The following is a 220,218-nucleotide window of genomic DNA, read 5'->3' on the forward strand; positions in this document are numbered from 1 at the left end:
TTGGCCGGGCCTGGCTTGCGCGGCTTGCACGCGGGTGATGGGGATTTCTCTGGCAAGGGGGGGGGGGGGGGGGGGCGCCCCCCCCCCCCCCCCCCCCCCCCCCCCCCCCTCCCCGCCGCCCGCCGTAAGGCGGGCGGCCAGCGCCTCTGGCGGATGATGCCTTCAGATCACAGCGGTTTCAGCCCGGCCTCGATCCGCGCGCGCTTTGCTTCGAGGAAGGGCGGCAGCGACAGGCGTTCGCCAAGGCTTTCCAGCGGCTCGTCCACGGTGAAACCAGGCGTGTCCGAGGCGATTTCGAACAGATTGCCACCGGGTTCGCGGAAGTAGAGGCTGCGGAAATAATAGCGTTCCACCTCGCCGGAAGAGGGAATGCGGAATTCCCTCAGCCGTGCGGCCCAGTCCTGGATGCCTTGCGTATCCGGGGTGCGGAAGGCGACATGATGCACCGCGCCCGCGCCCTGGCGCGCCACGGGCAGCCCGGGCTGCACCGCGACATGCAGTTCCGCCGATGGCCCGCCCTGGCCCATCGAGAAGACATGCACCTCCCCTTCGCCATCCGGGCTCGCATATTCGCCGGTCTCGCGCATGTTCATCACCCGCTCCAGCATTGCCTTTGTCGGCGCCAGGTCCGCGACCGAGATGGTGATCGGACCAAGGCCCCGGATCTGATGCGCCGCCTCGACCGGGCTGCGGTCCCAGGGGTTCGCCAGACCCGGCTGATCGGCGGTCAGCCGGAAACGCTGGCCTTCGGGGTCTTCAAAATCGAGGCTCACCCGCCCGTCAACCGTGCTGACAGCCCCGCTTTCCAGCCCATGATCGCGGATCCGTCCGGCCCAGAAATCAAAGCTGTCAGGTGCGATCCGAAGGCCGGTCCGGCTGATCGAATGCACCCCGCGCCGTTCTCGCCCCACCGGCCAGTCAAAAAAGGTCAGATCGGTGCCGGGGCTTGCCAGCCCGTCGGCATAGAAGAGATGATAGGCCGAGGTATCGTCCTGGTTCACCGTTTTCTTCACCAGCCTGAGGCCCAGGGTCTCGGTATAGAAGCGTTTGTTTTCAGGGGCATTGGCGGTGATCGCCGTCAAGTGATGGATGCCGCCGAGTGTAAGGTCAGAAGAGTTTGCCATGATCGGCCTCCTTTCGTTGTCCTGAATATGCGCGCCGATGGTGTTTCCTTCCAGCGGGGCATTGCCTGATCCGGCGTTCGCGCTTTACGAACGGGTCTGCCCAGGCGACACTCGGTCATGCGCTATACTCTTGATGAAATCGACACTTTCCTGACCGTGATGGAGCTGGGCACCGTCACCGCTGCTGCCGCGCGGCTGAACCTGTCGAAATCGGTGATCTCGAAACGGCTGGGGGATCTGGAAACCGGGCTTGGTGTGGCGCTGTTTCGCCGCAATGCCGGCCGCATCACCGCGACCGAGGCCGCACACCGGCTGGCCACCCGCTTTCGCCCGGCGCTGACCGATCTGCGCGCGGCGGCGGAATCCGCGGCATGGGGCGGGATGGGGGATGGGGAGGGGCTGCGCGGAACGCTCTCGCTTGCTGCGCCCATGACCTTTGGCACACTGCATCTGACCGGGATTATCGCGGATTTCGCGCGCCTTCATCCGGGGCTGGAGATCCGGGTCGATTATGACGACCGTGCCCGTGATCTTGCGCGCGAAGGGTTTGACCTCGCGATCCGGGTTGGCCAGTCACCGGGCGGCGCGCTGATGTCGCGAAAGCTCTGCGAGGATCGCTCGCTGGTCTGTGCCAGCCCCGATTTCCTGGCCCGCCACGGCAGTCCCGCAGGTTTGCAGGATCTGACCGGCCAGCCGGTGATCGGCTATAGCCATATCTCCAACGCGGATCTCTGGCAGCTGAGCGAGGGCGGGCGCATGGTCTCGCCCGCCGTGACCGAGCGGATCAGCGTCAATAATGGCGAGGCGATGCGCGATATGGCGGTGGCGGGGCTTGGCTTTGCGATGCTGCCCGGCTTTATCGCAGCGCCGGCATTGCAATCGGGGGCGCTGGTGGCGGTGCTCGGGCACTGTGGCACCCGCAGCCTGCCAGTGACGGCGCTCTGGCCGCCGGTGCAGCCGATGCCACTGAAGCTCCGGCGCTTCATCGACCATCTTCTGGCGCATTTCAACGGCGAAGCCCCCTGGCTCAAGATGATCCAGGGGGCGACACAGGGTTAAGCGCGGGCCCGGAGCCAGGCCCTGGCATGGGTCAGGTCGTCAGCGGCCAGCTCATGTCCGGCGGAAAGCGTCTCGGCGGTCAGATCGGCACCGCCCTGGCGCAAAGCGCTTTCCAGCGCCGGGGCCATGCGGGCGAAGGGATCGCGGGCGCCGTTCAGCATCAGGACCTCTGGTGCACCCAGCTTATCACCAGGTGGCACCTCCAGCGCCTGCACGGCGCGCAACAGTATCGCGCGGTTCACCACGCCCGGATGCAGTTGCAGGATCGCGCCCAAGAGGTTCGCGCCATTGGAATAGCCGAGGAAAGAAAGCCTCGCCTCGTCAAGCCCATAGCCCCGGATTGCACCTGCGGCGAAATCCGCAAAGGCCTCTGCCTCGGCACGGATATCCTCCTGGTCATAGGTCACCGCGTCAAAACGGCGGAACCAGCGGTTGATGCCTTCCTCGGTCGAGCGCCCGCGTACGCCCAGCAATGTGGCACGCGGATTGATCTTATGCGCCAGCGGCATGAGATCGGTTTCGTTTCCGCCGGTGCCATGCAGCAGCATGATGGTCGAGCCATCGGGGTCTTCAGGCCGGTGAAAACGGTGGATGAAGGCAAGATCGCGCATCGGAAACCTCTCCTCGCCCGGGCGGGCGAATTGCGGCAGCATGACCCGAAGATCATCTGCCCGCGCGGCATCAGAGGGCGGCACCATCAGGGTGCGGCCCAGCTGATCCGGCGCCTCATCAACGCTCATTCCCGGCCCGTCCGTGGCGTATTCGATTAGCGTGCCGGCCGGTTCGCGGACATAGAGCGACAGGAAATATTTACGGTCATGGACATGGGTGGGCCCGTAATCCTTTAGCGAGACCCGCATGGCCTGAACCGCAGCTACATCCGGGGCGCGGAACGCGACGTGATCGGCCACGCCCGCGCCCTGGATCGAGGGGACGAAGCCGGAAACCTCGCGGATATCAACCACATCCGTGTCAGAGTTGAGCCGGCGGCTGGCGCCGTCGCGGGCGATATCGGCATAGCCGAAGCGGGTGATGAAACCGGCGGTCTCATCGCCTTTATCGGTCAGGATCGTGACGCCCCGGACCCGCATCGCAGCCATGGTATCGGTGCCGGTCAGCTTCACGACCATCCCGTCCGGGTCTTTCAGCCGCAAGACCGGCTCGCCGAATTCCCGAGCCGGCCCTTCGACCTGGATCCGCGCCGACAGAGCTTTGGTCAGCCAGTCGCCGATCGTCTCCGGCGGCACCGCCAGAGCGATTTCCGAAACCTGGCCTAGGCCGGTGCGGCCCTTTCCCGCAGCCTCCCAGACAAGGAAGGTCAGAAGCGAGCCGGGGCTGCCGACCGCGTCGCCATAGATCAGGTGGAGCTGTTCGGCATCCTCAAATCCCCCGGTCTGTTTGACCAGGTTCAGGCCCAGAAAGCCCATATAGAAATCGACATTCGCCTGAACATTGGCGGTGATGCCGGTGACGTGATGGATACCAGTGGTCATTTCTGCTCTCCTGCAGGGATTGGCCCCGCCTTGCTTGCTTGCCAGCCGTTCTTATTTAGCAGCTTCCCGGGCAAGGATTTTCTGCACGGCCTCGCCTGCTGCCAGCCGGTCATAGAGCGCCTGAACATGGGGATAGTCCTTCAGCCCGCCGGGGATCTTTGCGCGACCCCAGCGGATCATCGGGAAGGCATAGGCGTCAATCACCGAACGCCCGCCGTCGAGGAACCAGTCGCGCCCCGTCAGATGATCGTTCAGCACCGCGAATTTCTTCTTCACCTGTTCAATCCCGGCGGCGGCCACGGCGGCTTTTGCCGCATCGGAGCCATCGGTCGTGTAGCGGTCGGGCATGAAGACGGGCCAGAAGGCGGCATGGACATCCGAGGTCAGGAAGGCCGACCATTTATGCGCCTCGGCCTTGGCGCGCAGGCTGTCGCCGCCCGCAAGCCCGGCCTCGGGGTGTTTTTGCGCGAGATAGTCGAGGATCGCGCCGGCCTGGGTCAAAAGCCAGCCATCATCTTCACGCAAAACCGGCACTGCGCCGGTCGGATTGACCGCGAGGATCTCGGGCGAGCCGGCGGTGACCCGCACTGCCTCATAAGGCGCGCCGATCCATTCCAGCACGATATGGGGCGCCAGCGAACATGCGCCCGGTTTGTAGAAAAGAGTGGTCATTCCTGCCTCCTGTCGAAACCTTCATCGACTATATGCCATTTCGCGGCGCCAGGGGGCAGTCCCCGGAGCCGGAATGCCGCGTTCGTAAATACCGAACGGCAGGAGGTTAAGTGTCAGCTTTGCGGCAGCCAGGTGCGGGCAACCTTTTTCGCGAAACTCTTCAGACCCTGGCCGGGGCCGGCGAGGAATTCCTCTGCCCGGGCCGCGTCATGTTTCGAGAAATCGCGAATCCACCAGCCGACCGCCTTTTGCATGAACCAGTCGCTTTCAGAGACATAGCGGGCGGCCCAGCCCAGCACCCGCTCGCGGATGTCCAGATCCGCTGCTTTCGGGTTGCTCATCCGTGCCCAGGGCAGGGTGAAAACCAGCGTCGCACGGCGCGACCACATATGCGGCGAGGTCACCCAGGCCTCGACCTCGTCAAGGCGCGACGGATCGGCGATCAGCCGTCGCCCGCCGGCATCGGCAACATGATCGGCAATCGCCCAGCCATCAAACTGCGGCACCCAGGAGGCGATCAGCGCCCAGACGCCGTCATCCGGGCGGATCCGCGCCTGGACCATCAGCTTGGCCGCTGCGATCCGCGCCTCATGGATATTACTGTCCCAAAGGCCGGAGGCCAGTGCGATCCTCTGGTCAATATCGATGTCTTCGCGCCAGGCTTTTGCCATTTCCGTCAGCACCGGCACCGGGATGCCAAGACAGTCGCGGGCGGTCTTGTGATAGCTGGCCGCCTCGGCGGCACGGGCCGGGTCAGCGGCGGCACGAAGCCCGGCAAGCGCGGCCTCAAGAGTGATCTGGTCTGTCATTTTGCGGCTCCGGCCCCGGGGCTGTCTGCGGGGGAGCCTCTGCTATAACCGCCCACCCGCACGGGGACCAGATCGCGAAAGGCTCCGTCATCAGGACTGGCTGCCCTGCGAGGGAGTGCGAGCCGGCCTGCAATTCCGGGGCTCAGGCCGAATGCAGAACGGCAAGCTCGCGGATCCAGTCCAGGTGGAACGCATCCGCCCGCGCCGGGGGCTGCCGTTGCAGAAGTGTCGCGGCCAGCGGGTCGGGGGCGCTGGTCTTGCTGCCTGAAAGCTCTTCAAGCACCGCGTGGCCGCAAAACGGGACATGGACCTCGGAATAGCCGCCCTCATGGCTCAGAACGAGGCGCCCGCCGCACAGATCCCGCGCCGCCTCCATCACCATCCGTGTCATCTGTCGGAAGGTCTCGGCCGTGGCGAGCATCCGGCCCAGCGGATCAACGCCCGACGCATCAAAGCCGCAGGCCACAAGAATCACATCCGGGCGAAACCGGTGCAGCGCCGGGACGACGATCTCTTCAAACACAGTCAGATAGGCGAGATGACCGGCACCGGGCGGCAATGGCAGATTGATATTGGCGCCGAGCCCGGCGCCTTCGCCGCGATCTTTCGCATCTCCGGTATCAAGGGGGTAATTATGCTCCTGATGGATGGAAATCGTCAGCACATCGGGATCGGCGTAATAAATCGCCTCGGTGCCATTGCCGTGATGCACATCCCAGTCCACCACCGCAAATCGGGTCGCACTTCCCTCGGCGCGGGCGGCCTCGATCGCCACCGCAATATTGTTGATCAGGCAAAAGCCATTCGGCCAGTCGGGAAGGGCATGATGCCCCGGCGGGCGCGAGAGGGCATAGGCATTCTGCATGTCACCTGCCAGCACAGACCGCAGCGCGGCGACGGTCAGCCCCGCAGAAAGCGCCGCAATCTCGTACCCGCCGCGCCCGAACGGCGTGCGCAGACCGAGCTCGCCGCCCCCCGCATCCGAGGCCGCGCGAAAGGCGTCAAGATAGGCCCGGGGATGCACCCGGGCGAGTTCCTGATCCGTGGCCGGATCGCCGCTGCGGTGGTCGAGATCACGGATCAGCCCGGTCACCTCGATCAGGTTCTTCAGCCGGCGCTTGGTTTCAGGGTTTTCGGGCAGCCCGCCCATGGTTGGCTGTACAAGGCCACCAACCGGCAGGGTCAGCGCATAATTGCCGCCGCCATGCCAGAAACACCGCTCATCTGAGAAAAAACCTGTGACCATCCGGGCCTCCTGTCTTGTGGCCAGAGTTGCGAAGCCCAATGCTGACCGCAAGGGGAAAGGACGCGAATATGACTTTGCCGGATCTGACCGGAATGGCGGTGAGCGGGACGGAAATCGCAGTGCGGGTAACGCCCAATGCGCGGCGCGAACAGCTGGAGCCCGGCATGCCCGTCAGGATCAGCGTGACGGTGGTGCCCGAAGACGGCCGCGCGACCCTTGCGGCGCGCGATCTGCTGGCGAAAGCGATGGGCGTGGCCAAATCGCGGCTCACCCTGATCCGGGGGGCCAAATCGCGCGACAAGCTCTTTCGGCTGGACTGAACCCGTGGCCCGCATCTGAAGACGCGGCACCCGCCAGCCCCCTGAACTGCGCGAAAGATGCGTCCGGTCTCAGCGTTTGCGCATTTCGATCCGATAGCTGCCCTCGGGCAGGTCGAGCGCAGCGGCCAGATCGGCGATCTGCGCCATCGACAGGGTGATGCGCGAGGTTTCATCGGTCTCGGGATCGGTCTGTTCGACCGTCACGCATTCATCAAAAGCGGTGATGGTGATATCGCCGGTCAGCGGCATGCCATCGCCCCCCTCGTCGATCAGGGTGACAACCGTGGCGTCATATTCGTGCTCGATCGTAAACATGAGGCCAGCATGGCCGCTTTGCGCGCGGGGGGCAATGTATCCGGCCCCGCTTCCGCGATTATTTCCTCCCCATGGCAGAGCCCTTTGCGGGCCGCCCGGTCTGGCGGTAAACTATTGGTGTGCAGGCGCGCGCGCGTGATCCACATCCCGCCCTGGTGGCAATGTGCCCTTTCCGCGGGGGGAGAGTTGCTGCTAAGGCTGAACTGCCTTTTTCAGATTGTCCGGCGCCATGGTTCTCGATTCCCCGTCCAAAATTTCCCCTCTGGCCCTGATGCCTGGTCTGATCCCCGCCCTGGGACGGCTGGCCCGGATGCCGGTTCTCGCCGCGGGGCTTGCGGCTGCGATGGCGCTGTCGGCCTGTGTGGTCCCTGCGGGCTATCCCACCGGGAGCGGACCAGGCAGCACCACGACGCGCCAGGAAGTTCTGACCTCGAACGGCAAGCCGCTTGCCGCCAATGACCCGATCCTTGACGTCGCCGCGCGTATGACCCCGGTTGTCATTCGGTTTTGCCGCGAGAAGCTGCGCAGGGGCAATTGCGCCTTCCAGATCGCAGTGGATGAAGACCGCGCGCAGCCCGCCAATGCCTTCCAGACGCTTGACGACAATGGCCGCCCGGTGATCGTCTTCACCCGCAGCCTGCTCAATTTGGCGAAGAACCCCGATGAGCTGGCCTTCGTGCTGGGCCATGAGGCGGCGCATCACATTGCCGGCCATATCCCGCGCCGTCAGGATCAGGCGATGACGGGGGCGATTCTGGTTGGCATCCTTGGCCAGTCGGCAGGCCTGACCGGCGAGGAACTGAAGCGCGTCCAGGAAATTGGCGCGGGCCTTGCCGCCCAGCATTATTCCAAGGAATTCGAGCTGGAAGCCGACGCGCTGGGGGCCGAGATCGCGATGGCGGCGGGCTATGATCCGATCCGGGGTGCGAATTTCTTTACCCGTCTGCCCGATCCCGGTGATCGTTTCATGGGGTCGCATCCCGCGAATTCCGAACGCCTCGCCGTGGTCCGTGCGACGGTGAAGCGGCTCGCGGGCGGCTGAGCGGATGGCGAATCTGCCGGATAGAGGCTTCACGCTTGCTGATGTGATCCGTGACCGAGGCTCGCGTTATGCGGTGTCGGGCGGGCCAGTGGCGGATAAGGCAGGCGCCCTGGCCTTTCTCACGGCTTTGAAACGCGACAAGAAATTCGCCAAAGCGACCCATAATTCCTGGGCTGCCGATACGCTGGCAGACGGGCCTTTGCGCAATGATGACGGCGAAAGCGGTGCGGCGGCGATCATCCTTCGGATGCTTGAGCGCGAGGGGTTGAAGGACCATATCATTGTCGTCACCCGCTGGTATGGCGGTGTGCATCTGGGCGGCGACAGGTTTTCGCATGTCACCGCCTGTGTCCGGGCCTGGTTTGAGGCGCGGCGCGAACAGACCGGGCGCTGACGCGCGCCCGGACCCGTGGCCGTGCCACTTCGGTCGCTTTGTCGCGCGGCAGATCGCGGCCAGATCACGGCGCAGAACCGTGTCGAGCACCGGCCCCGCTCCGTCGCTGAGCAGGCTGCGGCCATTCATATGTTCCGGCTGGATCGCCTGGCGCAGGGTCAGCTACGATTTCTTGCTCTGGCGGGTCAGCCCATCCTTTGCCCAGGCGCGATCCGTGTCGCTGTCGGCGCGCCCGTGATCAGCAACGCCATGGACCGGCGCCTGCCAAGGAGAATGGAATGATGCAAAAACACAGAAAAGCCTCCGTAATACGGGCTCTCTGTGGCAAAAGAAGATGGCGCGAAAGCGGCATATCAGTGCCGCTACTGGTCTCGCCGCGCCGCCGTCTCAGAGGGAGCGGTTCAAACCAGCCGGCCCCAGAGGTCATATTCCCCGGCCTCATCCACTTCGATCGTGACGATATCGCCGGGGGCCAGCCCCTCGAAATCCTCGTCGATAAAGAGATTGCCATCGATTTCCGGCGCGTCCGCTTTGGTGCGGCAGGTGGCGCCGTCTGCATCCACTTCATCGACGATCACTTCGATCCGGGTGCCGATTTTCGCGGCCAGTTTCGCCTCGGAAATCGCCTGGGCTTTCTCCATAAAGCGGGCAAACCGCTCTTCCTTGACCTCTTCCGGCACATGATCGGGCAGGCTGTTTGACCGTGCACCGCTCACATTCTCGTATTTAAACGCACCAACCCGGTCGAGCTGCGCCTCATCCAGCCAGTCGAGCAGCGTCTGGAACTCTGCCTCGGTCTCGCCGGGATACCCCACGATAAAAGTCGAGCGCAGCACGATATCGGGGCAGGCGGCGCGCCAGGCGGCGATCTCGTCCAGCGTCCGCGACGCCGCTGCGGGGCGCGCCATACGTTTCAGCACCTCGGGATGCGCGTGCTGGAAGGGGATGTCGAGATAGGGCAGGATCAGTCCTTCCGCCATGGCCGGGATCAGGTCGCGCACATGCGGATAGGGATAGACGTAATGCATCCGGACCCAGGCACCGAGCGAGCCGAGATCGCGCGCCAGCGACAGGATCGGGAATTTCTCGTCGCGGCCTTTCCAGTCGGTGCCATAGGCCGAAGTGTCCTGGCTGATGACCAGCAGCTCTTTCACGCCTGCCTCGACCAGCTTTTCCGCCTCGCGCAAGACCGCCTTTGCCGGGCGTGACTGCAGCTTTCCGCGCATGTCGGGGATGATGCAGAACTTGCACTTATGATCGCAACCCTCTGAAATCTTGAGATAAGAGAAATGTCGTGGCGTGAGGCGGATGCCTGAGGCCGGCAGGAGGTCGATAAACGGATCGGGCGAGGGCGGCACGACGCCATGCACCGCATCCAGAACCTGTTCATATTGATGTGGGCCGGTCACGGCCATCACTTTGGGATGCGCGCCGGTGATATATTCGGGTTCGGCCCCCAGGCAGCCGGTCACGATCACCCGGCCATTCTCGCGCAGGGCTTCGCCAATCGCATCGAGGCTTTCGGCCTTGGCCGAATCCAGAAACCCGCAGGTGTTCACGATCACCGCATCGGCACCCTTGTAATCGGGCGAGATCGCATAGCCCTCGGCCCGGAGCCGCGTCAGGATCCGCTCGCTGTCGACCAGCGCTTTGGGGCATCCGAGCGAGACCATGCCAATTGTCGGCTGCCCCTCACGGCGCGCCATTTCGGGGACGGTTGCACGGGCAAGGTCAGGGCGGAGGAGCGGAGGATTTTGCGACATGCGCGCGCATATAGGCCATTCCCGCCGCCTCGGATAGAGGGATCGGTTTCTGCCGCGCCTCAAAGTATAAAAGGCCTTCGCCGCCGGCTTCCTGACAGAAATACTCCCGCTGCAAGGCGCCCGCATCCCGGGCAGGGGAACAAAAGGGCCTCCGCTCCCGGCAATTTGATGCCAGAGCCGTGCTGCAACACGCAGCGCTCCTTGCCCGGGGAACCGCTCCGCTCCTAAACTCGTTACCAGAGCACAATAAAAGACTGGAGACGGCGATGCGGTGGGTTTGGCGGGCGCTTGCGGGTCTGGCGGTCCTCGTGCTGATCCTGGTGGTCGGTGTCATGCTGATCCCGACCGAACGGATCGCCCGGCTGGCGGCGGATCAGTTCGAAAAAGCCACCGGCCGTGCCCTGCATATCGAGGGCGAGGTATCGCCCCGGTTCTGGCCGGTTCTGGGCATCAAAACCGGTCCGGTCACCATCGCCAATGCCGCCTGGTCCGACAGTGCCACGCCGCTCTTTGCGGCGGACAGCGTGACCATCGAACTCAGTGCTTCGGCGCTTCTCGGGGGCGATGTGAGAATCCTTGGGATCGCGTCGCAACGCCCGCGTCTCCAGCTTGAACGCAGCAAAAGCGGCGAAGCCAACTGGGAATTTCAGCCCGAGCCAGTCGCTACAACAGACGGGGCGGGGGATACCGCACCCGCCGTCACTGCGCCCGCTGGCCCGACCGCCTTCACGCTCGAACGCGGTCTCATCTCCGGCGCGACACTGCGCTATATCGACCATGGCACGGGTCAGGATCTGGTGCTGGACGGGGTCGATGCCGAGATTTCCATTCCCGATTTCACCGGGCCCTTCACCCTGAACGCGCGCGCGGTCGCCTCTGGCCAGCCCCTGTCGATCAGCGCCGAAGGCGGGGTATTTTCCGCCTTTGCCGATGGGCGGGTGGTGCCGCTGACGCTTGATCTGACCATCGGGCAGAACCGGATCGGCTTTGTCGGGCGTGGCGGCTGGGCGCCCCGGGCGGCCGAGGGCGCGCTGACCGCCAGTCTTTCCGATATCCCCGCCCTGGGGGCGGCCCTGGGAACGGCGGTTTCGGCCCCTCCTGCGGGCTTTGGCGCCGACAGGCTTTCCGTCACCGGCCAGGTGATGCTGGATGAAAAAGGCGCGCTCTATCTTCGGGGCGCTGAAATCATGGCGGATAACAACCGCCTGCTCGGGGATCTTGATCTGAGCCAGGGCGAGGCGCGCCCGAAGATCTCGGGCAATCTGCGCGCAGATGCGCTTGAGTTCGCTGGCCTCTCGGGCGGCGGTGGCAGCCCTGGACCCGGCGGTGGCGCAGCGGGAGGCATGCAGGCACGGGGCTGGCCCAGGGATCATATCGACGTCTCGGCCCTTGGCCTCGTCGATGCCAATATCAGCCTCGCCGCCAATTCGGTCGATCTGGGCGTGGTGAAATTCGGTGAAACCCGCTTCATGCTGACCATTGACCGCGCGCGTGCGGTGTTCGATCTGCGCCAGCTTGCGGCCTATGGTGGCGCGGTCAGCGGCGAATTCGTGGTCAATGGCCGGGGCGGGCTGTCGGTCGGGGGCAATCTTTCGCTTGTGGGGCTCGATGTAGCGCCCCTGATGCAGGATCTTGCCGGCTGGGACCGGATGATCACAAAGGCGAGCCTCAATCTGAAATTCCTCGGCGTCGGCAATTCCATTGATGAGATCATGCGCAGCCTGAAAGGGGATGGCAGCCTGACGCTGGGCAAGGGGGAACTCCGGGGGCTCGATATCGCGGGCATGCTGCGTCGGCTCGACACCTCTTATGTCGGCGAGGGGCAGAAGACGATTTTCGACGGGATCGCCGGCACATTCACCATTCTGGACGGCAATCTCACCACCAGCGATCTGAGCCTCGTCGCCCCCTACCTGACCGCAAGCGGCGCGGGTCGCATCGGGCTGGGGGACCGCGATCTCGACATGCGGCTGCGCCCGACCGCCTTCCCGGGCGGCGGTGAGGGCACCGGCGGTGTGATGGTGCCGTTGCGGATCACCGGTTCCTGGGCGGATCCGACCTACCGCCTGGATCTCGAGGCCATCGCGCGCGAAAAGATGGAGGCCGAGGCAAAGGCCGCCGAGGAACGGCTGAAACAGGAGGCGAAAGAGGCGGAAGCGCGGGCGAAAGCCGAGCTTGAGGCAAAGCTGAAATCCGAGCTCGGGATCGAGGCCGCCGCAGAGGAAAGCCTGCAGGATGCCGCCAAACGCCGCGCCCGCGAGGCGGTCTCGCAAGAGGCCGGGCGGCTTCTGGAAGGGATCCTTGGTGGCAACTGATCTGCTGGCCGAGCTGACAGCGGCCGAGAACCGGGTCTGGCAGGCGCTGGTGGCGGGCGATGCCACCGCAGATGGGGCGGCGCTGGATGACAGCTTTCTGGGCGTCTATCCGAGCGGGTTCTCCGACAAAGCCGGCCATATCGGCCAACTCGCAGAGGGTCCGGTGATGGAGCATTTCCGGCTTTCAGAACTGCGCCTTATGCGCCTGGGCAGCATTGACCCGCATGACATGACCCCACAAGACCTGGGACCGCATGAGAAGAGGGGGCCTCGCGACGGGTCTGGAGACAGCGGGGCACCCGGCCCGGGCGCTGCCACAGAGCTGGCTCTCCTGGCCTATCGTGCCGATTTTCGCCGCAAGGGCGCGATCAGGGATGAGGCCTGCTATGTCAGTTCGATCTGGCGCCGACAGGGCGGGGCCTGGATCAATCTCTTCAGCCAGGACACGCCGGTTGCAGGTATCGCGGGCTGAGCCCCGGGGCAGAGCCACACAAAAGAACCTCAGGACATTAAAAAAGGGCCGGGTAATCCCGGCCCTTCTGCATTCTTTCCGCCGGCTCAGTTGGTCGGGCGGATATAGATTTCGACGCGGCGGTTCTTGGCGCGACCGTCGGCGGTCTGGTTCGAGGCCACCGGCACATCTTCGCCCCGGCCAATTGCCGAGATCCGGCCCGCTGGTACGCCATTGTTGCGCAAAACGGTCGCAACCGAATTGGCGCGGCGCTGCGACAGGTCGAGGTTATAGGCGGCAGCCCCGGTCGAATCGGTATGGCCGATGATCTGGACCTGGCTGTTCGGATAGCGCGTCAGGCTTTGTGCCACGGCGCGCAGATCGCCCTGCAGCGAGCCCGAAAGCGTGGCGCTGTCGGTTGCGAACAGCAGATCCTGCGGCATGTTCACCAGCAGGTAATCGCCATGATTGGTGACATTGACGCCCGGCGACATCTGCGAGCGCAGCTCGGCCGCCTGCTGATCCAGCGTCGCCCCGATGGCGCCGCCCGCGATGGCGCCGATCACGCCGCCCACGGCCGCCTTGCCAAGGCTGCCCTTGCCGCCCGAGCTGGCGCCCGCTGCCGCGCCGACCAGACCGCCCATGATCGCGCCTTGTTGGGTGCGGGCATTGGGATTGTCGGGATAGGCATTCGGATCGACGCAGCCCGTCAGGGCGATGACGCATACCGAAGCAAGTAGAATGGAAATCCTGGTCATGGTGCTGCTCTTGTCTGACAGAGGTTTGGCCCGCAAAAGGCCGGGCTTGCCCTATCCTATATCACCTGGAAAGGATCGGTGACAGTGGGGTGACGCTGACCTGTCCCATGCGCGGCTCTGTGCCGATCGGCCCATGTTTACGGCTTTCCGAGCAAAAGGCGTGAGGGATTGTTTTCCGCTGGTCCGGGCGCCCGCTCCGGAGGTGTCCGCCACGGGCCAGAGGACAAACCCGCTGCAATTGGCGCAAAACGCTTGTTTCCCGCCCTCCCGCCATGGCAAAGCGCTGCCATGATACGCCAGCTCGATTACAACGCGATGCACGCCGTCTTCACCCGCTTTCGGGAAACCGAAGCCGAACCGAAGGGCGAGCTTGACCACACCAACGCCTTCACGCTGCTGGTGGCGGTGGCGTTGTCGGCTCAGGCCACCGATAAGGGCGTGAATCGCGCGACGCGCGAGCTGTTTCAGATCGCCGATACGCCGGAAAAGATGCTCGCGCTTGGCGAGGAGCGCCTGATCGAGCATATCAGGACCATCGGCCTTTATCGCAATAAGGCGAAAAACGTCATCAGGCTCAGCCAGCGGCTGATTGACGAATATGGCGGCGAAGTGCCGTCCTCGCGCGCAGCCCTCGTGACGCTGCCCGGGGTCGGCAGGAAAACCGCCAATGTCGTGCTGAATATGTGGTTCCGCATCCCGGCCCAGGCCGTCGACACCCATATTTTCCGCATCGGCAACCGCAGCGGCATCTGTCCGGGCCGCGACGAGACCGCCGTTGAGCGCGCCATCGAAGACAATGTTCCCGCCGAATTCCAGCAACACGCGCATCACTGGCTGATCCTGCATGGGCGGTATATCTGCGTCGCGCGAAACCCCAAATGCGGCATCTGCCCGATCAGAGACTGGTGCCTTTTCGAGGAGAAGACATGAAGAAATACCAGGTCGTGGGCATCGGAAATGCCATCGTGGATGTGCTCTCCACTGCGGATGACAGCTTTCTGACGCGCACCGGCATCGAAAAGGGCATCATGCAGCTGGTCGAGCGCGAGCGGGGCGAGTTTCTCTATGATGCGATGGACAATCGTCGCGAGGCGCCGGGCGGCTCGGTCGCGAATACCATCGCGGGCCTTGGCAGCCTTGGCCTTTCGACCGGCTTTATCGGCCGGGTCAGCGATGATGGCCTTGGTCGCTTTTACGCGCAAAGCATGGCGGATGAGGGCACCGATTTCGTAAACCCGCCGGTGCCGGGCGCAGAGCTTCCGACATCGCGCTCGATGATCTTTGTCTCGCCCGATGGCGAGCGTTCGATGAACACCTATCTCGGGGTCTCGTCCGAACTGGGGCCGGAGGATGTGTCGGATTCGGTCGCCGGTGGCGCCGGGATCCTGTTCCTTGAGGGCTATCTTTACGACAAGGACAAGGGCAAGGCGGCGTTTGAACGCGCGGCGAAGCTGACCCGTCAGGGCGGCGGCAAGGCCGGGATCGCACTTTCGGACCCGTTCTGCGTCGACCGTCACCGCGACAGTTTCCGCAAGCTGGTGAAAGATCTCGATTACGTCATCGGTAATGAGCATGAATGGGCCTCGCTTTACGAGACCGATCTGTCATCGGCGCTGGAACAGGCGGCGCAGGATGCCGGGCTGGTGGTCTGCACGCGCTCTGGCTCCGAAGTGATCCTGATCCGCGGCGATGAGCAGGTGGTGGTGCCGGTCACCCGCGTGGTGCCGGTCGATGCGACCGGGGCAGGGGATCAGTTCGCGGCGGGCTTCCTTTATGGTCTCGCGACCGGGGCCTCGCTCGAAGTGTCTGGCCGGATGGGCTGCGTCGCCGCTGCCGAGGTGATTGGCCATTTCGGCGCACGCCCCGAGACGGATGTGCTGGGGCTGTTCCGCGCCGCAGGTCTGGTGACTGGCTGACCACAGGAAAGCCGGGCGCATCCTTGCGCCCGGTTTCTTATAGAGAAACCGGGCCGCCGCCTGCTGCAGCGACCCGGTTCCGGCGGGCAGCCGATGCGGCTGCTGCGCGGGTCATCCTGGTTGCGGCGCCTCTTTCCTCGCGAACAGCTGATTTGTGATGCCGCCGCCGATGATCAGCCCGATACACCCGGGGGCACGCCACATTCAGAGCCTCTGATCAGGGTTGCGCGACAGGGCCTGCCGACAGGCATTCGGCGAGATGCCGGGCGGTCGAGGTCAGCAGCAGCGTATAGAGCTCCGGTCCCGGTTCCATCGCGGTCCCCACGGGGTCAAGCGCGGCGCCGATCCGGACACCGGTGTTTTCCGCCACCCGTTCCGCCAGAGCCGGGTCCTGTCCGGCCTCGGGGAAAAGGCAGACCACCTCTCCGGCGGCGACTTTCGCGCGCAGTTCGGTAAGGTGTTTCGCGCCCGGCGTGCTGGCATCCCCCGGCGAAATCGATCCTGCAGAGCTGAGCCCGTAATGCGCGGTGAAATAGCCCCAGGCGTCATGAAAGCCTACGAAAGGCTGGTTTTTGATCGGAGCGAGCAGCGCCTGCGCCTCGGTATCGGCGGCCGTGATTTTCTCTGCGGCGGCGGTGGCATTGGCCTGATAAATTGCTGCGTTCTCCGGATCCAGCCGACCCAGTTCAGCTGCGATCACCCCGAGCCAGAGCTTGCCATTGGCCGGGTCGAGCCAGGCGTGGGGGTCGGTTCCCTCATGGGAATGATCATGGTCATGATCATGGCCGTCGCCCGCGGCCTCGCCATGGTCATGACCGTCTTCATGGTTGTGATCATGATCATGATCGTGCGCATGATCATGTCCGTGGTCGTGGTCATGCTCCTCTGCATCGCCGTCTTTGGCATAATCCTGCAGATGCGTGCCCTTTGTCGCAAGGAGGCCGAGCACCGCTGCGCCGGACGGCCGCAGCGCGAGCGGCTGTTCAATCCAGGGCGTCAGCTCCGGCCCGATCAGTACCACCAGATCCGCCGCCGAAAGCGCGCGCGCCTGGGACGGGCGCAGCTGGAAATGATGTTCGGATGCGCCGGGTTCCAGCAGGAGATCGGGCTGGCCGAGATCCCCCATCACCGCTGCGACCAGCGAGTGGACCGGCGGGATATCGGTCACCACTTTCGGCACTTCGGCAAAGGCGGCGGTGGCAAAGGCCGCAGGAAGGAGAGCGGCGCTGCCAAGCAGGATGGCGGCGCTGGAAAGGGTGTTCGATATGATATAACGCATGAGACAGGTCTTCCGCTTGAGAGGCGCATGATCTATGTATGTAATACCATAACACGTCAAGGGGCCAATATGGCACATGATCACGCTACGGATTGTCCGGCCTGCCAGGAGCCGGCTGCGGCCTTTGCCCGCCATGATCATGCCCATTGCGCCCAGGATGTGCTGGAACGCGCCGATGGGCTGGTGGCCCTTAATGGGGCGCGGCTGACGCCGGTACGGCGGCGGGTGCTGGAGATCCTGCTGGAGGAACATCGCGCCATGGGGGCCTATGATGTGCTCAAGCGTCTCGCGGCCGAGGGCTATGGCAACCAGCCGCCGGTGGCGTACCGGGCGCTGGAATTCCTTGTTGAACAAGGGCTTGCCCATCGGGTGCGGCGGCTGAACGCATTTACCGCCTGTATGCATCCCGGTGAGGCCCATGCGCCCGCTTTCCTGATCTGCCGCATCTGCAACACCGTGGCCGAGGCCCCGGCAGCGGCGGTGCGCGAGGCGCTGGACGCTGCGGCCGGCCTCCTTGGCTTTCGCGTTGAACGCTCGACCGTCGAGGCGCTCGGCCTTTGCCCCAGCTGCCAGGAGCAGGCGGCGTGAGCACCGGCAGCCTGCTCAGCGCGACAGGCATCTGCATCCGCTTTGGTGGTGATGAGGTGCTGCATGATATTTCGCTTGGCATCGAGCCTGGCGAGATCGTCACCATTCTTGGCCCGAACGGCTCGGGGAAATCGACGCTCCTGCGCGCGCTTCTGGGCATTCTGCCGCTGAGCAAGGGCAGTATCACCCGCGCGCCTGGGCTCCGGATCGGCTATGTGCCGCAGCGGCTGGTGATTGAGCGGACCATGCCGCTGAGCCTGCGCCGTTTTCTGTCGCTGCCCAGGCGCGTGACCGATGTGCGCGCCGAAGCCGCGCTGGCCCAGGTCGGGCTGGAAGGCAAGGGGGGCTTGCAGATGGCTGCGCTGTCGGGCGGGCAGATGCAGCGCGCGCTCCTGGCCCGCGCGCTGCTGTCGGCCCCGCAGCTTCTTATTCTGGATGAGCCGACCCAGGGCCTTGACCAGCCGGGCGAGGCCGCCTTTTACCGGCTGATCGAGGAGGTGCGGGCCGGGACCGGTGCTGCTGTCCTGATGGTCAGCCATGATCTGCATGTCGTCATGGCGGCAAGCGACCGGGTGATCTGCCTCAACGGTCATATCTGTTGCCAGGGCACGCCACAGGTGGTCTCGACCGCGCCGGAATATCGCGCGCTTTTCGGCATGGACACCCATGGCGCGCTGGCGCTCTATCGCCATGAACACGATCATGATCATAACGGACCGCAGGATCATCACTGCGGCCATGATCACGACCATCACCACCATCATCACGGAAACGCCCCGCATGTTTGACGATCTGGTAACCCGCGCGACGCTTGCGGGGGCAGGGCTTTCGCTTGCGACCGGCCCGCTTGGCTGTTTCGTCATCTGGCGGCGCATGGCCTATTTCGGCGATGCGACCGCACATGCCGCGATCCTTGGCGTGGCGCTGGCGCTGGCGGTTGATCTGCCGGTGAGCCTGGGCACCCTGGTCGTGGCGCTTGCGATGGCGGTGACGGTGGCGGCGCTGGCGGTCAGGGGCTGGGCAATGGATACGGTGCTGGGCGTGCTGTCGCATTCTGCGCTGGCCTTTGGTCTGGTGGCGGTCAGCTATTTCCCGACCGTGCGCAGCGATCTGTCCTCCTGGCTTTTCGGTGATATCCTCGCGGTCGGCACTGGCGACCTGGCCTGGATATGGATCGGCGCAGGGCTTGTGGCGGCGCTGATCGCCTGGCGCTGGCAGGCGCTTCTGACCACGACGCTGAACGAGGATCTCGCCCATGCTTCGGGCCTTAACCCCGCGCGGGAACGGCTGGTGCTGGTCGTGGCGCTGGCGGTGGTGGTTGCGGTGGCGCTGAAGCTGGTCGGCGCGCTTTTGATTGCGGCCATGCTGATCATCCCGGCGGCAAGCGCGCGCTGGCTGGCGCGCGGACCCGAGGCGATGGCGGTGCTGGCGGTGGGGTTTGGCGTGGTTTCGGTCTTTCTGGGGCTGCAGCTCTCGCTCTGGCAGGACACGCCGGCAGGGCCTTCGGTCATTGTCGCGGCGGCAGGAATCTTCGCGCTGGCGGGGCTGGTCTCGGGGCTTATGACCCGGATCAGGCCCGCATCCCGGCAGGGCTGAGGGCGTCAGCGCCCGCAGGAAAGCGCTGCATCCGGCTGAAAACTGCCGCGGCATTGCCCGAGACCTGCCCGATTTCTGCAATACCCCGGTGCCCGGACGGCATGGTGCCCGACGGCTCTGCAGGTGTGGAATGCGTTTTAGCAATATATTGATCGGCATCATCCTGCCGGCGGCGGCCCTGACTGCCTGGCTGTGGGTCGGCTTTCAGAAGACCAATCAGGCCAATCTGGATGAGGGGCGCGATCAGGTCACCTTTGATCAATACGTCCTTGCCTGGGCCTCGGGCCCTGGCAGTGCCGATTTATCGCATCTGCCCGGCGGCGGCGTGACGGCGCTGGCCGATATGTTCCCTGAGGCACCAGAGGGCTGGACCCGCCGGACAGTATCCAGGGCAGATGGCAAGGCGCTTGCGGTCTGGGGGCTGGACGCGCGCCGCCAGGCCTTGCTGAAAGATGCCGCGATCGAGGACAGCGGCGCGGGTGTCGAGCAGGCCAGCGCGGCCTGGGATACACCCGACGGTGTCCTGGTCGCGGAACTGGTGCGCTATCCCGACACGCTGTTTGCAACGCCCGTTGGCGTAAGCCTGCTGGACCAGAACCGCGCCCCCTTTGGCCAGATCGGCAATCAGCCCTTGATGAACATCGCGGGGCTTGAGATCCGCGAGGCGCAGCTGGCGCCGCAGATCCCGGCCCGCGTGTTGCGCGCAGGGATTGACGGGCAGATCGTGCTGCGCGTCTCGGCGCCGAAACGGATCTCGGACGAGACCCTGCTGAGCTTTTTCGCCACGCTGAATGTCGAGGCGATGAATGCTCGCCTGGCGGCGCCAATTGCGGGCATGGGCGAGGTGAAGGACGGCAAAAAGCGCCTCGCCGTGCTGGTTGCGGGCATGTCCGACGCCCAGCGGGCTGTGCTGGAAGAGGCCGGCGCGGGGTTCAGCACGGATTATGCCCGCCTTACCGCAGCGCGCGAGGCGCTCCGGGCCGGGCTGAGCGAAGCCGGGCCTGTTGTGGCTGAGGCCGATCCGGGTGTGGCAATGGCTGCTGCACCGAAAGAGACGGTGGCGATCCGGCGGGGTGTCGCAAAAAATGATCCTGGCCGCAGCAGTTTCAGGACCGGCGGCAAGGGCAGTGGTTTGCAGGATGACTGCAAGAAGGTCGGCGGTCGCAAGACCTGTGGCGCGGCGGCGCCCCGGGCAGAATAGCGCCTGCCGCCGCCGGCCAGCCTGGCCCGGGCCCGCGCCTTTGGTTGCGAAGGCCGTGCGCAGGGACGGCCCGGCCGGCGGATCAATCACCGTCCGGGGCGCCTATGTCATCGTGCCGCCTGCGCGCGCGGGCTACGCAATTACGCGAGGCCTGCACAGGGCCCCCGCAAAGGGGCGGCCAGCACTCCCGCGAACTGCGCCAATGTCGCTTTTTGACGCTATGGGTCGTGCGGTGCAGCCCCGTCTTCTGCCGCTCTGGCAGTAATGACCCACCACATTCCGCCAAGATCATCCCGCCGGAGAAGCCCAGATGAAAACCCATGTCAAAGCCCTCGTCGTTGGCGGCGGTGCCGTTGGCACTTCGATTGCCTATCACCTGCAAAAGGCGGGCTGGGAGACGATGCTGGTCGAACGCGACGAGCTGACCTCCGGTTCGACCTGGCACGCGGCCGGCCTGCTGCCTTTGTTCAACATGGGCTATGCGACCACCCATATCCATAAATACTCGGTCGATTTCTATAAGGGGCTGGAGGCTGAAACCGGCCTCAATGCGGGCTTTTCCATCTGTGGCAACCTGCGCATGGCGCAGACCGATGACCGGATGGACGAATATATGCTCTATTCCTCGGTCGCCGAGACCGCAGGCGTCTACCATGAATTCCTGACGCCTTCGCAGATGAAAGAGCGCTGGCCGCTCCTGCGGACCGATGATCTGAAAGGCGCGCTCTTCCACCCGCAGGACGGCTATATCAACCCCGCCGATGTGACCCAGGCCATGGCCAAGGGCGCGCGCCAGCTGGGTGTGACGATTGAGCGCAAGATCCAGGTCGACGGCTATCGCTGGACGGGTTCGGAATGGATCGTTTCGGTCACCCGCATGGCCGATGTCGGTGGCAACCTGGTGCCGACCGAAGAGAAGTTCGAGATCCATGCCGAACATGTCGTGACCGCGACCGGCAACCATTCGCAGCGCACCGCGAAACTGCTCGGCATCAAGATCCCCGCGATCCCGGTCGAGCATCAGTTCATCGTGACCGAGCCCGACCCGGCGCTGGTCGCATATCGCGCCGCCGGAAACCCCGAGCACCCGGTGCTGCGCGATGCCGATGCGAAATGGTATGTCCGCGAAGAACGCGGCGGCTGGATCCTTGGCCCCTATGAGCGCGGCGCGCCCGCACGCTTCCCCTACGGCGTGCCCGACAGCTTCCGCGCCGACCTCTTCCCGCTGGATCTGGAGCGGATCGAGGAAGAATATATGTCGATGATCCACCGGTTGCCCTCGTCGGAAGTCGTTGGTCTGAAAGATGATTTCAACGGCCCGATCTGCTATACGCCCGATGGCAACCCGCTGGTCGGCCCGGCGCCGGGCCTGCGCAATATGTGGCTGGCGGAAGGGTTCAGCTTTGGCATCACCGCCGCTGGCGGCACCGGCTATTACCTCGCCCAGATGATGGTGCAGGGCGAGGCCGAGATCGACATGGCGTCGCTTGATCCCAAGCGCTACGGGGCCTGGATGACCACGGAATATGCGGTGAAGAAGAATGAGGAATGCTATGAGCATGTCTTCATCCTCCACCACCCGGATGAGGAACGCGAAGCGGCCCGCCCGCTGCGCACCGCGCCCGCCTATGACCGCCAGCTCGCGCTTGGCGCGCAGATGGGTCAGGTCAATGGCTGGGAACGTCCGAACTATTACGGCCCGCTCGATGCGTCGCCGACATTCGACCATGATTCCCGCAGCTTCCGCCGCGGCGCCTGGTGGGAATTTGCCGAGCGCGAAGCGAAATCCGTGCGCGAGACCTGCGGCATCATCGACGCCTCTGCCTTTACCAAGCATCTTGTGCGCGGCCCGGGCGCGACGGCCTTCCTCGACCATTTCACCTGCAACAAGCTGCCCAAGGTCGGTCGCATCAATCTGACCTATGCGCTCACTGACGCCGGCACCACCCGCACCGAATATACCATCGTGCGTCTGGCCGAGGATGAATACTACCTGATCTCGGCCGGGGCCTGGACCGCCTATGATGCCGACTTCCTGCACAAAGCGGCGGAAGACTTCATCGCAGCCGGCGGCGGGCATATCGACATCCATGACATCACCACGCAATGGGGTGTCTTCGCACTGGCCGGCCCGACCTCGCGCGCGATCCTCAATGAGATCGTCAAAGACGCAAACCCGGAAACCGTGCTTTCGAACAAACGCTTCCCCTGGCTCTCGTATCGCGACATCGAGCTCGGTATGTGCCCGGTCCGCGCGATCCGGGTGGCCTATACGGGCGAGCTCGGCTGGGAGCTGCATTACCCGATCGAATTCGGCCGCTACCTCTGGGATCTGCTGCTGAAAGCAGGCGAGAAGCACGGATTGACCCCGGTCGGCGCCCGCGCGCAAAACTGGCTGCGCCAGGAGAAGTCCTATCGCGCTTTCGGCACCGAACTGGGCCGCGACGCAACGCCACTGGAAGCAGCGCTCGACCGCTTTGTCGATCTTGAGAAAGATTTCCGCGGCAAACAGGCGATGCTTGACACAGGCGTGCGCGCGAAATGCGTGACTGTGCTGATCGATGGCCCATCGGATACCGATCCCTGGGGCAAGGAAGCGCTGCTTCTGAATGGCGAGAAAATCGGGCGCCTGACCTCGGGCGGCTGGTCAGTGGTATTCGGCAAGCAGATCGGCATGGGCTATGTCCGTCCCGACCTGGCCGAGATCGGCACGAAGCTGAAGGTTAAGATGCTGTTGAAAGAATGGGATGCGGTTGTTGTCGAAGACAGCCCGCATGATCCGGCCAATACCCGCATTCGCATCGACGGCTGAGCTGTGGCCAGCGTCCGGGGCTCTGCCCCGGACCCCGGGATATTTTCAGACAGATGAAAACGAAAAAACCTGCCCTTTTGTTGAGGGGCAGGTTTTTTCATCTGTCCATAAATATCCCGGGGGTGCGGGGGCTGGCCCCCGCTTGTCTCCGGTTAGGGTGCGCGCGCGGCCAGCCAGGCGTTCCACTGGATGGGATTGCCCTCATAGACATTGATGTCGACTTCGCCTTTGACCCCTGGAACCAGCCCGGTCGAGGTATATTGCCAGAACAGCCAGTGCTGCCCGTCATAGAGGTCCTGCGGATGTTTCGCGACCGCGCGCAGCCAGAAATCGGCCCCGGTCACTTTCCACATCTGATTGTCTTCGAAGAAATCGATCGAGGTGTAGAGGATCGGTTTCTGGCCGTAATGCCGGGTCAGGATATCGATGAAGATGCGCGCGTCTTCGCGGATCACGGAGGCCTCGCGACGGATGGTGCAGGTCGGCGAGAAAGGGGTCCATTCCATATCGAGGACGGGGGGCAAGCCGCCTGCCACTTTTGGCACATGGCGGATGAACCAGCGCGCCTGCTCTTCGGCCGAACGGCAATGGTAGAAGAAATGATAGGCGCCACGCCGGACGCCGGCCCGACCTGCGCCGCGCCAGTGCTCTTCGAACATCGGATCGACCCGGTCGCCGCCCTCGGTCGCCTTGATGAAGGCGAAATTGACGCCATTGGCGCGGGCGGTCGCCCAGTCGATCTCGGTCTGGTAGCGCGCGACGTCGATCCCGTGCACGGCATAACCCTGTGGGGGTTTGCCGCCCCAGCCGGTCACCGGCTTTGCATCACCGAAATTCGGCGCGGTCACAACATTGGACGCGATTGGGGTGGAAGGCCGCGCGGCGGGGCGGTCTCTGGACCCGACGCCACCACAGGCGGCAAGGGTCAGGCTCAGGGCGAGTGCGATCAGGATACGGGTCATGGCGCGGATCGTCGCCGATCCGGGCCGGGCTGTCACGGGGTCATTTTGCCCCTGGGTGGGACTTCTTTACCCGAAGCGCGCGGGGGCGAGCGCGGCGACCAGGTCGGGCGCAAGTTCCGGACTTTGCCCAAGGATCAGCGCGGCCGCGAGCTGGCTCGCCGCCGGGCAGGTCTGGAAGCCATAGCCGCCCTGGCCCGCCAGCCAGAAGAACCCCGCCTGCCCTGGCGCAAAGCCGATCACGGGCTGACGGTCGGGCGAAAAGGTCCGCAGCCCCGCCCAGCTAGCGAGGAGCCGCGTCACCGGCTCGGTCACGCAATCCTCATAGCGTGCAAGCCCCTCGGCCAGCACCATATCATCGGCCCAGGCGTCATGCGGCGCATCGACCGGGTCTTCTTCGGCCGGCGAGACGATCAGTGCGCCGGCATCGGGCTTCATGTACCAGGTCTCTTCCGGGCCGAAGACCATCGGCCAGCGGGCCACATCCACCCCCAGAGGTGCCGGGATCCGCGCCATGGAACGGCGCAGCGGCCTGAACCCGAGCGGCGAAAGCCCCGCCAGGGCCGAGACGTCATCGACCCAGGCGCCGGCGGCATTGATCAGCACCTGTGCCCGCGCCTCGCCGCCCTGCCAGGTGACATGCCAGCCGCTGCCCTCGCGCCGGATCCCGGTCACCCGCGCTTTGACCCGGATCTGAGCTCCCGCCATCCGGGCCTCACGGACGAAATTCTGCAGGAGCAGATCGGTATCGATATCCTCTGCGGACGTGGAATGCGCCGCGAGGGTGATGCGGTCTGGCCTCAGGATCGGCACCATCGCTCTCGCCTCATCCGGCGGGATCTGCGTCATCTCCATGGCCTGCGCCTCGGCTTTGAACGCGTCTTCCTCGCCGGTGCCTGCAACCAGAAGAAGACCGCGCGGGCTTAAAATATCCGCCGTCGCGCGAAAATGCGGCTCCGAGGCTTTCGACAGCGCCACCACTGCCGGCGGGCCGTAATGCGGCTCATAAAGCGCGGCCGAGCGGCCCGAGGCGTGATGCGCCAGCTGATCCTCGGCCTCGAGAAGCAGCATCCGCCCGGCCGGGGCCAGCCTGGCCGCAAGCGAGATCCCCGCGATCCCGCCGCCGATGATGATGAAATCCTGGTCCATGCGCTTCCTCCTCGCCCTGGGCGGATAAGCTCATTGTTTCGGGAACATCGCAAGTGGTCCGGGGTTGCGCGGTCTGTGGCCAGGATGGTGGGGAATTAACCAGGGCCGCAAAGAGGAGTCACGGCTTTCAGCGGGGTAGGTTAATCTTTTGTTAATCTTTTGCGATTCGCAGAAGATCTGTGTTTTGAAGACCTGTATTGTCCGGCCAGGGCGGTTGTTTCCCGCCAATGTCGGTCCTGTCTGACCCGTTCTGTCTTTTGTGCCCCCTGTAACCAGTTCCGCTCCAGTTGTGAGTATCGTGCCAGTTTTGTCCGTCCTTCCCGCGCAATCCTCGCTGATTGTCCATCTTGGCCCGCATAAGACCGGATCCACGGCGATCCAGAATATGCTGTGTCAGAATACCGCGCTTTTGCTGTCAGCCGGGATTTCCACCCTTGCCGGTCCGCTGCCATCGCAGGCCGGAAAGGCTCTGGCCGCCAAAGATTTCGATGCGGCCAGGGGGCTTCTGACCCGGCTTGACCATGAGATCGGCAAAAGCCCGGGCCCGGTCACCATTCTTTCGCAAGAGGATTTCGCCGGCGATCTGTTTGGGCGCACCAATACCACGCAGGTCTATCCGACACTGGTGAAAAACATCCGCATCATGTCGCGGATTTTTGCGCGCCACCGGCCGGTTTTCGTCTTTTTCCGCCGCGAGGAAAAGGAATGGCTGCGCAGCTGCTATGCCCAGCATCTGCGCTATCAGGCCAAATTCTCGCGTTTTGAGGATTTCTCGGCGGCGGTCACGGATTTCCGCTGGGAGGATCTGACGGCAAAACTGGAAGAGACATTTCCCGGGACGGTGTTCATCGAAGACTATCGCCGCGCGCCGGATCATGGGGTGACACGGCTCTTATCCCATGCCGGGTTCCAGGCGTTGCCGCAGGGGTTTGACTGTTCGGCGATGGTGCAAAATCTGTCGCTGCCTGCAGAGACACTGGCGCGGCTGGAACGGCTCAACCGTTTTGCCGACAATTCGAGGCTCCTTCCGGTCTATAAAGACCGGCTGCTTGCGGCAGATCGCGCCGGGGCACCCGGGGGAGGGGAACCGGCCTGGCCGCCCGCGCCGCAGCCGGATGTGCCCGGGCTTTCTGCCCTTGCCCGCCGGGCGGCAGAGCGGGTGGGCGCGCCGGAGCAGGTCGCCGATATCCTGCCAGGCCCCGACGCTGACCTTGCCGCGCTTGGCGCAAGACAGATGCCCGCTGACGCCGAAATGCCCCAGGTCAGCCGCAGTGATATGCGCGACCAGGCCGATATTCTGCGCTATCATTTCCGCGGCCGCAGCGAACTGGCCTGGACGCTGGGCCTGACGATCTCGTACCTGCGCCGCGATACCCAGCTGACCGACAAGGCCCGTGATCTCTTCCATCGCATCTGGCGTGAGGAGGGGAAGAACCTCGCGGCGGAGCTCAGCACGCGCTGGCTGATCTCGAGCCTGCAGACCTTCCTCGATCACGGCCGGAACGAGGCGCAGCGCCTGATCGGCGGCATCGGCTATTTCTACGCCAATATGATGAAGATTTATGAGGGCGAGCGCGCCATTGAGGGGCATGAGACCAATGCGGTCTATCCCGGTTCCGAGGCGCAAACAAAGAATGGCTTTCGCGGCATGGATCGCTACAGCCTTGGCGGCACGGACCTTTTGCTCAACACCAATGCGCTGGCGCTGAGCTATGCGGCGGCCGAACCGGTGGCGGGGCTGATCCTCGAAGAACTGCTTTTGCGGGTGAAGCACAGCCATTCGGTCTTTTCGCGCAACGACCAGAGCCGGGCAGAGCTGGGCGTCTCACGGCCCGGTTTCACCAATACCTGGACCTTCTTTGACGAGGTGGCGCCGCGCGCGTCAGGGCAGGCTCCGGGGTGACTTGTCCGGCGCTCGCCCGGCGCCATAGCCGGATGAAATGGGGGTTTTCGCGAAACTGCTGTGCCGGATCGGCCTCTGGCATTCTGTCGCGCTGATCCTGCCACGGGCGGCGGCCGTCCGGCCAGGCGGAGAGCCCGCTTGCTGCGAGGCCGGCCGATTGCTAACAACGGTCTGATCCTGAACGGAAAGCGAGCCCCTCCGTGTTGTCTCTGCCTTTGTCCGCGCCGGTTTTGACCCTCGCGATGCGCCTCCGCGCCGTGCGGGGCTGAGCGATGTTTCCCGCAGCCCTTGTCGCCGCGCTGATCGGCTTTGGATCCAGCATCGCAATCGTGCTTTCAGCTGCGGCTGCGGTGGGGGCGAGCCCGGCGCAAACCACCAGCTGGATCCTGGCACTCTGTCTTGCAAAGGCGGCGGGTTCGGCCTTTTTGTCCTGGCGCTATCGGGTACCGGCGGTGCTGGCCTGGTCGACGCCCGGCGCGGCGCTGATCGCGGCCAGTGCCGGCGTGAACATGGCCGAGGCGGCAGGTGCCTTTATCGTCGCGGGCCTTCTGGTGGCGCTGACCGGGGTGATCGGGCCGCTGGGGCGGTTGATCCGGGCGATCCCGGACGGAATTGCGGGGGCGATGCTGGCCGGGGTGTTGCTGCCTTTTTCCATGGCAGGGGCAAGGGTCGCGGGCGAGAGCCCGGGTCTTGTGCTGCCGATGGTTGCGGTCTTTGCGCTGGTGCGGCTTTTCAATGCGCCGATGGCGGTGCTGGCGGCTTTGCTCGCGGGCCTCGGCGCGACAGTCATCACCGGAGCGGCGGCCTGGCCGGATCTGACCTTCCACCTGCCGGGCCTTGTTTTCGTCTCGCCGGAATTCTCTCCCGGGGTGTTGATCGGGCTCGCGGTGCCGCTCTATCTGGTGAATATGGCCTCACAGAACCTGCCAGGGTTTGCGACGATGCGGGCGTCCGGATACGAGCCGCCGGTTTCACCCGCGCTTGGGGTGACAGGCGGGCTCTCGGCGCTTGCCGGGCTGTTCGGGGCCCATAGTGTGACGATGGCAGCGATCACAGCTGCGATCTGTATGGGGCCGGATGTGCATTCCGATCCGGCGCGGCGCTGGAAGGTGGGGATCGTCTATGCGGCGATCTGGATCTGTCTTGGCCTGTTCAGCCCGATGATCCTGATGCTGCTTACAGCGCTGCCGGCTGCGGTGATGGTGACGCTTGTGGCGCTGGCCCTGCTCGGGCCTCTGACCGGCGCATTGGCGACCGCCTGTGCCGCACCCGATCAGCGTTTTTCGGCCACGCTGACGCTTGCGGTAAGTGCGTCTGGCATGACAGCTTTCGGGATCGGAGCAGCATTCTGGGGGCTGATGGCCGGCATTGCCATTTTCGGCCTCGAACGACTGCACGCCGCCCGCCAGAGGTAAGCGCCGATTTCTTCAAAGAAATCGGACCGGAATTTTGGAAAATTCCGGTTGCTCCCCCTGATGGGTCTTCAGATCAGAAGGGAATTTCATCATCCTTGCTGGCGGCGGTCACGAAGCCGGCTTTCACATGTTTCACGCCGGCTTTTTCGAAATCGACTTCAAATGTATCGGCTTCCATATCGAGAATTCTGCCATAGCCGAATTTCTGATTGAACACCCTGTCGCCCACTGAAAAACCGGAAAGAGCCTCCAGATCGATCGTCACCTGGCGGCGTGGCGTGGCCGGGCGCGGGCCGGCATTGCTTTGCAGCCGGCGCCAGCCGGGCGAGTTATAGACATCGGCTTTGGTCGCCCGGGCCTCGATATCCGAGCCAAAGCCCCCGCCGCCAAAATCCCCGGCAAACCCCCCGCTCGCAGCCGCGCCGTAGCCCCCGCCCATCAGCCCGGGCGGTGTCAGCACATCCACATCCGCGACCGGCAGTTCATCGACAAAGCGCGAGGCCATCTGGCTTTGCCATTGCCCGTAGACCCGGCGGTTGGAGGCGAAGGAGATATAGCACAGTTCCTCGGCCCGGGTGATGCCGACATAGGCGAGGCGGCGTTCCTCCTCGATGCCTTTCTGACCCGATTCGTCCATGCTGCGCTGACTGGGAAACAGCCCTTCTTCCCATCCGGGCAGGAAGACCGCCGGGAATTCCAGCCCCTTGGCCCCGTGCAGCGTCATGATCGAGACCTTCTCGGCGGCCTCTTCGCTGTCATTCTCCATCACCAGCGCGACATGTTCCAAAAAGCCCTGAAGGCTGTCGAACTGTTCCAGCGCCTTCACCAGTTCCTTGAGGTTCTCCAGCCGCCCCTCGGCATCCGGGTTCTTATCCTTTTCGGCATTCTGCCACATCGAGATATAGCCGGATTCCTCCAGAATAATCTCGGCAAGCCGCACATGGCCCGAGACGCTTGCGGGTGGCGTATCGGGCATGAGTGGCTCGATCACCTGATCGGCGGTGTCGGGCCGCGTGGTCAAGACCGCCTCATGCCAGCGGTCGATGCCTTCAATGAATTGCCGCAGCTGCCCCGCACCCTTGCCGCCAATGCCGCCGGTCGAGACGAGGCTGCGGGCGCCCTCATGCTGGCTCATGCCGATCCGCCGCGCCTCGGCCCGGATGGATGCCGTCGCCTTGTCGCCCAGCCCGCGTTTCGGCAGGTTGACCACGCGTTCAAACGCCAGATCATCCTCGGGCGAGACCGCGAGGCGGAAATAGGCCATCGCATCGCGGATCTCCTGGCGCTCGTAAAAGCGCGGGCCGCCGATCACGCGATAGGGCAGGCCGATGGTGAGGAACCGATCCTCGAAGGCGCGCATCTGATGCGAGGCCCGCACAAGGATCGCCTGGGAATTCAGCCCGACCGGCAGATGGCCGCGTGTTCCCCTGGCCAGTGCTTCGATCTCTTCGCCGATCGCACGCGCCTCTTCCTCGCCATCCCAATAGCCGGTGAGGCGGACCTTCTCGCCTTCTTCGGCTTCGGTCCAGAGCGTCTTGCCAAGCCGGTTGGCATTGCCCCGGATCACCGCCGAGGCCGCCGCCAGGATATGCGGGGTAGAGCGGTAATTCTGTTCCAGCCGGATCACCTTGGCGCCGGGGAAATCCTTTTCAAATTTCAGGATATTGCCGACCTCGGCACCGCGCCAGCCATAGATCGACTGATCGTCATCGCCGACACAGCAGATATTCTGATGGCCCTGCGCCAGCAGCCTGAGCCAGAGGTACTGGCAGACATTGGTATCCTGATATTCATCGACGAGGATATATTTAAACCAGCGCTGATACTGCGCCAGAACATCGGGATGCGCGCGGAAGATGGTCACGCAATGCAAGAGCAGATCGCCGAAATCGCAGGCGTTCAGGGTGCGCAGCCGCTCCTGATACTGGGCGTAAAGTTCGGTGCCTTTATTGTCATAGGCACCGGCTTCCGATGAGGGCACCTTGTCCGGGGTCCAGGCGCGGTTCTTCCAGGTGTCGATCAGCCCGGCCAGCATCCGGGGCGGCCAGCGCTTGTCATCCATATTCGCAGCCTGGATCAGCTGTTTCAAAAGCCTGAGCTGGTCATCAGTGTCGAGAATGGTAAAGCTCGGCTTCAGCCCGGCGAGTTCGGCATGGCGGCGCAGGATTTTCACGCTGAGCGAGTGGAATGTCCCCATCCAGGGCATGCCGCTTTCAGATTGGTTCATCGCCTCGACGCGGGATTTCATCTCGCGCGCGGCTTTATTGGTAAAGGTGACCGCAAGGATCTCATTGCTGCGTGCACGCCCCTCGCGCATCAGATGCACGATCCGCGCCGTCAGCGCCTTGGTCTTGCCGGTGCCCGCGCCCGCAAGCATCAGGACCGGCCCGTCCAGCGTCAGCACGGCCTCAAGCTGCGCCGGGTTCAGCCCGTCGAGATAAGGTTTCGGACGTGCCGCGAGCGCCCGCTGCGAAAGCGGGACAGGGGCTGCTGCTGCCTCGAAGGCTTCGTGATCATCCCAGGGGTCCATAAGGTCAGATTTAGCCTGCGTGTTTCGGATGTTCAAGGAATGTTCCGGCTTGCCCGGCAAATCAACGCTTTTTGCGCGACCCGTTCCGTGGCGGGGTCCAATTGCCTGCATGTTCCATAAAGCTGCCGCCCCGAGTGGCAAGCCTGACCGCATCAGATGTGGGGATATGTTCGGGACTATGTCGGCATTGATCATTCGCCCGATTGTGATTGCGGCCATTTTCGGAATGCTGTTTCTGATCGGGAAAATCCGGCGCGACCTCCACCGGGCAAAGCGACTTGCCGATGGCACGATCCAGCTGCGGTTTTTCAGCCGGAATGGTGCTGCAGCGGTCCGGGCAGCCGGGTTGGAAAGCTGTGCGAATATGCCTGGATCGCGTTTTTGCTTTTGCCGCTGGTGCATCCGTACCAAAGACAGCCCCTGAATATTCGCTGGAATACGGCCGGAATCGCCGGACCCGGCGGGGCAAATTCCCGAACGTTTCTGACATTCACAGCATTTCCGCCCGGGGCGCGCAGCCGGGCCAGCGGTGTCCGGTCGGTAACAGATTTGCAACTGCAAACTGTGCCTGCATATTTCGCAAAATTTGCAGGTTTTCTGCGCTGCGGCCTTGCGCCGCAGTGCAGCGCCCATAGAGTGCGCCCCAAAGAAACAGTCCCGGGGAGGTCTGCCATGCCCGAATTTCGGAAAATCCTTATCGCCAATCGTGGTGAAATCGCCATCCGCGCGATGCGTGCCGCCAATGAGATGGGCAAGAAGACCGTGGCGGTCTATGCCGAAGAGGACAAGCTCTCGCTGCACCGGTTCAAGGCCGATGAAGCCTATCAGATCGGCAAGGGGATGAGCCCGGTCGGCGCCTATCTCTCGATCCCGGAGATCATCCGGGTGGCGCGGCTCTCGGGGGCGGATGCGATCCATCCGGGATATGGGCTGCTGTCCGAGAACCCGGATTTCGTCGAGGCCTGCGATGCGGCGGGGATCACCTTTATCGGGCCGCGCGCGGAAACCATGCGCGCGCTTGGCGACAAGGCCTCGGCCCGCAAGGTGGCGATTGAGGCCGGTGTGCCGGTCATTCCGGCGACCGAGGTGCTGGGCGATGACATGGCCGTCATCCGCAAACAGGCGAAAGAAGTCGGCTATCCTTTGATGCTGAAAGCCTCCTGGGGCGGCGGCGGGCGGGGGATGCGCCCGATCAATTCGGAAGACGAGCTTGAGGCCAAGGTGCTGGAGGGCCGGCGCGAGGCCGAGGCCGCTTTCGGCAATGGCGAGGGCTATCTGGAGAAGATGATCCTGCGCGCGCGCCATGTCGAGGTGCAGATCCTCGGCGATAAACAGGGCAATGTCTGGCATCTGTGGGAGCGTGACTGCACCGTGCAGCGGCGCAACCAGAAGGTGGTGGAGCGCGCGCCCGCGCCTTACCTCAGCCAGGAACAGCGCGAGGCGGTCTGCGAAATGGCGCGCCGCATCTGTAAACACGTCAATTACGAATGCGCCGGCACCGTCGAATTCCTGATGGATATGGACAGCCAGGAATTTTACTTCATCGAGGTGAATCCCCGCGTCCAGGTCGAACATACCGTTACCGAAGAAGTGACCGGCATTGATATCGTCCAGGCGCAGATCCTGATCGAAGAGGGCAAATCGCTGCCCGAGGCGACCGGGGTCGCAAGCCAGGCCGAGGTCAGGCTGAACGGCCATGCGCTGCAATGCCGGGTGACGACCGAAGATCCGCTGAACAATTTCATCCCCGATTACGGCCGGCTGACGGCTTATCGCTCGGCCACCGGCAACGGGATCCGGCTGGATGGCGGCACCGCCTATGCCGGCGGCGTGATCACGCGCTATTATGACAGCCTGCTCGTCAAGGTCACGGCCCATGCCCAGACGCCGGAAAAGGCGCTGCACCGCATGGACCGGGCATTGCGCGAATTCCGCATCCGGGGCCTTGCGACGAATATCGAATTCGTCATCAATCTGCTGAAGCACCCGACCTTCCTCGACAGCTCTTATACGACGAAGTTCATCGACACGACGCCGGATCTGTTCAGCTTCAAAAAGCGTCAGGACCGGGCAACCAAGATCCTGACCTATCTTGCCGATATCTCGGTCAATGGTCACCCCGAGACCAATGGCCGCCCGAAGCCGGCGGAGGCCAAGGCACCGAAAGCGCCGGTTGCGCGCGAGGGTCAGCCCGCTTACGGCACCCGCAACCTGCTGGAGCAAAAGGGTCCGCAGGCGGTCGCTGACTGGATGAAGGCGCAGACCCAGGTGCTGCTGACCGACACCACGATGCGCGATGGTCACCAGTCGCTCCTGGCGACGCGGATGCGCTCGATCGACATGATCAAGGCGGCACCCGCCTATGCCGCCAATCTGCCGCAGCTCTTCTCGGTTGAATGCTGGGGGGGGGCGACCTTTGATGTGGCCTACCGCTTCCTGCAGGAATGCCCCTGGCAGAGGCTGCGCGATCTGCGCGCCGCGATGCCGAACCTGATGACGCAGATGCTGCTACGCGCCTCGAACGGGGTCGGTTACACGAATTATCCGGATAATGTTGTCCAGTCCTTCGTGAAACAGGCCGCCGAGACCGGGGTGGATGTCTTCCGCGTGTTCGACAGCCTGAACTGGGTTGAAAACATGCGCGTTGCCATGGATGCGGTGCTGGAGGCGAACAAGATCTGCGAAGGCACGATCTGCTATACCGGCGACATGCTCGACCCGGATCGCTCGAAATATGATCTGAAATACTATGTCGAGCGCGCGGGAGAGCTGAAAGCCGCCGGTGCGCATGTGCTGGGGCTGAAGGATATGGCGGGGCTTCTGAAGCCTGCCGCCGCAAGGGTGCTGATCAGAACGCTCAAGCAGGAGATCGGCCTGCCGGTGCATTTCCACACCCATGACACGTCCGGCGCCTCGGCGGCGACGGTGCTCGCGGCCTGTGATGCAGGCGTCGATGCGATTGACGCGGCGATGGATGCATTTTCAGGTGGCACCTCGCAGCCCTGCCTCGGCTCCATCGTCGAGGCCCTGCGCCATACCGAGCGTGACACCGGGCTTGATATCGGTGCCGTGCGCGAGATGTCGAATTACTGGGAACATGTCCGGGCGCAATATGCCGCGTTTGAATCGGGCACTGCGGCGCCTGCCTCCGAGGTCTGGCTGCATGAGATGCCCGGAGGCCAGTTCACCAATCTCAAGGCCCAGGCGCGTTCGCTTGGTCTGGAAGACCGCTGGCCCGAGGTTGCGCAATCCTATGCCGATGCGAACCAGATGTTCGGCGATATCGTCAAGGTGACGCCGTCGTCCAAAGTGGTCGGGGATATGGCGCTGATGATGGTGGCCCAGGGCCTGACCCGCGCCCAGGTCGAGGATCCGGGCACCGATGTGGCTTTCCCCGATTCGGTTGTCGATATGCTCAGGGGCAATCTGGGGCAGCCCTACCAGGGCTGGCCGCAGGGCATTCTGAAAAAGGTGCTGAAAGGCGAGAAACCTCTGACCGAACGTCCCGGCGCGCATCTGCCGCCGGTGGATATGGAAGAGACCCGCGCAAAGGTCTCGGCCGAGCTTGGTGGCCTGAAGATCGATGACGAGGATCTGAACGGCTATCTGATGTATCCGAAGGTCTTCCTCGACTATATGAGCCGCCACCGGGTTTATGGCCCGGTGCGCACCCTGCCGACGCGGGCGTTTTTCTACGGGATGGAGCCCGGCGAAGAAATCGCGGTCGAGATCGATCCGGGCAAGACGCTGGAAATCCGTTTCCTGACGCTGGGCGAGGTGGATGATGCGGGCGAGGTGAAGGTCTTTTTTGAACTGAACGGCCAGCCCCGCACGATCCGGGTGCCGAACCGCGCAGTGAAGGCCAAGACAGCGGCGCGCCCCAAGGCAGTCGATGGCAACCAGGCCCATATCGGCGCGCCGATGCCGGGCTCGGTCGCGAGCGTCGCGGTGACTTCGGGGCAGAAGGTCAGGGCAGGGGATCTCCTGCTGACGATCGAGGCGATGAAGATGGAAACCGGGCTTCACGCCGACCGCGAGGCCACGGTGAAAGCGGTCCATGTCAGCGCAGGCGCACAGATCGAAGCCAAGGATCTGCTGATCGAATTGGAGTGAGCCTGACGGGGGGCTGCCGTCTCCCCCGCGAGTATTTTTCTCAAGAGGAGGATATGCGGATATTTTCCTCTTGCGGTGGCCGGGCGCTTCGCCTAAATCCCCGTTCACCGAAACGGTGCGGGCGTAGCTCAGGGGTAGAGCATAACCTTGCCAAGGTTAGGGTCGGGCGTTCGAATCGCCTCGCCCGCTCCAATTCGGAAAAGCAAAGGGCGCCTTCGTGGCGCCCTTTTGCATTTCACACCCTTGCCGCGCAGGTGAGGGGCGACTATTCCCTGCCGCAAAGACCGCGGGAGGCAGATGAGATGCGCAAGGCCACTATAAGCCGCAAGACGGCGGAAACCGGGATCGAGGTCGAGATCAACCTCGACGGCACCGGTCGCTATGATTGCCGGACCGGAGTGGGGTTCTTTGACCATATGCTCGACCAGCTGGCGCGTCATTCGCTGATCGACATCACGGTGCGGGCCGAGGGCGATCTGCATGTCGATGATCATCACACGGTCGAAGATACCGGAATCGCGCTTGGCCAGGCTCTGGTAAAGGCGCTCGGCGACAAAAAAGGGATCCGGCGCTACGGCCATTTCCGGCTTGCAATGGATGACACCCAGGTGGCGGCGGCGCTCGATCTGTCGGCGCGGCCTTTCCTGGTGTGGAATGTCGATTTCCCCAGCCAGAAGATCGGCACCTTCGACACCGAGCTTGTGCGCGAATTCTTCCAGGCGCTGTCGACCCATGGCGGCATCACGCTGCATGTCGACCGTCTCCATGGCATCAACAGCCACCACATCGCCGAAGCCAGTTTCAAGGCGGTCGCGCGTGCGCTGCGCGAGGCAGTGGAGCCGGATCCGCGCATGGCGGGTGTCCTTCCTTCGACCAAGGGTGCCCTGTGACACGGGTGCCCTGTGAGCGCCGCAAATTTCTTGCAAGAAATTTGGCCGGAGTTTTTCAAAACTCCGGTTTGCGCCCTTTGACCACGGGAGCGCCCCTATGACCCTGACCGTTCTGGTGGATTACGACAGCGGCAACCTCCATTCCGCCGCCAAGGCGTTTCAGCGCATGGCCGATGAGACCGGGGCCGGCGATATCATCGTGTCATCGCGGCCCGAGGATGTGCTGCGCGCGTCGCGTATCGTCTTGCCGGGCGACGGGGCTTTCCCGTCCTGCCGCAGGGCGCTCGCCGCAAAAGACGGGCTGTTCGAAGCGATTGAAGAGGCGGTGATCACCCGGGCACGGCCGTTCTTTGGCATTTGCATCGGCATGCAGATGCTGGCCTCGCGCGGGTTCGAACATGGCGACACGCCCGGATTTGACTGGATCCGGGGCGAGGTCGGGCGGATTTCGCCGGCCGATCCCGCCCTGAAAGTCCCGCATATGGGCTGGAACGATCTGCAGATCGACCGACCGCATCCGGTTCTGTCAGGTGTGAAAAGTGGCGATCATGCCTATTTCGTCCATTCCTGGCAGTTTCGCACGGCCTCGGCCGAAAACCGCATCGCCTGGGTGGATTACGCAGGCGAGGTGACCGCGATTGTCGGGCGCGACAATATTTTCGGGACCCAGTTCCACCCCGAGAAAAGTGCTGCCACCGGCCTCAGGATCATCGCGAACTTTCTGGCCTGGAAACCCTGAGCTGCGGTCCGTAACTGACGCGGGTTGGAGCGGACCCGCTAGTCGTAGAACGCGGTATCTTACATTTCGATCCGGTTCCCGTCGCCCGGATGCATGTGCCGCCCTCATGGCAGATCCCCGGAACACAGCCCTGATCGCGAGGCTTTTGCCGCGCAGTAGCATCCCGGAGCTACAGGTCAGTCCGCGATCAGACGACCACTGCGTGCCGCTGTCATAAAGGCTGCGCGAAAGTCTGATTGCTGTCTCCACCTGCACTGAAAACCCGCCACCTGAACACGCACCGACTTCCGGCGGAAACCCCGGTCGATCAGACAAAACATGGCGGGAGGCCGGGGCCCATGCCGGTAATGGTCGCCGGCCTGGGCCTTCCCTTCCGGCCCCGCCCGTGCCAAAGGATCGATGATGCCAGCATGACGGAGCCCGGGCCCATGATCCTCTATCCCGCCATCGACCTGAAGGATGGCCAATGTGTGCGCCTCCTGCGCGGAGAGATGTCCGCCGCCACTGTCTTCGGCGATGACCCCGCCGCCCAGGCTGCGAAATTCGAGGCCGCCGGCTGCGAATGGCTGCATCTCGTCGATCTTAACGGCGCCTTTGCCGGACAGCCGGTCAATGCGGCGGCGGTCGAGGCGATCCTCGCCCGGATCAGGGTTCCCGCCCAGCTCGGCGGCGGTATCCGCGACCTGGCAACCATCGCGATGTGGCTTGAAAAAGGCCTTTCCCGCGTGATCCTCGGCACTGTCGCGGTCGAAAATCCAGACCTCGTACGCGAGGCAGCCCGCGCCTTCCCGGGCCAGGTCGCAGTCGGCATCGACGCCCGCAAGGGCTTTGTCGCGACCAAGGGCTGGGCCGAAGAAACCACCGTCCAGGTCACTGATCTCGCGAAAAGCTTCGAGGATGCCGGTGTCGCCGCCATCATCTATACCGATATCGACCGCGACGGCGCGATGCAGGGTCCGAATATCACCGCGACCGAAGCGCTTGCCCGTGCCGTCTCGATCCCGGTGATCGCCTCGGGCGGCGTCAGCCGGATGGAAGACCTGATCCAGCTCCGCGATACCGGCGTGATCGCCGGCGCCATCTCGGGCCGCGCCCTCTATGATGGCGCCATCGATCTTGCCACCGCCCTCGAAACCCTGAAGGCCTGACCGGCTTTCATCTGTCGCTAAATATCCCGGGGGAGTCCCGCGCCAGCGGGACGGGGGCAGAGCCCCCTGCTTTTTCCCTGGCCCGGCCCGCCACAGGAGACCTGACCGGATGCTGAAGACCCGCCTGATCCCCTGCCTCGACGTTGCCGATGGCCGCGTGGTAAAGGGTGTGAATTTTGTCAATCTGGTCGATGCCGGTGACCCGGTCGCCGTGGCTGCCGCATATGACCGCGCCGGCGCCGACGAGATCACCTTCCTCGACATCCATGCCACTCATGAAAACCGTGGCACGATGTTCGACCTTGTCACCCGCACCGCCGAACAGATCTATGTGCCCCTGACCGTGGGTGGCGGTGTGCGCAGCCATGAGGATGTCCGCGCGCTGCTGCTCGCCGGTGCCGACAAGGTCAGCTTCAACTCCGCCGCTGTGGCGAACCCCGATGTTGTCGCCGAAGCCGCCGACCGTTTCGGCAGCCAGTGCATCGTCGTTGCCATCGACGCGAAAACCGTCAGCCCCGGCAAATGGGAGATCTTCACCCATGGCGGCCGCAAACCGACCGGCATCGACGCGGTCGATTTCGCCCGGCTCGTCGAGGCAAAAGGCGCGGGTGAGATCCTCCTGACCTCGATGGACCGCGACGGCACCAAAGACGGCTACAATCTGCCCCTGACGCGGGCGATCTCGGAGGCGGTGAAGATCCCGGTCATCGCCTCGGGGGGCGCCGGCAACCTTGACCACCTTGTTGCGGGCATCCGCGAAGGCCACGCCTCGGCCGTGCTAGCGGCCTCGATCTTCCATTTCGGCACCTATACCATCGCCGAAGCCAAGGCCCATATGGCGGCGGCGGGCATCCCGATGCGGCTGGAGTAAAGCCATGACCCAATCCGATACAGACAGCCTCGCCCGCCTCGCGACCACCATCGCCGCGCGCAAAAATGCCGATCCCGAAACCTCCTGGACCGCCAAGCTGCTGTCAAAGGGCCCCGGGAAATGCGCCGCGAAATTCGGCGAAGAGGCGGTCGAGGCGATCATCGAAGCCGCCAAAGGCGACCGCGAGCGCCTGATTTCCGAAGGCGCCGATGTGCTTTACCATTTCCTTGTCATGCTGACGTCGCGCGATGTCACGCTGGCCGATGTGCTTGAGGAACTCGCGCGTCGCGAGGGGCTCTCCGGCATCGCCGAGAAACAATCGCGCGGCTGAGCACTGGCCAGCACCATTGGGCCCGGTGCGCGGCTTCCTTTGTCCGGCGGCCTGCCATTTCCGAGGGGAAGCCTCCACTCTCCGGGGCGCAGATATCGCAGGCGGCTGCAGCGGATGTGGCAACAGCATCGGTGAAATAGGGCCGGCAAGTCATGCGACCGGATGGCGATCCGCCTCGCGCGTCACAGGCCCCCTGCGCGCGGCGTGACGGATCCCGGACAGAGCTTGCGTGACCCTGGACCGTTGTGGCTTCAGTCGAAGAGGTCGATCCGATGCGGGTTGAGCCGTCTGAGATCGCCGCGCCGCAAAGTCAGCCCGTTGCGGTCGAAGAAATCGAGGATCTCGATCGCGACCTTGCGCCCGTTCTGCACCTGGTCGCGAAAGGCGGGGGCGGTGAACCAGCCATCCGTGCTGGCGGCGGCGATATCGCGCAGGATCGCCACCATTTCGTGCACCACGATGCGGGCGAAGAAATGGTCCGTGGCGATCTGATCGGTGAGGCCTAGCCTCTGGCTGTGGCGCATCAGCCGGCGCAGCTCTTTCTCTTCGACGGCGAATTCGGTCGCGAAATCGCGCACCCGGGGCGGGCGAAAGCGCTCTTCGCCCAGAAGCCGGGGGAAGATGCGGGTGAACAGCGCCTCATCCTCGGGCGAGAGGCGCACCTGATGCCCGGGAAGCCGCAGGAATGCGCCATCCAGCACCAGGCGGCCGGCGCCGGCCTCTTCCTGGAGGAATAAAAGGAAGACCTCTTTCGGCAGGCGTGGGCTCAGCATCAGCCGCAACCGCTCGCGGCCAAGGCCGGCGAGGTCGGGATTGGCCGCGTGGAATTCCCCCAGATGGGTGGCGAGCCCCGTCCGCAGAGCCTGGATCTGCGCTGGCGAGAGGGCGAGGGGGCCAAGCAGCACCGCCCCGACCTTTGCCGCGAGATCCGGGCCGGAAGCGGGGTCAAGCCCGCGATCACGCAGGAAGACCGGCATATCGACGGGCGCAACCTGCAGGAGCCGCCTCAGTGCCGCCCCGGGAGAGGTTTCGCGGGCGGCCTCAAGCCAGGCCAGCCGCTCGGGTGTGCCGCGTTTGCGCGCGGGCGCCCGCAAATCGATGAAGAAACCGCCCGCGAGCGAGCGCGTCGCAGAGGTGTCGCGCAGAATGAAACGGTCGCCCATGGTGGCGGCAATCGGGCGCTCCAGCACAAGCTGCGCGAAACCAGTCTCGCCCGGAGCGATGTCGCCGCCAATCGGCACGACGCGGGCCGCGACCTCGCAGGCATGGGTGTAAAGATGCACAGGCAGCCATGTAGTGACGGGTCTGGGTGCCGAGGCCAGCACGTCAAGCATGACGTCGATCCGCCCGGCGGGGGCATGCAGCCCGGGGGCGAGAATCATGTCACCGCGCTGGATCGCATCTTTCGTCACGCCGTCCCCGGTCAGGTTCAGTGCACAGCGTTGACCGGCAAGCCCCTGATCAGATTTGCGGTTCTGGGCATGGATGCCGCGTACCCGCGCCGGCAGGCCGAGGGGCGAGATCATCACCTGATCGCCCACCGCCACGCGGCCTGCAATCATCGTCCCTGTGACCACCGTGCCCGCGCCGGCAATGGTGAAGCTGCGGTCAACCGAGAGCCGCATCGGCCCGGAAGACCCGCGTTCACGCATTCCGGCCCCGGCTTCGGCAAGGATCCGGCGCAGCTCTGAGATGCCTTCGCCGGTCTGGGCGGAAACCTCGACAACCGGCGCGTTGGCCAGGCTGGTTCCGGCCAGGGCGGCGCGGATTTCCGCCCGGACATTCGCCCGGCGCGTCTCATCGGCGAGATCGGCCTTGGTCATCGCGACCACGCCACCGGGGAGGCCGAGAAGGTTCAGGATTTCAAGATGTTCGCGGGTTTGAGGCATCACGCCGTCATCGGCAGCCACCACCAGAAGGGCAAAGTCGATGCCGCCGGCGCCGGCCAGCATGGTGCGGATCAGCCGCTCATGACCGGGCACATCGACAAAGCCGGTGATCCGCCCCGATGGGATCTCCGGTTCAGCCGGATCGCCGAGATCGGTATAGGCGAAGCCAAGTTCAATCGTGATGCCACGCGCCTTTTCTTCGGCCAGGCGGTCGGCATCCACCCCGGTCAGCGCCTGGACCAGCGCCGTCTTGCCGTGGTCGATATGGCCTGCAGTGCCGATGATCACAGCGCGGCCAGGGCGTCAGTCAGCATAGCGTCCTCTTCAAGACAGCGCAGATCAAGGATCAGCGCGCCACCCTGGATATGGCCGATCACCGGCATGGGAAGGGCGCGCAGCTGTGCTGCCAGCCGGTCGGGCGCGTCGCCGCCCTGACCGGTCAGCCGCAGCCCGGCCGAGGGGATCGTATCGACCGGCAGCGCACCAGACCCGATCTGGCTGGCGCAGGGGCAGGGGGTGGCGGCGAAGCCAAAGGGCCGCAGCAGAGCATCAATACGGGGCGCCAGCCGCTGCGCCTGGGCGGCGATCTCTGCCATCGGGCGCGCGAGCATCCTCAATGTGGGCAACCGCTCCGCCAGCCGGTCCGGGTCGCGATACAGTTTCAGCGTTGCCTCAAGCGCGGCGATGCGGATCTTGTCGAGCCGCAGCGCGCGTTTCAGCGGGTTGCGGTTGATCGCGGCGATCAGGTCCTTACGCCCGACGATAAAACCGGCCTGCGGCCCCCCGAGCAGCTTGTCTCCGGAAAATGTCACCAGATCAGCGCCTTCCGCGACAGCCTCAGCCACCGTGGGCTCACGCCGGAGCCCGTAATGCGACAGATCGACCAGCGAGCCTGCGCCAAGATCGTTCATCATCGGTACCCGTGCCTCGCGCGCGATCAGCGCCAGGTCGGGGGCTGCGACCTCTGCGGTGAAGCCCTCGATCCGGTAGTTCGAGGTATGGACCTTCAGGATCACGCCGGTCTCAGCCGTGATCGCGCCCTGGTAATCTTTGGGATGGGTGCGGTTCGTGGTGCCGATCTCGACCAGATTCGCGCCGGCCCGCGCCATGATATCGGGCATGCGGAAGGCGCCGCCGATCTCGATCAGCTCGCCGCGCGACACCACTGCCTCGCGGCCCTGGGCAAGGGTGTTCAGCGCGATCAGCACGGCGGCGGCGTTGTTGTTGACGATGGTGGCATCTTCGGCGCCGGTAAGTTCCACCAGGAGCCCGCGCAGATGATCGTCACGCTGACCGCGCCCGCCGGTTTCCAGATCAAATTCCAGCGCGAGAGGATTTGCCATCGCGGTTACCGCCGCGCGCACCGCCTCATCCGCAAGGATCGCACGGCCGAGATTGGTGTGCAGCACCGTGCCGGTGAGGTTCAGTATCGGCCTGAGCCGGGTGCGGTCACGCGCGGCCAGATCGGCGGCAACCAGATCCGGCAACCGCTGCGCCAGCACCGCACCATCCTCACCGGCACGGATCGCGTCGCGCATCTCGTCAAGGCGCGCCCGCAGCGCCTCGCGCACAGCCTGGCGGCCATGGCGGGCGACAAGACCGGCGCCCGCGGCACTGTTCAGGGCCTGATCGACCGAGGGGAGGGCCCGAAACCCCTCCATCAATAGCCCGTCAGAAAGGGGTTGCATCCTGCGCGTTTCAGATCGGTTTCCTTCATCATCATATCTAGTCCGATACTGCCGACATCATCGGCCACCGCGTCAAGGCTCGGGTTCTTTTCCTGGTAGAAAATCTTGATCCAGGAGTGACATTCCCGGCAGCATTCGGCTTTCACCGTCGCCTCGGTCGTCTCGGCAGAGCGGTAAGTCAGCCCTTTATTGGTGCCGCAGGCAAGACAATGAATGCGAACCTCATTCCATTGAGTGGCGCAACCCGAGCAAACGGCGTAGCGGATGCTTTCGATCCCGGGGGTGGAGGTGACCAGCGACGAGACCGGCCGCCCGCCGCATGAGGGGCAGATGCCGGTGCGGATCGGGCGCAGGTTTTCCACTTCCAGCCCCGAGGCGAGACGCGCCAGGTAAACCTGCACGGCGGCCGAGGCGAAGAGATGCGGCGCGGCGCTGTCTTCGGGGATCTCGCCCGCCAGCGCATTGGTCAAAAGCCAGGTCCGATCCCCCTCATCCGCCGCCGTCACCGCCTCAAGTGCGGTACGGGCGGGGTCTGGCATGGTGATGCGGGCGGCGGCCTCGCAAAGTCGCGCCAGCAGGTGGTGCAACGCGGGATCAGCGGCCAGCGCGGCGCTGTCGATGGGCGGCATCTGGGCCGCCCTGGCACGTGCCAGCTGGTCCGGCGCGATCACCGGCGCGGGGCCGGATTTCGCCAGCCGGGCCTGGATCTCTGTGAGCTCTGCGAGGAATGTCAGATAGGGCGCAAGCCGGCTGGTCTGAGCCAGAAAAGCAAACCGCCCGGCGCGACGGGTGAAGACCGCGACCGGGTCGGGCAGGAATGCGAACGGCGCCTCAGGGACGCCGCCGATGACCGAAGGGTCGGGTTGGATGTCATGGGTCATGGGTCTCTCCGGCCGCATTGCATCCTCCCCGGGCCGGGGACGGGCCGGGGAGAGGGCCGGCGGATCACTCCGCCGGGGTGTTATGATTATCGGGGGCTTTGCGATTCTTTGCCAGTTCGCGCAGCCATTTGCGGTGATGGCGGAAGGCCCAGCCGCCGGTCACGCTGCCCGTGGTCATCGCGCGCAGCGTGCCCCGGGTCCAGATCGCCGCATAGACATGCAGGATGAAGACCAGGATGATCCCGACAGCAGAGAGCGCATGGACCAGCAGCGCAATCCGCCGCGCCGGGATGGTGGCCGCCCATGGGGCGTAGGGTTCCCACAAGGGCACCTGTTTCTCCCAGATCATCAGCCCGGTAAGGATCAGCAGCAGGATCAGCCCCGTCATCGCCCAGAAGACGAATTTCTGCCCGGCATTGTATTTGCCAAGCTCGGGCAGCTTATCCTCATTGCCCTGGACCACATCGCCGATATGCGCGACCCAGGTCGCGTCTTCGCGTCTCGGCAGGTTCAGCTTCCACATCTGCAAAAACAAGAGGAAGAAGCTGAGAAACAGCACGATCCCGATGGCCGGATGCAGCCAGCGCACCACCTGGCCACCGCCGAACAGACCCGAAAGGAAGAACAAAGACGGGTGGAACAGTGCCAGCCCCGAGATCGCCAGCAGGATCAGCGACACGGCCGTGACCCAGTGGTTCAGCCGCGTGATGCCCCGGTAACGGCTGACCGTCACTGGTTTCGTGCTTTCGATATGGTCGCCGGGAGCGGAATACTGATGGGGCATCACAGCTCCTCCCGGTTCTCGGGCTGAACCGCTGCGGTCTTCACAACCAGCTCTTCGGCCTCATGTTCTTCCTCGGCGGTAACGGTATTGCCCTTCGAGAAGAGCCCATGCAGCACCGCACCCGCCGCCGCCAGACCGATGGCGGCAAGGCCGACGGTCTTGGTGGCACCTTTCCAGCTTTCCACCACCGGTGAGATGCGCGGATCATCCGGCAGACCGGCGTAAAGGCCGGGCTTGTCGGCGTGGTGGAGCACATACATCACATGCGTGCCGCCAACCCCCTGCGGATCATATAGCCCGGCATTCTCATAGCCGCGCGATTTCAGATCCTCGATCCGTTCATTGGCCAGCGCGATCTGGCTTTCCTTGGTGCCGAAGGTGATGGCCTGAGTCGGACAGGCTTTCGCGCAGGCCGGCCCTTGCCCCACCGCCACACGGTCGGAACAAAGCGTGCATTTTTTGGACACATGCGCGGTCTTGTGGATGCGGGGGATGTCGAAGGGACAACCCGAGACGCAATAGCCGCAGCCGATGCAATTGGCGGAAACGAAATCCACGATGCCATTGGAATATTGCACAATCGCGCCAGGTGCCGGGCAGGCTTTCAGACAGCCCGGATCCTCGCAATGCATGCAGCCATCCTTGCGGATCAGCCATTCCAGATCGCCTTCGGGGTTCACATATTCGTCGAACCGCATCAGCGTGAACATTTCCGGCGTCAGATCATGCGGGTTTTCATACACCCCGACATTCTCCTCCATCTCCGGATGGGTATCGTTCCACTCGATACAGGCCGACTGGCAGGCCTTGCAGCCGATGCATTTCGACACATCGATCAGCTTGGCGACCTTTTCCAGTTGCCGGTCGGGGGCGGGCACATTGGCGGTGGCCGAAATGCGCACGACATCCGAGGGCAAAAGGTTCGAGGCGAGCGGCTGAACCGGAGGGTTCGCCGCCGCCGTGGTGGGTTGAGGAGCGCGTTCGGTTGTCATGCGAGGCCCTCCGATGCGGGTTCGATATTGACGAGATAGGCCTTGAACTCCGGCGTCTCGATATTGGCGTCACCGACAAAGGGACCAAGCGTATTGGGGCCAAAGCCCTTGCGCGCCGCACCTTTGAACCCCCAGTGGATCGGGATACCGACGACATGAACGGGTTTGCCGTCGCAGATCATCGGACGGATCCGTTTCGTCACCACCGCCTTTGCCCAGACCTGGCCGCGTTTTGACCAGACGCGGACCATGCCACCCTTTTTGATCCCCTTTTCCGCCGCCAGTTCTTCGCTGATTTCCACGAAGAATTCCGGCTGGGTCACCGCATTCACATGGTTGTGCTTGGTCCAGTAGTGGAAATGTTCGGTCAGGCGGTAGGAGGTGGCAACCAGCGGGAATTCCGCACTGGTGGCCATATTCGCCATGTCATCCGGGAAGACGCGGGCCACGGGGTTGCCGCGCATTTCCGGGTTGAGCGGATTGGCGATCGGGCTTTCGAACGGCTCCATATGGGTGGGGAAGGGGCCGTCGCGCATCAGCTTGCGCGAGAAGAAGCGGCTTGTCCCTTCCGGGTTCATGATGAAGGGCCCGACCTCGCGCGGTTTGGCTGTCACGGCAATATCCGGGATATCCGGGCCGACCCATTTCTCGCCATTCCACTCGATCAGCACGCGGGACGGATCCCAGGGCTTGCCGTCAAGGTCGCAAGACGCGCGGTTGTAAAGCACGCGGCGATTGGCCGGCCAGGCGAAGGACCATTGCTGGAATACCCCCATCCCGGACGGGTCGCTGTTGTCGCGCCGCGCCATCATATTGCCGTCCTCGGTGAAGCAGCCGGCATAGATCCAGCAGGCGCCCATCGTGGACCCGTCATCCCTGAGCTGGCCAAAGCCAGAGACCTGCTTACCCGCCTCAAGCACGACTTTCGTCGGGTCTGTGGCGTCGTAAAGCGTGGTCAGGGCGCGGCCGTTCAGCTCCATCGCCAGTTCGGCAGCGGTGGGCTCTTCGGGATCCGCGTAATCCCAGGCGAGGTTCAGCACGGGTTCGGGCGATTTTCCGCCCTCGGTTTCATAGAGCTTCCGGATCCGCTGATAGATCTGGGTCATGATCCAGACATCGGTCCGCGCTTCACCCGGAGGGGTCGCCCCCGCCCAGTGCCATTGCAGCCAGCGGCCCGAATTCACCGTCGCGCCCTCGTCTTCGGCGAAACAGGTGGTCGGCAGTTCCAACACCTCGGTCTGAATGCTGGCGGTATCCACATCGTTGTAAATACCGTGATTTTCCCAGAAAGCGGCGGTTTCGGTCGCCAGCGGGTCCATCACAACCAGCAGTTTCAGCTTTGAGAAGGCTTCGGTCATCTTGCCCCGGTTGGGGAAAGACAAAAGCGGGTTGAAGCCCTGGCAGAAGTAAATATTCACCTCGCCATTCTTCATCATGTTGAACATGCGCATCGCGTCATATTGCGCAATGTCCAGCTTCGGCAGCCAGTCATAGCCCCAGCCGTTTTCAGCTGTCGCCTTGTCGCCCCACAGCGCCTTCATGAAGGAAACCATGAACTTGCCGTAGTTCTGCCAGTAGCTCATCTGGTTCGGGCGCAGCGGCTTGTTGCCGCGCGTCGACATATAGGTCGTGAAGTCGGGCTCCGTCTCCCGCGGCATCGCAAGATAGCCGGGGATCAGGTTCGACATCAGACCGACATCGGTGAGACCCTGGATATTGGAATGCCCGCGCAAAGCGTTCATCCCGCCGCCCGGCACCCCGATATTGCCCAGCAAAAGCTGCAGCATCGCCATGCCACGGATGTTCTGCGACCCCTTGGAATGCTGGGTCCAGCCAAGCGCATACATCGAGGTCATGGTCTTGGTCGGAGACGAGGTCTCGCCGATCATCTCGCAGATCTTCAGGAAGCGATCTTTCGGCGTGCCGCAGACATTCTCTACAAATTCAGGCGTGTAGATATCGACATGCTTCTTCATCAGCTGCCAGACAGAGCGCGGATGCGTCAGCGTCTCATCCGTGATGACATAGCCATCCTCGCCCAGCTCATATTCCCAGCTGGTCTGGTCGTAGCTGCGGGTCTCTTCGTTATAGCCGGTGAACATGCCATCGGCCCAGCCGAAGTCTTCGCGCACCAGATATCCGACATTGGTGTAGTTGCGGACATAGTCCCACTGCACCTTGTCATTTTCGATACACCAGCGGATCACCCCCATCAGGAAGGCGATGTCAGATCCGGGACGGATCGGCGCATAGTAATCCGACACCGAGGCAGAGCGGTTAAACCGCGGATCCACCACGATCAGTTTCGCACCGCGATGGTGCTTGGCTTCGGTCACCCATTTGAAGCCGCAGGGATGCGCTTCGGCGGCGTTGCCACCCATGATGACGACGAGGTCGGTATTCTTGATATCGGTCCAGGAGTTTGTCATCGCTCCACGGCCAAATGTCGGGCCCAAACTGGACACCGTGGGGCCGTGTCAGACGCGCGCCTGGTTGTCGAAACCTACAATGCCCAGCGAGCGGACCACTTTCCAGGTCGCCCAGGCTGTTTCATTGGTGGTGGCCGAGGCCGCCAGATAGCCGGTGGTGGTCAGTCGGTTGACCTGGACGCCATCGGCATTCTTCTCGATCAGGTTCGCATCGCGGTCGTCTTTGACGGCGCGGGCGATTTTGTCGAAGGCCTCATCCCAGGAGATTTCCTCGAATCTGTCCGAGCCGGGGCGGCGGATGCGCGGATGGGTCAGGCGGGTTTCGGCCTTGACGTAATCCTTAAGCGCCGCGCCTTTGGGGCAGAGCGTGCCCTTGTTGGTCGGGTGGTCGGCATCGCCTTCGATATGGATCAGCTCGGCTTTTTCGCCGGCGGCCAGATCCCCTTTGGAATACATGATGACGCCGCAGGCGACCGAGCAATAGGTGCAGATATTGCGGGTTTCGGTCATGGTGGCCAGCTTGAAATCGCGCACATGCGCGGCCTCTGCTGCCTCTGCCTCGTGATAGCCCATGGCTGCCAGAGACGTTGCTGCCACCCCCGCCCCGGACAGCTTGATAAAGCTGCGGCGCGAAAGGTCGATATTCATGTGACCCCTCCTTTTACTACCTGTCTGCGCTTGTGCCCGGCAGGCAGGGTGCCGGCCGGATCCGCGCGCGATGGGTTGCTTCAATCGCGTCATAGATAGATCAAATGGTCCGGTCTGTGGGCAGGGAAGTCAAGGAAAACACGTTATTTCCTTGTGTACATAACGAGGGGAGCGCTGCTCAGGGCCCCCGAAAATCGGATCAGCAGCAGGGCTCTGGGCCGTTCCGGCAGGGTGATTTGCAAAGGCTGACCGTCCTGTCTGCCCCGCAGACTTGCCCCGGCAGAGCGGGACTGGCAAAGTCAGGACGCGGCCGGGATATGTGTGGGTATTTGCACCCTCCGGACCGGCAATGGGGCGTATCCCGCGCCCGTCGAGGGGCCTGTCCGCAGGTCCGTCCAGATTGAGAGGTGACAGCCATGACCCAGATGCAGACCCCGCAGCCCGAACCGCGCCTGACATCGCTGTCCCATGGCGGGGGGTGTGGCTGCAAGATCGCGCCAGGGGTGCTTTCGGGGATCCTGCGCGGCACCTCTGCGCTGCCGGTGCCCGAGGCGTTGCTTGTGGGCATCGAGACCTCGGATGATGCGGCGGTCTATCAGCTGAACGAGCATCAGGCGATCGTCGCGACCACCGATTTCTTCATGCCGATCGTCGATGATCCGGTGGATTTCGGACGTATCGCGGCGACGAATGCGATCTCGGATGTCTATGCGATGGGGGCGACGCCGATCTTTGCGCTGGCGCTGGTGGGGATGCCGATCAATGTGCTCTCGGTTGAGACCATCGGCCGGATCCTTGAGGGTGGATCACAGGCCTGCCGGGCGGCGGGGATCCCGATTGCCGGTGGCCATACGATCGACTCGGTCGAGGCGATTTACGGTCTGGTGGCTCTGGGGGTCGTCGATCCGGCGCATGTGAAGAAGAACGCTGCGGCGCAGGCCGGGGATGTGCTGGTTTTTGGCAAGCCGCTCGGCGTGGGCATCTATTCGGCGGCGCTGAAGAAGGAAAAGCTGGGCGCCGAAGGCTATGCCCGCATGATCGCCACCACGACAAAGCTGAACACGCCGGGGCCGCGGCTCGCGCGACTGGACGGTGTTCACGCGATGACCGATGTGACCGGGTTCGGGCTTGGCGGCCATGGGCTTGAGATGTCGCGCGGCGCGGGGAAGGGGATCCGCATCGACTGGGCCTCGGTGCCGGTCCTGACGGATGCGGCGGCTTTGGCAGAGGCCGGGTTCATCACCGGTGCCTCAGCACGGAACTGGGCGAGCTATGGCGCCGAGATTGTTTTCACGCGCGAGATGTCGAAGGTGGATCAGGCGCTGCTGACCGATCCGCAGACCTCGGGCGGGCTTTTGGTTGCCTGCGCGCCGGAGGCGGTGGCCGAGGTGTTGCGGATCTTTGCGGAAGAGGGCTTCGCCGGGGCCGCAGTCATCGGCGAGGTCGGGGACGGCGCGCCGGGTCTTGTGATCGCCTGACCATCGCCTGCGCCGCATGTCAGATGGAAAGCCCCGCTTTGGCGGGGCTTATTCCTGTTCCCTGAGGGCTTTGGCCTCGGTTTCGAGCTGGATCAGCAGGGGCGTTTTCTGCCGCCAGGCCTCATACCAGGTTGTCACAGCGTCACCGAAAATCTCTGGCCCGGCTTTGACGACAGTGGCCTCGGCCCCGACCAGTTTCGCGCGGTAATCGGCGTCGATCTGCGGATAGGCCTCGCGGATCTGCGCTGTCTCGGCGGCGACGAGCCTGGTGATCAGGGCGCGGTCTTCTTCGCTGTAGCTTTGCCATTTCCGCGCCGAGGCCACGGCAACCATCGGAAAGATCATATGTTCCGTATCCAGCACCACGGCGGAATAGTCGTGGAAGCGGTTGTTGAACGTGCCTTCGAAATCAAGCTGCATGCCGTCGATCTGGCCATTCGTATAGGCGTCGAACAGTTCGGGCAGCGGCAGGGGCGTGGGGGCGGTGCCGGCCCGGGTCCAGAAGTCGAGCTCCTGCGTCAGTGGCACGGTGCGGATCTTGCGCCCCGCCACGGTGCCGCCTTCCTCCAGCGGTTTGGACAGAAGAACGATCCGCATCCCCGCCATGCCATAGCCAAGGCCATGCAATCCGAGGGCGCCAAGATTGTCCTGCAATGCGGATGCGGTCGGGCCTTCAAGCAGTTGCGCAGCCTGTTCGGCGGTATCGACCAGGAAAGGCGCGGTCAGGATGCCAAAATTCTCGTCGCGATTGCTCAGTTCTCCGACCGTCAGGAAGGCCAGATCCAGCGCGCCCGATTGCAGCTGTTGCAGCATCTGCGCCTCATTGCCGAGCTGGCCCGAGGGGAAGACCGCGAGATTCAGGCGGCCATCGGTTTCGGCGCTCAGTTCCGCGGCAAGGTGATTGGCCGAGCGGGTCCATTGATGCGGCGGCGGTGTGATTAGGCCGATGCGCAGGTCTTCGGCCCTGGCTGGGGCTGCGAGGGCGAGAAGCGCGAGGGCGAGGATCGTGGGTCTCGGAAATGCCATATCAGCCTCCGGTCATGGTGGATTGCAGCGCGGTGATCACCGTCAGCCCTGCGAGAACCGCAAGGGTTGCGATGAAGAAGGGGGTGAGAAGCCAGGAGAGCCGCGTTGACGACACACCGGTCATCAGGGACGCGGTGTAAAGCCCGGCGCCGACTGGTGGGGTCAGAAGGCCAAGCGCCATATTGAGGCACAGGATCACACCGAATGCGGTGGGCGAGATGCCATAGACATCGGTTGCGACCGGCAGCAGCACCGGCGCGGTAAGGATGATACCGGGGATCGGCTCCAGCACTGTGCCCAGCAAAAGCAGCAGGATATTCAGCAGGATCAGGAACATCAGCGGCGAATGGGCGAGATCCTGGATCAGGCGCGCGGCCTCGGCCGGCAGGTTCCCATAGGTCAGCACCCAGCCGATGATCTGCGCGCCGGCCACCAGAAACAGCACTGCGCCCGAGGTGATCGCCGTGCGTACCAGCGCCGGGATGAGGTCGGAAAGCCGCATCTCGCGGTAAAGAAACAGCCCGATCAGCACCGTGGCCAGCGAGGCCAGAGCCGCCGATTGTGTCGGTGTGGCAAAGCCGCCGAGGATCGAGCCGACGACAACGCCGGGAATGATCAGCGCGGGCAGCGCGTCGCGCAGCGCGATGAGACGGGCGTTCAGCGCCATCAGCCCGGTTTTCGGCAGGTTGTACCGCCAGCCGAGCCAGGCGATCACGGCGGCGAAACTCGCGGCAAGTGCCAGGCCTGGCAGAAGGCTCGCGCGAAACAGCTGATCGACCGGCAGCTGCGCCACGGCGGCAAAGACGATCAGGTTCATCGAAGGGGGCAGGACCGGAGCCAGCAGGCCGCCGGCGGCGGTGACAGAGGCCGAGACATCTTTCGGATAGCCGCCGCGCTCCATCTCGGGGACGGCGAGGCGCGACATGATCGTGAGCTGCGCCACGGTCGAGCCCAGCACCGAGGCCATCATCAGATTTGCCAGCAAATTGATATAGGCGAGACCTGCGCGCAAAGGCCACATCAGCGCGGCGGCAAGCGCGAAGAGGCGACGCCCGATACCACCTGCGCCCATCAGCTCGCCCAGCAGAATGAAGAGGGGCAGCGTCAGAAGCGAATAGCTCTCGATCCCGGCGAAGAGCTGTTGCGGAAAGCCGGTCAGCAGAACCTCATTCCCGGAGGCGACGATCAGGATCAGCGTGGTCGCGACCAGCAGACAGGCAATCGGCGCACCCATCAGCAAAAGCACGGTGAAAGACAGGCCCGCGATCATGGCAATTCCCGCAGCGTGGTGAGGTCGGCGGCGATCTGCGCCAGGATATGCAGGATCGAGGTCAGCGTGGTGACCGGCATCACCAGCCAGAACCAGATCTTGCGGACCCCCAGCGTCTGGGTAGGGTCGGTATAGATGAAGCTGAAGGTCTCCTGCGCCAGCGCGGCGCCCGATCCGGCGCGGATCAGGCCCGGCAGATCCAGCCAGCGCCAGATGATCACCGCCATCACGATCAGAAAGACCAGCAGCGCAAGATCATTGACCAGCGCGAGCCGGGCGCGGTTTTTCGGGTTCAGCGCATCGGGCAAAAGCCCGACTGTCATATGCTGGCCAAGCGCTATCGCCATCGAAGCGCCGAGAAAGGCGAGGCAGACCATCAGATGCACGGCGAATTCATCGGTCCAGGCCAACGGGCGGCGCAGCCAGCCCGACACGGCGCCCGCGACCATCGCCAGGAAGATCAGCGCGACCAGCAGGGCGCCGATCCCTTTTTCCAGACGTAGGACCATCCTGCTGAGCCGTGCGAGACCACACGCCCGGCGCGGGGGCAGGCTGAGGGGGATTTCGGTCATCTTCTGCGCCCGTCCCCTGCAGTTTCACCGGGAGGCCCTCCCGGACTTTTCGCCGGAATCTCGCCATCGATCTGCACCATCAGATGACCCTGGCTGCAGCGCTCGACCCGGGCGATGACGCCGTAAACCTCGGCCAGCATGGCGGGGGTTACGACTTCGGCGGGCGGGCCAAAGGCGTAAAGGCCGCCCTTGTGCAAGATCGCGATCCGGTCCGACCAGCGCGCCGCCAGCGCGAGATCGTGTAATACGGTCAATACGATACGGCCCTCAGTTGCGATGCGGCGCACTTCGGATAAAAGCCGCACCTGACGCGCGAGGTCGAGCGCCGAGGTCGGCTCATCCAGCAGCAAAAGCCGCGGCGCACGCACGATGGCCTGGGCGAGGCTCACCATCTGGCGCTGCCCGCCCGAAAGCTGATCCAGCCCCGCCAGTGCGAGATGACCGATCCCGAGGCGTAACAGCACCGCCATAGCGCGGGTCTCGGGCGGCTCGGTTACCGCGCGTTCACCACTGGCCCTGAGCGCGGTGATCACGGTTTCCAGCACATTGAGCGAGGCGCCCGAAGGCAGGCTTTGCGGCATGAAGCCCACGATCTTCGCACGGGCGGGCGCGCTCAGCTGCGCAAGGTCCTGCCCGTCCAGCGCAATCTGGCCGGTATAGGGCGCAAGGCCGGCAATCGCTTTCAGCAGCGTCGATTTCCCGGCGGCATTGGGACCGGCGAGCGTCGTGACCTCACCGGGGCGCAGATCGGGCAGGCTGAGCCCGGCAATTACCCGGCGGCGGCCATAGCCGGTCGAGACATCGCGGAGCGTGAGGCTCATCTTCCCGGTCTCCCGCGCAGGATCAGCCAGAAGAAGACCGGCAGGCCGATCAGCGAAGTCACAAGCCCCACGGGCAGCAAAGTGCCGGTGATCAGCAGTTTCGAGAGGGTCGAGGCCGCGGACATCAGAAGTGCGCCGGTGAAAATGCTGGCGGGCAGAAGGAAACGGTGATCCTCGCCCACCAGCATCCGCGCGATATGCGGGCCGGCAAGGCCGATGAACCCGATCACGCCCACCATGGAAACGGCGGTGGCGGCCAGCAGGCTCACGCGGAGCAGCGCCCAGCGGCGCAGCGCCGTGACATCGACACCAAAGCCGCGCGCCTGTTCCTCGCCGAGCCGCAAGGCGGTCAGCTTCCAGGACGCCATCAGCGCGAAGGGCACAGTCACGGCGATGACCAGGGCAAGGATCGTGACCGAGCCCCAATTGACAGCCTGGAGGCTGCCCATGGTCCAGATCACCAGCTGTTGCAGATCCTCGGCCGAGGCCAGGAATTGCAGGAGCGACAGAAAGGCCGCAGCGGTGAAATTCAGCGCGATCCCGAAAAGGATCAGCACTTCCGGCCCGCCGCCCCTCAGCCGCCCCATCAGCTGCAACAGCCCGAGCGCCCCCAGCGAGAACAGGAAGGCATTCGCGGTGATCCCCCAGGCGGGCGGCAGGAAGGGGATCGTCAGCCCCAGCACAATCGCCACCCCCGCGCCAAGCGCTGCGGCCGCGGAAACACCCAGCGTGAAAGGCTCGGCCAACGGGTTTTCCAGCACCGTCTGCATCTCCGCCCCCGCGAGCGCCAGGGCGGCCCCGACAAGCAGCGCCATGATGGCCACGGGCAGGCGCACCTGCCAGACAATGACCGAAGTGCCGCGCGGCACCTCGCCCCCGCTCAGCGCCCGGATCGTCTCGGACAAAGGCAGGCCCGAAGGGCCGGTGGTCAGATCGACCAGCACTGCGATCAGCGCGAAAACGGCCATCGCGCCCACAAGAGCGGCGCGGCGGCGGTTTTGCCGGTGATAGCGGTCAAGAAGTTCGGTGCCGGACATCCTGGATCAGGTCTCTTCCGAAATCCACCAGGTCCCGGGTACCTGAACCGGTGAGAAACGGGTCTCGATTTCCTTAAGCGTCGCGGCCGGATCGACATCTTCGAAAAGGTCCGGATGGAAGGCTTTTGCGAGATATTCGATCAGCGCGATATGGCTCGGGGTGTCGTTGAAGAGATGCCAGACCCCATAGGCGCGGCCCTCGGCCACAGCGGTCAGCGCGTTGAAGCCGGTGGCGCCAATCAGCGCGTCGAAGCTTTCGCGCGCCTCTGGTGCGGTGATATCCGACCCCAGCACCAGGCCGCCGCGCGCCCGCATGTGATCGCCGCCGGTTGCGACATAGAATTCAGGATCGGCGCCGATCAGGAATTCTAGGCTGACATTGCCCAGAACGCCCTGCACCACCTCGGATCCGATATTGGCGCCGCCTGCGGTCTCGATGAAATCGCGAAACACCCCGGAACCAACGGTCGAGCAGCAATTCGACGGCGCGGCATGGACATGGAAGAAGACGCGCGGGCGTCTGATTGCCGGATCGGCGAGCCGGTCGCGGATGCGCTTCAGCCGGGTCTCGTAGAATTCGGCGAACTCTTCCGCCCGGGCGGCGCCGTCGGTCAGTTGGCCCAAAAGCCGCAGTGACGGGATCGAGTTTTCCTGCGGATGGGCGAAGAAATCGACATAGGCGACCGCGATACCGGCGGCCTCGATCTGCTCGCGGGCGCGCTCCATCGCCGGATCGCCCTGATCCATCAGCGACAGCACCACCAGATCGGGATCAAGCGAGATGATCGTCTCGACCGAGATTTCGCGATTGCCGGTGCCGACCGGGCGGATCGCGTCTATCGCGGGGAATTTCGCGCGGTAGGCCGCCAGCGTCGGCTCATCGAGCCCTTTATCGGTGCGCCAGCCGATCACTTTCGCCACGGGATCGTCATGGAGGAGGCCCAGCACCGCCATATGCCGCCCTTCGCCCAGCACGATCCGGGTCGCAGGCGCCTCAAGCACCACCTCACGTCCGAGAATATCGGTGGCGCGGATCTCGGCCAGTGCCGGCAGTGCCAGCGCTGTCAGCAGCGCAGCGGTCAGGGAAAGCGGGCGGAAGCGGATCATCGGGTTACCTCTGGCACCGGACATCTCTGGCATCGGGGCGCGATGCCTGTGACGGGCGGCTTTCTGACGAGGACAGGGGCGGTGATCCGCCCCTGTCGCATAGCAGTCGCGGCAGCAGGCCGCTTAGTCGGCTTTCGGTCTGATCCGCCAGATGCGGTCGCCGCTGTCATCATCCTGGCCGCGCGATTTGTTCACCGCCCAGACGGTGCCCCCGGCATCGGCGACCAGCTCATTGGGCAGGCTGCCCGCGTCGAAATTGGCCACGACCTGGCCTTCGGTATCGACCACGGTGATGGTGCCCGCGCCGCGGTTTCCGACGAAAACCAGCTTCGATTTCGGCTCATAGGTCACGTAAAGCGCGCCGGCCCCGGTTTCGACATCATGCAGCACCGACCCATCGGCCCCATTCACGATCAGCAGATTGTCGGTGGTCTGCGAGGCCACGAACACCAGATCATCCGCCGCATCATAAGCCACCGAAGCCGCGCCGATCGAGCCCGGCAGCGGCGTCACCCGGATATCACCGGTTCTGGTGTCGATCACCGCAAGCTCCGGCGTCGCGTTCGAGGCGGCAAAGAGCTTGCCGGTCTCTGCGTCGAAATGGATGTCCTGGGTGCCAAAGCTCTCGCCGCGCAACTGCGAGGGAATGGTGAAAGGCTCGAGCTTCTCGAGCTTTTTCGAATCGATCACCTCGATCACCGGCGAGCGCGCCGAAGAGATGTAGATACGACCCGCGCCCTCATCGACCTGAACAGAGAACGGATGTGCGATGAAATCCGGCTCGAACTGTTTCACCAGCGAGAGGTCATCGGCACTGTAGACGGCAATGGTGTTCTGGCGGGTATTGGTGGTCCAGAGCCGGCCGGCCGCCTCATCAAGGCCAAGCCCGTAAACCGCGTAAAGCGCCGGGCGGCCATCATCATCCGCCGCAGGGGCAGGGCCACCTTCGGGAACAGGCGCGGCAGCCGGGGTGATCTGTTCGATGACTTTCAGCGTGTCAGGATCGACCTTTGAGAGCGCCGAGTCTTTCACCGGCGGGCGCCCCACCGCCGAGGTGACATAGAAGACATGCCGCGAGGGGCTATAGGCCAGCTGATAGAGGCCCCGCGTCACCGGCGCGCTGGTGATGTCGAATTTGTCGGCCCCCTCAATCGCAAGGTTCGGCGAGATCTTCAGATCCACCACTGTCGCGGCTGATGGTTTCTCGGCAATCACGAGGATCGGCTGCAACCCGGTCACGGCTTTGGCGTCAAGCGTGAGGTCAAAGCGGAATTTACCACTGTCGCCCACGCGGATCGGCCCGCCTTCATTCAGGACAGTATTGCCGCGCATCAGGGTGATTTCCTGGCCCGGGATCATCCGCTCGCCGGTGATCGACACGACCGAACCTGCAACCACAGCCGCGCCCGGTTCCACCGCACCGGCGCGCACCACGCCGGGGAAGCCGTCGGTCGTGGCCGAAAAGATGGTCTCGGCGCTCAGCGGGCCCGCCATCACGGCAAAGGCGAGGGCAGAGGCGCCCAGAATGCCACGAAAGCGGCGCAGCGGGGGGAATGCCATATCGGTCTCCTCGGTATCATGCTGGATCGGCTCAGAAATGGTCCCTGGCGGGTCTGGCGCGGGAAGGGTTCTGTGGGGCGGCGGCCACCGGGCCGGACGCAGGATCTGAAGCGGGTGGTCTTCCGGGTGTCGTCATCAGGGCTGCAATCGGTCAGGCAATAATCGGTCAGACAGGAGGCCGGGTCACGAAATTCTCCGCGCGACTCCGTTCGGTCTGTCGCCGGTCTTCCGGTGCAGCAGTATATTCTTGAGAGGGATTGTCAACTAATTCGCCCGGGGCTAACTGGCAAAGGGCCATGCGTCCGAATGGGCCGCTGCCGCGTTTGCCGGTGGCCGATATGGCGTCATAGCTGTGTTTTCCGCTGCCAGAGGAAGAATACCATGTCTGTAAACGGCAAGACCGGCCCCGATCATGCCCGAAAACCGGCAGAGCTGAAGATCATGGATGCCGATATTCCCAGCCACAGCCTGTCGCAAAAAACTGTGAAGACCGGGCCGGGCCACCGGCTCTATCTCGCGGTCCCGAAGGGGGCGGCACCGGCGGCGGGCTGGCCGGTTCTGTATTTGCTCGACGGCAATGCGGCCTTTGATTTCCTGACAGAAGACCACCTGGCGCTGGTGCCCGGGCTGATGCTGGTGGGAGTGGGCTATGATACCGACCGCCAGTTCTCGCGCGAGCGCCGGACGCTGGATTTCACCGCGCCGGACGGGCCGGGGGATGGGATCCGTCCGGATCATGTCCATGAGGGGCGGATGGCGGGAGGAGCGGCGCAGTTTCTTGACCGGCTGACCGGCGATCTGCGTCGGGCGGCGGAAGATGGCCGGCCCGTCGACCCCGCGCGCCGCAGCCTCTGGGGGCATTCCTTCGGCGGGCTCTTTACGCTTTACGCGGCGCTGACGCGGCCTTCGGCTTTTGCACGCTATGCCGCGATCAGCCCGTCGATCTGGTGGGATGAGGATCTCATCCGCCGGGTGGCGGCGGGGGCGGCAAAGCTCGACACCCCTCCGGCGCTGATGATGGCCCTGGGCGATAAGGAAAAGCGCAGCGGCGCCTCTGGTCCGCCGCCAGACGGGCCCGCGCCTGCAACGATGGATTTCGTGAAAGGCCTGGCCGAACATCCCGGTTTCGCGCCGGAAATCCATGTCCTGCCCGATCACGCCCATATCCAGACCATCGCGGGATCATTGCCGCTCGCGCTGCCTTTCGCACTGGGCTGAAGCGGATGGGCGCTCAGCCCATCCGCTTTGCCAGTTCCGGTGCGATCAGGGCGACTGCGGCGGGCGAGATCATCTCCGAATGCAGGAAGGGAACTTCCAGCATCTCTGTCTGGCCGATATAGGGCGCCCAGAGCGCGGCGGTGAGATCGCGCCCGGCATGGTCGTGCCCGGCGCGGATATGGGTGATCTGGCCTGCGAAATGCCGCTGCTGATGGCTGCGCACCAGACGATTGGTATCCGTCACCAGCCGCACGACACCATTGAGCACCTCTTCGGGCAGGGCGCCCATGGCGCTGTGTCCGGCGCGCAGGAACGCGACCACCTTGTCCCGGCTGTCGAGGTCACGATGCGCCTCGGGATCATGCCCGGCAATCGCCAGCAGCGCCCGGAGCGCGGCCGCCGGATCGGGTTCCGGCTCGTCGCGCCAGACATCGGTCGGGTAGCTGTCGAGCAGCGCCACGAGCCCGGTTTCGCGCCCCATTCGTGCCAGCTCCACCGCCATTTCCTGGGCGATGATGCCGCCCACCGACCATCCCGCAAGGTGGATCGGGCCTTCGGGCTGCGCCTGCGCCACCAATGCCGCATAGCTCTTTGCCAGCGCGCCGAGGTTCTCGGGCAAAGGCTGCGCCGGATCGAGACCCGGATGCTGGACCGCATAGACCGCGCGCTCTGGCGCAAGCGCGCGGGCAAGGGCGCGATAGCCCCAGCCAAGCCCGCCCGCCGGATGGATCAGGAAGAGCGGCGCTTTGTCGGGATCGCCCTGCGCCAGCCGGATCAGCGGCCCCAGTCCGTCATCGGTTGGCCCCGATGCGTCAAGCTGTGCCGCCAGCATATCAAGGACCGGCGCGGCGAAAATCGTGCCAAGCCCAGGCGCGCGACCGGTTTCTTCCCCGATCCGGAGCGCAAGGCGCACGGCCGACAGGCTGTCGCCGCCAAGCGCGAAGAAATCGGCCTCGGCCGGGGCGGGAGCATCAAGATGCAGGACCTCGGCATAGAGCCGGGCGAGGAGGCGTTCTGCCCCGGTCCCGGCCGCGCGGCCGGATGCGGTAAATTCGGGCGCGGGCAGGGCCTTGCGGTCAAGTTTGCCGTTTGAGGTGACGGGGAGCCCGTTCAGCGCGATCTCGGCTGCGGGCACCATATAAGCGGGCAGGCGGGCTGCGAGCAAAGGCGCAAGACTTCCCGGACGGTAATCCGCCGCCGTTCCGGTTTCAGGCACCAGATAGGCCACGAGGCGCTTTTCCCCGGCACGGTCCTCCCGCGCCAGCACCACGGCTTCGCGCGCAAGACCGGTCGCCATGATCGCCGCCTCGATCTCGCCCAGCTCGATTCGAAGGCCCCTGATCTTGACCTGGTTGTCCGAACGCCCAAGATAGACCACGGCGCCGTCAGGCCGCGTTTTCGCAACATCGCCAGTGGCATAGAGGCGCTGGCCGGGATGGCGCGGGTCCTCGATAAACCGCTCGGCTGTCAGATCCGGGCGGCCAAGATAGCCGCGCGCCAGCTGCACGCCGCCAAGATAAAGATTGCCGGGCATGCCCGCAGGCACCGGGCGCAGATATTCATCCAGCACCGGCAGTGAGGTGTTCCAGACCGGCCAGCCAATCGGCAGCGGGTTGGACTGGTCCTCTGGCGTTGCGGGCCAGAAGGAAACATCGACCGCGGCCTCGGTCGGGCCGTAAAGATTGTGCAATTCGCCGCTGATGCGACGGTGAAAGCGCGCGCGCTGATCGGCGGTGAGCTCTTCGCCGGAACAGAAGGTGCGGCGGATGGCGAGCCCCTCTGAGGCGGGGGCCGCGAGGAAAGCCGAGAGCATGGAGGGCACGAAATGCAGCGTGGTGATCCGGTGGTCACGGATCAGCCTGGCGATTTCCGACGGGTCGCGATGCGCGCCGGGGGGCGCCATGACCAGTTCGGCGCCGGAAATACAGGGAAGGATGAATTCCCAGACCGAGACGTCGAATGTGGCAGGGGTTTTTTGCAGGATGCGGTCGCCTGGGCCGATGCCGTAATGATCACGCATCCAGAGCAGGCGGTTCACAATGGCGCGGTGCTCGATCATCACACCTTTCGGCTCGCCGGTCGAGCCGGAGGTGTAGATGACATAGGCGAGGCTGTCGCCGGAAATGGCGGGTGCCGGATCTTCACGTAGCGCGGATGAGACCGCTGCGGCAACAGGCCGGGCGGCAGGCGCAGCACTGCCATCCGGGGACCAGGTTTCGGGCCAGTCACCAGGGCGAAAGAGCGGGGCATCCTGCGGCAGCAGCGGCGCGATTGCCTCGCTGGTCATGACCAGCACCGGCTGTGCCATTGTGATGATCCGCGCCAGGCGCTCGGGCGGGTGATCCGGGTCAAGCGGCAACCAGGCGGCTCCGGCCCGCAGGATCGCGATCAGAGCCACCGAGAGTTCCAGTGACCGTTCGATCGCCACGGCGACGATCCGGTCCGGTCCGGCGCCCCGCGCGCGCAGCTCTGCCGCAAGCGCCGCACTCGCCGCATCAAGCCGGGCATAGCTCAGCCCTGCCGCACCAAAGCGCAGCGCCGGGGCCTCCGGTGTCGCCTGCATCTGAGCAACGATCAGATCGGTCAGCGTGACATCGGGCAGATCACAGCGGCTCGCCGCCGCCCTTGCGTCCTGCGCCGCAATCTCCGCCGGGCTGGCCGAGGGCACATCACGCAGCCGGTCTGCCGCCAGGGCACCTTCCAGGAAAGCCACCAGCCGCAATCCGTGGCTGCGGGTATCCTCTGCACTGTACAGCGCAGGGTTGCTGTCGGTTTCGAACAGGATCCCCGCCTCGGGATCGCCCCGGAAGGTAAAGGTCAGATCCTCGACCGCGCCTGCGCCCAGAATATGCAGCCGGCAATCCAGCCCCGGGAAAACCGGAGGCCGGTCAAAGGGCTGCACATTGACCAGCGGCCCGTGCAGCCGCCTTACCCCGCCAATCAGCCCCAGATCGCGGCGCAGCTGTTCCGAGCGGTAAAGCCCGTGTTTGCGCGCCTCGCGCATCCGCAGCGCCTCGCCCTTCAGCCATTGCGCCAGCGGGGTCTCTTCCTCGGCGCGGATCCGGTGCGGCAGCACATTCATCGCCATACAGGGCAGGCGGGCGATTTTGCGCCCCATCCGGGCCATGAAGGGCATGCCGATCACCGCCTCGCCACCGGCACCATCCACCCCCGACCAGCGCGCGAGACAGGCGCCGCTCAGCGCGGTCAGCACATCGGGCCAGCCGAGGTCATGTTCCTCGGAAAACGCCGCCAGCCGCCTGGTCAGCGTGCCAGGCAGCCAGAGGCTTTCGCGGTGGAAATCATGGGCGCTGACGGCGCGTTCACCTGCAAGCGTGCCCGGGCTTGTCACCACCGGCGCGCCGGTCATCTCTGCCTTCCACCAGGCCGCATCCACCGCCCTGCGCGGTCCGGTGCGATAGGTCGCATCCTCGTCATCGGCGCGGGTCAGCGGCGGGAAGGCCAGCGGCGCAGGCCCCGCGCCGGTCAGATGGCCGTAATGCTCGCCGATCCGGTTCGAGACCAGCACCATCCCATAGCCATCGGTCGCAAGGTGATGGATGCGCTCGTATAGAAATACCCGGTCGGGCAGCAGGAAGAGGGTGAAAGCCGCCACAGGCTCTGTAGCCAGATCCGTGGGGCGGGCGGTATCGGCCCGCATTTGCGCCAGCGCGGCAGCCACCGCATCGGGATATGCGGTCAGATCGACCTCGCCCAGAGCGATCTCGCCCGGGACAAGCCATTGTTCCGGCCCCTGCGCTCCGGCGCGAAAGCGCAGATGCAGCGCCTCGGTCTCCTGCACCGTCCGCGCCACGGCCCCGCGCAAGGCCGCCAGATCGACCGCACCGGTCAGTTCCAGATATTGCCCGGTGTTCAGGATCGGATTGGCCGGGTCAAGCGCCTGGAAATACCAGAGCCCCTCCTGCGCCTCGGTCAGAGGGCGCGTCTCCTGAACATCCCGGGTCATTTCAGCCAGCCACCCGCAGGTGCGAAATCGCCTCCCACCATTCGCCGAGCGTTGCACTTTCGGCAAAGACCGCGAAATCCACCTTCAGCCCGGCCTGTTCCCAGGCGCTGACCAGCCGCATCAGCCGGAGCGAATCCAGCCCCAGATCGGGCAGGTGATCGTCATTGCCGATCTCTTCGGGCTCAAGGTCGATCAGCCGCGCGATGTCGGCCCGCATCTTTTCAAGGGTCACAGTCTCACCGGAAACAGTCATTTTGCGGCTTCTTCTTCCAGATAGCGCGCGCGCAGCTCGGCGCGCAGTTTGTTGCGGCTGATCTTTCCAACGGCGGTGGTGGCGAATTCCGTTACGAAAACCACCTCATCGGGCACTTTGAAAGCGGCAATGCCGCGGCCGCGGACAAAGGCCTTCACAGCGGTGGGCTTGGGCTGATCGGCGCCCGGGTTCACCACGACAAAGGCGCAGCTGCGCTCGCCTAAGAAAGCATCCGGGATCGAGACCACGACGGCGTCAAACACCGCCGGGTGGGCCAGCAGGTGATCTTCGATCTCTTCGGCCGAGATCTTTTCGCCGGCGCGGTTGATATGGTCGCCGGCGCGGCCCTGGACGACCAGATAGCCGCCGGGCAGCTGCTTCACTATATCGCCGGTGCGGTAGAACCCGTCAGGGGTAAAGCTGCGGGCATTGGCTGCCGGCTCGTTGTGATAGGCGCGGATCGTATAGGGGCCTCTGGTGTGGAGATAGCCTGCCTCACCCTGGGCGACCGGCTGGCCTTCATCATCCAGCACCAGCACCTCGTCATCTGGGCTGATCGGGCGGCCCTGCGTCGAGATAATGGTCTCTTCCGGATCATCAAGGCGGGTATAATTCACCAGCCCCTCGGCCATGCCGAATACCTGTTGCAGGGTGCAGCCGAGCGTGGGGCGCACCCGTGCCGCCGCTTCGGGGATGAATTTCGCGCCGCCCACGCCCAGCACTTCGAGGCTGGAAAGGTCATGCGTGCTTCCCGGGGCCGCCTGCATCCACAAAAGCGCCAGCGGCGGCACGAGGCCGGTGATGGTGACCCGCTCGGCCTCGATCAGCGGGAAGGCGGTGGCGGGGGCGGGGTTGGGGCTGAGCACCACCTTCGCGCCCACTGACAGCGCCCCGAACACGCCGGGCGATGACATCGGGAAATTATGCGCGACCGGCAGGGCGCAGAGATAGACGCTGTCAGGGTTCAGCCCGCAGATCACCGCGCTTTCGCGGAAGCTGTAGATATAATCGTCATGGGTGCGCGGGATCAGTTTCGAAAGCCCCGTAGTGCCGCCGGAAATCTGCATGAAGGCGACCCGGGGCGGATCGGTCTCAGGCAGCGTTCCAACGCCCTGACCCAATGCAGCAAGGTCTGCGAAGCTCGTGAATTCCTGCGCCTCGCCGATCACAATGACCTCCAGACCTTCGGCCTCTGCGCGCAGCTCACGGGCGAGGGCGCGGTAGTCGAACCCCTCCCAGCTGTCGGCGATCACCAGCGCTTTCGCATCCGAGCGGGCGATGAAATGCGAGATTTCCGTGCGACGATGCGCGGGCAGGGCATAGACCGGGATAAGCCCGGCCAGAAACAGGCCAAAGACCGAAGGAAAGAAGCCCGCGATATTCGGAAGCTGTACCACCACCCGCTCGCCGGGCTGCAGACCCAGAGCCAGATATCCCCTTGCTGCCTGCTCGGCGGCGGTCAGAAGATCCGCATAGCTCAGCCGGGTTTCGCCTCCGACCACGGCGATCCGTGGCCCGTGTTCGGCGGCGAGCCGGCGCAACAGATCGCCAAAGCTTTCGCCGCGCCAATACCCTTTTTCGCGGTAGCGGGCGGCGAAATCTGCGGGCCAGGTCTGGTGTGGCGCGGAAATATCGGGTGTGGCGACATCAGGCAGGGCCACATCAGGACGGGGGGCTTCGGTCATGGCGCACCTGCGGAACAGTGACGGCGTTTTGCGGCATGTCCGGCGGGCCGGGATGACGCTCTTTGGGCCGGGATAAAGCCACCTGGAAAAATAGTCAACTTTACGTCTGGCGGTTGGCAGGTGCAGCATTATCCCTTAGGCGGTAAGGAAGGCGCGGCCAAAACCCGAAACCGAAGACCCGTGCTGCAAGACCAGGTGAAACAGATAACGAGCATGATCCGGATGAGGCTCCCCCTGAAAGACACGCCCCGCGCCTATGGCAAAGTGACCCGTGCGCTGCATTGGTCGATCGCGGCCCTGGTGCTGTGGCAGTTCATGACGATGATCCTCAAGGTGGGGTTTGGCGTCTCGCCAAGAGAAAGCGCCATAGTCGGCTCGCATGGGCCGGTTGGCACTGCGGTTTTCATCCTGATCGTGATCCGGGTGATCTGGGCTTTCGCGAATGCCGGGCGCCGGCCCGATCATGGGCGCGGCATCATCGGCATCGCGGCCAAAGCCGGGCATGGCATCCTTTACCTGGTGATGCTGATCGTGCCGCTGGCGGCGCTGTCTCGGGCTTTCGGCTCGGGGCGCGGCTTTTCGCCCTTTGGCTTCCCGCTCTTCCCGACCCGCGAAGAGCCCATTGCCTGGATGGTCGGGTTCGGGGATGCCGTGCATGGCGAGCTGGGCTGGGTCTTCGGTGTGCTGCTGATCGGCCATATCGCGATGGTCGGCCTGCATGAGGCGATGTGGAAAGACGGAACACTGGCGAAAATGGCCGGCAAAAAGGCCCTGCGCGACGGCTGAGGGCGCGCGCCCGGGCGAGGAGGGCTTGCCCCGCCGCCGTATCTGCGCAACGCATGAAAGATGCGTATTCTCTGTGCCACCTCGGTCCGCGATGAAGGGCCCTATCTGATTGAATGGCTCGCCTGGCACCGGGTGCTCGGGGCGAGCGATTTTCTGATCGCCTCGAATGACTGCCGCGACGGAACCGACCGGCTGCTGGACGCCCTGGCCCAGGCAGGCGTGCTGCGCCATCTGCCACAGCCGCCGATGGCCGCGCTTGCCTCTGCGAAAGGCAAAGCTGCCAGTGTGCAGTGGCGCGCGCTCAAGGCGATCTGGGCCGAGCCGGAGCGCAAGGCCGCGGATTGGATGCTGGTCTCGGATGTCGATGAATTCCCGGTGATCCATTGCGGGAAGGGGCGCTTTGCCGATCTGACCGCAGCTTTGCCCGAAGAGACAGAGGCGGTGGCGCTGGCCTGGCGCCTGTTCGGTGCGGGCGGTATCGCGGGGTTCGAAGAGCGGCCGGTGACGGCGCAGTTCCTCCGCTCGGCGCCGCCCGATATGATGCATCCGGTTGCGGCCACGATGTTCAAGAGCCTGTTCCGGCCAGCGGCGTTTCAGCGCCCGGGGGTGCATCGGCCGCAGCGTCGCGCAGGGCAGGGGCCTGCAGCCTGGGTTGATGGCAGCGGCCGCGCATTATCTCCGGTCCTGAGCCAGGACGGCCGGCTGTCGCTGATCCCGCTGACCGGCTATCGTGACCTTGCCGAAATGCACCATTATTCGCTGCGCTCGGCGGCGGCTTTTGTGGTGAAATCAGATCGCGGCCTGCCCAATCGCAGCCAGAAAGAGATCGACCTGCATTACTGGGTCGAGCGCAATTTCAACAATCAGGAGAATAGGGCAGCCCTCGCGCTGGCGGCGCCGCTGGCCGAAGAGGTCGCCGCGCTGATGGCGCTTCCGCAGGTGGCCGCCTTGCATGAGGCGGCGCTTGCCTGGCATCGCGCGCGCTTTGATCAGTTGATCCGTCAGGCCGGAACCTACCGGCTCTGGGCGGCCTGCCTGCATGCGGCGGGCAGCTATGCCCTTGGTCCCGCGCGCGAGATGCTTCTTTTGCAGCAATATCAGCATCTGGCGCGTAACCCTGACGATACGGCCTGAAAGAAAATGAGCCGGGCCGAAGCGGGCTGAACGTAAACGACCTGCGCCAGGCCGCAGGAAAGCCCCCCGCCTGGCCGGCGAAACCCGGCTGATACCGCCATAATCCGGCTGGATTTTCGCTGGCCTTCCGGCCTCTTTGCCGGTAGAGTTTCACATCACGGACCCGGGGGGACACCCGGGCCAGAGGCAGAAATTCGGTTTACCGATTTATCGAGGCGGCTCCCCATGACTGAGATGGTCTATGGTTCCTCACCTGTTGCTGTGCGCGAGCCTGTGCTGCCGCGCTGGTGGCGTACGGTTGATCGCTGGACCATGTGTTCGGTTTTCATGCTGTTCGGGATCGGGCTTTTGCTGGGCCTTGCGGCCTCGGTGCCGCTTGCAAGTCGGAACGAGCTGAACCAGTTCTTCTATGTGCAGCGTCAGACGATTTTCGGCTGTATCGCATTGGTGGTGATGCTGGCGATTTCGACCATGTCGCCTTCAGTTGTGCGGCGGCTCGGGATCCTTGGCTTCGTGATCGCACTGATCCTTGTCATGGCGCTGCCTTTCGTCGGTCAGGACCACGGCAAGGGGGCCATTCGCTGGCTGTCGCTGGGTGGCTTTTCGCTGCAGCCCTCTGAATTTCTCAAGCCCGGTTTCGTGATCGTCACCGCCTGGATGATGGCGGCGGCCCAGGATATCAATGGCCCGCCCGGCAAGCTGATTTCCTTCGGGATCCTTGGGCTTGTGGTCGGTTTTCTGTCCATGCAGCCCGATTTCGGGCAATCGGCGCTGATCGTTTTCTCCTGGGGGGTGATCTATTTCATTGCCGGGGCACCGATGGTGCTGATTGGATCCGTCATCGGCATTGTCGCATTTGGCGGCTTTACCGCCTATGGTGCCTCTGAACACTTCGCCCGCCGGATCGACGGGTTCCTGTCTCCGGATGTCGATCCGCGCACCCAGCTTGGCTATGCGGCGAACGCGATCCAGGAGGGCGGTTTCTTCGGCGTCGGCGTCGGTGAAGGCCAGGTGAAATGGTCGCTGCCCGATGCGCATACCGATTTCATCATCGCGGTCGCGGCCGAGGAATATGGCCTTGTGCTGGTTCTGGTGATCCTTGCGCTGTTCGGGATCGTCGTGGTGCGCTCGCTGGTCCGCCTGACCGCCGAACGCGACACTTTCACCCGCCTTGCCGGATCGGGCCTTGCCTGCATCTTCGGCGTTCAGGCCATGATCAATATGGGCGTTGCCGTCCGGCTCCTGCCCGCAAAAGGGATGACGCTGCCCTTCGTGTCTTACGGTGGCTCGTCGATCATCGCTGCCGGGATCACGGTGGGGATGCTTCTGGCGCTCACCCGCACCCGGCCGCGTGACCGGATGGCGGAACTCTTCGGGCGGAGGCGCTGATGGCGCCTTTGCTGCTGATCGCGGCCGGGGGCACCGGCGGGCATATGTTCCCCGCCCAGGCCCTGGCCGAAGCCATGCTGGCACGCGGCTGGCGGGTCAGGCTGTCGACCGATGAGCGCGGTGCGCGCTATGCCGGCGGATTTCCCAAAGCGGTGGTTGTCGAGAAAGTGTCTTCGGCCACTTTCGCGCGCGGTGGCGCGGTGGCGAAACTGGCAGCGCCTTTCCGCATTGCGGGGGGCGTGATCGCAGCGGTGGTCAGGATGCTGACCGACAAGCCCGTTGTCGTGGTGGGCTTTGGCGGCTATCCGACCATCCCCGCGCTGTCGGCGGCGTTCCTGCTGCGCCGCCCGCGGATGATCCATGAACAAAACGGCGTGCTGGGGCGGGTTAACCAGCTCTTTGCCAAACGCGTTGATCTTGTCGCCTGTGGCACCTGGCCGACCGTTTTGCCGGCTGGTATCGAGGGCCAGCCTGTCGGAAATCCGGTGCGCGCGAGCGTCCTGGAACGCGCCGGCGCCCCCTATATCGAGCCGGGTGACTACCCGATGAGCCTTCTGGTGATCGGTGGCAGTCAGGGCGCGCGCATCCTTTCAGATGTGGTGCCGGCGGCACTTGCTTTGCTGCCCGAGCGCCTGCGCGACAATCTGCGCGTGGCGCATCAGGCCCGGGCCGAGGATGCCGAACGGGCGCAGGCCGGCTATTACGAGGCCGGGATCCGCGCCGAGATCAGGCCGTTCTTCGATGATATCCCCCGCAGGCTTTCCGAGGCGCAGCTGGTGATCTCGCGGTCCGGCGCCTCGTCGGTGGCGGATATTTCGGTGATCGGGCGCCCGTCGGTGCTGATCCCCTTTGCCGCCGCGACGGGCGATCACCAGACCGCAAATGCGCGCGGCCTGGTTGACGCTGGGGCAGCGGTGCTGATCCCCGAGAAACTGCTTGACCCCGCCAGTCTGAGCGCGCAAGTCGCCGCCGTCCTCGGAAATCCCCGGGGCGCGCGGCAGATGGCCGCCAATGCGCTGAGCTGTGGTCGCCCGGATGCGACCGAAACTCTGGTGGCGCTGGTTGAAGAGCTCGCAGGAGATAAAAGATGAATGCCGCAACCAAACTCCCGCTGGAGCTCGGGCCGATCCATTTCGTCGGCATCGGCGGCATCGGCATGTCGGGCATCGCCGAGGTCCTGCTGACGCTGGGCTACCGGGTGCAGGGCTCTGACAGCAAAGCGTCGAAAATCACCGACCGGCTGGTCAGCCTTGGCGCTGAATTCCACGAGGGGCAGCGGGCCGGGAATATCGGCGAAGATGTCTCGGTTGTGGTGATTTCCTCGGCGATCAAACGCGGCAACCCGGAACTGGAAGAGGCACGCCGCCGCAAGCTTCCCGTGGTGCGCCGTGCCGAGATGCTGGCCGAGCTGATGCGCCTGCGGTCAAACATCGCGGTCGCGGGCACGCATGGCAAGACGACCACGACGACCATGGTTGCGACTTTGCTCGACAAAGGCGGCTTTGATCCGACCGTGATCAATGGCGGCGTGATCCATGCTTATGGGTCAAACGCCCGCGCAGGCGCCGGTGAATGGATGGTGGTCGAGGCCGACGAGTCTGACGGCTCGTTCAACCGGCTGCCCGCGACCATCGCCATTGTCACCAATATCGACCCCGAACATATGGAGCACTGGGGCACCATCGAGGCACTGCGCAAGGGCTTCCTCGATTTCGTCTCCAATATCCCGTTCTACGGCGTGGCGGTGTGCTGCACCGACCATCCCGAAGTCCAGGCGCTGGTCGGCCGCGTCGCCGACCGCCGGGTGATCAGCTTTGGTTTTAACGCCCAGGCCGATGTGCGGGCAGTGAATCTCAGGTTCGAAAAGGGCATGTCCTGCTTCGATATTCAGCTGCAAAACGAGGGCGAAGGCTCGGTTATCGAAGGGTGCGAGCTGCCGATGCCAGGCGACCACAATGTGTCGAATGCGCTTTCGGCGGTGGCTGTCGCCCGCCATCTCGGGATGAAGCGAGAAGAGATCCGCGCGGCGCTTGCGGGCTTTGCCGGTGTCAACCGCCGCTTTACCCGGGTGGGCGAGGTGAGCGGCGTGCCGATCATCGATGATTACGGTCATCACCCGGTCGAGATTGCCGCCGTGCTGAAAGCGGCACGCCAGGCGGTCTCCGGCACGCCGGGCGCGCGCGTCATCGCCGTGCATCAGCCGCATCGCTATTCGCGGCTTTCGAACCTGTTCGATGATTTCTGCACCTGTTTCAACGAGGCCGATGTGGTTGGCATCGCCGAGGTCTATGCGGCGGGCGAAGATCCGATCCAGGGCGCAAGCCGCGATGATCTCGTGGCGGGACTAATCGCCCATGGCCACCGCCATGCCCGGGCGGTGATCGACGAGGCTGACCTCGCGCGGCTCTTCCGCGAACAGGCGCGGCCGGGCGATATCTTTGTCTGCCTTGGTGCGGGGACCATCTCGGCCTGGGCGAACGGGCTGCCGGCGAAGCTTCTCGGCCAGGCGGCCTGATCGGGTGGATGTGGCCCTCTTGCTCCTTGCCTTCTTCGCCGCCACCTGGCTGAGCGCGGCAGGGGCTTGGGCTGCCTGGAGGCGCGGGTGGAAACTTGCGGTCCTTCTGGCCTTGCTGGTCGTGGCGGGGTTTGTGGGGCTGTTTTTCTATCTCTCGACCATTGCGAGTGGCAGTTATCTGGCCGGTCTCGGTGAGATGCTGGTCGCGGTCGGGCTGGCGGCCGGGCCGGGGGGCGGGCTGATCATCGGCGTGATCGCAGCCTATTCCATGCCGGTGGGGATCGGTTGTGCGGTCCTTCACCTCTGTATTCTTGCCCTCACACTGGCCGATAGCCTGTGACGGGCCTGACTGTAACATTGTTGACACCGAAGGCGCCTTGCAACGCGCCCGAACGCACGGGGCTGCCATGATTGACCTTTCTCTGATCCTGGCCTGTCTCTGGCTGGTTCTGGCCAATGTGATCGCGATGTTTCCCACCCGTGACAAACATATCCGGGCCGCGATGATGCTGGTGGTGATCGGCATCCCGCTGCTGGGCTGGGTGACATGGAGCAACGGCCCGGTCTGGGGCCTTGTCTTCCTGATCGGGGGTGCGAGTGTGATGCGCTGGCCGCTGATCTGGTTCTGGCGTTCGATGCGCAGAACGGGCTGAGCCGGAAAGCCATATTCCGGACAAAGCTCCGGGCAATATTGCGGCCAGTGTCCGGTCGTGGGGTCTGTCATGCCGCTCTCCTATGTTATCCCGGTTTCAGTCGCGATGCTGTTGCTGGTGGTGATCCCCTTTGTCAGAGGGGAGGCCTCTGGCATGGCGCTGCGGCTGATCCTGATCCTGTGCCTTGTGGGGCTGCCCCCGGCGATTGCAGCGCTCGAGGCGCGCAATGTCTTCGACTTCTTCGCGATCTGGATACTTGTGCTGCTGGCACCCCTCGTGTGGCTCATGAACGGTGAAGGCGTCGGGGGCGGAGGTCGCGAGGGCACCGGCGAGGGCCTGCTTGTCCAGATCCTGCCATGGCTGCCCCTGTTGGCGCTTGGGCTGGTCGTGGTCACAGTGCTGGCGCTGAAATTCCTGCATATCCGGGCAAAACGCCGCCAGGGCTGATCCGCAGGCAGCGCTGACCCATGGGCACCCCCTTGCGCAAAGCCAGGCTTCGCGGATAGCTGGGGCCCATGACATATGCTCTGGCTCTCCCCACTCCGCGCGGCCCGCTGACCGCTGATCGCCCGCTTGCCGACCTGACCTGGCTTCGGGTCGGAGGCCCGGCGGACTGGTTCTTCCAGCCCGCGGATGAGGCGGACCTGGCCGGTTTTCTGGCCGCACTTCCGCCCGGGATCGCGGTCTTCCCGATGGGGGTCGGCTCAAACCTGATCATCCGCGATGGCGGGCTTCGCGCTGTGGTGATCCGGCTAGGGCGGGGGTTCAACGGGATTGAAATCGACGGCGACCGGGTGATTGCGGGTGCAGCCGCGCTGGATGCACATGTCGCGAAAAAGGCCGCCGAGGCGGGGCGGGATCTGACCTTCCTGCGCACCATTCCCGGCAGTATCGGCGGCGCGGTGCGGATGAATGCGGGCTGTTATGGGCTGTATGTCGCGGATCATCTGGAGGAGGTGAAGATCATCACCCGCGAGGGTGAGACAAAGGTTCTGCCGGCGGCGGAGCTGAACCTGCGCTACCGCCAGTCGGACCTGCCAGAGGGCGCCGTGCTGATCTCGGCCACCTTCCGCGCCCCCGAAGGCGACCCCGGGGCGCTGGCCGCGCGCATGGCAGAGCAACTCGCGAAACGTGACGCTTCGCAGCCCACGAAAGAGCGCACGGCAGGCTCGACCTTCCGCAACCCGGCCGGGTTTTCCTCGACCGGGCGGGCGGATGACAGCCATGAGCTGAAAGCCTGGAAGCTGATTGATGACGCCGGAATGCGCGGCGCATCGGTCGGCGCGGCGCAGATGTCGCCGATGCACGCTAATTTCATGATCAATACCGGTGGCGCTACAGCCACGGATCTCGAATCACTTGGGGAAGAAGTGCGAAAAAAGGTGTTCCAATCCAGCGGGATCACGCTAGAATGGGAAATCATGAGGGTTGGTGATCCAGGTCGCTGACAAGAGTCAAGGCCCTGGATCCAGGCGTATGATCCGGGTGATAAAGCGGCGATAAAGCCGGGAATAACAAGAACGGGGTCAGTAAGACCCTGAGAGGCAGTAAATGGCGGCGGGATCGGGCAGATTTCCCCGCGTGGCGGTTCTGAAAGGTGGCATGTCTGCCGAGAGAGAGGTTTCCCTCTCCTCGGGTGCGGAATGTGCGACGGCGCTGCGTGAGGCGGGTTATGAGGTGATCGAGGTCGATGCGGGCCGCGATCTGGCCGCGCGTCTGACCGAGCTGCGCCCGGATGCCGTGTTCAACGCCTTGCATGGCCGCTGGGGTGAGGATGGCTGCGTCCAGGGCATTCTTGAATGGCTGCGCATCCCCTATACCCATTCCGGCCTGCTGGCCTCGTCGCTGGCGATGGATAAGACCCGCTCGAAAGAAGTGTTCCGCGCCGCCGGCCTGCCAGTGGTCGAAAGCGTGATCGCGTCCCGCAACGACGTTGAGGCCGGCCATGTGCTGCCGCCGCCCTATGTTGTGAAGCCGAATAACGAGGGTTCCTCGGTCGGGGTCTATCTGGTCCATCCCGGCTCGAATGCGCCGCGTCTCGCAGAGACCATGCCCGAGATGGTGATGGTCGAGACCTATGTGCCGGGCCGCGAGATGACGGTTGCCGTGATGGGGGACCGCGCACTTGGTGTGACCGATATCGTCACCGATGGCTGGTATGATTACGATGCGAAATACAAGGCGGGTGGATCGCGCCACGTGATCCCGGCGGATCTGCCGCAGGAGATCTCTGACGCCTGTCTCGACATCGCAGTAAAGGCGCATAAGGCGCTTGGCTGCCGTGGCCTGTCGCGCGCCGATTACCGTTGGGATGAAAGCCGCGGCCTTGCGGGGCTGATCCTGCTGGAGGTCAATACCCAGCCTGGCATGACGCCGACCTCGCTCGCGCCCGAACAGGCGGCATATCAGGGCATTTCCTTCCCCGAGCTCTGTTCCTGGCTGGTCGAGGATGCGTCATGCGATCGCTGATCCCCTTTCGCATCCGCCCGGCGCGCCATGGGCGCCAGCCCGCCTTTGGCCGGGCCGAGCCGCCGCTGACCCGTCAGAAAGTCGTGCATGATCCGTCGCCCTCGCTCTGGGCGTACCGGATGCAGCGGGTGATGCTGACGCCTTACCTGCGCGCTTTCCTGAGGGTCGGGTTACCGGTTCTGGCGGTGGCGGCGATGGCCGGCGTCTATATGTCGAGCGAAGAGCGCCGCAATGGCGTGGTCCAGGTCTTCACCGACCTGCGCGAGAAATTCCAGAGCCGCCCGGAATTCATGGTGACGCTGGTCTCGATCGAGGGCTCCTCGGTCGAACTGGCGGATGCCGTACGCTCGCGGCTGGATCTGAACCTGCCGCAAAGCTCGTTTGACCTTGATCTTGAAGCCGCCCGCGCGCGGGTCGTGGAACTTGACGCCGTCAAGGGGGCGGAGTTGCGGGTGCGGTCGGGGGGCGTGCTTTCGGTCCTGATCACCGAACGCCAGCCCGTCCTGGTCTGGCGTCAGGCCTCGGGGCTCTCGCTGGTCGACGAGACCGGTCACCGCGTCGCAGGCCTTTTTGAACGCGCGGACCGCGACGACCTGCCGCTGATCGCGGGCGAGGGGGCGGATGCCGCCGCGCCAGAGGCGCTTGAGATCCTTGCCGCCGCCGGGCCGATTGCGCCCCGGATCCGGGGCCTTGTCCGCATGGGCGAGCGCCGCTGGGACATCGTGCTGGATCGCGGCCAGCGCATTCTTTTGCCCGAAGACCGTCCGGTGCGCGCGCTGGAACGTCTGCTGGCGCTGGATCAGGCCCAGGACATGCTGGCCCGCGATCTGGCGGCCGTCGATCTGCGACTGCCGAACCGTCCGACCCTGCGCCTGACCACCTATGCGATGAACGAAATTCGTCGCGCCAAAGGCCTTCAGCCCCTGCCCGAAACCGTGGAGACCGAATTGTGACCGACCTCTACCAGACCCAACGCGTCATGCGGAACATGCGCCGGGCTGCCATGCAGCGGGGCGTGATTGCTATTCTTGATGTGGGCACCTCGAAAATTGCCTGCCTTATCCTGAAATTCGACGGCGAAGCCCGCCTGCGCGAAGTCGAGGGCGTTGGCCCTATGGCCGGTCAGTCGAAATTCCGCATTATCGGGGCTGCGACCACCCGCTCGCGCGGCGTCCGGTTCGGCGAGATCTCGGTCATGAACGAGACCGAGCGCGCCATCCGCACCGCCGTCCAGGCGGCGCAGAAGATGGCGAATGTCCGTGTCGATCACGTGATCGCCTGTTTCTCGGGCGCCGAGCCGCGCTCTTACGGGCTGGCGGGCGAGATCGATCTTGAAGACAATGTCGTCACCGAACATGACATCGCCCGCGTGCTTGCCTCTTGCGATGTGCCCGATATCGGGCCAGGGCGTGAGGTTCTGCATGCGCAGCCGGTGAATTTCGCACTGGATCACCGCTCGGGTCTTGCCGATCCGCGCGGCCAGATCGGCAACCGGCTGGCCTGTGACATGCACCTTCTGTCGGTGGAAGATTCCGCGATCCAGAACCTGCTTTACTGCATCCAGCGCTGTGACCTGGAACTGGCGGGGATTGCGTCTTCGGCCTATGTTTCGGCGATTTCCAGCCTTGTGGAAGACGAGCAGGAACTGGGCGCGGCCTGTATCGATCTGGGCGGCGGTGCGACCGGCGTCTCGATCTTCATGAAGAAACACATGATCTATGCCGACAGCGTGCGGATGGGCGGCGATCACGTGACAGCGGATATTTCCAAAGGGCTTTATATCCCCGCGGCCGATGCCGAAAAGATCAAGACCCGCCATGGTGGTCTCTTTGCCACCGGCATGGATGACCGCGAGATGATTGAGCTCGGCGGCGAAAGCGGCGACTGGGAGAAAGACCGCCGCCGCATTTCCCGCACCGAGCTGATCGGCATCATGCGCCCCCGCGTCGAGGAAATCCTCGAAGAGGCGCGCACCGTGCTGGATGCGGCTGGCTTCGACCATCTGCCTTCGCAGCAGATCGTGCTGACGGGCGGCGGCAGCCAGATCCCGGGTCTTGATATGCTGGCCAACCGGATCCTCGGGCAGCGCGTCCGTCTGGGCCGCCCGCTGCGGGTCCAGGGCCTGCCGCAGGCTGCGACCGGGCCGGCCTTTGCCTCGGCTGTGGGGCTTTGTCTCTTTGCAGCGCATCCGCAAGATGAGTGGTGGGACTTTGAAGTTCCCGCCGAACGCTATCCGGCCAGGTCGTTGCGCAGGGCATTCAGATGGTTCAAGGACAACTGGTAACCCCAGGATACAGCGTCACTCGCGAAATCCCGCCGATAGGGGCGGCGAAGACCCCATATTTTGTGGGACTGAGTTATTTTTTCCGTGACCTCCCTGACCGATGTCGATAGACTCGGAGCCAAATCGGTGTGGCGCGCCCCGGGACGGGTGGCCAGAGCTGAAAAAGAATACCTCGCGCGTAACGATCACAAAAACGGCTCATTAAGGTTTACGGGCGATAACCTTGATGTTGACCTGGGAAAAAACGGACAGGCGGAACCATGGCACTCAATCTGACGATGGCGAACCAGCGGGAAGAGCTGAAGCCGCGCATTACCGTGTTTGGTGTGGGCGGCGCAGGCGGCAATGCGGTCAATAATATGATCGACAAGCAGCTTGAAGGCGTCGAATTCGTCGTGGCGAATACCGATGCCCAGGCGCTGCAGCAGTCCATGGCCCATGCCCGGATCCAGATGGGTCTGAAAGTGACCGAGGGGCTTGGCGCAGGGGCGCGTCCGTCGGTTGGTGCAGCCGCTGCCGAAGAAACCATCGAAGAGATCGTCGACCATCTGGCCGGCGCGCATATGTGTTTTATCACCGCCGGAATGGGCGGAGGCACCGGCACCGGTGCGGCCCCGATCATCGCGCAGGCCGCGCGTGAGCTGGGCGTGCTGACCGTCGGCGTCGTGACCAAGCCCTTCTCGTTTGAAGGCGGCAAGCGCATGCGCCAGGCCGAAGAAGGTATCGAGGCGCTGCAAAAGGTCGTCGATACGCTGATCATCATTCCGAACCAGAACCTGTTCCGTCTGGCGAATGACCGCACCACCTTTACCGAAGCCTTCGCGATGGCCGATGACGTTCTGTATCAGGGCGTCAAAGGTGTGACCGATCTGATGGTTCGCCCGGGCATCATCAACCTCGACTTCGCCGATGTCCGTTCGGTGATGGATGAGATGGGCAAGGCGATGATGGGTACCGGCGAGGCCGATGGCGATGATCGCGCCGTTCAGGCCGCCGAAAAGGCGATTGCCAACCCGCTGCTTGATGAAATCAGCCTCAATGGCGCCAAAGGCGTGCTGATCTCGATCACCGGCGGCCATGATCTGACCCTGTTCGAACTGGACGAAGCCGCGAATATCATCCGCGAGAAAGTCGATCCGGAAGCCAATATCATCGTTGGCTCGACGCTGGACAATACGATGGAAGGGCGCATCCGCGTTTCCGTCGTGGCCACCGGCATCGATGCTGGCCAGCAGCTGAAGCCCGAACAACCCCTGGCGCGCCGCCCTATGGCGCAGCCGCTGCAGCTGCAGCCGGGCCATGGCGCCGGACACAACGATGTGCCGGAAGTGGCTTTCGTGCCGGCCGCTGCCGCGCCGCAGCAAAACTGGCAGCCTGCCGCGCAGCAACCGATGCACGCCCCGGCCGCCCCGCAGCCCGTTGCGCCCCAGCCGGCTCCGCAGCCTGCGGCCTATGCTCCGGCACCGCCCCAGGCTTACGCGCCCGCTCCGGCCTATGCAGCTGCCCAGCCTGCTGCTGCACCGCGCGCAGCGCAGACCGAAGATCTTTTCGGGGCCGGTGAAAACCATGGCCATGATTTCCAGCCGCGCTATGAGAACGAAGATCACCACGGCCATGTGAATGACGTGCCGCCGCCGGTCTATCGCCCGCGTCCTGCCGCTGGCCAGGCCGGCATGACCTCGGCCCGTCCGACACCCTCTTCGATCGAAGCCGAAGCAGGCTCCTTCGTCGCACCGCGCCCGCATGTGCCCGGCACGCCGACCCCGGCTGCGCTGGCCCGTCTGGCAAATGCGGTACAGAAAAACCCGCGTCAGGCGCAGCCGCAGCAGCAGCCGATTGCCCAGGAACCAGCGCAGGCTGCACGCCCGCGCTTTGGCATCGGCTCGCTGATCAACCGTATGGCCGGCCATCTCGAAAGTGGCACCCAGGCCGAGCGCAGCCCGGCGCAGTCGCATCGCCAGCAACCTCCGGTTACCGCCTATGATGACGAAGGCGAGGCCGGCAACGATCAGGACAAGATCGAGATTCCTGCATTCCTCAGAAGACAGGCCAACTGAAACGAGCAGAATCCTATGTTACAAAAGGGCCGGGAAACCGGCCCTTTTTCTTTTGGAATCATCATCTTGCTGCAGTCGCAAACTGTGTCACAAACCGTTGCAAAAGGTGAATTGTGATCCCCCTCACCATTTACTAACTAATCTTAACGAAGGCGTGGGGCTTACTCCCCAAGGGCCGGAAATGATGCGGAGCCGTTCCGATTGTCCTGATGCAGGACCAGACGGCGAGAGAAAGAGGCACCAGGGTGCAAAACACACTGAACACGGCAGTCAGCTTCAGCGGGGTGGGTCTCCACACCGGGCAGTCTGCGCGCATGACGGTGCGCCCGGCTCCGGCCGATCACGGCATCTGGTTCCGCCGCACCGATATTCTGGCCGGAACCAGCGGACAGCGCGCCGATATCCCGGCAATCTGGTCGGCGGTGACGCCGTCGCGGCTTTGCACCGTCGTCGAGAATGCCGATGGTGTTTCGGTCTCGACCGTTGAACATCTGACCGCGGCCCTTGCCGGCTGCGCGATCCATAACGCGCTGATCGAGATCGATTGCGGTGAAGTGCCGATCCTTGACGGCTCGGCCGAGCCCTTTGTGCAGGGCTTTCTGGCCGCCGGCATTCGCGAACAGGCCTCGGAAATCCGCGCCATCCGCGTGCTGAAACCGGTCGAAGTGCGCGAAGGCGAGGCGATTGCCCGTCTGGAGCCCGCCGATATGCTGGAAATCGATTTCCGCATCGAATTTGCCGAGGCAGCCATCGGCACGCAGGAACGCCATCTGCGCATGTCGAACGGCGCTTTCGTGCGCGAACTGTCCGACAGCCGCACTTTCTGCCGTCAGGCCGATGTCGATGCGATGCGCGAACGCGGGCTGGCGCTTGGCGGCACGCTGGACAATGCCGTTGTGTTTGACGGTGACCGCGTGGTTTCGCCCGGCGGTCTGCGTCATGAAGACGAGCCGGTGCGCCATAAGATGCTTGATGCCGTAGGCGATCTCTCGCTTGCCGGCGGGCCGATTCTCGGACGTTACACCGGCATTCGTGCCGGTCACGCGCTGACCAATCGCCTCTTGCGCGCGCTGTTCGCCGACCCGGCCAATTTCCGGATCGAGGAATGCAGCAGCGGCATCGGCGGGAAACTGCCTGGAATCGGCGTTCATCGCGGCGATCTGCCGTCCTCGCGCCGCCGCGCCGCCTGATTGCGCGCCGCAGAGGGGCGGGCCGGCCTTGCAAAGTGGCAGTTCGGCGGCCCTCACCCCACAGGCAGGCGGCTTTATGGCGGATAAGAAAGGCATTTTGCGCAACCGATTTTTCTGTGCTAGGACACAGGCAAATCGCCAGGATGAGCCCCGGGTAAACCGGGTCCATCGGTCTGGGGCAGGGGAGTATCCCGGTCGCGACGTGGCGGATCCGGGCAAGGAAGTCAGGTTTGGATAAGCGGAAGATGGCAGGCAAGGGACCGGGATCAGGCATTCCGGCGCTGAAGATCGGGGCAGCTTTGCTGCTCACGGTGTCGCTTTCGGCCTGCGGTGGCGGCAAAACCTCAAAGACTGAGTCGCTTGAGGCCCTCAATGCCGAGGAAATCTACCGCAAGGGCGAGCTGGAGCTGGAAACGGCCCGCCGCGCCGGTGATTCCCTGATGTATTTCCAGGAAGTCGAACGGCTTTATCCCTATTCGGAATTCGCCCGCCGCGCGCTGATCATGCAGGCTTTCGTCAATCACAAGACGAAGAAATACGAAGAGGCCCGCGCCGCCGCGCAGCGCTTCCTTGATTTCTATCCCGATGACGAAGACGCGCCCTATGCGGCCTATCTGATGGCGCTGAGCTATTATGACCAGATCGAGGATGTCGGCCGCGACCAGGGGCTGACCTATCAGGCGCTGGTCTCCTTGCGCGATGTGATCGAACGCTATCCGGACAGCGAATACAGCACTTCGGCGATCATGAAATTCGATCTCGCCTTCGACCATCTTGCGGCGAAGGAAATGGAGATCGGGCGCTATTATCTCAAGCGCCGCCATTATACCGCCGCGCTGAACCGGTTCCGCACCGTTGTGCAGGATTACCAGACCACGACCCATACCGCCGAGGCGCTCTATCGTCTGATCGAATGCTATCTGGCGCTTGGCTTCGAGGCCGAGGCGCAGACCGCCGGCGCGATCCTGGGCTATAACTACCAGTCCTCGCCCTTCTACCAGGACGGTTATAATCTGTTGAAAGGCAAAGGCCTCTCGCCCGAGGTCAAGGGCGACAGCTGGCTGTCGAAAGCCTATCGTCAGATGGTCCGTGGTGAATGGCTGTAACGGTCGGGCAGGGGGCGTGATGCGTCCCCGCCGATCCATGCCAGACCTCATATGCTGATCCTCTCATGCTGATCTCGCTCGACATTCGCGACATTCTGATCATTGACCGCCTCACGCTGGATCTTGGCGCGGGGCTCAATGTGCTGACCGGCGAGACCGGGGCGGGCAAGTCGATCCTGCTTGATGCGCTTGGCATGGTGCTGGGCTGGAAGGGTCGCGCCGATCTGGTGCGGCAGGGCGCCGACCGCGGCGAGGTCACGGCTATTTTCGATCTGCCCGCCGGGCATCCGGCCCATGCGATCCTTGAAGAGGCCGGTGTGGAAACCGAGGGCGAGCTTATTCTCCGTCGCCTGGCCCATGCCGATGGTCGCCGCCAGGCCTGGGCCAATGATCGCCGCGTCTCGGCCGAGGTGCTGCGGGGACTTTCGGAAACACTCGTTGAACTGCACGGCCAGCATGACGACCGGGGGCTTCTGAACCCGCGCGGGCACCGGGCTTTGCTCGATCTCTTCGGCAGCGTTGATCTCGGGGCGTTGCGCGGTCTCTGGACGGCGCGCCGCAGCGCGCGCGAGGCGATCGCTGCAGCTGAGGCGCAGATTGAGCGGGCCAGGACCGAAGAGGATTTTCTGCGCCATGCCGTGGCTGAGCTGGAAAAGCTCGCGCCCGAACCGGGCGAAGAAGCGGCACTGGATGCGAAACGGCGGCTGATGCAGGCTGCGGGCCGCATCCGCGAAGATGTCGCCAAGGCGCTTGGGGCCTTGTCGGAAGAGGGTGCCGAGGGCCGGATGCGGGACGCCACCCGCTGGCTGGAATCGGCGGCGGACAAGGCGGCGGGCCGTCTTGACGAGGCGCTGGCCGCATTGTCCCGCGCGATGATCGAGCTTTCCGAGGCGCAATCCGGGGTGGAGGCCGCGCTTCAGGCGCTGGATTTCGACCCGGCGGCGCTCGAATCTGCCGAAGAGCGGCTCTTCGCGATCCGCGCCGCGTCGCGCAAATATGGTATCCCGGCGGATGATCTGGCGCGCCATGCTGCCGATCTCTCCGCCCGTCTCGCGGCGCTTGATGCGGGCGAGGCCGGGCTGGGCCGTCTCGCTGCTGCGCTGGCCAAAGCCGATGCAGATTATCAGGCCGAGGCTGTCCGGATCACAGGCCTGCGGCAGCGGGCGGCCGAGCGGCTCGATGCCGCGATGGCCGCCGAGCTCGCGCCCCTGAAGATGGAGCGCGCGGTGTTTCGCAGCGTGATCACCAGCTCGGACTCCGGCCCCGACGGTCAGGATCAGGTCACCTTCACCGTGGCCACCAACCCGGGCGCGCCGCCCGGCCCGCTGAACAAAATAGCGTCCGGGGGCGAGCTGTCGCGCTTTCTCCTTGCGCTGAAAGTCTGTCTGACCGGCGGCGCGAGCGGCCTTACGCTGATCTTTGACGAAATCGACCGTGGTGTCGGCGGGGCCACCGCCGATGCGGTCGGCCGGCGCCTGCGCGCGCTGTCAGATGAGGCCCAGGTTCTGGTCGTCACCCATTCGCCCCAGGTCGCGGCCCTTGGCGCGCATCACTGGCGGGTGGAAAAGCGGGTCGAAAACAATGTCACCCTCTCGACCGTGGTGGCGCTTTCCGACACCGAGCGCGTCGAGGAAATCGCCCGCATGATCTCGGGTGACACCATTTCCGACGCCGCCCGCGAGGCCGCGCGCAGCCTGATCAGCGCCTGATCTTCCCCTGACGCGACGTCAGACATGCAGCCCGCAACCAACGGCTTTGCCGGGCTGAGGGTTCTCGCCGCAGCGCCGCACTGCTATCTTGCACGGGGGAGGCCTTTATCCTTCGGAGCCAAGACATGACTGCCCTGAAATCCATCCTGACCGCCTGGCGCCTGCCGGTGATCTTCCCCTCGCAAGAGGTTTTCGAGCGCCGGTTGCGCCCGCGGGGCTGAGCCGCTTACCTGAGGCCGGAACCGGCCATCGGCTTGCAGTAAGGCATGGGCCTCCGGTAAGGCGCGGGCTTGCAGTAAGGCCCGGGCTCGCAGTAAGGAAGGGCACCGCCGCCAACCCAGTGCCCATCGGAGTGCGCCCATGAAAGCCGCCGTCATCACCTTCCCCGGCTCGAATTGCGACCGTGACCTTGCCGTTGCTTTTGAAAAGGCCGGCTTCGATGTCACCCGCGTCTGGCACAAGGACAGCGATCTTCCGGCGGGCACCGATATTGTCGGCGTCCCGGGTGGCTTCTCATACGGGGATTACCTGCGCTGCGGCGCCATCGCGGCACAATCGCCGATCTCGGCTGCGGTCAGGGCCCATGCCGGGCGTGGCGGTTACGCCATCGGCATCTGCAATGGTTTCCAGATCCTGACCGAAATGCGGCTTCTGCCCGGTGTGCTGATGCGCAACAAGGGCCTGCAATATATCTGCCGCACCATCACGCTGAAGGTCGCGACCACCCAATCGGCCTTTACCGCAAATTACGGAAAAGGCGATGAAATCCGCGTGCCGATCGCGCATCACGACGGCAATTACACTGTGGATGAGGCGACGCTGGCGGCGCTGAAAGCCGAAGACCGCATTGCCTTTACCTATGGCGACAACCCGAATGGCTCGATGGGCGACATCGCAGGCGTCCTGTCGGAGAACCGCCGCGTGCTGGGTATGATGCCGCATCCCGAACGCGCTTTCGAGCCGCTGCACGGGTCGAAAGACGGCGCAGCGCTTTTCGCCTCGCTCATGGGCGGGTTGGCGCTGGCCTGACCCCCATCGCCTTGAGGCAATCCGGCGCGGCGCCTATTTTAGCGCAATGTTTCGCAGCGAGAGCACACAGCCGAATGACAAACCACAGGGTCTTCCCTGGCGGGTAAAGCTTGTCATTCTGGCGCTGGTTGTGGCGGCCATCGGTGTGGTTCTGGTCTCGAATCGCTGGCTGACCGAGCGGTTCACGGAAACCAACCGCAACCGCTCGGATGTGCGCCTCGCACTTTATTCCGGGAACCTTGTCTCGGAATTGCAGCGCACCTCGGTGGTGCCTTTGCTGCTGGCGCGCGACCCGGATCTGATCGCGGCGCTGAAAGACGGGAACTTCTCGCGCACCTCTGCGAAACTGATCGCGCTTCAGGCGGAAATCGGCGTGGCGGCGATCCGGCTTCTCGATATCGATGGCCGCGTGGTGGGGGCGACCAACCGCAATATCCTGGGGTCGAACTTCCGTCAGGAAGGGTATTTCGTTGATGCGCAACGCACCAATGAGACGATCTTTACCTCTTCTCCACGCGAATCGGGCGGCTATGATTTCAGCTACAGCCGGGCGATCCGCTCGGATGGCAAGATCCTTGGCGTCATCGTCGTCTCGGTTGATCTGCTGAAATATGAGCGCGCCTGGTCGGGGCTGAATGACGCCGTGGTGGTCACGAATTCCGAAGGTACGGTCATTCTGACCACGGTGCCCTCCTGGCGTGGCCGCCCGCTGAATGAGGCCATGGCGCGCGGCGAACCCATGAGCGCGCTTGAACGCGCGATCCAGGCCTCGACTGACTGGGCAAGGCCGCGCACCGATGCATGGATGCAGGGCGATCCGGTGATGAAGACCGAGGCGCGTATTCCGTTTCGCGGCTGGCGCATCGTGACCTTCACCGATTACACCCAGGTTCGCGAAAGGGTGAATGGTATCCTCGCGCTTGAGATCATGGGTTTCGCGATCCTGATGTCGATTGCCTTCTATTTCCTGACACGGCGGGCCTGGTCGCGGTCCTGGTCGCTGGCCCGCGAATCGGCGGAACTGCGGGCGCTGAATGTGCGGCTGCAACGCGAGATCGCCGAGCGCGAAAAGGTCGAGGCCAACCTGCAGGTTGCCGAGCAGACGCTGGAGCAATCGTCGAAACTGGCGGTTCTGGGCGAGATGTCGGCGGCGGTCAGCCATGAGCTGAACCAGCCGCTGGCCGCGATGAAGACCTATCTCGCGGGCGCGCGGCTGTTGTTACAGCGCAAACGGCCGGAAGAGGCGCTGTCTTCCTTCCAGCGGATCGACGATCTGATCGACCGGATGGGGTCGATCACCCGTCAGCTGAAATCCTATGCCCGCAAAGGCGGCGAGGCTTTCGAGCCGGTGGATCTGCGCGCCTGTGTCTCCTCGGCGCTGGCGATGATGGAGCCGCAGCTGAAAAGCCGCGTCGTCAAGATCGTGCGCGGCATGCCGCGCCAGCCGGTCATGGTGATGGCAGACCGGATCCGGCTGGAACAGGTGATCATCAACCTGTTGCGCAATGCGCTTGATGCGCTGCGCGAGGTGCCCAATCCGCAGATCGAACTTCTGCTCGCCGCAGGCGAGACGGCGACACTGACGGTGCGCGACAACGGCCCGGGGATCATCGATCTCGATAACCTGTTCGAGCCTTTCTACACGACGAAGAAACCCGGCGAGGGCGTGGGGCTTGGCCTTGCGATCTCTTCCGGGATTGTAACCGATCTGGGCGGCCGGCTGACCGCCCATAATGGCGAAGCGCAGGATGGGGCGCAGGGAGGCGCAGTCTTCGAGATGCAGCTCCCGATCCTTGGCGACGCAAGACAAGCAGCAGAATGAGGTCAATATGGCACGCGCGATGAAAGTGGCGATCGTGGATGACGAGGCGGATATGCGCGCTTCGATCAGCCAGTGGCTGGCGCTCTCGGGCTTTGACACCGAGACCTATCCTTCGGCGGAAGATGCGCTGAAATCCATCGGTGCGGATTTTTCCGGCGTCGTGGTATCGGATATCAAGATGCCCGGCATGGATGGTATGGCGTTTCTCAAGAAACTGATGAGCCTCGATTCCGGCCTGCCGGTGATCATGATCACCGGGCATGGCGATGTGCCGATGGCGGTAGAGGCGATGCGGGTCGGCGCCTTCGATTTCCTGGAAAAGCCGTTCAACCCGGACCGGATGACGGAACTGGCGAAAAAGGCGACCCATGCGCGGCGGATGACGCTGGACAGCCGGGCGCTGCGTCGCGAGCTGGCCGATGGCACCACCATCATGCAAAAGCTGGTCGGCACCTCGCCCGCGATGGAGCGGCTGCGCGAAGACATTCTCGATCTGGGTCAGGCGGATTCACATGTTCTGATCGATGGCGAGACCGGCACCGGCAAGACACTTGTCGCCCATGCGCTGCATGCGGTTGGGCCGCGCGCGTCGAAGAAATTCGTGACGATCTCCTGCGCCGCCTGGTCCGAGGATCAGCTTTCCGCCAAGCTCTTCGGCCCGGGTGAAGACGGCGCGATCCCGCTGGTCGAAGAGGCGCGGGGTGGCACATTGCTGCTGGAAGATATCGAGGCACTGAGCCAGGGGCTGCAGGCGCGGCTTCTGACCTTCATCAATGATCAGGGCCTGCCGCCGGAAACCCGCATCATCGCGATCCGCAACCAACAGGCGCAGGATCTGACGCTGGAACAGGCTTTGCGCCCCGATCTCTTCTACCGGCTGGGCGCGATGACCATCGTATTGCCGCCTTTGCGGGCGCGGGGCGAGGATATCCTTCAGCTCTTCACCCGGCTTTCGGAGCAGTTTTCCGAAGAATATGGCTGTGATGCCCCTCAGGTCACGGCGCAGGAGGCCGCGCAGCTGTTGCAGGCCCCCTGGCCGGGCAATGTGCGCCAGCTGGTGAATATCGCGGAACGCGCGGTCTTGCAGAACCGTCGCGGCTCCGGCTCGATTGCATCTTTGCTGATGGCCGATAACGAGGCCTCCGGCCCGGCGATGACCACCGAAGGCAAGCCGCTGAAGGAATATGTCGAGGCGTTTGAACGGATGCTGATCGACAATACGATGCGCCGTCATAAGGGCTCGATCGTTGCGGTGATGGAAGAGCTTTGCCTGCCGCGCCGCACGCTGAATGAGAAAATGGCGAAATATAACCTGCAGCGTTCGGATTATACCTGAGCGCCGCGTGCTTTGCTCTGCGCATACCTCCGGTGGAAGTGTCAGGATACGGGGGAAGCGTATTTCCTCTTGGTTTGAGGGCGCCGGGGGAGGCACCCGGTACAAGAGACGGGGGCCGCGCCCTCTCTCTTCGGGCAGGTGCCACATGGCGGGCGAGAGATTTTCATTGCTCTTCAGTCGGCTTTGATCGTAAGTTGCCCACTATGGCCGTTTTGTAACGGTCAAAGAAATTCTCTCCCCTTCGCGGGCATGGCGCGACGTTACGCGCCGCCCCATGACCGGGAGCCGGATCGGCCGTAAGGCTGTGCACATTGTCAGATGGATCAGCGCTTCCCTGTGAAGTGCCTGTCTGGCCAGTAAGGTGGGGGCCTGAACCCCCAGGACGTAACCGCGATGAGGCGCGTGAGCAGTGTAACGATTGGCGATACTGGCCCCAGAGGCCGGCTGAGCCCGTTCGCGCCCGCCGTCCGCGCTCAGACAAGCCGCCCCGAACCGTATGATCTGCTCTCCGGCCCTGTCTCAGGGCCGCTGGGGGTCTTTATGCCACCGGGGCGCAATGGAAAAACATGGCTAAGAAGATGCTTATCGACGCCACCCATCCCGAGGAGACCCGGGTTGTTGTGGTGGACGGAAACAAAGTCGAAGAATTTGACTTTGAAACAATAAACAAGCGCCAGCTCGCGGGGAACATCTACCTCGCCAAGGTGACGCGGGTTGAACCCTCGCTCCAGGCGGCCTTTGTGGATTATGGTGGAAACCGCCACGGCTTCCTCGCTTTTGCCGAAATCCACCCGGATTACTACCAGATCCCGGTTGCGGACCGCCAGGCGCTCCTCGCCGAAGAGCGCGCTATGGCGCGTGAGGAAGAGGAAGAGGACAATCGTCGTGCCCGCCGCCGCAAGCCGGCGCCGCGGGCTGAACGCGCACCCGCCGATCCCAGCGTTTCGGCGCCGTTGGCAGGTGAGGCTGCGGCCTCGCACAGCGAGATGGATGTGATCGACCTCTCGGCCGGTGACGGCGATGAGGGCGTCTCCACGCTCGCGGTTGCTGAGGATCTGATGGCGACTGAGACCGGGGCCGTCGCGCCGCCCGAACCCGTCGCGGTCGAAGAGGCTGCCGCTGAAGAGGCTGCGGTTGCAGATGATGCGGGCGACGAGGCCCGCAGCGATGAAGCGACCGGGGATGATCATGACGATCATGACCACAGCGAGCATGATCATGGCGATCATGACCATCACGCCGCTGCCAGCGCAGATGAGATCGAAACCATCGCGGAAGAGGATGTCTCGGAAGAGATCGCCGCTCCGCGCCGGCAGCGCCTGCGCAAATACAAGATCCAGGAAGTGGTCAAGGTCCGGCAGATCATGCTGGTCCAGGTCGTCAAGGAAGAGCGCGGCAATAAAGGCGCGGCGCTGACCACCTATCTCTCGCTTGCCGGCCGTTACTGCGTCCTGATGCCGAATACCGCACGTGGCGGTGGCATTTCGCGCAAGATCACCCAGGCCGCCGACCGCAAGAAGCTGAAGGAAATCGCGGGCGAACTGGAGGTGCCGGAAGGCGCCGGCCTGATCATCCGCACCGCAGGTGCCAAGCGCACCAAGCCGGAGATCCGGCGCGATTACGAATATCTGATGCGGCTCTGGGAACAGATCCGCGATCTGACGCTGCGCTCGGTCGCGCCTGCCGCGATCTATGAGGAAGGCGATCTGATCAAGCGCACCATCCGCGATCTCTATAGCCGCGAGATCGACGAGGTGCTGGTTGAAGGCGAGGCGGGCTACCGTTCCGCCAAAGACTTCATGCGGATGATCATGCCGGCGCATGCGAAACAGGTGAAGCTCTATAACGAGCCGATGCCGCTTTTCGCGCGCTTCCAGGTCGAAAGCTATCTCGGCGGCATGTTCAACCCGGTCGTGCAGCTGAAATCCGGCGGCTATATCGTCATCGGCATCACCGAGGCGCTGGTCGCCATCGACGTGAACTCTGGCCGCGCGACGAAAGAGGGATCCATCGAGGATACCGCGCTCAAGACCAACCTCGAGGCCTGTGACGAGGTCGCCCGCCAGCTGCGTCTGCGCGATCTGGCCGGGCTGATCGTGATCGACTTCATCGACATGGAAGAGCGTCGCAACAACGCCTCGGTCGAGAAGCGGCTGAAAGACCGTCTGAAAACCGACCGTGCGCGGATCCAGGTTGGCCGGATCTCGGGCTTTGGCCTGATGGAGATGTCGCGCCAGCGCCTGCGTCCGGGGATGCTGGAATCGACCACGCAGCCCTGCTCGCATTGCCATGGCACCGGGCTGATCCGTTCGGATGACAGCATGGCGCTGACCATTCTGCGCGCTCTGGAAGAAGAGGGCACGCGCAAGCGGTCGAAAGAGGTGCTGCTGAAGGCGCCGATCGGCATCGTTAACTACCTCTTCAACCATAAGCGCGAACATATCGGGCTGATCGAAACCCGCTACGGCATGGCGGTCAGGATGGAGGCCGATCCGGCGCTCGTCTCGCCCGATTTCGAGCTGGAGAAGTTCAAGACCGCGACCCGCAGCCTGCCCGAGCCGAGCCAGGTCATCTCCGGCCATGCCGGATTGATGGGCGATCTGGTCGAAGAGGAAGACGAGGATCTGGTCGACGAGATCCTGGAAGAGGAAGAAGAGGTCGCGGAAGAGGCGGCTGCGGTTGCAGCTCCGGCCCGGGCCGAGCCCGCAGCGGAAGGCGGGGAAGGGGGCGGGAAGAAGAAGCGCCGTCGTCGTCGCCGTCGTCGGGGTGGTCGTGATGGTCAGGGCGCCGAGGGGAGCGCTGAAGCGGGCGACGAGTCCGATGAAGAAGGCTCGGATGAGGATGACGCAGACGGCACCGATGCAGAGGTTGCAGCGGGTGACGTGAGCGAGGCAGTGGCGCCAGAAGCCGAAGCACCGGCAAAACCGAAGCGGGCGACGCGGTCGCGGTCGAAATCTGCGGCGGCAAAGGCTGCTGCAGCGGCGGCCGATGCGGCAGAGACTGTGGAAGCTGTGGCTGATACAGTTGTCGCTGAAACTGCTGTGACCGATCCGGTCGTGGAAGGCGAAGCTGTGGCGTCTGAGGCGGAAGCTCCTGCCGCCGCCCCGGCACCAAAGCGCCGCAGCCGGGCGAAAGCCAGCGCAGCGGTTATCGGGGAAGACGCCGCGCCTGAGGCTGTCGCTTCTGAACCGGCCGCCGCGAAGAAGCCCGCGCGCAGCCGCGCAGCGGCGAAGCCGAAAGCCGCAAGCAGCCGTTCGCGGTCGAAGAAAGCCGATGAGGCTGAAGTCGCAGTGGTTGACGTTGCAGCGGCTGTGGATGCAGGGGTTGGTGCTGTACCGGCGGAAGCCGCGCCTGAGGCGCCCGCAGGTGGCCCGGCCGGGGCTTCTCCGGCACCGGTCCCGGCGGGGATTGCGGCAGATCCTGTCATTTCCGGTGTAGCGGATGCGGGTGAGGCCCCGGTCGCTGATGCCGGTCTGGCCGGTGACACGGATGGCGATGATGACCGCCCGCGCAAAAAGGGCTGGTGGTCGCAGGGGCGCTGATCCGCGCAGAGATTAAAAAAGGGGGCCGCGAGGCCCCCTTTTCCTTTACCGCCCGGTCTTTGCACCCTGGTTTTACCTGCGGAGCTTCACCATTTCTGGAAAATGAAAAACGCGCCCAGAGCGATCAGGCTGAAGCCGATCAGATGGTTCCAGCCAAGGGATTCCTTGAGATAAAGCACCGAAAATGCCGCAAAAACCGCGAGGGTGATCACCTCCTGGATGGTCTTGAGCTGGGCTGCGTTGAAATAGGTGTAGCCAATGCGGTTCGCCGGAACCATCAGGCAATATTCAAAGAAGGCGACGCCCCAGGAGATAAGAATGACCTTGAACATCGGCATAGAGGCGCCGTCTTTCAGATGGCCATACCAGGCGTAGGTCATGAAGATATTCGAGGCGATCAGCAAAAGGACCGTCACCAGGGGAACGGGAAGATTGAGCATGTCTGACACCGGAGATGCGAAGGAGGTTCCGGCTGACCCTATTGCGCGGCCCAAGGCATCGGAAGGGGGATTCGCGCGGGCCTTCGGCGGGTAAAATTGTGGGCTGACGAAAACTCCTGCGGTAAGCGGGAAAGCGACAACTCTGTCTTGCCAATGCCGCTAAGATCAAAACAATGTTCTCTTCGCGGGGCTTGCACCTTTTTGCCGCAGGAATGATATTCCGTTCAGCTCGCGGCGGGCTTTTCGCGCCGTGTTTCATTTTCTGAAGGCTGACCCCATGTCGTTCTTTTCCCTGTCCCGCCGTGCGGCCCTTACGCTTGCCGCTGCCGCCCTCATGTCCCCCGCGCTGTCTCCGGCGGCTTTCGCTGACAATGCCGCGCTGAAGGTCGGGATCATGGGGGGCGAGGATGAAGCAGTCTGGGCCGTGGTCGCGGAACAGGCGAAGCCGCTGGGCCTTGATGTCTCGACCGTGATCTTCAATGATTACACCCAGCCGAACGAGGCGCTGGCCCGCAATGAGATCGACGCGAATGCCTTCCAGCATCTGCCCTATCTCGAAGCGCAGATCGCCGCGCATGGCTATGAGATCATCCCGGAGATCGACACCGCGATCTTCCCGATCGGCGTCTATTCGAAGAAACATGCCTCGCTGGCAGAACTGCCGGACGGTGCCGTGATCGGCGTGCCGAATGATCCGTCGAATGGCGGCCGCGCGCTCAAGGTGCTGGAGCAGCTGGGCCTCATCAAGGTCAACCCGGAGGCCGGTATTCTGGCGACCGTGATCGACGTGACCGAGAACCCGAAAAACCTTGACCTGCGCGAGCTGGATGCCGGTGTGGTCGGGCGCGCGATTGATGACCTTGACGCGGCAGTGGTCAATACCGACTGGGCGGCCAAGGCAGACCTGCTCGACAACCGGATCGCCGAGGAATCGGGCGTGAACAACCCCTATACCAACTTCATCGCCATCCGCACCGCCGACAAAGACGCGGAATGGGTTGCGAAACTGCGCGAAGCCTTCCAGTCCGACGCGGTCAAAGCGGCTTATGCAGACGCTTACAAAGGCGCGGCAGTTCCCGCCTGGTAAGAATTGGTTTAAACGATACGCATCAGGGCGCCCGGATCAGCTTCGGGCGCCCTGACTGATTGAAGGAGCAGTGCCGATGGCAGGGGCGGGAACAGTGGCCGGAGCAGGGTCAGGGCCGGGCGCGGAAGTGCCGGCGGTGCAGCTTGACCATGTGGTCCGGCGGTTCAATGACCGGCCGGCGCTGGACGATATTTCACTGACGCTGGGGCGGGGCGAGATCGTCGGGCTGATCGGGCGCTCTGGCGCGGGAAAATCGACGCTGATCCGCTGCCTGAACGGGCTTGACCGGCCGCAGGCGGGGCGCGTTGTGATCGACGGCACCGATATTTCGACGCTGTCGGAACAGGCGCTGAACCCGGTGCGTCGCCGCATCGGGATGATTTTCCAGCATTTCAATCTGTTATCCGCGAAGACCGTCGCCGAGAATGTGGCGCTGCCTTTGAAGATCGCCGGCGTGGCCCGCGCCGCGCGGATGAAACGGGTTATGGAATTGCTGGATCTTGTGGGCCTGGCCGACAAGGCGAATGCCTATCCGGCGCAGCTTTCGGGCGGGCAGAAGCAGCGGATCGGCATCGCGCGGGCGCTGGCGCCCGAGCCGCTTTTGCTTTTGTCGGATGAGGCGACTTCGGCGCTAGACCCCGAGACGACGCAACAGATCCTGACGCTGCTTAAAGATGTGAACCGCCAGCTTGGCCTGACGATCCTGATGATCACCCATGAGATGGAGGTGGTGCGCCAGATCGCCCATCGTGTCCTCGTGCTGGATGCGGGACGTATCGTCGAGGAAGGCCCGGTGGCGAAGGTGCTTGCCAGTCCTCAGACCGACACCACCCGCAGCCTTTTGCGCGGCCTCTCGCCGGTCTTGCCGGCGGATCTGCTGGCGCAGATCGCGCCCGAAGGGGATCAGGCGCTGATCCGCGTTGATGTCTACGGGCCCGATGCCCGCCGCCCGCTTCTGGCCGGGGTCGAGGCGATCACGGGGCAGCCCGCGCGGCTGCTGCATGGCGGGTTGAATGATGTTCAGGGCGAGCCTTATGGCAGGCTTTTTCTGGCACTCGGGACCGCTGACAAGGACAAGCTGGCTGCGGTGGTGGCAAAGCTGAAACCGGAAACGACCGCAATCGAGGTGCTCGGCTATGTCCCCGCAAATGTTTGATACGCTGCTGGGCTGGGCGATGACGCGGCCGATGTTCGACCTGCTGGTCAAGGGGATGTGGGAGACGGTGGTGATGACCGGCGTTTCCGGCGCGCTGTCTTTTGTGATCGGCCTGCCGCTGGCACTGATCCTCGTGACGACCGACAAAGGCGGTATCTTTCAGAACCTGCTGATTAACCGGAGCCTTGGCTGGCTGGTGAATGCGCTGCGGTCGGTGCCCTTCATCATCCTGCTGGTGGCGGCGATTCCGCTGACGCGGCTGATCGTGGGCACGGCCATCGGGATCGGCGCGGCGATTGTGCCGCTGACGCTGGCGGCGGCGCCCTATTTCGCCCGGGTGGCCGAGGTATCGCTGCGCGAGGTCGACCGCGCTTTGATCGATGCGGCCCGCGCGATGGGCGCGACCCGGATGACGATCCTGCGCGATGTGCTGATCCCCGAGGCTTTGCCTGGCATCGTTTCGGGCTTTACCGTGACCATGGTGACGCTGATCGGCGCCTCTGCAATGGCGGGGGCGGTCGGGGCCGGCGGGCTCGGCGATATTGCGATCCGCTATGGTTATCAGCGCTTTGAGACGGTGATTATGGTCGCAGTCGTGATCATCCTGATCGTGATGGTGTCGATCATGCAATGGGCCGGAGATGCGCTGGCACGGCGCATCGACCATCGTTGAGAGAGATGCGCTGGCCCGGCGCATCGACCATCGCTGAGAGGGAGAGCTTACAGGCTGATGCGCTTTGAACGGCGCATCAGCAACGGCGCTTGCAGATGACCGGTGCGGCAGGCCGACATTGTGAGGATATGCAAATGAAAACAGCGGCCTGTGGCCGCTTTTTCACATCACATCTTAAAGGATGATCCTGGACTGGAGCGGGCGAGGCGATTCGAACGCCCGACCCTAACCTTGGCAAGGTTATGCTCTACCCCTGAGCTACGCCCGCAACCGGTCCGGATGGCGGTGATCTAACCCCGCCTGCGCCGGGGCGCAAGAGGGGAAATGTAAAAATCTGTAAGCTTGCGCAAAAACAGCGGCTAAGCCGTTGCGAAGGCAGGCTAAACCTCGGAGGGCGCGCCACCTTCGAACCGGTTCTCGGCCTGATAGGAACAGGGCGCCTCCTGCATCTGGAGATGCAGTTTGTCGCCGTTATAGGGATGGGCGCGGGCGAGATCCTCGTCGAAATCAATGCCGAGCCCGGGGCCTTCGGGGGGCAGGATATAGCCATTTTCCCAGCGGATCGTGTTTTTGATCAGGCGCTGATGGAAGGCGCCGCCGGTCTCGATGGTCTCAACCAGCAAAAGATTGGGGATCGTGACCCCAAGATGGATATTCGCCGCCCATTCCACCGGCCCTGCATAGAGATGCGGCGCGATTTCGGCATTATAGACCTCGGCAATGGCGGCGAGTTTGCGGCCTTCGGAAATACCGCCAAGCCGGCCAAGTGCGGGTTGCAGGATCCGCACACCGCCCGCCCGCAAAAGCGTGGCGAATTCGGTCTTGGTGGTCAGCCGCTCGCCGGTTGCAAGTGGAATGCGGACCTGTTTCGCGACCTCGGCGAATTCCAGAAGATTGTCGGGCGGGATCGGTTCCTCATACCAGAGCGGGTTCCATGGCTCGAGCTCGCGGCCAAGCCGGATGGCGCCTTCGGTGGTGAACTGGCCATGGGTGCCGAACAGCAGATCGGCGCGGTCGCCGACCGCTTCGCGGATGGTTTTGCAAAAGGCGACCGAGCGCGCGATGTCGGACAGAGCGGGCTGATGCCCGCCCCGGATCGTATAGGGGCCGGCGGGGTCGAATTTCAGCGCCGTAAAGCCCTGATCGACATAGCGAAGCGCCGCCTCGGCCTGCTGGTCGGGGCTGGCCCAGAATTCGGTCGGGTCCTGGCCGGGCTCGGGGTAGAGATAGGTGTAGGAGCGCAGTCGGTCATTCATCCGCCCGCCATTCAGCGCCCAGACCGGGCGGTTGCGCGCCTTGCCGATAATGTCCCAGCAGGCGATCTCAAGCCCGGAAAAAGCCCCCATCACGGTGAGATCAGGGCGCTGCGTAAAGCCGGAGGAATAGACCCTTCGATACATGAGTTCGATGTTTTCGGGGTTTTCGCCCTGCATATGGCGGGTGAAGACGTCTTCGATGACGGCCCGCATCGCTTTGGGGCCGACGCTTGAGGCGTAGCATTCGCCATATCCGGTGATGCCGCAGCGCGTGGTGAGTTTCGGGAAGATCCAGTAACGGCCACCCCAGCCGGGGGCGGGTGGGGCAACGACGAAAATTTCAAGGTCCTGCAGGATCATGACGGGCGTCTCCTGGTTGGGGAGCGCCGGGCTTTTACTCTCCCGGGCCCCCGTGGAGTATTTGGGTCATAAGGAAGGTAGCAGGGATTTCTTCAGGGGCCAGGGTGATTTTCGACGTGGCGGAGTCGGGATCAGGGGATGAGGCCGGTGATCCGGTGCAGCAGGGCGGCGGTCTCTTGCGGCCTGGCGAAGAAGGGGGCGTGCCCGCAGGCAAGGGAGAAGCGGTGACCGGGCGGGACAGCACCGGCCATGGCGTGCTGGAAGGCGGGAGGGATGGCGCGGTCGTTTTCGCAGGTGATGGCGAAGCGCGGCAGGTTCTGTGAACGTGCGGTAAGACGGAGCGGGGTTTCCTGCGGTGCAATGGATTCGGGCGCCATTTGGCGGGCGGCGAGGGCCCGGGTCTCAGGTGGGCAGTCGTGGAAGAACAGGGGCGTCAGGCTTTCGGGGGCGAAGCTGTAGCTGCCGCTGGCGCGGTCGGTTTTCAGGGCGGCGCGCAGCGGTTGTTCGCTCTGGCTGCGGCGGCGTGAGGCGACGGAACTGCCGTTCCCGGGGATATAGCCGCAGAGCCAGATCAGGGCCTGGATTTTTTCCGGATCGGTTTCGGCAGCGGCGGTGATCGGAAAGCCACCGGCGGAGTGGCCGACGAGCAAAGTGGGGCCGGTGAGGCTGTCGCAGATCGCCCGCGCCTGGTCTTTGAGGCTGATCCCGGGGCCGCGCGGCAGGTCGATTGCGCGGGCGCTGTGGCCATACCCGGTCAGGGCTTCGGTCAGCCAGGGCCAGCACCAGGCACCAAAGCCCGAGCCGTGGACCAGCAGAAAGTCAGCCATGCCCGATCCGGGTCAGGAAATCGCGGATCGCCTCGGCATAGTCATCGGGCTTTTCGGCCAGGGGAATATGGCCGGCGCCCCGGATCAGACGGAACTGGTGGCCGGGGATCAGATCGGCGGTCTCGCGCACCAGATCAACGGGGGTGGAGCCATCATGGCTGCCGGCGATCACCAGGGTCGGGAGCCGCAGCGTCGCGGTGGTCTCGTAGAAATCGGTGCCGGCAATGGCGCTGGCGCAGCCGGCCCAGCCCTCAGGGGATGTAGCGAGGAAACGGGCGCTGAGACCGGCAAGCGCCGGGCTTTCACGCCAGTTGCGGCCCAGCCAGCGCTCCATCGTGGCGTCATGCAGGGCGGCGAGCCCTGCGCGGCGCACCAGCGCGATACGATCCTGCCATTGCGAAGCGATGCCAATACGGGCGGCGGTGTTCGACAGCACAAGGCCCCGCACGAGATCGAGCCGTTTTACCGCCAGGCCCTGGGCGATCAGCCCCCCGATCGAAAGGCCGATCACCACGCAGTCTTTCAGGCCGAAATGTCCGATCAGCCGTTCCGTGTCCTGGATCAGCGCTCCCATCTTATAGGGCGCGGGCGGGCAGTCGCTGGCGCCATGGCCGCGCAGATCGAAACTGAGAATGCGGTGCCGGGGCAGGTGGTCGATCAGCGGTTGCCAGATCTCATGGCTGAGGCCAAGCGCGTGGAGCAGCACCAGGGGGGGGCCATCTTCGGGGCCGGTGAGGCTGGCATTGAGACGCAGATCGGGCAGATAGATGAGGGGCATGTTCGAAATCTGTAATTATTTGCCGGAAATCCGGCAGTCAGGGGCAGGAAATGTTGGATCTTGTCAGGGGTTCTTTGTGAGGCAATCGCGGAACAGATCTTCCGAGACATTGCCACCCGAAGCGATGCAGATCACCTGATCAGGCAGATCAGGGCGGAAGAGCGCTGCCGCAAGCGCCACTGCGCCGCCGGGCTCCAGCACCAGACGCAGATGGCGGAAGGCGAGTGTCACGGCCTCCAGCGCCTCGGAATCACTGACCACAAGCCCCGGACCGGCCAGGGCAGAGAGCAGGGGGAAGGTCATCTTTCCGGGTATGGGCGTCAGGATCGCATCACAGACCGATCCGGTCAGGGCAGGGTTGCGCAGTCGTTCGCCGGCGGCAAGCGAGCGCGCCATATCGTCAAAGCCCTGGGGCTCGGCGGTGCGCAGGCGCAGTCCGGGCGCGCGTGCCTCCAAAGCCAGCGCAACCCCTGAGGATAGCCCGCCGCCGCCGCAGGGCACCAGCACATCGGCGCGGGCCAGTCCGGCCTCCTGCGCCTGTTCCGCGATCTCCAGCCCGACCGTACCCTGACCTGCGATCACCTCGGCATGGTCATAAGGCGGGATCAGGGCATAGCCGCGCTCTGTCGCGATCCGGGTGGCGATGGCCTCGCGATCCTCGGTCGCGCGGTTATAAAGCACGACCTCGCCGCCCCAGGCGCGGGTATTGGCGATCTTCACCTGCGGCGCGTCCTGAGGCATCAGGATCACGCTCGCGATGCCATGGCCCGAGGCCGCGCGCGCCACGCCCTGGGCGTGATTGCCCGAAGACATCGCGATCACGCCCGGCGTACCCGGCGGCAATGCCGAGACCGCCGCCCAGCCGCCGCGCGCCTTGAAACTGCCGGTGACCTGGAGCGATTCCGCTTTCACAAACACTTGCCGGCCGGCGATCCGGTCCAGCAGCGGTGCATTCAGCAGCGGCGTGCGCAGCACATTTCCCCGCAGACGTGCAGCGGCGGCTTCGATCATGGTGATGTTCATGCAAGGGCTCCGATCCAGGCGGTCAATGCGGCAAGCGCCTCTGGTTCGTCAAGAAAAGGAACATGGCCGCGCCCGGGGATTTCGGTGACAGCAAGATCTGGCCGGATCCGGAGCATCTGCGCGACCGTCGCAGATGAAAGCAGGTCGGAATTCGCGCCCCGGATAAGTGCAACCGGCAGTCCCCGGCTTGCCTCCCATTGCGGCCAGAGATCAGGGAGCGGCCGTGTCGGGTCATAGCCCGAAAGAAAGGCATCGCGCAGGGCCGGGTCGTAGCGCAGGGCCAGCCCGCCGGGCACCTCGATAAACAGCCGCGCCGCATGAGCGAGCCAGTCCGTAGCGCTGAGCCCGGTAAAGCCCGGGCTGTTGGCGGCCATTTGCAGCGCCACTTCGGCAAGGCTGCGGGCCTGGGGGGTACGGCCGATACGGGCAGCGATGCCTGACAGCCCTGCGGGGGCGATTTCGGGGCCGATATCGTTGAGGCAAAGCCCGATCAGCCGCTCCCGTGCCAGCTGGGCCAGCACCATGCCGATCAGCCCGCCGCGCGAGGTGCCAAGGAGCGCCGCGCGCCCGACCCCCAGATGATCCAGCAGCGCCAGCGCATCGGCGCCCTCCTGCGCGATGGTATAGGTCGCGGCGCCGGTGAAATCGCTCTCGCCGCGGCCGCGGTAATCCATCCGGATCACGCGGCAGCTGCCCAGGGCTGGCAGCGCGGGGATGAAATCCTCTTTCGTGCGGGTCAGACCGGCGAGGCACAGGACCGGCAGGCCATCCTCTGCCCCGTCCAGGCAATAGGCCAGCCGGGTGCCGTCGGGGCTGGTGAAGAACAGGGTCTCGCCCATCTGGTCTTCGGCACTGAGCCTGTTCTGGTCTGGCATGGCATCTCCTTCCTGGGTCTGCATTGGCTGCGGATGGGGCAGGGATATTGGGCGGTGGAGGCTGGTGGCCTCGGCTCAGATTGCCCGCTGCGGGGCGAAGGGGGAAGGGGGGCTGGCCCCGGTTTGTCCGGGAATGCCGGGCTTTCACGGCCCCGGGGCCGCGCAAAAACCGCAGGCGCGGCATCACGCCGCTTGCCGCGCGGGGGGTTCAGCCGTAAATCCCCCCAGACCGTTGCTACACCTGTCGCCATTATTTCATCGCTCTCCTTGCCTAAACCCCAGCCGGGGCGGTTTGCGCCCACCCCGGGAACCGGGGATACCGGCCTGAAACCGCCCGACCAGCCACAGGAGCCCCCATGGCCCGTAAGCCAGCAAATGCCCGCGCGGCCGCAAGCAGTCCGGCCGCCAATGGCGAGGAGCGTGCGTCGCGCAAGGTCTCGGCGCTTGGGGGCTTGCGACCTTTCCTGCGGCCTTACCGTCTTATGCTGCTGCTGGCGCTGTTTGCGCTGGTGCTGACGGCGGGGGTGACGCTTGTGCTGCCGCTGGCGGTGCGCCGGGTGGTTGATGGCTTTGGCAATCATCTCGAACTTCTGGATACCTATTTCTCGGCCTTTCTGCTGATCGCGGCGCTGCTCGCTTTGGGGACGGGGCTGCGCTATTACGTTGTGACCCGGCTGGGAGAGCGGGTCGTCGCAGATATCCGCAAGGCGGTGTTCGCCCGGGTGACCTGCCTTTCGCCGTCGTTCTTCGAGAAGACCATGACCGGCGAGGTGGTCTCGCGCATCACCACCGATACCACGCTGATCCTGTCGGTGATCGGTTCTTCGGTTTCGGTCGCGCTGCGCAATCTGCTGATGCTGATCGGCGGCATGGTGATGCTGCTGCTGACTTCGGCCAAGCTTACCGGGCTGGTCTTGCTGATCGTGCCCGCCGTGGTGGTACCGATTGTGGTGATGGGGCGGCGTCTGCGGCGTCTTTCGCGCGAGAACCAGGACTGGATCGCGGAAAGCTCGGGCATGGCGTCTGAGGCGCTTGGGGCCATCCAGACCGTGCAGGCCTTTACCCATGAAGAGGCGACCCGCGCCAGATTTGCCCGGGTGACGGAAGAGAGCTTCATTTCGGCAAAGACCCGCATCGGCACCCGCGCGGTGATGACGGTGATCGTGATCTTCCTTGTGTTCGCAGGGATTGTCGGCGTGTTGTGGATCGGCGCGCGCGATGTGCGTGGCGGCGCTATGAGTGTCGGAGAGCTGATCCAGTTCGTTATCTATGCGGTGCTTGTGGCGGGTTCGGTCGGGTCTTTGTCCGAGATCTGGGGCGAATTGCAGCGCGCTGCCGGCGCGACCGAACGGCTGGTCGAGCTTTTGAACACCGAAGACGAGATCCGTGATCCTGCGCGCCCGGCTTTGCTGCCGCGCCCGGTGAAAGGCGCGATTGCCTTTGACAATGTCGGTTTCTCCTATCCGACACGCCCGGGCCAGCTGGCGCTGGACGGGGTGTCCTTCACCGTGAACCCGGGCGAGACCGTGGCGCTGGTCGGCCCGTCCGGCGCCGGGAAATCCACGGTTCTGCAACTGATCGAGCGGTTCTATGACCCGCAATCGGGGCGCATCACGCTGGACGGGATCGCACTCGACAGCCTTTCGCGCGAAGATTTCCGCCGTGAAATTGCGCTGGTGCCGCAGGATCCGGTGATTTTCGCGATGACGGCGCGCGACAATATCCGCTTTGGCCGCCCCGATGCGACCGATGCCGAGGTCGAGGCTGCGGCCCGCACCGCGCAGGCGCATGATTTCATCATGGGGCTTCCCGGCGGCTATGACAGCCGTCTGGGCGAACGCGGCGTGATGCTGTCAGGCGGCCAGCGCCAGCGCATTTCCATCGCGCGGGCGATCCTGCGCGATGCGCCGGTCCTGCTGCTGGATGAGGCGACTTCCGCGCTGGATTCGGAATCGGAACATGCGGTTCAGAAAGCGTTCAGCCGCCTGTCGGAAGGGCGCAGCACGCTGGTCGTGGCGCATCGCCTTGCCACCGTCAAAAGCGCTGACCGGATCCTCGTCTTCGAGGGCGGCCGGATCGTGGCCGAAGGCACGCATGACGCATTGGTGCGCGAAGGCGGGCTTTACGCGCGGCTGGCAAAACTGCAGTTCACCGACGGGCTGGCGGCCTGACAGGTCGGGTATTCCGCCATGCCTGACCCGGCTGTTGCTTTGACCTTGCGGTGAAAAGCGGCGAAAAAGGTTGGCAAGCCTCGCCCCCGTCGCCACATTCCTGTGATGAGCCGCGCGCGAGACGGGGTGCAGAAGGGGAGAACGGCATGGCAGGAACCGCGACAGGCTCTGCAGGTGCAGGGCAGAACGTCTACGCCACGAGGGAAGATTTCAGGGCGCTGGAAGCCGAGATGCCCTGGGCGGACCGCGATGTTCCCCGCACCATCCATGAGGCGCTGAGCCGGGTGAAAGCCGCCCATGGCGCGCGTCCGGCAATCAGCTACCAACTGCTCTCGGATCCCGGGGCGGCAAACACAACCCTGACCTGGGCCGGGCTGCATGACCAGGTGACGCGGGCCGCGAACCTCTTTCGCACGCTTGGGGTCGGGCCGAAGGATGTCGTGGCCTATGTGCTCCCGAATACGCTTGAGACGGCAGTGACGCTGCTGGGGGGCATGGTTGCGGGGATCGCCAATCCGATCAACCCGCTGCTGGAGCCGTCGCAGATTTCCTCGATCCTGCGCGAGACAAAGGCAAAGGTGGTGGTGACGCTGCGCGCCTTTCCCAAGACCGATATCGCGCAGAAGGTGGCCGAGGCCGTGCGCCATGCCCCGAATGTCAGACATGTGCTGGAAATTGATCTTCTGACCTATCTGACCGGGGTGAAGAAATTCATCGTGCCGCTGGTCCGCCCGAAAAACCCGGTCGCACATACGGCGGATGTGCAAAGCTTCCATACCGCACTGGCGCGTCAGCCCGGCGACCGGCTGACCTTCCAGGATGATCCCGCCGACCGTGTTGCTGCCTATTTCCACACCGGTGGCACCACGGGCATGCCCAAGGTCGCGCAGCACAAAGTCTCGGGAATGATCTATAACGGCTGGATCGGCGGCACGCTTTTGTTCCGCGAGACCGATGTGGTCATGTGTCCGCTGCCCTTGTTCCATGTATTTGCCGTCTATCCGATCCTGATGTCGATGATCTCATCTGGCGCGCAGGTCGTTTTCCCCACCCCGGCCGGATACCGGGGCGAGGGCGTTTTCGACAATCTGTGGAAGCTGATCGCGCGCTACCGCTGCACCTATCTGATCACCGTGCCGACCGCCCTGGCCGCGCTGATGCAGCGCCCGGTCAATGCCGATATCTCAAGCCTGCGCGCCGGGTTCTCGGGTTCGGCCCCTTTGCCGATAGAGCTGTATAACCGGTTCAAAAAGGAAACCGGGGTCGAGATTGTCGAGGGGTATGGCCTGACCGAATGCACCTGTCTGGTGGCTGTGAACCCACCGGCAGGGGTAAAGAAAAACGGCTCGGTCGGGCTGATCTTTCCCTATAGCCATGTTCGGATCCTGAACCGCGACGGAGAGGGCGGCTTTACCGAGGCCGGCACCGATGAGGTCGGCGAGATCTGCGTTGGCTCGCCCGGGGTCTATGAGGGCTCGACCTATACCGAGGACGACAAGAACAAGGATCTCTTCGCCGAAGGCCGGTTCCTGCGCACCGGCGATCTGGGCCGGATCGACGGGGATGGCTATCTCTTCATCACCGGCCGCGCCAAGGATCTGATCATTCGCGGCGGCCATAATATCGACCCGGCAGTGATTGAAGAGGCGCTGTCCGGCCATCCGGCAGTTGCCATTGTCGGCGCCATCGGCCAGCCCGATCTGCATGCGGGAGAGCTGCCTGCGGCCTATGTCGAACTGGTCAAAGGGGCCTCGGTGACGGTGCCTGAGCTGATGTCTTACGCCGAAAGCCATATCTCCGAGCGCGCGGCAGTGCCGAAATATATCGAGATCCTGCCGGAATTGCCGAAAACCGCTGTCGGCAAAGTCTTTAAACCCGATCTGCGAAGGCTGGCGATCATCCGCTGCTTCAATGCAGCTCTCGACAAAGCGGGGCTCGCGGTGCGGGTCATTTCGGTGATCGAGGATAAGAAACGCGGCCTCGTCGCCCGGGTCGGCAAAGAGGCCGGCGTGACGCAGGCCGCGGTCGAAGCGGTGCTGGGCGGCTTTACCAGCCCCTGGGAATGGGACGACTGACGGGATTGCCCGGCTTTATGACAGGAGTTTTCATTTGATGATTCCCGGCTTTCGCAGCACTCTCGCCCCTGTGAACGGCAGTTGAACGACAGTTGAAGGACATCACAGAATGAAACTGGCCAGGGGTGTTTCCGGTATCGCGCTTTCCGCTTTGCTTGCGCTGGCTCAGGTTGTGCCGGCGCTGGCCTATTCCAGCGAGATCCTGTTCCAGCACAAGCACTGGAAGGTGGATATCCATGGCTGGGATGATGGCGAGGTCGGCTGTCGTGCCGTTGTCGGCGACGACAAGGAAAGCTTTGCGATCTGGATCTTTCAGGATGCGATGATCCAGCTGCAGTTCTTTTCCACCTCCTGGGATTTCGGCACCGAAGGCCAGGTCGCAGATCTGCGGGTCCAGATCGACAAGCGTGAAGGCTGGGATCTGACCGCCGCCAGTCTCAAGCAGAATTCGGTGAGCTTTAACCTGCCCGACAGTGATGCGGCGGTGAGTTTCGTGATGGAGATCGCGGGGGGCAACAAGCTGTTCCTGCGTTCGAAAGACGGAAAGGATGTGCAGAATTACTCGCTTTCGGGGTCGAAAGCCTCGATCACGTCGCTGCTCGAATGCGGCGATGCGATCACCGGCAAAAGCGCGCCCCCGGCACCGTCAAACCCGTTCCAGTGATGGCGCAATGGGGAGAGCCGCGCTTGCGTGGCAGGCAGCGTCCCGCTCCGAAGGGGAGGCGGGCCAGGTTGCGCCCCAAGCCTCCTCTGGCTCTGGCTTGTAAAATTGCCGAACGGGCACTACCTCTCAGTCAAATTCCTTCCGGAGAAGCTGTCCCTATGCGTCTGAACCTCGCCGCCACCACCGTCCCGGTTTCGCTACGAGAAGTTCAGACCCATGCCCGCATCCGTTTTTCTGTCCCATCTGTCGTGGTCCACGCCTGACGGAACACCGCTTTTCTCTGACCTGAGCCTGGCTTTCGGCCCTGAACGGACCGGCGTCGTTGGCCGCAATGGTTCCGGCAAAAGCACGCTTCTGCGCCTTATTTCTGGTGATTTACCACCCGCTTCCGGTCAGGTGCGGATTTCTGGTGCCATAGCGATGATGCGACAGGAGGCGATGGAGCATCCTGACGACACCATAGCCGACCTGTTCGCTATCCGGCCCGCACTTGATTTGCTCACTCGGGCCGAGGCGGGGCTTGCGCAGGCCGATGAACTGGCGGATGCGGACTGGACATTGCCAGCCCGGATCGAGGCCGCGCTTTTGCGCTGTGGCCTCTCCGCCGCGCCGCACACACCGCTTGCGACACTTTCCGGTGGACAGCGCAGTCGCGCCGCATTGGCCGCCCTGATCCTTGCAGAGCCGGATTTCCTGGTTCTGGATGAACCGACCAACAATCTCGACCGTGATGGGCGCAGGGCAGTGATCGACCTCATCCGGGGATGGACAGGCGGGGCGATTATCGTCAGCCATGATCGCGAACTTCTGGAAGAAATGGACGCCATTGTCGAACTGACCGCGCTTGGGGCAACCCGATATGGAGGGAATTACAGCGCCTTCCGACAGCACAGGGATGCGGAGCTGAATGCAGCGGCCCGTGATCTTGCTGATGCGGAAAAAGCCCTCTCGGATGCTGCGCGTCGCGCGCAGCAGGCGGCCGAGCGTAAGGCGCGCAAGGACGGTGCCGGGCATCGGGCGCGCGCCAGAGGGGATCAGCCAAAAATACTGATGGATTTCGCGAGGGGAAGGGCGGAAGCCTCGGGTGGTGCCGGGGCGCGCCTGCGGGATGCCCGGCGCCAAGCGGCGGGTGAGGCAATGTCCGCCGCGCGCGAAAAGGTCGAAATCCTGCAACCGCTCCGTATGGACATTCCTCCGACCGGCCTTGCCCCCGGCAAGACGGTGCTGACACTGGATGGCCTGACCGGCGGCTATGATCCTGCCCATCCTGTGATCCGCGATCTGTCGCTGACCGTCACCGGCCCCGAACGGATCGTCATCGCCGGGCCGAATGGCAGCGGTAAGACCACGCTGCTGAAGATCATCACCCGCCAGATCACGCCGCAATGCGGGCGGGCGGAGGTGATGGTGCCCTTCGCGCTGCTGGATCAGCATGTCGGATTGCTCGATCCCGCCCGCAGCCTTCGCGATAACTTCCTGCACCTGAATCCCATGGCGGATAGCCATATGGCCCATGCCGCACTGGCCCGGTTTGGGTTCCGTGCATCGGACGCCTTGCGTTATACGCGTGAATTGAGTGGCGGCGAGCGCCTTCGCGCCGGACTGGCCTGCGCCCTTGGCGCAACGCCGCCGCCGATGTTGCTGATCCTGGACGAACCGACCAATCACCTCGATCTGGACGGGATCGCCGCATTGGAGGCCGCGCTGGCTGCTTATGATGGTGCGGTGTTGGTCATCAGCCACGACACGGAATTCCTTGAAGCGCTCGCATGGGACAGAGCGCTTCATCTCGGGCTATGACCGCTTCGTCCCATATTGCACCTTCGGGGTCTCTGTGAGGCCGGCGAGGGGATCTCAGCAGAGCTTTAGGGGGCGTTTGACCTGGGGCGGGCAGGGGGCTCAGCGCAGGCTGCACAAAGCTCGATCGGCGCAGGTTCGGGGGCCAGACAGCGCTGCATTGGCAGTCACGCTGCCGTCGCGTCAGGCTGGCTGACCGGCCAGCGGATCCTAACCAACTAAAACTCTCGGCTTTACTTTTCTGATAAAACTTGTCATCCATTCCGGCAGCCAGGCAATGGTTCCAATCCATCCCTTTGCCGCCGCGAGGCCATATGACCGGTTCGTTCAGTTGCCCTGCCAGGTCCGCCCGCTCGTTCTGCGTGGCAACTCGTGTTGCACCCTGCGCTGTCCTGTTGGCCGGTTCCCCTTTTCCCGCCGGAGTTAAGTCTTGAAAAATCCGCGTCTTGTGAAAAATTCCCGCCTTGTCCTCGCGGCTTTGCTGAGCACCACGCTCGCGGCTCCGGCGCTCGCCGCAGATCCTGCCGGCGTGGTGGCACATTATGCCGATATCGCCGAAGCTTCTTATGGTGACAGCCTCGCCACCGCGCGGGTGCTGCGGGAATCACTGGGCAATCTGGTCGCGCAGCCGTCGCAGGAAACGCTGGATGCGGCGCGCAGCGCCTGGCTTGCCGCGCGCGTGCCCTATCAGCAGACCGAGGCCTTCCGCTTTGGCAATGCCCTGGTCGATGACTGGGAAGGCAGGGTGAACGCCTGGCCGCTGGATGAGGGTCTGATCGATTATGTCGACGCCGCCAGCTATGGCGAGAGCGAAGAGAACCCGCTCGCGACCCTGAATGTGATCGCGAACCCGAAATTCACCCTTTCGGGGAATGAGATCGACGCCACCACCATCACGCCCGCGCTGATCGCGGATGTGTTGCAGGAGGCCGACGGGATCGAGGCCAATGTCGCCTCGGGCTATCATGCGATTGAATTCCTGCTCTGGGGTCAGGATCTGAACGGCACCGGCCCGGGCGCGGGCAACCGGCCCTGGACCGATTATGCCACGGGTGACGCCTGCACCGGCGGCAATTGCGACCGCCGCGCCGCCTATCTGATCGCGGCCTCCGACCTTCTGGTCTCGGATCTCGAAGAGATGACCGGCAATTGGGGCGCCGAGGGCGAGGCCCGCAAAGCGGTTGTCCAGGATCCCTCGGCCGGGCTGATGGCGATCCTGACCGGCATGGGCTCTTTGTCTTACGGTGAGCTTGCAGGCGAGCGGATGAAGCTTGGCCTGATGCTTTCGGATCCGGAAGAGGAGCATGACTGCTTCTCGGACAATACCCATAACAGCCATTATTATGATGGGCTGGGCATCAGGAATGTCTATCTCGGCGAATATACCCGCATTGATGGCACCAGGCTGACCGGCCCGTCGGTGTCGGAGCTGGTGGCAGTAAAAGATACCGCAGTCGATACCCAGCTGAAGGCCGAACTGGACAGTTCGGTCGCGGCACTGAACGCGATCAAGACCGCGGCCGAGGAAGGCTTCGCCTATGACCAGATGCTGGAAGCCGGCAATGAGAAGGGCGAGAAACTGATCATGGGCGCGGTCAATGCGCTGGTGACCCAGACCGCCTCGATCGAACGCGCGGTTTCCGTGCTGGGCCTGTCAAAGATCGATTTCGAGGGGTCCGACAGCCTCGACAACCCCAACGCCGTCTTCCAGTAAGCTGAGAGAACCGCCGCCATGATCGTCTGTCATTGCATGAGCATCTCGGATCACGAAATCCGCGCCGCCGTGGACTGGATGCGGGCGGCGGATCGCTCGACCATCATCACCCCGGGCAAGGTCTATCACGCGCTTGGCAAGAAGGCGGATTGCGGCGGTTGCATGCCGGTCTTCCTTGATACGATGCGCAGCTGCGAGAGCTTTGGTGTGGCCGGAGACCCGGCGCGACCGGCGGTTCCGATGCTGAAACCGATGCGCGCGCGCCGCCTGGGCTGAGAGAAAGTCCTGGTTTTTCCGGGCGTTTTTGTCGGATTTAGAATAATTCTAAAAAATGCCCTTCAGCCCATAGACAGCGGCTCCGGGGCGATTTACCTTCAGCCCATCCGTAGCAAGCCGGGCCCTGTGCCCGCGCAACGATTGGGGTTTGCCATGAAGGGCGACAAGAAAGTCATCGAATATCTCAATGCCGGCCTGCGCTCCGAGCTGACCGCGGTAAGCCAGTACTGGTTGCATTACCGCCTGCTCGACGACTGGGGCTATGGCAAGCTCGCCGCCAAGGCGCGCGCCGAGTCGATTGAAGAGATGCAGCATGCGGATAAGTTCATCACCCGCATCATCTTTCTCGAAGGCCACCCGAATCTGCAAAAGCTCGACAGCCTGCGGATCGGCCAGAATGTGAAAGAGATCCTCGAGGCGGACCTTGCCGCCGAGCACGGCGCCCGCGCCCTCTATATCGAGGCGCGCCGCTATTGCGACGAAGCCGGCGACTATGTCAGCCGCGCGCTGTTTGACGAGCTGATCCAGGATGAGGAAGGCCATATCGACTTCCTCGAAACCCAGCTGGGTCTGTTCAAAGAGCTGGGCGACAAGAACTACGGTCTGCTGAATGCTTCGCCGGCCAATGAAGCCGAATAAGAACAGCCTTAATATCTGATCCTGAAGCGCCGTGGAGGGGAAACCTGCCGCGGCTCTTTCAGTATGAGAAGCAAGGAGGGGGCCAGCCCCCTCGCGGCTCTGCCGCTCACCCCCGGGATATTTAGAGACAGATGAATGCCGCCGGCTGATTTCATCTGTCCCTTAAATATCCCCGCCGGAGGCTTTCGGAGCCGGGCAGGGAGCGCCGCGCGGATCATTCGCGTGCCAGCGCCACAACCGGGTCGAGTTTCGAGGCCGCGCGGGCCGGCAGATAGCCAAAGACGATGCCGATAGTCGTTGAGGACAAAAAGGCTGCGATGATGGTGAGGGTGGAATAGCTCAGCCGGATTTCCTGGCCGATCTGGCCCGCCAGCCAGCCGCCACCAAGGGCGAGGGCAACGCCCAGCACACCTCCGATGAAGCAGACCAGAACTGCTTCGATCAGGAACTGCGCAATGATGTCGGAGCGCCTTGCCCCCACTGCGAGACGGACGCCGATTTCGCGGGTGCGTTCGGTCACCGAGACCAGCATGATATTCATCACGCCAATGCCGCCGACGATCAGCGAGATCACGGCGATCGACGAGATCAGGAGGGTCAGCGTCCGGTTGGTGGCGGTGAGATTTTCGCGGATCGTGTCGGAATTGGTGAGAAAGAAGTCTTCCTTGCCATGGCGCTGGGTCAGGAGCCGGGTGATCCCGGCCTCGGCCTCGGCCATATCGGCGTCGTCATGCACCCGCACGGTGATCGAATCCACCCGGTTCTGGCCGGTGATGCGCTGACTGACGGTTGTATAGGGCAGGAATATCCGCGGGGTAGAAGGGCCAAAGCTCTGGCCGGAGGCGCTGACCACGCCGATCACCTCGATCGGCACCCGCCCGATCAACAGGACTTTGCCGATCGGATCCTCACCCGCGGCAAAGAAGGCGTTGCGCGCATCACTGTCGAGCACGCCGACCTGGGCGCGGCTGTCGACGGCGATCTGGGTCAGAAGCTGCCCGCTGGTGAGTGAGAACCCGCCGACATCGAAATAGGCCGCGCCGACGCCGCGCACGGAGAGGCTCGCCGTCACTGCGCTGCGCGTCACATTCTCCGTGGTGGAGATCTCGGGCGAGGCCGAGGCGGTATAGGCTTCGCCGGCCAGCACCGTCGCATCAGTGTCGATCAGCGTGTTGATCCGCCTCGCATTACGGTCACCAAAACCGGTGCCCGGTCGTACGGTGATGGTCGAGGTGCCGAGCGAAGCGATGTTTTCGAGCACCTGTTCGCGCGATCCGGTGCCAAGTGCTACCACCGACACGACCGAAGCGATGCCGATGATGATCCCCAGCATGGTCAGGAAGCTGCGCAGCCGATGCGCATTGAGCGAGCGCAGTGCCATTGTGAAAGCATCGCGCTGCCGGCCGGCCCGGGCGAGAGGGCCGGTTTTCTCGGGCGGCGCGGGATCGGGCGTCGCGCCGGTCACCGGGGCGGGGCCGCTGTCTGAAAGGATCGTGCCATCCGAGATCTCGATCACCCGTCCGGCGCGGGCGGCGACATCGCGGTCATGGGTGACGATGATGATCGTATGGCCGCGCGCATTCAGCTCATCGAGCAGCGCCAGCAGATCCTTGCCGGAGCGGTTGTCGAGCGCGCCGGTCGGCTCATCGGCGAGGATCACCTCGCCGCCATTCATCAGCGCGCGCGCGACAGAGACACGTTGCTGCTGGCCGCCCGAAAGCTCTGACGGGCGGTGGTCGCTGCGCTCGCCAAGTCCAAGCCGCGTGAGCAGTTCTTTCGCGCGCCGCGACCGCTCACCGGCAGGGCGGCCGGCATAGATCGAGGGCACTTCGACATTGCCGCTGGCATCGAGGTCGGCAAGCAACTGATAGCGCTGGAATATGAATCCGAAATGCAGCCGGCGCAGCCGGGCGCGGCCCTCTTCGGGCAGGGCGGTCACATCAATGCCACCATAGTGGTAGCTGCCGGTTGTGGGACGGTCGAGACAGCCGATGACGTTCATCAGCGTCGACTTTCCCGAACCGGAGGTGCCGACAATCGCCACCATCTCACCGGCATGGATGGTCAGGCTGACATCTTTCAGCACGGTGAGGCTCTCGCCGCCGCTGGTGAAGCTGCGGCTGATGCCGCGCAAATCGATCAGCGGCGGGCCGCTTCTGACGGTGTCACTCATGCGTCGTCACTCATCCATCGGGCCTCAGAACAACCCACCCGAAGGCCGGTGCGTTGCGCCTTGTGTCCGGCCCGGCTGACCCGGTTGCGAACCGGACTGACCCGCCCCACGCGACATGGCGCCGGAGGGCGCGGTCACGATGCGTTCACCTTCGCTGATCCCCGTGACGATCACGGTCTGGCTGGCGGTGGCGGCCCCGGTCTCGACATCGCGGATTTCGACTGCGCCGCTTGTCGGGTCCAGCACCCGCACTTTTTTCCCGCTGCTCCGGCCAGAGATCACGGCGGCGGTCGGCACGATCAGCGCATCGGGGATCTCTTCCATCACGATCACCACTTCGGCGGTCATGCCGATCCTGAGGATGCCTTTCGGGTTCGGCACTTCGAGAATGGCGCGGTAATAGATCGCCGAGCTGGTATCGACCTCGTCTGCGGTCGCGATCGAGGCCGGGGCCGGTTCGATATCGCGCAGAACCGCGTCAAAGCGCATATCCGGCGCCCCCGAGAGGGTGAAACTTGCCTTTTGCCCGGGCTGGACCGCGATCACATCGGCCTCGGAAATATCGACCTTGATGATCATGCGGTCCAGATCGGCCAGTTTGATCAGCGTCGGGCTGGACTGATTGGCGTTGATCGTCTGTCCTTCGCGGGCGACCAGGGCAACGACAGTTCCGTCTGAGGGCGCGGTGATCCTTGTGCGTTCCAATGCGATATTCGCGGCCTGAACAGCCAGTTCAGCCTGGGATTCGCTGGCTTTCAGCGCTGCGAGATTGGCTTCGGCGACCTTGAACTGCGCTTCGCTGGCCTCAAGCGTCTGGGCGGTGGCCAGCTTGCGGCTGCTCAGCTCGCGCTGACGTTCCAGCGCGAGGCGGGCCTCTTCGATACTGGCCTCCTGGGCCGCGATCTGGGCGCGGATCTGCGCCAGGGAGGCCTGGGCGCGCAGCTGGTCGGTCTTCTGATCTTCAGGGTCGATCTGTGCGACCAGGTCTCCGGCGGCGAGTTTCTGCCCCAGTTCAACCGGCAGGGATTGGATCTGACCGCCGACCTGGGCACCGACCGAGACAAGGCTCGCGGCCTCGATCACGCCGGTTGCCAGCACGGTCTTGCGGAACGTGCCGCGGATCACCGCCTCCGAGGCCGGCGCGGCCTGGGCGGCGCCCTCGCTCATCTGCATCCGCCACAGGCCAAAGCCCGCGCCGCCGGCAAGAGCGAGGATAAGGGTGATCCAAAGGATTTTGCGCATCTGGCTTTGATCCGGCTTGCTTGTGCTGCTCGTCTGTTGCCGGATTATACGTGCGCGATGCAAGCTTCCGTCGCGGCCGGGTGCGGGATTTATCGTTCAGGCATCGGGTCTGGTGAAGACGAAGACCACGCCGAACCCCATAATCGCGGCAACCACAAGGATCAGCGGCCAGCCGGGATTGCTGCCCCAGAGGAACAGCACGAAGCCAAGGCTGCAACCACCGGCTGCCATCCATTTCGCGCGGCGCGGGATCGCCCCCTTGTTGCGCCAGTCGCGCAAAAGCGGGCCGAAATGGCGGTGATCCAGCAGCCAGCGCTCCAGCCGGGGCGAGGACCGGGTGAAACAGGCGGCGGCGAGCAACAGGAAGGGTACGGTCGGCAGCACCGGCAGAAAGGCTCCGACAAAGCCCAGCCCGGTGAAAAACAGCCCGAGGATGAGAAAAAGCGCACGGGTGAGGGCGGTTCCGCTGGCCGCGCGGCTCTCAGGGCAGGCATTCGCGATGTGCTCAGGCGCGGCTGCATCATTGGTCGGGGGGCGTTCAGCGGTCATCGGGTAACCCGGGTTTCAGGAGGTAGGGCGCGATCCGTTCCGGGCGGAACCCCTGTCCGATCAGCCGCCCCATCAGCCGCGCCAGCACCGGCCAGCGCGTGATCATGCGGATAAAGCCCGGCGGGCGCGGGCTGGTCTCGCCGTCAGGGCGGCGCTTGCGGCGCATCATCTTTTGCAAGCCTTGCGTTGCGCGTGTCGGAAAGAGCCTGCGCGTCTCGACCCGGGCGAGGTCGCGCGGGCTCAACCTTCCTTCGCGAAGGGGGCGTGCCAGAATATTCGCCGCCGCCACCGCATCCTGGATCGCGAGACTGACGCCAAAGCCCCCGACAGGCGACATCGCATGGGCGGCATCGCCGATACACAGCACGCCGGGCGCCCACCAGCGCGTCAGCCGGTCCATCCGGATCGACAGAAGATGGACCTGATCCCAGGCGGTGATTTCGTCAAACCGGCCGGGCGGAAGCGGCGCCAGCGCGGCCAGTGCCGCACGAAACGCGGGCAGGCCAGCGGCCTGCAGATCGTCATAGGATCCTTTGCGGATCACATAGCCGCATTGCCAGTACTCACCCCGGTCGATCAGCACGAGGCCCTGGCCCGGGCCGGCATGGCTCATCGCGGGCGCGGGGTCATCGGCCCGGCGCGAGAGCCGCAGCCAGACCACATCCACCGGCGAGCCGAAATCGGTGACGCTAAACCCCGCCTCGCGCCGGATCACCGAATGCCGGCCATCGGCGCCAATCACAAGCGGCGCGCGGATCTCGCCCGCCCCGGTATCCGACTGCCAGGCAAGGCCACAGACTTTTTCGCCATCGCGCAGAAGACCGGTGACGGAATGCCCCATTTTAAGGGTGAAACCGGGAAGCGCGGCGGCTTTTCGGGCAAGGAAGTTCAGGAAATCCCATTGCGGCATGAAGGCGATAAAGCGGCATTCGGTCTTCAGCCTGCGGAAATCGGCGATGGTCACCTGCCGCCCGCCGATCTCGGCATGAAGATCAGGTGCCTTCTGATGCGGCAGGGCGAGAAATTCCTCTAGCCAGCCCAGATCGGCGATCAGTTGCAGGGTTGAGGGATGGATGGTGTCGCCGCGAAAATCATGCAGGAAATCAGGGTGTTTCTCGAGAACGCTCACCCGCAGCCCGGCGCGGGCCAGCAAAAGCCCCGCCATCATGCCCGCCGGGCCGCCGCCTGCGATCACGCAGTCCTGATCCTGTTCCGGCATCGTCCTGTCCTCGCCTCAGGCCCATCTCTGAGCCGCCTCCGCTCTGCCTTTGGGGGCAGGCCGGCGCTGCCGTTCTGGCGAAAGCGGGGCGCGCGGCTTGTGGCGGCCCTGGCTGGCTGAACGCATGCGGCTATCTTCGCATGCGGGCGGGCGGGTTTCCAGAGCCTCCCCGCCGCCCGGGTCTGCGACACGCAAGTGTGTCCGGGCCTGCAAGGGTCTGCGCAGGGGGATTATCCGGCGCATTGCGGCCAGCTGCGGGCCTTTTCCTTCAGCAGCCCGACAAAGGCCTGGACCTTGCGGGTGCGGTGCAGGTCGACATGGGTGACGATCCACAAAGGCGAATCCCATTCCGGGCGCGGCGCCAGAACCTCGACGAGGTCGGGACGGGTCGCGGCCTCCCAGGCGGGCAGGAACCCGATGCCCACGCCATCTTCCAGCGCCGCATCCCAGGCCGCCGGTTCGGTCGAGCGGAAGGTGAGCTGTTCGTTCGACACCTTGTCGCGCAGCCAGCGGAAAAATGCGGCACGGCTGCCCTCGCTTTCGGCGATGACAAAGCGGTGGCCGGCAAAATCATGTTCCGATTCCGGTTTGCCCCAGGCCTCGACATAGGATTTCGATGCGTAAAGCCCGTAGCGGATCCGGATCAGCGGCTGGACGACATTGTCGGGCTCTTCGGGGGCCGCGCCGGCGCGGATCGCCACATGCGCCTCGCCATAATCCAGCCGGAAGATGCGCATATCGGTCAGAAGCCGCACGATCACCGCCGGATGCTGGCGCTGGAAATCCGCCAGCACCGGGACCAGCAGGCCCGACAGCCCGGCGATCGAGGTGATGATGAACTCGCCCTGTACCGTCTCGCCATGACCCTTGATGCGCGAGCCGAGCTGGGCAAATTGCTCTTCGGTGGTCTGGGCGACGGTCAGAAGGTCGCGCCCGGCTTCGGTCGGCGTATAGCCGCGGGTATGGCGCTGAAAGAGCCGCGTGCCGAGCCGTTTTTCCAGCGCATCAATATGGCGGATCACCGTGGCATGGTGGACGCCCAGCACTTCCGCAGCCCCCGAGACGGTTCCAAGGCGGGCGACCTGATAGGCGGTGCGGATCTCGTCCCAGTTTTCCATAAGCTCCCCCGGCTGGCTGTGCGTCAGCGCACAGATGATTACGGATTGGCGCAAGAGGCAAGGGGGCTCCGGGGTAAACATGCAAGGATGCAGGGAAATCTTCCCCGGGCCAATGAGGGGCATGAGATTGGGTTGCTTTTGCCGCAAATTCACCAGAATGATGCGAGAGCTTGCCCGGGTGAGTATGCGCGCCAATCCGGCTGCGCGCCGGTCCGGATGGATACAAAGGGCGATTGCACCAGCGATGATCAGTTTGCCGGGTTTCTTTGTCGTAAGGACTGTAGGTGCGGTCAGGCTGGCGCTCTCGCTGCCCCGAATTTCACTGACCGGTATCGCGCTGTTCGGGGCCGCATTGGCACCGATCCTTTGGCCGGCGCCGGCTGCGGCCGATCCGAAGGCGGTGATCGGGATGCAGACCGCCGATGAAGCACGGGGCTGGCAGCCGGTGGGCAAGCTGGTGCTTGGGGATCGCGGGTTCTGCACCGGGGTCTTGATCGAGCGGCAACTGGTGCTGACAGCGGCGCATTGCCTCTTTGACAAGGATACCGGCGCGCGGCTCAGGGATGAAATGATCACCTTCCAGGCCGGCTGGCGCAATGGCCGGGCCGAGGCCTATCGCGGCGTCCGCCGTTCGGTCGCGCATCCGGATTACGTCTATTCCGGCAGTGACAATCTGGGCCGCGTTGCCTGGGATCTGGCGCTTCTGGAACTCGACAAACCGATCATGTTGCCGCAGATTGAGCCTTTCCCCACCGGCCCGCGCCCGATGCGTGACGCCGCCGTCAGCGTGGTTTCCTATGCGAAGGACCGCTCGGAAGTGCCCTCGATCGAGCGCGACTGTGCCGTGCTCGCGCTTGAGACATCGGCGCTGGTCCTGACCTGTGACATCGATTTCGGCTCCTCGGGTGCACCGGTTTTCGCGTTGCGCGACGGGCGGCCCGAGGTCGTGGCGGTGATCTCGGCCAAGGCAGATTACAACGGCGAGAAAGTCGCGCTTGCCGTCGCGGTGGACGCGCCGCTGCAACGCCTGCGCGATGAACTTGGGCTCGATTTGCCCGGGCGCGGGGCGGCGGGAGTAAGGGTGATCTCCGGCGGTGGCGCCAATCGCGGTGGCGGAGCGGCGGCGGAGACTGCGGCGGAAACAGCGGACCCGGCCAGCAGTGGCGGCCAGGCTACTAGCATGGGGCAGGGCGGCGCCAAATTCATCCGGCCGTAACGCATCTCGCGGCGGCCTCCCGACACAGCGCGGTGTTCACGCGGATGTGACCTCTGCCCGGCTGTTGCAGGCCCCTTGACGCAGGGGGCCGCGCTTCCCAGATCAGGGTCATGCCGGGCGCCATGATGGGCCCGGCGCCAATGCCCGGCCCCGTGAGGGGAGGGTCTGATCCAAAGAGCATCGCTTCCCAAGGAGGATGATCATGCGCAGCTATGATTTCGCACCGCTTTACCGTGCCACTGTCGGCTTTGACCGTGTGGCCGATCTGATGGACCGGGTTCTGACATCCGATGTCGCTCAGCCGGGCTACCCGCCCTATAATATCGAAAAAACCGCCGAAGATGCTTACCGCATCTCGGTCGCCGTTGCCGGGTTTGCCCCCGAGGATCTTACGGTCGAAGTCCGCGACGGCAGCCTGTTTGTGACCGCCCGCAAGGCCACCGATGAGGCCCCCCGCAGCTTCCTGCATCGTGGCATCGCGACCCGCGCCTTTGAGCGTCGCTTCGCGCTGGCTGATCATGTTCGCGTCACCGGCGCGACGCATGAGCTTGGCATGCTGCATATCGACCTCGCGCGCGAGATCCCCGAGGCAATGAAGCCGCGCCGGATCGAGATTGCCGGCCCGGTCAGGGCAGAAGCCCCCGCGCTTGAGGCAAGGGCGGAACAGGTGAACTGAGGCCCTGGTCTGCCTGAGACCATGTGGCAAAGACAAAGGCGCATCGGGCAACCGATGCGCCTTTTCTCATCTGGGTGGTTGCTTCGACCCTGTGGGCTGATCTGAAAGCTATGGCTGGTGTTGCCGGCAGAGGTGAAGGCTGAAATCTCTTGCCAGGGCTGCATGTGCCGCCAGCCGCCATCATGGGTCTGTGACAGCACCACCTGCGCGGTGCAGGCGCAGCTGGCGTCGCGGACGGCACCTTGCCTGATCCCGTAGCCGCAAACCTTGCGGTTCTTTCGGGAGAGCAAACACGCCGCCCGGGCCACGCAAACTCTGCCAAAGGTGTCTGCGGCAGGCGCGCGGGGGGGCGGGCAGGAGATGTGGTCGGCCCCTGGCCTGCGACGCCGCCACTCACAGAAAAAACCCCGGCGGATCGCTCCGCCGGGGGGTTCTTTTCAGGTCAGAACGGGATCAGAGCCCCATCTTGATCAGTTCGAACTCTTCCAGCAGGCGCGCGCGCAGATCGGGGTCCATCGGCGTCTGGCGGAACAGCGTGGTTTCGACCGGATCGAGGAAGGCGGATTTCAGCCTTTCGGGATCGATGGCATCGGTCGCGGCTTTGTTGGTATTGGCATAGCCGATCGCCTCGATGATCGACGGCAGGCTTTCGACTGCGAACATCGAATTCACCCAGTCATAGACTTTGTCTTCTTTGCCGGGACCGTTCTTCATATTGACGAAACCGCAGAAGAAGGTGGTGGAACCCTCGGCCGGCGCGCGGTTGAAGCCAACCGGGAAACCATCGGCCTGCAAAATGGCGACCGGGTCATTCCAGGACCAGGCGACCTCGACCTCACCCGATGCCATCAGCTGCGCCAGTTCCGACGGATCCGACCACCAGGAGCGCACATTCGGCGCGGCTTCGCGCAGCCAGGCGGCAGCTTTCTCGATCTGCTCATCGGTCACCTCATCCCAGGAGTCGGTGCCGGTTGCGAGGAAGCCAAGCGCCCAGGCGTCATCGGAATTGTCCGAAATCGCGATCTTGCCCTTGAAGTCGGGGTTCAGGAAAACACTCAGCGAGGCGACCTTGTCGTCGGAGACCTTGTCTTTGTTATAGGCGATGGCCGTATAGGCAAAGTCATAGGGGATGAACCAGACGCCCTCATCATCCTTGATGTGATGCGATTCCAGCAATTCCGGGTCGATATTGGCGAAAGCCTCGATTTTCGAGGTATCCCAGGGCTCGATCAGCCCGGCTTCACGGTAATTCGGCACGGCGCCGGGGCAGGGGTGGACAACATCGGCCTTGAACCCCGAGGAGACTTTCTGGAACGCCTCATCGTCATCGGCGTAGAACGCATAGGTCGGCTTCTGGCCGTGTTTCGCAACATAAGGGGCAAGCGCGCCATCGATTTCCCAGCCAGCCCAGTCGAAAACGGTCAGCTCGGGGTCGGCGGCCTGCGCTGCGGTGGCAATCGCGATGGCCGAAGCGGCTCCGGCAAGGTAAGAAAGGCAACGGGTCATCGTGACTCCTCTGGCGGTTGATATCAGGCAGGTGCCGTCAGTCTGGCCCCCTGGGGCAGATCCGGGCACGGGTGATCTCTCTGAGGCTATGACAGGTGAAATTCTCTCACAAGCATCTTTGACACCCAAAACCGGCTTTCCGCCGTCCAGGATATGGGAAAGAATTCCGCTGGCTGATTTCCGGGCGGCTGATTTGTGGCTGCGTGAAGTCAGGCGTGAGGGCCCCAGCGCGATGAGACGGGGCCAGAGCTGAAAAGAGACGGGGGCGACAATGGCAGTGACCGGGGCAGAACAGACGGAAGGCGGATGGTCTGCGGGCCAATATGCGAAATTCCTTGATGCGCGCACGCGCCCGGCCCGCGATCTGCTGGCGGCGGTGCCGCTGGAAACGGCGCAGGAGGTGACCGATCTTGGCTCTGGCCCGGGGAATTCCACGGCGCTTTTGCGCGCAAGGTTCGGCGCGGCGCGGATCACCGGGACCGATACCGATGCGGATATGCTGCGAACCGCGCGCGAGGCGCTGCCGGATTGTCATTTCGAGGCGGCGGATATTGCGACCTGGACGGCGGAGCAGAAGCAGGATCTGGTCTATGCCAATGCTTCGCTGCAATGGATCCCGGATCACCGGCAGCTCTTTCCCCGGCTTCTGGCACAGCTGAGCCCGGGCGGCGTGCTTGCGGTGCAGATGCCCGATAATCTTGACGAGCCGACCCATATCGCCATGCGCGAGATCTCGGGCGATCCCCGCTGGGCCGAGCGGCTGACGGCAGCCCGGGCACGGCGCGTGCCGCTTCTGACCCCCGCGGATCTGCACGGGCTTTTGCGCGCGGAGTGCCGGCAGCTTGATATCTGGCGGACAGTCTACCAGGTGGAGCTGACCGGCACGGATGCGGTGACGCAATGGTTCCTCGGCTCGGCGTTGCGACCTTTGCTCGCGCCTTTGAGTGAAGCGGAACGTGCGGATTTCCTCGACGCCTTCCGCGCGCGGATCGCGCCATTCTATCCCGAACAAGACGGGCGCGTTCTCCTGCCCTTCCCGCGCGCCTTCTTTGTCGCGACCCGGGCCTGAACAGCGTCAGGGCCGCCCCCGCAAGAGAGGGCTTGCCTTTCAGGAGGCGCCGGATAAATCTCGGCAGCGATCCCCGGGGGCAAACTGCTCTGTCGCGGGGTCTGGGCCGGCGGGAGACATCGCCGGCTCTGGCTGGAAGACCTGCTGCGAAAAGGGGGGCCGGGAGACCGGATGCGCCCCGGGCCGCAGGTTTTTGCCGCCCACTTTTCAGCAGTCCTAAAGACAGGCCCCAGAATGACTGGGACCATAATGACTGGGACCATAATGACAGGGATCAGAATGACTGGGAAAATGGCATGACCGCACTTGATCTGGACTTTACCCGCAAACAGTTTCCGGCCTTTGCCTCGCCGGTTCTGTCCTCACATGCGTTTTTCGAGAATGCCGGCGGCAGCTATCCCTGCATCCAGGTGATCGACCGGCTGACGCGGTTCTACCATGACCGCAAAGTGCAGCCTTACGGGCCCTATCCGGGCGGGCAGGCGGCGGGCGCCGAGATGGATGAGGCGCGGGAAAAGCTGGCCGCGATGATGGCGGTAAAGCCTGCGCAGGTCTCGTTCGGCCCCTCGACCAGCGCAAATACCTATGTTTTGGCTCAGGCGGTACGGGCCTGGCTGAAGGGGGATGCGAAGGCTGCGATCGTGGTGACGAACCAGGATCACGAGGCCAATAGCGGTGTCTGGCGGCGTCTGGCTGATGAGGGAATCGAGGTTCGGGAATGGCGGCTTGATCCTGCGACCGGCTCGCTCGACCCGGCGGATCTGAGCGCGCTGCTGGCGGATGGGCATGTGCGCCTGGTCGCGTTTCCGCATTGCTCGAATGTAATTGCCGAAGTGAATGATGTGGCGGCGATCTCGGCGCTGGCCCATGCGGCGGGGGCGAAGGTGGTGGTCGATGGCGTGTCTTACGCGCCGCATGGTTTCCCGGATTTCCCGGCGCTTGGCTGTGATGCCTATCTGTTTTCCGCCTATAAGACCTATGGCCCGCATCAGGGGATCATGGTGCTGGACGAGGCGTTCGGGATGGATCTGCCGGGGCAGGGGCATTTCTTCAATCATGGCTCGCTTTACAAGCGTCATACGCCCGCCGGGCCAGACCATGCCCAGGTCGCGGCCTGTGCGGGGATGGCCGATTATGTCGACGCCCTGGCGGCGCATCACGGCATCACCGGCGATGCAGGCGCACGGGGGCGCGGCGTTCATGATCTCATGCGCGCCCAGGAAATACAGGTGATCCAGCCCTTGCTGGACTACCTTGCTGCGCGCAACGACCTGCGGCTGATCGGCCCCCGCGACGCCGCGCGGCGCGCGCCGACGGTGGCGGTGGAGCTGTCCGGCGCGGCGGAACCGGTCTCGGAAGAGCTTGGCCGACACGGGATCGCCTGCTGGGCCGGGGATTTCTACGCGGTCAGGCCGCTGGAGGCACTCGGCATTGCGCGCGACAAGGGGGTGCTGCGGCTCTCGGCGGCGCATTATACCAGCGCCGATGATGTCGCGCGGCTGATCCGGGCGCTGGATCAGGTGCTTTGAGACAGCCGGGGGGCGGGGGACCAGCCCGGCCCCCCGAAGTATCCGGGTCATAAGGAAGAGGGCAAAAGAGCTTGGCCCTGCGGTGCCGTTTTTCGCGCGCAGAGTGCTGATCTGTCAGAGATTGTCTCAACTCGTCCCGCAAATTGACAAAATCCCGCGTGAGTTTGCAGCTGTAGTGAAACAGTCTGGATGGGCCTTCCGGGGTCTGAGGAGTGACATGCCGACATCCGCAAAAATGGTGGCCGCAGTCTGGTTTGCCCTGATGAGCTGGCTTGCGGCCAATGCCCATATCCCCGCGCTTCCCGATGGCGGGGCCGGCGGAACCATGGTCTTTCGCGGGGTTTCGGCAGCGATCGGCCTGATTTGCGGCTGGAAAATCATGGGAAATGGCGTTGGGTCCAGCTATGCCGATTCCATCGGCACCGGGCTCAAGACCTCGATTGTTATGGCGATTCTCGCGCTTATGGTGTTTTCGGGGCGGCAGATGATCACCGATTCGATGAAGATGCGCTATGAAGGGCCGATGGATGCCATGCTGGGCTGGTTCACCAAAATGATGGAAAACGGTTGGGATATGTTGACGGTCGGCGTCCTGGGCGTGCTGATCCTGGCGGGGGTCTTTGGCGGGCCGCTTGCCGAATGGACAAGGCGGCGCTGGCGGTGAGCGCGGCGGATGTGCCGGGCGAGGATCCCCGTTTCGCGAAATGTCCTGGTCTGCGCGCGTTGATCGCCGGGCCGGGCGGTGCCGCAGGGGAGGCGCGTCTCGCCTTCTGGCAGGCGGCCACCCGCGGCGCAGAGGCCGGCGATCCGGCGCTGGAACTGCGGCTTGCACAGGATATTCTGGCGCAGGAGGGGGCCGCGTCAGCAGAACGGCTTTATGCGTTGCGCGGGCCGATGCTGTCCTGTGCGGCCTCTGCTTTGCGCGCGGCCGGACAAACCCGCGCCAATGGACCCGAAGATGCTCTGGTCGAGACCGACAGTATGGACCACCCGTTTCGCGGCTTTTTTGCGGTAGCGCGGGCCGGGCTCAGGCACCGGCAATTTGCCGGGGGCATGAGCGGGGGGCTGTTGCGCGAGGCCTTTGTCGCGACGGATGCGGTGACCGTCTTGCCCTATGATCCGGTGCGCGATCATGTGCTGCTGGTGGAACAGTTTCGCATGGGCCCCTGGATCAGGGGCGAGGCGCGACCCTGGCTGATCGAGGCGGTCGCGGGCCGGATCGACGCAGGCGAGACCCCGGAAGAGGCCGCGCGGCGCGAGGCGCAGGAAGAGGCCGGCCTGACCATCGGCGAGCTTTTGCATGTCAGCGATTACTACCCGTCGCCCGGCGCCCATACCGAATATATCTGGTCACTGGTCGGGCTGGCGGATCTGCCTGAAAAAAGCGGCGGGCTCTTTGGCCTCGCGACCGAGGGCGAGGATATCCGCACCCATGTGATCCCCTTTGACACCGCGATGGCCTGGCTGTCTGAGGGCCGGCTGGCCAATGCGCCGCTGATCCTGTCGCTGTTCTGGCTGGCGCGGCAGCGACCGGCTTTGCGTGCAGCTGCGGGCCAGGGCTGACCAGAGACCCGAGGCGGCCTACGCGCCGCGCCCGGGGCGGGAAAGCTGTGCGTTTTGTCACGCAAGCGCAGGTTTCACACCTGTTACACTTGATCCGGGCCTGGCGGCTGGTCATAACTCTGCCTCAGTCGCCGGGGAGGCCGCCATGGGGTGGGTTGATGGGTGCGGCTCCGGTGGAATGCCGGGGATTTCAGGGCCGGATTGACCGAGATGGATGCAGATAGCCGCAAGATCCCGACCCATGAGGTCACCTATTCGCGGCTGCGCGACATGATCCTTTTTGGGGCTCTGGCGCCGGGGCAGCCGGTGACGATCCAGGGTCTGATCGGAGAGCTCGACGCCGGCATGACGCCGGTGCGCGAGGCGATCCGGCGGCTCGCGGCCGAGGGCGCGCTGATGCCCCAGGGCAATCGTCGGGTCTCGGTGCCGCAGATGACGGAATCGGTGCTTGATCAGCTGGGCTGGGCGCGCTTTGCGATCGAGCCACAGCTGGCGCGGCTTGCAATGCGGGCGATGCAACCGGCGCTGATCCGGCAGCTGCGGCTTTTAGACGACCGGATCAACACCGCGATCAGCGAGGGCGATATCGCCGCCTATCTGCGATTCAATCATGCGTTCCATTTCGCGCTTTACGAGGCAGCGGATGCCCCGGTGCTGCTGGATATCGCGCAATCGCTGTGGCTGCGGGCCGGGCCTTCGCTGCGCCTCGTGATGGGGCGGCTTGGAGGAGCGGGGCTGCCGGATCAGCATGTCGAGGCATTGGCGGCGATGGAGGCGGGCAATGCGGAGGCTCTTGCCGCCGCGATTGCGCAGGATATCGGCCAGGGCATGGATCAGGTGCGGCTTGCGCTTGCCGAAGGGGCGTTCTGAGGCCGGCGGCCTTGCCTGGTGCCAGATATTGCGCATGGCCAGTCTCTGGCGGGACCATTCGGGAATGGGTGCGCCAGCTTTTAGCTTTAAAAGGCCCCTGAAACAGTCACGCGGTCGGACAGTTTTCCTCGCCCCGCCTTCTGCTTGTTTATGGTTCTTCGCTGTTTCAATGGGCGACATGCCTTTTCCCGCGCGCAACCTTCAGGCGGCGGGCAGCCCGGCAGTCGGGTGGAAGTGTGGGCCGCGACGGCGAAGATGACGCGGGAGCGGCGTCTTGAGGCCGCAACAGACGGTCTGCGCGCCTTGCGGTGTGACGCAGGTATGGCACAACTCGGCGCAGAGCCTCACCCGCCCGGACGAGCGGGGTGAACCCGGAAAGTGGCGGAGGACGATTCATGCTGCCACCACTGGTTCAAGGCCCATGAAAAAGGGGCAAGGGGCCCTCGCCGCGGATGAGATCACTCTGTACGATCAGGACCGGGCGGTTCCCCATCAGCGCCGTTGTCGGGAAAACGCTCCTTTGGCGGTTCACGACCCTTCCTCCACCGGTGAGGAAGAACCTCGCGCCGGTGCCGGGGGACTTCTTGTAAAGCCGCGCATCCGGACCGGTCCCGGCTACAAGGGGCTTTGCGGGCGCGGTGTCGGGGGCGCCGGCTCCGGTAAGGTCGCCGGGATCATCTACGCCGGTACCGACGAACCCGCGAAATGGAGGATCATACCGCGTCAGCTCTGTCAGCTCCCGTTCGGCGCGGACCGAACAGAGGATCTGGGTCAGCCCTGCCGGGATCAGCACTACAGGCTCCATCGGGGAGCGGCCGAAGCCGGGATAAAGCCCCCGATTTCGGCACTACGTTACGCCAGTGCCCTGTTTGCCACCTGCCGGATCTCGCGCAGCGGGTGGTGCGCGGGGATGCGCCTCATCTGCATATCTGAAAAGCCAACCACCCTCGGCGTCTGTCCCGCGCATCTGTGTCTCCCCACCCGACCTGAGCAGGGGGAAACATGTGCCGCATCGCAGGCCGAGCGCTGACTGGTTCTGCGACTTGTCAGATCAAAGTGATGAGGCCCGCAGCTGACGGCGGGGACGGATGGGTCAGATCTGCAGATGGTTGGAGTGACTGCCAGCGGCCCGCGCCGCCGGCTATGTGCCATGCCGTCAGTCCGCGCGTCCCCTGGTGCAGGCAGCCATGACGCAACTGCTAAAATCGCGAAACAGGGAGGCGTGACTTCAATACCCTACAGATGATCCGCTGCCGTCTTCGCCGGCAGAAATTATCCACGAGCAGATCACCAGCATCTTTCATCTGTTCCTGAACATCCCGGTCAGGGCCGTCGGGCCGGCAGATGGGGGCCGCGCCCCCTCGCACCCCGAACCCGGGGGCAAGCCGCTTTTCATTGTAACCCGCGTCGTATATGGCCAGTCTTGTCGTGGGTTTCGGTCCAGTCGGGGGGCGGCAGATGGCTATTCCAGTCGAGGCATTCTTTCTGGCTTCCGGTGCGGCGGGGACGCTGCAAAGCCGGATCCGGGCCATGGTGACTGAGGGGATCCTTTCGGGGCGCTTCCGGCCGGGGCAGAAGATGCCCTCTTCGCGCGGGCTTGCGGCACATCTCGGGATCTCGCGCATCACGGTTACCCTGGCTTATGGCGACCTGGTGTCCTCTGACTATCTCACGTCGCGCGGACGCTCGGGCTATTATGTCTCGGACAATGCCCCGCGCGCACCGGATTTTCCAAGCCCCGCCCGTCCCGCGGAAGAGGTTGATTATCATGCGTTTTCCGGTGGACGCTTTACCCGCGCGATGCAGGGTGTCGAGCGCCCGGATGACTGGGAGCGCTATCCCTGGCCCTTTATCTATGGCCAGACCGACCCCACGCTGTTTGACCATCAGAACTGGCGGGCCTGCGCGTTGCGGGCCCTGGGGCGGCGGGATTTTTCCACCCTCACCTCGGATTTCTATGAGCGTGACGATCCGGCGCTGATCGAACAGGTTTTGCGGGTGATCCTGCCACGGCGCGGTATCGCCGCGGGGCAGGATGAGGTGCTGCTGACGATGGGGGCGCAGAACGCGCTCTGGATCGCGACCGAGATCCTGCTGGGCGAGCCCGCGCGCGGCCATCGCGCCGTGATCGAGAACCCGTGTTATCAGGGCATCCGGCGGGTGCTGGAGGTTTCGGGCGCCGAGGTGGTCTCGCTGGATGTCGACGAGGGCGGGTTGCCTTTGTCGGGCTTTGCGCCGGGCGGTCAGGTCCGGCGCGGCGATGTGGTCTATGTCACGCCCTCGCACCAGGCGCCGACCAATGCGACCATGGCGCTGGAGCGGCGGCTGAAGCTGCTCGAGGCTGCAAGCCGCGAGGATTTCATCATCATCGAAGATGATTACGAATTCGAGATGAGCTTTCTGAAGCCGGTCTCACCGGCGCTCAAGTCTTTGGACAAGGCAGGGCGGGTGATCTATGCGGGCTCGTTTTCCAAGTCGATCTTCCCGGGGATGCGGCTGGGCTATCTGGTGGCGCCGCCCGGGTTTATCGCCGAGGCGCGGGCGTTGCGGGCCATGGCGCTGAAACATCCGCCGGGTCATATCCAGCGCACCGTCGCCTATTTCCTGGCCGAGGGCCATTATGATGCGCTGATCAACCGGATGCGGGCTGCGTTCCGGCGTCGCCGCCAGGGGATGGAAGAGGCGATCCAGGCCGAGGGGCTGACCATTGCGGGCCAGGGCGGCTATGGCGGTTCGTCTTTCTGGATGCGGGCGGGGGCGGGTGTGGATACCGCCCGTGTGGCGCAGGATCTGCGCAAAGAGGGCGTGCTGATCGAGCCGGGACAGAGCTTTTTCGACCCGGAGCGTGTGGCGCGGAATTACTACCGGCTGGCTTATTCGTCGATCCAGCCGGCGCGGATCCCTGAGGGGATCCAGAAGATCGCGCGGGCTATGGCGTCGGTCAGCTGAGCGCGAGATCGAGGAGGCGCGCGGCCTCGGCCTTCGGATCGGCAAGGGGCGCGCGGTCTTCGCCGGGATGGAAGCGGGCGCGAAGCGCGGTCGGCATCGGGGCAGGGGCGGCGATCACCACTTTCGGGCCGATGCGCTGTGTCTCGGCCGCCCAAGCGCGGGCCAGTGCCAGCTGTGCGGCTTTGGTGGCGCCGTAAGCGGCGGAATTGGCCGTGCCGGGGAAGGGGTCATCAGGGATCAGGGCGGTGCCCTTGCCCGCGCGCAACAGCGGCTCGACCAGGGTGATCAGCTGCGAGGTCGCGCGCAGATTGGTGGCGATGGATTTATCGAGGTCTTTCAGATCGACCGAAGAGGCCGGCGCGAGGGCGGTCGCATGGATCGCAGTATGGGCCCAGAAGCCGAGGCTGCCCCAGCGGGCGGCGATCGAGTCGGTCAGGTGGCGCATCGCATCTTCATTGGTGACATCCATCGGCGCGAGCGTCAGGCTGCCCGCACCGGGCAGGCCCTGGGCTTTGACCCGGTCATCGAGATCTTCCAGCCCGCCGGTGGTGCGCGCGACCGCGATGACATGCCAGCCCCGCAGCGCCAGCTGTTCGGCGAGGCCGGCACCAAGACCGCGGGAAGCACCTGTCACAAGGGCTGTTCTGGACATGAGCTGGCTCCGATAGCTGGTGCTGGAAAGCCGGGGGCGCTTCGCCCCCCGGACCCCCAGAGGATATTTCTGGACAGATGAAAAGGGGCAGCGAGGATGCGGCCGGGGGCCGCGCCTCTGTCCTACCTGCGTTATTCGGCGGCGGTTTTCATCTCGAAACCTTCATCCAGCTTGTCGGCGGGGATGACCGGATATTCGCCGGAGAAGCAGGCATCGCAATATTGCGGGCTGCGATTGTCGCGGCCCTTCGCCTCGCCTGCCGCCCGGTAGAGCCCGTCGAGCGAGATGAATTTCAGACTGTCGACGCCGATCCAGTCGCGCATCTCGTCTTCGGTCATGGTGGCAGCGAGGAGCTTCGAGCGTTCAGGCGTGTCGACGCCGTAGAAACAGGGCCAGGCGGTCGGGGGGGACGCGATGCGGAAATGCACCTCGGCGGCGCCGGCGTCGAGGATCATGTCTTTGATCTTGCGCGAGGTGGTGCCGCGCACGACCGAATCGTCGACAAGGATCACGCGTTTGCCACGGATCAAAGCGCGGTTGACGTTGAGCTTGAGGCGGACCCCCATATTGCGGATCTGCTCGGTCGGCTCGATGAAGGTGCGGCCCATATACTGGTTGCGCGTGATGCCGAGGCCGAAGGGGATGCCGGACTGCGCGGCGAAGCCGATGGCAGCGGGGGTGCCGCTGTCCGGCACCGGGCAGACGAGATCGGCATCGACAGGGCTCTCCAGCGCGAGTTCCACGCCAATCTGGCGGCGGGTCTCATAGACTGACCGGCCACCGACGATGCTGTCGGGGCGCGAGAAATAGACCTGTTCAAAGATGCAGGAGCGGCCTTTGGCATGCGGGAAGGGGCGCGAGCTTTCGATATGACCGTTTTCGATCACGACCATCTCGCCCGGTTCGATCTCGCGGATGAATTCGGCGCCGATGATGTCGAGCGCACAGGTTTCCGAGGCCAGCACATAACCCTCGCCCAGGCGGCCCAGCACCAGCGGGCGCACGCCGAGCGCGTCGCGTACCCCCATCAGTTTCGTACGGGTCATGGCGATGACGGAAAACGCGCCTTCGACCAGACGCAGCGCGTCTTTCAGACGTTCGGCCTGGGTTTTCTGCAGGGAGCGCGCCATCAGATGGATGATGCATTCCGAATCAGAGGAAGACTGGAAGATGGCGCCGCGCGCGATCAGGTCTTTTCTCAGCCGCGCCGCATTGGTCAGGTTGCCGTTATGGGCAATGGCGCAGCCACCAATGGCGAATTCGCCGAAGAAGGGCTGCACATCGCGGATCTGGGCGGTGCCTTTCGATCCGGCGGTGGAATAGCGCACATGGCCGATGCCCAGATCGCCCGGCAGCAGGTTCATCACGGCAGAAGAGGTGAATTTATCGCGCACATAGCCGAAACGGCGTTCGGAATGGAAACCGGTCTCTGCCTCATAGGTGACGATGCCGCCGGCCTCCTGGCCGCGATGCTGCAGGGCATGCAGCCCGAGCGCCACGAAATTCGCGGCATCGGCGAGGCCAATGACCCCGAAAATCCCGCATTCTTCCTTCAGCTTGTCCCCGTCATTCAGAGGTTCAAACGGGTGGGCGGGAAAACGGCGCATCTGGCCTCCGATCCGGCTGCTTCTTCGCGGCTGATGTAGTCGCTGAGAGTGCCAGAGTCACCCCCCGTTGTCATGCATATGTTGCAGGTCGGGCGCTGCGCAAATGCACAGCCGGCGCGGATCAGGGGGCCGGGGCCGGAACAGGGGCCGCTGCCGGGTCCTGTGCGGGCGTGGTTTCGCCATTTGCGGGCGGCGGCGTCACCGGCTGGGCGGTTTCGGCCGAACATACATTGGTCAGGTCATTATAGCGTGCCACGATCCAGCCAGGCGCATCGGTGGGGATCGCATTGTCGATCGATGCCTGGAAATTCGCGAAGACCTTGGCGGTTCGGGAATTGTCGATCGCAGTGATGGAGTGATTCGCCAAAGCGCGGTCATAGACGATGAAGGCGACTGCGATGAGCAGCACGCCGCGCGCCACACCAAAGACGAAGCCAAGGGCCTGGTCGATGCCGCCAAGCGCCGAGCGCTGCACAATCGACGAGAACAGGGGCGTGAACAAAGCCGCCACGATCAGGCCGATGGCAAAGACCGCCGCAAAGGAAGCTACCACCGACAATTCGCAGCTGTCGGCGAGGAACTGGCCGACCATCGGGATCTCGCGCACGATGGGCATGGCCGAGGGCGCGAAGATGAAGGCCACGATGGCGGCGCCGATCCAGCCGACAATCGCCATGCCTTCGCGGACAAGGCCACGCGAATAGGCGAGAACCGCCGAGAGCAGGATGATCAGGGCCGCGCCGCCATCGACCCAGGTGAAATTGTCCATTCGCTCTCTCCTGCCGGACGCGCCTCAGCCCGCCCCGAACATCTCGCCCGTAAAGGCCGTGAGATCGGCCATTTCGCGCAGTTTCAACCCACCCTGCGCGCCGGGTTTCGATCCCTTGGGCAGTGCCGCCTGTGTGAAACCAAGTTTCGCCGCTTCTTTCAACCTGTTTTCGGTCTGGGATACCGGACGCAGCGCGCCCGAGAGCGAGATTTCCCCGAAAAGCACCATGTCACGCGGGATCGCCACATCTTCGCGCGCCGATAAGAGGGCGGCGGCCACGGCCAGATCGGCGGCAGGCTCGGTCACACGCATGCCGCCTGCGACATTGAGGAAAACATCAAGCCCGGTGAAAGGGATGCCGACCCGCGCCTCGAGCACGGCGAGGATGGTCGATAGCCTGCCCGAATCAAGCCCGACCACCGTGCGGCGCGGCGTGCCCAGAGGTGAGGGCGCGACAAGGGCCTGGATCTCGGTCAGGACAGGCCTTGTGCCTTCGATCCCGGCGAAGACGGCGGAACCGGGGGCGGGCGCATCGCGGTTCGCGAGAAACAGCGCCGAAGGGTTGGTGACTTCGGAAAGCCCCCGGCCGGTCATCTCGAACACGCCGATCTCGTCCGAGGCGCCAAAGCGGTTCTTGACGGCGCGTAAGATGCGGAACTGATGGCCGCGCTCGCCTTCGAAATACAGCACGGTATCGACCATATGTTCGACCACACGCGGGCCGGCGATCTGGCCCTCTTTGGTGACATGGCCCACGATGATGATGGCGACGCCGCACCGTTTGGCGAAGTTCACCAGCTCATGCGCGGCGGCGCGGACCTGCGAGACCGAGCCTGGCGCCGCCGCGACCGTGTCGAGCCACATGGTCTGGATCGAATCGATAATGGCAAGGCCCGGGCGTTCGGCGTCCAGCGTGGTGAGGATGTCTCTCAGACTGGTCTCGGTGCCGAGCATGACCGGCGCATCGGTGAGGCCAAGGCGCTGCGCCCGCATCCGGACCTGGGCCGCCGCCTCCTCGCCGGAGATATAAATGCATTTCAGCCCGGTCTTCGCGAAACTGGCGGCGGCCTGCAACAGAAGGGTCGATTTCCCGATCCCCGGATCGCCGCCGACCAGAATGGCCGAGGCCGGCACCAGGCCGCCCCCCAGCACCAGATCCAGTTCGGATATGCCCGAAGTGGCGCGGGGCGGCGGGGCTTCTTCCGTCGCAAGATCCGTCAGAGCGACCTGCTTGCCCCTGGGGCCCAGCGGTTTCGGACCTGAGGAGAGCGGCGCCTCCTCGATGATCGAATTCCAGGCGCCACAGGCATCGCAGCGTCCGGCCCATTTGCGCGAATTCGCGCCGCAGGCAGTGCAGGTGAAGGAGGGGGCGGATTTGCTCATGCTCTGACCTCGCATGGCGGGGCAGGCGGGGGCAAGAGGGGGCCAGCCCCCTCGGCCCTTTCAGGGCCTCACCCCCGGGGATATTTAGAGACAGATGAAAAGGTCTGGCGAGGCTTTGTTGGGCTATTCGGATTGAGGCCGGGCGTGTCCCTTTCCCGGCTATCGTCAGCGCGTGCGTACGGTCTCAGACGTGCCGGGTGATGTGAAGCGGTTCATGAGTGCGATGCGGATCTGGACCTCTGCATTCTGCCTGTCGAAGTCTTTCGCCATGATGCGCTCTCCCAGAAGTTTGAGGCATCTCATTTTGGCCTCCACACGACTTTGTCGGTGATATCCGGACAATTTCTTCCAGTTCCGTGCATTCCGGCGTGGCGGGTGTAGGGCATGAACGTCACTGGTTCAAGAGAATGCCCGACGTTGCATCTGCACCCAGTGCCGCGATGGCGGTGTGATACCCTTTGGTGTTGTAGATGCCATCGGCGGTAACGCTGCTGATCTGTTCTTCCGCGGAGATCTGTGCCAGAAGATCCGGCAATACCAGGCGTCCCCTATACGGTTGTTGGACATCTCCACGGCCCACACTTCCAGCGTATCAGCGTCAATGCCAATGTGGATCTTGTGCCATTGCCTGCGGCGGCTGGCCCCGTGTTTACGGACCTGCCACGCGCCTTCGCCCGAGAACTTGATGCGACCTCACCGGTTCGCTTGAACCGGTGGCGCTTACCGGCTCGATGTCAACCAGCAGATGCTGCGGTCCGGACGCCGCAGGATATGGGATCTGCACCCTCAGGTGCTTCTGCCGACGGCAGAGCGTCATGTACTGAGGAGGATCAGCGATCCTTCCAGTGGAAGGATCGCCCGACGAAGGGCGCCGGCCAGTCGAGCCCGGCCAGTGCCAGAAGGCTCTCCACGAACCCCGTCGTTTGCCGTACGGCAGCCCGAACAGCACCTTGAGCGAGAGGCAAAACTGGATGGCCACCGCCGAGAACCTCTCAGGATGACCCGGCTTACCGTTCGGCGCCGCGAACCACTACATCTCCGGGTCAAACCAAACCATCAGTGCCCCGCGCCGCTTCAGAGCCTGGCTGTAACTGAACCAGTTCGTCGTGCGGAAAAGAGGGATCGGCTTGCTCATGGCGCCAATCTGCCCCGCTGACTCAAAAACATGAATCCGTGAACCGACCGGATAGTGCATATGTATAAACGCCCCTTGCGCCAGAGTGTTTTCAGAGCTGTTCTGCGCGGTGTCGGGTGCTGACATGTATCCGGCCTCATGATGCGGCCGTCTCCATGCCGCGGGCCCGTATGGTGTTCTCGGATCAGGTCCAAATCAACGCCGCGTGCTCAAAGGCGCGTGTTGTACAACTGGTTCTCCTGACCCCGTCTCACGACCGTTGCGCCAGACTGCTCTCAGCCCTCCTCCGCTCCGACGTCTCGCGACCGCTGACGGGGTTTATGCCGCCATGGCCGGAGCCCGGCAGACCTCTTTCGTCTTCAGGATCGCCCAGACGATCCGTGCTATCTTATTGGCCAATGCCACCCTGACCAACATCGGTGGTTTGCGCGTCAGCATGTTACCGAGCCAGGTGCCCGGTTGTGCCGCAGCATGGCAGTGCCGTTTGATGATGAAGCTGTTGGCGCCGATGATCAGCAGCCTCCTCAGGGAGCGTTCGCCCATCCTGGTTGTAGCCTCCAACCCCTGCTTCCCGCCCGTCGAATGCTGCCGCGGGGTGAAGCCGAGCCAGGCGGCAAAGTCGCGCCCCTTGCGAAAGACCTCCGGAGGCGGCCCCAGTGAGGCCCGCGCCGTGGCGGGCAGGTCCGAAGCCTCGCTTTCGATCAGTGCGATCAACCGGCTCACGTTCCTCACGCCTTGAGGCACGACATGACCATATTCGCCCAGATGTCCGCGCAGGGCGTTGATTGCCTGGGTCCGCTGTCGGATCAACAGCGCCCGGACGCGAAAGACGCTGGCCGCGCCCTGCGATTTCTCGGTCTTGATAGGGACGAAACGCATGCTCGGACGCTATGCCGCCTCGCAAATCGCCTCGGCATCGTTCGCATCGTTTTTCTGACGTTTGACGAACGGCTTCACATAGGCGGGCGGAATGAGCCTGACGTCATGGCCAGGCTTGACCAGTTCCCTCGCCCGGAAATGCGCGCCTCCGCAAGCTTCCATCGCCACCAAACAAGGCGGCAGCGTCGCGAAGAAAGCCAACACCTACGCGCGCCGCAGCTTCTTTCGGAGCACGGCGGCGCCGCGAGCATCAGCGCCGTGGGCTTGATATACATTCTTCGCCAGATCGAGTCCGACAATGGTAATCTCCGACATGACCGCCTCCCAGAATGGAGTGTTGCGATCCCACCTTGGCACGTCGATGCCGTCGGGGGCGGTTACATCATCAACGCCAATCTGTGGATCACCTCGCGGCGATCAGATGGGTAAACATGCCGATCTGAAATCCAAAAACCGCGTGGCAGCCTCTGAATGGCTCCGCCGAAGGCTTCCGCCGCCCGGCCAGAGGAGACCGGGCAACCCGTCAGACGGCCGGCAGCCCCCAGGCCTTTGCGGTCAGTTCCAGCGAGCGGCGCCGTGCGGCGGGATCCCAGATATCCGAGACGATGATGAATTCATCCGCTTTGGTGCGGGTCTGAAGGGCGGCAAGTCCGGCTTTCACCTCATCGGGCGTGCCGACCACCGTACAGCCCAGCATCCGTGAGACCTGGCTTTCCTCGCGGATGTTCCAATAGGTGCTGATATCGTCGATCGGTGGCTGCGACAGGCCGCGCGCGCCACGGAAAATGCCGGTGAAGCTCATCTGCGCGGTGGTGAAGAGGCGGCGGGCCTCGACACTGGTCTCAGCGCAGATCACATTGACGCCGACCATGGCATAGGGCGTGTTCCGTTGCGCCGATGGTTTGAAACGTGAGCGGTAGATATGCAGCGCCTCATCAAGGTAATCTGGCGCGAAATGCGAGGCGAACCCATAGGGCAGGCCCAGTTCTGCCGCCAGCATGGCACCGAATTCAGACGAGCCGAGGATCCAGAAATCCACCTTGGTTCCGGCGGCGGGCCAGGCACGGATATAGCCCGGCTCATCGGCAGGCGCGAACCAGTGCATCAGCTCCATCACCTCTTGCGGGAAGCGTTCGGCGGCTCCGGCCGGGGTGCGGATGGCGCGCAGCGTCGCCTGATCGGTTCCCGGCGCGCGACCAAGGCCCAGATCGACGCGGCCTGGAAAAAGCGATGCCAGCGTGCCGAATTGCTCGGCAATGATATAGGGTGAATGGTTGGGCAACATGATCCCGCCCGATCCGATCCGGATCCGCCTGGTGTGCTGCCCGGCATGGGCCAGCACCACCGCAGTCGCGGCCGAGGCAATGCTTTCCATATTGTGATGCTCGGCCACCCAATAGCGATGATAGCCCAGCCTGTCGGCAACGGTCGCAATGCTCTGGGCCTCGGACAGCGCGTTGCCCGCATCAAACCCCTCGCGCACCCGGACAAGATCAAGAAGGGAAAGTGGAATATTGTCAGTCATTTGCAGGTCTCTCCGTGCCGGAAATGCGCCCTGTATCCCAGGCGATCAGGATCGAGGTAAGCACGCAAAGGGTGAAAAGCCAGAGGCCCCAGGCGGTTTCTATTGTGACCCAGCCGGCGCCTTTTGCGACCAGGATATAAAGCGCGATCAGGAAAACATCCGCCATGGCCAGCTTGCCAAGGAACTGCAGCACCGGCAACACGGCGCGGGAAAGCAGGCCGAATTGTAAAAGCGCAAGGCCGATGGTTTTGAGATAGGGCGCAAACACCGCAAGAAAGGTCACCAGCAAAGCAAGGGCGGGATCCGTGCCCCAGAGCGTTTGCAACCCGGTGATGACGGATATCTCATCCATACCGAACAGCGGCAGCAAGGCCGCGCGCATCAGCGGTGCGAACCAGGCGATGGGGAAGAGAACCAGAAGCGAGAGATTGAGCCAGCGCATGGCGGCAGCTTGCATCCGCTCAGCGGGAGGTCAAGGGGAGCGCGAAAGAGGGGGGCGCTGCCCCCGGCCCGGCTCCGCCGGTCCCCCCCGGGGATATTTAAGAGACAGATGAAAAGAACTGCTCTGCGCTGATTTCATCTGTCTCTTAAATATCCCCGCCGGAGGCTTCCGCAATCTGTCAGAGGCGCTCAGCTGCGGGGATCTGGCCGGAAGGGGCCGGGTTTCGGCAGGGTCACGACATTGCCTTCGGGCTCGCCACGTTCTTCGATATCGACGGCATAGCCGAGCCCGGGCAGGATCTCGCGCAGATCGGCCTCGAGCCGTTTCAGCTGGGTCCTGGCCTGGTGTTCCTCGGCCTCAATAGCGGCAAGCCAGCGGCGCATTTCGTCGCAGATGCCGCGCGCGAGCCGCAGCCGCTCGTTCAGCGCATCGATTTCCTGCTGGCGCTGTTCCAGGAAGCCTTTTGCCCGCGCCACTTTTGCGTCGGAGTAGGTCTGGGCCAGGGCGCGGGTCTCATGGCTCATCTGTGCCGCGAGCTGCAGCAGCTCCGGCTCCAGCCCGGCGAAATCGGGGTGTCGGCGCAGCTCTTCCATCCGCGCGCGGATCGAGTCGAATTCCGCGGACAGACCGAAGAGCCCGCGGCGGTCAGCCTCATGCGACATCCGATAGGCACGGGCGACATCCGAGACGCCCATCGCAAAGCTGCGATGCCCGGCCTCGAGCCGCGCCATGCGGCTGTTTGCGGGCAACCAGAAGACCAGCATCGCCAGCAGCGCGGTCAGGCCGATCTGCAGCCACATGCCTGCATTGGCAACCGGCACCCCATCCAGCGATAATGCGACTTCCGGCCAGGCGCTCCAGCCGAGGGCTGCAAAAAGGCAGGCACCCATGAGGATCAGGCAGGCCCCGAAAATCGCGGCATGGGCACAGACCTGGCCGGCAGCTAAGACCCTGCGCAAAGCTGCGCGATCATCTGAAAACATGCCCAACCCCCGTTACGGCCTTTTCAGGCAAAGGCTGAACATCTTAAATTTGCAAGGAAAAACCAGAATTTACGGGTGAGTGAGAAACTGAATCCTGTGGAAATCCGGGACTGTTTCCATCCTGTCAACGTTCTGCGCGGTGTGGTTGTGCTTGGCTCAGTGCGACAGCGCGCGCACCAGCGCCACCAGACAGGCGATCACGATGGTCACCAGGTGTGACACCACCCAGCCATGTGCCCAGACCGGGCTGGGCCAGCGGTTCCAGACATGGGCGCCCCAGGCGGCCAGCACCGAGACCCATAGCAGGGTCGAGACCAGCACCGATACAGCATGGCCCGACGGATCGGCGAAATGCAGCGGCAGCGCCAGCCAGACCAGCGTGATCAGCGCAAGACCCGTCAGGCGGAACGCGCCGTTATGGCGCCGCCGTATCCCCGTCAGCCCGGCCACCAGAACCACCGCCGGGAAAAGCAGCAAGAGCCATTGCATCACTGGCGACGGCGTCAGGAGCCGGTTGAGAAAGTCGCTTTCCATCACAGCCTCAGCGCAGGGAAGGGATCGGGCCTTCGGCGCGACCATGGATGAACTGTTGCACGTAAGGATCTGATGTCTCATCCATTTCAGTGACAGACCCTGTCCAGCGCACTATGCCTCCATGCAGCATCGCGACCTTGTCGGCAATGGCGCGCACGCTGGTCATGTCATGGGTGATTGTCATTGCGGTCGCGCCCATCTCACGCACGATCTCGCGGATCAGCTCATTGATCACCCCCGACATGATCGGGTCGAGACCAGTGGTCGGCTCATCGAAGAAGATGATCTCCGGATTGGCGGCAATGGCGCGGGCGAGGCCGACGCGCTTTTGCATGCCGCCCGAGAGCTCTGCCGGGAAGAGGTCGGCGACCTGGGGCCCGAGGCCCACGCGGCGCAGTTTCTCGACCGCGATTTCCCGCGCCTCGCGTTTGGGGCGTTTCAGGCTGCCGCGTAGCAGACGGAAGGCGACATTCTCCCAGACCGGCATCGAATCGAACAAAGCCGCGCCCTGGAACAGCATCCCGAACCGCGCCAGAAAGGCGTCGCGCTCGTGACGCGCCACATCCTGGCCGTCGAGCGTGATCGTGCCGCGATCCGGCTTGACCAGCCCCAGTACCGATTTCAGCATCACTGATTTGCCGGTGCCCGAGCCCCCGATGATCACCATGCTCTCGCCGCGCGCGATGCTCAGATCGACGCCGTTCAGGACCTGGTTGCTGCCAAAGGCCTTATATACGCCGCTGAGCTCTATCATGCCGAGAAGAAGGCCTCTGTAAGCAGGTAATTGGCGGCGAGGATCAGCACCGAGGCCGAGACCACGGCAGATTTGGTCGCAGCCCCCACGCCCTGGGCGCCACGCCCCGAATTCATCCCATGCCAGCAGCCCATCAGCGCCACGATGAAGCCAAAGACCGCACCCTTCACGAGGCCCGAGCCAATATCCCAGACCTGCAGGAAATCGACTGTGTTCCTGATATAGGTGGCCGAGTTGAAATCAAGCCGCGTCACGCCCACAAGCCAGCCGCCCATGATCCCGATGGAATCACCAACCGCGACCAGCACCGGCAGCGTCAGCACCGCAGCCAGCAGGCGCGGCACGGTCAGATATTTCATCGGATCGGTCGAAAGCGTGGTCAGGGCATCGATCTGTTCGGTGACCTTCATCGTGCCGATCTCGGCGGCGATGGACGAGGCCACCCGTGCCGCCACCATCAGCCCGCCTAAAACCGGGCCAAGCTCGCGCGCCATGCCAATGGCGACGATCTGCGGCACCACCGCCTCGGCCCCGAAACGGTTGCCGCCGGCATAGATCTGAAGCGCCAGCGCGCCGCCGGTGAAAATCGCGGTCATGCCCACAACCGGCAGCGAGAACCAGCCGATCTGCATCACCGCCTGACCGAACTCGCGCCAGTAAAACGGCGGCCGGAAGATATGGCTCACCGCCACCATCGCGAAAAGTGCCACCCGCCCGATCGCTGCAAGCAGCTCCAGCACCGGCCGCCCGAGTGCCGCCAGAAACGCCGCTGGTCGTCCGTTCAGCATCCCCGTCACCCGCGCGTCTCGAGATAACGGCGGCTGTAGCGCTTGCCGAGCCCGGTGAGGATCTCATAGCCGATGGTGCCGGCCGCATCGGCCAGATCATCGACCGACTGATGCGGGCCGAGAATATCGAGGCTTTTCGGGATCTCTTTCAGATGGGTGACATCGACGGTGATCAGATCCATTGAAACCCGGCCGATCAGCGGGCAGGGCGTGTCGCCATCCCACAAGACCGCATTGTTCGAAAGCCTGCGCGGCAGCCCGTCGGCATAGCCGGCAGCCACCGTGGCAATGACCGAGGGCATTTCCGGCTCCCATGAGGCGGCATAGCCGACCACTTCGCCGGGCATCACATCGCGGGTCTGGATCACCGGCAAAGACAGGGTCACAACGCGCTCGGCCATTTCAAACGGCCGCCCGCCATAAAGCCCGATCCCGGCGCGGGTCAGGTCAAAATGATATTTCGGCCCCAGCAGAATGCCCCCCGTGGCAGCAAAGCTGCGCGGCAGGCCGGTGCCATCGGTCATCTCATGGAAGGCCTCCAGCTGCGCCTGGTTCATGGGATGGTCCGGCTCGTCGGCGCAGGCGAGATGGCTCATCAGCATGACCGGGCCGGCCTCGATGATGATCGGCGCCACCGCCTGCCATTCCACCGGCTCAACGCCAAGCCGGTTCATCCCGCTGTCGAGCTGCACCCCGAACGGATGGCCCGGCAACGCCTCCAGATGGCGGGTGATCTGCTCGAGGCTGTTGAGCATCGGCGTCAGCTCAAGATCATTGAGCATCTCGGTGTCGCCGGCCATATGGCCCGAGAGAATATTGATCTGCGGTCCGGGCCCAAGCGCCTGACGCACCGCCGCGCCTTCTTCGGCGGCCGCGACAAAGAACCGCCGTGCCCCGGCCCAGGCCAGCGCCCGCGCCACCTTGCCAGCGCCCAGACCGTAAGCATCGGCTTTGACCACGGCAGCGGTCTGCACTTCGGGCGCGGAAAGACGATCCAGCGCGCGCCAGTTGGCGGCGATGGCGTCGAGATCAATGGTGAGGGACGATGTGGCCATGAGGATAACTTCCTGGCATCTGGAAATCTGGGGTCAAGGGGGAAATCGCGGCGCCTCTGGTCAGGCAGGGAGCCTCCGGCGGGGATATTTAAGGACAGATGAAATCGGCATTGTCTTTCATCTGTCCTTAAATATCCCGGGGGTGAGGGGGCAGAGCCCCCTCTGCGCCCTCAGCCATCAAAAGCCCCCATCCGGGCCGGCGCCGCCATCCCAGGGCCGGGCGAGGTTGCCAAAGCGGGTGAAACGGCCCTCGAAGGAGAGTTCCACCGAACCGATCGGCCCGTGACGCTGCTTGCCGAGGATGACTTCTGCCTTGCCATGGCATTGTTCCATGATCTGCTGCCAGGCCGCCATTTTCTCCAGCTCATGATCACCGGGCTTCTCGCGTTCTTTGTAATATTCCTCGCGATAGACGAACATCACCACATCCGCGTCCTGCTCGATCGAGCCGGATTCCCGCAGATCCGAGAGCTGCGGCCGCTTGTCTTCCCGGCTCTCCACCTGGCGCGACAGCTGTGACAGCGCGATCACCGGCACGTTCAGTTCTTTGGCGATGGCCTTCAGGCCTTGCGTGATTTCGGAAACCTCCTGGACCCGGTTCGCCTCTGAGCTTTTCGATGAGCCCTTCAGAAGCTGCAGGTAGTCGATCATCAGCACATCCAGCCCATGCGTCCGCTTCAGCCGCCGCGCCCGCGCTGCGACCTGGCTGATCGGCAGCGCCGGCGTGTCGTCGATATAAAGCGGGCAGCTTTCCAGCGATTTCGCGGCGTCGACGAAGCGGCGGAACTCGGGCTCGGTCATATCGCCGCGCCGGATCTGTTCCGACGGAACCTCGGAGGCCTCGGAGAGGATCCGCGCCGCCAGCTGCTCGGCCGACATCTCGAGCGAGAAGAAGCCGACCACGCCGCCCTCGACCGCGCCCTCATGCCCGTCGGGCTTGCGGCCGCGCTTATAGGCCTTGGCCACGTTGAAGGCGATATTGGTCGCAAGCGAGGTTTTTCCCATCGAGGGGCGCCCGGCGAGGATGATCAGGTCGCTCTCATGCAGCCCGCCCATCTTCTTGTCGAGATCGACCAGCCCGGTCGAAATCCCTGCCAGACCGCCACCACGCTGATAGGCGGCATTCGCCACATTGACCGCATCGGTTGCGGCCTTGAGGAAGCTCTGGAAGCCGCGCTCGGCCACCCCCTGTTCGCCCAGCTTGTAAAGCCGCTGTTCGGCCTCGGTGATCTGGGCGCGCGGCTCGGAGTCGATATCGATCTTGCCGGCGCGGTCGGCGATGTCTTTGCCGAGCTGGATCAGCTCACGCCGCACCGCCAGATCATAGATCATCTGCGCATAGTCGCGGGCCGCAAAGGCCGAGATCGCAGCACCCGCCAGACGCACCAGATAGGCCGCGCCGCCGAGTTCTTTCAGCCCCTCATCCTCTTCGAGAAACGCCTTCAGCGTTACCGGCGAGGCCAGGGCATTCCTCTGGATCCGCGAGGCGGCGATGTCAAAGATGCGGCGATGCACCGGGTCGTAGAAATGCTCGGTCTTCACCACACTGGCGATGCGGTCATAAATGTCATTATTGACGAGGATCGCACCGAGCAGCTGCTGCTCGGCTTCGATATTCTGCGGAAGCGCCTCTGTCGCGGCCGGCGCCGGCAGATCGCTGCGGATTTTCGCGACTTCGTTCATGATCACCTGCGCCCCATTAAGGGATCAGCTTTAGCCTGTCAGGGCGCGTCAGAGCAACCGCTGCACAGGTCTGTGGAAAAGTGACAGGATAAGCCTGCTCTGGCAGAGTGGCCTGGGGTATCTGAGCCTGAGCATACCATATCTTGCGTATCCTGTCTGGAGGAAAGACAGGTTTCGCGATTCGTATGTGGGCCTCGGCGGGGCCGGGGGGCGGAATACTGAAATATTATCCGCGTCCCGGGCCAGCCCGGCGGTTTCCCGCTCTACTTCGCGCGGGCCGCCTGCCAGCCACGCGGGTCATTGAGGAAGTCTTCGACACCCTCCAGCGTTTCCTGGTCGAAGGAGCCCTGAGCTTTCGCCTCGGCCAGCATATCCCACCAGGTGCAGAGCCAGGACAGGCTGACGCCATGTTCGGCCAGCCGCGCCTCGGTCTCTTTGAAAATGCCGTAATAGAAGATCACGGTCGTATGGTTGCAGGTGGCGCCTGTCTCGCGGATCGCATCGACAAAACTGAGTTTCGAGCCGCCATCGGTGGTCAGGTCTTCGACCAGCAGCACGCGCTGCCCCTCGGTCATGGTGCCTTCAATCCGGGCATTGCGCCCATAGCCTTTCGGCTTCTTGCGCACATAGGTCATCGGCAGCGCGAGCCGCTCGGCCACCAGTGCGGCGAAGGGAATGCCCGCCGTCTCGCCACCGGCGATATTGTCGAATGCCTCGAACCCGGCCTCGCGCATCACGGTCACCGCCATGAAATCCATCAGCATCGAGCGGATGCGCGGATAGGAGATCAGCTTGCGGCAGTCGATATAGGTCGGCGAGGGCAGGCCGGAGGCCAGGGTAAAGGGTTCGCGCGCATTGAAATGCACCGCGCCGATTTCCAGGAAGGCGCGGGCGGTGAGACGGGCGATCTCTTCTTTCGACGGGAAGGCGGCGGGGATCATTCTTTGCTCCTTTGCAGCGTCCTTCTGAGAAAATACTCCCGCCGGGCTTCTCCGACTGGCCAGAGGCGCCTCCGGCGGGAATATTCAGATCAGGAGGAAATCAGTTTTCGACCGACCAGTGGACAGGGAAGCCGGGGTTGAAGACGGTAACCGGGCCAGCGCCGGTTTCGATTTTTTCCGGGAAAGTGGTGGGGGCATCGCGTTTGGTGAGACGCAGCTTCGCCTCATTGACCGGCAGCCGGTAAAAGGCGGGGCCGTTCAGCGAGGCGAAGGCCTCGAGCCGGTCGAGCGCGTTCTCTTCTTCGAAGACATGTGCGAGGAGCGGCATCGTATTCGTCGCGGTGAAACAGCCGGCGCAGCCGCAGGCATGTTCTTTCAGCGCGTCGATATGGGGCGCGGAATCGGTGCCAAGGAAATAGCGCGGGCTGCCCGAAGTGGCGGCGCGGCGCAAAGCCTGGCGGTGTTTCTCGCGTTTGGCGACCGGCAGGCAATAGTAATGCGGTTTGATCCCGCCCACGAGGATATGGTTGCGGTTTATGATCAGGTGATGCGTGGTGATCGTCGCGGCCAGCGTCTCTCCACCTTCGCCCGCATAGGCGACACCTTCTTCGGTGGTGATATGCTCCATCACCACCCGCAGCTCCGGCAGACGTTTGCGCAGCGGATCCAGCACCGTGTCGATGAACACTGCCTCGCGGTCGAAAATATCGACTTCGGCGGTTGTCACTTCGCCATGGGTGCAGAGCGGTAGGCCGATCCCGGCCATTTTCTCAAGCACCGGCATGACCTTATCAAAATTCCGCACGCCGGAATGAGAATTGGTCGTGGCGCCCGCAGGGTAGAGCTTGACCGCTTTGATCAGCCCCGAAGCCGCCGCCTGCGCCACATCGGCGGGGTCGGTTTCCTCGGTCAGGTAAAGGGTCATCAGTGGCTCGAACGCCATGCCTTCGGGCAGGGCGCTCAGGATGCGGTCGCGGTAAGCGCTTGCGTCTTTCGCGGTCACAACCGGCGGCACCAGGTTGGGCATGATGATCGCGCGGGCGAAATCGCGCGCGGTTTCAGGCAGCACGCCCTTCAGCATCGCGCCATCGCGCAGATGCAGATGCCAGTCATCGGGGCGGCGGATCTCAAAGCTGTTTTCCATACCCCGCAGCTAGCCGAAACCGCGTGTCTTTGCCAGAGACTTCCGCCAGGATCGGGATGGATCGCTGAGGAGGGAATCCAATGGCCAGCCATATGGGCGGATGTCAGTGCGGGGCCGTGCGCTACAGTGTCGATGTCTCGCTGGAGGCGCCGCTGATCTGCAATTGCTCGCGATGCAGCCGGATCGGCGCGGTGCTGGTTTTCGCGCCTGCGGCCGGTTTTGCGCTGGAAAAGGGCGCCGGCGCCAGCACGGAATATCTTTTCCATGATCACGTCATCCGGCATTACTTCTGTAAGACCTGCGGGGTGCAAAGCTATTCCCTCGGCGCGATGCCGGATGGCAGCGAGATTGTGGCGGTGAATGCGCGCTGCCTTGACGGCGTGGATGGCCATGCGCTGGCGGCGCAGGCGAAACTGGTGGATGGAGCGTCGAGATGACACGATTTGCACTGATTGTTCTGATGGCTCTGGGGGGGCAGGCCGGGCAGGCGGCCGCTCAGGATGCCGATTGCGCGACTGCCATGGTGCAAGCCGATCTGAACGAATGCGCCGCAGCGGAATGGCAGGCGGCGGATGTGCTGCTGAACCAGCGGTATAAAGAGGCGATGGCGCAGTTGCAGGCATGGGACGCGGATCTGCCCGAGGCGCTGAAGGGCGGGCCGGCAGAACTGCGCGCGGCACAGCGCGCCTGGATCACCTATCGCGATTCCGCCTGTGCCGCCGAGGGATACGCGATGCGCGGCGGCAGTGCAGAGCCGTTGCTTGTCTATGGCTGCAAGGCGCGGCTGACCGAGGCGAGAACCGAAGACCTCGTGGGGCTTATCGAAGCAGGCGAGCACTGACAGGGTCTGCCGGCGGGCCGGTCATCCGGGGGCCGGCCTGAAGGCTGAAGTCTGAGCCTGTGGCTCAGATCTCAGCCTTCGGTCTCTTCTTGCGCGAGGAGTGCTGCGAGGCGCCGCTCGAATCGCGGGATCTGCTGTTCAGACAGAACCTGACGCAACACGCGGATCTGCCGTTTGCGATCACCCTTGGCCGAAATGGCGGTCAGGAGAGAGCGCACCCAGGCGGGTGAGCGGCGGCGCGCGCGCCAGAGCCTGGCGAAATCGGTCGGGGTCAGGGTGCCGGCCATCGCCGCCTGGATCACCTGATCGAGAACACCGGCGGGCATGCTGCGCTCGGGTTGCTCGCCGCCCCAGCGGGTATGGAGTATGGTGGTCCAGCTGCGCCGGAACAGCGCCGCATGGGCGTTATCGCCGGGCGAAAGCGGATCATGGATCAGCCAGACATGCCCGGCCCCTTCGGTCATATCGGGGGCATAGCCGTAGCGGCTGGTGAAATCGAGGCGCCGCTGCTCCAGGTGACGACGGTCCCAGCCCGCGATATCGGGGGCGAGCGTCGCACGCGGCGCCAGCAAAAGCGCCCGGGCCCCGGGGGCCGCCACGACATAAGAGGCGGCGGCGTAGCCTGCCGCGCCCGAGCCGTAAAACAGCACCTGGTCGAAATCGTCAAAAAAGGCGTCATCGACGAGGCGGTCGAAATAGCCCCAGACCTCTGGCGCGCGCCAGAAGGTCTCGCCGCGCGCGATCAGACACAGCAGCGACCAGCCATTGCGTTTTGCCAGATCCCATGCCGCGGGCATATTGCCGTCATTGGCCTCGATCTGTTCGGCACGTTCAAAGGTGACGAGCAATGTCGTGCCGGTTTCGGCAAAAAACGCCCAGTGGTTCGGGCCAAGCGGATCGAGATAGCCATCCTCATCAGCGACACGTTCCATCGCCGCCAGCCATTCAGTGCCGGGATGTGCCGGAAAGTTGTCGGCACTGTCGGGGAAGGACATCGTCACTCCTGTAGCATTAAGCTGCATTTTGTCGGGTCTGGCCGGGATATCTGGCTCAGATCTGGCTAAAGGTCAGGCCATTGAGACGCCGCAGGCATCACAGCGAACCACGTGCTGTCGAGTATCGGCAGTCGGGACGGTTGCTGCAAGGGATCACGCCGGAATGTGAACTCTGCATTCGTGAACAATCTGTTGTCGGACGGCTGCGCAATGTGGCGCGCGAGTCGCAGGGCAGGTCCTGTCGCGCCTGGGAAAGGCAAATGAAAAGGGCGGATCCATATGGATCCGCCCTTTGATGTCACTGACGCGGCAGCGCCGGGATCAGAAAAACGCCTGCAGCCCGGTGATGGCGCGGCCAAGGATCAGCGCATGGATGTCATGCGTGCCCTCATAGGTGTTGACGGTTTCAAGGTTCACCATATGGCGGATGACCTGGAATTCCTCGGAAATGCCATTGCCGCCATGCATGTCGCGGGCGTGGCGGGCGGCCTCCAGCGCGATGCCGCAATTGTTGCGCTTGATCAGCGAGATCATCTCGGGCGCGGCATTGGCCTCGTCCAGCAGCCGCCCGACGCGAAGGCTGGTCTGAAGACCAAGGCTGATCTGCGTCAGCATATTCGCCAGTTTCAGCTGGTAAAGCTGCGTCTGGGCAATGGGCTTGCCGAATTGCTTGCGGTCCAGCCCATATTGGCGCGCGGCATGGAGGCAGAATTCCGCAGCCCCCAGCACGCCCCAGGAAATGCCGTAGCGCGCGCGGTTAAGGCAGCCGAACGGCCCTTTCAGACCTTCGACATGCGGCAGCAGCGCATCCTCGCCGACTTCGACCTGATCCATCACGATCTCGCCGGTGATCGATGCCCGCAGGGAGATCTTTCCCCCCACCTTCGGCGCCGTCAGGCCTTTGCTGCCCTTGTCGAGCACGAAGCCACGGATCTTGCCGCCATGCGCCTCGGATTTCGCCCAGACCACGAAGACATCGGCGATCGGCGCATTCGAGATCCACATTTTAGACCCGTTGAGCACATAGCCATTCGCGGTTTTCTTCGCGGTGGTCTTCATGCCGGCGGGGTCAGACCCGGCATCGGGTTCGGTCAGGCCGAAACAGCCGATCCATTCGCCCGAGGCCAGTTTCGGCAGGTATTTCCGGCGCTGCTCTTCTGACCCGTAGGCGTAGATCGGGTACATGACGAGGCTCGACTGCACCGACATCATTGAACGATAGCCGCTGTCGATGCGCTCGACCTCGCGCGCGACGAGGCCATAAGACACATAAGAGGCGCCAAGCCCGCCATATTCCTCGGGGATGGTCACGCCGAGAAGGCCCATCTCGCCCATTTCGCGGAAGATCGACGGGTCGGTTTCCTCATTGCGGAAGGCTTCAATCACGCGGGGCTGCAGCTTGCCATCGGCATAGGCGCGGGCGGCGTCGCGAATGGCGCGCTCTTCCTCCGAAAGCTGGTCTTCGAGACGGAAGGGGTCCTCCCAGTCAAAGCGCGAAAGGTCCGGCGCATCCTTGGCTTTCAGTTTCGGGCGGGTGCTGCTGGCATCTGACATGGGCTGATCCTCCGGAATCATCTGCTGCCATATTGCATGGAAGGGCGCGGTCAGGGTATCGAAACTCTGTCACCGGATCATGAGGAAAACTCATATGCTGCCGCGTCGCTATCTGCCGTCAATCGCTTCGCTTACCGCGCTTGAGGCGCTGGAGCGGCTGGGCACAGCTTCGGCGGCGGCGGCCGAACTGTCGCTGACCCAGGGCGCGGTCTCACGGCAGATCCAGCTTCTCGAGGGACAGCTTGGCGCGCCCCTCGTCACGCGCGAACGCCAGCGGCTGGTTCTGACACCGGCTGCGCGGGATTATGTGGCAGAGGTGCGCAAGGCTATGAAATTGCTGTCAGATGCCTCACTGACGCTCAGGGCCAACCCGTCGGGCGGCACGCTGCATCTGTCGATCCTGCCGGCCTTCGGCATGCATTGGCTGGCCCCACGCCTCGCGGGGTTTGCGGCCGGGCACCCGGAGGTGACGGTAAACCTCTCGACCCGGCTTCGGCCCTTTGATTTCGATGGCACCTCTTTCGATGCCGCCATCCATTATGGCCGCGAAGACTGGCCCGGCGTGAATTACATGAAACTCATGGAGGAAGAGGTGATCGCGCTGGCGGCGCCCTCGCTGATCACGCGGCCGCTGACCGGGGCGGCGGATCTGCTGGCGCTGCCGCTTTTGCAGCTGGAAAGCCGCATGGGGGATTGGGGGCGCTGGTTCGGCTGCCATGATCTGCCGGGTCAGCGCCCGCCCGCGATGCTGTTTGACCAGTTCGCCACCATGGCCCAGGCGGCAGTGCATGGGATGGGTGTGGCGCTGCTCCCGACCTTTCTTGCAGCGGGGGATCTCGCTGCGGGGCGGCTTGTGCCGGCCTGGGGCGGGCCGGTCGCGGCCTCGGGCGCCTATTACCTCGTCTGGCCCGCCACACGCGCGGAACGCGCGCCGCTTACCTCGTTTCGGCGCTGGCTTGCTGCCGGGGGCGGCACGGGCGAGGGGCCGGGAGCAGCCGGGGACGCGACTGATATCCGATGACAGGCGGAACCCCGCTCCGGAACCTGCGTTGCTATCGCATAGCACGCCCTGTCCGGTGCAGGGTCAGAGGCTGAAGATACCGCGATTCCCGGGGCTTGTTCGGGGCATTGCCCGCAGTAGTATCCGGAAGAGTGTTCCGGGCTTTATGCGGGCAAGGATGCCGGCAGGGCCCCGGGACGCGGCGTCAGCATCAGGGCCAGGATCTCAGAGGAAGACCAATGCGCAAATTACTCATCTCCTCGACCGCACTCTCGGTCGCGCTGAGCTCGTTCCACACGCTGCCGGTCTATGCGCAGGAAAATGAGACAGAGACACAGGCTGAGATAGAAGCTCAGGCGGCGGAGGCTCAGGCAGCAGCAGAAGCACAGGCAGCGGCAGAGGCACAGGCTGCGGCGGAAGCTCAGGCTGCGGCGGAAGCACAGGCAGCGGCAGAGGCTCAGGCTGCGGCGGAAGCACAGGCTGCGGCGGAGGCTCAGGCTGCGGCGGCAGAGGCACAAGCTGCGGCGGAAGCACAGGCTGCGGCAGAGGCTCAGGCTGCGGCGGAGGCTCAGGCCGCAGCGGAAGCTCAGGCTGCGGCGGAAGCACAGGCTGCGGCGGAAGCTAAGGCGGCGACGGAGGCTCAGGCCGCGGCGGAGGCCCAGGCCGCGGCGGAGGCCCAGGCAGCAGCGGAGGCCCAGGCAGCAGCGGATGCTCAGGCAGCGGCAGAGGCTCAGGCAGTGGCGGATGCTCAGGCGGCAGCGGAGGCCAAGGCTGCGGCTGAGACAGCTGCGGCCGAAGCGGCAGAGGCCAGTGCCGCAGCCGCCAGCGATGCAGCGGCGAAAGCTGAAGCAGCCGAAGCTGCGACCCCGGATATCGAAACGCCTGAACCTGCTGTGCCGGCGGATGTCGCGGATGCGATTGAGCCGGCCGATGCCGTTAAGGCAGAGGTCTCCCCCGAAGCCCTTGCCAATGCGATCGACGTCCCGGTGCCGGAAGAGAAGGCGGTCAGCAGCCTCGCGGATATTCTCGGAATGCCGGAGGCACAGGCCGATGCGGGTGCGGAATCTGAGTCTGGCACGAATGCGGATGCAACAGCCCTCGCGGTGCCCGCTGTAGCGGCGGCTTCCTTCCTTGAAGGCGTCCCGGGCGGGGTGAAAGTTCCCGGCGAGGCAACCGGTACGGACACGGTGACTTCTGCGCCGGGCGCAGGGGTGGGGACCCCTCCGGCGACGGGTGTTGCACCGGTTTCGGTGGTTGATGCGATCATCACCGAAGCCAATACCCGGACTTCGGTCAATGAATTTGCCGCCGCCCCGGTCGCGGTCGGCAAAGGCAAGAAATCCGGCCTCTCGGATCTCGAGAAAGTCGGTCTGCTGGCGCTGGGCGCGCTTGCGGTGGGCACCATCATCAATGGCGGTAAGAAGGATGAACGCCGCGTTGTCAGCAATTCCGGCGACCGGGTGGTGGTCGAGAATGCGGATGGCTCTTACGTCGTCTATAAGGATGACGATGCCGTGCTGCGCCGCCCCGGCGTGCGCACCCAGACCGAGAGCTTTAATGACGGCTCGACCCGCACGGTGGTCAGCCGCGCCGATGGCACCCAGGTGGTGACGATCCGCGACGCGTCCGGCAGGGTGCTGCGCCGTGCCGCCTATGATCAATATGGTCAGGAAGTGCTTCTGATCAATGATCTGGAGCCGGAACAGCCGATCATTGTGACACAGCTGCCCAAGCCGCGCCCGGACCGGGTGGTGATCTCGACCTCTGACCAGAACGCGGCGCTGAAGGCGGAAATGGCAGCGCTGGAGGTTGAAGGCCTTGGCCGCAAATTCAGCCTGCGCCAGGTGCGTGACATTCCGCAGGTGCGGGCCCTGGCGGCGACGGTCGAGGTGGACAGCATCACCTTTGACACCGGCTCATCGGTGATCAATGCGACCGAGGCGAAGAAGCTTGCCGATCTTGGCCGGCTGATGCAGCAGTTGCTTGCATCGAACCCGGGCCATGTCTTCCTGATCGAAGGCCATACCGACGCGGTAGGCTCGGCGAGCTCTAATCTGCTGTTGTCAGACCGGCGGGCAGAGAGCCTTGCGCTGGCGCTGACTGAATATTTCGGCATTCCGCCGGAAAATCTCGTGGTGCAGGGCTATGGGGAGTCTGAGCTGAAGATCCGGACCGAGGCGGCAGAGCGCGCCAATCGCCGGGTTCTCGTGCGTCTGATCACACCGCTGCTGCGCAATGCGGGCTGAGACAGATGACCAGATCAAAGGTCTGACTAAGTCTGATAAAGGCCTGATCTGAATGATAAAGCCGCGCTGAAAGCGCGGCTTTTGTCTTTGTTCATCCGATCCACAGTATTGCAAAAGTCTGCCGTTGACAGGATGTGCCCCTTTTCCCGCTGATCTCACGCCACGCGCATGATCTCCGCCGTGCCGAGCGCATTGAAGTGGTTCATGAGCGCAACGCGGATCTGCACCTCGGCTGTTTGACGGTCCGGATCGCGTGAGGCTATGCATGAAGGCTAACCACGGGATGCCCCGTGTGAACCCTGCTCGATGGGGATTTCTGCAACAATGCCGATCCGACAGTCGGTGACCAGGAGCGAAGGCCTCGAACATCGTTTGAAATCAGTTTCGTATCAGTCTGACATAGCGTGGCGTTTAAAGACCATGCCGGGGATCGGGTCGATTGCTGCCATGGCGCCGAACATCGAGGGTTTGCGGCGCGGCTGCGACTTTGCGGCATGGTTCGGATGAGGCCTCGACAGCGGTCGTCCGGCGGCCAACAGGTCATGGGCCGCATGTCGAAAGTGACGCTGCGTGACATTCGACGGCCGTTGATCATCAGCGCGATGGCCGTTGTGTCAGCCGCCACGCGATAGGGGGAAACAAAGACCAAATGGCTTGTGACCATGTGGGAGAGAAAGCCCGGACCGCCGGGCGGCATAGCACCCGCCCGTAAAATGGCCAGAGCCGTTCGGGCTATGCTGACGCGGCCTCAGGGTTTCCGGAACCCTGAGGCAATCCTGGAAATACAGGCGCCGGGAGTGCCCAAGGGCTTCGGAGAATTTGAACACACCCATGAAAGTAAGGGAAAATGATCGTAAAAATCCGGATCCGATAACCACATCTCCCCAGAGAGAAGGGCAGCTTTGATTGTTGAATTAGACCAGATCCGCGACCTCTGCGCCATCAATTCCGGGATTTGCGGCAGCGATCCCCATCCGCCTCACCGCGCGCCAGGATCGCACCGTCCGGATCCTGCCCCGTCCTCATGCAGGGCTGCGCCATCACCACGCCAGCGATTTTACCGGAACGCCCGGTGAGGCCCTGGCCTGTTTCGCCAAATACCGTGATGGCCGGGACCTCTTGCTGACTGAAAGTCGCGCAGGAACTGACGGCAATTCTATCGAACGCGCAATCCGTCCCATCGCCCTGAACTGCAAAATGCCTCCGCGCCGGCCTGGACGCCGGGGCCGAAAACCGGGCGGTCAACGTCTCGATGGCCGACACCTGCAAGAGGAACGGCGCCGATCCATACGCCTTACTGGCCGGCACGCTCACCGCCATCGTCAATGGCCATCAGGAGAGGCCGGATCGACGATCTCCTGATGTGGAACTATGCCGCCAGGACGGGGCCACAGGGCAGCGCTTATGCCTCATCGCGGCCCGACGACCGCAAAACCCGCCCCGCGCGGGTCGCTTGCCATGGTGATCCAGGCGCCGCCCGGCACTTCGACCGGGCCATGCAGCACCTTGCCCCCCAGCGAGGGGATCGCAGCCGTCGCCGCATCAATCCCGGGCACCCCGAAATAGGGCAGCCAGTGCGGCGGCACGCCCTCCATGCCCAGCATCCCCATCATGCCGCCAATATCGCGGCCATCATGCGAGAAAAGCTGATATTTGCCATCCGGCCCCATATCCATCGCATCGGTCGCGCTCCAGCCAAGCAGGGCGGCGTAGAACTGGAACCCGGCCTCAGGGTCCGAAGAATGCAGCTCGATCCAGTTGCCATGACCGGATCTGGCCTGGTCGAAGGCATGGCCGGGCGTGCCGTCTTCGGGCTGCAACAGACCGAAGACCGCGCCCTGAGGGTCGACGAGGATCGCGTAACGGCCGGTGCCGGGAATGTCTTCTGGCGCGCGATGAACATTGGCCCCGAGAGCTTTGGCTTTGGCGACCACATGATCGCAGTGATCAACCGCGAAATAGATCATCCAGAATTCCGGCATCGGGCTGTCGGGTGTCATCAGTCCGGCAACCATCGCTCCGTCTTTGGTGGCAAGGCCATAGTCAAAGCCCTCCATTCCGGCATCCTGGAAGGTCCAGCCCAGCAGCGGAGCGTAAAAGTCGCGTGCCGCCCCTGCATCCATGGTGCAGAGCTCGTACCAGCAGGGGGTTCCTTGCAATGTCATGGCTCAGATCCTCATTCTTCGACCAAAAGGGGCACAAAGCCGCCATAGATCATGCGCTTGCCGTCAAAGGGCATGGCTTCGGGCTTCATGTCGGGATCGCTTTTTGACCGCGCCTCCATGGCAGCATAGGCCTTGTCACGGGTCGCTTTATCGGGCCAGGTCATCCAGCAAAACACCACGCTTTCGCCGTCCTGCAGATCCACAGCGCGCAAGAAGTCGGTTTGCTTTCCCGGGGGCACCTCATCCCCCCAGCCCGCCACAAGGGACAGCGCCCCGAGCGCCCTGAACTCGCCCCACCATTTCGCCTCATGGGCGCGGTAGGTCTCGCGATCCTCATTGCGGACCGGGATCAGAAAGCCGTCAATGTAACCTGGGGTCTGCTTTGCCATGATCAACTCCTCCGGATCACAGTTTGCATTGCCCGCATATGCTCCGGGTGATCGCCCCGAAACGCAAACGGAATATCAAAACACGGCCGAAAGCAGCGGGAAATGACCGGCGCGCCTGTTCCTCAGGGGGGCTGCAGCCCCCCCGGGGCGTCAGTGTAATCAGTATTTCAGCGGAACGTAGAGCTCGGGCGGCAGAACGGCGCGTTCATAATCGGGGTTGAAGACGCGTTCGGGCAGCTGGATTTCCTCATGCGGTACATCCTCATAGGGGAAGAGGCCGAGAAGATGGTCGATACAGTTCAGCCGCGCGCGTTTCTTGTCGGTGCCCTCGACAATATACCAGGGCGCCTCGGGGATATTGGTGCGCGCCAGCATCTCTTCCTTGGCTTTGGTATATTGCTCCCACCGCACGCGGCTTTGCAGATCCATCGGCGAAAGCTTCCATTGTTTCATCGGATCATGGATCCGCATGAGAAAGCGCATCTGCTGTTCCTCATCGGTGATCGAGAACCAGTATTTCACCACCTTGATGCCCGAGCGCACCAGCATCCGCTCGAATTCCGGCACGTCCTGGAAGAACTGTTCCACCTGGTCTTCCGAGGCAAAGCCCATCACCCGCTCGACCCCGGCACGGTTGTACCAGGAGCGGTCGAAGAGCACCATTTCGCCACCCGCCGGCAGATGCGGAACATAGCGCTGGAAATACCACTGAGTTTTCTCGCGGTCGGACGGGGCCGGCAAGGCGACGGTGCGCGCCACGCGCGGGTTCAGCCGCTGGGTGATGCGCTTGATCGCGCCTCCCTTGCCGGCGGAATCGCGGCCCTCGAAGATCACGACCACGCGTTCCTTGTGATATTGCACCCAGGATTGCAGCCGGATCAGCTCGGCCTGAAGGCGGATCAGCGCGCGCAGATAATCCTTGCGCTCCATCCCCGGCCCGTGGCGCCTTTTGTAGATCTTCGCGATTTCTTCGGACAGCTCGGCATCTTCCAGCTCAAGCTCGTAATCCTCATCGAAGGAATCCGAGAGTTCGGCTTCCAGCCAGTTCATCGGGGTCTGTTCGTTCATGGCATCCGTCGCGCGTGAGGGGAGTTCGGGATCTCAATGGCAGTACAGCGTAACGGAAGCATGACGGTCTGGTGACGGAAATCAATGCGGAGCGGCCTGGGAAAACAGGTTGATCACCAGCACACCGGCAAGGATCAGCCCAATCCCGATCACCGCCGCGAGATCAAGCGACTGTTTCAGCCAGATCCAGCCGATCATCGAGATCAGCACGATGCCAAATCCCGACCAGATCGCATAGGCGATCCCCACCGGCAGGGTCTTCAGTGCCTGCGACAGGAAGAAAAAGGCGCCGCCATAAAGGCAGAGCATGATGATGGTCGGCACCGCTTTGGTGAATTGCTTTGTCTGGGGCAAAAGCGAGGTCGCCATCACCTCCAGCGAGACCGCGAGGAGGAGCGTGACATAGGTTGTCAGCGTTGAGTTCATCAGGCGGGGTTCCTTCGGGTCAGGTCAAGCAATGTTGCGCATAATTCCGCCATCGGCTGGCGCAGATCGGGTTCGACCTGCCAGAGATCGGCAAGCCAGAAGCCATCCGCCGCGTGGCGCAGGATCTCGTACCAGGGGCCGGAATCGGTCGCGGCATGGCGCGTGAGGCGGGCGCGCAGCCAGTCGGACCAGAGGCCGCGCATCCCGGGATTCATCAGCAGGACCGCGTTCAGCGGCGCCGAAGCCGCCAGCCCCGGGTCAAGCGTGGCGGCTATCCAGGCGCGGGTAAAGCTGCCCTTCGGCTCGGGATCGGCCGCCATGCTGAGGTCGATGGCCGCATCAAAATGATCGAGGAGATCGCGCAACAGCGCGGTGATCAGCGCCTCTTTGTCGGGGAAATGGTGGAAAAGCCCGCCCTTGGTCACTCCGGCGGCCCGGGCCACCGCCGCGATGGTCATCGCCTGGAGGCCGCCTGCGACCGCCAGCGCCGCCGCTGCATCAAGCAGCCGGCGCCGCAGAATCTCGGGCTGGCGGCGACGGGGCGGCGACGGGGAGGGCAAGGACGGGGGGCGAGAGCGTGGGGCAGCAGTCATGCCGACAATTACATACCGTATGGTATGTAATCGGCAACAGATTTCTTGCCTGCCGTCATTGCGGCCTTCGGCCTTTACCCGGGGGCCGAAAAAGACGCGAAAAGGTCCAGGCCCGCGCTGGAAGACAGGCGGCACGCTGTCGCGTGACCGGCAACCCCTGTTTTGCAGTCTCGGTCGCCTGTGCCGGACAGATCTCCGCTGGCGGGCAGATCCGGAACGCCAGTTCGGGTCATCACATGTCGGAGCATAAGGTCCGGGTCATAAGCGATGGGGTTTCGGGATTTCGTCGCGCCGGTCTCTGCCGCCGCTTGCGCCCGGTCAGGTGTGGTCCTATATTCCTTCTTGTCCGGGGCAACCCGGACTATGGCGATAAACGCACCTGTAATAGGCGGCTCGGACCCGGGGGCGGTACCCGGCGGCTCCACCAAATCTCCCGTTCATTGCGGGCGTGTGGGGCCGAAACAGGATCGACGGACGTTCAAAGAGGCCAGCTTTCGCTCGGTAAGGTACCACCGTTATCGGTCCATGATCACAGTTGCCAATGACAACAGTGCTCCGGTGGCGATGGCTGCGTAAGCAGCTCTCAATACCAAACCTAAGTCCTTGCGCTTAGCCGCGTAAGGCGGGGTTCGCAGGTACCTGGCAACAGAAACCTGCACCTTCTCCCCGTTTCAGCCCGCTCACCTGTGCCTCAGGTCGTAAGAACCGGCATCGCGGCCGTGATAATGGTGGCTTTCACCATCATCGCCGCTCGGGTACCGGCATATATGCGACGCCGGTATCCGTTACGTTATTGCTAAGGCTTTTCCCGCCAGAGCAGCCGGGCTATGGCAATGAAGCCTCGCCCCGGCACCTGACCCGGCCCCGGCGGGTAAATCGCCAGAAAGGCATTCCCGAAAGGCATTGCTGTGAAACGGCACCGTCATATTCTGCATCCGCTGCAATCGGCGCGGATCATTCTGGGGCACAGGCGATCAGCCGGGGCGGATCTGCTGCTGGCCACGGTCATCGCCTTCACCGCCGGCGCCGCCAATGCGGGCGGGTTCTTCGCGCTTGGTCAATATACCTCGCATGTGACCGGCTATCTGTCGCAGCTGGCCGATCACCTGGTGGTGGCTGAGTGGTGGATCTGCCTTGTTGCCGTGATCGCCATCGGCGCCTTTGTCAGTGGCGCCGCCTTTTGTTCGGCCCTGATCCACTGGGCGCGGCTGCATCTGCCGGGGCGCCAATATGCGGTGAGTGTGGCGGTGCAGGGCGTTTGCCTGATGCTGTTCGCCACCGGCGGCTGGTATGAGGGCGCGGCCTGGCGGCTCTGGTGCATGGCGTGCCTCTGTTTCACCATGGGGATGCAGAACGCCACCGTGACCAAAATCTCGGGCGGCAGGCTGCGCGCCACCCATGCCACGGCGATGATCACCGATATCGGCATCGGTCTCGGCCGCGCCCTGTATCGCCGCCATGCGCCCGACGCGGTCCACAGGGTTGACTGGCATCGGATGCGACTGATGACGCAGCTGGTTTTCACCTTCTTTCTGGGCGGGGTGACCGGGGCGCTTGGCTATGCGCGGGTCGGGTTCGGGTTCTCGCTGCCGCTGGGATGCCTGTTGCTGGCGATGGCGCTGCCGGCGCTCTGGAAATACCGGCAAGGCTGAGGACGGGCCTCAGCTGCATTGTGAAAAGCCGCAACTGGCGCAGATCAGGCAGCCTTCTTCCCTGCGCAGATCAAAGGATCCGCAACTGGGGCAGATGGCCTGGGGTCCGGGCTCTCCGGCCCTGGTTCCCATCCCGCTCCCGGGGGCCTCGCCCGGCGGCAGGGCGCCGGGGTCGGAGTTCAGCCCCATTCCTTCGCCCGCGATGAAGCCGGTCGCGATCAGGTGGCGTTCGATCACACCGCCGATCGCCGCAAGGATCGAGGGGATATAGCGCCCGTCAATCCAGGCGCCCCCCCTCGGGTCGAACACCGCCTTGAGTTCGCCCACCACGAAAGACACATCGCCCCCGCGCCGGAACACCGCCGAGATCATCCGCGTCAGCGCCACCGTCCAGGCAAAATGCTCCATGTTTTTCGAGTTGATGAAGACCTCGAAGGGGCGGCGGCGCCCGCCCGAGACGATATCATTCACCGTGATGTACAGCGCGTGTTCCGAGCCCGGCCAGCGGATCTTATAGGTCTCGCCCGAAAGCGTGGCGGGGCGCGGCAGCGGCGCATCCCGGGGCGTTTCGCTGTCACCGGGGGCGGGCGCGACGCTCAGCACCGATCCTGTTACCGCATTGGGCCGGTATGTGGTGCACCCCTTGCAGCCCATATCCCAGGTGGCAAGATAGACATCGCGGAAGGCCGCGAACGGGATATCCGCCGGGCAGTTGATCGTCTTTGAGATCGAGCTGTCGATATGGCGCTGCGCCGCCGCCTGCATCCGCAGATGGTCCATCGGCGCAAGCTCCTGTGCGGTCACGAAATGCGCGGGCAGGGGCGCCTCGCCCTGAAGCGCGCGCCAGCGCATCAGGGCGTAATCCCCGACCTCCTCCTCGCGCGCGCTGCCATCCTTTTGCAATACCCTGCGCCTTGTGCTCCAGGCAAAGACCGGCTCTATCCCAGAAGACACATTGCCCGCATAAAGCGAGATCGTCCCCGTAGGCGCGATGGAGGTCACCAGCGCATTGCGGATGCCATGGCTGCGGATGGCGTCGCGGATATCCCTGTCCATCGCCGCCATGGTGCCGCCGGCGAGGAAGGCATCGGCCTCGAACAGCGGGAAGGGGCCGCGTTCTTTCGCAAGATCCACCGAAGCAAGATAGGCCGCCCGCGACAGTGCTTTGAGCCAGGCATCGGTCTGCACCACCGCCTCATCCGAGCCATAGCGCAGCCCGCACATCAAAAGCGCATCGGCAAGCCCGGTGACACCAAGGCCGATCCGCCGCTTGGCCCGGGCCTCGGCCTCTTGCTCGGGTAGGGGAAAACGCGACTGATCGATCACATTATCCAGCATCCGCACGGCCGTCGCGACAAGATCGGCAAGCTCATCGCCCGCGATCCGGGCCGCTTCGGTGAAAGGGTCCCGCACCAGCGCGGCCAGGTTGACCGACCCGAGCAGGCAGGCGCCATAGGGCGGCAGCGGCTGTTCGCCACAGGGATTGGTGGCGCTGATCACCTCGGCGTAATGGAGATTGTTCATCCGGTTGATGCGGTCGATGAAGATCACGCCCGGCTCGGCATAATCATAGGTCGCGCGCATGATCCGGTCCCAGAGCGCGCGGGCGGGCAGGCTGTGATAGACCGTGCCGCCAAAGACCAGCTCCCAGCTCTGATCCGCGTTCACCGCCGCCATGAAGGCATCGGTGACCAGCACCGAGAGATTGAACATCCTCAGCCGCGCGGGATCCTGTTTGGCGGTGATAAAGTCAAGGATATCAGGGTGATCGCAGCGCAGGACCGCCATCATCGCGCCGCGACGCGCGCCGGCGGACATGATGGTGCGGCACATCGCATCCCAGACATCCATGAAGGACAAAGGCCCCGAAGCATCCGCCGCCACAGACGCCACCAATGCGCCTTTCGGCCGGATGGTCGAGAAATCATAGCCGATGCCGCCGCCCTGTTGCAGGGTCAGCGCGGCCTCTTTCAGCGCCTGAAAAATTCCCTCCATCGAATCGGGGATCGCGCCCATGACGAAACAGTTGAACAGCGTGACGGCGCGGTCGGTGCCGGCCCCGGCCAGGATGCGACCGGCGGGCAGAAAGCGGAAGCCTTCCAGCGCCGAGATGAACCGGGCCTCCGTGCCTGCGGGATCGGGCTCGTCCACCGCAAGGGCGCGGGCGACGCGGCGCCAGCTGTCGGAGACCGTCAGGTCAATGGGCATGCCATCCGCGTTCTTCAGCCGGTATTTCATATCCCAGATCCGGGCCGCGATGGGGGTGGCAAACCCACCCTGCGCGACAGAGCCGGCCTGAGCAGCGGGTCCGGTCAGGCGGTCGGCGGCGGCGGCATCGGGTTCAGTATCGGGCAAGGCGCAGACCCTCCGGCAAAGAGGGCCGTCAGCGGCGCGAGGACTGGGCCAGCATTTGCGCCGGATCCGGCCAGAGCCACAGGATAGGGAGGCGGAGGCCATCGGTCAATCTTGCGGCGGCGGGGCAGGCGCCTATGATCCGGCCATGGGATTCGTGAATATACTCAAGCTTTGTGTCGGTGCCGAAAGCATCGGGGATCTTGCGACCTGGCAAGAGGAAAATGCGGCGCGCTGGCCTGCAGGGCAGGCGGTGCACGTCACCCGCATGTGGCCCAAACGCGAGGCAGAGGTGCTGGCGGGTGGCTCGCTTTACTGGGTGATCAAGGGGGTGATCCTCTGCCGGCAACGCATCACCGCGCTGGAAAGGGTCGAGACCGGCGATGGTATCAGCCGCTGCGCCATCGTGATGGACCGAGAGATCATCCGCACCGAATCCGCGCCGCGCCGCCCGTTTCAGGGCTGGCGCTATATCGGGCCGGAGGACGTGCCGCGCGACCTGATGCTGAGCCGGGACGGCGATGACAGCCTGCCGCCGGAGCTGGAACGCGCTTTGGCGGAGATCGGCCTGCGCTGAGGCATTTGCGCAATTGGCCCGATCCGAACGGCCCGACCAGGGCTGGTTCAGATCGGCCAATGCAGATGCAGGCGATCAGCCGCGACCGCGGGTGAAGCGGCCTTCGATGGTGGCGCCGCTCTCGATCACCAGGGTGTCGTAAGTAATATCGGCGGTCACCTGGGCGGTGGCGCGCATGATGAAATGCTGGCTGTCGACCTTGCCGTCGAGCCGGCCATGCACCTCGACCGATTTGGCACTGACCGAGCCGGAGATGCGGCCATGCTGCCCGACCGCCAGCGCGTCGGCGGTGATATTGCCATCAACCTCGCCCAGAACCTCAAGCGCGCCGGTCGAGCTGATCTCGCCGGTGATCTTCAGGTCAGAGCCAAGCACAGAGCGGGTCGCATTGCTGCGGCTGGCGCCGGCGGAAGGCGTGGTCACCTGGGAGCCAGCCTGTCCGGGCTCGCCATTCGGAGCGGCAGTTTTCGAGAACATGGGGGATCTTTCTGAAAGCGTCTCGGGGGCGATAAGGCGGAATTGCGGCGCGAGGGTCAAGTGGAGTGCGACCGGAGCGGCCGGGGAAAGCCGGTTTTCTGCCGAAACTCAATGATCACGACAGGACGGGGCGGCACGCGGCAGCGCAAAGCCGGTGAAAAGACGCGTGAAACAGAAAGGCGCGCTCTTTGGGGGCGGCGCATCCTGTCCGGTGCGGGCGGCGATGCCGGCCGGGGGCAGATCGCAGGGCGCAGCCTGTCGCCGCGAATCAGGTGGCGGCGCGGTTGCGTTCTGACCGGACTTCTCTGATAGTGCCGCGGTCTGGTGCTTTCTGGCCCGGGCAGCGGCGCAGGCCCTGCGCTGCCGCTGGCCGGAGGGATAATCGGGAAGGCGGTGTAAATCCGCCGCGTGCCCAACGCTGTAAGGTGGACCGCTGTTGCGGACCGGGCGGCAGATGCCACTGGCTTTGGCCGGGAAGGCGCCGCTTCGGGGTGAAACCAAGCCAGAAGACCGGCCAGACCAGAACGGCCCCGGCTGCGCGGACGGCAGCAGGGGCGCCGGTTTGCCTGACAGGGGAAATGTCATGCCGATTAATGTGCCGCGCCCGGCCAGTCGCGATCACGGTCCTGCCGAACAGCTCTCTTCCGAACCCCATGGCTCAGATCCGGGCGCTTCCGACCCTGACCTGCGCGCGCCCGGCACCGCCGCTGCCTTTTCGGCAGAGGAACGCGCCGCCGTCTACCGCGCGATCTTTGAGCGCCGCGATGTGCGGGGCCAGTTCCTGCCCGATCCGTTAAGCGAGGATCTGCTGCTCCGGCTCCTTGCGGCGGCTCATGCCGCGCCTTCGGTCGGGCTCTCTCAGCCCTGGAACTTCATCCTGATCCGTGATGGTGGCGTGCGGAGCGAGATCCGTGCCGCCTTCGAGACCGCCAATACCGAGGCGGCGGCGATGTTCGGCGAAGGGCGGCGCGCGCTTTATTCGCAGCTCAAGCTCCAGGGGATCTCTGAGGCGCCGCTTTGCCTTTGCGTCACCTGTGACCGTACACGTGGCGGTCCGGTGGTGCTGGGCCGCACCCATGATGCCGCGACCGACCTCTATTCCACAGTTTGCGCGGTGCAGAACCTCTGGCTCGCCGCGCGGGCCGAGGGGATCGGCGTCGGCTGGGTCAGCATCTTCCGCGAAGGTGATCTCAAGCGCATCCTGCATCTGCCCGATGGAGTGGTGCCGGTGGCGCTCCTGTGCCTTGGGCATGTGCGCGACCTTTATGACCGGCCAGAGCTTGAGGTCCGGGGCTGGGGGCAGCGTCACCGGCTGGAAGACATGGTCTTCGCTGACCGCTGGCAGGGGCGCTGAAGATCCCGCCTCTGCTCCCATGGGCCGCATCCCTCGGGCCAACGCGGCAGGCGGGGAAGAGACACCCGGCGCGGATGCGGGATGGCCCGGACCAGGCGGGCGTTCCGTAGCTTTCCCAAGGAATGACGCACCCGGAGTGAATGCTGCCGGCTCGGTGGCGTTCAGCCGGTCGCTGCGGCGCGCTCAGATGCTCTCATTTTTCAGTGCCTTGAGCCATGTCTTACAGGATTGGAAGCCTGTGGTTTCAGGTATTGCCGGGCACGGGAGCCCGGCCTGCACGGCCAAGTTGTTGATCCATTTTCGCCATCAGACAGAGAAAGCCGCAACGCTTTGGCAGACAGGGGATGTCGAGGCCCCAGACCTGGTTTGCCGTTCTCCCCGCAACCCGCGCAGAAGGCGGCGTGAGACCCTGTGCCCTTCTGCTGGCCTGCTGGTGTCGGGCTTCTGCAGACCGGCATCAGCCCGATCAGGCGCATAAGCCGGCACATGCGCTTTGCATTCTCCTTATGGCCCTTATTGCGCAGGTCCGAGGTCATCTGACGGAGGCCAAAGAAAGGCTTGTCCAGGCCTGCATATCGATCAGCCGCATCAGCGCGAGGTTCTGGTCCGTTTCACCCGGCAGTATATGGTAAAACGACAACCAGGGGAGCGACGGCAAAGCGCAGTGCCGGCCGATCAGCAAGCCCGGATGGTCGTCTCCCCCATGCCGCGCCTCACTTTCCGCCCCGGGGCTGCAGCTTTCTTCCCAAAGAAGAGTTGGCCACCGCCAGCTTTCCGATCCTGGCATGCAGATCCAGGACCTCATCGGTCACCGACGCTTTTAGGCCAACGCGTTCAAAACACCGGATGCGCCATCGAGCAGCGCGCGTTGCCGGTGATTGATCATCGTCGGAAACACATCGGACAGGCTCGTCTGTTCCGACGCGGGCTCCTCGCCTGTAAGGGCGTCTGTCGCCCCGAATTCAGGGGGCGTGCTGCTTTCGTTTCGACATCGTCGATCTTCCAATTGAGGCACATCGGCAGACAGCAAAGACTGAGCTTACATCAATGTCGGGTTTGCAGTGACCACATCAGATTGTGTGCGATCGGGACGTACAGGTCCGCGAGGCCCCTGGATTGCGGTAACCGGGGCCGCTCGCGCGGGACAGACGAAGGCGCCGGCGACATTGCTGCGCCGGCACCAGGGGAAAAGAGCGCCTCAGCGCAGCATTGCAGCGGTATTGCCGCCATCGACGGTGATTACCGCCCCGGTCGAGGTGCGCGCCCGGATCAGCGCGAGCGCGGCCTGGGCGACATCGGCGGCGGTGACTTCGCGATGCAGCAGGTTGCCGCGCATATAGACCTCGGGCGTGACGCCACGGGCGCGGGCGCGCTCTTCGATCATCTGATCGGTCATGAGCCCGGTGCGGATCCGGTCCGGATTGACCGCGTTCGAGGTGATGCCATCGGCCGCATGTTCCACTGCATATTGCTTCATCAAGGCCATCAGCGCGGCTTTCGACGTGCCATAGGGGCCGAAATCGGGGCCCGGATTCACCGCCTGTTTCGAGACGTTGAACAAAAGCGCGCCGCCGGTTCCCTGGGCCTGCATCACCCGCACCACCGCACGGGCGACATAGTGGTGACCCCAGAAATTCAGCTCAAATGCAGCGCGGAAATCAGCATCCGACACATCAAGCAGCGCGCCCTGCCAGGCCGCCCCGGCATTCGAGACAAGGATATCAACGCCGCCAAACCGCAGCGCCACCTGCGCAATCGCCGCATCTACCGCCGCCGCATCGGTCAGATCGCAACCGATGCCGATGCCGCCCAGCCGTTTTGCCGCCTCGGAGGCCTTCGCGCCGTCGATATCAAGCAGCGCGATCTCGGCGCCTTCCGCACGCAGGGCCTCGGCCATGGCAAGGCCCAGGCCACCGGCGCCCCCGGTGATCACCGCGACCTGGCGGGTCAGCGGCTTTTCGGCGACCTTTTTCAGCTTCACCTGTTCCAGCGACCAGTATTCCAGATCGAAAAGGTCTTCCTCGGGCAGCGCCTCGAAAGCGTCGATCCCTTCGGCACCCCGGATCACCTGGATCGTCGCCTCGGCCACATCGGCACCGATCATGGCGGCTTTCGCGGTCGGGCCCGCGGCAAAGACGCCGACGCCTTCGACATAGAAGACGCGGGGCATCGGGTCGAGCATGGTCTTGATGCCGCCCGCCCGCGCATTGTTGCGGGTGAAATAATCGGTGTAATCCGCGATATAGGCCGCGACCTTCTCGCGCACCAGTGCGGCCCAGGCCTTCAGGTCACCCGCTTTCGGGGCGGGCAGTGCAAGGCCGAAGCGCTTGATATGGATGACATGTTCCGGTGTCGCATTGCCGCGCCGGGTCAGGCTTTCGACATTTTCCGCGCCGCAGAAGTCCAGGATATCCTGGGTCACGCGATGTTCGATCACAAAGCGGCGCGGAACGCCTTCTTCGCGCCCCGGCAGGGCGATGGCGCCGCGCAGGATCGGCGCGATTTCGCTCGCTGCCGCAAGCCCGCTCAGCACCGGCGCGGTGCCGAAGGGTTTCGGATTGCCCTCTGCGATACGGTTTTCGGCGCGGGTGATCGCCTCGATCATCGCCTCATAGGCGACACGCGGATCGTCGGACCAGGTGAAGATCCCGTGTTTGATCAGGATCATCCCGGGCGCATCGGGGCGCTCATTAAATGCCCTGAGACAGACTTTCGAGAGGTCAAAGCCCGGCATCACATAAGGGATGACGATATATTCGGGGTAAAGCGCACGGATCAGCGCCTCGCCATTCGGCTGATTGGTCAGCGCGACAATCGCATTGGCATGGGTGTGATCGACATGGCGGAAGGGCAGGATCGCATGCAGGATCGCCTCGACCGAGGGATTGGGCGAAGCCGGATCCAGCAGCAGGCGGCGCTGCAGCATGACCATATCATCATCCGACAGCGTCTCGTAATTCACCATCGCCTTCAGCTCGGCAAGCCGCAGCGCGGGCAGGCCTGCCGGTTCGATCTGGCCCATATCCCAGCCCGACCCCTTGACGCAGAGCACCTCGACCGGCGTGCCGTCATGGTCATTGATCACGGTTTTCACCGAAGTATTGCCGCCGCCATGCAGCACCAGCTGCGGCACCTGGCCCAGAAGCCGCGTCGTCCAGGTGCGGATCGCCACATCGCGGTTCACGCCGGCCGCGACATAGGCGGCGACGGTTTTCTCGAAATCCGCATCGGACCACAGGGATTGCATCGGATCTTCTCCTTGGACATTCAGGTCTGAGTTGATGTCAAATGACAGTCATTGGTGTCAATTGTCAATGCTGGGCGGGAAAGAGATCGGCGAAAGCCTCGCCAAGGCCCGGATTTCGTGGCAAAGCTGATGGTATGAGATGGCGAGACGGGCAGGGGGACTGATGTCGGCAGAGGCGCAGATACGCGGGCGGGGGGCCGTGCCGGCGGAATTCGATGATATCGTGATCTGGGCTGCCTGGCTCTATTATGAAGAAGGCCTGAACCAGAGCGATATCGCCGCGCGGCTCGGCGTCTCGCGCGCCAGCGTGGTCAATTATCTTCAGGAAGCGCGCGAACGCGGCGCGGTGCGGATCAGCATGGATGCGGGCGTTATGGCGCGGCATTCGCTGTCGCTGGCTCTCGCCGCGCGCTTTGGCCTCGAAGAGGCGCTGGTGGTGCCGGTACAGACCGGAGACGATGCGGCGACGCGACTTGCTGCCCTTGGTGCCGCCGGGGCGCGGCAGCTCGAACGGATGCTGACCCCGGGCGAGACGCTTTGCATCTCCTGGGGGCGCACGGTGCTGGCGGTGGCCGATGCGATCTCGCAGCCCGTCGAGGGGCTGAGCGTGGTCCAGGTCACCGGCGCGGCGATGGGGCGGCGCGATTTCTCGGCCGAGCTCTGCACCGCGATCATGGCGCGCAATCTCGGCGCGCTGAGCATGGTGATGCATGCGCCGGCGGTGCTGTCGAGCGCCGCGCTCTGCACCGCTTTGCGCGAGGAACCGGCGCTTTCCGAGCAATTCGCACTGATCCGCAAAGCGCGCACCATCGTCTTTGGTCTCGGAGGTCTCGGGCCGGACAGCACGATGCGGGTTGCCGGCATTGCCGGCACGGATGAGATCGACGCCTATGCCGCAGACGGCGCCGAAGCGGTGCTGATCTGCCGTTTCCTCGATGCCGGAGGCCAGCAGATCCGCCGTGACTTCGACAGCCGCATGATGGGGATCGAACTTGATGAGCTGCGCGCCATCCCCCGCCGGGTCTGCGTGGCAGGTGGCCCGGGAAAGATCGCCGCGCTGCGCGCCACGTTGAAAGGCGGCTATGTCAGCCATCTGGTAACCGATACCGAAACAGCCGCGGGCCTGCTGGCACAGACCCCCTGACGCTTTCTTCCACCCGATAAAAAGATCGGGAAAGGTCCGGAGGGATGCAACACCCCTCCGGCGCTTCGCCAAAGGGCGATCAGCCCTTGATCTTCGCCGTATTCATGAACTCAAGCGTATGGTCAAACGACTGTACACCCGCATCCGATCCAAGCCCGGTCGCCACCAGCGCCGCCGTCGCCTGGGCAAAGTTCAGCGCGGTTTTCAGATCCATTTTGTGATGAAGCGCGGTGATGAAGCCCGCGTCGAACGCATCGCCGCAGCCGGTGGTATCGACCACTTCGATCTCAAACGCCGGCTGGCGCACCACGGCGCCCTTATTGTCCATGAAACAGACGCCATCCCCGCCAAGGGTAAAGACGCATTGCTTCACCCCGCGATCGAGGAAGAAGCGCCCGGCGCCCTCGACGGTCGTCGCGCCGGAGATCGCCTGGGCCTCTTCGACCGAGGGCATGAAATAGTCGATATGCGGGAAAAGCGGTGCGACGAGGTTGATCGTATTCTCATCGGCGCCAAGGAGGTCAAAGGTGGTGGTCCGCCCGCGCCGCTTGGCCTCGGCCAGAAGTTTCGCGCTCGGCTCTCCGTCGAGTTTCGCCAGAAGGCCGGTGCCGCCGAGATGGATGATCGGGGCGGCCAGCACCGCATCCAGCGTTTCGGGGATGATGTCGAAATGATCTGACGCACCGCGCTGATGCAGGGCAGGGCGCTCGCCGTTGCGGCGAATGTTCAGGATCGAGGCCGAGGTCGGCACGCCCTCCAGGCGCTGCATCTGGCTCGTGTCGACCCCGAACCGCGCCAGCGTCGCCAGCACGAAATCGGCCTTTTCGTCATCACCGACCGCACCGACCGCGAGGCAGTTCAGCCCGTGCTTCGCCAGATCAACCACCGTTCCGCCGGCGGTACCGGCCACGGTCAGGCGGATCTCGTCGATAAAGGCGACAGAGCCGCCCGGCGGGATCGCATCGACCGGCCGCCCCAGAACGTCAAGAATATAGAGGCCGATGACCGAAACATCATGGCTCATGGTGGTTCCTCCCGAAAGGTTGTTCAGCCGCGCTTTGCTCAGTTGCGTTGGCGCAGCGCGAAAATGGTGCCGGCGATCAGGATGAAGATGCCGACAATGGCAAGCTGCAGCGTCGAGGGAATGCCCACGAAGACCAGCACATTGCTCACCAGCGTGATCAGCAGCACACCCAGCAGGGTGCCGATTACGGTGCCGGAGCCGCCGGTGATCCGCGCGCCGCCAAGAACCACGGCCGCGATGATCTCAAGCTCCATCCCCGCCAGGTCAAAAGGGTTTGCAAGACGGTTCGAGGCGACATGCACGATGCCCGCGATACCAGCCAGCAGCCCCGCCCAGCCGAACACGAAGAGCCGGATATGGAAGAGGTTGAAGCCAAGGCGTTCTGCAATCCCCGGATTGCCGCCCGAGGCAAAGATCGCGCGGCCCATCAGGGTGCGCTCAAGGATGAACCAGGTGGCGAAAGCGACCACGACCAGCACCAGCACGGTCGCAGGCAGGGTCGAGATCACCCCGGTCCCGCCGGTCCAGGTGATGAGGGACGCCTTGCCGAACGCTTCCATCGAGGCGGGCAGGTTCATGAACAGGGCTGTCCCGACAAAGGTCAGCAGCGCCGAGCGGATGATGTACTGCGTGCCGATGGTGACGATCAGCGAAGGCGCGCGCAGGGAATGCACCAAAAGCCCGTTGATCACGCCAAAGACCGCGCCGCCCAGGGCCGCCAGCGGCAGGATTACCCAAAGCGGCATTCCCGGGAAGATATTCGTGACCAGCATGGTCAGCGAATACATTACAAAGGCTGCGATGGCGGTGAAGGAGACGTCAATGCCGCCTGCGGCCAGAACCACAAGGACGCCCATCGCAAAGATCCCCCGCACCACCGAGGCGCGCAGGATGTCGAAGACGTTGTTCATCGCGAAGAAATTCGGGTTTGCGATGGCCACGCCGATCACCGTGACCACGATCAGGGCAAGGGTGAAAAGCTCGGGCCGGCGGCCCATCAGATCCCAGATCCGGGCGGCGAGGCCGGGCGTTGCGGCGGAAGAAGTGGCGTCGGTCATGCTGGAATACCCAGGTCTGAGGCGGCGGGCGCGCCGCCGGCCATTGTCTGATAGATGCGGTCTTCGCTGGTGGTCGCCGCGTCATAGGTCGCGGCAATCGCGCCCTGGCGCATCACGAGGATCCGGTCGCAATTCTGCAAAAGCTCGGGCAGGTCATCCGAGATGATGATGACCCCCATGCCGTCATCGGCAAGGCGCTGGATGATGCGGAAAATGGTGTCTTTCGACCCGACATCGACGCCGACCGTCGGGCCATGCAGGATCAGAAGGCGTGGCTCGATGGTCAGCCAGCGCCCGATCAGCACGCGCTGCTGATTGCCGCCGGACAGCGACTGCACCGGGGCCGCGACATTCGGCGCCACGACCTGGAGATCGGCAATCTGGTCTTCGGCCAGTTTGCGCGCGCGTTTCGGGCTGATCATGCCGATTGCGTTTTTCAGCCGGTCAAGCACCGGCAGGGTCACATTGTCCTGGATCGGTTTTTCCAGAAACAGCCCTTCGGTCAGGCGGTCTTCGGGGACATAGCCGATGCCGTCCCGGATCGCGTCGCCGGGGTTTTTCGGCCAGACGGATTTGCCTTCCAGCCGGATTGCGCCGCTGCTCGCCGGGCGCACACCCGACAGGGCCAGCGCCAGTTCATTGCGGCCGGAATCAAGAAGCCCGGTGATGCCGAGGATCTCGCCCTTGCGCAGGCTCAGCGACAGGTTCCGGAAGGCGCGTGTCTGCGTGAGGTTCTCGACCTCCAGCAGCCCCTCGCCGATTTTCGGTTCGGTCCGGTAGCGCGCCTCGGAGATTTCGCGGCCGGTCATCAGCTGGCTGATCTCGGATTTATGGGTGGTGGCGACCTCGCGTTCCGCCACTTTCAGGCCGTCGCGCATGATGATCGCGTGCCCGCCCAGCGATTTCACCTCGTCGAGCTTATGGGTCACGAAGAGCACCGTCACGCCCTGATCAAGAAGGCGGCGCACCACGGAAAGCAGGTTCTCGACCTCCTGGCGGGTCAGCGAGGTGGTCGGCTCATCCATGATGACCAGCCGCGCCGAGGCCGCGATGGCGCGGGCAATGGCCACGAGCTGGCGTGTCGCGAGCGGCAAAGTATCGGTGCGGCGCGTCAGGAAGGCAGCGTCAGTCGGCAGATGCACTTCGGCCAGCGCTTTGGCGGCGGTGGCGAACAGTTCCGCCCGCTTCAGCCGCCGCGCCAGACGCCCGCCTGCCGCGACCAGCTGACCGGTCAGCGCGATATTTTCCGCCACTGACAGGTTCGGCAGCAGGGAGAGATCCTGGTAGACGGTCTCGATCCCGGCCTTCAGCGCGCCGATGGCACCGATATCGCCGGCCAGCGGGCCGGTGGCCTCGCCATCGATGAAGATCTGCCCCGAGGTCGCATTCTGGGCGCCCGAGACGATCTTGATCAGGGTGGATTTGCCGCAGCCATTCTCGCCCATCAGGTGATAGATCTGGCCCGCCTCCAGCGTGAGGCTGACATCTTTCAGCGCCTGCACGCCGCCGAAGGATTTCCGCAGGTTCCGGATTTCCAGAAAGGGCTTCTGGCCGGTGGATTGGTTTGTCTGGCCTGGCTGCGATTGCATCGCGGTCGTCCTCAGCTTGTGGATGCGAAGGCGCGGGCAGAATGCCGCGCCTTCGCCTGGTTGTCCGGTCAGGGAGGGCAGATCAGAACGGGTAGTTCTTGTATTCGTCCTTGCCGACATCAACCCAGGCAGCGCCCTGGATGATGATGCCCTTGCCCGGGCCCTGGGTTACGGTGACGGCGTTATAGCCCGGCACGCCGAGATCGGCGCCATCCGCGATTTCCTCGCCGGCCAGTACTTTGGCGGCGACGACATTCATGACATAGCCCGCGTCTTTCGGATCCCAGAAATAGATGCGGTTGACCGCACCGGATTCGAGATAGGGGCCGGTGTCTTTCGGCAGGCCGAGGCCATAGACGCAGACCTTGCCGACAAGGCCGGCCTCTTCAACCGCACGGCCGATGCCGATCACGTCGATGGCGGACGAGCCCTGGAAGCCCTTGATATCCGGATAGGCGCGCAGGATTTCCTTTGCCTTGTCATAGGCCTTGTTCGCGTCGTTGAACGACTCGTTCTTGGCGGCGACCAGTTCCATGCCCGGGTGGTTTGCTGCGGCGCTTTCGGCACCGGCATCGGCCCAGATGTTATGGGTCAGGCTGCCGAGCGAGCCGACAAAGCTCGTCCATTTGCCCTCACCGCCCATGCATTCCGCAAGGCCGTCATTGATCTTGCGGCCGAAGGCTGCGTTGTCGAAGGCTTCGATATCGGCATCTGCGTTGACGATGCTGTCGCCTTCATGCGCGATGACTTTGATACCGCGGGCCTGGGCACGACGCAGCACGCCTTCAAGAGCCGCCGGGTCCATCGGCACGACTGCGATGGCCGAGACGCCTTTGGCCACGAGGTCTTCGATGATGCGGGCCTGTTGCGCGGCATCGGCCTGAGCCGGTCCGACCTGAACCGCGTCAATATCGGCGTGATCGGCTGCGAAGGCTTTCACGCCTTCATCCATCCGCACGAACCAGCCTTCGCCGGTGATTTTCACCACGGTGGTGATCGACTGCTTGTCCTGGGCCATGGCCGCGCCTGCGACCATCGCACCGGCGATCATGGCGCTTCCGGCCAGTTTCGCGAGTGTCTTCATGGTAGTCCTCCTCCGGTTTTCAGGGGCATATGTCCTGCAGCGATCCGGCCTGCCCTGCGGGGCCGGCGCCGCGTCCGTTATCGCGCCGGTCGGAACCAGTACGACAGATTCACCCGCGCCGAGGCCAGCAGCGCCAGAAGCAGCACCCCCCAGGCCAGATCGCGGAAGAAGTTCGAGATGCCGAGAAAATTGAAGAGGCTCGACAGCATCTGCAACGCGGTGGCGGCCAGCAGCACGCAGAGCACACGACCATATCCGCCTTCGGGCTTAACCCCGCCCAGCACCGCGATCAGGATGGCGATCAGCACGTAAGAGCTGCCGTAATCCCATTTCACCGAACCCGCACGCGAGGCGATCACGATGCCCGCAACCGAGGCGAGGATGCCACAGATCGCATAGGTGATGACGATCATCCGCTTGACCGGGATGCCGCCATAGCGTGCGGCTTTCTCGTTCGATCCCAGCAGCATCAGCTTGACGCCAAAGGGGGTGAAGCGCAGCAGATAGCCGATGAGCCCCGCGATCAGCACGAACAGCGCGAAACACAGCGGCACACCCAGCACCGGCAGATTGCCGAAATCATCCAGCGGCGGGATATAGCCGAGGCTGACGGACGAGCCATTGGTCAGCCAGACCGCGATCCCGGTGAACAGAAGCTGGGTGCCGAGCGTGGCGATCAGCGGCGTGAGCCCCGTATAGGCAATCATCAGCCCGTTGATGAGCCCGCCGGCCAGACCCACGCAAAGCGCGATCCCGGCGAAGGTCCAGGAGAAGGCCATCGGCGCATCACCCGGGGGCAGGATGCGGCTTGCGACCAGAAAGGCGGTGATGCCGGCAAGGTTCGCCAGTGCGATCCCGGAAAGGTCGATGCCGCCATTGCCGGAAATCATCGCCAGCGCGACGCCAAGCGCCAGCAGGCCCAGTTCCGGGACCTGCGCGGCCATCACCTGCAGGTTATAGCTGTCAACGAAATTTGCTCCGGCCAGCAGGGCGCCTGCCACCAGCACAATCACATTGATCAGGGCCAGAAACACGGTCTGGCGGTCAGCGGTCTTGATCACGGTTTTCCTCCCGCCGGGGCAGGGGCAGACTGCGCGCCCTGATCCGGTTCTGTATATCGACACAGGTCTGTGACAAATGTCAATGCCTGCTGTCGTATGTCACGAGCCTGTTTTATGGCCTGGTTTGCAGCCTGGATTCCGGCGGGGCAGCGGGTCATGCGCGGCCCCCTTTGCTCATCAGCGCCGGCGCGTCGCAGGGATGATCCATCAGCGCCGCCAGTTCATCATCGAGATGCAGGATCGAGAGCGAGACGCCCTCCATATCCAGCGAGGTGTAATAGGGGCCGACCAGCATGTGACTGACAGTGATGCCATGCGCCGTCAGTCGCTGCCGGATGCGGCGGGTGAGGATGTAAAGCTCCATCGCCGGGGTCCCGCCCAGCGAATTGACCAGCACCGCCACCCGGTCGCCGCGCGCGGGTGCCATCTCGGCGAGGATCCGGTCGAGAAGCAGATCGGCGGCATCATCGGCAGAGACCAGCGGCTGGCGCTCCACCCCAGGCTCGCCATGTACACCGACGCCGATCTCCATCTCATCCGCGCCCAGCTCATAGCCGGGGCGGCCGGTATCGGGCAGGCGGGCGGGCTCCAGCGCGAGGCCCATCGTATAGACGCGCTGCGCTGCGCGCCGTGTCACCGCCTCGCAGGCCTCAAGCGAGGCGCCAAGATCGGCGGCCGCGCCCGCGATGCGGAAGACAAACACATTGCCAGCAACGCCCCGGCGCGATCCGCGGCTTTCGGGCTCTGACGAGGCGATGTCATCGGTGGTGATGATCTGGCGCACCGGGATGCCGCCGGCCTCGGCCATCTCGCGCGCCATCTCGAAATTCATCACATCGCCCGAGAAATTCCCGAAGATATACAGAAGACCCGCGCCGCCATCGACGGCGCGGCTGGCCGCAAGGATCGGGCCGGGCGGAGGGGCGGCAAAGATATTCCCCACCACCGCCGCATCGGCGAGGCCCTGGCCGACATAGCCCCAGAAACCCGGCTCATGCCCGGCGCCGCCGCCGATCACGATGCCGACTTTCCCCGGGCGCGGGCCCTGTTTTGCCATCACGGCGCGGCTGGTGCCGGGAACCAGGATGATCTGGCCCTCATGCGCCAGAAGCGCGCCTGCAAGGCTTTCATCAACGGCATTCCGTGCCTCGTTGATCAGCTTTTTGCCGTGGTTTCGGGTGGTTGCGGGGCCGGGCGCAACAGGCGCCGGACGGCGGCTGCTTTCCTGCCATCCATCGGCGGTCAGCACGCCGCGCGCGGTGGCCGCATCGGTCACCAGCACATCGATCAGCCCGCCGCGCAGCGCCGCAAGGATCGCGGCCACCTTGTCGATCCCGCCCGCCACCGCGATCTTTTGCGGCACGCGGCGCAGCCCGTCGAGATCCAGCCCGATGGTGCGGTCATTGACCGGCCCCGCGACCAGCTCGCCCCTGGCCGAGATGAACCGGCCCAGAAGGCTGCCGACCGCATCCTGGTAATGGGCGTGACGGTCGACGCCTTCGAGGAAACCCGAGCTGTGGATGGTGCTTTCGGGCCGCATCGAAGAGATGCCCATGATGATCCGATTGGCCTCGGACAGGACCTGGAGCTGTTCTGCCAGAACCGGCTCTTCCATCAGCATACTGCGCATCGCTGGCGACGAGACGATCGCGGGCACTGCGAGCGGGATCCAGCGCGCCCCAAGCGCCGAGGCGAGGCGCGAGGCGCAGGCCTCGGGCGTCCAGGCGATGCGTGCGGTGGTCGAACCGGTGGCCTGAACCACGCGGATATCAGCAAGCCCGGGATGATCCAGCGCCGAAGCCAGCGCCAGCACCGACCGCCCCCAGGTCACCGCCAGCGTGTCGCCCGACCGCACCAGCCGCTTCAGCACCATTGCTCCGGCCTGTCCAAGCCGTTCAATCAGCGGTTTGCCGTCGCCTTCAGAGGGGATCACAAGGCAGTCATGCAGGCCGAAATGGTCCTTCAGACCGCGTGCGACCGAAACGGCCCGAAAGCGCTCGGGCTGGATCTCGATATTGACGAGGCCGCGCGCGCGGGCATCGGCCAGCCAGGTGTTCACCGAGGCGCGCGACAGGCCCATCTTCTGCGCGATATCGCTCTGGGTCAGGCCGTCCTCGTAATAGAGCCAGGCGGCCCAGAGCAGCGCATCATCGCCAAAGCGCATCGGCATTTCCGCCAGCGCGCCGCTTTCGGGTTTCAGAGCCATCAGCCGGCCCCCCGCGCGAGATGGGCCTGCAGACCTTCGCGCAGGCCCTGGATGATGATCACCGCCGAGGCCGCGCCCGGGTCGATATGACCCAGCGTCCGGCTGCCCAGCCGCGCGGCGCGCCCCAGGGCTGCAACCATGGCGCGGGTGGCATCGCGGCCCTCATTTGCTGCGGCTTCGGCGGCGGCAAGGGCGGCCAGCGGGTCGGGGCCGGCGGCGGCAACCGCGCGCGCCGCAGGCCGCCAGGCGTCGAGCATGGTCTTGTCGCCGGCGCTTGCCTTACCGCGCCTTGCGATGCCCTCATGGAAGGCGGTGACCAGTTCGGGGATGCGCTCGGCAGGAATGGTGTCCATGCCGCTGAACAGCTGCGCGGCGCTGAGGAAGGCCGAGGCGTAAAGCGGCCCGGTGGTGGCGCCCACCGCATCGAGAAAGCTCTCGGCGGCGATGGGGAAAAGGTCGCCCGCGCCCTTGCCCTCCCGGGTCGCGGTGACAAGTGCGCGGGTCAGGGCGGCAAAGCCTTCGGCCATGGAATTGCCGTGGTCGCCATCGCCGATGGCGCCGTCAAGCGCGCCAAGCGCCGCGCGTGCCTCTCCGATCCGCAACGAGACGGTGCGGAACAGGTCGGTCACATCTGCGGCGCTCAGATCGGTCATATCAGGCCAGCCGCTTCAGGGCGGCATCCGCCAGCGTGGTCAGGATCAGGCAGCAGGATGTCGCGCCGGCATCCGGCACCCCGCGCGAGCGTTCCCCAAGCCGGCTGGCGCGGCCGATCTTTGCCACCAGATCAACGGTCGAGTCGCGGCCTTTGACTGCGGCCTCAGACATCGCCGTCAGCGCGGCAGCAAGGCCCTGGGATTTCGCCGCATCAAAGGCCTCGACCGCAGGCACCAGGCAATCGATCAGCGTCTTGTCACCGACCTGGGCCGAGCCGGTCTTGCGCACCCCCGCCAGGGCCGCGTTCATCACATCGGCGAAACCATCGGCATCAAGACCCGGGCGGCCCGCAACCTCATCGGCCATTCCCTGGAACATGAAGCCGTAAAGCGGGCCCATCGAGCCGCCGATCTCGCTCATCAGCACATCCGAGAGGATCCGCAGCGCCTGATCGAGGCTGGCATCCGCCGGGATCCGGTCTGCGGCGCGGCCAAAGCCCTTGGCCATATTGATCCCGTGGTCGCCATCGCCGATCAGCCCGTCGATTTCTGACAGATGCGCCTTATTGGCGACGATCACGGCGGCGATCTCGCGGACAATCCCGGCGCTGCCCGCCACCGGCACAGATGCGCCGGTGAGGGTGACATTCTTTGCAATCGTGGTGGCGGTCGCAGCCGCGCTGGCGGCATGGCGGCCATGGGCCACCCCTGCGTTTTTCGGCGCTGCCACCGCACCCGTGGCCATGCCAGGCGCCTCGGCTGCAAGATCAAGGAGCTCTTTCAGCTCGGCGTCCAGTGCCATCACGGTCAGCGTCGCGCCGACCATCTCAAGCGAGGTGAAGTAATTGCCGACGAAAGCCTTGTGGACATGGATACCCTTTGCATCCAGCTGGCTCTCGATCCGGTCATAAAGCACGTAAAGCTCGTTGATCGGCGTCGCGCCAAGGCCCGAAAGCAGCACCGAAACCTCGGCGCCCTCCTGCAGCCCGTGATCACCCAGCACGATGTCCAGCATGTCATCGGCCACCGCATCGGCGGTTTTCAGCGCCTCGACCCGGACGCCGGGCTCGCCGTGATGGCCGATCCCGACCTCCATCGTGCCGGGCTCGATTTTGAAATTCGGATGGCCCACGGCGGGCAGGGTGCAGGGCCCAAGGCCGACACCGACCGAACGGCAGGCATCGATTGCCTTTTGCGCGGCCTGGATCACTTCGGCCAGAGAGCCGCCTTTGGCTGCCTTCGCGCCGCCGATCTTCCACATGAAGATCTCGCCCGCGACGCCGCGCCGGCGCTCGCGCTCGGCCAGCGGGGCCGAGCAGACATCGTCATTGGCGACGACTGTGGCGACCTCGATCCCGTCGGGGGTCACCATCTCTTTCGCCATGCGCACATTCATATTGTCGCCGGCATAATTGCCGTAGAGCACCGCGACCCCGGCGCCGCCATCGGCTGCGCGGATCGCGTCGGCAAAGCTTTTGGCGGTCGGCGAGGAGAAGAGCTCTCCCACCGCCACTGCATCAACCAGATTGCGGCCGGTATAGCCGATAAAGGCCGGCTCATGCCCCGAACCGCCGCCGGTCACGATGCCGACACGGCCCGGTTGCGGCGCCGCAGTCGAGACGACCACACGCGGATTGTCGGGATCAAGCCGCACAAGATCGCGATGCGCACGGACAAATCCCGCGACGGTTTCATCGACGATATCGTCGGGGTTATTGAGGAAGCGTTGCATATCTGATCCCGTTTTCCGTTCGCAGCCAGCCCGCCTCCACGCCCCGCGCAGGCTGCGCGGTCTGGCCGGATTTGGGACTGTGCTGGTCTCCTCCGGACGGCGGGCTGCAAAGCTGCGCGCCCCGTCCTGCGCCTGTTTTTTCGCGCCGTTTGATTTTTGTCAAGACACAACTGAAAAATGTCAGATCCGCCTTGGGCGCGCGCCGGTGGCACAAATTCCCCTGCCGCCAGTGCCCCAGGATCTGTGCTGTGGTGATGCGACCGCTCCGCGATGGCATCTGTGTGCAGGGTGGGTCTGCGAGGCTCCGCAGAGGAGAGCGGTCATGGGCCTTGTTGCAGATGCCGCCGACAAAACCGGGTCACGCTGCGGATATCGATCCGCCTTGCACCGGGTCCGCTGAACCTGCCGGTGGACATCGGGCCATGTGCGCGCCACTGGTCCGGGAAACCCTGGCGACCTGCCTTCTTCTTGTCGAGGTCGCGCTTAAGAGCCGCGAGAGTGGCTTCCTCGCTGCGGCGGGGAGGTTTCCTTGCCGCACAGATATCGGCTATATGAAGATCAGTCAGGTCACCGAAGGTGTGCAGACGAGCGACGGACGATCTGTTAGGGGGTAACCCCTGATTCAGCTTGCCGGACCCATTTCCGGGTGTTGTCCCGACGCAGGAAAGCCCCGCTCGCGTAGCGGCCTTTCCGTCTGATCCGGACCCGGTATGCGCCGTAGGGAAGCTTGGAGATCGAGGCCATTTCGTTTGCGCTCTGTATGCAATGAGTCGTCGTAAAGAGGGGTATTCGGGGATATCAGGGCGTAACTTCGCGTAAGGGCAAACTGGGTCAACGGATTGAAGATACTGTAAAAATGATTGAAAATCAATCTCATAGACTATCTGTCGCCCCGATGATGGATTGGATGCTTTTCTCTTTTAAATCAGTATCTTGCATCCTGTCGTGTGCAATTCATGTTCATGCTTTGATCGCAGAATTTCGCGGTCTGGCGGGGCGCAGCGCAGTTCCCGACCCTGAGTTAGATTGGAATCTGACTAAAGGATGATGAGTCTTCGTCCGCGACGTGCGTCGATAGGAGCATGAGTGCGGGTGCCCGCAAGGAAAGAGAAGGATGAGGGACGTAGGACGACGATTTCCGCTGCGCCCGGTGCCCGACCACAACCTTTGAACAGGGCTATAGCCTCAGCGCCTGCGGGCACACGTGTCAGCGCGGAGGGATCGGTCGCCCTCGGAGAGCTTATATTTTGCTGGTTCTGCCCGTCAGGGCGTCGTGCAAATCCCGAACCTTGCTGTTGAGCGCGATCATCTCTTCTGCGGCCATGCCCGCCTTTGTAAACAGGGCTTCACCAAGACAACGGCTCTCGGTCTTCAGCGCTGCCCCACGCGGGGTCAGCGCGACCGAGACACTGCGCTCGTCATCCGGGCGGCGGGTGCGGGTGACCAGACCGGCTGCCTCCAGCCGCTTGACCAGCGGCGTGATCGTGCTCGGCTCCAGATCCAGTCGCGTCGCTATAGCGCCGACGCCGCGGCCGTCCTCCTCCCACAACACGCTCAGCACCAGGTATTGCGGATAGGTGATCCCCAGCTGGTCCAGGAGCGGTTTGTAGAGACGGTTGATCGCCATGGAGGTCGCATAGAGCGAGAAACAGAGCTGGTCTTCGAGGGTCAGATCATGGGCCATGAGGCTGCTTATCACGAAATTCGTTATCGCGACAATAAAAAGCTGGACAGGGTCGGGTGGGTGACCTAAGGAATATTATCGCAATAAATATTATCGAGAATAAGAAAGGAAGGCGACGATGTCAGTCCGAGTTCTCTATCGCACCAAAGCCACCGCAACCGGCGGCCGTGAGGGGCAGGCCGGCAGCGAAGACGGCAGACTCGAGGTTGTGCTGTCGACGCCGAAGGAACTCGGCGGTGCCGGCGGCCCGGGCACCAATCCCGAACAACTCTTTGCAGCAGGCTATGCCGCCTGCTTCCTCGGCGCACTGAAAGTCGTGGCGGGGCAGCACAAGGTGAAGCTTCCCGCTGACGCAGCGATCACGGCCAGTGTCGGGATCGGGCCGCGCAGCGAAGGCGGGTTCGGCATTACGGCGGATCTGGAGGTCAGCCTACCGGGCATTGCGCGCGAAGAAGCGCAAAAGCTGGTCGAGGCCGCGCATCAGACCTGTCCCTATTCCAACGCCACCCGCAACAATGTCGAGGTCGGTCTGACCCTGGTCTGAGCCGAAGCCCCCGGCGTATCCGCGACAGTCGCAGCCCGGCTGTCGCCTCGCCCGCCAGACATCGGCGGTGGCCCTTCAACCAACATCATCTCAGGAAAATATCATGTTCGGGATCTCACACCTGGGCTGGCTGCACACGCTTGGCAGCCTGCCGGCCATTCCGCTTGCGCTTTGGATGCTTGCCCGCCACGGGAGGATCGTGCCCCGATCCGGTGCTGGTGTGGCCTGGTTCATCTTCATGGCGATCGGCGGGCTGACGGTCTTTCTGATCGCAAAACAGCCGGTCAGCATCGGGGTTGGCGTCGTGACCCTGGTGCTGCTTGTCGCAGGCTATACGGTCGGGCACGTATCGGCACTTGGCCGCGCCGCCCGCTACCTTGAGACCATCTTTCTGAGTTTGACAGTCTTCCTGTTGCTGGTGCCGTCGGTCAACGAGACCCTGACCCGGGTGCCAAATGGCAATCCCATCGCGAAGGGACCGGAATCGCCGATCCTGTTGGGCGCGCTCGGCACGCTGCTCGTCCTGCTCATCGTCGGGTTGACGGCGCAGATTCTGCATCTGCGCCGCTCCGGAAGTAACTTCGACGCCGTGCCGCGTTAAGACTTAAGCGCGCGCCCTGTCCGGCCTCAGCCTTTGAACAAGGCCACGGCATCGGCGCCTGCGGGTACGCGCATGGGTGCGGTCGGGTCGGTCGCGACGCGCCAGATCGCCGCAGCCACATCTTCCGCTCTGGTCAGCTCATCTTCTGACCCGCCGGCCAGCCGCGCAAAGACCGCCTGAACCATCTCTGCATAGGGTTCCGGGAAGCCGCCAGCCTGCGTCAGGCGTTCGCGGGCATTGGCGCCAAAGGCGGTGCCCGGCGCCTGGCCCGGCAGCACGACATGGGCGCGGATCCCGAACGGAGCGAGCTCCAGCGCCATCACCGCGGTCAGCGCATTCACGGCCGCCTTGCTGGCGGTATAGACCGACAGCAGGTCGTAATTCTTCAGCGTCACGCTGGAGGTCACGTTGATGATGACCCCCGCGCTGCGTGCGCGGAACTGCGGCAACACGGCCTGGATCATGGCGATGGTGCCGAAGGTGTTGGTCTCAAAGATGTCGCGCACGACGTCGATCGGCGTGCCTTCAACCGCGTTCAGCCAGCCGATACCTGCATTGTTCACCAGCACGTCGATCTCGCCTGCGGCTGCCACCGCCGAGGCGATGCTTGCGGGGTCGGTGACGTCCAATGGCAGGATCTTCAGCCGCTCAGAGGCAGGAAGAAGGTCAGCTTTCGGGGTTCGCATTGTGGCGATGACGTTCCAGCCTTCGGCCAGGAAATGCCGCGCGGTCTCCAGGCCGAAGCCCGAGGAGCAGCCAGTGATCAGAATGGTGGGCATGGGGAGGTCCTTTCTCTGTTGCCCTCCCGATCTAGCCATCCTGTAGTCGACGACCTATAATCCGAAGTCCGATATGATTTATCGAAAGTCCAAACTGAGCTCGCCATGACTGATCCGCTGACCCAGATCGTGACCTTGCTGCGTCCCGGCGCGCCCTATGCCAAGATCGCCAGCGCTTCTGGTGCCTGGCGGGTGCGTCGGGATGAGGACAGTATCGTCTTCTACAACCTGACTCTTGCGGGGCAGGCGCTGCTTGAAGTGGACGGGCGCCCGCCGATCCTTCTTGAGGAGGGCGACTTCGCGCTGATCCCGGCCGCCACGCGCTTCACGATCTCAAGCCCTGATCCCGTCCTGCCGGCAGGGCAGTTCTCCGAGCCTGTGCTGCTTGCGCCCGGGCAGGTGCGCATCGGTGATCCTGATCTGCCTGTCACGACGCAGCAGCTTGTCGGCCACTGCACCTTTGGCGCGCGTGATGCCGCGCTGCTGCTGACGCTGCTCCCCGATTTGGTTGTGATCCGTGGCGAGGCGCGGCTCGCGATGCTGATCCGCTTGGTTGCCGATGAGGCGCGGGCGGTGCGGCCGGGCCGCGAGGTAGTGCTGGAACGGTTGCTGGAAGTTCTGCTGATCGAGGCTTTCCGCGCATCCAGCGGCATCACGGCCCCGCCAGGCCTGCTGCGGGGGCTTGGTGATCCGCATCTTTCCACCGCCTTGCGCGCCATGCACTCCGATCCGGCGCGATCCTGGACGGTGGCGGAACTGGCCCGCTCTGCGGGCCTGTCACGTTCTGCCTTCTTTACGCGGTTCGAGCGCGAGCTCGGGCTTGCCCCGATGGCCTATCTGACCGGCTGGCGGATGAGCCTCGCCAAGGACCGGCTGCGGCGAGGGGACGGCAGTCTGGCCGAGATCGGCGCGGCCCTGGGTTATGGCTCGGCCAGCGCATTCAACACGGCTTTTGCCCGCGAGGTCGGTCAGCCGCCGGGACAATATGCGATGTCGGTCTCTAGGTTGGTGCCCGAGGATGTGCCGGTCTGAGGAAGGACGCGTCCTGTTCGGCCTCAAGAGCCCGGTCGAGAACCATTTATGCCGCATCATCGTTCTTTGAAGCGGTCGTTTGCTCAAGCGCGGCGAGGGGGCGTAGTTTCTCGTAAAGTGCTTGAATGATAAAGGCTTACGAACCCACTTCGTCGTAAGCGCAGCGGTGCTTCCTAATGGTCTGCAGGTTGTCGCGGACCCAGAAGTTGAACCCCTCAAGGGCGCGCAAGGCGCCGATCCCCATATCGGTCAGTTCATATTCGACGCGTGGCGGTACTTCCGGGAAATAATACCTGGCAACCAGCCCATCGCGCTCAAGGTTGCGCAGCGTAAGTGTCAGCATGCGCTGCGTCACGCCATCGACTTCCTTCTTCAGCGTTGAGAAGCGGAGCCGATGTCCCTCTGCGAGTGAAAGCCGCCAGAGCACCGGAACAGTCCACTTGTCACTCAGCAGCGCGCAGACCCCGTTTGCTGGAACGGGTCGGAACACCCGGCTATCCCCGGACCCTCGCGGCGCGTCGGCATGTATCTGTTCGTCCAAGGGTATCATCCTTGTGCCTGATGCAGGAAAATGTGCCGTCTTCCGGCGAGTTTACGTTGGTATATATGGATAGCCCTTGTTCCATGCGAGGGTATCCCATGATCGATGACAAAAGACCCATTCTGGTTTTCGGCGCCACCGGGCGACAGGGAGGATCTGTCGTCAAGGCCTTGCTGAGGGCAGGGCGGCCGGTTCGTGCGTTTGTATTGGACGCCACGGGGACCGCATCCCTGACGCTGCGGGATGCAGGCGTTGATCTTATCCAGGGCTCATTCGAGGACAGGGATGTCATCCGCTCGGCCATGAAAGATGCCTATGGTGTCTTCTGCGTATTGCCGGGGAACCTGGCCGCTGAAGACGAAGTCCGCTATGGGATCGTGATTGCGGATATCGCAGCCGAAACCGGCATCGAGCATCTCCTCTATTCCTCGGGAGCGAGCGCGGGAGATGTGCTGACGGGCGTGCCGCGCTTCGACGCCAAGCCCCGTATCGAGGCGCATGTCCGAGACCTTCCCATCACGACCACCATCATCCGGCCGATGATCTTCATGGAGATGCTGGTGCGGCCGGGCTTCGGCCTGGATCAGGGCCGGCTGGTGTCGCTGATCCGGCGGGATCAGGCGATCCACCTGACCGCGGTGGAAGATATCGGCAAATTTGCTGCCGCCGTGTTTGCCGACAGGGCTCGTTTCGGCGGTAAGACCATGAAGATCGCCAGCGACCGCGTGACAGGACGCGAACTGGAACTGGCGTTCTCTGAGGCTGCGGGTCGTCAGATCACCTATGAGCGCTTCCCCGATGAGGTTCTCGCCGCAAACGCGGACCTCGCGCATATGGCGAAGAGCCTGGAAGACGGCCCACTTTCAGAAGGGGTTGACCTTGATGCCATGCGCGAGATCAACCCGGAACTGCTCAACCTGCGTTCCTGGCTCGCGGGCAGTGGGCGTGCGGCGCTTGAGCAGGCTCTGGGAACCACAGGCTGACGGTAGCAAGTGCCGGGCGACACAGAGTGACGAGAGCTAGAGCGGCTCTGCGACCTGGTGGACATAAAGCCTTGTTCCGCAAGTCAGCGCCGGAGGTTGGCACAGTAAAGTTTCGGCATCAGCCTTGACCTTCGTCTCGAATCGTAACATGTATAGTTACATGAAACGTGACAGCCGTCTCTCCTCCGTCCTCCATGCTTTGCTGCATATGGCAGAGCATGAGGGGCCGATGACCTCAGAAACCCTCGGGCAATGCCTCGGGGCCAATCCCGTCGTCGTGCGCCGCACGATGGGGCTCTTGCGCGAGGCGGGGCTGGTCTCGGCCGAGCGGGGGCATGCGGGCGGCTGGCGCATCAGCGCCGATCTGAAGACCGTCAATCTGCGCCAGCTGCATGCGGCACTTGGCGAGCCCGCGATCTTCGCGATCGGCAACCGCAATGAGACTCCGGAATGCCTTGTGGAGCAGGCGGTGAATGCCGCGCTCGACAAAGCCTTCCTCGAGGCGGAGGCGCTTCTGCTCGACCGCTTCGCCGATGTAACCCTCGCCGATCTGGCCGCCGATTTCGCGCGGCGGCATGCGGAAAGGCGCGCAACCAGGAATTAGACCAGATGAAGGACGTAATCGTGATCGGGGGCAGCTACGCCGGAATGGCAGCCGCCCTGCAGCTTCTGCGTGCCCGGCGCAAAGTGCTGATCATCGACGCCGGAGAGCGGCGCAACCGGTTTGCCAGCCACTCGCATGGTTTTCTGGGCCAGGACGGGGTCGATCCGGCGGTCATCCATGCGAATGCCCGCAATCAGCTGACGGCCTATCCGACGCTGGAATGGATGGAGGGCAGGGTAATCGCCGCCTCGGGCCGGAAGGACGATTTCATGGTGGAGACGGCTGGTGGGATCCAGCACCGCGGCCGACGTCTGCTGTTGGCGACTGGGGTGCGGGATGAGCTAACAGCGATTCCGGGGCTGGCGGATCGCTGGGGGCGGTCGGTGTTTCATTGCCCCTATTGCCATGGTTACGAGCTGAACCAAGGCAGGATCGGCGTCATCGGAACGGGACCGATGTCGGTCCACCAGGCGCAACTGCTGCCGGAATGGGGTGAGACGACCCTGTTCACCAACGGCGTCACGCCCCTTGATGCCGAGGCGGAAGCGGATCTCGCCCGTCGTGGGGTCACGGTGGAGCGGCAGCTGATCGCAGAGATCGAAGCGGAGGCCGAGGTGGTGCTGACCGACGGGCGCCGACTGAACTTCGCGGGTCTGTTCACCGCGCCACGCTGCACGCCGGCAAGTGATCTGGCGGCGAAGATGGGCTGCAGGCTGATCGAGACACCGATGGGCCTGCAGATCGCGACCGGAGAGACGAAGGAGACCGATCTGCCCGGCGTCTTCGCCTGCGGCGATGCGGCCCGGGTGCCGCATTCGGTGTCGCTCGCGGTCGGCGATGGCGCCTGGGCGGGGGCACAGCTCCACCGCTCGCTGGTTTGGCCCGAAGGCTGATAGCTGCAAGTCCGCCGGTTCGAAATTCAAGGAGGTTACCATGACCGACACCGATCCCCGTACGCATTGGGACGAAATCTACCGCACGAAGCGCAGCACGTCGTCGGGGCAGCCGAGCAAGCTGCTGGTGCAGATCTCGGAAGGCCTGACCCCGGGGCGATCTCTCGATCTCGGCTCGTCGAATGGCGACGATGTCGTCTGGCTTGCGACGCAGGGCTGGCAGGCGCTCGGGGTCGACATCTCAGTCGTCGCCTGCGACCGTGCCACGGCGCGCGCCGCGTCGCTCGACCTGCAGAATCGCGCCCGGTTCGAGGCGCGGGATCTGGGGCAGGGCGTGCCGGACGGACCTTTCGATCTGATCACTGCGCTCTATTTCCAGAGCCATGTTGATCTGCCGCGCGCCCAGGTGCTGCGGGAGGCAGCCGGACAGGTCGCGCCTGGCGGCCATCTTCTGATCGTCTCACATGCTGCGCCGCCGCCCTGGGCGAGTGCGGAGATGCTGGCGAAAGCAGATCCGTTCCCAACGGTGGACGAAGAACTGGAGGTAATCGCGGATGCGCCAGAGGATTGGATCATTCTGAGGGCCGAGAAGGTCTCGCGTCAGGGAAAAGGCCCTGATGGCGCATCGGCTGAGCTTTGGGACAACCTGATCTGGCTGGAGAGATGCGCCGCCTGACGAAAAGCCTGCGACGGGAGGTGGGCTTTCAGGATGAGGTCCGCTGAGGCGCTGTTGCCAGAAGCTGCACCTCCACAGGCATCGGGGATGTGCTCACGGCGAAGACGGGCTCGGCCGCCGCGTATGAAAACCAAAGTGCGGCGAACAAACCTAGGCGTTTCAATTCGTTGGTGCAGGCGCGGTCGATAGCCGCATATGGCACTTTGCTGCCAGCGGGCCTCTGTCTATGCTGCTTGATGTAACCTCAGAAGCTGCCTTCCATCTTGCTCCGCAGTAAACAGCCGGCCTGGATCGCAGCGATGCGGTCATTGAGCTTCAAGATAGCCTATCCGATGGGGCTAAGCTGGTCGTGAAGGGGGTAATCTGCGCATGGCCTTGACCGGACGCCGCATTTTGCTCACCGTGCCGGTTGACCTGAAATATAGAGGAGAAGCTATGGCACTACTGGCAACTCTCCTCGCTTCGGCAGTCAGCTTTATGGGAATGGCCGCTGCCGCCCTGGCCATTCTCCGTAGCAAAAAGCTCAGGAAGCTCGGCGGGGCCGCATCGGCGGAAGAGAGGCTGAACCGCTTTGGTTTCTGTTGCGCCCTCTTGTCTGTGGGCCTGCTGATTGTTGTCATCGTCCTGGGACGCATGTTCGAGAGTATCTGACTTCTGTTAGGGCGCGGCTCAACGTATTCAGTGAGAGTGTTCGGTCTTTGTGTATGGCTGATACGGTCCATGCTTCATCGAAAATAAGCATGGTGGACGATCTCCAAGGAAATACTGGATGAGCTGCGGAAGGGCATTGAGCGCCCCGAACTTTTTCGACGATACCGGGCTGAAGAAAGTGCTGACGTTCCGGCTCATGGAACGGATGTCCTGGATCAACACGTCAGCTAAGGCGCGGAGAAACATACTGCCCCGCAGCGATCGCTGGGCGCAGGGGGCGGCCGGAGCTTGGCGAGGTTGGCCCATAGCCGCCGGTCGACCTCGACATATGCTGAATTGCCGCATTCCTGGAAGCTGCCGTTGGTCTTGCGCCGCAACAAACACGCGACCACGAGGTCGCGATACGGACGAAGCGGGCGCTCAGACCAAATCACTGTGTGAATTGTCGGTTGAAACCCTAACCCATGCCCGCTAACGGCTAGGAGCCTGAACAAACCGCTGATGTAATGGCTTTTTGCCAGGGCCGGAAATCTCTCCCTCATTGTGTCGGAGAGAAAATGTACAGGCAAAGATGACAGATCAAACCGGTCGGCTCGGAAACGCGCCTCCCCGCAACGCGCGCGCCTGGCTCAGCACCCTGGCGCGGTATCGAGAACCGATGACGGCGCGCAGCCTTTTCGAACTGGCGGCGACGCTGGTGCCGTTCGTCGCCCTCTGGGTGCTGGCCTGGGCGGCGCTTTCCGTGAGCGCATGGCTGGCGCTGGCCGTGGCGCTTCTGAACGGGGCATTCCTTGTCAGGATCTTTGTCATCCAGCACGACTGCGGACATGGGTCGTTTCTGACCAACAGAAAGGCGCAGGACTGGATCGGTCGTACCCTCGGTGTTCTGACCCTGACGCCCTATGCCGTCTGGAAGCGCACCCATTCGATCCATCACGCACTTCATGGAGACCTCGATCAGCGCGGTATCGGGGATGTGCTGACACTGACCATCGATGAGTACCGGGCACGCTCGGCCGTCGGTCGCCTGATGTATCGGCTGTATCGCCACCCGGTCGTTCTGTTCCTGCTGGGACCAAGCTATCTGTTCATCCTGCAGAACCGGCTGCCCCTGGGCCTTATGAACGCCGGCTGGCGCTACTGGACCTCGGCCATGGGCACCAATGCGATGATCGGCATTGCGCTTGGGCTGATCATCTGGTTCGGCGGCCTCATGCCGGTGCTGCTGATCTTCCTTCCCACCTCAGTCGTGGCGGCGACGATCGGGGTCTGGCTGTTCTACGTCCAGCACCAGTTCGAAGAGACCCATTGGTCTCGCGGAGAGCAGTGGCAACTCCATCATGCGGCGCTCGAGGGCAGTTCACATTATGTGCTGCCACAGCCGCTGCAATGGCTGTCCGGGAACATCGGCATCCACCATGTGCATCACCTCTATTCCCGGATTCCGTTCTATCGGTTGCCCGAAGTCCTCCGCGATCACCGCGAACTGGCAGAGGCGCAACGCCTGACCATTGGCGAAAGCCTGGCGACGGTGCGGCTCAATCTCTGGGATGAGACAGAGGGCAGACTGGTGTCCTTTGCCGAGGTTCGCGCAAGATCCTGCCTGTAGTCTTGACCAGCGACAAGGCCGACACCCTGTCTCGGTCCGAAGACAACCGGGGCTGGTCCTGCAGCAAGAAACCCGGTCGCCGCGCGCGCAGACCCTAACTCAAGCGGCCTGACGGCGAGAAAGGGCGATCAGATCCTCGGGGACGTAGCCAGCGCTGCGAGCGGCGGCGATGAAGGCACGGCGCGCGGTTCCGACCGAGCCCAGGCAGTCCATGGCAGCATCAAGATGATGCAGCGCACGTTCGCGAGCATCATCTGACACCGGCCATTTTCTGGACAGCCAGTATCTTGCCTGTTCGATGGTACTGAATTTCTGCACGTCGCCTTCCGGCGACATGACAAAGGACAGGGGTTCCCCCCAGTGGATTTCTATCAAGTCAACTCTTTCAGGGAGAAGAGAACCGGCACATTCACCATGTGCATCCGGGTTCAGGAGTACGGGCGGGTCCGGACAGCGCCGATCCCACCCGCAGCAAAGCTGCCTGGACTCAGGCGAGCGTAAGATTCGTAGCCGATTCGCGGCCATTGCGGTCGCGCTCGATGTCGAACGAGACAGCCTGACCGTCTTCAAGACCACGCAGCCCTGCGCGTTCCAGCGCGGTGACACGGACGAAGACGTCCTTGGCTCCACCTTCGGGGGCAATAAAGCCGAAGCCCTTGGTGGCGTTGAACCATTTCACGGTGCCATTGGCCATCGTGATATTCCTTTTCAAGATGCTGCCCACACAACGGAGCAGCCCGGCAAAGCTGAAGATCGAATGCTGAGCCGAAAGGAGCAGGTCCGAAAAAACATATGCTCATCCCATATAGGGCAAGGAGCATGAAATTACGAGGGGTATCTGGGCGCCCCAATAAATAACTCAGACCTGTTGCGAAAGCCGGGCGGTTTTGTGGATCACTTCAGTCGCCCGGTTCTTCCTTCACCCGTTTTTCCGGGTCTGTATCAGCGTTTGCATCCTCTTCCGCCGCCGGCTTGGACGCCGGTTTTCTTCCCCAGACGGGTTTCCGATAGGATCGCGGCGCTGATTTCTGGCTCAGAAATTCGGCCAGGTTGAACGGCGTTTTAGGCGTCGAATATCCCATATCACTTTCTCCTGATTTGCAAAGCAAAGCGGCGGAGCTGGCTCCGCCGCTTTACCTTCCCGGCTACTCTTTCTTGATGGGTGCGGACGAGCTGTAAATTAGCATCGCCTTGTCCCACCAATTCACACGGGAATCTCAACCGCCATTGCGAGGCGGTTTTCTATTCCTGGATCAGCTTGTGCAGCCGGACATAAGGCAGCATCGCCCCGCCACCAGAGGAATCGACCTCGATGGATTTTTCTTCACGCGCTGAACATGTTCTTGAGTCTGTATTTTCATTGGTGTTGCCAGCGGACCTCGCGAGTACTGGCGCGCAGTGTCTGTTCGATTTTCGCATCAAATCCCCCCTTATTTTAAGTGTTTACTTGTTCCTGACGATGCCGAAGCCATCGATGGCAGCCTGTCAGCGACGGGGCTTTCGCTTCGGTGGAGGGTCCGCAGATAGCTCTTCCTCCTTTGCCAGACGGGCAGCGCGAAGTGACTGAGTCAATTCATGGCGTTTTCGGGATTCCGCTTCGACGATGTCTCGCGCAGCGACTGTGGTTCGGTCCATGAGGTTCTCTCTGGGAGACGCGCGAAGAACCTCTTGCTTCCTTTTTTTGGCAGTCAAATCAACCCCCGCTCCATGCCGTTTTTGCAGAACTGAACTGCAAAACCACACCGGCAAAAGCCGATGTGAGATAAGAGAATTCCACGGAGATTTCTCACGAATGAGATAAATCGAGCAGTCACCCGGTCGTTCACCCGGGCAAGCTCTGCTTTTATCAAAGTAAGCAGTCGTTTCAGAAAATCAAGGCATTACAATAAATTAATTATCAAACCCAACCCGAAGCCACTCTAACCACATGATATAATGACAACTTATGAGAGCCCTTCGCTTCAGCCGCAGTAACGCTCATCCAAAGGGGTTGCTATTGAGGTCCTCTTCCATCATTCTCACGTCACAGGTTGATCTGGCGTCGAGAAAGCTCCGCCCGACGCCGTTGCCTTGCTATCCAAAAATTGCCGGCACTCCCTGAGTGAGTGAATGTGATCGCTGGTTCGAAACCTTCTCAGCCCCTTCGCATCACGCGCGGGCTGAATAATCATGCCCGCGCTTTGCGGTGCGTAAATCAAAGGATAACTATATGGCCAAGGGAAACAAACGCGGAAATCGTGAGGCGAAGAAGCCCAAACAGGTCAAGGCTGCCCCAGTAGCGGCACCTCTGTTCGAAAAAGGCGCACTGGCACCCGCTGCAGCGCCGAAGAAGAAAAAGGGTTGAGCGGCCGCCTCGGAGCAGCGGTCGAACGTATTTCTGCCGGGATGACGACCCGGGATATCGTGCCGGGTCACCCCTGGGCGGATACGGCACCTGTTCGCGCAGAGCTTTTCAGCGCCGAGCGGCTTGAGCAGCACGCGATCTCGCTGGCTTCTGCGCAGCCGGTGGCTGAACGGACAAAAAGGGTCCGGACATTGCGCCGCCGGCTGGACGACAATGCAAAGGTGTTGCTTACGGCGTGGCGCGCCAGCGCCAGTGAAGTTGCAGCCGGGCGCGAAGTGGTGCCCGCCGCGACCTGGCTTCTGGACAATTACCACCTCGTCGAGGCCCAGATCCGGGAAGTTCGCACCGATCTTCCCGAAGGGTATTATCGTCTTCTGCCAAAACTGGCGGATGGTCCATTCGCAGGATACCCACGCGTCTTCGGCGTGACCTGGGCATTCGTGGCCCATACCGACAGCCATTTCGATCCGGACATCCTGCGCCGTTACCTCGTCGCATATCAAACGGTGCAGCCGCTGACGATCGGCGAGCTCTGGGCCGTTGCCATCACCCTGCGCATCGTTCTGATCGAGAACCTGCGCCGCCTGGCGGATCAGATGACTCAGGGGCGGTCCGAACGGCTGGAGGCCGACAGCCTTGCTGATCGCATCTGTGCCCCGGGTCAGGCACATACCGCCTTGTTGCCCGAAGTGGCACGCCTCGCCGGACGCCCGCTGTCCGAGGTGTTCGCCGCCCAACTGGCCAAACGCATGCGCGACCGCGATCCGCGCACCAATCCGGCGCTCGGCTGGCTTGAGGAGACTCTGGCGACGCAGGGAACGAATATCGACACTGTCGTCCGCCACGCACAGGAACGACAGGGCGCCTCGAACGTCACTCTGCGCAATGTCATCACCGCGATGCGCAGAATTTCCGCGACCGACTGGTCTGATCTCTTTGAAAGCGTCAGCCTGGTCGAGGCTGATTTGCGCGACTATCCCGGCTATGCGGCAATGGATTTTCCCAGTCGCAATCTTTACCGCAGTGGGGTCGAGGATCTCGCGCGCGGTGTTGCACTGAGCGAGGGAGAAGTCGTCGCTTTGGCATGCCGACGGGCATCGGCAGCGCCCGCAGGGACCATGCGGGCGGATCCTGGTTGGTCGTTGATCGCGGCAGGAAGACCGGCCTTTGAACAGGAGATCGGCTTTCGCCCCCCTATCCATCTGAGGTTTCGCAGATGGGGGATCGCAGCGGGCCTGCGTGGCTATCTCGGCGCTATCGCGGTTCTGACGCTGGTCTTGCTATCGCTGTGCGCCATGTGGATCTCAGGTGGAATTGTCGGGGCTCTCTGGCTTCTGGCCATGGTGCTGCCGGCCAGCGGAGTTGCGATGATGCTGGTGGACCGCATCGTGGGCGCCGGTGTCGGGGCGACCCTGTTGCCGGGCTTAGATCTGCGGGCAGGTGTGCCGTCCGAGTTTCGCACGGTTGTCGCGGTCCCGGTATTGGTGTCTGGCGACGATGATCTGCGTGCGCAAATAGAGGCGTTAGAGGTTCATCATCTTTCTGGTGCAGGCGGCGATCTGACGTTCATTCTGCTGACGGACAACGTTGACGCCCCGCATGAGGTCATGCCGGACGATGCGGCACTGCTGGAACAGGCGACAGAGGGCATCGCAGCCCTGAACCGTCGCCATCCGCCTGGTCCGGCGGGCCCGCGTTTCCTGCACCTGCACCGCCCCAGGCAGTTCAATGCGTCCGAGGGCGTCTGGATGGGGTGGGAGCGCAAGCGCGGCAAGCTGCACGAATTGAACCTCTTGTTACGGGGGGCAACGAATACGGGGTTCCGAGAAGCCGATGGGCGCGTGCCCGTCGTTCCTGCCGATGTGCGCTACGTCATCACCCTGGATGCCGACACGCGGATGCCGCGCGACACGGCGGCGCGTCTGATCGGCAAGATCGCCCATCCGCTGAACCGTCCGATCTTTGATCCCGCACTGGGCCGGGTGACCAGCGGCTACGGTATCCTGCAACCTCGTGTCACCCCATCGCTGGAGCCAGGCATGCCCGCCACGCTCTATCAAAGGGCGACCGCAGGGCCGGGCGGGATGGATCCCTATGCCTCGGCGGCCTCGGACCTGTGGCAGGATCTGTTCGGCGAGGGGTCTTTTACCGGCAAGGGTATCTATGACATCGACGCCTTCGAGGCGGCGATGCGGGAGCGAGTGCCCGACAACACCCTGCTGAGCCATGACCTGCTGGAGGGCATTTACTCCCGCGCGGGTCTGGCCTCGGATGTCGAACTGATCGAGGCCTTTCCCGGCCGTGTTGACGTTGCCGCGCGCCGCCAACACCGCTGGACGCGGGGCGACTGGCAGCTTTTGCGCTGGCTCTTCGCGCCCGGAGTGCCGGCTCTGGGACGGGTCAAGATGGCCGATACGCTGCGCCGCTCGCTGATCGCACCGTCCATGCTCGCGGCGCTGACACTGGGGTGGCTGTTGCCAGAGGAGGCTGCGCTGAACGCCACGCTGCTGCTGTTGGCCGCGCTGGCGTTGCCGGTGGTCTGGCCGACGATCCTTTGGGTGATCTCGCGCCGGTCGGGCTTGGACCCCTCCAGTCATCTGCGCCAGTCGGCGGGCGATCTGGGGCTAGCTGGCTTGCGGGTCGGGCTGGCTGCGACTTTCCTCGCCGATACAGCCTGGCGCATGATGGATGCCATTCTGCGCAGTCTGTGGCGGACCGGTGTCTCTCGCCGCTATCTTCTGGAGTGGACAACTGCAGCCCAGGCATCTGGCCGGGCGCGGCCCGGGCTTTGGAGCCTTTCACTCTTCATGGCCGGCGGGATGGGGTTGGGCGTAATTCTGGTGACCGGCGCCGTGACACTGGCGCCTGCTGCGGCCCCGTTGGCGCTGCCGTTTGCGGCGTTGTGGCTTTGTGCGCCGTTCATCGCATTCCGGATCAGCCGTCCATCTGCCTGCCCGCAACAGAACACCCTGTCCCCCGATGCCGCGCGTGACCTGCGCGTGATCGCCCGTGCGACCTGGCGCTATTTCGAGACCTTCGTGACGGCGGATCACAGCCATCTGCCACCCGACAACCACCAGGAAGTTCCCGTGCCGCTGACTGCGGCCCGCACCTCGCCCACGAATATGGGCCTCTATCTGCTGTCCTGCGTGGCCGCCCGCGATTTCGGCTGGATCGGAACCGTCGAGGCGACAGAAAGGTTGGAGGCGACCCTTGCCACGATGCAAAAACTGCCGAAGCATAAAGGGCACTTCTACAACTGGTATGGGACGGCAGATGGGCAGGTGCTCAACCCGGCCTATGTCTCATCGGTCGACAGCGGGAATCTGGCGGGGCATCTGATCGCTCTGGCAAACGCTTGCGAAAGCTGGGCAAGCGATGAAGGCTGGCCGGACAGCAACACCCAACGCGCGGGCCTTGTCGATACACTCCAACTTGCCCGGCAGTCACAAAATGGCGGCGGAGTGCCCGTCAGCGGCCTCCTGGACGGGTTGGAGGCTGCAATACTCATGCCCGGCGAAAGCGTCGCCTGGCCCGCCATCCTTCGCCTGGCCGTAAAGGCCAAGGGGGCATTGGCGAACGAACCATTTGCCGATGATCTTCGCGAATGGTTGCAGGCCCTGTGCGACCAGTGCGCGCGCAACGCTCATCCCTATGATCCCGCCGCGCTGCCGCCGCGGCTGCACGCATTGGCGGCGCAGGCGCGGGCCATGGCTCTGGCGATGGATTTCGCCTTTCTCTTCGATCCAGACCGCAAGCTTCTGTCGATCGGCTGGTCCCGCAACGACAATGCCCTCGACGAGAGCTGCTATGACCTTCTGGCCTCCGAGGCGCGGCTGGCCAGCCTGTTCGCCATCGCAAAGGGCGATGTGCCGGTGCGCCACTGGTTCCGGCTGGGCCGATCCGCCACGCCCGCGCGCGGCGGGTCGGTGCTGGTATCCTGGTCCGGCTCGATGTTCGAATATCTGATGCCGGCATTGGTGATGGAGGAGCCATCGGGCAGCCTGCTCGATCAGACCAACCGGCAGGTTGTGGCCGGGCAGCGCGCCTACGGCCGCCGGCATGGAGTCCCCTGGGGCATATCGGAATCCGGCTTCAACGCCCGCGATCTGGATATGAATTACCAGTACTCCACCTTCGGTATCCCGGGAATGGGGCTGAAGCGCGGCCTTGCCACCGATCTGGTGGTGGCGCCCTATGCCACCGGGCTTGCGACGATGTTCGCCCCGGCCGAGGCTCACCGCAACTATGCCGCGCTGGCGGCGGCTGGAGGCCGTGGTCGCTACGGGTTTTATGAGGCGTTGGATTTCACGGCCTCGCGGCTGCCCGAAGGCGAAACCGTTGCCGTGGTTCGCAGCTATATGGCGCATCATCAGGGCATGTCCATCGTCGCCATCGCAAATGTCCTGCAGTCTGGGCGCATGCGGGCGCATTTCCATGCCGAGCCGATGATCCGCGCGACCGAGCTTGTCTTGCAGGAACGCATCCCGCGCGACATCCCTGCCGTGACGCCGCGCCTTGAAGCCGTGGCGGTGCCCGACAGCCCGAGCGCGCTGGATATGCAGCGGATGGCGCTGATCGAAGGCACCCCACAGGGGCCGCCGGTCGCCCATATCCTGTCGAACGGCAGTTATGCGGTGATGCTGACAGCAACGGGCGGCGGCTATAGCCGTTGGGGCGGCATCGCCATGACGCGATGGCAGGCGGATGCCACGCGTGACACCGGCGGCACGCGGATCTGGCTACGCGATCTACAGAGCGGCCAGCTGCATTCCGTCGAGGGCGCGGCAGACGACGACCAGCGCGAGGTGCAGTTCTTTGAGGACCGCGTCGGCTTCTTAGGCAGGAAAGGCACTCTGTCCATAGCGATGGATGTGCTCGTTTCAGGCGAGGATGATGCCGAAGTGCGCCGGGTTGCGATCACTTCCACGTCCCGCCGTCCGCAAGAGGTAGAACTGACATCCTATGCTGAACTGGCCCTGACCACACCGGCTGCGGATGCTGCGCATCCCGCCTTTGCCCGGATGTTCGTGCAGACCGAATACCTGCCGGAGTTCGGCGCCGTCATCGCGACCCGCAGGCCGCGTTCCCCTGATGAAACCCCGGTCTGGGCGGCCCATTTTCTGGTGGTGGAGGGTGAGCTTTCCGCGGCGATGGAATTCGAGACCGACCGCGCTACTTTTGTCGGGCGCGACAATGACCTGTCCTCGGCGCAGGCTCTGATCCCGGGGAGCCGGTTGGAGGGAGGGATCGGCACTGTGCTGGACCCGGTCTTTGCGCTGCGTCAGCGGGTCAGGATCCCGGCAGGCGGCACGGTGAAACTCGCGTTCTGGACAGTGGTCGCGCCGACCCGCGATGCGCTCACCGACCTGATCGACCGACACCATGACCGCAATGCCTTTGATAGGGCAAGAACACTCGCCTGGACCCAGGCACAGGTTCAACTGCGCCATCTCGCGATCACACCGGTGCAGGCAGCCGGCTTCCAGCGCCTCACCGCGCCGATCCTCTGTTCGGATATGCGTTTCCGGGCGCGTGCCGATCTTGTTGCCACGGGCGCAGGCAAGCAATCTGCACTTTGGCCGATGGGCGTCTCGGGCGATCTGCCCATCGTGCTGCTGCGCATCGACGATGCCGCCGATATCGCGCGGGTGCATGAGATGCTGCTGGCGCAGGAATATTGGCGTGGCAAAGGCCTGGCGGTGGATCTGGTAATCCTCAACGAGCATCCCGCCTCCTATGTTCAGGGCCTGCAAACGGGGATCGAGGCGGCGCTGAGGGGCTCGCGGGCGCCGGATGGCGGTGGAGGTGGGCAAACACATGCCCTGCGCGCCGATCTGATCTCGCCCGAGGCGCGGTCGCTGCTGATCTCGGTGGCGCGGGTGCATCTGGTGGCGCGGCGCGGCACCCTGGCCGAACAGATCGCTGCAATCCTTGCAGATGATATTGGCGAAGAGGCGCCCCCGGCGACACGGGCGCGGCAACTCCCTGCCACGGCCAGCCCACCAGCGGTCGAAGAACTGGAGTTCTTCAACGGCATCGGCGGCTTTGCGCGGCAGGGCCGGGAATATGTCACGATCCTTGACGGCAGCATCCCGACACCGGCGCCCTGGATCAATGTCATCGCCAATGACAGCCTTGGCTTTCACGTCTCTGCCACCGGCAGCACCAGCACCTGGGCCGGGAACAGCCGCGAGAACCGCCTGACGCCGTGGTCGAACGATGCAGTGGCCGATCCGACGGGAGAGGCGTTCTACATCCGCGACGACGCCACGGGCGAGGTATTCTCGCCCACCTTCGCTCCTTTGCGTCAGGCGGGGCGTCACATCGCGCGTCATGGCTTTGGCTACAGCCGGTTTCAGCATCAGGCGGGGAACATCGGCCTTGACCTGCTGCAATTCGTGCCGCTGGCGGATCCGGTAAAAATTTCGCGCCTGACCCTGCGCAACCTGTCCGGGCAGCCCCGGCGTCTGACCGTGATCAGCTATGCCGAGCCGGTGATGGGCCCGTCACGCGCGGGCTCGGCGCCGTTCCTGACCACCGAACGCGACGGTGAGACCGGCGCGCTCTTTGCCCGCAATCCTTGGAACACGGCCTTCCCTGACCGTGTGATGTTCGCCGATCTGGCAGGCGCGCAAAGCGGGTTCACCGCCGACCGCACCGGGTTTCTGGGCCGGGGCGGCGCACCCACCATGCCACTGGCGGTCAGCCACGGACAACCATTGGCAGGCCGTGCCGGATCAGGCCTCGATCCCTGCATGGCTCTGGAACGCAAGGTAGAACTGGCGGCGGGTGCTCAGATCGTCATTGACCACTTCCTCGGCCAGACGGTCTCTGTCGAAGACGCACGAACCCTGATCTGCCGCCTCCGCAAGACTGATCTTGATGCCGCGCTGGCCGAGGTCGAAGCGCATTGGGAGGCCGTGCTCGGAACCGTGCAGATCGAAACGCCTGACCGTGCGATGGATGTCATGGTCAATGGCTGGCTGCAGTATCAGACGCTGGCGTGCCGCATTCAGGCGCGCACCGGCTTCTATCAGGCCAGTGGGGCCTATGGGTTCCGAGATCAGTTGCAGGATGGCATGGCACTGACCCTGTCTCAGCCCGACCGTGTCCGCAGCCATTTGTTGCGCGCGGCCGGACGACAATTCCCCGAGGGCGATGTGCAGCACTGGTGGTTGCCGCATTCGGGGCAAGGCGTGCGCACGCGAATATCGGATGATTGCGTCTGGCTGGCCTACGCCGCCGCGGAATATATTGCGGTGACAGGCGACAGCGCGGTGCTGGACGAGCGGGTTCCCTTCATTGAGGGAGCTTTACTGGCATCGGACCAGCATGACGCCTTCTTCCAACCCGAGCCATCGGGAACCGATGCAACACTTTGGCAGCATTGCGCGCTTGGCCTCGACCGCACCATCGCGCTGACAGGTGCGCTCGGCCTGCCGCTGATCGGCACCGGCGACTGGAATGACGGCATGAACCGGGTTGGTGAGGCGGGGCGCGGCGAGAGCGTCTGGCTCGGCTGGCTGCTTCTCGATACGCTCAGCCGCGTCACTCCCCTGGCCGAGGTCCGTGATCCGGTGCGCGCCGTGCGCTGGCAGGCGCATGCGGCCGACCTCCGCGCGGCGCTGGAGCGGGAAACCTGGGACGGGGAATGGTATCGCCGCGCCACCTTCGACGATGGGGCCTGGCTAGGCTCGGCCGCTGGAACCGCGTGCCGGATCGACTCCATCGCGCAAAGCTGGGCAGTCTTGTCAGGTCAGGCCGATCCGGCCCGCGCCGCCACGGCCATGGCCTCGGTCGAACGGCATCTGATCCGCCCCGATCCGGGTATCGCGCTGCTGTTCACGCCGCCCTTTGACAATGCGGCCGCCGGCGTCGGCCCCGATCCCGGATATATTGCGGGGTATCCCCCCGGTCTGCGTGAAAATGGCGGTCAATACAGCCATGCCGCGATGTGGGCGGTACTGGCAAGGGCGAAGCTTGGCGACGGTGACGGCGCGGTGCGCCTGTTCGCGATGCTGAATCCGATCAATCATGCGCTGACCGCGGAAGACGTCGGACGATACAAGGTCGAACCCTATGTCGTGGCGGCGGATGTCTATTCAGTCGGCCCGCATGAAGGACGGGGCGGCTGGACATGGTACACCGGGTCTGCGGCCTGGATGTATCGCGCTGCGGTCGAGGGCATTCTCGGCATCCGGCGCGAGGGCGACCATGTGCGGATCGCACCGTGCCTGCCTGGGCATTGGCCGGGCTTCTCCGCAACGGTGCAGGTGGCCGGCACCGCCATCGATATCCGGGTTGCGCAGGGCCATATTGCTCCCGAAGGTTTCATCCATTCGAAGGACAACGACACACGCGTGCTGTTGGACGGCGCGCGGCACCTGGTTCGGTTGCATATCCCGCCTCAGTCCGTGTGACCGTCCACAACTGGGTTCGGGCCGCCGACCAGCGCCACGTTACGATGGGGCCTGGTCGAGGTTCTCTGCGGTTACAGTGACACTGACCGCCATTTCGACAAGTGCATCACTGTTGCCGATGAAGCTGCCCGAAACCGGGACGATCTGGCGCAGATCGCGGGCCACAGCCACCGGGATCAGATTCCTTGCACCAACACTCCGGTTGGTCGGATCGAAAGTGATCCAGCCCGCGCCGGGCACATAGATCTCGGTCCAGGCATGGGTCGAACCCGGCCCCGTGGATCCGACAAGGCTTTCACGGGGATCGAACAGATATCCGGACACGATACGTGCGCCGAACTTGAGTATCCTTGCCGCCTCCGCCAGCATGACCGCGAAATCCCTGCACGACCCCCAGCCACGGTGCAGGGTTTCAAGCGGCGATTGCGTGCCTTCGGTCTCCCGGCTCTGATAGGAAATGCGGTCGGATATCCCGTCGCTGATATCCATCAGCAGGGACAGCGTGTCGGTGCGCCAGCCATACACAAATCCCTCGACCCAGCGAGAGAAATGGCCATCGGGATCGGGATATTGAGGCATGGCGAGAGCACCGAGGTCGGTCCAGTCGTCACCGGAGTAGAGGAACGGCCAGCGCATCGCGGAGGGCGCAATGGCGAATCCTGGCGAGGGCGAAGCCGTCAATTCGATCCTCGCGCGGCTCTCGATCCGCAAGCAGGCGGTCGGCTGCAAAAACGTGGCCGTTGTGATCACATTGCCCGAGACGTCATTCGCCCATGACAGTTCCGCAGCCGGAGACAGGGAAACGTCATGGGACAGAAGGTGCAGGTCCCGGGACTCGCGTGGCCGAAGCATCATGCGGTGCGGTCCGAGGGAGACCTCGCTTCGATATCGGTAGGTGGTCGTATGAACCGTTTCGAGAAAGACCACGTGTATCCTGCTTTCGACCGCCGCTATGCCCGCAGATGATGCTTTTCAGGACTTTCGCGAAGAGCCCGGGGAAACGGGGACGGCATTCTTCCACGAATGAGACCCTTTGCAGCGTTTGCATATGCGCTCGCCGAACCCCTCGCTCCAGAACATCGTCTGGCATCGCAGGCAGGGTCGTTCCCTTGGTGCATCCGCAAGGGCGCGTTGCAGATCGTTATCGTCAGGCAGGGAATCTTTCACGGTTTTTTCGGTTCGCTCTCGATCAGTCGCGCCAGATCTCCGAGGGCGCGCTGGATCAGCTTCTGCTTACGGGCGTCCCCTGCTTCCGCAGTCTCTGCGTAGCGACGGATCAGGTATTGGGCCTTCACTGCTGCCTCCATCCATGTCACCGATGGCTCGGCGAGAAGTTGCGCTTCAAGCTCCTCCTGGCGTTTGCGCAGGGCCTCCTGATCGGCTTCGAACTCCCTGAGAGCATGACGGCGAAAATCCGTCGCCATCTGTCCTTCGGTGCTGCGCCGGGCATCAAGGCTCACCGGATCATCACTCATTCTGCGCCCCGGGCTGAGGTGCGGCCTGATCTCGCCCGATCGCGGCCTCAAGGTCTTTCTCAGTGATCGGTCGCATCTCCGCCCGACCAGCCTGTCCTGTGACAATCATATGGGTCGAGGTCCTGCGGTAGGCCTCAAAGCTCAACCCCTGCAGAAGCTCTTCCTCGACGAGGACATCATAATTTCCGGCGGGCAGCAGATCGGCGTAACCTGACAAGGTGAAAGGATGCGCGAAAGTCACCTGCTTCCTGGATGAGCGGATGTTCATCTGTAGCCTCCGATCAGGTCTGAAAAACTTGTCCGCGTGTGACGCCTTCGCTTCGGCGCGGCGACACGGCAGCGTTCTGACCATACGATCATCGTCCGCCGCCGGGGCTGATCGGTGTTAGCGTCCTCTCTGAATTATGCCTGAATCAAAAATGGATGCGACCCTCGCACTTCCGGCTCCCCGGAACGCGATGGCATGCTGAATATCGGCCCATGCAAACCTGGATCAGTCAGCCGCTCCAAGACACCGTTATACCGAAAGGCGCTGACGGGGAGCCAGTCAGCAGGTCGTAACAAGTTCCAGCGAGGCTGCGGAGCCCGCAACCGACGATATCCGGCGTGCGGATTGTGCAGCCTCGCTTGTCAGGGCGACAAGGGCGGCAAGGCCTGCCTCCTTAATGGTCGTTGCAGGCGGGTCAACGCAGCAACGGCCCTGCATGATCCATATAGCCGGTGTCGAAACCCGCCAGTGCCTGAAGGCCCTCGAAATTGTTGAAGGTCACCTTGCCTTGCCGGAACGTGACCAGCCCGTCCTCCCGCAACTGCCGCAGCACCCGGTTGACGTGAATGGCGCTCAGACCAAGGGCATCGGCCAGATGATACTGGGTTAGGGGACAGGAGAATCCCGTCCTGTCGCCGATCCCCACATGGTTCAGCCGTGCCCCGAGCTCCATCAGCAGATGCGCCATCCGCTCCACCGCTGAGCGCCGCCCGAGATTGACCAGATGCTCGACCATCATCGCCTCGTCGCGGGATGAGGCCCAGAGGACGGCGGTGGCAAGCCGGGGCGCCTCGGCAAATGCGCCGAGGATATCCGGGGCAAAGACCTCGGAGGCTTCGATATCCGTCAGCGCCTCGAGGCTGAGGTCTGACGTTCGGAACAGGATGCTGCGCAAACCCAGAAAATCGCCGGGAATCTGGAAGTTGATGACCTGCCGTCCGCCATCGGGCAGCATCTTGTAGGAGCAGGCCCAGCCTTCGGCCAGAATGTAGGCCGAAGCATTCGACTGGCCCTCGTGCATCATCTCATGCCCGGCGAGGAAGGTTCTGCGCCGCCGATGAAAGCGCGCAAGTGTCTCCAGATCCACATCCGACAGGGCCACGAAGGTCGACAGTTTCCGGGTCAGCGGACTGCTCTCAATAGGGTTCAACAGCTTCTCCCGGTTGGTGCGGAATTCACGGCAGGCAGTCGGGCAGGCTGCTCTGGATCAGTCCGGCCGACAGAACTTCCTGTCAGGGTGATGCAGCTCATCGGGATTCTGCCCCGGTCCTGATCCTCTTCTATACCAATAGGACGCCTCGCGATGCCCGGCCAGACAGATCATGCAGGAATGGCAGCACTTTCCATCTGCGAGGCTCTCCTCCTCGCCATCCATGACCACAAACTCCTTCCTGAACGCGAGATTGCAGGTGTGCTCCGCGATGCGGCCGCGGCACATGAGAATGCGGCGGGCGATGCAACAGAGATGCAGATGCATCAAAGCGTAGCCAGCCTGATCAACGGGATCATGGCCGGGATAAACCCATCCGGCCGGCCTTAGCACCGCGCTCTCTCAGGCCAGAGGGATCCCGAGACGGCGGCCATCAACAAAGGGCAGCACATCGGGATCGGTCACGCCGTTTCTCGCGGGACTATTCCCCCGCTTCCACATTGCCAGTTTTCAGGAGCGACCGACATGTCTGCGAAAGACGTTCTCTTCGGCACCGAAGCCCGTAGTCGCATGGTGAAAGGCATCGATATCCTCGCCGATACGGTCAGGATCACCCTTGGCCCGAAGGGGCGCAATGTCATCCTGGCCCGGGACTTTGGTGCGCCACGGATCACCAAGGACGGCGTGACCGTTGCGCAAGAGATCGAGCTTGCGGACAGGTTCGGGAATATGGGTGCCCGACTGGTTCGTGAAGTTGCGATCCGCACCAATGACGAGGCCGGAGATGGCACGACGACCGCCACCGTCCTTGCGCAGGCCATCGTCAGGGAAGGCATGAAGGCGGTGGCAGCCGGCATGAACCCGATGGATCTGAAACGCGGTATCGACAAGGCTGTCCAGATTGCGGTCAAAGGCATCAGGGATATGTCGCGGCCAGTTCGCGACAGTGATGAAATCGCGCGGGTCGGAACGATCTCGGCGAATGGCGATGCTGCCGTTGGCCGACAGATCGCGGATGCGATGGAGCGGGTCGGCAAGGAAGGTGTCATCACCGTCGAGGACGCAAAAGGCATCGAGACAACGACAGAAGTTGTCGAAGGCATGCAGTTTGATCGCGGCTGGCTGAGCCCCTATTTCATCACCGACGCGCAAAAGATGACCGTGGACCTCGAAGACTGCGTCATCCTTCTACTGGACAGCAGGTTATCGGCCCTCAAGCCGATGCTGTCGTTGCTCGAGGAGGTGCTGGAGGCCGACAGAGCGCTGCTGATCGTTGCGGAAGATATCGAAGGCGAGGCGCTTGCGATGCTGGTCGTCAACAAGCTCCGCGCTGGTCTTAAGGTTGTAGCGGTCAAGCCCCCCGGCTTCGGCGATGGCCGCAAAGCCATACTGGAAGATCTCGCCATTCTGACGGGGGGCGAGGTGATCTCGGCCGAGCTTGGAACGCGGCTTGAGGATGTGGCGATGGCACGGCTGGGTACGGCGAAGAAAATCCTCGTCGGCAAGGACGCCACGACCTTGATCGGCGGTCAGGGCGACAAGGCCGCGATCGCGTCTCGCATCGGCCATATCCGCGAGCAGATCGAGGGTGAAGCGTCGGATTACGAGAAGGGAAAGCTGCAGGAGCGGCTGGCACGCCTGTCGGGCGGCGTTGCCGTGATCCGCGTCGGCGGTGCCACCGAGACAGAGGTGACTGAACGCAAGGACAGGATTGACGATGCGCTCCATGCGACGCGTGCGGCTGTCGAGGAGGGCGTCGTCCCGGGCGGAGGGGTCGCGCTCCTTCTCGCCGGAAATCTGCTGGCCGATATGAAAGGCGACAATCCCGAGCAGGACGCCGGGATCAGGATCATCCGCAGGGCGCTACAGGCGCCTCTGCGCCAGATCGCCGAGAATGCCGGGATCGACGGCGCTGTAGTCGCGGGGAAGATCATCGAGGCAGGTCGCGCTGGCTTCGGGTTCGATGCGCAGGCAGAGAGCTTCGTCGACATGTTCGAGGCCGGTATCGTCGACCCGACAAAGGTGGTGCGGATCGCGCTCGAGGATGCCGCATCGATTGCGGGCCTTCTGATCACCACCGAGGTCATGATCGCTGAGCGTCGATGAGATGCACGAAAACTGCGCGAGTGGTTTCCCCGGTGGCCGCCATACGTTCTCACCGACAGAAAACACGGAATTCCGGGAATAATTCAGAAACGGCCTGCGCGATGCTAACACCCGTCAGTCTCTCGGGGCGGCCGCTGCATAATACTGGCTTCGGTTGGGCGGATCCGTTCAGGTCGCCTTTGGCCACGGATCCTCTGCACCAGCTGCCGAACGACATCTTTCTTTCGAACCGCACCCGGCTTCGCATCACAAACATCCAGCGATGTGCTCTGTGGTCAAGAGGCCTGCATCCTGAAAGGGCGCAAACATGAAAACTCCTGAATGGCTCAAGCCCGGCATTTATGGCGGCATCATCGGCGGTATCGCAGTTGCTGTGATCGGCTTCGGATGGGCGGGATGGTCCACAGCCGGAGGCGCCAACCGTCTGGCGCAGACCGTCGCTACCGAACAAACCGTTGCTGCGCTGGTTCCGGTCTGCCTGGCGATGTCTACGGCAGATCCGGAGCGCGTCAGCAAGATCGCCACGATCCAGCAGGCGACAACTCCCAGACGACGCGACGCGCTTATCGCAACCGGCTGGGCGACAATGCCCGGAAGTGATGCGCCAAACCGCGATCTTGCGACCGCCTGTCTGGCTGCGCTCGAACTGCCTGCCGCCTGATCAGTGCTCTGACCAGCCTTCAGCAAATGGCGCTGTCACGGATGGCGATTGCAGGACCTCTTGCCCTGAGCGAGGCTCCGGGCGGATCATGATCGATGCCGGAAATCCACTGAAGGCAGGCCGATTCCTCAAGGCAGAGCAAGGAAACATGGTGCTCGGCAAATGCTGCCGGCGCAACTCGAATGGAGAAGTTCTCGATCATGGCCCGGCAAGCGATCATCAGGCTGTCCAGTTTCATGGGCCTAATCCTGGGCTTCTGTTTAGTTTCCACAACTCCCGTCTTGGCACAGCAGGGGGGCCACGGGGCAATTCCGGACAACGCCACGGAGCGACGGTTCGGTGGCGGCTGGGAGTGCAACCTTGGCTATCGGTCTGACGGCGAGTCGTGTGCCGAGATCACTCTACCTGAGAACGCCTACCCGACGGGCCGATCCTATGGCACAGGCTGGGAGTGCACGCATGGATATGCTGAAAAGAGCGGCTCATGCTTTGCGATTCCGATCCCTTTGAATGCCTTTCTGTCAGATGGCGGATCAGGGTGGGACTGTCACCGAGGGTATCGGAGACTGCGCGACAGCTGTGATCGGATCGAAGTGCCGGAGCACGCATTTCTGACCGGCAGTTCTTCAGGGAACGGATGGGAATGCGAGCGCGGCTATATCGCGACTTCCGGCTCCTGCCTCACGATCGTCCTGCCCGACAACGCCTATCCTACCAATGCCAGCCACGGCGCGGCCTGGCGCTGCGAGCGCGGGTTCTTTGAGGTCCGCGGCAGCTGTGACCCGGTGCCCGTCCCCGAGAATGCATTCCTTGATACGAGCACCTACGGGCAGGGATGGCGCTGCGAAAGAGGCTTCGAGCAGGATGGGACAGCCTGCAGCAGGATTGTCCTTCCCGACGACGCTCACCTTGATCGGTCCGGCAACCGCTGGCGCTGCAACAAGGGATTCCAGATGTCTGTTGATGATCAGTGCGTTATGGCGAGGTGACCGGTTGATCCAGGTCTTGTGAAGGGTGCTTTGCAAAGTTTGTGGCATCTGCAAGGGCACACCGCCGTTAGTCCGCTTTCCTGGCCTTGCGGTGACTACCATGCCGCGTGCCCAACAGAGCGCTCTCCGCCCCTCGCGGTGGTTATGACTGGGAACTCTCTGCAGTGCGCCCGAACGGCTGCTTCGATAGATTGCTGCAGCGGCCATGCCGCGCTGTAGTCAGGCGGCTCTCCGGCCCATACGCGGGCCGACGAAGCACCGCCAGAAAACGTTACGCCGCGCCCCGCGTCGAAAATCCTTCACCATAGCAGACGGGCGCGGAACACGGTTGCCGCTTGGCGGCGCTCCCTGAAGCGGTCGTTCGGCACAAAGTGCAGAATTCACCGGACACGACTTCGGAGTTTGAGGCGAAGCGGCTGTTTTCAGACAGGTCGAGAGCCGGCGCACGCGACCTGTCTGACGGGTTGAGCGAGGTTCTCAGAACCCTTCGACGACGATCTTGCCTTTGGCGGTGCCCGCCTCGATCATCTTGTGGGCCTTGCGCAGGTTGGCGGCGTTGATGGGCGACAGCACTTCAGACAGCGTGGTGCGGATGTGGCCTGCGTCGATCTGTTCCGCGACATGGTTCAGCAGGTTGTGCTGCTCGATCATATCGGGCGTCTGGTGCATCGACCGGGCGAACATGAACTCCCAATGCAGGCTGGCGGACTTGGTCTTCATGCCACCCATCGGCATCGGCAGGTCGGTGTCGTCGATCGAGACGATGCCACCTTCGGGGCGGATCAGCTCCACCGCAGCGGCCCAATGGCGCATGTCGTTGAAGATCGCGATATGATCGACATGCCGGAAGCCAAGCGCGCGGGTCTGCGCCACCATATCCTCGCGGTGGTTGATGGAATGATCGGCGCCCAGTTCCTTGACCCAGGCAATGGTTTCCGGGCGCGAGGCGGTGGCGATCACCGCCAGACCCGCCCGTTTCGCAAGCTGGATCGCGATGGAGCCCACACCCCCAGCGCCGCCGATCATCAGGATCGTCTGGCCCGCATCCGCACCGTCACGGTCGATGTCGAGCCGGTCGAACATCGCCTCATAGGCGGTGATGGTGGTCAGGGGGAGGGCGGCGGCCTCGGCGAAGGACAGCGTCTTCGGCTTCTGGCCGACGATGCGTTCGTCCACCAGATGGAACTGCTGGTTGGTGCCGGGGCGGGTGATGTCGCCGGCATAGTAGACCTCGTCACCAACCTTGAACAGGGTCACCTCCGGCCCGACTTCGGCGACGATGCCAGCGGCATCATACCCCAGCACGCGGGGCGCGGGCTCGATCTTGTCCTTCGGGCTGCGGACCTTGGTGTCGACGGGGTTCACGGCGATGGCCTTCACCTCGACCAGGATGTCGCGCCCGGCGGGGCTGGGTTTGGGCAGATCGACATCGAGGAAGGACTCCGGATTGTCGATGGGCAGATAGTGGGTCAGGGCAACGGCTTTCATGGTCGTCTCTTTCAAAGTTAATGGCCAAATTCGATGGTGACGAAGACCAGCTCGGTGGTGCCGGTATTCGTCAGGTCGTGGACGAAGGCCTGCCGCTGATCGAGATCAGGGAAGTGGCGTGTATCGCCAGCCCGGTAGGTCATATCGACCACCCGGCCGTCACTATAGCGGGAGATGACCTGTCCATCGGTCAGGACGGTCCAGAGATAGGGCCGGTCGTGGCAATGGGGGGCTAGCGTTTCGCCCGGGGCAAGGCGCAGATGCCAGACACGCAGCCCGCCACTTTCATGCACCAGATCGGTGCCGATCCGGTCATTGCCCCAGGATCGCAAGACCTCCTCATCGGTCAGTGGCGCCATCGTCAGGGTGCCGCCGCATAGGTGGTGTAGCCCGCCGCCGTGCCGCCGAACAGCGCCGCGCCGTCGAAACTGGCCAGCGGCAGATCTTCGGCATAGCGGCGCGGCAGGTCGGGATTGGCGATGAAGGGGCGGCCGAAGGCCACCACATCGGCAAGGCCGGAGGCCAGCATCGCCTCGGCCCGCGCGCGGTCGTATTTTCCGGCCACGATCACCGCACCGCCAAAGGCCGCGCGCAGGTCACGGCGGAAACTGTCCGGCGTGATGGGCGCATCGTCCCAATCCGCCTCGGCGATATGGGTATAGGTCAGGCCACGGCGGCCCAACTGGCGGATCATGGCAAGGATTGTCGCGGGGGCCTGGGGATCGTTCATGTTGCGCTGCGTGATATAGGGCGAGATGCGGATGCCCACACGGTCCGCGCCGATTTCGGCGGCCACGGCCTCGAAGACCTCGATAGCAAAGCGGATGCGGTTGTCCACGCTGCCGCCGTATTGATCGGTGCGGTGGTTCGCGGTTGTACGCAGGAATTCGTCGATCAGATAGCCGTTTGCAGCGTGGATCTCGACCCCGTCAAAGCCTGCGGCGACGGCGTTGCGGGCGGCTTTCGCGTAATCGGCGACCACTTCGGCAATTTCATCAGCGGTCAGTGCGCGCGGCACCGGGCAAGGCACCATTCTGCCCGTGCCGGTCGCGGGATCAACGACCCAGACCGAAGCATCGGGGGCCAGCGCCGAGGGGGCGACGGGCTTGCCGTCGGCATGGAAGCGCTCATGGCTCATCCGGCCAACGTGCCACAGTTGCGAGAAGATGCGTCCGCCGTTCGCGTGAACTGCATCGGTGACCTTGCGCCAGCCCGCGACCTGCTCGGCCGAATGGATGCCTGGCGTGTAGGAGTATCCTTGGCCTTGGGGGCTGATCTGCGTCGCCTCGGTGATGATCAGACCGGCGCTGGCGCGTTGGGCATAGTATTCGGCCATCAGGTCGGTGGGCACATTGCCCGGCTGCGCGCTGCGCGAGCGGGTCATCGGTGCCATTGCGATGCGGCTCGGCAGGGTGACAGCACCAAGGTCGAAAGGGGTAAACAGCTTGGTCATGTTCATCTCGCGATTGCTGGAGGTCAGGGTTCATCGCGGAAGACGGCTTCGATCAATGCGCCGCTGGGGGCGTGGAAGAACAGCCGGCGTTCGTCGATATCGGGCAGGTCCATCGGGCTATAGGGGATGTGCATCCGCTCCAGCTTGTCACGGAATGCCGCGTAGCCCTTCAGGCGGAAACCGACATGGTCCCACCGGTCACTGCCCGGGCCGGCGTGAGGCCCACCGATCAGGTGGATAACGGGTTCGTCACCCGCATAGAGCCAATGGCCGGGGATGCGGCGGATGACGGCGGGGCGTGTGCCCTCGGTCAGGTCGAACAGGTCCATGAAGAAGCCCCGCGTTGTCGTAAGGTCGGAGGTACGAAGCGTTGCGTGGTCCAGGTGCATGACGGTGTTCCTTTTGCTGCAGCAGATTTACACCATACGGAGGATCATGATAATGTGGCCACTGTTGAAATTATAATTCGGAAAAAGCGAATGCTGCTGGAGAACCTTGCGCTGTTCCTGCGGATCGTCCGCCACGGAAGCATGGCCGCTGCAGGTCGCGAGGCGGGGCTTTCCCCAGCCACTGTTTCCGAACGCCTCGCAATGCTGGAAGCGCATTACGGCACGCGCCTGCTGACCCGCACCACTCGCGCCCTGAGCCTGACGGAAGAGGGCCGCGCCCTGGCCGAAGGTGCCCCGAACCTTCTGTCCGAAGCTGAGGAACTGGAAACCCGCCTGCGCGAAGGTGTCAGTCGCGTCGCAGGGCCTGTCCGCATTTCTGCCCCCAGCGATCTGGGGCGCAACAGGATCTCGCAGCTGCTGGACGGCTTCCTGGCCAGGCACCCGGCGGTCAGTGTCGATTTGCACCTGAGCGATGGCTACATCGACCTCGCCGCCCAGGGGATCGACGTCGCGATCCGCTACGGCGATCTTGCCGACAGTTCGATGATGGTGCGCGCGCTGGCCCCAAGCGCCCGCATCGCCTGCGCCGCTCCGGCCTATCTGGACCGCCACGGGGTGCCGGAACGCCCTGAAGATCTGACCACCCACAATTGCCTGATGATGCGCTTTCGCGGCGAAGTGGATCGCGCATGGCCTTTCATCGTGGATGGCAAGCCGCGCACCCTGCTGCTGACGGGCGACCGGATCGCCAATGATGGTGCCGTGGTGCGCGATTGGTGCATCAAGGGCCATGGCATCGCCAGAAAGGCGGAATGGGACATCGCCGAAGACATACGCGCTGGCCGCCTCATCCCGCTTTTGCGCGCGTTCGAGGTTCCGCCGCTGCGCTTGCAAGCGATCTACCCCAAAGGACGCGCGCAGGTGCGGCGGATCAAACTGCTCCTGGACGCGCTGGTAGCAGAGTTTGCGACAGGCTGAAGCTCGCGCCAGAAGTGCATCACTGTCCGGGACCTGGCTGCTTTGGACTCCAATGACCGTTTCGGGCTCGAGGCGCCGGAGCGCCCCACAGCAGTGGGGAGAGGCAGCCCGGGGTCGGCTCGTCTCATCGCCGTCGGCCCTTAGCCGCCATTCGAGGCTTTAGGCTCTGCCGCGCGGCATTCTCGAGAGCGGGCGTTCGACCTAAGATACGGCGACGCCACAGTTAGCCCCAAAATTATCAACGTCAAAGGCTTGCCTGAAGCCAATCCTGCCCGCAGGCGTAATCTCGAGCGCCCGTGTGCCTGTGCGGCGCCGGACCCAGGCCTGATCCAGCGCGTGGTTGCAGATCGCTGCCCCCACGGCTCCAGCCAGATGCGGGCGGCGCTCGCTCCAGTCCAGACAGGGCCGGCAGAGCGGGCGGGTGCCGCGCGGATCACTTTCGTGGGACAGGATGCCGAGCGCCTGCATCTGCGCCCGACCGACCTCGGTCAAAGCAGCGGCATCGCCTTCGATTTCAATCGCTCCGCTGGCGCGCAGCGCATCGGCGATACTGACGCCAAGCGCCCCAGCCAGATGGTCATAGCAAGTGCGCGCCTGCCGCAGGGCCGCGTCCTTGGGGCCGACACGGGGCAAGGTCCGGGTCAGTGTGACGCCACCCGCGATCTGCATGACGCTTTCGATCATCCGTGCGACCTCGGCGCTGGCAAGGCGGTGATAACGGTGGCGCCCCTGCTTCTCCGCCAAAATCAACCCGACAGAGGACAGCCGGGCCAGATGACCGCTGGCCGTCTGCGGTGTGATCGCGGCAACCTCGGCCAGTTCGGTGGCGGTCAGGGCGCGCCCGTCCATCAGGGCGGCCAGCATGGCGGCACGCGCAGGCTCTCCCACTGCGGCAGCAACCTCAGCAATGCGGTTCGATGTGGCCATTGGGCTCCTCCGGTTGGGGGCAGTCTAGCGCAGAGCGAAGTTGAATGCTTCGGGTTTCACCGAAGCATTCCATCCGGGTCTCAGGCCATAACAAGCGCGACATAATCGAGAGCTTTCCCATGCCCCTGCCTGCCCCCACCGCCCGCCCATTCTTTGGCTGGCATGTCGTCGCGGCTACGTTTCTTCTGGCTATCTTTGGCTGGGGCGTGGGATTCTATGGCCCGCCGGTGTTTCTTTACGCGGTCGTCGCACGGACCGGCTGGCCGGTGGCGCTGGTCTCGGCTGCGGTGACGGTGCATTTCCTTTTCGGGGCCGGGGTGGTGGCCAATCTGCCGTGCCTTTACCGGCGCTTCGGCGCGCCTTTTGTGACGGTGATGGGGGCGGTGTTGCTGGCGCAGGGCATCCTTGGCTGGGCGTTGGCAGCACAGCCCTGGCAGCTGTTTCTGGCGGCCTTGGCCAGCGGAGCGGGTTGGGTCGCGATGGGGGCCGCCGCAGTAAATGCCCTGATCTCGCCGTGGTTCAGTCAGCGCCGCCCTGCGGCATTGGGCATGGCCTATAACGGGGCAAGCCTTGGCGGCGTCATCTTCTCGCCACTCTGGATCGCGCTGATCGCGGGCATCGGCTTTGTCCCGGCAACGCTGGCTATCGGCGGGCTCATGGTTGTGGCGGTAGGGATACTGTCGGCGCTGGTGTTCCGGCACACGCCGGAAAGTTTGCGGCAAAACCCGGATGGCACGGAGCATCCGCGCCTGCAGACTGCTCAGGTCGAAGCCCCGCTGCACAGTTCCTTCCGGCGCGACCGCAAGTTTCTGACCCTTGCGGCCGGCATGATGCTGGGGCTTTTCGCCCAGATCGGGCTGCTGGCGCATCTGTTCTCGCTCTTGGTTCCGGTGTTGGGGGAGGGCATGGCGGGCCTTGCCATGGGTGGGGCCACAGTCGCCGCGATCTTGGGGCGGTCGCTGGTCGGCTGGGTGATGCCCGCGAGTGCCGACCGCCGCCTTGTCGCCTGCGCCAGCTACGGAGTGCAGGTGATCGGCTCGATGCTGTTCATTCTGTCTGCAGGTGAAAGTGGTGTGTGGCTGTTCCTCGGCATCGCGCTGTTCGGGCTGGGGATCGGCAATGCCACCTCACTGCCGCCGCTGATCGCGCAGCAGGAATTTTCTCCGGCCGAGACCGCCCGAGTTGTGCCGCTGATCGTCGCCATCGGTCAGGCGGGCTATGCCTTCGCGCCAGCCGCGTTCGGACTGCTGCGCACAGGGTCCGATGCCGCCGGATCCAACGCGCTGTTTCTTTGGGCAGCAGTGATTCAGCTGGCTGCGATCGGATGCCTGCTTTTGGGACGAGGACAAAAACCGAGTTTCCCGCACCAACGGTGACGCCTACAGTCTGTGCGAAGCGAGCTAACGGCCCAGAGCCGTCGATCAACGTCGACGGATGCTGCGTGGCCGCATTCCCAGAAGCGGACGGTCGACGCGTGGCGCAGAAAATCGCCAGTCGGAGCGTCGGCTCTGCGGGCGAAGCGGACGGTCGGGCGAGGCACTGAAGCCCCACCCGACCTGCTATCATCCCTTCAGACTGAGTGTCGCATTCGGGAACGGAAAGCCGAAGTCGTCGATATCGCGGCGAGAAACCTCGCGGAAACCGAGGCGATTATAGAAGCGAACGGCCTGCTCATTCTCGGTGTAGACCTCAAGGGAAAGCCCCCCCTTTCGGGCTAGGGCATCAGCGATAAGTTTGCGGCCAACGCCAAGGCCTTGGCGGTCTGGCGAGATGAAAATCCCGCCAATGAAGGTCCCTAGAAGGCTGATGAAGCCAACAGGCTCTGCATCGAGGCATGCCACTGAAGTCTCTGCCTTTGGCAGATACTCCCCCTCGATCAGCCCGCGCTGTTCGGTCAGCCTTTTCTCACCAATGAAGGGATGGGCCTTCATCGAAGCCTCGAACCAGATATCGGACAGTTTTTTAAGATCCGTTGCCGCATCAAAGGGCCGGATCAACACGTTCTTGTTCTCCATGAGAACTCCACAGAAATCATGCAAAAAGGATCGGCACCATGTGCCGAGCGATGCCGCTACATGCGGTTCAATCGAAGCCTCTGTGCATAAACCTCCTTCTGTGACAGGCAGAGAATAGGCTGCCCGGCCATCCGTTTCAATGACCGCTTTGGGCTCCGAGCGACATGCTGCGGCACAGCAACCGCCAGGTTGGACCCCTCAGCCGTGTGGCCGGCCACGACAGGCGAGGCCGGCCCTTTGCGGTCGGTCAGCCTCAACCAATGCTGCGAGGCCGCAACACCGGAAGCTGACGTTCAGACCGGCTGCAGCGATATCGAGCGAGCGAAAGGGTAAGCGGCGCCCCGCAAGGCGCCGCTTACCCCTTTCCTACCCAAGGATCAGTTCGGCTCCCCGCTCTCCGATCACCACGCAGGTCGCCATGGTGGCGCAGGTAACGATGCGTGGCATGATCGAGCCGTCGACGATGCGCAGGCCCTCGATCCCCTTCACCTTCAGATCGGCACCCACTACGGCGGGATCGTCCTTGCCCATCCGGGCGGTGCCGACCTGATGGAAGAAGGTTGTGGCACCATTCTTCACGAACTCGGCCTTGGCGGCGGGATCCAGATCACGGCCAGGAACCACTTCGCGCCTGCGATAGGGGGCGAAGGCCGCGTCATTGCCAAGCTGGCGGCAGAGGTCGATGGCCGCCAGCTGGGATTTCACATCCTGGGGGTCGGACAGGAAATTCGCGGTGACCACGGGTTTTGCCAAAGGATCCGCTGATGCGAGCCGCTATGCAGGACTTTGCCGCCGTTGATCGCTACAGCAAGCCAGAGGTGGGCCGGCTGTCCGGCCTGAATCCTGTGCAATAATATTGCCTGTGCCATGTCACAAAAGCCTAGGCCGTCTCGTCTTCTCGGTGTCAGATCAACTTGGAGATAGACGATGACACCTCGCATGACCGACCATTTCAAACGCATCGGCAGCGCCTTCAACGGCCTTGTCACCTTCGAGACCGAGCTGCGCAAGGGTCCGCTGGACCATGTGCTGCTACATCTGATCAAGCTGCGCGCCAGCCAGATCAACGGCTGCGCCTTCTGCATCCAGATGCATGTCTCCGACGCGCTGAAAGATGGCGAAAGCCATCTGCGGCTGCATATGGTGGCAGGCTGGCGCGACAGCACGCTGTTCACGCCGCGTGAGCGGGCGGCGCTGGCCTGGACGGAAACCCTGACCACAGTTGCCGCAGCCCATCCGACCGATGCTGACTGGGAGGCGGTCTCGGCGGTATTCAATGCGGATGAGCTGGCCTTCCTGACCTTTGCCATCGGCGGCATCAACCTGTGGAACCGGACGCAGATTGCCTTTGGCGTCGCTCATGGGCTGGGCCTGCCCACCGAACGTTCCCATGCGGCCTGACCCGGTTCAGGTCTTTAAGGCGCAGCGGCCCCGGCTGCTGCGTCTGGCTTACCGGATGCTGGGCAGCCATGCCGAGGCCGAAGATATGGTGCAGGAGGCCTGGCTGCGCTGGCAGAACGGCGATCATGGCCAGGTCGCGGAACCGGCGGCATGGCTGACGCGGGTGGTCTCGCGCCTGTGTCTGGACCAGATGAAATCAGCCCGCGCGCGGCGCGAGACCTATCCCGGCACATGGCTGCCAGAGCCGCTGATCGAGGAACCCGACGATGCGCTGCGCCCTGACAATCTGACCCTGTCGCTAATGGTGGCGCTGGAGCGGTTGTCGCCGCTGGAGCGCGCGGCCTTCCTCTTGCACGATGTCTTTGGCCAGCCGCTGGATGAGGTGGCACGGACCATCGACCGCGCCCCCGCCGCCACGCGGAAACTGGCCGCCCGGGCGAGGGCGCATGTCCAGATCGACCGCCCTCGCTATCCCGTGCCACGCGACACAGGCGCGGCGCTGGCGCGCGCGTTCTTTGACGCCTGCAAGACCGGCGATGCGGCAACACTTGGAACCATGCTGGCCCAAGGCGCCACGCTGCATGCCGATGGAGGTGGCAAGGTGAATGCGGTTCTGAACGTGATCCGGGGCGAGGCCGCGATCACCCGCATGTTCATGTCCCTGTCGCGCAAGTTCGGTGCGGAAATGGAGCTGCTGGACCTGACCTTCATCGATGGGTTGCCGGGCTTCATCTGCTGCATTGCCGGCTCTCTGCAGACCACGGCGCTGGACATCACGGACGGCCGTATCTACCGGATCTACATCACCCGCAACCCGGAGAAGCTGACCTGGGTGCTGCCGCATTGATTGTGACCGACGCACATCGGATCACGGGCATGAAATTGCGGCTGTCAGCAACCGTTGAAGGACAGGAGACATCGGAAGAACGAAATTAACATGAGTGATGCTCTGACGATCCGCAAAGGGCTCCGCGCAACATACTGCTACACAGCAACTTCCAAGCTCGGCGCCATCAATGGTCCCGCTGCTCCCGGCAGGCGAATGCGGCGCATTGCTGCCGGTCGAGTGTAGTCGGTACTGCGAGGCGGCAATGCCGGAAGCTGCCGTACGATCGGTGGTCATACAGGCATGGAGGTTGCCCAACTGGGAGATGTGCGGAAAGTCTGCGCCACAGAACAGTCTCGGGATAGACGGGCCGTGATTTTCATCCAGGCCCTTCCATTTCTTGCGGTTCCCCCTCAGGCGGTCCAGCCACCGTCGATCGTCAGGCTCGCGCCGGTCATATAGCCCGCGTCCGGCCCGGTCAGCCAGGACACCAGCCCCCCGATCTCTTCCGGCTTTCCGATGCGGCCTAGGGGAAGACGGGGGCGGATCTGGTCCATCAGCCCGGCGGTCATGTCGGTTTCAATGGGGCCGGGCTGGATGTTGTTGACGGTGATCGCGCGCGGCGCAAAGTCCAGCGCGGCGCCACGGACGAGTTGCGCCACCGCCGCCTTGGTCATGGCGTAGACGCTGGAGCCAGGGCTGCCGATCCGCTCGGCCGTGTTGCTGCCGATGGTGATGATCCGGCCACCGTCCAACAGATGCGGCGCGGCGTAATGGATGGCGAGGAAGACCCCCCGCACATTGACCGCCAGCATGTGGTCGAAATCCTCCAGCGCGAAGCTGTCGATGGGCCCGCCCATCAGAACACCGGCGTTAACAACCAGCACCCCAAGGGGGCCAAAGCGGCCAGTTGCCTGATCGACGGCCGCCGCGACGGCCGAGGCATCCGCGCTGTCGGCCCGCATCGCCAGGGCTTTGCCGCCTGCTGACTCGATCTCTGCGACAATGGTCTGGGCGGTGGCGTCTGAGGAGGCATAGGTGAATGCGACGGGCCGTCCCTCGGCCGCCAGCCGACGGACAATGGCGGCGCCCATGCCGCGAGAGCCGCCGAAAACGAGGACGGGAGAGGTCGGGACTAGATCGGATGGCATTGTCTGATTCCATTATGGACTGATTGGTCCGTAACTCTGTGATGATTCAAGACTGATCAGTCAAGAACATTCTTGATCAATCGGTCCGCATCCCCTATTGTGACGCCATGGCACGCCCTGTTGAATATGACCGCGACACGGTACTGACCCAGGCCATCCGCGTTTTCGCGAGGCATGGCTATGAGGCGGCTTCGACCCGTGACCTGACCGAGGGCATGGGCATGGCGCGACAGAGCCTTTACGGTGCTTTTGGCGACAAGCACGGCCTGTTTCTTGAGGCCCTGCGCAGCTATTCGGCCCGGTCTCTAGCGCAGATACAGGTGGCGTTGAATGCCGGAAATCCGTGCCTGGACGCGCTGGAGGCGGCGCTCTTGGTGGGACTGGGCAACGCAGAGGATCTGGAAAGCGGCTGTCTGGGCCTGTCGTCGATCATGGAATTCAGCCGCAGTGACCCCGATGTGAGTGCGCAAAACGATCTTGCCGGACGAGCGACAATTGCCGCCTTCGCCGCGCGGATCGGCCAGGGCATCGAGGAGGGCGAAGTTACTGCCGGAACCGATCCCAATGCGGCAGGACGGCTTATGCTGACACTTCGTTCCGGATTGAAGATCGCAGCCCGGGCTGGGGCGACGGATCCCGAGCTGCGCGCGACCGCAAGGCTGGCCTTGTCTGCGATATGCGCGCGGGCTGGGTAGTCCAAGCACGCACAAGTCACTCCAAGGCGCCGACGAGTTTGGCAAGGCGCTCTTACCAAGTCACTCGCGGCCCATTGCTGCCGTTCAGCAAGTCAGAATGCTGCGCAGTGGCATTTCCGGAAGCAGCCGTTCAAGTGTAAACGCAGAAACGACTGACGAGATCAGACCAAAAGGTCAGATCGCTACAACCCAGTGAGACCGCCAGATATGCAGACTGACGCAGAGAACGGTGACCAACGCAGCCTGCCGGGTTCGTTTTCCAGCGGTGCCGTCATTGGAACGCTGGGCGGGCTGATCGGTCTGGGCGGGGCCGAGTTCCGGCTTCCCCTCCTGATCGGGGTGTTCCGCTTCGCCGCGCTGGAGGCGGTGATCCTGAACAAGGCGATGAGCCTGGTCGTGGTTGCGACCGCGCTGCCGTTCCGCGCGGGCACGGTTCCGTTTGGCGTTATCGCCGACAACTGGCCGATCCTGCTGAACCTTCTGATCGGGAGCCTCGCGGGAGCCTGGTTCGGAGCGGGATGGGCCACGCGGTTGCGCTCCGAGACGCTCTACAAAGTGATCGCCATCATGCTCGTGCTGATCGCTACAGTGCTGGTCTTCGGGCATGACGTGACGGCCGAGGAGGCCATGCTGTCCGGTGCGCCGTAGGCGGTGGCCGGTGGTGTCCTTGGCTTCGGGATCGGGGTCGTCGCATCCCTCATGGGGGTAGCAGGCGGCGAGCTGCTGATCCCCACTCTTGTGCTGCTGTTCGGGGTCGACATCAAGCTGGCCGGATCGCTGTCCCTCGCGGTCAGCCTGCCCACGATGCTGGTCGGCTTTGCCCGCTACAGCCAAGACCAGAGCTTCGGCGTCCTTGCGCGGAACAGACGTTTTCTTCTGGTCATGGCGGCCGGGTCGATCCTTGGCACCTTCATCGGAGGCCTGCTACTCGGACTGATCCCGAGCGTATTCCTGCTGCCGGGGTTGGCCGTGATCCTGCTGATCTCCGCCGTGAAGGTCTGGCGGCACGCCTGACGCCGGGGATTAGTCCGCAGAAGCACAGGCAGCCATCGGGCCGCACATCTCCACCCGTCCACCACAGCAGTCCTCCATCAGGAACCGGATCAGACCAGCCAGCGCGTCGAACTCGGCGCTGTAGATGATCGACCGGCTTTTCCGGCGGGCGGTCACCAACCCGGCCCGGTCTAACTCCTTCATGTGGAAGCTAACGTTGGACGCTGTGACACCGATCTGCTCGGCCACAGCACCCGCTGCCACGCCCTCCGGCCCGGCCACCACCAGAAGGCGCAGGATCCGAAGGCGGGTTTCCTGAGACAGGGCTCCGAAGGCGAGGAGGGCTTGACGCTCTTCCATGTTTCTATAATCCTCAAAGTATCGAATCGAGGAGTATCCCAGATGGACGGCCAAATCAATCTTGGCGACCGCGTCAGCGTTGCCGATCCAGAAGATGTGACCATCGGGGAACTCCTGGCCCTGCTGCAGGACCACGGATCGCTGCCTCTTATGTTCAGCTACGATGGCAGGGATTTGCAACCGGGCTACCATGTCACCGAGGTCAAAGCGGGACAGTTCGCAGCGCTCGACTGCGGCGGCAACCCGGAAGCCTGGACAGAGATCTTTGTGCAGCTCTGGGACGTGAACGAGGATGCGGGTCGCGTTCACATGCACGCCGGGCTGTTCGTGAAGATTATCGGCAAGGTGATCGAGCATGTGGACCTGGACAGGACGGCGAAGCTGACCTTTGAGGTCAGCGATGCGGTCAGGCCGATGCAGCTGTTCCGCGCGGCTGCACCCATCATCACCTCCGACAGGATCCAGATCGCCCTGTCGCCGCGCCCTGCCAGTTGCAAGCCCCGCGACCGCTGGCTGGAACAACACCAATCGTCGTGCTGCGCGCCGCGCGCGTCCGGCTGCTGCTGAACCCTTATCTCCTGGAGCGTCCCATGACCCAACGGGTCTACAATGTCCTCTTCCTCTGCACCGGCAACTCGGCGCGCTCGATCATCGCCGAAGCCGTCCTGCGCAAGCTCGGCGAAGGTCGTTTCAACGCCTATTCGGCGGGCAGCTTCCCGAAGCCGGACGTCAATCCGACGACCCTGAAGATTCTGGAGAACTTCCATTACCCGACCGAAGGGCTGCGGTCGAAGAGCTGGGACGAGTTCGCGATGGAGGGCGCACCGCAGTTCGACTTCGTCATCACGGTCTGTGACGATGCAGCCGGCGAGGTCTGTCCGCTCTGGCCCGGCACACCTGCAACGGCGCATTGGGGCATCGCCGATCCCGCCGCCGCGACCGACACAGAACTGGAGCGCGAGATGGCCTTCATCGAGGCGCTGCGCTACCTGACGCTTCGCCTGGAGTTGTTCTGCGAACTCCCCATGGCCTCGCTGGACGCGATGAGCCTGAACAGCCACCTGCGCGAGATCGGTCGTGCCGAGGGGGCCACCGACCAAGCCCGCGACCGCCGCTGAGGACATCATGGAAATCATCATCTACCACAACCCCGCCTGCGGGACGTCACGCAACACGCTCGCCATGATCCGCAATGCCGGGGTGGAACCGCATGTGATCGAATACCTGAAGACTCCGCCCAGCCGGGCGATGGTGCAGGATCTGGTGGCCAGGATGGGCATTCCGCTGCGCGCTCTGCTCCGTGAGAAGGACACGCCCTATGCCGAGCTGGATCTGGGCAACGAGAGCCTGACCGAGGATCAGCTTCTGGACGCGATTGCGGCAAACCCGGTGCTGATGAACCGCCCCGTCGTCGTCAGTCCAAAGGGCGTTCGCCTCTGCCGTCCTTCCGAGTCGGTGCTGGACCTGCTGCCAGCGCAGCAGGGCGCTTTCGTCAAGGAAGATGGCGAACAGGTGGTCGATACGGCGGGTAACCGGACAAGGACGGTCTGAGCCATGTCCACCCGTCGCCTGTCCTTCCTCGACCGCTATCTTACGATCTGGATCTTCGCCGCCATGGCGCTTGGCATTCTGCTTGGCTCCACCGTGCCCGGCCTGCCTGCGCTGATGGACAGCCTGTCATTCGGTACCACCAACGTTCCCATCGCCATCGGCCTGATAGTGATGATGTATCCGCCGCTGGCCAAGGTCCGGTATGAGGAGCTGCCGAAGGTCTTTGCCGACCGCCGGGTGCTGATCCTATCGCTGGTCCAGAACTGGCTCATCGGCCCGGTGCTGATGTTCGCCCTTGCCGTCATCTTCCTTCGCGACCATCCCGATTACATGACCGGGCTAATCCTGATCGGCCTGGCCCGCTGCATCGCCATGGTGCTGGTCTGGAACCAGCTCGCGCGCGGTGACAGCCAGTATGTCGCAGGGCTGGTGGCCTTCAACTCGATCTTCCAGATCCTGTTCTTCCCGATCTACGCCTGGATCTTCCTGACGGTGCTGCCGCCGATCTTCGGGCTGGAGGGCAGCGTGATCGACATCAGCGTCTGGACCATCGCCGAGGCGGTGCTGATCTACCTGGGAATCCCCTTCGCCGCAGGCTACCTGACCCGCCGCATCCTGACAGGCACCCATGGGGCGGATTGGTATGAGACGCGGTTCCTGCCGAAGATTTCCCCGCTGACCTTGGCCGCCCTTCTCTTCACCATCCTTGCCATGTTCAGCCTGAAGGGGGGAGAGGTACTGACCTTGCCGGGTGATGCCTTGCGGATTGCGGTGCCGCTTACCCTCTACTTCCTGATCCAGTTCACGGTCAGCTTCTGGATGGGCAAGTTGATCGAGGCCGACTATCCCCGCACCACCGCCATCGCCTTCACCGCCGCCGGGAACAACTTCGAACTCGCCATCGCGGTCGCCATTGCAGCCTTCGGCCTTGCCTCGCCCGTGGCCTTCGCTGCCGTGATCGGCCCACTGGTCGAGGTGCCGGTACTGATCCTGCTCGTCTCGGTCGCGCTGCGCCTGGGTCGGCGCTGGTTCAGCGATGCACCAACAATTCGAGAGACGCAGGCGTGAACGATCTTCCCAACCTGACCGATGTGGCCCGCATACCTTCCGCCGCCGATCTCCACGCCCCGCGCTCCACCCATCCGCCCCGCATCCTGATGCTCTATGGCTCGCTGCGCGCCCGGTCCTACAGTCGTCTCCTGACGCATGAAGCGGAGCGGCTGCTCCGCCACTTCGGCTGCGAGACGCGCGTCTTCGACCCTAAGGGCCTGCCATTGCCGGATGAGACCGATGCGGATCATCCGAAGGTGCAGGAGCTGCGCGAGATGTGCCTCTGGTCGGAGGGGCAGGTCTGGACCAGCCCCGAACGCCATGGCGCGATGACAGGGGTGATGAAGAGCCAGATCGACTGGATCCCGCTGTCCATGGGTGCCATCCGCCCCACTCAAGGGCGCACACTGGCTGTCATGCAGGTCTCCGGCGGATCGCAGAGCTTCAACGCCGTGAATCAGATGCGTATCCTGGGGCGCTGGATGCGGATGGTGACGATCCCCAACCAGTCCTCGGTCGCCAAGGCTTATGACGAGTTCGATGATGCCGGGCGGATGAAGCCCTCGGCCTATTACGACCGCGTCGTGGATGTCATGGAGGAGCTGGTGAAGTTCACCCTCCTGACGCGGGACATCTCAGCACATCTGACCGACCGTTACAGCGAGCGGAGGGAGGCTGCGGCGGCACTTGAAGCCCGGCTTCGCCTTGGAGACGCGGTGCGATGACTATCGCAACTTCGGCAGGCCAGGCGCGGCGCTGGCCGGTGATCACCGCGCTCGGCATCGTCCAGATATTCGCCTGGGGCAGCAGCTACTACCTGATGGCCCCGCTGGCCGGTCCCATCGTTGCCGATACCGGCTGGCCGCTGCCCTGGATCATCGGAGCCCTATCCATGGGGCTGCTGGTCGCCGGGCTGGCCTCCCCCCGTGTCGGACAGGCCATTGCGCGGCACGGCGGAAGGCCCGTCCTTGCCGCCGGGATGGTGCTGCTTTCGGCTGGTCTTCTCGTTTTGGCCGTTGCCCCTAACTTGTCGGTTTTCTACCTTGGCTGGGTCATCATCGGCCTCGGCATGTCGGCTGGCCTCTATGATCCCGCTTTCGCATCTCTGGGGCGCCTCTACGGGCGCGATGCCCGTTCGGCCATCACTGCGCTGACCCTCTGGGGCGGGTTCGCCAGCACGGTCTGCTGGCCGATCTCGGCTTGGGCGGTGGAACTGATCGGCTGGCGCTGGACGGCAGCGGGTTACGCTATCCTCCATCTTGCCCTTAGTCTGCCACTGATCTGGTGGATGATACCCGCAGAGACAAAGGCAATGCCGATCAGCAGGGATGCGGGAGGACGATCCGTCGCCCTGTCCCAAGAAGAGCGACGCGCCTTTCTGTTGATGGCCACCATCTTCACATTGGCGGCGATCATCGCCGCAATAGTCTCGGTCCATCTCCTCACCCTGCTGGATGCGCGCGGCATCCCGACGACAATGGCGGTCGCCATGGGCGCGCTGATCGGACCGGCGCAGGTCGCCTCGCGCGTGGTGGAGATGGCCAGCGGAGGACGACACCACCCGCGCTGGACTCTGCTCTTCGCCGCTTCTCTCTTCGCAACGGGGCTCGTGACATTGGCGCTCGGCTTCGGATTCGTGGGGGTCGCCTTGATGCTTTACGGCGGCGGCAACGGGTTGTTCTCCATCGCCCGAGGCGCGCTGCCGATGGCCCTGTTCGGGCCAGAGCGGTATCCCGTCCTTATGGGCCGGATGGCAAGCCCCGCACTGATCGCGCAGGCGGGAGCGCCGCTTGCAGGGGCCCTCTTCCTCCAAGGGGTTGGCGCGGATGCAACTCTGGTTTTGCTTGCTGGACTCGGCCTGGCAGCACTCGCAATCTCGGTGCGGATGCTATGGCACAAGATTGTTGAATAGAGCGTAGCCTCGGCCCAAAGCTGCCGGCTGGGGGCGCCTCTTGCTGCGGCGCAGCTTCCACGAACCGGCCACTCATCGGGAGGTGCAGCATGGTCTGGCGGACAGGTCAGGAGTGCGGACTCATCGGCCTGACGATGATACCATGAGCCTATGGCCGCAATTTGGAGAAAGAGGCCCATGACGAAGTTCGCAGACCACGACGACTACATTGCAGCAGCCCCAGAGCAGTTTCGCCCGATGCTGGCCGGGCTGCGCGCTCAACTGGCGAAGGCCCTTCCCGATGCCGAAGAGCTTCTCCAGTATGATATGCCGGGGTTCGGGATCGGGAAATCCGTGATTGTCGGTTATGCGGCGTTCAGCAAACAATGCGGTCTCTATGTAGAGAAGGCTGCAATCGCGGCACACGCGAACGACATCGCTGCAGCCGGGCTCAAGGCGACCAAAACCGGGGTAACATTCACATTGCGCCGCCCCATCCCCGGCGATCTTGTCAGCAGCCTGGCTCTTGCCTCACGCAGAGAACTAGGGATCTGAATTGCCTCCAAAACATCATGGCCAGGACTGCGAACGGCAGGTTCACACCCCCAGTCGCGCCACTGCCATCGACAGGCGAGATCGGCCCTTAGCGGACGGTCAGACGTATCCTTAGCTGCGGGGCAGCATTCCCGACTGCCGTCGCTCAGACTTGGCGCAGCGAAATCCTCTCAGTCGCGATAGCGATGCGAGACGAAGCGACGTTCACCAGAGCTTGAACGATGGTCGGGATTGGGTCGAAAGGAGAGCGGAGCGATTCAGGGCTACGAACGACTAGGGCCTTGATCGATACGAACTCGAGTTCGTACTTGTTGGTAGTCTTCAGGATGTCGTCCATGACGTGCTCCCGGCCGTCGGTGCTAGGTCGACAGTAGCCAACTGACAGGCACCAGCTTGATGTTGTCCCGCCAGCGCTGGACCATGGAAACTCGGAACCAGTCTTCGAGCAATTCGACGTGGTCCATGACGATAATCTGCATGTTTGGATAGTTCTCTGCGCAATAGTCGAAGAGAAGCTTGTACAATTGAGCGACGGCGGCTTGGTCCTCATCACTCTTGCCGTCAATCTCCCCGACATCCCGTTCACGCGGGTAGTGCGCCTGAGACGGCTGATCGAGCATCAGGAATGCAGGGACCGGCCGCTTGCGGGCACGGAACAGCCCATGGAGTGCGAGGTGGGCAGCGACATGATAGCCGACCCAGTT

At 63.8% G+C, this 220,218-nt stretch carries 196 protein-coding genes, 2 tRNA genes, 5 pseudogenes and 1 riboswitch; of the genes and pseudogenes, 100 read left to right on the forward strand and 103 right to left on the reverse strand.

What is annotated here, in order from left to right:
- Positions 1–167: 167 nt before the first annotated feature.
- A complete protein-coding gene (locus M3484_RS11635) occupies positions 168–1,124 on the reverse strand; it encodes a ring-cleaving dioxygenase (RefSeq protein ID WP_249496990.1) in 957 nt (318 codons plus the stop codon).
- A 117-nt stretch (positions 1,125–1,241) separates the two neighbouring features.
- Between M3484_RS11635 and M3484_RS11640 the strand changes: the two genes are divergently transcribed.
- Positions 1,242–2,183: a LysR family transcriptional regulator gene (locus M3484_RS11640; RefSeq protein WP_249496991.1), complete on the forward strand. Its 942-nt coding sequence runs from the start codon at positions 1,242–1,244 to the stop codon at positions 2,181–2,183.
- Here M3484_RS11640 and M3484_RS11645 read toward each other — a convergent pair.
- The 4 genes from M3484_RS11645 to M3484_RS11660 form a co-directional block, all read right to left on the reverse strand.
- A complete protein-coding gene (locus tag M3484_RS11645) occupies positions 2,180–3,676 on the reverse strand; it encodes a VOC family protein (protein ID WP_249496992.1) in 1,497 nt (498 codons plus the stop codon). The genes M3484_RS11640 and M3484_RS11645 overlap by 4 nt on opposite strands.
- A gap of 51 nt (positions 3,677–3,727) precedes the next feature.
- The gene (locus M3484_RS11650) at positions 3,728–4,348 is read right to left on the reverse strand and encodes a glutathione S-transferase family protein (protein WP_249496993.1); all 621 of its coding nucleotides are present in this window, start codon (positions 4,346–4,348) and stop codon (positions 3,728–3,730) included.
- A 113-nt stretch (positions 4,349–4,461) separates the two neighbouring features.
- Positions 4,462–5,157 (reverse strand): DNA alkylation repair protein, encoded by a 696-nt coding sequence (locus M3484_RS11655; protein ID WP_249496994.1) that lies wholly within the window; start codon positions 5,155–5,157, stop codon positions 4,462–4,464.
- A gap of 142 nt (positions 5,158–5,299) precedes the next feature.
- Complete coding sequence (locus M3484_RS11660; protein ID WP_249496995.1) at positions 5,300–6,403, reverse strand: histone deacetylase-like amidohydrolase; 1,104 nt, start codon at positions 6,401–6,403, stop codon at positions 5,300–5,302.
- Positions 6,404–6,471: 68 nt separating this feature from the next.
- Here M3484_RS11660 and M3484_RS11665 point away from each other — a divergent pair, with 68 nt between their 5' ends.
- Complete coding sequence (locus M3484_RS11665) at positions 6,472–6,723, forward strand: DUF167 domain-containing protein (protein ID WP_092901813.1); 252 nt, start codon at positions 6,472–6,474, stop codon at positions 6,721–6,723.
- 69 nt (positions 6,724–6,792) lie between these two features.
- Here M3484_RS11665 and M3484_RS11670 read toward each other — a convergent pair whose 3' ends face one another.
- Positions 6,793–7,038, reverse strand: coding sequence for a DUF8831 family protein (locus M3484_RS11670; protein WP_249496996.1), 246 nt, complete (start codon positions 7,036–7,038; stop codon positions 6,793–6,795).
- 310 nt (positions 7,039–7,348) lie between these two features.
- Between M3484_RS11670 and M3484_RS11675 the strand changes: the two genes are divergently transcribed.
- A complete protein-coding gene (locus tag M3484_RS11675) occupies positions 7,349–8,080 on the forward strand; it encodes a M48 family metallopeptidase (RefSeq protein WP_249496997.1) in 732 nt (243 codons plus the stop codon).
- 4 nt (positions 8,081–8,084) lie between these two features.
- Positions 8,085–8,474 (forward strand): YigZ family protein, encoded by a 390-nt coding sequence (locus M3484_RS11680; RefSeq protein ID WP_249496998.1) that lies wholly within the window; start codon positions 8,085–8,087, stop codon positions 8,472–8,474.
- A 401-nt stretch (positions 8,475–8,875) separates the two neighbouring features.
- On the opposite strand, the gene rimO is transcribed toward M3484_RS11680, so the two are convergent.
- The gene (rimO, locus tag M3484_RS11685) at positions 8,876–10,180 is read right to left on the reverse strand and encodes a 30S ribosomal protein S12 methylthiotransferase RimO (RefSeq protein WP_249497132.1); all 1,305 of its coding nucleotides are present in this window, start codon (positions 10,178–10,180) and stop codon (positions 8,876–8,878) included.
- A gap of 323 nt (positions 10,181–10,503) precedes the next feature.
- Here rimO and M3484_RS11690 point away from each other — a divergent pair, with 323 nt between their 5' ends.
- Positions 10,504–12,552: an AsmA family protein gene (locus tag M3484_RS11690; protein WP_249496999.1), complete on the forward strand. Its 2,049-nt coding sequence runs from the start codon at positions 10,504–10,506 to the stop codon at positions 12,550–12,552.
- Positions 12,542–13,024, forward strand: a complete 483-nt coding sequence (locus M3484_RS11695; RefSeq protein WP_249497000.1) for a DUF4440 domain-containing protein — start codon at positions 12,542–12,544, stop codon at positions 13,022–13,024. The genes M3484_RS11690 and M3484_RS11695 overlap by 11 nt, the downstream gene beginning before the upstream one ends.
- A gap of 86 nt (positions 13,025–13,110) precedes the next feature.
- Here the strand turns inward: M3484_RS11695 and M3484_RS11700 are convergent, their stop codons facing one another.
- Positions 13,111–13,761, reverse strand: a complete 651-nt coding sequence (locus tag M3484_RS11700) for a YiaD family glycine zipper/OmpA-like lipoprotein (RefSeq protein ID WP_092898490.1) — start codon at positions 13,759–13,761, stop codon at positions 13,111–13,113.
- Positions 13,762–14,076: 315 nt separating this feature from the next.
- On the opposite strand from M3484_RS11700, the gene nth reads away from it, so the two are divergent.
- Positions 14,077–14,691, forward strand: coding sequence for an endonuclease III (nth, locus tag M3484_RS11705; protein ID WP_249497133.1), 615 nt, complete (start codon positions 14,077–14,079; stop codon positions 14,689–14,691).
- The gene (locus M3484_RS11710; protein ID WP_249497001.1) at positions 14,688–15,677 is read left to right on the forward strand and encodes an adenosine kinase; all 990 of its coding nucleotides are present in this window, start codon (positions 14,688–14,690) and stop codon (positions 15,675–15,677) included. Before nth ends, M3484_RS11710 begins: the two co-directional genes overlap by 4 nt.
- 217 nt (positions 15,678–15,894) lie before the next feature.
- On the opposite strand, the gene M3484_RS11715 is transcribed toward M3484_RS11710, so the two are convergent.
- A complete protein-coding gene (locus M3484_RS11715) occupies positions 15,895–16,956 on the reverse strand; it encodes a zinc ABC transporter substrate-binding protein (RefSeq protein ID WP_249497002.1) in 1,062 nt (353 codons plus the stop codon).
- Positions 16,957–17,025: 69 nt separating this feature from the next.
- Here M3484_RS11715 and M3484_RS11720 point away from each other — a divergent pair, with 69 nt between their 5' ends.
- The 5 genes from M3484_RS11720 (at position 17,026) to M3484_RS11740 (ending at position 23,153) form a co-directional block, all read left to right on the forward strand.
- On the forward strand, positions 17,026–17,544 hold the full coding sequence (locus tag M3484_RS11720) for a transcriptional repressor (RefSeq protein ID WP_249497003.1): 519 nt from the start codon (positions 17,026–17,028) through the stop codon (positions 17,542–17,544).
- Complete coding sequence (locus M3484_RS11725) at positions 17,541–18,332, forward strand: ATP-binding cassette domain-containing protein (protein ID WP_249497004.1); 792 nt, start codon at positions 17,541–17,543, stop codon at positions 18,330–18,332. Before M3484_RS11720 ends, M3484_RS11725 begins: the two co-directional genes overlap by 4 nt.
- The gene (locus M3484_RS11730) at positions 18,325–19,140 is read left to right on the forward strand and encodes a metal ABC transporter permease (protein ID WP_249497134.1); all 816 of its coding nucleotides are present in this window, start codon (positions 18,325–18,327) and stop codon (positions 19,138–19,140) included. Before M3484_RS11725 ends, M3484_RS11730 begins: the two co-directional genes overlap by 8 nt.
- Before the next feature lie 130 nt (positions 19,141–19,270).
- A complete protein-coding gene (locus tag M3484_RS11735) occupies positions 19,271–20,341 on the forward strand; it encodes a hypothetical protein (RefSeq protein ID WP_249497005.1) in 1,071 nt (356 codons plus the stop codon).
- A 310-nt stretch (positions 20,342–20,651) separates the two neighbouring features.
- Entirely contained in the window at positions 20,652–23,153 is a 2,502-nt protein-coding gene (locus tag M3484_RS11740; RefSeq protein ID WP_249497006.1) for a GcvT family protein, read from the forward strand.
- A gap of 152 nt (positions 23,154–23,305) precedes the next feature.
- Here M3484_RS11740 and M3484_RS11745 read toward each other — a convergent pair whose 3' ends face one another.
- Positions 23,306–24,151: a glycoside hydrolase family 25 protein gene (locus M3484_RS11745; protein WP_249497007.1), complete on the reverse strand. Its 846-nt coding sequence runs from the start codon at positions 24,149–24,151 to the stop codon at positions 23,306–23,308.
- Between the two features lie 30 nt (positions 24,152–24,181).
- On the reverse strand, positions 24,182–25,261 hold the full coding sequence (locus tag M3484_RS11750) for an NAD(P)/FAD-dependent oxidoreductase (RefSeq protein WP_249497008.1): 1,080 nt from the start codon (positions 25,259–25,261) through the stop codon (positions 24,182–24,184).
- A gap of 298 nt (positions 25,262–25,559) precedes the next feature.
- Between M3484_RS11750 and M3484_RS11755 the strand changes: the two genes are divergently transcribed.
- Both M3484_RS11755 and M3484_RS11760 read left to right on the forward strand, forming a co-directional pair.
- Positions 25,560–27,164, forward strand: a complete 1,605-nt coding sequence (locus tag M3484_RS11755) for a hypothetical protein (protein ID WP_249497009.1) — start codon at positions 25,560–25,562, stop codon at positions 27,162–27,164.
- 272 nt (positions 27,165–27,436) lie between these two features.
- Positions 27,437–28,579 carry a benzoate/H(+) symporter BenE family transporter gene (locus M3484_RS11760; RefSeq protein WP_249497010.1) on the forward strand — a complete coding sequence of 381 codons (1,143 nt, stop codon included), beginning with the start codon at positions 27,437–27,439 and terminating at the stop codon, positions 28,577–28,579.
- Positions 28,580–28,652: 73 nt separating this feature from the next.
- On the opposite strand, the gene M3484_RS11765 is transcribed toward M3484_RS11760, so the two are convergent.
- Positions 28,653–31,145: an ATP-dependent helicase gene (locus tag M3484_RS11765; RefSeq protein WP_249497011.1), complete on the reverse strand. Its 2,493-nt coding sequence runs from the start codon at positions 31,143–31,145 to the stop codon at positions 28,653–28,655.
- Positions 31,146–31,287: 142 nt separating this feature from the next.
- On the opposite strand from M3484_RS11765, the gene M3484_RS11770 reads away from it, so the two are divergent.
- From M3484_RS11770 to M3484_RS11805, 8 genes are all read left to right on the forward strand, one after another.
- On the forward strand, positions 31,288–31,533 hold the full coding sequence (locus M3484_RS11770; RefSeq protein ID WP_249497012.1) for a hypothetical protein: 246 nt from the start codon (positions 31,288–31,290) through the stop codon (positions 31,531–31,533).
- Positions 31,534–31,781: 248 nt separating this feature from the next.
- Entirely contained in the window at positions 31,782–35,222 is a 3,441-nt protein-coding gene (locus M3484_RS11775; RefSeq protein ID WP_249497013.1) for a pyruvate carboxylase, read from the forward strand.
- A gap of 117 nt (positions 35,223–35,339) precedes the next feature.
- Positions 35,340–35,414 (forward strand) — tRNA-Gly (locus M3484_RS11780).
- 110 nt (positions 35,415–35,524) lie between these two features.
- Positions 35,525–36,112, forward strand: a complete 588-nt coding sequence (gene hisB, locus M3484_RS11785) for an imidazoleglycerol-phosphate dehydratase HisB (RefSeq protein ID WP_249497014.1) — start codon at positions 35,525–35,527, stop codon at positions 36,110–36,112.
- A gap of 97 nt (positions 36,113–36,209) precedes the next feature.
- Positions 36,210–36,851, forward strand: coding sequence for an imidazole glycerol phosphate synthase subunit HisH (hisH, locus tag M3484_RS11790; RefSeq protein WP_092898458.1), 642 nt, complete (start codon positions 36,210–36,212; stop codon positions 36,849–36,851).
- A 428-nt stretch (positions 36,852–37,279) separates the two neighbouring features.
- Positions 37,280–37,999 carry a 1-(5-phosphoribosyl)-5-[(5-phosphoribosylamino)methylideneamino]imidazole-4-carboxamide isomerase gene (gene hisA / locus M3484_RS11795; protein WP_249497015.1) on the forward strand — a complete coding sequence of 240 codons (720 nt, stop codon included), beginning with the start codon at positions 37,280–37,282 and terminating at the stop codon, positions 37,997–37,999.
- 109 nt (positions 38,000–38,108) lie between these two features.
- Positions 38,109–38,870, forward strand: coding sequence for an imidazole glycerol phosphate synthase subunit HisF (gene hisF, locus M3484_RS11800; protein WP_249497016.1), 762 nt, complete (start codon positions 38,109–38,111; stop codon positions 38,868–38,870).
- A gap of 4 nt (positions 38,871–38,874) precedes the next feature.
- On the forward strand, positions 38,875–39,201 hold the full coding sequence (locus M3484_RS11805) for a phosphoribosyl-ATP diphosphatase (RefSeq protein ID WP_092898452.1): 327 nt from the start codon (positions 38,875–38,877) through the stop codon (positions 39,199–39,201).
- 251 nt (positions 39,202–39,452) lie between these two features.
- Here the strand turns inward: M3484_RS11805 and selB are convergent, their stop codons facing one another.
- The 6 genes from selB to fdnG form a co-directional block, all read right to left on the reverse strand.
- A complete protein-coding gene (gene selB, locus M3484_RS11810) occupies positions 39,453–41,378 on the reverse strand; it encodes a selenocysteine-specific translation elongation factor (RefSeq protein WP_249497017.1) in 1,926 nt (641 codons plus the stop codon).
- The gene (selA, locus tag M3484_RS11815; protein ID WP_249497018.1) at positions 41,375–42,778 is read right to left on the reverse strand and encodes an L-seryl-tRNA(Sec) selenium transferase; all 1,404 of its coding nucleotides are present in this window, start codon (positions 42,776–42,778) and stop codon (positions 41,375–41,377) included. The genes selB and selA overlap by 4 nt, the downstream gene beginning before the upstream one ends.
- A complete protein-coding gene (fdhE, locus tag M3484_RS11820) occupies positions 42,751–43,659 on the reverse strand; it encodes a formate dehydrogenase accessory protein FdhE (RefSeq protein WP_249497019.1) in 909 nt (302 codons plus the stop codon). The genes selA and fdhE overlap by 28 nt, the downstream gene beginning before the upstream one ends.
- A 64-nt stretch (positions 43,660–43,723) precedes the next feature.
- Positions 43,724–44,443 (reverse strand): formate dehydrogenase subunit gamma, encoded by a 720-nt coding sequence (locus M3484_RS11825; protein ID WP_092898444.1) that lies wholly within the window; start codon positions 44,441–44,443, stop codon positions 43,724–43,726.
- Complete coding sequence (gene fdxH, locus M3484_RS11830) at positions 44,443–45,360, reverse strand: formate dehydrogenase subunit beta (protein ID WP_502942461.1); 918 nt, start codon at positions 45,358–45,360, stop codon at positions 44,443–44,445. The genes M3484_RS11825 and fdxH overlap by 1 nt, the downstream gene beginning before the upstream one ends.
- A gap of 71 nt (positions 45,361–45,431) precedes the next feature.
- Positions 45,432–48,506, reverse strand: coding sequence for a formate dehydrogenase-N subunit alpha (gene fdnG / locus M3484_RS11835; protein ID WP_502942462.1), 3,075 nt, complete (start codon positions 48,504–48,506; stop codon positions 45,432–45,434).
- 422 nt (positions 48,507–48,928) lie between these two features.
- Here fdnG and selD point away from each other — a divergent pair, with 422 nt between their 5' ends.
- The gene (selD, locus tag M3484_RS11840) at positions 48,929–49,990 is read left to right on the forward strand and encodes a selenide, water dikinase SelD (RefSeq protein WP_249497020.1); all 1,062 of its coding nucleotides are present in this window, start codon (positions 48,929–48,931) and stop codon (positions 49,988–49,990) included.
- 48 nt (positions 49,991–50,038) lie between these two features.
- Here the strand turns inward: selD and M3484_RS11845 are convergent, their stop codons facing one another.
- The 7 genes from M3484_RS11845 to M3484_RS11875 all read right to left on the reverse strand — a co-directional run bounded on the left by M3484_RS11845 (position 50,039) and on the right by M3484_RS11875 (position 57,383).
- On the reverse strand, positions 50,039–51,016 hold the full coding sequence (locus M3484_RS11845; protein WP_249497021.1) for a TRAP transporter substrate-binding protein: 978 nt from the start codon (positions 51,014–51,016) through the stop codon (positions 50,039–50,041).
- A 1-nt stretch (position 51,017) separates the two neighbouring features.
- Entirely contained in the window at positions 51,018–52,286 is a 1,269-nt protein-coding gene (locus M3484_RS11850) for a TRAP transporter large permease (RefSeq protein WP_092898432.1), read from the reverse strand.
- Positions 52,283–52,858: a TRAP transporter small permease gene (locus M3484_RS11855; RefSeq protein WP_249497022.1), complete on the reverse strand. Its 576-nt coding sequence runs from the start codon at positions 52,856–52,858 to the stop codon at positions 52,283–52,285. The genes M3484_RS11850 and M3484_RS11855 overlap by 4 nt, the downstream gene beginning before the upstream one ends.
- The gene (locus M3484_RS11860; protein WP_249497023.1) at positions 52,855–53,679 is read right to left on the reverse strand and encodes an ABC transporter ATP-binding protein; all 825 of its coding nucleotides are present in this window, start codon (positions 53,677–53,679) and stop codon (positions 52,855–52,857) included. The genes M3484_RS11855 and M3484_RS11860 overlap by 4 nt, the downstream gene beginning before the upstream one ends.
- On the reverse strand, positions 53,676–54,716 hold the full coding sequence (locus M3484_RS11865; protein WP_249497024.1) for a FecCD family ABC transporter permease: 1,041 nt from the start codon (positions 54,714–54,716) through the stop codon (positions 53,676–53,678). The genes M3484_RS11860 and M3484_RS11865 overlap by 4 nt, the downstream gene beginning before the upstream one ends.
- 6 nt (positions 54,717–54,722) lie before the next feature.
- A complete protein-coding gene (locus tag M3484_RS11870; RefSeq protein WP_092898424.1) occupies positions 54,723–55,823 on the reverse strand; it encodes an ABC transporter substrate-binding protein in 1,101 nt (366 codons plus the stop codon).
- A gap of 123 nt (positions 55,824–55,946) precedes the next feature.
- Positions 55,947–57,383 (reverse strand): YncE family protein, encoded by a 1,437-nt coding sequence (locus tag M3484_RS11875; protein WP_249497025.1) that lies wholly within the window; start codon positions 57,381–57,383, stop codon positions 55,947–55,949.
- A 381-nt stretch (positions 57,384–57,764) separates the two neighbouring features.
- Between M3484_RS11875 and M3484_RS11880 the strand changes: the two genes are divergently transcribed.
- Positions 57,765–58,601, forward strand: a complete 837-nt coding sequence (locus tag M3484_RS11880; RefSeq protein WP_249497026.1) for an alpha/beta hydrolase — start codon at positions 57,765–57,767, stop codon at positions 58,599–58,601.
- A 13-nt stretch (positions 58,602–58,614) separates the two neighbouring features.
- Here M3484_RS11880 and M3484_RS11885 read toward each other — a convergent pair whose 3' ends face one another.
- From M3484_RS11885 to M3484_RS11895, 3 genes are read right to left on the reverse strand one after another with little or no spacing between them, the layout of a single operon-like run.
- On the reverse strand, positions 58,615–62,568 hold the full coding sequence (locus M3484_RS11885) for a non-ribosomal peptide synthetase (RefSeq protein ID WP_249497027.1): 3,954 nt from the start codon (positions 62,566–62,568) through the stop codon (positions 58,615–58,617).
- A gap of 1 nt (position 62,569) precedes the next feature.
- Positions 62,570–62,821: a phosphopantetheine-binding protein gene (locus M3484_RS11890; RefSeq protein ID WP_092898416.1), complete on the reverse strand. Its 252-nt coding sequence runs from the start codon at positions 62,819–62,821 to the stop codon at positions 62,570–62,572.
- A complete protein-coding gene (locus tag M3484_RS11895) occupies positions 62,818–64,506 on the reverse strand; it encodes a (2,3-dihydroxybenzoyl)adenylate synthase (RefSeq protein ID WP_249497028.1) in 1,689 nt (562 codons plus the stop codon). The genes M3484_RS11890 and M3484_RS11895 overlap by 4 nt, the downstream gene beginning before the upstream one ends.
- Before the next feature lie 222 nt (positions 64,507–64,728).
- Here M3484_RS11895 and M3484_RS11900 point away from each other — a divergent pair, with 222 nt between their 5' ends.
- The 20 genes from M3484_RS11900 to M3484_RS11995 all read left to right on the forward strand — a co-directional run bounded on the left by M3484_RS11900 (position 64,729) and on the right by M3484_RS11995 (position 89,527).
- On the forward strand, positions 64,729–65,292 hold the full coding sequence (locus M3484_RS11900; protein WP_249497029.1) for a cytochrome b: 564 nt from the start codon (positions 64,729–64,731) through the stop codon (positions 65,290–65,292).
- Positions 65,293–65,352: 60 nt separating this feature from the next.
- Positions 65,353–66,426: a glycosyltransferase family 2 protein gene (locus M3484_RS11905; RefSeq protein ID WP_249497030.1), complete on the forward strand. Its 1,074-nt coding sequence runs from the start codon at positions 65,353–65,355 to the stop codon at positions 66,424–66,426.
- Positions 66,427–66,651: 225 nt separating this feature from the next.
- A complete protein-coding gene (locus tag M3484_RS11910) occupies positions 66,652–67,815 on the forward strand; it encodes a peptidoglycan glycosyltransferase FtsW (RefSeq protein ID WP_249497031.1) in 1,164 nt (387 codons plus the stop codon).
- Complete coding sequence (locus M3484_RS11915) at positions 67,815–68,906, forward strand: UDP-N-acetylglucosamine--N-acetylmuramyl-(pentapeptide) pyrophosphoryl-undecaprenol N-acetylglucosamine transferase (protein WP_249497032.1); 1,092 nt, start codon at positions 67,815–67,817, stop codon at positions 68,904–68,906. Before M3484_RS11910 ends, M3484_RS11915 begins: the two co-directional genes overlap by 1 nt.
- On the forward strand, positions 68,903–70,330 hold the full coding sequence (gene murC / locus M3484_RS11920) for a UDP-N-acetylmuramate--L-alanine ligase (protein ID WP_092898406.1): 1,428 nt from the start codon (positions 68,903–68,905) through the stop codon (positions 70,328–70,330). The genes M3484_RS11915 and murC overlap by 4 nt, the downstream gene beginning before the upstream one ends.
- A 4-nt stretch (positions 70,331–70,334) precedes the next feature.
- Positions 70,335–70,670, forward strand: a complete 336-nt coding sequence (locus M3484_RS11925) for a hypothetical protein (protein ID WP_249497033.1) — start codon at positions 70,335–70,337, stop codon at positions 70,668–70,670.
- 67 nt (positions 70,671–70,737) lie between these two features.
- Entirely contained in the window at positions 70,738–70,983 is a 246-nt protein-coding gene (locus M3484_RS11930; protein ID WP_233093075.1) for a DUF2484 family protein, read from the forward strand.
- Positions 70,984–71,052: 69 nt separating this feature from the next.
- Positions 71,053–71,430, forward strand: coding sequence for a hypothetical protein (locus M3484_RS11935; RefSeq protein WP_249497034.1), 378 nt, complete (start codon positions 71,053–71,055; stop codon positions 71,428–71,430).
- A gap of 68 nt (positions 71,431–71,498) precedes the next feature.
- Positions 71,499–72,431 (forward strand): UDP-N-acetylmuramate dehydrogenase, encoded by a 933-nt coding sequence (murB, locus tag M3484_RS11940; protein ID WP_249497035.1) that lies wholly within the window; start codon positions 71,499–71,501, stop codon positions 72,429–72,431.
- Between the two features lie 103 nt (positions 72,432–72,534).
- Positions 72,535–73,452 carry a D-alanine--D-alanine ligase gene (locus M3484_RS11945; protein WP_092898398.1) on the forward strand — a complete coding sequence of 306 codons (918 nt, stop codon included), beginning with the start codon at positions 72,535–72,537 and terminating at the stop codon, positions 73,450–73,452.
- Positions 73,440–74,405 carry a cell division protein FtsQ/DivIB gene (locus tag M3484_RS11950; RefSeq protein ID WP_092898396.1) on the forward strand — a complete coding sequence of 322 codons (966 nt, stop codon included), beginning with the start codon at positions 73,440–73,442 and terminating at the stop codon, positions 74,403–74,405. The genes M3484_RS11945 and M3484_RS11950 overlap by 13 nt, the downstream gene beginning before the upstream one ends.
- Positions 74,402–75,736 carry a cell division protein FtsA gene (gene ftsA, locus M3484_RS11955; RefSeq protein WP_092898394.1) on the forward strand — a complete coding sequence of 445 codons (1,335 nt, stop codon included), beginning with the start codon at positions 74,402–74,404 and terminating at the stop codon, positions 75,734–75,736. The genes M3484_RS11950 and ftsA overlap by 4 nt, the downstream gene beginning before the upstream one ends.
- 260 nt (positions 75,737–75,996) lie before the next feature.
- Positions 75,997–77,793, forward strand: coding sequence for a cell division protein FtsZ (ftsZ, locus tag M3484_RS11960; RefSeq protein ID WP_249497037.1), 1,797 nt, complete (start codon positions 75,997–75,999; stop codon positions 77,791–77,793).
- A 245-nt stretch (positions 77,794–78,038) separates the two neighbouring features.
- The gene (gene lpxC / locus M3484_RS11965; RefSeq protein ID WP_249497038.1) at positions 78,039–78,983 is read left to right on the forward strand and encodes a UDP-3-O-acyl-N-acetylglucosamine deacetylase; all 945 of its coding nucleotides are present in this window, start codon (positions 78,039–78,041) and stop codon (positions 78,981–78,983) included.
- Between the two features lie 245 nt (positions 78,984–79,228).
- Entirely contained in the window at positions 79,229–80,089 is an 861-nt protein-coding gene (locus M3484_RS11970) for an outer membrane protein assembly factor BamD (RefSeq protein WP_092898388.1), read from the forward strand.
- 65 nt (positions 80,090–80,154) lie between these two features.
- Positions 80,155–81,798: a DNA repair protein RecN gene (recN, locus tag M3484_RS11975; RefSeq protein WP_249497039.1), complete on the forward strand. Its 1,644-nt coding sequence runs from the start codon at positions 80,155–80,157 to the stop codon at positions 81,796–81,798.
- A 360-nt stretch (positions 81,799–82,158) separates the two neighbouring features.
- Positions 82,159–82,827, forward strand: a complete 669-nt coding sequence (gene purQ / locus M3484_RS11980; protein WP_092898384.1) for a phosphoribosylformylglycinamidine synthase subunit PurQ — start codon at positions 82,159–82,161, stop codon at positions 82,825–82,827.
- Positions 82,828–82,873: 46 nt separating this feature from the next.
- Positions 82,874–84,649: a sensor histidine kinase gene (locus tag M3484_RS11985; RefSeq protein ID WP_092898382.1), complete on the forward strand. Its 1,776-nt coding sequence runs from the start codon at positions 82,874–82,876 to the stop codon at positions 84,647–84,649.
- A gap of 7 nt (positions 84,650–84,656) precedes the next feature.
- Entirely contained in the window at positions 84,657–85,985 is a 1,329-nt protein-coding gene (locus M3484_RS11990; protein ID WP_092901798.1) for a sigma-54-dependent transcriptional regulator, read from the forward strand.
- 566 nt (positions 85,986–86,551) lie between these two features.
- Entirely contained in the window at positions 86,552–89,527 is a 2,976-nt protein-coding gene (locus M3484_RS11995; protein WP_249497040.1) for an Rne/Rng family ribonuclease, read from the forward strand.
- An 86-nt stretch (positions 89,528–89,613) separates the two neighbouring features.
- On the opposite strand, the gene M3484_RS12000 is transcribed toward M3484_RS11995, so the two are convergent.
- Positions 89,614–89,967, reverse strand: coding sequence for a DMT family protein (locus tag M3484_RS12000; protein ID WP_092898379.1), 354 nt, complete (start codon positions 89,965–89,967; stop codon positions 89,614–89,616).
- Positions 89,968–90,244: 277 nt separating this feature from the next.
- On the opposite strand from M3484_RS12000, the gene M3484_RS12005 reads away from it, so the two are divergent.
- The 3 genes from M3484_RS12005 (at position 90,245) to M3484_RS12015 (ending at position 92,883) form a co-directional block, all read left to right on the forward strand.
- The gene (locus M3484_RS12005) at positions 90,245–91,054 is read left to right on the forward strand and encodes a MetQ/NlpA family ABC transporter substrate-binding protein (RefSeq protein WP_092901795.1); all 810 of its coding nucleotides are present in this window, start codon (positions 90,245–90,247) and stop codon (positions 91,052–91,054) included.
- Positions 91,055–91,130: 76 nt separating this feature from the next.
- Positions 91,131–92,210: a methionine ABC transporter ATP-binding protein gene (locus M3484_RS12010; protein WP_249497041.1), complete on the forward strand. Its 1,080-nt coding sequence runs from the start codon at positions 91,131–91,133 to the stop codon at positions 92,208–92,210.
- A 31-nt stretch (positions 92,211–92,241) separates the two neighbouring features.
- Positions 92,242–92,883 carry a methionine ABC transporter permease gene (locus tag M3484_RS12015; RefSeq protein WP_283258420.1) on the forward strand — a complete coding sequence of 214 codons (642 nt, stop codon included), beginning with the start codon at positions 92,242–92,244 and terminating at the stop codon, positions 92,881–92,883.
- Between the two features lie 193 nt (positions 92,884–93,076).
- Here the strand turns inward: M3484_RS12015 and M3484_RS12020 are convergent.
- The 6 genes from M3484_RS12020 to M3484_RS12045 form a co-directional block, all read right to left on the reverse strand.
- Positions 93,077–93,151 (reverse strand) — tRNA-Gly (locus tag M3484_RS12020).
- A gap of 112 nt (positions 93,152–93,263) precedes the next feature.
- Positions 93,264–94,499: a mandelate racemase/muconate lactonizing enzyme family protein gene (locus M3484_RS12025; protein WP_249497042.1), complete on the reverse strand. Its 1,236-nt coding sequence runs from the start codon at positions 94,497–94,499 to the stop codon at positions 93,264–93,266.
- A gap of 131 nt (positions 94,500–94,630) precedes the next feature.
- Positions 94,631–95,326 carry an alpha/beta fold hydrolase gene (locus tag M3484_RS12030; protein WP_249497043.1) on the reverse strand — a complete coding sequence of 232 codons (696 nt, stop codon included), beginning with the start codon at positions 95,324–95,326 and terminating at the stop codon, positions 94,631–94,633.
- Complete coding sequence (gene pcaD / locus M3484_RS12035; protein ID WP_249497044.1) at positions 95,319–96,104, reverse strand: 3-oxoadipate enol-lactonase; 786 nt, start codon at positions 96,102–96,104, stop codon at positions 95,319–95,321. The genes M3484_RS12030 and pcaD overlap by 8 nt, the downstream gene beginning before the upstream one ends.
- Before the next feature lie 63 nt (positions 96,105–96,167).
- The gene (locus tag M3484_RS12040; RefSeq protein WP_249497045.1) at positions 96,168–97,127 is read right to left on the reverse strand and encodes a threonine ammonia-lyase; all 960 of its coding nucleotides are present in this window, start codon (positions 97,125–97,127) and stop codon (positions 96,168–96,170) included.
- Positions 97,124–98,002 (reverse strand): alpha/beta fold hydrolase, encoded by an 879-nt coding sequence (locus M3484_RS12045; protein WP_249497046.1) that lies wholly within the window; start codon positions 98,000–98,002, stop codon positions 97,124–97,126. Before M3484_RS12045 ends, M3484_RS12040 begins: the two co-directional genes overlap by 4 nt.
- Positions 98,003–98,358: 356 nt before the next feature.
- On the opposite strand from M3484_RS12045, the gene M3484_RS12050 reads away from it, so the two are divergent.
- The 7 genes from M3484_RS12050 to bfr all read left to right on the forward strand — a co-directional run bounded on the left by M3484_RS12050 (position 98,359) and on the right by bfr (position 107,338).
- A complete protein-coding gene (locus M3484_RS12050; RefSeq protein ID WP_092898367.1) occupies positions 98,359–100,173 on the forward strand; it encodes an ABC transporter transmembrane domain-containing protein in 1,815 nt (604 codons plus the stop codon).
- A 146-nt stretch (positions 100,174–100,319) separates the two neighbouring features.
- Positions 100,320–102,248: an acyl-CoA synthetase gene (locus tag M3484_RS12055; protein ID WP_249497047.1), complete on the forward strand. Its 1,929-nt coding sequence runs from the start codon at positions 100,320–100,322 to the stop codon at positions 102,246–102,248.
- Between the two features lie 109 nt (positions 102,249–102,357).
- The gene (locus M3484_RS12060; protein ID WP_092898363.1) at positions 102,358–102,912 is read left to right on the forward strand and encodes a hypothetical protein; all 555 of its coding nucleotides are present in this window, start codon (positions 102,358–102,360) and stop codon (positions 102,910–102,912) included.
- 216 nt (positions 102,913–103,128) lie between these two features.
- Entirely contained in the window at positions 103,129–104,712 is a 1,584-nt protein-coding gene (locus tag M3484_RS12065; protein WP_249497048.1) for an ABC-F family ATP-binding cassette domain-containing protein, read from the forward strand.
- Positions 104,713–105,139: 427 nt separating this feature from the next.
- Positions 105,140–106,423 carry an imelysin family protein gene (locus M3484_RS12070; protein ID WP_249497049.1) on the forward strand — a complete coding sequence of 428 codons (1,284 nt, stop codon included), beginning with the start codon at positions 105,140–105,142 and terminating at the stop codon, positions 106,421–106,423.
- 18 nt (positions 106,424–106,441) lie between these two features.
- Positions 106,442–106,699 (forward strand): (2Fe-2S)-binding protein, encoded by a 258-nt coding sequence (locus M3484_RS12075; RefSeq protein ID WP_249497050.1) that lies wholly within the window; start codon positions 106,442–106,444, stop codon positions 106,697–106,699.
- A 153-nt stretch (positions 106,700–106,852) separates the two neighbouring features.
- The gene (gene bfr / locus M3484_RS12080) at positions 106,853–107,338 is read left to right on the forward strand and encodes a bacterioferritin (RefSeq protein WP_092898357.1); all 486 of its coding nucleotides are present in this window, start codon (positions 106,853–106,855) and stop codon (positions 107,336–107,338) included.
- Positions 107,339–107,552: 214 nt separating this feature from the next.
- On the opposite strand, the gene M3484_RS12085 is transcribed toward bfr, so the two are convergent.
- The 5 genes from M3484_RS12085 to M3484_RS12105 form a co-directional block, all read right to left on the reverse strand.
- Positions 107,553–109,511, reverse strand: coding sequence for a MacB family efflux pump subunit (locus tag M3484_RS12085; RefSeq protein WP_249497051.1), 1,959 nt, complete (start codon positions 109,509–109,511; stop codon positions 107,553–107,555).
- Between the two features lie 24 nt (positions 109,512–109,535).
- Positions 109,536–110,753: an efflux RND transporter periplasmic adaptor subunit gene (locus M3484_RS12090; RefSeq protein ID WP_249497052.1), complete on the reverse strand. Its 1,218-nt coding sequence runs from the start codon at positions 110,751–110,753 to the stop codon at positions 109,536–109,538.
- Positions 110,754–110,849: 96 nt separating this feature from the next.
- Positions 110,850–111,302, reverse strand: coding sequence for a YbaN family protein (locus tag M3484_RS12095; protein ID WP_249497053.1), 453 nt, complete (start codon positions 111,300–111,302; stop codon positions 110,850–110,852).
- Positions 111,292–112,521 (reverse strand): FAD-dependent oxidoreductase, encoded by a 1,230-nt coding sequence (locus M3484_RS12100; RefSeq protein WP_092898349.1) that lies wholly within the window; start codon positions 112,519–112,521, stop codon positions 111,292–111,294. The genes M3484_RS12095 and M3484_RS12100 overlap by 11 nt, the downstream gene beginning before the upstream one ends.
- Positions 112,522–112,751: 230 nt before the next feature.
- Positions 112,752–113,639 carry a LysR family transcriptional regulator gene (locus tag M3484_RS12105; protein ID WP_092898347.1) on the reverse strand — a complete coding sequence of 296 codons (888 nt, stop codon included), beginning with the start codon at positions 113,637–113,639 and terminating at the stop codon, positions 112,752–112,754.
- Between the two features lie 244 nt (positions 113,640–113,883).
- On the opposite strand from M3484_RS12105, the gene M3484_RS12110 reads away from it, so the two are divergent.
- Positions 113,884–114,855 carry a trypsin-like serine peptidase gene (locus tag M3484_RS12110; protein ID WP_249497054.1) on the forward strand — a complete coding sequence of 324 codons (972 nt, stop codon included), beginning with the start codon at positions 113,884–113,886 and terminating at the stop codon, positions 114,853–114,855.
- A 202-nt stretch (positions 114,856–115,057) separates the two neighbouring features.
- Positions 115,058–115,531, forward strand: coding sequence for an Hsp20 family protein (locus tag M3484_RS12115; protein WP_249497055.1), 474 nt, complete (start codon positions 115,058–115,060; stop codon positions 115,529–115,531).
- 453 nt (positions 115,532–115,984) lie between these two features.
- Here M3484_RS12115 and M3484_RS12120 read toward each other — a convergent pair whose 3' ends face one another.
- Positions 115,985–117,037: an ABC transporter substrate-binding protein gene (locus M3484_RS12120; RefSeq protein WP_092898345.1), complete on the reverse strand. Its 1,053-nt coding sequence runs from the start codon at positions 117,035–117,037 to the stop codon at positions 115,985–115,987.
- A 271-nt stretch (positions 117,038–117,308) separates the two neighbouring features.
- Here M3484_RS12120 and tam point away from each other — a divergent pair, with 271 nt between their 5' ends.
- From tam to M3484_RS12145, 5 genes are all read left to right on the forward strand, one after another.
- Positions 117,309–118,106, forward strand: coding sequence for a trans-aconitate 2-methyltransferase (gene tam / locus M3484_RS12125; RefSeq protein ID WP_249497056.1), 798 nt, complete (start codon positions 117,309–117,311; stop codon positions 118,104–118,106).
- Positions 118,107–118,402: 296 nt separating this feature from the next.
- Positions 118,403–119,635, forward strand: a complete 1,233-nt coding sequence (locus M3484_RS12130) for an aminotransferase class V-fold PLP-dependent enzyme (protein ID WP_249497057.1) — start codon at positions 118,403–118,405, stop codon at positions 119,633–119,635.
- A 217-nt stretch (positions 119,636–119,852) separates the two neighbouring features.
- On the forward strand, positions 119,853–120,299 hold the full coding sequence (locus M3484_RS12135) for a TrgA family protein (protein ID WP_249497058.1): 447 nt from the start codon (positions 119,853–119,855) through the stop codon (positions 120,297–120,299).
- On the forward strand, positions 120,275–121,198 hold the full coding sequence (locus M3484_RS23795) for an NUDIX domain-containing protein (protein WP_092898338.1): 924 nt from the start codon (positions 120,275–120,277) through the stop codon (positions 121,196–121,198). The genes M3484_RS12135 and M3484_RS23795 overlap by 25 nt, the downstream gene beginning before the upstream one ends.
- Before the next feature lie 210 nt (positions 121,199–121,408).
- On the forward strand, positions 121,409–122,068 hold the full coding sequence (locus M3484_RS12145) for a GntR family transcriptional regulator (RefSeq protein WP_249497059.1): 660 nt from the start codon (positions 121,409–121,411) through the stop codon (positions 122,066–122,068).
- A 412-nt stretch (positions 122,069–122,480) separates the two neighbouring features.
- On the opposite strand, the pseudogene M3484_RS12150 reads toward M3484_RS12145, so the two are convergent.
- Positions 122,481–122,891, reverse strand: a pseudogene (locus M3484_RS12150) (hypothetical protein); the annotation flags it as partial.
- Between the two features lie 635 nt (positions 122,892–123,526).
- Between M3484_RS12150 and pdxR the strand changes: the two are divergent.
- Positions 123,527–125,017 carry a MocR-like pyridoxine biosynthesis transcription factor PdxR gene (pdxR, locus tag M3484_RS12155; protein ID WP_092898332.1) on the forward strand — a complete coding sequence of 497 codons (1,491 nt, stop codon included), beginning with the start codon at positions 123,527–123,529 and terminating at the stop codon, positions 125,015–125,017.
- Here pdxR and M3484_RS12160 read toward each other — a convergent pair.
- The 19 genes and pseudogenes from M3484_RS12160 to pyrC all read right to left on the reverse strand — a co-directional run bounded on the left by M3484_RS12160 (position 125,010) and on the right by pyrC (position 141,291).
- Positions 125,010–125,669 (reverse strand): SDR family NAD(P)-dependent oxidoreductase, encoded by a 660-nt coding sequence (locus tag M3484_RS12160; RefSeq protein ID WP_092898330.1) that lies wholly within the window; start codon positions 125,667–125,669, stop codon positions 125,010–125,012. The genes pdxR and M3484_RS12160 overlap by 8 nt on opposite strands.
- Before the next feature lie 131 nt (positions 125,670–125,800).
- The gene (gene purF / locus M3484_RS12165) at positions 125,801–127,276 is read right to left on the reverse strand and encodes an amidophosphoribosyltransferase (RefSeq protein WP_249497061.1); all 1,476 of its coding nucleotides are present in this window, start codon (positions 127,274–127,276) and stop codon (positions 125,801–125,803) included.
- Positions 127,277–127,397: 121 nt separating this feature from the next.
- Positions 127,398–128,045 (reverse strand): CvpA family protein, encoded by a 648-nt coding sequence (locus M3484_RS12170; RefSeq protein WP_249497062.1) that lies wholly within the window; start codon positions 128,043–128,045, stop codon positions 127,398–127,400.
- Between the two features lie 24 nt (positions 128,046–128,069).
- On the reverse strand, positions 128,070–129,428 hold the full coding sequence (gene radA, locus M3484_RS12175; protein WP_249497063.1) for a DNA repair protein RadA: 1,359 nt from the start codon (positions 129,426–129,428) through the stop codon (positions 128,070–128,072).
- A gap of 165 nt (positions 129,429–129,593) precedes the next feature.
- Positions 129,594–129,788 (reverse strand): annotated as a pseudogene (locus M3484_RS23985) (IS5/IS1182 family transposase); the annotation flags it as partial.
- Between the two features lie 31 nt (positions 129,789–129,819).
- Positions 129,820–129,963, reverse strand: coding sequence for a hypothetical protein (locus M3484_RS23990; protein WP_502942455.1), 144 nt, complete (start codon positions 129,961–129,963; stop codon positions 129,820–129,822).
- Positions 129,964–130,077: 114 nt separating this feature from the next.
- Positions 130,078–130,407: a transposase gene (locus tag M3484_RS23995; protein ID WP_502942456.1), complete on the reverse strand. Its 330-nt coding sequence runs from the start codon at positions 130,405–130,407 to the stop codon at positions 130,078–130,080.
- A gap of 51 nt (positions 130,408–130,458) precedes the next feature.
- Complete coding sequence (locus M3484_RS24000; RefSeq protein ID WP_502942457.1) at positions 130,459–130,689, reverse strand: hypothetical protein; 231 nt, start codon at positions 130,687–130,689, stop codon at positions 130,459–130,461.
- Positions 130,690–130,881: 192 nt separating this feature from the next.
- Positions 130,882–131,757 (reverse strand): annotated as a pseudogene (locus tag M3484_RS12185) (IS110 family RNA-guided transposase).
- A gap of 208 nt (positions 131,758–131,965) precedes the next feature.
- Positions 131,966–132,967 carry an LLM class flavin-dependent oxidoreductase gene (locus M3484_RS12190; protein WP_249497064.1) on the reverse strand — a complete coding sequence of 334 codons (1,002 nt, stop codon included), beginning with the start codon at positions 132,965–132,967 and terminating at the stop codon, positions 131,966–131,968.
- Positions 132,960–133,409 carry a paraquat-inducible protein A gene (locus tag M3484_RS12195; RefSeq protein WP_249497065.1) on the reverse strand — a complete coding sequence of 150 codons (450 nt, stop codon included), beginning with the start codon at positions 133,407–133,409 and terminating at the stop codon, positions 132,960–132,962. The genes M3484_RS12190 and M3484_RS12195 overlap by 8 nt, the downstream gene beginning before the upstream one ends.
- Positions 133,410–133,597: 188 nt before the next feature.
- Positions 133,598–134,392: an inorganic phosphate transporter gene (locus M3484_RS12200; RefSeq protein WP_249497066.1), complete on the reverse strand. Its 795-nt coding sequence runs from the start codon at positions 134,390–134,392 to the stop codon at positions 133,598–133,600.
- Positions 134,393–134,548: 156 nt separating this feature from the next.
- Entirely contained in the window at positions 134,549–134,926 is a 378-nt protein-coding gene (locus tag M3484_RS12205; RefSeq protein WP_092898318.1) for a hypothetical protein, read from the reverse strand.
- A 7-nt stretch (positions 134,927–134,933) separates the two neighbouring features.
- Positions 134,934–135,680 carry an ABC transporter ATP-binding protein gene (locus M3484_RS12210; protein WP_249497067.1) on the reverse strand — a complete coding sequence of 249 codons (747 nt, stop codon included), beginning with the start codon at positions 135,678–135,680 and terminating at the stop codon, positions 134,934–134,936.
- The gene (locus M3484_RS12215; RefSeq protein WP_092898314.1) at positions 135,677–136,468 is read right to left on the reverse strand and encodes an MlaE family ABC transporter permease; all 792 of its coding nucleotides are present in this window, start codon (positions 136,466–136,468) and stop codon (positions 135,677–135,679) included. Before M3484_RS12215 ends, M3484_RS12210 begins: the two co-directional genes overlap by 4 nt.
- 5 nt (positions 136,469–136,473) lie before the next feature.
- Positions 136,474–137,523, reverse strand: coding sequence for an alanine racemase (gene alr, locus M3484_RS12220; protein ID WP_249497068.1), 1,050 nt, complete (start codon positions 137,521–137,523; stop codon positions 136,474–136,476).
- Positions 137,524–137,700: 177 nt separating this feature from the next.
- Positions 137,701–139,206 carry a replicative DNA helicase gene (locus M3484_RS12225; RefSeq protein ID WP_249497137.1) on the reverse strand — a complete coding sequence of 502 codons (1,506 nt, stop codon included), beginning with the start codon at positions 139,204–139,206 and terminating at the stop codon, positions 137,701–137,703.
- A gap of 263 nt (positions 139,207–139,469) precedes the next feature.
- Positions 139,470–140,147 carry an orotate phosphoribosyltransferase gene (locus tag M3484_RS12230; protein WP_092898310.1) on the reverse strand — a complete coding sequence of 226 codons (678 nt, stop codon included), beginning with the start codon at positions 140,145–140,147 and terminating at the stop codon, positions 139,470–139,472.
- Between the two features lie 100 nt (positions 140,148–140,247).
- Positions 140,248–141,291, reverse strand: a complete 1,044-nt coding sequence (pyrC, locus tag M3484_RS12235) for a dihydroorotase (RefSeq protein WP_092898308.1) — start codon at positions 141,289–141,291, stop codon at positions 140,248–140,250.
- An 80-nt stretch (positions 141,292–141,371) separates the two neighbouring features.
- Here pyrC and M3484_RS12240 point away from each other — a divergent pair, with 80 nt between their 5' ends.
- Complete coding sequence (locus M3484_RS12240; RefSeq protein WP_092898306.1) at positions 141,372–141,728, forward strand: GFA family protein; 357 nt, start codon at positions 141,372–141,374, stop codon at positions 141,726–141,728.
- On the forward strand, positions 141,725–142,132 hold the full coding sequence (locus tag M3484_RS12245) for a lysozyme inhibitor LprI family protein (RefSeq protein ID WP_249497069.1): 408 nt from the start codon (positions 141,725–141,727) through the stop codon (positions 142,130–142,132). Before M3484_RS12240 ends, M3484_RS12245 begins: the two co-directional genes overlap by 4 nt.
- 71 nt (positions 142,133–142,203) lie before the next feature.
- Here M3484_RS12245 and M3484_RS12250 read toward each other — a convergent pair whose 3' ends face one another.
- On the reverse strand, positions 142,204–143,127 hold the full coding sequence (locus M3484_RS12250) for a hypothetical protein (protein WP_249497070.1): 924 nt from the start codon (positions 143,125–143,127) through the stop codon (positions 142,204–142,206).
- 321 nt (positions 143,128–143,448) lie between these two features.
- Positions 143,449–144,681, reverse strand: coding sequence for an acyl-CoA dehydrogenase (locus M3484_RS12255; RefSeq protein WP_249497071.1), 1,233 nt, complete (start codon positions 144,679–144,681; stop codon positions 143,449–143,451).
- A gap of 94 nt (positions 144,682–144,775) precedes the next feature.
- Here M3484_RS12255 and M3484_RS12260 point away from each other — a divergent pair, with 94 nt between their 5' ends.
- Positions 144,776–145,702, forward strand: coding sequence for a LysR family transcriptional regulator (locus tag M3484_RS12260; RefSeq protein WP_249497072.1), 927 nt, complete (start codon positions 144,776–144,778; stop codon positions 145,700–145,702).
- Between the two features lie 218 nt (positions 145,703–145,920).
- The gene (locus M3484_RS12265) at positions 145,921–147,927 is read left to right on the forward strand and encodes an OmpA family protein (RefSeq protein ID WP_249497073.1); all 2,007 of its coding nucleotides are present in this window, start codon (positions 145,921–145,923) and stop codon (positions 147,925–147,927) included.
- Positions 147,928–148,082: 155 nt separating this feature from the next.
- Here the strand turns inward: M3484_RS12265 and M3484_RS12270 are convergent.
- Positions 148,083–148,190 (reverse strand): annotated as a pseudogene (locus M3484_RS12270) (IS5/IS1182 family transposase); the annotation flags it as partial.
- Between the two features lie 141 nt (positions 148,191–148,331).
- Between M3484_RS12270 and M3484_RS24005 the strand changes: the two are divergent.
- Complete coding sequence (locus M3484_RS24005) at positions 148,332–148,559, forward strand: transposase (RefSeq protein ID WP_502942458.1); 228 nt, start codon at positions 148,332–148,334, stop codon at positions 148,557–148,559.
- Positions 148,560–148,869: 310 nt separating this feature from the next.
- Here M3484_RS24005 and M3484_RS12275 read toward each other — a convergent pair whose 3' ends face one another.
- The 6 genes from M3484_RS12275 to M3484_RS12300 all read right to left on the reverse strand — a co-directional run bounded on the left by M3484_RS12275 (position 148,870) and on the right by M3484_RS12300 (position 152,568).
- The gene (locus M3484_RS12275; protein WP_092898293.1) at positions 148,870–149,253 is read right to left on the reverse strand and encodes a hypothetical protein; all 384 of its coding nucleotides are present in this window, start codon (positions 149,251–149,253) and stop codon (positions 148,870–148,872) included.
- A gap of 83 nt (positions 149,254–149,336) precedes the next feature.
- Complete coding sequence (locus M3484_RS12280; RefSeq protein WP_092898291.1) at positions 149,337–150,092, reverse strand: VOC family protein; 756 nt, start codon at positions 150,090–150,092, stop codon at positions 149,337–149,339.
- 11 nt (positions 150,093–150,103) lie between these two features.
- Complete coding sequence (locus tag M3484_RS12285; protein ID WP_249497074.1) at positions 150,104–150,481, reverse strand: DUF1428 domain-containing protein; 378 nt, start codon at positions 150,479–150,481, stop codon at positions 150,104–150,106.
- A 159-nt stretch (positions 150,482–150,640) separates the two neighbouring features.
- Positions 150,641–151,549, reverse strand: a complete 909-nt coding sequence (ppk2, locus tag M3484_RS12290; RefSeq protein ID WP_249497075.1) for a polyphosphate kinase 2 — start codon at positions 151,547–151,549, stop codon at positions 150,641–150,643.
- A gap of 81 nt (positions 151,550–151,630) precedes the next feature.
- A complete protein-coding gene (locus tag M3484_RS12295; RefSeq protein WP_249497138.1) occupies positions 151,631–151,963 on the reverse strand; it encodes a DMT family transporter in 333 nt (110 codons plus the stop codon).
- Positions 151,964–151,974: 11 nt separating this feature from the next.
- Positions 151,975–152,568, reverse strand: coding sequence for a TetR/AcrR family transcriptional regulator (locus M3484_RS12300; protein WP_249497076.1), 594 nt, complete (start codon positions 152,566–152,568; stop codon positions 151,975–151,977).
- A gap of 908 nt (positions 152,569–153,476) precedes the next feature.
- Here M3484_RS12300 and M3484_RS12305 point away from each other — a divergent pair.
- Complete coding sequence (locus tag M3484_RS12305) at positions 153,477–154,220, forward strand: YoaK family protein (protein ID WP_171909515.1); 744 nt, start codon at positions 153,477–153,479, stop codon at positions 154,218–154,220.
- A 9-nt stretch (positions 154,221–154,229) separates the two neighbouring features.
- On the opposite strand, the gene M3484_RS12310 is transcribed toward M3484_RS12305, so the two are convergent.
- Positions 154,230–156,575, reverse strand: coding sequence for an adenosylcobalamin-dependent ribonucleoside-diphosphate reductase (locus M3484_RS12310; RefSeq protein ID WP_249497077.1), 2,346 nt, complete (start codon positions 156,573–156,575; stop codon positions 154,230–154,232).
- A 145-nt stretch (positions 156,576–156,720) separates the two neighbouring features.
- On the opposite strand from M3484_RS12310, the gene M3484_RS12315 reads away from it, so the two are divergent.
- On the forward strand, positions 156,721–157,149 hold the full coding sequence (locus M3484_RS12315; protein WP_249497078.1) for a DUF1489 family protein: 429 nt from the start codon (positions 156,721–156,723) through the stop codon (positions 157,147–157,149).
- A gap of 75 nt (positions 157,150–157,224) precedes the next feature.
- Here M3484_RS12315 and M3484_RS12320 read toward each other — a convergent pair whose 3' ends face one another.
- Positions 157,225–157,626: a bactofilin family protein gene (locus tag M3484_RS12320; protein WP_249497079.1), complete on the reverse strand. Its 402-nt coding sequence runs from the start codon at positions 157,624–157,626 to the stop codon at positions 157,225–157,227.
- A gap of 318 nt (positions 157,627–157,944) precedes the next feature.
- Positions 157,945–158,148, forward strand: a riboswitch (cobalamin riboswitch).
- Positions 158,149–158,209: 61 nt separating this feature from the next.
- Here M3484_RS12320 and bluB point away from each other — a divergent pair.
- Positions 158,210–158,980: a 5,6-dimethylbenzimidazole synthase gene (gene bluB / locus M3484_RS12325; RefSeq protein ID WP_249497080.1), complete on the forward strand. Its 771-nt coding sequence runs from the start codon at positions 158,210–158,212 to the stop codon at positions 158,978–158,980.
- Positions 158,981–160,178: 1,198 nt separating this feature from the next.
- Here the strand turns inward: bluB and M3484_RS12330 are convergent.
- Positions 160,179–162,227, reverse strand: a complete 2,049-nt coding sequence (locus M3484_RS12330) for a bifunctional aldolase/short-chain dehydrogenase (protein ID WP_249497081.1) — start codon at positions 162,225–162,227, stop codon at positions 160,179–160,181.
- Between the two features lie 163 nt (positions 162,228–162,390).
- On the opposite strand from M3484_RS12330, the gene M3484_RS12335 reads away from it, so the two are divergent.
- Positions 162,391–163,371: a sugar-binding transcriptional regulator gene (locus M3484_RS12335; RefSeq protein ID WP_249497082.1), complete on the forward strand. Its 981-nt coding sequence runs from the start codon at positions 162,391–162,393 to the stop codon at positions 163,369–163,371.
- 79 nt (positions 163,372–163,450) lie between these two features.
- Here the strand turns inward: M3484_RS12335 and M3484_RS12340 are convergent, their stop codons facing one another.
- The 9 genes from M3484_RS12340 to M3484_RS12380 form a co-directional block, all read right to left on the reverse strand.
- Positions 163,451–164,395, reverse strand: a complete 945-nt coding sequence (locus tag M3484_RS12340) for a carbohydrate kinase family protein (RefSeq protein ID WP_249497083.1) — start codon at positions 164,393–164,395, stop codon at positions 163,451–163,453.
- 38 nt (positions 164,396–164,433) lie between these two features.
- Complete coding sequence (locus M3484_RS12345; RefSeq protein ID WP_092898261.1) at positions 164,434–165,453, reverse strand: ABC transporter permease; 1,020 nt, start codon at positions 165,451–165,453, stop codon at positions 164,434–164,436.
- The gene (locus M3484_RS12350; RefSeq protein WP_249497084.1) at positions 165,450–167,042 is read right to left on the reverse strand and encodes a sugar ABC transporter ATP-binding protein; all 1,593 of its coding nucleotides are present in this window, start codon (positions 167,040–167,042) and stop codon (positions 165,450–165,452) included. The genes M3484_RS12345 and M3484_RS12350 overlap by 4 nt, the downstream gene beginning before the upstream one ends.
- An 82-nt stretch (positions 167,043–167,124) precedes the next feature.
- On the reverse strand, positions 167,125–168,126 hold the full coding sequence (locus M3484_RS12355) for a substrate-binding domain-containing protein (protein WP_092898257.1): 1,002 nt from the start codon (positions 168,124–168,126) through the stop codon (positions 167,125–167,127).
- Positions 168,127–168,203: 77 nt separating this feature from the next.
- Positions 168,204–169,187: an ABC transporter permease gene (locus tag M3484_RS12360; protein ID WP_092898255.1), complete on the reverse strand. Its 984-nt coding sequence runs from the start codon at positions 169,185–169,187 to the stop codon at positions 168,204–168,206.
- A gap of 154 nt (positions 169,188–169,341) precedes the next feature.
- Entirely contained in the window at positions 169,342–171,393 is a 2,052-nt protein-coding gene (locus tag M3484_RS12365; protein WP_249497085.1) for a bifunctional sugar-binding transcriptional regulator/dihydroxyacetone kinase subunit DhaK, read from the reverse strand.
- The gene (gene dhaL / locus M3484_RS12370; protein ID WP_249497086.1) at positions 171,393–172,046 is read right to left on the reverse strand and encodes a dihydroxyacetone kinase subunit DhaL; all 654 of its coding nucleotides are present in this window, start codon (positions 172,044–172,046) and stop codon (positions 171,393–171,395) included. Before dhaL (M3484_RS12370) ends, M3484_RS12365 begins: the two co-directional genes overlap by 1 nt.
- Before the next feature lies 1 nt (position 172,047).
- Positions 172,048–173,778, reverse strand: coding sequence for a dihydroxyacetone kinase subunit DhaL (gene dhaL, locus M3484_RS12375; protein WP_249497087.1), 1,731 nt, complete (start codon positions 173,776–173,778; stop codon positions 172,048–172,050).
- 1,240 nt (positions 173,779–175,018) lie between these two features.
- Positions 175,019–175,462 carry a MarR family winged helix-turn-helix transcriptional regulator gene (locus M3484_RS12380; RefSeq protein WP_249497088.1) on the reverse strand — a complete coding sequence of 148 codons (444 nt, stop codon included), beginning with the start codon at positions 175,460–175,462 and terminating at the stop codon, positions 175,019–175,021.
- 118 nt (positions 175,463–175,580) lie between these two features.
- Here M3484_RS12380 and M3484_RS12385 point away from each other — a divergent pair, with 118 nt between their 5' ends.
- Both M3484_RS12385 and M3484_RS12390 read left to right on the forward strand, forming a co-directional pair.
- Complete coding sequence (locus M3484_RS12385) at positions 175,581–176,006, forward strand: organic hydroperoxide resistance protein (protein ID WP_249497089.1); 426 nt, start codon at positions 175,581–175,583, stop codon at positions 176,004–176,006.
- A gap of 103 nt (positions 176,007–176,109) precedes the next feature.
- Positions 176,110–176,607, forward strand: a complete 498-nt coding sequence (locus M3484_RS12390; protein WP_249497090.1) for a hypothetical protein — start codon at positions 176,110–176,112, stop codon at positions 176,605–176,607.
- 26 nt (positions 176,608–176,633) lie between these two features.
- Here the strand turns inward: M3484_RS12390 and M3484_RS12395 are convergent, their stop codons facing one another.
- Positions 176,634–177,386 (reverse strand): SDR family oxidoreductase, encoded by a 753-nt coding sequence (locus M3484_RS12395; RefSeq protein WP_249497091.1) that lies wholly within the window; start codon positions 177,384–177,386, stop codon positions 176,634–176,636.
- Between the two features lie 105 nt (positions 177,387–177,491).
- Between M3484_RS12395 and M3484_RS12400 the strand changes: the two genes are divergently transcribed.
- Complete coding sequence (locus tag M3484_RS12400; protein ID WP_249497092.1) at positions 177,492–178,418, forward strand: AraC family transcriptional regulator; 927 nt, start codon at positions 177,492–177,494, stop codon at positions 178,416–178,418.
- Positions 178,419–178,554: 136 nt separating this feature from the next.
- Here the strand turns inward: M3484_RS12400 and M3484_RS12405 are convergent, their stop codons facing one another.
- Entirely contained in the window at positions 178,555–178,908 is a 354-nt protein-coding gene (locus tag M3484_RS12405; RefSeq protein ID WP_249497093.1) for a winged helix-turn-helix transcriptional regulator, read from the reverse strand.
- 149 nt (positions 178,909–179,057) lie between these two features.
- Between M3484_RS12405 and M3484_RS12410 the strand changes: the two genes are divergently transcribed.
- The 6 genes from M3484_RS12410 (at position 179,058) to M3484_RS12435 (ending at position 184,375) form a co-directional block, all read left to right on the forward strand.
- Complete coding sequence (locus tag M3484_RS12410) at positions 179,058–179,942, forward strand: NmrA/HSCARG family protein (protein ID WP_249497094.1); 885 nt, start codon at positions 179,058–179,060, stop codon at positions 179,940–179,942.
- 160 nt (positions 179,943–180,102) lie between these two features.
- Positions 180,103–180,546 carry an RrF2 family transcriptional regulator gene (locus M3484_RS12415; RefSeq protein ID WP_249497095.1) on the forward strand — a complete coding sequence of 148 codons (444 nt, stop codon included), beginning with the start codon at positions 180,103–180,105 and terminating at the stop codon, positions 180,544–180,546.
- A gap of 5 nt (positions 180,547–180,551) precedes the next feature.
- On the forward strand, positions 180,552–181,439 hold the full coding sequence (locus tag M3484_RS12420) for an NAD(P)/FAD-dependent oxidoreductase (protein ID WP_249497096.1): 888 nt from the start codon (positions 180,552–180,554) through the stop codon (positions 181,437–181,439).
- Positions 181,440–181,479: 40 nt separating this feature from the next.
- Positions 181,480–182,115 carry a class I SAM-dependent methyltransferase gene (locus M3484_RS12425; protein ID WP_249497097.1) on the forward strand — a complete coding sequence of 212 codons (636 nt, stop codon included), beginning with the start codon at positions 181,480–181,482 and terminating at the stop codon, positions 182,113–182,115.
- Between the two features lie 435 nt (positions 182,116–182,550).
- A complete protein-coding gene (locus M3484_RS12430) occupies positions 182,551–182,766 on the forward strand; it encodes a hypothetical protein (RefSeq protein WP_249497098.1) in 216 nt (71 codons plus the stop codon).
- Between the two features lie 571 nt (positions 182,767–183,337).
- Positions 183,338–184,375 carry a fatty acid desaturase gene (locus M3484_RS12435; RefSeq protein WP_249497099.1) on the forward strand — a complete coding sequence of 346 codons (1,038 nt, stop codon included), beginning with the start codon at positions 183,338–183,340 and terminating at the stop codon, positions 184,373–184,375.
- Positions 184,376–184,474: 99 nt separating this feature from the next.
- On the opposite strand, the gene M3484_RS23650 is transcribed toward M3484_RS12435, so the two are convergent.
- The 3 genes from M3484_RS23650 to M3484_RS12450 all read right to left on the reverse strand — a co-directional run bounded on the left by M3484_RS23650 (position 184,475) and on the right by M3484_RS12450 (position 185,457).
- Complete coding sequence (locus M3484_RS23650; protein WP_283258414.1) at positions 184,475–184,900, reverse strand: DUF982 domain-containing protein; 426 nt, start codon at positions 184,898–184,900, stop codon at positions 184,475–184,477.
- Positions 184,863–185,069 (reverse strand): cold-shock protein, encoded by a 207-nt coding sequence (locus M3484_RS12445; protein ID WP_249497139.1) that lies wholly within the window; start codon positions 185,067–185,069, stop codon positions 184,863–184,865. Before M3484_RS12445 ends, M3484_RS23650 begins: the two co-directional genes overlap by 38 nt.
- A gap of 205 nt (positions 185,070–185,274) precedes the next feature.
- On the reverse strand, positions 185,275–185,457 hold the full coding sequence (locus M3484_RS12450; protein WP_249497101.1) for a hypothetical protein: 183 nt from the start codon (positions 185,455–185,457) through the stop codon (positions 185,275–185,277).
- 1,127 nt (positions 185,458–186,584) lie between these two features.
- Between M3484_RS12450 and M3484_RS23655 the strand changes: the two genes are divergently transcribed.
- Together M3484_RS23655 and M3484_RS12455 are read left to right on the forward strand one after the other, a co-directional pair.
- Positions 186,585–186,719: a hypothetical protein gene (locus M3484_RS23655; protein WP_101754912.1), complete on the forward strand. Its 135-nt coding sequence runs from the start codon at positions 186,585–186,587 to the stop codon at positions 186,717–186,719.
- Positions 186,716–195,142 carry a glycoside hydrolase family 94 protein gene (locus M3484_RS12455; protein WP_249497102.1) on the forward strand — a complete coding sequence of 2,809 codons (8,427 nt, stop codon included), beginning with the start codon at positions 186,716–186,718 and terminating at the stop codon, positions 195,140–195,142. The genes M3484_RS23655 and M3484_RS12455 overlap by 4 nt, the downstream gene beginning before the upstream one ends.
- 39 nt (positions 195,143–195,181) lie before the next feature.
- On the opposite strand, the gene M3484_RS23800 is transcribed toward M3484_RS12455, so the two are convergent.
- The 4 genes from M3484_RS23800 to M3484_RS12475 all read right to left on the reverse strand — a co-directional run bounded on the left by M3484_RS23800 (position 195,182) and on the right by M3484_RS12475 (position 198,035).
- Positions 195,182–196,069 carry a transglutaminase family protein gene (locus M3484_RS23800; RefSeq protein ID WP_349306274.1) on the reverse strand — a complete coding sequence of 296 codons (888 nt, stop codon included), beginning with the start codon at positions 196,067–196,069 and terminating at the stop codon, positions 195,182–195,184.
- A 236-nt stretch (positions 196,070–196,305) separates the two neighbouring features.
- Positions 196,306–196,617 carry a hypothetical protein gene (locus tag M3484_RS12465; RefSeq protein ID WP_249497104.1) on the reverse strand — a complete coding sequence of 104 codons (312 nt, stop codon included), beginning with the start codon at positions 196,615–196,617 and terminating at the stop codon, positions 196,306–196,308.
- Positions 196,610–196,885, reverse strand: a complete 276-nt coding sequence (locus M3484_RS12470) for a hypothetical protein (RefSeq protein ID WP_249497105.1) — start codon at positions 196,883–196,885, stop codon at positions 196,610–196,612. The genes M3484_RS12465 and M3484_RS12470 overlap by 8 nt, the downstream gene beginning before the upstream one ends.
- Positions 196,886–197,300: 415 nt before the next feature.
- Entirely contained in the window at positions 197,301–198,035 is a 735-nt protein-coding gene (locus tag M3484_RS12475; RefSeq protein ID WP_226937577.1) for a Crp/Fnr family transcriptional regulator, read from the reverse strand.
- A gap of 180 nt (positions 198,036–198,215) precedes the next feature.
- Here M3484_RS12475 and M3484_RS12480 point away from each other — a divergent pair, with 180 nt between their 5' ends.
- The 3 genes from M3484_RS12480 to M3484_RS12490 all read left to right on the forward strand — a co-directional run bounded on the left by M3484_RS12480 (position 198,216) and on the right by M3484_RS12490 (position 200,802).
- The gene (locus M3484_RS12480) at positions 198,216–198,425 is read left to right on the forward strand and encodes a hypothetical protein (protein WP_249497106.1); all 210 of its coding nucleotides are present in this window, start codon (positions 198,216–198,218) and stop codon (positions 198,423–198,425) included.
- 135 nt (positions 198,426–198,560) lie between these two features.
- On the forward strand, positions 198,561–200,141 hold the full coding sequence (gene groL, locus M3484_RS12485; RefSeq protein ID WP_249497107.1) for a chaperonin GroEL: 1,581 nt from the start codon (positions 198,561–198,563) through the stop codon (positions 200,139–200,141).
- Positions 200,142–200,448: 307 nt separating this feature from the next.
- Entirely contained in the window at positions 200,449–200,802 is a 354-nt protein-coding gene (locus M3484_RS12490; protein WP_112313406.1) for a hypothetical protein, read from the forward strand.
- Positions 200,803–200,821: 19 nt separating this feature from the next.
- Here M3484_RS12490 and M3484_RS12495 read toward each other — a convergent pair whose 3' ends face one another.
- The 5 genes from M3484_RS12495 to M3484_RS12515 form a co-directional block, all read right to left on the reverse strand.
- A complete protein-coding gene (locus M3484_RS12495) occupies positions 200,822–201,040 on the reverse strand; it encodes a hypothetical protein (RefSeq protein ID WP_249497108.1) in 219 nt (72 codons plus the stop codon).
- Positions 201,041–202,268: 1,228 nt separating this feature from the next.
- A complete protein-coding gene (locus M3484_RS12500; RefSeq protein ID WP_249497109.1) occupies positions 202,269–203,279 on the reverse strand; it encodes a zinc-binding alcohol dehydrogenase family protein in 1,011 nt (336 codons plus the stop codon).
- Between the two features lie 17 nt (positions 203,280–203,296).
- Positions 203,297–203,638: a cupin domain-containing protein gene (locus tag M3484_RS12505; RefSeq protein WP_249497110.1), complete on the reverse strand. Its 342-nt coding sequence runs from the start codon at positions 203,636–203,638 to the stop codon at positions 203,297–203,299.
- A 2-nt stretch (positions 203,639–203,640) separates the two neighbouring features.
- Complete coding sequence (locus tag M3484_RS12510) at positions 203,641–204,738, reverse strand: alkene reductase (RefSeq protein ID WP_502942460.1); 1,098 nt, start codon at positions 204,736–204,738, stop codon at positions 203,641–203,643.
- 17 nt (positions 204,739–204,755) lie between these two features.
- Positions 204,756–205,061, reverse strand: a complete 306-nt coding sequence (locus tag M3484_RS12515; RefSeq protein ID WP_249497112.1) for a VOC family protein — start codon at positions 205,059–205,061, stop codon at positions 204,756–204,758.
- A 150-nt stretch (positions 205,062–205,211) separates the two neighbouring features.
- On the opposite strand from M3484_RS12515, the gene M3484_RS12520 reads away from it, so the two are divergent.
- Complete coding sequence (locus M3484_RS12520; protein WP_249497113.1) at positions 205,212–206,099, forward strand: LysR family transcriptional regulator; 888 nt, start codon at positions 205,212–205,214, stop codon at positions 206,097–206,099.
- A 201-nt stretch (positions 206,100–206,300) separates the two neighbouring features.
- On the opposite strand, the gene M3484_RS12525 is transcribed toward M3484_RS12520, so the two are convergent.
- Positions 206,301–207,026, reverse strand: a complete 726-nt coding sequence (locus M3484_RS12525) for an ArsR/SmtB family transcription factor (RefSeq protein WP_249497114.1) — start codon at positions 207,024–207,026, stop codon at positions 206,301–206,303.
- A gap of 119 nt (positions 207,027–207,145) precedes the next feature.
- Between M3484_RS12525 and M3484_RS12530 the strand changes: the two genes are divergently transcribed.
- Positions 207,146–208,402, forward strand: coding sequence for an MFS transporter (locus tag M3484_RS12530; protein WP_249497115.1), 1,257 nt, complete (start codon positions 207,146–207,148; stop codon positions 208,400–208,402).
- 186 nt (positions 208,403–208,588) lie between these two features.
- On the opposite strand, the gene M3484_RS12535 is transcribed toward M3484_RS12530, so the two are convergent.
- Complete coding sequence (locus tag M3484_RS12535; RefSeq protein WP_249497116.1) at positions 208,589–209,065, reverse strand: GNAT family N-acetyltransferase; 477 nt, start codon at positions 209,063–209,065, stop codon at positions 208,589–208,591.
- Between the two features lie 342 nt (positions 209,066–209,407).
- A pseudogene (locus M3484_RS12540) lies at positions 209,408–209,803 on the reverse strand (GMC oxidoreductase); the annotation flags it as partial.
- Positions 209,804–209,980: 177 nt separating this feature from the next.
- On the opposite strand from M3484_RS12540, the gene M3484_RS12545 reads away from it, so the two are divergent.
- Entirely contained in the window at positions 209,981–210,442 is a 462-nt protein-coding gene (locus M3484_RS12545; RefSeq protein WP_249497118.1) for a carboxymuconolactone decarboxylase family protein, read from the forward strand.
- On the forward strand, positions 210,432–211,289 hold the full coding sequence (locus M3484_RS12550; RefSeq protein WP_249497119.1) for a sigma-70 family RNA polymerase sigma factor: 858 nt from the start codon (positions 210,432–210,434) through the stop codon (positions 211,287–211,289). The genes M3484_RS12545 and M3484_RS12550 overlap by 11 nt, the downstream gene beginning before the upstream one ends.
- Positions 211,290–211,681: 392 nt before the next feature.
- On the opposite strand, the gene M3484_RS12555 is transcribed toward M3484_RS12550, so the two are convergent.
- Entirely contained in the window at positions 211,682–212,419 is a 738-nt protein-coding gene (locus tag M3484_RS12555; RefSeq protein WP_249497120.1) for an SDR family oxidoreductase, read from the reverse strand.
- 107 nt (positions 212,420–212,526) lie between these two features.
- Here M3484_RS12555 and M3484_RS12560 point away from each other — a divergent pair, with 107 nt between their 5' ends.
- The 3 genes from M3484_RS12560 to M3484_RS12570 all read left to right on the forward strand — a co-directional run bounded on the left by M3484_RS12560 (position 212,527) and on the right by M3484_RS12570 (position 214,128).
- On the forward strand, positions 212,527–213,114 hold the full coding sequence (locus M3484_RS12560) for a TetR/AcrR family transcriptional regulator (protein ID WP_249497121.1): 588 nt from the start codon (positions 212,527–212,529) through the stop codon (positions 213,112–213,114).
- 207 nt (positions 213,115–213,321) lie between these two features.
- Complete coding sequence (locus M3484_RS12565) at positions 213,322–213,762, forward strand: TSUP family transporter (RefSeq protein WP_249497122.1); 441 nt, start codon at positions 213,322–213,324, stop codon at positions 213,760–213,762.
- A gap of 3 nt (positions 213,763–213,765) precedes the next feature.
- Positions 213,766–214,128: a TSUP family transporter gene (locus M3484_RS12570; RefSeq protein WP_249497123.1), complete on the forward strand. Its 363-nt coding sequence runs from the start codon at positions 213,766–213,768 to the stop codon at positions 214,126–214,128.
- A 9-nt stretch (positions 214,129–214,137) separates the two neighbouring features.
- On the opposite strand, the gene M3484_RS12575 is transcribed toward M3484_RS12570, so the two are convergent.
- Entirely contained in the window at positions 214,138–214,467 is a 330-nt protein-coding gene (locus M3484_RS12575) for an ArsR/SmtB family transcription factor (RefSeq protein WP_249497124.1), read from the reverse strand.
- A 42-nt stretch (positions 214,468–214,509) separates the two neighbouring features.
- Here M3484_RS12575 and M3484_RS12580 point away from each other — a divergent pair, with 42 nt between their 5' ends.
- The 7 genes from M3484_RS12580 to M3484_RS12610 all read left to right on the forward strand — a co-directional run bounded on the left by M3484_RS12580 (position 214,510) and on the right by M3484_RS12610 (position 219,514).
- Complete coding sequence (locus tag M3484_RS12580) at positions 214,510–215,034, forward strand: DUF6428 family protein (protein ID WP_249497125.1); 525 nt, start codon at positions 214,510–214,512, stop codon at positions 215,032–215,034.
- Positions 215,035–215,057: 23 nt separating this feature from the next.
- On the forward strand, positions 215,058–215,585 hold the full coding sequence (locus M3484_RS12585; protein ID WP_249497126.1) for an arsenate reductase ArsC: 528 nt from the start codon (positions 215,058–215,060) through the stop codon (positions 215,583–215,585).
- Positions 215,586–215,589: 4 nt separating this feature from the next.
- A complete protein-coding gene (gene arsC, locus M3484_RS12590; RefSeq protein WP_249497140.1) occupies positions 215,590–216,018 on the forward strand; it encodes an arsenate reductase (glutaredoxin) in 429 nt (142 codons plus the stop codon).
- 3 nt (positions 216,019–216,021) lie between these two features.
- Entirely contained in the window at positions 216,022–217,086 is a 1,065-nt protein-coding gene (gene arsB, locus M3484_RS12595; RefSeq protein WP_249497127.1) for an ACR3 family arsenite efflux transporter, read from the forward strand.
- 14 nt (positions 217,087–217,100) lie between these two features.
- Positions 217,101–217,793 carry an arsenical resistance protein ArsH gene (gene arsH, locus M3484_RS12600; protein WP_249497141.1) on the forward strand — a complete coding sequence of 231 codons (693 nt, stop codon included), beginning with the start codon at positions 217,101–217,103 and terminating at the stop codon, positions 217,791–217,793.
- Positions 217,790–218,980 carry an MFS transporter gene (locus tag M3484_RS12605; protein WP_249497128.1) on the forward strand — a complete coding sequence of 397 codons (1,191 nt, stop codon included), beginning with the start codon at positions 217,790–217,792 and terminating at the stop codon, positions 218,978–218,980. The genes arsH and M3484_RS12605 overlap by 4 nt, the downstream gene beginning before the upstream one ends.
- A 177-nt stretch (positions 218,981–219,157) precedes the next feature.
- Positions 219,158–219,514, forward strand: coding sequence for an iron chaperone (locus M3484_RS12610; RefSeq protein WP_249497129.1), 357 nt, complete (start codon positions 219,158–219,160; stop codon positions 219,512–219,514).
- Positions 219,515–219,659: 145 nt separating this feature from the next.
- Here the strand turns inward: M3484_RS12610 and M3484_RS12615 are convergent, their stop codons facing one another.
- Together M3484_RS12615 and M3484_RS12620 are read right to left on the reverse strand one after the other, a co-directional pair.
- Complete coding sequence (locus M3484_RS12615) at positions 219,660–219,851, reverse strand: hypothetical protein (protein WP_249497130.1); 192 nt, start codon at positions 219,849–219,851, stop codon at positions 219,660–219,662.
- Positions 219,852–219,873: 22 nt separating this feature from the next.
- Positions 219,874–220,218 (reverse strand): DUF3732 domain-containing protein (locus tag M3484_RS12620; protein ID WP_249497131.1); only part of this gene is annotated, 345 nt, incomplete at its 5' end.

It is taken from the genome of Pseudomonas sp. GX19020 (assembly GCF_023371075.1).
Classification (GTDB): domain Bacteria; phylum Pseudomonadota; class Alphaproteobacteria; order Rhodobacterales; family Rhodobacteraceae; genus Pseudogemmobacter.

Coding starts and splice junctions, on each gene's coding strand:
- M3484_RS12490 (WP_112313406.1), top strand. CDS start 200,449: ATGAAAACTCCTGAATGGCTCAAGCCCGGCATTTATGGCGGCATCATC.
- rimO (WP_249497132.1), bottom strand. CDS start 10,180: ATGGCGCGCCGTGAGGGGCAGCCGACAATTGGCATGGTCTCGCTCGGA.
- M3484_RS11870 (WP_092898424.1), bottom strand. CDS start 55,823: ATGATCCGCTTCCGCCCGCTTTCCCTGACCGCTGCGCTGCTGACAGCG.
- M3484_RS11845 (WP_249497021.1), bottom strand. CDS start 51,016: ATGGCATTTCCGAGACCCACGATCCTCGCCCTCGCGCTTCTCGCCCTC.
- M3484_RS12040 (WP_249497045.1), bottom strand. CDS start 97,127: ATGAACATCACCATGATCGAAGCCGCCGCTGCACGTCTGCGGGGAAAT.
- hisB (WP_249497014.1), top strand. CDS start 35,525: ATGCGCAAGGCCACTATAAGCCGCAAGACGGCGGAAACCGGGATCGAG.
- M3484_RS12240 (WP_092898306.1), top strand. CDS start 141,372: ATGGCCAGCCATATGGGCGGATGTCAGTGCGGGGCCGTGCGCTACAGT.
- M3484_RS12530 (WP_249497115.1), top strand. CDS start 207,146: ATGCCCCTGCCTGCCCCCACCGCCCGCCCATTCTTTGGCTGGCATGTC.
- M3484_RS12435 (WP_249497099.1), top strand. CDS start 183,338: ATGACAGATCAAACCGGTCGGCTCGGAAACGCGCCTCCCCGCAACGCG.
- M3484_RS12255 (WP_249497071.1), bottom strand. CDS start 144,681: ATGTCAGATGCCAGCAGCACCCGCCCGAAACTGAAAGCCAAGGATGCG.
- M3484_RS11660 (WP_249496995.1), bottom strand. CDS start 6,403: ATGGTCACAGGTTTTTTCTCAGATGAGCGGTGTTTCTGGCATGGCGGC.
- hisF (WP_249497016.1), top strand. CDS start 38,109: ATGCTGAAGACCCGCCTGATCCCCTGCCTCGACGTTGCCGATGGCCGC.
- hisH (WP_092898458.1), top strand. CDS start 36,210: ATGACCCTGACCGTTCTGGTGGATTACGACAGCGGCAACCTCCATTCC.
- M3484_RS24000 (WP_502942457.1), bottom strand. CDS start 130,689: ATGTCAGCACCCGACACCGCGCAGAACAGCTCTGAAAACACTCTGGCG.
- M3484_RS11655 (WP_249496994.1), bottom strand. CDS start 5,157: ATGACAGACCAGATCACTCTTGAGGCCGCGCTTGCCGGGCTTCGTGCC.
- M3484_RS11945 (WP_092898398.1), top strand. CDS start 72,535: ATGGCGGCGGGATCGGGCAGATTTCCCCGCGTGGCGGTTCTGAAAGGT.
- M3484_RS11860 (WP_249497023.1), bottom strand. CDS start 53,679: ATGAGCCTCACGCTCCGCGATGTCTCGACCGGCTATGGCCGCCGCCGG.
- M3484_RS11990 (WP_092901798.1), top strand. CDS start 84,657: ATGGCACGCGCGATGAAAGTGGCGATCGTGGATGACGAGGCGGATATG.
- M3484_RS11930 (WP_233093075.1), top strand. CDS start 70,738: ATGATTGACCTTTCTCTGATCCTGGCCTGTCTCTGGCTGGTTCTGGCC.
- M3484_RS11970 (WP_092898388.1), top strand. CDS start 79,229: ATGGCAGGCAAGGGACCGGGATCAGGCATTCCGGCGCTGAAGATCGGG.
- M3484_RS11900 (WP_249497029.1), top strand. CDS start 64,729: ATGAGGCTCCCCCTGAAAGACACGCCCCGCGCCTATGGCAAAGTGACC.
- M3484_RS12130 (WP_249497057.1), top strand. CDS start 118,403: ATGACCGCACTTGATCTGGACTTTACCCGCAAACAGTTTCCGGCCTTT.
- hisA (WP_249497015.1), top strand. CDS start 37,280: ATGATCCTCTATCCCGCCATCGACCTGAAGGATGGCCAATGTGTGCGC.
- M3484_RS12060 (WP_092898363.1), top strand. CDS start 102,358: ATGAAACTGGCCAGGGGTGTTTCCGGTATCGCGCTTTCCGCTTTGCTT.
- M3484_RS12480 (WP_249497106.1), top strand. CDS start 198,216: ATGGCAGCACTTTCCATCTGCGAGGCTCTCCTCCTCGCCATCCATGAC.
- M3484_RS12575 (WP_249497124.1), bottom strand. CDS start 214,467: ATGGAAGAGCGTCAAGCCCTCCTCGCCTTCGGAGCCCTGTCTCAGGAA.
- M3484_RS12425 (WP_249497097.1), top strand. CDS start 181,480: ATGACCGACACCGATCCCCGTACGCATTGGGACGAAATCTACCGCACG.
- M3484_RS12000 (WP_092898379.1), bottom strand. CDS start 89,967: ATGCTCAATCTTCCCGTTCCCCTGGTGACGGTCCTTTTGCTGATCGCC.
- M3484_RS11825 (WP_092898444.1), bottom strand. CDS start 44,443: ATGCCCCATCAGTATTCCGCTCCCGGCGACCATATCGAAAGCACGAAA.
- M3484_RS12190 (WP_249497064.1), bottom strand. CDS start 132,967: ATGACTGACAATATTCCACTTTCCCTTCTTGATCTTGTCCGGGTGCGC.
- M3484_RS11715 (WP_249497002.1), bottom strand. CDS start 16,956: ATGCGTTATATCATATCGAACACCCTTTCCAGCGCCGCCATCCTGCTT.
- M3484_RS11635 (WP_249496990.1), bottom strand. CDS start 1,124: ATGGCAAACTCTTCTGACCTTACACTCGGCGGCATCCATCACTTGACG.
- M3484_RS11905 (WP_249497030.1), top strand. CDS start 65,353: ATGCGTATTCTCTGTGCCACCTCGGTCCGCGATGAAGGGCCCTATCTG.
- M3484_RS11690 (WP_249496999.1), top strand. CDS start 10,504: ATGCGGTGGGTTTGGCGGGCGCTTGCGGGTCTGGCGGTCCTCGTGCTG.
- groL (WP_249497107.1), top strand. CDS start 198,561: ATGTCTGCGAAAGACGTTCTCTTCGGCACCGAAGCCCGTAGTCGCATG.
- M3484_RS12445 (WP_249497139.1), bottom strand. CDS start 185,069: ATGGCCAATGGCACCGTGAAATGGTTCAACGCCACCAAGGGCTTCGGC.
- M3484_RS12415 (WP_249497095.1), top strand. CDS start 180,103: ATGAAACGTGACAGCCGTCTCTCCTCCGTCCTCCATGCTTTGCTGCAT.
- M3484_RS11720 (WP_249497003.1), top strand. CDS start 17,026: ATGGCACATGATCACGCTACGGATTGTCCGGCCTGCCAGGAGCCGGCT.
- pdxR (WP_092898332.1), top strand. CDS start 123,527: ATGGCTATTCCAGTCGAGGCATTCTTTCTGGCTTCCGGTGCGGCGGGG.
- M3484_RS12505 (WP_249497110.1), bottom strand. CDS start 203,638: ATGGCGCCACTGACCGATGAGGAGGTCTTGCGATCCTGGGGCAATGAC.
- M3484_RS11805 (WP_092898452.1), top strand. CDS start 38,875: ATGACCCAATCCGATACAGACAGCCTCGCCCGCCTCGCGACCACCATC.
- radA (WP_249497063.1), bottom strand. CDS start 129,428: ATGAGCAAATCCGCCCCCTCCTTCACCTGCACTGCCTGCGGCGCGAAT.
- M3484_RS12055 (WP_249497047.1), top strand. CDS start 100,320: ATGGCAGGAACCGCGACAGGCTCTGCAGGTGCAGGGCAGAACGTCTAC.
- M3484_RS12030 (WP_249497043.1), bottom strand. CDS start 95,326: ATGGCTGACTTTCTGCTGGTCCACGGCTCGGGCTTTGGTGCCTGGTGC.
- M3484_RS12345 (WP_092898261.1), bottom strand. CDS start 165,453: ATGACCGACGCCACTTCTTCCGCCGCAACGCCCGGCCTCGCCGCCCGG.
- M3484_RS12420 (WP_249497096.1), top strand. CDS start 180,552: ATGAAGGACGTAATCGTGATCGGGGGCAGCTACGCCGGAATGGCAGCC.
- M3484_RS11855 (WP_249497022.1), bottom strand. CDS start 52,858: ATGACCGAAATCCCCCTCAGCCTGCCCCCGCGCCGGGCGTGTGGTCTC.
- M3484_RS12085 (WP_249497051.1), bottom strand. CDS start 109,511: ATGAGTGACACCGTCAGAAGCGGCCCGCCGCTGATCGATTTGCGCGGC.
- M3484_RS12465 (WP_249497104.1), bottom strand. CDS start 196,617: ATGAGTGATGATCCGGTGAGCCTTGATGCCCGGCGCAGCACCGAAGGA.
- M3484_RS23655 (WP_101754912.1), top strand. CDS start 186,585: ATGGCCAAGGGAAACAAACGCGGAAATCGTGAGGCGAAGAAGCCCAAA.
- M3484_RS12500 (WP_249497109.1), bottom strand. CDS start 203,279: ATGAAAGCCGTTGCCCTGACCCACTATCTGCCCATCGACAATCCGGAG.
- M3484_RS12430 (WP_249497098.1), top strand. CDS start 182,551: ATGGCACTACTGGCAACTCTCCTCGCTTCGGCAGTCAGCTTTATGGGA.
- M3484_RS12510 (WP_502942460.1), bottom strand. CDS start 204,738: ATGAACATGACCAAGCTGTTTACCCCTTTCGACCTTGGTGCTGTCACC.
- M3484_RS12100 (WP_092898349.1), bottom strand. CDS start 112,521: ATGCCGGAACAGGATCAGGACTGCGTGATCGCAGGCGGCGGCCCGGCG.
- M3484_RS12265 (WP_249497073.1), top strand. CDS start 145,921: ATGCGCAAATTACTCATCTCCTCGACCGCACTCTCGGTCGCGCTGAGC.
- M3484_RS11710 (WP_249497001.1), top strand. CDS start 14,688: ATGAAGAAATACCAGGTCGTGGGCATCGGAAATGCCATCGTGGATGTG.
- M3484_RS12260 (WP_249497072.1), top strand. CDS start 144,776: ATGCTGCCGCGTCGCTATCTGCCGTCAATCGCTTCGCTTACCGCGCTT.
- M3484_RS11670 (WP_249496996.1), bottom strand. CDS start 7,038: ATGTTTACGATCGAGCACGAATATGACGCCACGGTTGTCACCCTGATC.
- M3484_RS12250 (WP_249497070.1), bottom strand. CDS start 143,127: ATGTCCTTCCCCGACAGTGCCGACAACTTTCCGGCACATCCCGGCACT.
- M3484_RS11895 (WP_249497028.1), bottom strand. CDS start 64,506: ATGACCGAAGCCCCCCGTCCTGATGTGGCCCTGCCTGATGTCGCCACA.
- pyrC (WP_092898308.1), bottom strand. CDS start 141,291: ATGGAAAACAGCTTTGAGATCCGCCGCCCCGATGACTGGCATCTGCAT.
- M3484_RS12095 (WP_249497053.1), bottom strand. CDS start 111,302: ATGACCGCTGAACGCCCCCCGACCAATGATGCAGCCGCGCCTGAGCAC.
- purF (WP_249497061.1), bottom strand. CDS start 127,276: ATGCGCCGTTTTCCCGCCCACCCGTTTGAACCTCTGAATGACGGGGAC.
- M3484_RS11750 (WP_249497008.1), bottom strand. CDS start 25,261: ATGGACCAGGATTTCATCATCATCGGCGGCGGGATCGCGGGGATCTCG.
- M3484_RS11735 (WP_249497005.1), top strand. CDS start 19,271: ATGCGTTTTAGCAATATATTGATCGGCATCATCCTGCCGGCGGCGGCC.
- M3484_RS12380 (WP_249497088.1), bottom strand. CDS start 175,462: ATGGCCCATGATCTGACCCTCGAAGACCAGCTCTGTTTCTCGCTCTAT.
- recN (WP_249497039.1), top strand. CDS start 80,155: ATGCTGATCTCGCTCGACATTCGCGACATTCTGATCATTGACCGCCTC.
- M3484_RS11730 (WP_249497134.1), top strand. CDS start 18,325: ATGTTTGACGATCTGGTAACCCGCGCGACGCTTGCGGGGGCAGGGCTT.
- M3484_RS12230 (WP_092898310.1), bottom strand. CDS start 140,147: ATGATCCCCGCCGCCTTCCCGTCGAAAGAAGAGATCGCCCGTCTCACC.
- M3484_RS11700 (WP_092898490.1), bottom strand. CDS start 13,761: ATGACCAGGATTTCCATTCTACTTGCTTCGGTATGCGTCATCGCCCTG.
- M3484_RS12200 (WP_249497066.1), bottom strand. CDS start 134,392: ATGTTTTCAGATGATCGCGCAGCTTTGCGCAGGGTCTTAGCTGCCGGC.
- M3484_RS12065 (WP_249497048.1), top strand. CDS start 103,129: ATGCCCGCATCCGTTTTTCTGTCCCATCTGTCGTGGTCCACGCCTGAC.
- M3484_RS11865 (WP_249497024.1), bottom strand. CDS start 54,716: ATGTCCGGCACCGAACTTCTTGACCGCTATCACCGGCAAAACCGCCGC.
- M3484_RS12395 (WP_249497091.1), bottom strand. CDS start 177,386: ATGCCCACCATTCTGATCACTGGCTGCTCCTCGGGCTTCGGCCTGGAG.
- M3484_RS12120 (WP_092898345.1), bottom strand. CDS start 117,037: ATGACCCGTTGCCTTTCTTACCTTGCCGGAGCCGCTTCGGCCATCGCG.
- M3484_RS11850 (WP_092898432.1), bottom strand. CDS start 52,286: ATGATCGCGGGCCTGTCTTTCACCGTGCTTTTGCTGATGGGTGCGCCG.
- M3484_RS12135 (WP_249497058.1), top strand. CDS start 119,853: ATGCCGACATCCGCAAAAATGGTGGCCGCAGTCTGGTTTGCCCTGATG.
- tam (WP_249497056.1), top strand. CDS start 117,309: ATGGCAGTGACCGGGGCAGAACAGACGGAAGGCGGATGGTCTGCGGGC.
- M3484_RS12330 (WP_249497081.1), bottom strand. CDS start 162,227: ATGCAATCCCTGTGGTCCGATGCGGATTTCGAGAAAACCGTCGCCGCC.
- M3484_RS12285 (WP_249497074.1), bottom strand. CDS start 150,481: ATGGCAAAGCAGACCCCAGGTTACATTGACGGCTTTCTGATCCCGGTC.
- M3484_RS12390 (WP_249497090.1), top strand. CDS start 176,110: ATGTTCGGGATCTCACACCTGGGCTGGCTGCACACGCTTGGCAGCCTG.
- M3484_RS12195 (WP_249497065.1), bottom strand. CDS start 133,409: ATGCGCTGGCTCAATCTCTCGCTTCTGGTTCTCTTCCCCATCGCCTGG.
- M3484_RS12565 (WP_249497122.1), top strand. CDS start 213,322: ATGCAGACTGACGCAGAGAACGGTGACCAACGCAGCCTGCCGGGTTCG.
- bluB (WP_249497080.1), top strand. CDS start 158,210: ATGCCGATTAATGTGCCGCGCCCGGCCAGTCGCGATCACGGTCCTGCC.
- alr (WP_249497068.1), bottom strand. CDS start 137,523: ATGGCCACATCGTCCCTCACCATTGATCTCGACGCCATCGCCGCCAAC.
- M3484_RS12210 (WP_249497067.1), bottom strand. CDS start 135,680: ATGATAGAGCTCAGCGGCGTATATAAGGCCTTTGGCAGCAACCAGGTC.
- M3484_RS23795 (WP_092898338.1), top strand. CDS start 120,275: ATGGACAAGGCGGCGCTGGCGGTGAGCGCGGCGGATGTGCCGGGCGAG.
- M3484_RS12320 (WP_249497079.1), bottom strand. CDS start 157,626: ATGTTCTCGAAAACTGCCGCTCCGAATGGCGAGCCCGGACAGGCTGGC.
- M3484_RS12550 (WP_249497119.1), top strand. CDS start 210,432: ATGCGGCCTGACCCGGTTCAGGTCTTTAAGGCGCAGCGGCCCCGGCTG.
- M3484_RS11880 (WP_249497026.1), top strand. CDS start 57,765: ATGTCTGTAAACGGCAAGACCGGCCCCGATCATGCCCGAAAACCGGCA.
- M3484_RS11985 (WP_092898382.1), top strand. CDS start 82,874: ATGTTTCGCAGCGAGAGCACACAGCCGAATGACAAACCACAGGGTCTT.
- M3484_RS12015 (WP_283258420.1), top strand. CDS start 92,242: ATGTTCGACCTGCTGGTCAAGGGGATGTGGGAGACGGTGGTGATGACC.
- M3484_RS11885 (WP_249497027.1), bottom strand. CDS start 62,568: ATGACCCGGGATGTTCAGGAGACGCGCCCTCTGACCGAGGCGCAGGAG.
- M3484_RS12385 (WP_249497089.1), top strand. CDS start 175,581: ATGTCAGTCCGAGTTCTCTATCGCACCAAAGCCACCGCAACCGGCGGC.
- murB (WP_249497035.1), top strand. CDS start 71,499: ATGACATATGCTCTGGCTCTCCCCACTCCGCGCGGCCCGCTGACCGCT.
- M3484_RS12555 (WP_249497120.1), bottom strand. CDS start 212,419: ATGCCATCCGATCTAGTCCCGACCTCTCCCGTCCTCGTTTTCGGCGGC.
- M3484_RS12400 (WP_249497092.1), top strand. CDS start 177,492: ATGACTGATCCGCTGACCCAGATCGTGACCTTGCTGCGTCCCGGCGCG.
- M3484_RS12045 (WP_249497046.1), bottom strand. CDS start 98,002: ATGCCAGACCAGAACAGGCTCAGTGCCGAAGACCAGATGGGCGAGACC.
- ftsZ (WP_249497037.1), top strand. CDS start 75,997: ATGGCACTCAATCTGACGATGGCGAACCAGCGGGAAGAGCTGAAGCCG.
- M3484_RS12365 (WP_249497085.1), bottom strand. CDS start 171,393: ATGGCTCTGAAACCCGAAAGCGGCGCGCTGGCGGAAATGCCGATGCGC.
- pcaD (WP_249497044.1), bottom strand. CDS start 96,104: ATGCCCCTCATCTATCTGCCCGATCTGCGTCTCAATGCCAGCCTCACC.
- M3484_RS11740 (WP_249497006.1), top strand. CDS start 20,652: ATGAAAACCCATGTCAAAGCCCTCGTCGTTGGCGGCGGTGCCGTTGGC.
- M3484_RS12005 (WP_092901795.1), top strand. CDS start 90,245: ATGTCGTTCTTTTCCCTGTCCCGCCGTGCGGCCCTTACGCTTGCCGCT.
- M3484_RS12010 (WP_249497041.1), top strand. CDS start 91,131: ATGGCAGGGGCGGGAACAGTGGCCGGAGCAGGGTCAGGGCCGGGCGCG.
- M3484_RS12050 (WP_092898367.1), top strand. CDS start 98,359: ATGGCCCGTAAGCCAGCAAATGCCCGCGCGGCCGCAAGCAGTCCGGCC.
- M3484_RS12605 (WP_249497128.1), top strand. CDS start 217,790: ATGACTATCGCAACTTCGGCAGGCCAGGCGCGGCGCTGGCCGGTGATC.
- M3484_RS23650 (WP_283258414.1), bottom strand. CDS start 184,900: ATGGCCGCGAATCGGCTACGAATCTTACGCTCGCCTGAGTCCAGGCAG.
- M3484_RS12615 (WP_249497130.1), bottom strand. CDS start 219,851: ATGGACGACATCCTGAAGACTACCAACAAGTACGAACTCGAGTTCGTA.
- M3484_RS11935 (WP_249497034.1), top strand. CDS start 71,053: ATGCCGCTCTCCTATGTTATCCCGGTTTCAGTCGCGATGCTGTTGCTG.
- M3484_RS11680 (WP_249496998.1), top strand. CDS start 8,085: ATGGCGAATCTGCCGGATAGAGGCTTCACGCTTGCTGATGTGATCCGT.
- M3484_RS12585 (WP_249497126.1), top strand. CDS start 215,058: ATGACCCAACGGGTCTACAATGTCCTCTTCCTCTGCACCGGCAACTCG.
- M3484_RS12520 (WP_249497113.1), top strand. CDS start 205,212: ATGCTGCTGGAGAACCTTGCGCTGTTCCTGCGGATCGTCCGCCACGGA.
- M3484_RS12090 (WP_249497052.1), bottom strand. CDS start 110,753: ATGCGCAAAATCCTTTGGATCACCCTTATCCTCGCTCTTGCCGGCGGC.
- dhaL (WP_249497087.1), bottom strand. CDS start 173,778: ATGCAACGCTTCCTCAATAACCCCGACGATATCGTCGATGAAACCGTC.
- M3484_RS12025 (WP_249497042.1), bottom strand. CDS start 94,499: ATGATCCTGCAGGACCTTGAAATTTTCGTCGTTGCCCCACCCGCCCCC.
- M3484_RS11915 (WP_249497032.1), top strand. CDS start 67,815: ATGGCGCCTTTGCTGCTGATCGCGGCCGGGGGCACCGGCGGGCATATG.
- M3484_RS12315 (WP_249497078.1), top strand. CDS start 156,721: ATGGGATTCGTGAATATACTCAAGCTTTGTGTCGGTGCCGAAAGCATC.
- bfr (WP_092898357.1), top strand. CDS start 106,853: ATGAAGGGCGACAAGAAAGTCATCGAATATCTCAATGCCGGCCTGCGC.
- M3484_RS12280 (WP_092898291.1), bottom strand. CDS start 150,092: ATGACATTGCAAGGAACCCCCTGCTGGTACGAGCTCTGCACCATGGAT.
- M3484_RS11760 (WP_249497010.1), top strand. CDS start 27,437: ATGTTTCCCGCAGCCCTTGTCGCCGCGCTGATCGGCTTTGGATCCAGC.
- M3484_RS12525 (WP_249497114.1), bottom strand. CDS start 207,026: ATGGCCACATCGAACCGCATTGCTGAGGTTGCTGCCGCAGTGGGAGAG.
- nth (WP_249497133.1), top strand. CDS start 14,077: ATGCACGCCGTCTTCACCCGCTTTCGGGAAACCGAAGCCGAACCGAAG.
- purQ (WP_092898384.1), top strand. CDS start 82,159: ATGAAAGCCGCCGTCATCACCTTCCCCGGCTCGAATTGCGACCGTGAC.
- M3484_RS11890 (WP_092898416.1), bottom strand. CDS start 62,821: ATGACTGTTTCCGGTGAGACTGTGACCCTTGAAAAGATGCGGGCCGAC.
- M3484_RS11875 (WP_249497025.1), bottom strand. CDS start 57,383: ATGGCATTCCCCCCGCTGCGCCGCTTTCGTGGCATTCTGGGCGCCTCT.
- M3484_RS11950 (WP_092898396.1), top strand. CDS start 73,440: ATGCGATCGCTGATCCCCTTTCGCATCCGCCCGGCGCGCCATGGGCGC.
- M3484_RS11650 (WP_249496993.1), bottom strand. CDS start 4,348: ATGACCACTCTTTTCTACAAACCGGGCGCATGTTCGCTGGCGCCCCAT.
- M3484_RS12225 (WP_249497137.1), bottom strand. CDS start 139,206: ATGAACGAAGTCGCGAAAATCCGCAGCGATCTGCCGGCGCCGGCCGCG.
- fdhE (WP_249497019.1), bottom strand. CDS start 43,659: ATGACCCATGACATCCAACCCGACCCTTCGGTCATCGGCGGCGTCCCT.
- M3484_RS12340 (WP_249497083.1), bottom strand. CDS start 164,395: ATGAGCCATGATGTTTCGGTCATCGGCCTCTATATTCTTGACGTTCTG.
- ppk2 (WP_249497075.1), bottom strand. CDS start 151,549: ATGAACGAACAGACCCCGATGAACTGGCTGGAAGCCGAACTCTCGGAT.
- M3484_RS12560 (WP_249497121.1), top strand. CDS start 212,527: ATGGCACGCCCTGTTGAATATGACCGCGACACGGTACTGACCCAGGCC.
- M3484_RS12545 (WP_249497118.1), top strand. CDS start 209,981: ATGACCGACCATTTCAAACGCATCGGCAGCGCCTTCAACGGCCTTGTC.
- M3484_RS12580 (WP_249497125.1), top strand. CDS start 214,510: ATGGACGGCCAAATCAATCTTGGCGACCGCGTCAGCGTTGCCGATCCA.
- M3484_RS12075 (WP_249497050.1), top strand. CDS start 106,442: ATGATCGTCTGTCATTGCATGAGCATCTCGGATCACGAAATCCGCGCC.
- M3484_RS12160 (WP_092898330.1), bottom strand. CDS start 125,669: ATGTCCAGAACAGCCCTTGTGACAGGTGCTTCCCGCGGTCTTGGTGCC.
- M3484_RS12450 (WP_249497101.1), bottom strand. CDS start 185,457: ATGGGATATTCGACGCCTAAAACGCCGTTCAACCTGGCCGAATTTCTG.
- M3484_RS11995 (WP_249497040.1), top strand. CDS start 86,552: ATGGCTAAGAAGATGCTTATCGACGCCACCCATCCCGAGGAGACCCGG.
- M3484_RS12410 (WP_249497094.1), top strand. CDS start 179,058: ATGATCGATGACAAAAGACCCATTCTGGTTTTCGGCGCCACCGGGCGA.
- M3484_RS12245 (WP_249497069.1), top strand. CDS start 141,725: ATGACACGATTTGCACTGATTGTTCTGATGGCTCTGGGGGGGCAGGCC.
- dhaL (WP_249497086.1), bottom strand. CDS start 172,046: ATGACCGATCTGAGCGCCGCAGATGTGACCGACCTGTTCCGCACCGTC.
- selD (WP_249497020.1), top strand. CDS start 48,929: ATGACCCAGATGCAGACCCCGCAGCCCGAACCGCGCCTGACATCGCTG.
- M3484_RS12355 (WP_092898257.1), bottom strand. CDS start 168,126: ATGAAGACACTCGCGAAACTGGCCGGAAGCGCCATGATCGCCGGTGCG.
- M3484_RS11640 (WP_249496991.1), top strand. CDS start 1,242: ATGCGCTATACTCTTGATGAAATCGACACTTTCCTGACCGTGATGGAG.
- M3484_RS11665 (WP_092901813.1), top strand. CDS start 6,472: ATGACTTTGCCGGATCTGACCGGAATGGCGGTGAGCGGGACGGAAATC.
- M3484_RS12170 (WP_249497062.1), bottom strand. CDS start 128,045: ATGGACAATTTCACCTGGGTCGATGGCGGCGCGGCCCTGATCATCCTG.
- M3484_RS12610 (WP_249497129.1), top strand. CDS start 219,158: ATGACGAAGTTCGCAGACCACGACGACTACATTGCAGCAGCCCCAGAG.
- M3484_RS12470 (WP_249497105.1), bottom strand. CDS start 196,885: ATGAACATCCGCTCATCCAGGAAGCAGGTGACTTTCGCGCATCCTTTC.
- M3484_RS12115 (WP_249497055.1), top strand. CDS start 115,058: ATGCGCAGCTATGATTTCGCACCGCTTTACCGTGCCACTGTCGGCTTT.
- M3484_RS12205 (WP_092898318.1), bottom strand. CDS start 134,926: ATGGAAAGCGACTTTCTCAACCGGCTCCTGACGCCGTCGCCAGTGATG.
- M3484_RS11775 (WP_249497013.1), top strand. CDS start 31,782: ATGCCCGAATTTCGGAAAATCCTTATCGCCAATCGTGGTGAAATCGCC.
- M3484_RS12145 (WP_249497059.1), top strand. CDS start 121,409: ATGGATGCAGATAGCCGCAAGATCCCGACCCATGAGGTCACCTATTCG.
- murC (WP_092898406.1), top strand. CDS start 68,903: ATGAATGCCGCAACCAAACTCCCGCTGGAGCTCGGGCCGATCCATTTC.
- M3484_RS12515 (WP_249497112.1), bottom strand. CDS start 205,061: ATGGACCTGTTCGACCTGACCGAGGGCACACGCCCCGCCGTCATCCGC.
- M3484_RS11910 (WP_249497031.1), top strand. CDS start 66,652: ATGACTGAGATGGTCTATGGTTCCTCACCTGTTGCTGTGCGCGAGCCT.
- selA (WP_249497018.1), bottom strand. CDS start 42,778: ATGCAACCCCTTTCTGACGGGCTATTGATGGAGGGGTTTCGGGCCCTC.
- arsB (WP_249497127.1), top strand. CDS start 216,022: ATGTCCACCCGTCGCCTGTCCTTCCTCGACCGCTATCTTACGATCTGG.
- M3484_RS11675 (WP_249496997.1), top strand. CDS start 7,349: ATGCCGGTTCTCGCCGCGGGGCTTGCGGCTGCGATGGCGCTGTCGGCC.
- M3484_RS12215 (WP_092898314.1), bottom strand. CDS start 136,468: ATGCTGAACGGACGACCAGCGGCGTTTCTGGCGGCACTCGGGCGGCCG.
- M3484_RS11770 (WP_249497012.1), top strand. CDS start 31,288: ATGTCGGCATTGATCATTCGCCCGATTGTGATTGCGGCCATTTTCGGA.
- M3484_RS12350 (WP_249497084.1), bottom strand. CDS start 167,042: ATGCAATCGCAGCCAGGCCAGACAAACCAATCCACCGGCCAGAAGCCC.
- M3484_RS11645 (WP_249496992.1), bottom strand. CDS start 3,676: ATGACCACTGGTATCCATCACGTCACCGGCATCACCGCCAATGTTCAG.
- M3484_RS12110 (WP_249497054.1), top strand. CDS start 113,884: ATGATCAGTTTGCCGGGTTTCTTTGTCGTAAGGACTGTAGGTGCGGTC.
- M3484_RS12105 (WP_092898347.1), bottom strand. CDS start 113,639: ATGGAAAACTGGGACGAGATCCGCACCGCCTATCAGGTCGCCCGCCTT.
- M3484_RS12335 (WP_249497082.1), top strand. CDS start 162,391: ATGTCGGCAGAGGCGCAGATACGCGGGCGGGGGGCCGTGCCGGCGGAA.
- M3484_RS12300 (WP_249497076.1), bottom strand. CDS start 152,568: ATGACTGCTGCCCCACGCTCTCGCCCCCCGTCCTTGCCCTCCCCGTCG.
- M3484_RS12495 (WP_249497108.1), bottom strand. CDS start 201,040: ATGAAACTGGACAGCCTGATGATCGCTTGCCGGGCCATGATCGAGAAC.